Source organism: Streptococcus sp. DTU_2020_1000888_1_SI_GRL_NUU_041A, from assembly GCF_032387735.1.
GTDB lineage: Bacteria > Bacillota > Bacilli > Lactobacillales > Streptococcaceae > Streptococcus > Streptococcus sanguinis.
This window is the reverse complement of the sequence record NZ_CP135591.1, coordinates 403,281-633,966: the sequence shown is the minus strand read 5'-3', so window position 1 is coordinate 633,966 and position 230,686 is coordinate 403,281. Positions and strand designations below refer to the sequence as shown.

Here is a 230,686-nt window from a genome sequence, read left to right as displayed (position 1 = left end):
TGCCCACCCTCATGCAGATAGGCCAGAACTCCGTACTCCTTGACCTTTACCTGAAAAGTAATCGGAAACTGATAAGCCATCTCCAGGTTGTTAATCCAAGGACTAGACGCTTTCATATTGCGGATATGATTACCGCCATTGATAAAGGTTGTTAAAGTATAGTCCTTCTCATCAATCTTACTGCTTTTGAGCAGTTCTTCCTGACTGACCATTTGGTTCCCTGAAAATTTGATAGTCTTCATGGTCGCTAGTGGTGTCAAAAAATAAACTGACAGGAGAAAAATCAAGCCACTGCCCAGCAAAACCGGCAGTGCTCGATAAATATGAACCCTTGAAATATGCACCTTAGCAGCTTCTTTTTCTGCCTTTTTCTGAAGTTTCTCCAGTTTTTTGCGCTCTTTCTCGCTCAATTCGGTCTCTAGCTCAGGTTCAAATGAGTCATCTTCCAAATACTCTGTTTCTTCCTCTTCATAAGATGAGTCATCTTCTTCCGTCTCTTCAGCTATTTCTTCGCTTTCAATTGAGTCCTCAGCTTCAGCTTCTTTTGCTTCCTCTTCTTCCAGTTTCTTTTGTTTGCTGGCCTCTTCCTGAGCCTTCTTTTCAAGATATTCTTTGTTTCGTTTCTGCCATTCTGAGAGGTGTTCGCTTACCTCTTCCTTTGGCTCATCGTGGTTTTTCTTGCTCATTTCTTTCCTTTGTCAATATCCGCCTTCAATAAAGCATAAAATTCATCTACAGACTTGATTTCCTGAGAATTTTTCATAGCTTGATGATAAGAAGCCTGATTCGCCAAAAGGTCATCAAGTGCTGCCTGTAAATTGCTCATATCCAGCTGTTCCTCTGCCAATTGCTTGGCATATCCCTTTTTCACAAAATAATCGGCATTTTCAATCTGATCGCCACGACTGACTTCACGTCCCAGAGGAACGATAATATGAAGCTTAGCCATAGCCAAGAGCTCAAAGATTGTATTGGAACCGCCGCGTGTCACCACTACATCTGCCAAGTCCATCAAAGGCTGGTAGATGTCGGTCACATAGGCTCTGCGAAAGAGACGTTCAGACAGAACATCCAAACTTGCATCGCCTGTCAGATTGATAACGTTATAACGCTCGGTCAGCGCAGCTTGATTCTGGCTGACAAAGTCATTAAAGACCTTAGCACCAGCAGAACCACCGACAAAAAGCAGAGTAGGCAGCTCTTTATCAAAATACTGACGGATTTCTTCTAGTTCCTGCGGTGGGACTGACTCTTGGTTACCGACCTTGGTCACAGCTCCGACATGCTCAATCTTGGTCAGACTGGAAGGTTGCTCAAAGGTCGCATACATCTTGGTCGCACACTTATAGGCGATTTTATTGGCCAAGCCAATGGATAGATCCGACTCATGAACATATACAGGCACTCCTGACAGTCGGGCTGCAATCACGGGCGGAACGGATACAAAGCCTCCCTTAGAAAAGAGAGCCTGCGGCCGTACCTTGAGCATAATACCCAGCGACTGGAAAATACCCCAGACGACCTTAAAGCCATCCAGCAGATTCTGCCATGAAAAGTAGCGGCGAAGCTTGCCCGTAGCTACCGAATGGAAGGTCACGTCTAGTCCAGACTTTTGGATTTCCTGATACTCAATACCATGCTTATCGCCAATATAATGAACCTGCCAGCCTTCTTTGATAAATTTTGGAATCAGGAGAAGGTTGAGGGTTACATGCCCAACCGTTCCTCCACCTGTAAATACAATCTTTTTCATCTTAACCTTTTAATTCTTCAAATGCAGCGAGAAATTCATCGCCACGGACTTCAAAATTACTATACATATCCCAGCTAGCATTGGCAGGACTGAGCAAGACAATGTCTCCTGGCTCCGATTGAGAATAGGCCTTATGAGCTGCATCCCGGACATCAGTCGCATCCAGATAAGAAACACCTGCCAGATCAGCCGCCCTCTTTACACGCGCAGCTGATTGTCCTAAGATCACCATTTTCTTGAGCCCTTTGAGGTCAGGCACCAACTCGTCAAATTCATTGCCACGGTCCAAGCCGCCTGCAATCAGAATCACCTTGCTATTGTCAAAACCAGATAGGGCTTTCTGGGTTGCCAAGATATTGGTAGACTTACTATCATTGTAAAAGGCAACCTCATTTACACGTCCCACATACTGGAGACGGTGCTTAACACCACCAAAAGCAGACAAGACTTCTTTGATCGTCTGATTGTCAATGCCACGCAGTTTGGCCACAGCAATTGTAGCCAGAGCGTTTTCGACATTATGACTGCCAGGAACACCGATTTCAGCCGCCTGCATAATCGCTTCTCCACGGAAGGTCAAGACATCACCTTCTAAATAGGCACCATCCACCTTTTCAGTTGTTGAAAAAGGGACAACAGTAGCCTGAGTCTGGCTAGCCATTTCCTTGGCCCAATCTTGATTGAAATTCAAAACCAAATAATCATCAGCTGTCATGTTTTTCTGGATATTCCACTTGGCAGCTGCATAGCCCTCAACAGAGCCGTGATAATCCAAATGAGTCGGCATGAGGTTAGTAATAACAGCGATTTGCGGATGAAAATCCTCAATCCCCATCAACTGGAAGGAAGACAATTCCATGACCAGCGTATCCTTGCTGCTGGCTGTTTGGGCTACCTGACTAGCAGGATAACCGATATTACCAGACAAAAGACCATTCTGGCCGCCAGCCGTCAAGGCTTGCGCAATCATGGTTGTAGTCGTCGTTTTTCCGTTTGATCCCGTAATACCAATAATCGGTGCTTCTGAAATGAGATAAGCCAACTCGACTTCAGTAATGACTGGAATCTTCTTCTCCAGAGCTCGGACGACCATGGCATTGTCATAAGGAATACCTGGATTTTTCACCATTAGTTCAAAATCTTCGTCCAGCAACTCCAAGGGATGACCTCCTGTCACCACTTTAATACCTTCTTCTAGCAAAGATTGGGCAGCAGGATTTTCCTCAAAAGGTTTGCCGTCGTTAACTGTCACGATAGCTCCTAATTTATCTAAAAGGCGAGCTGCTGACTCACCCGACTTGGCCAATCCCAGGACCAAGACTTTCTTATTGGCAAAATTTGCTATTTTTTTCATAAGCAACCTCTTCCATTCATACTTCATTCTATTTTACCTTTTTTTGTGAAAATAAAAAAGACATAGGAGTCTTTTATTTTCGACTGTAAGCAAGTTTTGAAAAAAATGATATGTTTTCATCTATTTGAAATATTTTGTAACATAAACCTATTGTTTTTGTAAAGAAAAAGAGCAAAAACTCAAAAAGTCTGTCCGACTTTCTAAGTTTTTGCTCATTTATTATTCTTCATCAAAATTCTTTTTTGATTTCTTTGGCGGCTTTAGACGGTTAATGTCCCGCAAAGCCAAGACGGTCACTACGGATAGGCCGAAACCTACAAAATATTCAGCTGGCAACTGGAAAATTTTAAAAATGCCTAAGCCAAATAAGATAATTAAGGCTACAATCAGTAGCACCATAGTCACTGCATTAACAGTCCCTTTAATACTGGATGGAACAGCAAAAATGTAGAAAAAGAGGATTAAAATCCCAATGATAAGATAAACCATCTTGCTGCTCCTTTCCCTTTTGCTTATTCAGCTGCAGCTGATTTTTTCTTTTTATTGGCTTTTTCGCGTTCTTGTTTGTTCAAAATTTGCTTACGCAGACGAATAGATTCTGGCGTTACTTCCATGTACTCATCGTCGTTCAAGAATTCCAAAGATTCCTCCAAGGTCAAGATACGAGGTGTCTTGATAACTGCTGTCTGGTCCTTGGTTGCAGAACGAACGTTAGTCATCTGTTTAGCTTTGGTGATATTAACAGTCAAGTCATTTTCACGAGAGTTTTCACCGATGATCATTCCTTCGTAAACCTCAGTACCTGGGTTGACAAAAATAGTTCCGCGCTCTTCGATAGACATGATAGAGTAGGTCGTTGCCTTACCAGCATCGATGGAAACAAGCGCACCACGGTGACGTCCACCAATTTCACCTGGAATCAATGGCAAGTATTGGTCGAAGGTATGGTTCATGATACCGTAACCACGAGTCATGGATAAGAACTCAGTTGAGTAACCAATCAAACCACGCGCTGGAACGAGGAAGACCAAACGAGTTTGACCATTACCAGTTGAAATCATATCCAACATTTCGCCCTTACGTTCAGAAAGACTTTGGATAACAGACCCTTGATATTCTTCGGGTGTATCGATTTGGACGCGCTCAAATGGCTCGCACTTAACGCCGTCGATTTCTTTCACGATAACTTCTGGACGAGATACTTGCAACTCATATCCTTCACGACGCATGGTTTCGATCAGGATTGACAAGTGCAATTCGCCACGACCTGAAACGGTCCACTTATCTGGTGAATCTGTTGGATCAACACGAAGGGATACGTCTGTTTGCAGTTCAGCTTGCAAGCGTTCTTCAACCTTACGAGAAGTTACCCATTTCCCTTCGCGACCAGCAAATGGTGAGTTGTTTACCAAGAAGGTCATTTGAAGTGTTGGTTCATCGATGTGAAGGATTGGAAGAGGTTCAATGGCATCTGTTGGAGTAATCGTTTCACCAACAAAGATATCTTCCATACCTGAAACAGCAATCAAGTCACCTGCTTTGGCTTCATTGATTTCACGACGTTCCAAACCAAAGAAACCAAAGAGTTTTGTGACACGGAAGTTCTTGGTGGTGCCATCTAGTTTAGAAAGAGTAACTTGGTCCCCAACCTTAACAGTACCACGGAAGACACGCCCGATACCGATACGACCTACGAAGTCATTGTAGTCCAAGAGTGAGACTTGGAACTGCAAAGGCTCATCTGAGTTGTCCACTGGAGCAGGGATATGGTCGATAATGGTATCAAAGATTGGTGCCATTGTTTTTTCTTGATCAGCTGGATCGTCTGACAATGAAGAAGTTCCATTGATAGCTGAAGCATAAACAACTGGGAAATCAAGCTGATCATCATCTGCACCAAGCTCGATAAAGAGTTCCAAAACTTCGTCCACTACTTCTGCTGGGCGAGCTGATGGTTTGTCGATTTTGTTGACAACAACAATTGGGACAAGGTCTTGTTCCAGAGCTTTTTTCAATACGAAACGAGTTTGTGGCATGGTTCCTTCGTAGGCATCTACCACCAAAACAACACCGTCAACCATTTTCATGATACGCTCAACTTCTCCACCGAAGTCCGCGTGTCCTGGTGTGTCCATGATATTGATACGAGTTCCATTGTAAGCAACGGCTGTATTTTTAGCAAGGATCGTAATACCGCGCTCTTTTTCGATATCGTTTGAGTCCATAGCACGCTCTGCCAACTCTGTACGAGCATCAAGAGTTTCAGACTGCTTCAATAATTCGTCAACGAGGGTTGTTTTCCCGTGGTCAACGTGGGCGATAATCGCAATGTTACGGATATCTTCTCTTAATTTTGTCATGATTTCCTCTGAATTTTTAAATTTTATTTCTAACTGAACAATTATACCACAGACGCAGGCAAAAAACACGGCTTTGATAAGTGTAAATGTTTTCATTAAAAAATATGGGAGCTGCATGAGTATTTGCATTTCCCATCCTGAAAATTTATGATATGATTTAGAAAAAAACAAGGAAAACAGATGCGCCTCGACCAACTGCTGGCTGCCAATCATATCAGCCGAAAAAAGATGAAACAAAGCCTTTTGCAAAAACAGATTTTAGTGGATGGTAAGCCCGCCTGCAAACTCAGCCAAAACGTTGATACCGGCCTGCAGCAGATTACTTTTCAAGGAAAACAGGTCAGCGGTCCTGCCCACCATTACTACATGCTGAATAAACCCGCAGGTGCAGTCACTGCCAATCGTGACGCTGAAAAATTGACTGTCCTGGATTTGCTGGATAAGGAGATAGAAAAAGAAAATCTTTACTCTATCGGACGGCTGGATAGAGATACAGAAGGACTTCTTTTGATTACCGATAATGGTCCTTTGGGATTTCAGCTGCTGCACCCTCAATATCATGTCGAAAAAACTTACTATGTAGAAGTCAATGGACCTTTAACCTCTCAGGATAAAATTGCCTTTCAAGAAGGCATTCGCTTTTTAGACGGCACCATCTGTCAGCCCGCCCAGCTCTCTATCCTCTCCAGCAGCTCCAGTCTGAGCCGTGCTACCGTCAAGATTTCCGAGGGGAAATTCCACCAGATTAAAAAGATGTTTCTGGCAATTGGTGTCAAGGTCACCTATCTCAAGCGAATTCAATTCGGAGATTTTACATTAGACCCAGATCTAGCAAAAGGCGATTACCATGCTTTGAACCAAGAAGAATTAGGGATTATTAAAAAACATTTAGAGAAAAGTCGGTAAAACAAAAAAGCTTTAAAAATAAAGCTTTTTTGTTAGTAGCCTGCTCCGTTCATAAGTACCATGACATTTAGAATCCAAACAATTACGGAAATTACAATCCCTACGATACCCAGAATTTTTTCTGTTTTATAGTCTAATTTAGACTCTTTTTGCTGTGAATTAGCCAACACCAAACCTATAATACCCAAAATAAGACCTACCAATGGAATGAAAAAACCAAAGATGATAGATAGGATACCTAAAACAAGAGAGGATTTTTTCTTTTCTTGCATGTTCTAAAAACTCCTTAAAATTAATATCAATTTATTATAACATAAGAAACTGGCTTTGTATATATAATGCGACAAATTTTTGATTTATGTTAACTAGCTTTCACCTTGCCATTCCAAGAATCCAACCCATAAGAAAGAATATAAATTTCTTTAAATCCTTGTTTTTTCAGATACAGAGCCGCATTGGTCACGCGCTGACCACGACTATTTTCATAGAGGAGAACAGCCTTGTCCTTACGAAGTGCACCGACACTATCCTTGAGCTGCTGAGATGGAATATTGCGAGCGCCTAAGATATGCTTCCGGTGAAAATCTGATGGATCCCGCAGATCAACCAACTGACCTTGGCGAATCAAGCCTTCAAATTCTCCGTTATCCACGATTTTTGCTGCCTGACGAAGGCGCAAATAATTAAAGCCCATCCAGCCAATTATTCCTAAAAGTACCGCCCACAAAATCCAAATTGTCATCTCAAGTCTCCTTTTTCTTTTCTAAATATTCTAACTCTAAGCGATGTTCTCGTCGCAAGACTGCCTCCGCCTCAAAATAAGCTAGCTTATCCATTAGACCGGCATCGTAAATCCTCTTCAGCTCAATTTTCATCATCTCAATATCGTAAAGGCGCTTGCCCATATAGATAATGATTCCGAAACTTTTAAGAAATTGCTGAACATCATACAGGGTTTTCATGAGCTATATTTTATCAGATTTTCCAGCGCTTTTCAAGATGAAAAAACAGAAAGGAAAGCCTGTTTCCTTTCTGTTTCGCATGGATAATTTTTTTATAAACCTGGTGCTTGACCAATTTCAGCTGTCAGCATCCAGATAGTCTTTTCAAGGTCAGCCTTGGCACCGACAAAGATATCATTGGTTACATCGTCCCCTTCTTCATCTGTTACATCCAAAGCTTCTTGGTAAAGACCTGTCAGATAGCGGAAAATCTCAATCACACGCGCCAGACTTTCTTCTACATTCTTGCTGAATTCACCAGCTTTTTCTTCAATCTTGCTGTGTTGGATAAACTCGGTCAACGTAGAATAAGGCTTGCCTCCCAGTGTAATCAAGCGCTCGCTGACTTCATCTAAAGTTGTATCCAAAGTTTCCATGTATTCATCCATTTTTGGATGCCAAACCATGAAGCCTGCGCCACGCATATACCAGTGAACTTGGTGAAGAGCGATATGAGCTGTATAAAGGTCTGCCACTACTTGGTTAAGAATAGCCTTAGTCTTTGGCAAAGCCTTTTGATTGCTGAAAGTTGCTACGTCAGTTGCTGCACCATTTTTTACTTGTGTCATTGTATCTACCTCGTTTTTATTTATAATGATTCTAATCTTTTTAGATTATGGTTTAATTATAATGCTTCTAAATAAGAAAGTCAAGACAAAAGATTCAAAAAAAGACTTTATTAGAAAAGTTGCAAAATTTCAGAATTTTTCTGTTTAAAATTACGAATAAATAAGTATGATTCATCTATACTTTTTTCTACTTGGCACTGTCTTTGCTTCATTCCTAGGCTTGGTCATCGACCGCTTCCCAGAGCGGTCTGTCATCTCTCCCGCTAGTCATTGCAATGCCTGCGGGAAAAGATTAGCACCGCGTGATTTGATTCCTATTTTTTCCCAAGCCATGAACCGGCTTCGTTGCCGCTTCTGCGGAGACAAGATTCCCTTACGCTATTTATTTTTTGAATGTCTCTTGGGCGGTCTTTTTCTGGCAACTTCTCTGAGCATTCTTTCCATTAGTCAATTATTGGTAGTCACCATGGGCTTAACCTTAGCTATCTACGATCAAAGAGAGCAGCAATACCCTTTGATGATCTGGTTGGTTTTTCAGCTTTTGCTGCTAATGACAGCAGGCGTTAATCTTCTCATACTCTTCTTTTTAGCCTTAGGACTTCTAGCCTTCTTTTATAATCTTCGTATTGGAGCTGGTGACTTTCTCTTTCTGGCGTCTTGCTCAGCCATTTTCAGCCTGACGGAGACTCTCATCCTTATCCAAATCGCTAGTTTCTCTGGCCTCGCCTGTTTCTGCTTTAAAAAGAAAAAAGACAGGCTAGCATTTGTACCTTGTCTTTTGTTTGGTGCGGTGGTGATTATTTCTTATAAGCTGCTGCTTCTTGGATAAAGGCTGCTATACTGGCGTCCTTTTCATGAAGAGCTTTGACAATCTTGGATCCGACAATGACTCCGTCTGAGACTTGATTGAAGCGGTCAACATCCTCTAAAGTTGAAACGCCAAAGCCCGTCAGTACTGGAATCTCAGCAATATCATGGAGCTTGCTCAAATGCTGGTCCAAATCATTGCGGTAACTTCCGCTCTTACCCGTCACACCGTTGATGGCTACAGCGTAGATAAAACCTTCAGCTTCCTTGATCAGCTCCTGCTGACGTTCTAGTCCAGTCGTCAGGCTCACTAAAGGAATAAGAGCAAGATCTGAATCTTCCAGTAAAGGCAAGATGAAATTTCTATGTTCGTAGGGCAGATCCGGAATAATCAATCCTTTAACCGGTGTCGTAGCCAAATCCTTGACGAAATCTTTGAGACCGTACTGGAAAATGGGATTGAAGTAGGTCATGATAATGAGAGGAAGCTGTGTGTCCAACTTCTGCAAGCTTGCGATTAAAGACTTGGCCGAAGTATGGTGACCCAGACTTCTCAGACCGGCTTCTTCGATAACCGGCCCATCTGCAACAGGGTCTGAAAATGGCAGGCCGATTTCAATGGCTGACACACCCAAGTTTTCCAAAAATGCGATAGTTTCTGCTAATCCTGCTAAACCTTTCTCGTGATCACCAGCCATGATATAAGGAAGGAAAATTCCTTTACCTGCTTTTTTGATGGCCTCTAAATGCTGAGTGAGTGTTTTAGTCATGGGCACCTCCTTTTTGAGCCGCTTCTCTTTCCAAGCGTTCCTTTACCTGAACGACATCCTTGTCACCACGGCCGGATAGGCAGACAATCATTGATTTATCTGGCCCCAACTCCTTAGCCAGCTTAACTGCGTAAGCAATAGCGTGGCTAGACTCTAGAGCAGGGATAATCCCTTCGATACGAGACAGAAGCTGGAAGGCTTCCAAGGCTTCTTCATCTGTGACTGGGACATAAGTGGCGCGCTGGATAGCATTAAAATGAGAATGTTCAGGACCGATGCCCGGATAGTCCAGCCCGGCAGAGATAGAGAAAGCTTCCAGAATCTGGCCTTGCTCATCCTGCAAGACATCCATCAAGGCACCGTGTAAAACACCTGGCCGGCCTTTAGTTAAGGTTGCAGCGTGTTCATCTGTATCCACGCCCCGCCCAGCTGCTTCTGTTCCATACATAGCCACTGAGCTATCGTCTACAAAGGGATAAAAGAGCCCAATAGCATTGGAACCACCGCCAACGCAGGCGACTAAAGCATCGGGTAAGGCACCTGCATTTTGCTCAGCAAACTGGCGCTTGGCCTCACGCCCAATCACGCTCTGATAGTCGCGGACAATCTCTGGGAAGGGATGAGGTCCCAAGGCCGACCCCATAATATAGTGAGTATCATCGACCTGAGCCACCCAAGCTCGCAAGGCAGCATTGACTGCATCCTTGAGAACTCGAGAGCCATCAGTCACAGATTCTACCTTAGCTCCTAAAAGTTCCATCCGAAAGACATTGAGGGCTTGGCGCTTGACATCTTCTTCGCCCATGTAGATAGTACAGTCCATGTTGAAAAGGGCTGCAGCAGTGGCTGTAGCTACTCCATGCTGACCCGCACCAGTCTCTGCAATGATTTTCTTCTTGCCCATTCTCTTAGCTAGCAGGACCTGCCCTAGGGCGTTATTGATTTTATGAGCTCCAGTATGGTTGAGGTCTTCCCGCTTCAGATAAATCTTAGCACCGCCAGCATAGGCTGTCAGATTTTTTGCAAAATAGAGAGGATTCTCCCGCCCTACATACTGCTTCAGCAACTCGTCCAGCTCAGCCTGAAAGGCTGAGTCTTTTTTACTCTCACGGTAGGCTTTATCCAGCTCCAAAACCGCTGTCATCAGCGTTTCGGGAACAAAGCGCCCACCAAACTCACCGTAAAATCCTTCTTGATTGGGTTGATTATATGCCATGTTTCACTCTTTCTATAAATTCTTTTATCTTTTCTAAGTCCTTCTGGCCGTCAGTCTCGACCCCGCTTGAGACATCAACTGCGTAAGGGGCGAAGTGCTGAATCGCTTCTCGGACATTTCCTGCATTCAAACCACCGGCGATAAAGAAGGGCTGGTGGATTTGATTCTTGTCAAAAGATTGCCAATCAAAGGTCTGACCACTACCAGCAAGAGGTGCATCAAAGAGCAGGTAGTCCGCTTGTTGGCTGACATCTTTTAACGCTCCCTTGACCTGATAAGCTCGAATAACCGGCCGGCCAATCTCAGTCAGAAGATCTTTATTAAAATCGCCATGAATCTGCACCAAATCCAGATTTGCCACCGAAATAGCTTCCTGCAGCTCTGCCAAGCTCGGAGAGACGAAAACTCCTACCTTTCGGACAGCAGGCGGCACCAAGGCAGCTAGCTTCTGAGCTTGCTCCAAACTGACCCTCCGACGGCTCTCAGCAAAGACAAATCCAATGTAATCCGCACCAGCCTGGCATGCCGTTTCCACAGCGCTGGCCATTGATAAGCCGCAAATCTTAACCTTTGTCAATTTTCAGCTCCTTGATTTTTTCTGCCACATTCTCAGCCTGCATCAGGGCTGTTCCAACTAAAATCGCATGGAAATAAGGAGCTACTAACTCAGCATCTTCCTTGCTGAAAATAGCGGACTCAGATATGTAAACCCTGTCATCTTTGAAATGGGCAGACAGCTGGAGACTTGTATTGATATCTGTCTCAAAAGTAACTAGATTGCGGTTATTAACACCGATAATCCGAGCTCCTATTCTATGGGCAATTTCCAGCTCAGCCAGATTATGGGTTTCGACCAGAACTTCCAAGCCTAACCCCATCGCAAAATCATAGAGTTCTTGCAGCCGCTTTTCAGACAAGGCAGCCACAATCAGAAGAATAACTGTCGCACCAGCATTGCGGGCGCGAACAATCTGTTTTTCATCAATAATAAAGTCCTTATTGAGGGTTGGAATGGTCACTCGGCTGGAAATCTCTCTCAGGTAATCCAGATGTCCTTTGAAGAAAATCTCATCTGTCAGGACCGAAATCATTGCTGCATCGCATCGTTGATAGGTGCCAGCCTGCTCCACAATATCCACTCCGAGATTAATATCTCCTAGACTTGGGCTGGCTTTTTTGACCTCAGCAATCAGCTGCAGCTCTTGAGGATGGCTTTTGAGATACTCATAGAGGGAATAGGTCGAGCGCAGAGGTTGCAGCTCTTCATAAGACATGGCCGCCACTTCCTGCTCTTTTTGCTTTAGAATAGTTGGGAGAAATTCTTTGCTCATTTCTGATACTCCTGTAGTTGCTTGAGTTTTTCATAGGCTGCCCCACTAGCAATCACTTGGCGAGCCAAAGCTATTCCTTTTTCTATGCTGTCTGATTTCCCATTAGCATAGAAGCCCAATCCCGCATTCAGCACTGTCGTTTCTAGATAGGGACTGGCTTGATTTTGCAGGACAGATAGCAGAATTTCTGCATTTTCCTTGGCATTGCCTCCACGAATCGCTTCAAGAGCTATCTCTTTCATGCCAATATCTGATGGCAGAAAGCTGTGCAGGCTGATTTGCCCATTTTCCAACAGAGCATACTGGGTACGGCCATGAAGACCCGCCTCATCCAGACCATCCGGCCCCGACACAACTACTGCACGCTTACGGCCCATATTTTTCAAAACCTCTGCCGTACTCTCTAGCATATCCGGCCGGCTGGTCCCCAAAAGCTGAGTTTCTAGACTCATGGGATGGATAAGGGGGCCAGTTAGATTCATGATAGTGGGAATGCCTAGGCTAAGGCGGGCTGGCATAATGTATTTCATAGCTGGATGCATATTCTTTGCAAAGAGAAAAACGATACCTGTCTGCTCAAAAACCTTGCCCAAGCTAGCAGCGTCCAAGTCTAGATTAATCCCCAGAGCTTCTAACACATCAGCTGAGCCTGACTTAGAAGAAATGGAGCGATTGCCGTGCTTAGCCATCTTAATCCCGCCACCTGCCAGTACAAAAGCTGCTGTAGTCGAAACATTGAAGCTGAAAGACTTGTCCCCACCCGTACCGCAATTGTCCATGGCAGTGCGAATAGTGGTTGGAATCTGCTTAGCATGGCCTCGCATTACCTGAGCCAAAGCAGTTCGTTCCTCAATCGTCTCCCCCTTCATCTTAAGCCCCAGTAAGAAAGCTACAATTTGAGACTCTGTCACCCGTCCGGTGACAATACGCTCAATCACATCTGTCATCTCAGCGCTGCTTAAATCCTTAAAATCAGCTAGTTTTGCAATAATCTCTTTCATACACGCTCCTTTATTTTACTAAATCGATGAAATTCTTGATAGACGACAAGCCGTCCGGCGTGCCAATACTTTCTGGATGATACTGAAAACCATAAATAGGCAGGCTCTTATGCTGGATAGCCATGATCGAGTTATCATCAGCTGCCCGAGCCGTCACTTCAAAGTCCTCTGGCATCTCCTCAATCAAAATCGAATGATAGCGCATGACCGGCTGCCCATCCTCTATTCCTTGATAGATAGGAGATTTCCCCTCAAAGCGCAGAACACTTTGCTTGCCGTGCATGACCTTGGGAGCCAAACCTAGCTTTCCGCCAAATACTTCTGCAATAGCTTGGTGCCCCAAGCAAATCCCCAAAATCGGCTTTTTACCAGTAAAATCACGGATAACTTCCTCCATCCGTCCTGCATCTGCTGGCCAGCCTGGACCCGGAGACAGAACCAAGGCATTAGCTTCTTCTGCCGCTTGATAAAGGCCTGCATCATCATTTCGCAAGACCTTGACTTCTGCGAAATTGCCGATATACTGGGCTAGATTGTAAGTAAAAGAATCATAATTATCAATCAATAAAATCATTGCATCTCTCCTATCTTGGTCATTGATTTGGCCTTATTGATGGTTTCTTGGTATTCATTAGCAGGGATCGAGTCATAAACAATACCCGCTCCAGCTTGAACGTAAGCTCTGCCATTTTTCAAAATCATAGTCCGAATAGCAATGGCAAAATCCATATCCCCTGTCGCAGACAGATAGCCAATAGCCCCCGCATAAACGCCACGTTTTTCCTGCTCTAGCTCATAAATCCGTTTCATGGCTCGAATCTTAGGCGCACCCGAAACGGTGCCGGCCGGCAGGGTGGACTTGAGCGCATCCATGGCTGTCAGTTGGGGCAGAAGCTGACCACGGACCACGCTGGTCAGATGCATGACATAGCGGAAATACTCCACTTCCATGTACTTAGTGACTTCCACGCTGTTATTCTGGGCAATTTTACCGATATCATTACGCCCCAAATCAACTAACATACGGTGTTCAGCCACTTCCTTCTCGTCAGCTAGCAACTCCTTCGCCAAGGCTTTATCTTCTCTTTCATCCTGCCCGCGCGGTCTGGTCCCAGCAATAGGATTGGTCGTAACCTGCCCCTGCTTGACTGACACCAGACTTTCCGGGCTGGCTCCGATAATCTGATAATCCCCGAAGTCATAAAAATAGAGATAATTGGAAGGATTGGTCACGCGCAGATTGCGATAGTAATCCAGTGGCCTACCAGAATACTCTGCTGAAAAGCGTTGACTGAGCACGCATTGAAACATGTCTCCCTGTCGAATCAAGCTCCGTGCTTCTTCCACCATTTTTTCAAAAGCTGACTGCTCGATATGGCTCTGGAAATTCAAACTGGACAGTTCCAGCGGTGAAAATTCATCTGCTGCAGGCTGCGCCAGCTCAGCCATGATACGCTCCAGACTAGCAGTCAAATCAGCTTCGCTTCGATCGCTGTAGAGCGCCTCCTCAAGGATATAGACCTTGTCTTTTTTATGGTCAAAAACCATGTAACTCTCATAGACGAAAAAGTGCATATCCGGCGTTCCAATCACATCTGCTGGAATCTGGCCAATCTCCTCATAGAGGGAAATCATATCATAGCCGACAAAGCCGATAGCTCCACCGCCAAAAGGCAGTTCTGAATGATGGCCTTTTTTTACGACCAACTCATGCAGATAGTCCAATGGATCTGCCTCGATTACTTGCCCATTCTTTGTTAACTGGCCATTTTCATAGCGGACTTCAAAGACTGGATTATAGGCTAGGATAGAAAAGCGGGCTGTCTCGCTATCTCTCGGAATACTTTCCAAAATAACCTTGTGGTCGCCCTGAATCCGCATATAAGCCAGAATCGGCGATATAATATCAGCTGGTAAAATCTTTTGCATAATGTTTCTTTCTATTTAATCAGAAGCGTTTAAGGAGGAGCAAGCTGCAAGCCATAACTGCATTTCACAAGAACAGATAGCACCTGTCCACCGTCAAAACCTGCTCCAAAACTACAGAAAAACGCCCACACAGTTCATCCTGTGAGGGCGTATCATCGCGGTGCCACCTCAGTTATGGAGTTTTCATGCTCCACATCTCATTTACTTATTTACAGTCATTTAGATCCCTTTTAGTACAAAGCAGCATACCGGCTCATGGCAAAGTAAGATAACAAAGTGATAAAAGTTCAACTAAAGGACAAAATTTTGTCTCCAGTAGCCCATTTCATAACTTCTCCTGCCTGTTTACAGCAACCACAGGCTCTCTGAAAGGAGAGATATTACTACTCTTCTGCTGGGTATTTTATTTTCGTTTTTCTAGATAGTCAGCAATGGCTGCCACATCCTTGTCTCCACGACCAGATACATTGATAATGATGATTTGGTCAGATAACAGTTGCGGAGCTCGCTTGATAGCTTCAGCAATGGCATGAGAACTTTCAATCGCTGGCAAAATTCCTTCCTTTTGTGTCAAGAGAAGCAAGGCATCCACAGCTTCATCATCTGTCGCTGCCACGTATTCTACTCGTCCAGAATCTTTAAAGAAAGCATGTTCAGGACCAACTCCAGGATAGTCCAAGCCTGCTGAAATGGAGTAAACCGGCGCTACCTGACCATTTTCAGCAAAGACAGCGTAAGTCTTCATACCGTCCACTACTCCGACACTTCCCTTGGTCATGGTCGCCGCATGCTGGTCTGTATCAAGACCCCGTCCAGCGGCTTCAACCCCCACTAACTTAACTTCTTCATCCGCCACATACTGAGAGAAAGCACCGATAGCATTGGATCCACCACCTACACAGGCAATGACATAATCCGGCAAGCGGCCTTCCTTGTCCAAAATCTGACGGCGAGATTCTTCACTGATCACCTTTTGGAACTCATGGACAATCGTCGGATAGGGGTGAGGTCCGACAGCCGAACCCAAAACATAGAAGGCTTCCAAATCACTCATCCAAGCTCCAAAGGCTGCATCAACTGCATCCTTGAGGGTTTTGGTGCCTGTTTCCACAGCGTGAACAGTCGCGCCCATCATTTCCATGCGGAAAACGTTGAGGCGCTGGCGTTCTACATCCTCTGCACCCATGTAGACATCGCACTTCATACCAAACTTAGCTGCTGCCGCCGCAGTTGCTACACCATGCTGACCAGCTCCCGTTTCAGCAATGACTCGGGTCTTGCCCATGCGCTTAGCTAGAAGAATCTGCCCCAAAACATTATTGAGCTTATGCGAGCCCAGATGATTGAGATCTTCCCGCTTCAGATAAATCTTAGCTCCGCCCAGATGCCGGGTCAGACTTTCTGCAAAGTAGAGCGGGGTTTCCCGACCTGAATAATCTGCCAAATAATGCCGGTATTCATTTAAAAATTCTGGATCATCCTTATACTTCTCAAAAGTCGCTTCCAATTCATCCAGCAAGGCCTGGATAGGCTCTGGTACAAAGGAGCCGCCGAATTGTCCAAAATATCCTTTAGTTTCTGTCATCTTGATTGCCTCATTTCTTTATTTTCAAGCAAAACAAAAGCCCACACACAGAAAAAATCTGTGTGAGGGCGTATAATCGCGGTGCCACCTCAATTATGGAGCAAAGTATAGACTGCCTCCATATCTCTGTCTTGTCTAACAACAAGCTGCACTGTAAGGTGTGCTCACCGAATTTTTATTGCTTCAAATTCATTTTTTGCATCAGCCCACTTCATAATCTTCTACTGCCTGTTTCCACCAACCACAGGCTCCCTGAAAGTAGAAAAAATTATTACTTTTCTGATGATTTATTTTATTATAGGCCTTTCCCTTTTTCTTGTCAAGAAAAAATTTATTTTTTTCTTCTAAATCCGAACCTTTCTCTTGCTAGTCTCTTTTGAAAGCGTCGTCTTGACGATTTTTCCAGATTTTTTGACCAAGCTGAAATGCCCACCAAGCCAGATAACCACCCAAAGTATTGGTCCAGAGATCATCAATCTCAAAGACTCGATTGGCGTTGATAAGAAGGTCCAGCAGAATCTGAGTCACTTCGATAGACAGACTCATCCCAAAGCTCAGCCATACAATCTTCTTGGTCTTCCGCAATTTCGGAAAGAGCCAAAGCAACTGAAAAATTAAGGGCGACAGCAAGAAGATATTGGCTAGATTTTGGATAAAGACCTTGACCAGCTGGATCCAAGAAGTAATCTCGCCAATATTAACAAAGGAATTAAAAGGGATTAACAAAACTACTATTCGGCCAAAATACTGAATCCCCGGCGTTTCCATTCCTGGCTCTGGAACCTGAGGAATAAAGCACAGAACGCAAAGCATCAAGAAATAGAGCCAGCTTCCCCCTACCAGCAATCTCCGTCCCTTAGCAGTCAGCTCACCGTCTGAAGTCAGATAGTTCTTAAGGCTGAACATTTTCTACCAATGCTTTCTCGCGATCACGCTTCATGGTATTAGAACGCAGCTGGCCGCAGGCTGCATCAATATCCGTACCATGTTCCTGACGGACCACACAGTTGACTCCGTTTTTCTTGAGAGTATCATAGAAAGCCATCACGCGCTCTTTGGGACTGCGGCTGTATTGGTCATGCTCGCTAACGGGGTTGTAAGGAATGAGATTGACATAAGACAGTTTCTTAATGTTCTTGAGCAGCTCAGCCAGTTCCTTGGCCTGCTCTACCCCATCATTGACTTCATTGAGCATGATGTACTCAAAGGTCACACGACGGTTGGTCGTCTCAATATAGTATTCGATAGCCGCAAAAAGCTTTTCGATAGGGAAGGACCGGTTAATCCGCATGATGCTGGTCCGTAAATCATTATTCGGGGCATGGAGGGATACAGCTAGATTAACCTGCACACCTTCATTGGCAAAGTCACGAATCTTATGAGCCAGCCCTGAAGTCGAAACCGTGATATGACGGGCTCCGATAGCCAAACCTTTGTCATCATTGACCGTCCGGACAAACTTGAGCACGTTGTCATAGTTGTCAAAAGGCTCACCGATTCCCATAACCACGATGTGGCTGACCCGCTCATCCTGACCACGCTCGTCAAAATACTTCTGAACCAGCATAATCTGAGCTACAATCTCACCGTTATTGAGGTCGCGTTGCTTTTTAATCAAGCCAGAGGCACAGAAAGTACAACCGATATTGCAGCCAACTTGGGTGGTCACACAGACAGAAAGTCCATAGTGCTGGCGCATGAGCACCGTCTCAATCAGCATACCGTCCGGCAGCTCAAAGAGGTACTTGACCGTACCGTCAGCAGACTCTTGGACGATACGCTGTTTAAGCGGATTGACGGCAAACTGATCATTTAGCTTGGCAATCAAGTCCTTGGACAGATTAGTCATCTCTTCAAAAGACTGAACCCGTTTACGGTAGAGCCACTCCCAAATCTGGGCGGCCCGAAATTTCTTTTCTCCCTGAGCTTCCGCCCATTCAATCATTTCCTGACGCGTTAAGCTATAAATAGATGGTTTCATTTTTCTCCTTTATTCTGACGAATTACAAAATGGCGATTGCTGTCTTTTTGCTTTTTCTGCCTATCTTGCTGGGAATTGTTACGAGAGCGCTTATTGTCTCTTTTAGAACGGCTGTCTCGGTCTCGCTCGCTTCTGCGATTACGGTTGTTCCCAGAACGGCTGTTGCGAGAACGTTTTGACCGCCCCTCTGACTCTTTCTTGCCATGCGATTTTTTATCAAAGGAAGCGCGCTGAGGATTTGGATTTTCCAAGACAAAATAAGCACAGCCATAGCTGCAGTACTCCAGCAAATAGTCTTCTAAGCGACTAATCTTCTCATCGCTTTCATTAGCCCGCTCGTCCTTGTAAAAACCGCGCAGTCGTAGCTGCTCATTGCCCCAGTCACCGACAATATAGTCAAACTTGGTGAGAATTTCTGAAAAACGCTGATGAAAGGCCGTCAAGTCAAAGCCTTCCTTATAGTTCTCAATCAATTCAAACTCGAATTTTTCTGCAACAATCTTGCTGTCAATCTGTTTAAACTCCGGTCCTGGGAATTTATTATAATTATACAATTCAGGTGAAATATCTTTACGCATACTCTTCCTTTAAAAATCTTGGATAGTTTATCTACAACACTTTATTTTATCATAAATCAGCCAGTATTTCGCGGACTTTTCATCAAAAATATCTTTCTGAAAAAAGTCTGACGATTTAAAGTAAAGAAAGCCATATAACTTTGTCTATCTCACAAGAAAAATCTTAGCAAAGCTAAGATCTTACTTGTTCTTTTTTAGATAATCAATGGCGTCCTGCAGCGTTTTAACTGGAACAATTTTCATATCCGTTTTAATCTTCTTGGCTGTCTCCAGAGCCGTTTGGTAGTTGTTTTTCCCATTAGGAGAAAGCTTCTTCTCTTCCTCTGTCAGTTCATTGTTCGGTGCAAAGAAGATATCTGCTCCGCTTTGGGCCGCTGAAACAACTTTCTTATCAATTCCACCAATTTCGCCAACTTCTCCTTCTCGGCTGATGCTGCCGGTCCCTGCAATATCGCGGCCATCACGAAGAGTCGGATCAGCCAACTGGGTATAAATAGCCAGGCTGAACATGAGACCAGCACTAGGACCGCCGATACCCTCAGTTGAAAATGTAATCGGAATATTACTGCTGACTTCCGTCCGGTCTATCAGACTAATCCCAATCCCGTTCTTACCGTTCTCCAACTTGATAACCTTACCAGTTGCCGATTTCTCCTGACCATCTTCTTGGAAAGTCACCTTGATTTTATCCCCAAGCTTCTGCGAGTTGACATACTTAACCAGCTCCTCAGAGCTTTCAAATGTCTTATCATTGACACCAGTTACCGTATCAGCAATATTGAGAACTCCCTTGAAGGTTGAGTTATCAGCCACCTGTAGGACATAAACTCCCAGATAGTCCATTTTGATCTCTTTACCAGCTGTCGTCAACCCTTGATATTTAGCCATATTTTGTGATGTTTCCATGTAAAACTGGTTGATCCGATTGAACTCCTCATCCGTGGATCCCCCTGTCATATCCTTGGCGGAATAAATATCTGTAAAAGGGGTCAGCCAAGCATAGACCAGATGAGCAAAGGTTGCCTGCTCTACTCCGACCGTCACAAAGTTGTAGGAACCCGCTTCCTTATCGGCCTTATTATCAACCAGCAAGACCTGACGAACATCCTCGGCACCACCAGGAACTTCTATATAATAAGGCAGACGAACCCAAAAAGCTGCTATAAAAAAGGCAATAGTGACGCCAATGACCGTCGGCCATAGATACTTCTTAATTCTTTTCATGGTTGATTCTTTCTAATTCTTTGATTACACTTTGGGGCACATAGGCCGCAATATTCTGCTGAAAAGCAATCAGCTCACGAATACGTGATGAACTGATATACTGATAGACCGGCTTGCTGAGTAAGAAAATCGTTTCTATTTCTCCCGCCAATTCCTGATTGAAAAAGTTCATATTGGCTTCATAGTCTAGGTCTTGACTGTTACGGAGACCACGCACAAAGGCCTGTGCTCCCAGTCTTCTGGCCACCGTCACTGCTAACTCATTCTGAGAAGTGATTACCTCAACATTATCCAAATGCTGCAGAGCTTCTTTGACCATCCGCTCTCTGGACTCAATTGTAAAAAAACCTGACTTTTCCCGGTTATAGAAAATCCCTACATAGAGCTTATCAAAGAACCTGCTGGCCCGCTCAATCAGGTCCACATGGCCCTTGGTCATCGGGTCAAAAGACCCTGTGAATAATCCTATCTTATCTGACATACACCGTCACCTTTGAAATTCCATATATCTTCTGCTTCCAAATGCCTAGCCCTGCAATTTCTTCCGGCAATTCCACTTCCTTGTCTGTCTCACAGACTACTAGGACATCTTGACTCAAGAGCTGGCCTTCCTCCAGCTTCTCAAGGTCAGCCACAATCTGCTCCTTGGCATAAGGCGGATCTAAGAGGACTAAGTCAAAAGTCCCCGTCAACATTTCCAAGGCTCGGCCAGACTCCATCTTGAGCAAGTCAAAACGTTCCGGCTCCTTGGTCATCTGAATATTTTCTGAAATAATAGCCTGAGCTCTGCGATCCTTTTCGACTAAGACAGCTGTCTCCATACCTCGCGAAATAGCCTCAATGGCCAAACTCCCGCTCCCAGCATAAAGATCCAGCACCCGACCGCCGTCAAAATAGGGACCAATCATATTAAAAATTGCCCCCTTGACCTTATCGGTCGTAGGTCTAGTCGTCTTGCCGTCCAAAGTCTTGAGGGGCCTACCCCCGTATTTACCTGCAACAACTCTCATAAAAAACATTATAACACACATCGCACAAGAGGCCAATTTTTTGAAAACTTGACAGATAAAAAATAGAAGTCCCCCAAATTAGAGACTTCTGTTTTCTTTTAGTTTTAGTAAAAAATCAATTAATTCAGGCTGACAGTCTGCCTTATCCAAGATCAGCCCCATTGACCGGCCAACCATAATATAAAAAGTTTCTGGCTTGTCTATAATCGCCACAATATCTTGATAGTCAAATCTGGCATTGTTATTCCGATTAACGACACGAAAGTCTGTCTCATAGAAGCTAAACTCCTGCTCTATATCATGCCAGAGGGGGTTGCCTCTATAAAACTTTTTAATATGTCGATTCATGGACAGATAGTAAAGAAAAGGAAGGACAGCCACAGTAACAAGAAAAACTATGCCTGGCAAAGGTTCCCCGATGAAAAAACAGATTGCACTGCATATCAGCACCACTATCTCAGGGAGAATCAGCGAGAAGATGCCATTCTTTTTATACCAAAAATTGGTCCAAGCGAAACGGCGGTAAGCTTCTTCTGTCATGATCGTTTTTGCTGTCATAGGAAACATCTCTCTACCTCCAAGTCATATTCCTCCCTACAGTTTACCACACTCTTGCTAGAAATAACAATACTCAATAAAGAACTTGCTTTTCTCGATTTCATTTGTTATACTATATGTAACCTTTAAAACGTTACATAGGAGGTGTGATATGTTTTCGCATGAAAAATTAAAAAAACGCCGGCTGGAGCTTAATCTGGCACAGGCTTCCATTTACCAAGAGCTGGGCATCTCTCGAAAGACTTACTCTGCTTGGGAAAATGGTCTAGCAGAACCCCACGCCAAAAATCTCAGGAGGTTGGCCACCTGTCTCAAGGTCCAAGAGAGCTACTTTGTGGATGAGACCAGCGCGCTCTACACCTACCCTTTACTAACTCTACCACATAAAAAAGAAGTAGACCAACTCGCTAGTCGGCTCTTAGAGAGACAGCGTAAGATTAGCTCCCTTACAGCCTATAAGGTTCTATCCGTTGAGCTGGCTGCAGGTCTCGGTCACAGCTACTATGACAATGAAACAGACTACGAAACTGTCTACTTTGATCAAGATATCCAGCACGACTTTGCATCCTGGGTCTCTGGGGATTCTATGGAGCCTAAGTATCCCAATGGCTCTGTTGCCCTTATGAAACAAACGGGATTCGACTACGATGGGGCGGTCTATGCTCTTATGTGGAATGGCAAGACCTATATCAAAAAAGTCTACCGCGAAGCTGAAGGTCTACGTTTAGAATCTATCAATCCTGACTACGAGGATCTCTTTGCTCCCTACGAAGACCAACCTAGCATTGTTGGTATCGTAGTCGGACATTTTCTGCCGATTGAGGTATAAGCTATGGTCCTATTTGATTATTCACGCGAGCCCCGTTCAGATATTGCTTTTGTGGATATGAAAAGTTTTTATGCCTCTTGCGAATGCATTTCCCTCGGCCTGGACCCTTTAAAAACCTCGCTCTGTGTCATGAGCCGAATTGAAAATTCCGCTGGACTGATACTAGCTGCCACCCCTCTCTTTAAAAAGAATTTCGGCAGCCAAAATGTCAGCCGAAGCTATAATCTTCCTTTTGATGTCCACACCCGTAAGTTCAACTATGCTGCTGCCCGCAAGCAGGGACTACCGATTACAGCAGATTATGTGCGCTTTATTGAAGATGTTGCTCAAAAGACCTTATTGGTCCCACCTCGGATGAACTACTACATCCAGAAAAACATGGAAATCCAAAAGATTTTCCAGGATTTCGCAGCTCCCGATGATATTTTCCCCTACTCAATCGATGAGGGCTTCTTAGATTTGACAAGCTCTATCAACTACTTCATTCCCGATCAGACGCTGGACCGCAGGACCAAACTGGATCTGCTGGCTGCCCGCATTCAACAGGCTATCTGGAAGAAGACTGGGATTTATGCATCTATCGGTCTGAGCAACGCCAATCCACTTCTCGCCAAGCTAGCCTTAGACATTGAAGCCAAACACACAAAAAAGATGCGGGTCAACTGGTCCTATGAGGATGTTCCCAGTAAGGTCTGGACTATTCCAAACATGACTGATTTTTGGGGCATTGGCCACCGAACAGCCACCCGTCTTAAGAAGTTAGGTATCCATTCCATTTATGATTTGGCTAACTTTAACCCCGACATTCTCAAAAAAGAAATGGGGGTTATGGGCCTGCAGCTTTGGTTTCACGCTCACGGCATTGATGAAAGCAATGTTCACAAGCCTTATCAGGTCAAGTCACATGGTCTGGGCAATTCGCAAATTCTCCCCCGAGATTATAGACAGCAGGCAGAGATTGAGCTGGTTTTTCGAGAAATGGCTGAGCAGGTCGCCATTCGTCTCAGACGCTCTGGTAAGAAATGCCAGCGTGTCTCCATCTATGCCCGCTATTCCAAGCAGGAGCTCCTGCCTTCCATTCATACACAGAAAAAAATTGAGCCCACTAACAACAGTGACCGATTAGCTCAAATCGTCGTTCAGCTTTTTCGTTCCAAATATCAGGGCGGGGCTATCCGCCAGATTGGCGTTTTTTACAGTGATTTTGTCGATCAAGGTTATGGTCTGATTTCTCTCTTTGACGATCCCCTGCAAATTCAAAAAGAAGAGGAGCTCCAACAGACGATTGACCGCATCAGAGATCGCTTCGGATTTGCCTCTCTACTGAAGGGAACAGCCTTACTGGGCTCCTCCCGTGCCATCGCTCGAAGCAAGCTGACAGGTGGCCATTCAGCTGGAGGTTTGGAGGGCTTATCATGACTGACCGCTCCTATCTCCCCTATCAGTCGGCACGTGACTTTCAGGATCGGGGCATGGCTAAGTGGGCTGGCTTTTTCCTCTCTGAGCACAGCACTTCTTTGGCCAAAAAAGAACTAGATATGAGCCAATTGCCCCAACTTGATAGACAGGAAAAATTCCACTTGCTCAACCAAGCCTACAGCCAGCAAGTTCCCATCCGAATCACCTTTCTTAATCAGGAAAAGCTGATCGACATTACTGCTACCGTCTTTCATCTGGACTGCAAGCAAGTCCTCCTGCAGGAAGGTGACCATTACAAAGGCCTTGCTATCCATCAGATTCTTTCGATACATGCTTCAGGAGGCGTAGATGACCACTCAGAATGTACATGAGGAACTTCAATTTGACTATTTTTCCCAGAATTACTATCAATTTCAAGAGGATTTTTATCAATTTTCCAATCTTCCCCAGCCTCTGATGGTCATGGAAGATGACATCCTACTCCACATGGCCAGCCGCCAATCCACTTATTTCAAACTCTCCAAGACCAAAAGCTTGGATAAGAAAGACCATTACTTCCACTTTACTGTCAGCCGCCCAGACCAAGCAAAACGACTCTGTATCTACCACTATCAAGGCCAAACAGAAGATATAAATCAATAAGCTCCCAAACTTAGTTTGGGAGCTTATTGTAGGGAACTGGCCATCTACTAGAATCTTCTCAATTATTTATTGCTTTAAGTCAGGTAAATAACATTAAAGATTTGAACTGGGTATATTCGAACCCGAGAAACGCCATTCTTTTTAGGTTATATAACTAGTTTATGTGTATGACCTAATTTCAGATTAAAAACACCCCAATCGTTAGATTTTCTGTCTAACTTTTGGGGTGCAGGTCATAGCAATTTGTCTTTTCTTTTATTTTATTTTTTATCGATTTCAAAATTTTTACAAGATTCATTCATCAAACAGTCCTTGCAAACCAGCGAAAGGATTGTTCTTCTCTTTTTGAGCTTCTTGAGCAGCGGCGAATTCTTCTTCTGTCATAACCTGCCAGTCCTGACCCGACAGAAAGCCTTGGCCAGCTTCTTCCTCAGCTGTTAGAATTTTCAGCGGGATATTCATCAGGATATTATCAGCTACACTCTCGGCTACATTAATCTCGCCATTTTCAATCGGCAGTACCAAGTCCTGATCAATCATATCCTGCGATGCAGCCTGTCCTTCTTCCATGAAAATTTCGTTGACTAGATAAGACTCCTTGAGCTCCACCGGCTCCATACTGCGACTGGACGTCAGAGTGATGGTATAAGACAGGTCATAATCCAGAAAATAGAGGCCGTCTTCATATTGAACCTTGCCTTTGGCTACAATATCCTGAACATCTAAAATCTCAGGATTGCGTTCTTTTAACTCTTCTTCCAAGTCTAGCTTTTTCTCAAAAGCTAGACCATCTGGATTCTTCCGAATTTCTTGAATATGCAACATAAGTTCCTCTTTGCTTTTTTCTTTATATTATATCATGTTTGGGCGCTCCGATGTTATTGAAAATTATTTTGTTATAATAAAATGCAAGGAGGGAAGACAATGGAACATCTAGGACAGGTTTTTAGATTTTTTCGAGAGGCAAGGCACATCTCTTTATCCGAAGCGACTGGCGGAGAATTTTCAAAATCTATGCTCTCTCGCTTTGAAAATGGGCAGAGCGAACTTTCGACACAGAAATTTTTTAGCGCTCTCAGCGCCATTCACACGGAAACGGAAGAATTTACCGTTGCAGCCGGCATCCAGGATCATCATTCTCATAAGGAACTCTTAAGCCAAATTCAAGACCTGTTGCAAGCCAATCAGCTTGACCTCTTAGAAAAACTTTATCTGAAAAAAGAAAAAGTCACTCAAAAAAGCAAGCGCGCTAATGATTGGGTTGAACGCCTGATTGTAAAGGCCTATCTCTGTGCCCTCAAGGAGTCTGAAAAGGCCAGTCCAGGAGAACTGGATTTCCTCCATGATTACCTCTTTTCAGTTGACATTTGGGGGCGCTACGAACTCAATCTCTTCTCTGTCTGCACTCCGGTTTTATCTCTAGACTTGTTTTCCCAATACACCAAAGAAATCCTCTCAAGAAAGGATTTTGCCGCCTTGTTTGCCAACAACCGCAACACCCTGCACACTACCTTTCTTAATGGCTATCTTCTGGCCATCAGTCAGGAAAATATCACTCAGGCAGACTATTTCCAACAAGTCATTGAGCGACACTTTTATGAAGAAAATGAGACTTACTTTCGAATTGTCTATCTCTTTGCTCAAGGAGAGTTAGCTTGTTTGAAAGGGCAAAAAGAAGAGGGGCTTTCGCAAATGAAGCAAGCTGTCAACATTTTCCGAATCTTGAACTGTCAGCATAGCGCTGACTGCTATCAAGAAGCCCTTGATACTGCTTTTCAAAAATATAGCAAATAATGCAAATCTCCACTTTTAAGCTCAGCTATTTTGAGTTGGACAGTGGTTTTTTTATGCAAAATAGACTCAAATTTACTAATTTTAACAATTGAACTCAAAAATTCGTTGAATATATGCAACGTTTCCTGCAGATTGGATTCTCTATTTTATACTAAAAACAGAAAGAGCTAGCGCAAGTCACTTTCAGAACTTTACCACTTACTTATGAGACCTGACCAGTTGCCGAAAAACCCTTGTTTTTGGCTTTAAACGGTCTATAATGGTCATCAGAAAGAGAAAAAACAAAAGCTAGATTACAGATACACCCAATCAGCTTTTAGACAATCTTGCAGTTTAGAAAAGGAGTCTACGATGAAATTATTCTTTAAAAATGGGGTCTATGCCTCACTCAGCCTTTCCCGAATCTTCAACACCTTGGGAGCTTCTATTTTCAATATTGTTTTTGTGGTATTTGCTTCCAGCATGCCCAATCCCAAGTTTGCTATTGCCGTGGCTAATTTTATCGTTCTAGTTCCGACATTCTTTACTATCTTTGCTGGTATCAAAGCTGACAAGACCGTCCATAAAGCTCGTTGGCTGATTCATTTTGGTTATCTTCAAGTCCTGCTCTTTGTCCTTGTCGCCTTCATGACTCGCTCCAGCTCTTATCTAGCCTTTTCAGCCGTCTGCTTGATGAATATTCTTTCAGATATCATCAGCGACTATCGCAGCGGCCTGCAAATGCCGATTTTAAAAAAGAATGTTCCAGAGAAAGACCTTATGGAAGCCTTCTCTTTTACCCAGCTTATCAGCTTTCTCTGTAGCCTGGCCGGACAAGCTTTGGGAGTTTGGCTCCTAACCGTCAGCCAGCAAGACTTTTTCTTAGTTGCTTTGGTTAACGCCTTGACCTTTCTCCTATCCTCCACCATCCTCTACCTAGTCCGTCGCCGATTGACCCATGACCCTGTGGCAATTTCTGAGAGAAAAGCTCCTCTGAAAGAAGAGTTGAAGAAAATGTACACATCGTCCAAGCTCATCTTTGAGCAGGAAGGTTCTAACAATTTTCTCAAACTGCTGGCTCAAATCCTGATCGTCAACGCTATGGCAGGTTCTCTTATAGCTCTTTATGATCTCTACTTGCTGGACAACCCCATCTTCCAGCTGTCCTTTAGTCAGTCTCTCTTGGTTCTTCAGACAACTCTTGTCCTAGCCATGATTGCAGCCAGTCTGACTCCCAACGATTACTTTAGCCGCCTCTCTCTAAATCAACTAACCCTCTGGGCTGCTCTCACAATGATTCTGCTTGCTGTCAGCAATTTCTTGCATCTGCCTGTTTTCGTCGGCATTGCTTTTGGATTTTTACTAGCTTATATCTCCGGTAAGATCAATCCCAAAATCAACACCCTCTTACTGAGCAAACTGCCTTCTGATGTTCTCGCTCAGACTTCCAGCTTTCTGAGTCTGCTCTTTTCTTTCTCTGTCCCCTTTGGTACTATGGTCTTCAGCAGCCTAGCCCTCTGGAATATGAACGCTAGCTGGCTTATCTTCAGCATTATCGGTGTGATTGCTCTGCTCCTATCTATTGAAAAAAAGAAAGATATTAAAGAAAGATGATAGATCAATCTTGTTTCTATATTTGTTCTCCTAAAAGACAGCAAAAACGATAACTTCCAAACAAGAAGTTATCGTTTTTGTGTATTAGAAAGCTAAAGATTAAGTTTCATTTAGCCTATTCTATTGCTATTAGTTCCAGCCGAAGCGTCTGCCTCTACCATTGCGGTCAAAGTACATCCAACTTCCATCTTCCAGCTGAATCCATTTATTGCGTGCCATTTCGCCTGAATTGGCATCAAAGTAACGGTTAGCACCATTGACATAGACAATCTTGCCTTTGACTTGCTTGCCATTTTGGTCGAAGTAAAGGGTTTGTTGGCCAATCTGCTGCAAACCTGTCACTGCTTTACCAGCCTGATCGAAGTAGTACCATTCGTTCTTGGCACCTTCAACAAACTTGTTGGCTGCCATTTCACCGGAGTTGGCATCGAAGTAACGGATTGATTTATCAGCCAGAGTTACTAGCTGTCCTTTGACTTGCTTACCATTTTGGTCGAAGTAAAGGGTTTGTTGACCAATCTTCTGAAGACCTGTCACTGCTTTACCAGCCTGATCAAAGTAATACCATTCGTTCTTGGCACCTTCTGCAAACTTGCCGACTGCCATTTCTCCAGAATTAGCATCGAAGTAACGGATCGTTTTATCAGCCAGAGTTACTACTTTACCTTTGACTTGCTTACCATCTTGGTCAAAGTAAAGGGTTTGTTGGCCAATCTTCTGAAGACCTGTCACTGCTTTACCAGCTTGATCGAAGTAATACCATTCATTCTTAGATCCTTCTGCAAACTTGCCGACTGCCATTTCTCCTGAATTAGCATCGAAGTAACGGATACTCTTGTCTGCAAGTGTCACGATTTTACCCTTGACTTGCTTGCCATCTTGGTCGAAGTAAAGTGTTTGTTGGCCAAGTTTTTGAAGACCTGTTACTGCAACACCATCTGCTCCGAAATAGTACCAGTCACTTGGATTATCACCTTGGGCAAAGCGGTTAGCAGCAGCATTACCTGAATCCTTATCAAAGTAACGAAGTTTACCATCTTTGGCACGCGCAATCTTGCCCTTGACTTGGTAGCCATTTTGGTCGAAGAATTGCTGATTGCCGCCCATGGTTACCAGACCTCTAGCCATGACACCCTTGGCATCAAAGTAACGCCAGTTTTGGCCGTCAGTAGTATAGTAACGGTTGAGAATTTGGGCGCCAGTCTTATCGTAGTAGTACTGATTGCCGTTTTCATCTTCACGGAGAGAGTCACGCAGCTGAATACCATTCTTGAGGAAATAAACTTGCTTGCCATCAATTTCATGAGCACCTGTTGCTAAATAGCCTCGTTTATCGAAGTAATACCAATTTCCATTTTCATCTTGGATAAAGGAATTTCTAGCTTGATAGCCACTAGTTGAATAGTACTTGAATCCAGTAGTATCTTTGACAAATCCTGTGTAAGCATTCTTATTAACTAATTGCTTAGGCAGTACCATCTCACCATTCTTGTTGTTGAGATATTCGTTGCTAGCCCAGTCTTTAAGAACATAGTAAGCACCACGACCCAAGATATTGGTACCGTTAAAGTGTTTAGCAGACCACTTGGTAATCTTCTCATCAGTCGTCATCTTTTGACCGTTGGAAATCTGTACTCGTTCAAAGATTTCTGGATATTTAGCTTTGAGTTCATCCAAGAAGACTCCACCATACTTGCCTTGATAGTCTGTACCATTCGTTTTAGTATTGGCAACGTAAAGATTTTCCTTGATTTCTGCGCCTTCACGGTAGGTTCCATAGTTGTTGACACGAGTTGCCGTTACCACTTCTTTACCTGGCAGGTTGTAGATTTGGTCTGGCACCCAGTCCGCAATGGCTTGGATATTGACACTGTGGAGAGCACGGAGAGCATTGAGCAGGTCATTTAAAGAACCATATTTATTGTTTTTGCTCATAGCCATATCATAGCGGTCTTCAAAGGCATAACCATTCTGGATGATAGAATCTAGGAAAGTACCGTCTTGGCTAGATACGTACTGCGGTGGCAGCTCAAATGAAGTCACTCCCCATTCCTTGAAGAGGTTGACATTTTTAGCAATGACTTTATTGGTATATTGGTCATCGCGAGTTGCAAAGTCTTGGAAGTTAGAGAAGCCTTCGTAAATCAGCTGAGAATCAAGGGCTGCGCTAGATTCGTAAACCTGACCGCTGGCATTTTTTTTCTTGCTGGCTGTTACACGAGCATCCTGATCTGCCTTAGCACCAACTGGTACCCAAACAGCCAGATAACCAGAAACCTGGACATTGCTGTAGCCTGCGATATCATTCATATCAAAGGTCAAAATACCATTAGCATCTGTCTTCTTCCAGAGGGATTGCGGCACTTCTTCGTCAGTTAAATAGCGGGAAATACCATCTTTGGTCGTCAAGAGCACAGGACGGTAGTATTGATTCTTATGGGCTGCTCCCATATTTACTTGCAGTTTATCCCACTCGTTCAGCTTGAGATTCGGGTTGTTAGAAGCAATAACTGCCATCCCTTGGGTACGGGTCTCTTCTGTTCCTTCATCTGTTGCTTCATTGGCACCAGTACCATAACGAACAGAAGTCAAAATACCGTTATAAGACCATTTATCAGCCTCACGAGGTACACCCATATAGGTGACTTTCATGTCCTGACCACCAGCTACATACTTAATACGAGCACGCAACAGGGCATCGATAGCGTCGTGGTAAGGAGATTTTTTCTCCATATATTGACCGTCATCTGTATAGAGATCACCATAGTAGACCCGAGTGATGGAGTCTTTGTTGGAGAGCATGAGAGCATGAGCAGTTGGGATATTGAACTGTGTATACTTCTTGTCGGCCTTACGCATATCTTCGTTGTAGATCTTAAAGGCTTGCTTGAGCTCATCCATGGTAAAGGTCAAACCATCCGTATTTGGATTGATATTTTCCCGGATGATGTCGGCAATAACGGTCTGCACTTCACTATCATGAGCCCGAACAAAGATATAATTGGCCATCCGCTCGCCATTTTTCTTTTCAGTAGAACGGTCATTCAGACTATTCGTAATCGTTGGCTCTACACCACTACGGATAGAAAGCTTCCGCATGAACGAATAAAGCAAGGATAGACGAAGCTTATTATCAATCGGTAATTGTGCACCCTTGGTGTCTTTGTTGTAGTCAGGGTCGTTGTCAGACCAAGCTTCCAAGATAGACAAATGCTTGATGGCTTCTTCTTCACTTTCTCCAACCTTGTAGCGAGACTTGAAGTAGTCAGAGGCAATTTGGAGCAAGTCTGCATTGACATTGTCTACCGCATCAACACGAACTCCGTCAAAGTTAGCAGTCGGATCGTTGGCTACGATGCTGCCGAAGTTCATCATAAAGTGCAGCCAGTTGAGTTGCTCAGCCTGAACAGCTGGATTAGAGTTATCAAAGTCATTGGCTAGCAGGAACTCATAACCACCAGTTGACTTGTCAATGAAGTACTTAGGCGTACCAGTTTGGTTGGTAGGTGTGCGGTTCAGGATACGGTACTTAGAATTAGCATGAGAAGTCTTATCACTATTGGTATAAAGCAGAGCTCCACCTTGCAAGTGGTCCTTATTAGTACCGGTTGTTTCAGACTCGATCTTGATGTTCCAGTTTGGCTGAGTTTTGACAAATGCGCCCATCAGTGTTCTCAGCCATTTAGTATCGCCGTCTTTACCGATTCTTTCTTCGATTTTGCGCTGAACCTGCTGAGAAGCACCTGTCAGGATAGCTTGTTCCACTTTGTTTTCAAAAGCTCCTGCTCCCAGACCTTGCTGGTTCATATAGTTGAGATAGCTAACCTGCGTTTGCTTATCAGGCCACCAAGCCATCAAAAGCGGACGTAGGTCTGTTTCTGTCGATGCTGTCCATGTTTTTCCGTCTTTCAAGATGAACTTTGGACGATACCAGCTATCTGCTGTCAGGTAGCCGTCAACTGTTTCAATATCCTTTTCCGTAGTGCCATGGAAGGCATTCTTTTGAGTGAATTCATTATTGAGACTGCTAGTACCTTGCTGGAATTGATACTCAGCTGAATCAATCAATGCTCCAGTCTCTGCATCGAAATAAAGAACTTTTCCATTGAGCTCAACAGCGAAATTCTTTTTAACTGTACCATCTTCCTGAACATAGTATTTCTTACCATCAATCGTCTTGATGTGAGATAAGACATCATCATCATGCTCAGTATTAACAGGCGCCGCTTGGGCTTGAGCAGCCACCATTCTTTCAGCTATCGCTCCCTGTCTTTGAGCCGGTTCTGGCAAGCGATCTTTCTTTGCAACCTTTGGATTTGCAACAATCTTGTCTGTAACAGTCTTCTTTGCTTGTTTGTCAGCAGTTGCTGGACTTACTTGTCTATCCTGATTAGCTGCTTCCGGTTTAGCAGTTTCTGATGTTACATTAGCTGCTTTTGCTTCTTCAGCAACGGCTGCTTTTTCTGTAGTTGCTGCTTCTGCTACTGCTGGTTTAGCTGGCTCTTGAGCATCTGTTTGAACCGCTGCTTCCGTATTTGCTGCAGTTTCAGCAGTTTTTTCACTGGCTACAGCAGCATCAACCACCTCGTCTGCAGAAGTTGCTTTTTCTGCTTCCAACTGAGAAGCTGAGTTAGCTTGTACTTGAACTGGCTGCCCTGAGCCACTATCCTGAGCTGCAGTTGGTTCTTGAACTGCCACCTGCTTAACATCATCAGCGTGGACAAGACCTGCTTCGAGACCAAGTACTTTTGGTGCTACGATAAGTGCTAAGGTAGTCACACCGATGGCTACCCAGTTCTTCTTAACTTTATGCATCTTATAATGAATTTTTTTCTCCATCATAAAGCCTCCTTCTGAATTTGGTATAAAGTTATACTCTTATTCTAGTATATTTTTAGAAATGAGTCTATTTTATTTGCACATCTGCAACTGCGAAAGGCAAATCCTTTCAAACTGAGCTTTGAGCTTCTGGGCAACACCGAAAGAATCTAAAAATTCCAAGAAAGATAAGCACTCCTCAATATCGCTCAGAGCATAGCTATTCCCAACCTTGTAGGAATAAAGAGCCCTATGATACTTAATCAGCATCCGATCATAAAGATCTGTCTCAGGGATTTTAGAATGGTCAAGATAATTGAGGAATCTCATAGCAACCAGCAAATGATTACTCTCTATGCAGACGCTGATAACATTAAGCAGCATCTTGATAATACGCCGGCGATTCTCCGGTAGATTATTATAAAACTGGGTGCGGTTAATCATCTCACTAGCAAAGGTCTCCAGTGTTTCCAAGGTCAATAGATCCACACTATTAGTAAAGAGCCAGAGCTCATAACGCCCCCACTCCTCAACGGAAAAGAGATAATCGGTCAGAAATTCTACATCTTTCTTGCTAATCTGAAAATCTGGACTGCAGGAAGACAATACTGCTCTAACAACAATTGTATTGAGCCTATAATTCTTCTTCTCAGGGAACTTTTTAGCCAAAGCTTCTGAGCTAGCCAATATACTTTGGAGCTTGACGACATTGTTTTCCTGATAAGCATCAGCTACTTTTTTTGAGAAAAGCGCATCATCTGCCTCAATGTAGTTATGGTAAACATACTGAAATTCGTCTAGAGAAACAGCCATATTCTTTAAGCAGCAATAGAAAGAATCAAGCGTAATACCACTGACTCCCCGCTCAAAACGAGACAGCTGAGCCACTGAAATATCTCCGGCTGCCGCCTCTTTAAGAGACATGTTTTTTGATTCTCTAATGACTTTGAAAATTTTTCCAAATGTTTTCAACATATTGAGCCCTCGGTTTCATATATGCAATAAAATTTTTTACTAAATTTAATATACTAGTAATATATTTCGAATATGTTACAAAAAAATTACTTTATATTTCAAAATAATACAAATAGATTAATTTGAAAGATAGGAATACTCAATATAGTGATTTTTTCTAAAAGTTTTATGGTTTTCAAGAAAATATTGATTTTATAAGATTCTCAGAAGGGTTCAACCTGACAACTTGAAAACACTAGCTTTTTTAAATCTAGCCTCCTTACTTATACAAAAATAAACTTGGACAATCTACGGTTCATAGATGACTGACATAAAACTGTAACAAAATCTAAACGAATATTTTTTAGACATGAATGAAAGGAAGTAAAACGAAAAGGACTTAGTCCTGTCCAATGCAGAACTAAATCCTTTTACTAGTTATTGGTCTAAGTTTTGGAAATAATTTATTCCCAGCTTTTACATATGTCTCAATCGCTCCACCCGTTCTGAGATAGGAGGGTGCGTATAGAAAAGTTTCTTCAGTCCGCCTTCTTTTTTGGGATCGCTGATATAGAGAGCTGCACTGGCATCATCAACATGATGTTCCATAGGCTCGCTGCGATCTAGCTTGAGCAGAGCATTAATCATCCCTTGCGGATTGCGGGTCAGCTCTACACTGGAAGCATCAGCCAGAAACTCCCGCTGACGAGAAATGGCCAACTGCACCAAGGTAGCTGCCAGAGGAGCTAAAACGATAGCAATCAGCGATACGATAAGGAGAATAATTCCCAAACCACTATCGTTATCTCGATCATTACTACTCCGACGTCCGTCACCAAACCACATCATCCGGCCGGCCAGGCTAGACAACAGGGTAATAGCACTGGCCAAAGCCACAGCAATCGTTGAAATTCGAATATCATAATTGCGAATATGACTGACTTCATGGCCAATCACTCCCTCAAGCTCCTCACGATTCATGATTTGCAAGATACCTGTAGTTGCTGCAACAGCTGCATTTTCAGGCTTAGAGCCAGTCGCAAAAGCATTGGGAGAGGGATCCTCTACGATATAGACACGTGGCATAGGAATCTGAGCGACCATGGCCATATCTTGAACAATATGATAGAGTTCAGGTGCTTCCTGCTCAGAGACCTCGCGAGCTCCGTTCATAGCCATGACCACTTCTGTAGACTGAAAAATCATCACTCCGGCATAAATCGCTCCGATGATCAAGGCTAGCAAGACACCACCAACAGCAGAGCGCAGCCAGAGATAGCCAATAGCTGCTCCAAGGAGAGCCAAGAGTCCGAAAAAAGCGATAAGGAGGAGCCAAGTCCTCCTTTTATTGCTGGCAATTTGATCAAATAGCATCTTAGTCACCTAGTCCAGTGCTGCCAAAGTCAACTTTTGGTACAGCCTTTTCTTCTTCTGGTGTCTTGAGGAAGTCCGCAGCTTTAAAGCCAAAGATTCCTGCAACAATATTGCTTGGGAATGTTTCCAACTTGACATTGTAGTTGCTAGTTACTGAATTATAAAGCTGACGAGAATAAGCAATTTTATTTTCAGTATTGGTCAGTTCTTCCTGCAACTTCAGGTAGTTAGTGTTAGCTTTCAGATCTGGATAGCTTTCAGCTACTGCAAAGATTCCAGAAATCTGACGAGAAAGGGCGTCGCTGGCTTGCATGGCTTCGGCTGGTGAAGCAGCTGAAGCTACCTGGTTGCGCAGTTGGGTTACCTTTTCCAAGGTTGCCTGCTCGTACTTGCCATAGCCTTTGACCGTTTCCAAGAGGTTAGGAATCAAGTCATTACGGCGTTTGAGCTGCACATCGATCTGACTCCAAGCTTCCTGAGTCTGCATGCGGCTTTTAACCAAGGTATTGTAAGCACCAACAACGAAGAATGCTAAAACCGCGACAATAATAAGAATAATAATAAAAGTCATGATATACTCCTTCAATTTTGATTAGACTTATTATATCAAAAAATAGAGGAACTGTCTTTATTCTTGACATTGATTTAGAAAAGATGTACGATAAAGGAAAGAATAAACCGACTGTCGATCTAATAAAATTTTACTAATAAAAAGGATGCAAGCATGGCTAATAAAAAAGACTTTATCTTAGATACCGCACAAAAGCTTTTTATGGAGCAAGGCTTTGACCAGACCTCTATCTCCCAGATTTTAGAAGCAACTCAAATTGCCCGCGGTACTCTCTACTATTACTTTTCTTCTAAGGAAGAGATAATGGATGCCATCATTGAGCGAACCATTGAAAGAGCATTTACAGCTTCCCAAGCCTTTGCTGATAATCATGGACTGACTATCATAGAGCGCTTGGTTGGCAGTATGGCTGCTCTGAATCTCAATCACCAAGAGGGAGAGGGAGTACTGCTGCATCTCAATCAGCCACAAAATGCGCTCCTGCACGAAAAGACCAATCAAATTCTTCTTGAACGAGCACCCCAGATTCTACTTCCCATCATCCAAGACGGTATCACCGCTGGAGATATGAGGACCGACTATCCCTACGAAAGCCTGGAAATGATTCTTACTTATTCCCTGCAAGCTTTTGGCAGCAGTTTTCAGGCACTACCTCCAGAAAAACAGCAGCAAAAACTACAAGCTTTTCTCTATCTTTTAGAAACTCTTTTTCACAGCCGGCAAGGCTACTTCAATCCCTTTCTATCTTTGATTCAGACTCAAAGCAGCTAGACAGCTAAGCACTAGATTCACTATTTACAATTACTTGACATTGCAAACATAAGGAGGTAACTATGAAACAATCAGGTTTTAGACTCTTTTTATTGATTTGGATAGGGAGCCTCATCTCGGAAATCGGCTCTGGTATGACTTCTTTCGCTTTAGGAGTTTATATCTTCCAGCTGACCGGTTTGGTTTCTGTTTCTTCTTTTGTTACGCTTTGTGCTTTTCTACCCGGTCTTTTGGTTACTCCTCTGGCTGGAATTCTGGCAGATCGCTATGACCGAAGATTGCTAATGGCTCTGGGAGATGGACTGTCAGGCTTAGGCGTTCTCTGGATTTACTTTAGTCTGAAGAATCCTGCTTTGATTTTTATCTGTATCGGAGCTGCCATTAGTTCGCTCTTTTCAGCCTTGGTCAATCCGGCCTTTCGAGCTACAATTTCCGACTTGCTGCCTGAGGATCAGTTATCAAAAGCAACCGGTCTGTCCCAGATTAATGGCATTGCCCGCTATCTGATTTCACCAGCCTTGGCTGGAATGATTTTGGCGAGTGGACATATCAGCACGATTCTGTTGCTGGATTTTTCAACTATTTTCGTGACGGTAGCCTGCACCTTGCTCGCTCGTAGGGCCATTCATTCGCAAGTTTATAGCAGTGATAGTCGTTTCTGGGCAGATTTCCTTAAAGGTTTTCAAATCGTCTATGGAAAAAAAGGCATCTGGATTTTGGTCCTAGCCGGAACAGGCTTTTCCTTCTTTCTGGGAACAGTCCAAATCCTGCTTTCTCCCTTGGTGCTGGCTTTCGCAGATGCCAAAACAGTCGGCTGGGTCATGACCATCTCCAGCAGTGGGATGCTGATAGGAGGCTTAGTTCTGGGGATATTTGCTATCAAAAAGCACTTCCATCGTATGCTCTGTCTCTCACTATTTCTACTGGGACTCTTCATGGTTGGGCTGGGAATGAAGGAAAACTTCATCTGGATTTGCAGCTTTGGCTTCCTCCTCTTTGCTGCCCTACCTTTCGCCAATACAGCCATCGACTATCTGGTTCGCATCAATATTAACAAAGCCGATCAAGGCAAGGTCTGGGGGACCATCGGGATTATCTCTCAGCTGGGCTATGTGCTAGCTTATGCCGGCATGGGTTGGGTAGCAGATACCTTTTTCAAACCCTCGCTAACTTACTTTGGCTGGCTGGCAAATTCTGTCGGAAAAATCATCGGTGTTGGTGGAGGCAGAGGCTACGGTCTGCTCTTTATCCTATCCGGTATCTCTATCAGCATCGGTGCTTACCTGCTCTCCCGAGCACGTTCAGTAAAGGAGCTGGAATATGTTTCAACGCTTGATAAAAAATGATTTAAAAGAAAACAAAGTCAGCATGTTGGTCATCGGTCTTTTCCTTCTTCTGACTCTGACCCTAAGCTTTGCAGCTACACGCCTGACCGTCAGTCTGACTAGCTCGATTGAGCGCTTTGTAGAAACAGCTAAAAGTCCTCACCTGCTACAGATGCACAGCGGAAGCGTTGACCAAGAACGCCTGCAAAACTTCGTCCAGCAGCATCCAGAAATTGCCTCTTGGCAGCTGACAGACTTTGTCAATGTGGAAGGATCAGCCATCCGCATCAATGAGAAAAACTCACTTCAGGATAGCTCCCAGGATAATGGCTTTTCCAGTCAGAACCAAAACTTTGACTTTCTGCTGGATCAGAATAACCAGCCTGCCCAGCCTCAGCCAGGGCAAGTTTATATCCCCCTTTATTATTACAATAGCGGAAAAATCAAAATCGGCGACCAAATAAGAGTCGGCAAGCTGCAGCTGACTGTCCAGGGATTTATCCGAGATGCCCAGATGAATGCCGGTCTAGTCTCCTCCAAACGCTTCCTCATCTCACAGACTGATTTGCAGACTCTGAAAAAAGAAGCATTTGCATCTAATGAGAACCTGATTGCCTTTCGAGTACATAAGCTTAGCCAGATCTCAGCTGTCGAGCAAGCCTATAAAAATGCCGAGCTCGAGTCCAATGGGCCGCCCATGATTACCTATCCGACGATCAAGATGATTAACGGCTTCAATGATGCTCTAGTCATCCTAGTCATGGGGCTGCTAGTTGTGGCCATTATCGGCATCACCTTTCTCTGCATGCGCTTTGCCCTATTGACCAAGATTCAAGAAGAACTGCAGCAGATTGCCGTTATGAAGGTGATGGGATTACCCCAAAGCTTTATCAGCAAGGTCTATCTAACCAAGTATTATTTCTGCCTAGATCTAGCAACCATCGCAGGCTGGGGACTGTCCTTTCTTCTGAGTGGTACTTTTAAAAAGCAGATGGCACTGTCTATGGGGCAAAGTCCGACGCCCTTCTATAGCTATCTTCTGGAAATGCTAGTAGCTCTGTTGCTCTGTCTCTTGGTCTTCTGGCTGACTGCCCGTCCTCTCAGCTCCTTTAAGAAAATGACACCCGGCCAAGCTTTAAGATTAGCTTCTTCCAACAGTCTGACCGAGACGTGTTCTACTCCCAAAATGGGATTACCGACTATCCCCCTCTTAGACAGGCCCTATTTCGCTCTGAAAACGATTCTGAATCATAAAAAACTCTATTTGACTATCTTGCTCATTGTCAGTCTGATTAGCCTTCTTATCCTGCTGCCAGCCAGTCTCTACAGCACTATGATGGATAAGAATTTCATTCAGTATCTGGGAGCTGGTCAGGCAGATGTATTGATTGATATTTCTCAGACTGAAGATATCGATACCAAGACTGCCCAGCTTCTGAAAGAACTGCGGGCAGACAAGGACATCGCAGAGATTAATCAGTACCAGAGCCAGAATTTCTCCTATCAAGACCAGCAAGGTCAAACCCAGAAGTTGCGGGTAACTTTGGGAAACCATGCAGGATTTCCAGTCAAATACAGCCAAGGCCGCTATCCTAAAAACGAGCATGAAATTGCCCTCTCCAAGCTTAAGGCAGAAGAGCTCAAGCTAAAAGTAGGAGACAGTCTGACCTTGACGGTAGACGGTCAACCCAGAAAACTAAAAGTAGTCGGTATCTACTCAGACCTGACCTACGGCGGCAAGACCGCCAAGGCTGTCTTTGTGACAAAGCAAGCGCAAACGCTCAATAGTCTGACGACCATCCGCCTTAAAGATGCTAGCAACAAAGCTCAAAAAATCAACGAATGGAAAAAACGCTATTCCAACTATAAATTAACCGATGTAGAAGACTTTTTCCATCAGACTTTTGATGACACTCTGGCCATGCTCCGCCTGATTCAGACCAGCGTTTTCTGGACAGGACTGGGAATCATCTTCATCCTTATGACCCTCTTTGTCTATATGATTTTCACCAAGGACCAAGCTGACTTGGCACTTTATCGGATGCTGGGATTTGGCAGTGAACGACTCAGGAGCCACTACCTGCTCGCCGTCTGCTTCATCTTAATGCTGGCTTTGGCAATAGCCGACCTGCTACTCCTTAGTCTGGGGCAAGAAGTCTGCAGTCTGCTGCTCAGCAGCTTCGGTATCAGCAAACTCCAGCTCATCATCAATAAGTCGCTTACTTTTCTATGGACACCGCTGGCTCTGCTTCTTAGCGGACTCACAGCAGCACACATCAGTCTCCGAGCGCTGAACAATCTGGAAATTGGACGTTATCTCAAGGAACATTGACCTTAAGCAGATAGCTTTCGAGCACTTAGCATTTATTTTACATCCGAGGAGAAGCCTATGTTATTAGAAGCACACAACCTCAGCAAAAGCTATCAGGAAAATCAGGAGCCCATTCTCCGTGATTTGTCGCTGGAGATTGAAAGCGGCCAATTCATCGCCATCATGGGGCCGTCTGGTTGCGGGAAATCCACTCTTCTCAATCTTCTATCCACTATTGACAGACCTGACCAAGGACAGATTCTTTACCAGGGACAGGACTTGCTGGCTATGAAAGACAAGGACTTGGACCGCCTTCGCAGAGAGTCTTTCGGCTTTGTCTTCCAGCAGGCAACCTTCCTGAAAAATCTAAATATCCTAGACAATATCTGCCTACCGAGTATCATTGGTAAGAAAGGCAGTGAGCGAAAGGCAGCCTATGAGCGCGCCAAGGAGTTAATGGCTCTGACTGGGATTAAGGACATTGCTCACCGCTCTATCCATCAGGTATCGGGCGGCCAGCTCCAGCGAGCCGGCATCTGCCGGGCTCTCATGAACCAGCCTCGAATCATTTTTGCTGACGAGCCGACAGGAGCGCTCAACTCTCAGGCTGGCCGTCAAGCTATGGAGCTCATGCAGCACTTCCACCAGCAGGGCGCAAGTATTCTCCTGGTGACGCATGATGCCAGCGTGGCTACCTATGCAGACAAGGTCCTGCTCATTTTAGATGGCAAGATAAAAAAAGAAGTTCTATTTGACCCAGCTGCTAATCAGGATGAGCGACGTCAGCTGCTCTTGGCGGAGCTCAATCAGATTGGCATATAAGAAAAGAGGCCCTTTGGCAGAATGCCGGGGTCTCCTTTTTATGATATAATAGGTTGAATACTGACAGATAAGGATGAAACTATGACACCGCAAGAATTTTACCAGCTATTGAGCCAGCAGGGAATCGAGCTGACCGACCGCCAGAAAGACCAGTTTGAGCGTTATTTTGAACTCTTGGTCGAATGGAATGAAAAAATCAATCTGACAGCTATCACCGAGAAGAATGAAGTCTATCTCAAGCATTTCTATGATTCAATAGCGCCCGTTTTGCAAGGCCTGATTGGTAATCAAGAGCTTAAGCTGCTGGACATCGGAGCCGGTGCTGGCTTTCCCAGCCTCCCTATGAAAATCATCTGCCCCCAGCTGGATGTGACTATCATTGACTCGCTCAACAAACGCATCAACTTCCTCAAACTGCTGGCAGAGGAGCTGGAGCTGGACAAGGTTCATTTCTACCACGGCCGTGCAGAAGACTTTGCTCAGGACAGGGCCTTTCGAGCTCAATTTGACCTCGTCACTGCCCGTGCAGTCGCTCGCATGCAGGTCCTATCTGAACTGACCATCCCCTATCTGAAAGTTGGCGGGAAGCTCTTGGCTCTCAAGGCTTCCAATGCTCCTGAAGAACTGGAAGAAGCAAAAAATGCCCTCAACTTACTCTTTAGCAAGGTCCAAGACAACCTCAGCTATGCCCTGCCAAACGGTGACCCCCGCTTTATCACAATGGTGGAAAAGAAGAAAGAAACACCCAACAAATACCCCCGCAAAGCCGGTATGCCAAATAAAAGACCGTTATAAGAAAAAAATCAGGCAAAAATTGCCTGATTTTTTATGTAACCGACTAGAAGTTCAATATATTACAAGACTACGATAAGTACAAAAAAGCCGCTTACTCACTGTCCTGTTCCTCTAGTTTTAAAACATTGATAAATTCTTCATAAGAATTGACTACATGATCTTGACCGTCTTTTGTGATATTACCATAAACAGTTAAGTTATCAAATAGTTGCTTGTCTTTCGGTATTAAAAGACTGTAAATGTCTGACATCAGTTTAGGATCTGTCTTATCCGTCAAAAGATATAATTGACCTCCTTGATTCGTCATCAAGTCATAAGCTTTAGGGTACTCCTCCTTTAGGCGCCAGTCTAAGGATTGTTTAATAACTGAATTTGGGAAAGAGATAGATGAGAATATATTATCAATAGGCTCTTTATAATATGTTTTTAAACTTGTAGAATTACTAATAATATCAGTTCGCTTATCTTTTGGAATTTCGATATCTTTTGGAACACCCTCTATTTTTCCTGTCGCCATATTAAACAAAACTATACGGCCACTTCCGCCCCCAACCTTTTCTAACTCTACTGTTCGATATTCTTGATTATCATAACTAAAGTAAGCAGAATAAGTCGCAAAAGGTACATAACTATCATCATATTCTCGAATCGCTTCAAGTAAATCATATTCCTTACGAGATAACTTATTCGTACTAATATCGTAGACCTGTATTTTCCAAAACTCCCCCCAACTTAAATCTTTCAGATTAAAATCAGGATCATGAAACTGGCGAACAAATTGATAGCTGTCCGTTGAAAGATAGTGCTTTCCATAAACCGCTACACCAAATCCCACTGCCGGTCCTTCGCCACTGTCATCATCTGGGCTTTTTGAGTCAATAATTTGGGAATTTGCTTTTTTCCATGAAATAACTAAGCCTTGTTTGTTTGCAATAAATTCGTAAGCTCGTGGTTCAATTGCATAGTTTCTTTCTTTATAACGATTATATGTAAAATATCGATACGCATCGTAAGAGCCAACTAAAGACAAAACAACTACGAGCACTGCTATAAATTTCCATTTTTTCTTCATATTACTCCTTCCCTTTCAGCATATAACTCTCCAAAAGATTATGAAAATAGCATCTAAATAGGAGACACCATAGAAAATCATACCTTCATAAGGAACATGCTCCATCCTACCTCCACGGGTTATAAAAGCGGCCGTGATTGACTGCGAAGAGGACAAAGCAGAGTAATAGAAAGGCGACTGCCAGTGTCAGTACCAGCATATCTCGTTTGCTTAGAGCCTGATAGGTATACCAGGTCCGTTTTTTATTTTTTCCGAAACGGCGCAGCTCCATGGCTGTGGCAATGGTATTGATGCGCTCTAGTGAGCTGAAAATCAGCGGAATGATAATCTGCAGATTTCCCTTCACGCGCTGAGCCAGTTTGGCTTTCTTGGATAATTCCTGCCCACGCGCTTCCTGAGACATTCTGATTAGGAAGAATTCTTCCTGCAAATCTGGAATATAGCGGAGCGTCAGACTGACTGCGTAAGCAATTTTATAAGAAATACCAAGCTGATGCAGGCTGGAAGCAAACTGACTGGGATGGGTTGTCATGAGGAAAATCACTGCCAGAGGAATAGTAGAAACATACTTGAGCAGGAGATTAAAGAGGTAGAACAGCTCCTGAGCTGTTAGATTATAAGCTCCCCATCCGGTCCAGAGGACATCTTTGGCCCCGTAGATATCGACACCATACTCAGGCGCAAAAAGATAGACCATCACTAAGTTAAGAGCAGCAAAGGATGCCGCAAAGACTAAAACAAATGAAATGTCTCGGATGCGGATACGGGACAGCCGAAAGAGACAGAGGGACAGCAGGGCTAGCCCCAGCAAAAAGCGAGTATCGTAACTAATCATGGCCGCCACTGATACCAGAACGAAGAACAGCATCTTGCTGGCACCGGACAGACCATGAAGAAACGTGTTGCCTGAATGGTAGCCGATTAATTTTCGCTGATTAAGCATGCTTGTCCTCCTTTTTTCGCATATAAAACTCGGTCAAAGCCAGAGGATCGGCACCAATCTTCTCAGCCAGAGCAAAGATTGACGTTTCCTTTAGATGAGCCGCTGCAATCAACTCTTGATCTGTCAGAACCTGAGCAGGCGCCTTATCGGCTAAAATCTGACCATCCACCACAACTACTGCCCGATCTGAGTAATCCAGCATCAGCTGCATATCATGGGTAATCATGATAATCGTATGTCCCTGCTGGTTGAGCTCGTCTAGAAAGTCCATCATCTCTGTATAATGGCGCTGGTCCTGGCCAGCTGTCGGTTCATCCAAGAGGATAATCTCCGGATTCAGCACCAAGATAGACGCAATAGTCACCCGCTTCTTCTGGCCGAAAGACAGGGCCGAAATCGGCCAACTACGGAATTCATAGAGGCCGCACGTTTTAAGAGCCGCATGGATCCGCTCTTCGATTTCCGCTTCTGCCAGTCCGCGCAAGCGCAAGCCTAGAGCCACTTCATCAAAAATCATGGCTGCCGAAATCATCTGATTGGGATTCTGCAGGACATAGCCAATCCGCTCAGCTCGCTCCTTGATGGAGTCTCCTTTGATATCCTGACCCTGCCAGCTATAGCTCCCCTCAGTCTCGATAAACTGACAGAGGGCCTTGGCCAGGGTTGACTTACCAGCTCCATTTTTACCAACGATGGCTATCCGCTCACCCTTGAAAATCTTCAGATTGATATCCTGCAAAATAGGCTTGCCGCCGCTCTGGTAAGCAAAGGAAACGTGCTCCAGTTCCAGCAAGGGCTCCTGAGACTCTTTGTCAGAGTCAGACCAGTCCCTGCCCTCAAAGGTCACATCTGCTAGCTGCAGCTGATCCAAGCGGGACAAGTCTTCAGTCTTTTCCACTTCAACGCCCAGCTGGCGCAAGGTCGTAATGTAGAGTGGTTCGCGGATACCATTTTCAGCTAGCAGCTGGGTTCTGAGCAGGTCATCCGGCTGTCCATTAAAGAGAATGCGTCCGTCATTGACAAGCACTATTCTGTCTACCGGTCTGTAAAGAACATCTTCCAAGCGGTGCTCGATAATCAGAGTCGTCGTTGCCGTCTCCCGATGAAGCTGGTCAATCAAATCAATGGTATCCTGCCCTGACTTGGGATCCAGATTGGCCAAGGGCTCGTCAAAAAGCAGAATAGGACTCTCGTCAATCAAAACTCCAGCCAGACTAACGCGCTGCTTTTGACCGCCTGATAAATCCTGGGGCCGATGCTGCAAAAGCTCTGATAAATCCAGCTTCTCTGACCAGGTTCGGACTTTTTCGCGCATAAGCGACAGCTCCATCACATCATTTTCCAACGCAAAGGCCAAATCTTCTGCTACGCTAAGCCCGATAAACTGGCCATCCGTGTCCTGCAAGACCGTGCTGACTAGATTGGACTTATCATAAATGCTGGATTCAAAGGCTGGCTGCCCCTTAATCAAAAGCTGACCGCTGGCCTCTCCTTTATAAATGTTAGGTATAATTCCATTGAGGCACTGGCCCAGCGTTGATTTACCAGAGCCAGACGGACCGACAATCAGAACCTTCTCCCCCTCGTAAATAGTCAGATTAATCTGCTTCAGGGTCGGCTCAGACTGGGCTTGATATTGAAAGCTAAAGTCTTCAAATTGGATAATTGGTTTTTTCATCTTATTTCTCTATAGTGCCAGAGAGATTTGAATCGCTAGATTGGCAATCTTATCTTTTTCGTCTAAGTCTGCATGATTGGCCAGGTTGCGCATATCCCAAGCTTCCTCTGATAAGTGGTCGGCTGCATAGAAGAACTGGCAGACGGTTATCTCTCGAAAAGCTGCTAAAGCCGCTACAGCTGAGCATTCCATATCCACACAGATAGCTCCCTCAGCCTTTCTCTGGCGGAGTTTAGCTACCGTCTCACGGTAAATGCCGTCTGTCGTCCAGACCTTGCCCTTGCTATGGGAAATACCGCGCTCATCCAGAAAAGCCGTCAGAAAATCTTTCAAGCCAAGATTGACTTCCTGCTCACGGCTAGCTGGCTGGTAGTGATAGCTAGTCCCCTCATCACGCAGGGCCTCCGTCGGGATAATGACGGACGTTTCCTTAATCTCCTCATCCAAGATACCGCAAGTACCAAAAAGCACCAGTTTCTTTATGCCAAAAGCAATCAAGTCTTCCAGAATAGCTACACAGGCCGAAGCTCCAACCGGTGCATTGAAGAGAGCCAGTTCCCGTCCATCTGCAAAAATACGATAGATAGGAATTTCAATATTAGCCATGCTAGTTGTCGTAATCAGTTCATAATCAAAATCCGCCAACATCCGCGCAAAGGTCTCCCTAGCAAAGCAGGAAACAGCCGTCTCCGGAAAACCCTCTATGGATTCATTCAAGTCCTCTGGGTTAATGATGGCCTTGCGACTTTGGTCAAATTCTTCAAGTATCATAGGCTTGCCCTCTTATCCCTTTCTTCCTGATGAAACAGTCAGCAGATGTCTACTGACTTCATCTTACCATTGTATCATAAAAAGGCGGTCTGCTGAACGCTGCCTGCATATTTTCTACATAGCCAAAGCCATAGGCAGGCTCTATAGCTCAAGTGAAGTGAGTTCTTTGCCCAATGAGTTTCCAACAAAAAAAGACTGGGCAAAACTCCCAATCTCATCTTACATAAGGGCTGTTGCAGCAGTAATCAAGCCAAATACGATGCCCGGCATATTAGCCGCTGCCAAAGGAATGTCCCGCTTCTCTTTAAATAAACCATAAATGACCCAGAGTGTACAGTTTAGAGTAGCTACTGAAGGCTGGATAAAGTCACCCTTGTTACCAGCTAGATTATTCATAATCTGTGGGATATAGGAAACATACATCATAACAGACATAAAAGTGGCCACCCAGCCCAAGATTAGCATGTGTTTTTCTTTCATTTCGTTCTCCTTTTTATAAAACTGACCTCTATTCTATAGCTTCTTTTTGAAATTTTCAAGATATTTTCAATAATGTTATCAAAACGAAAAGAGTCACAAAATTGTGAGAACTGCTGATAGCCCTAAAAAAAGCCGCCTTTTGGCAGCTCTGTTAAGATTCAAAAAGTAGATTTTCCTAGCCTTTAAAACTTCGGTTCTCCATCGGGAAGTTGATCTAAAATGGCTTCCAGTTCCAGTCGACTAAGTGGCTGAATCCGGATCTGGCTGGAATCCAGATAGCTACGGTGAGTGTCCGGAATCTTCTCTAAAAAAGCTTTTAAATCCTTTGTTGTCAGATATTTATACCCCTGCGGACTGCTGGCATCCTCTATCAGGATATGAAGATGCCATTCCATATCTTGACTAGCACCGCTCTCAATCATCTCTTTAATCAGGTAGCCCTTGGGCATGGGCTGAGTTGGAAGGACTGTGTCCACTCCTTCTGCCAAGACATAAGAACCCAGGTATTTCCCACCCTGATCCTTATAATACTTAGGAGTAGAAAATTGACTCTGAACCTGCTGCATCTCAGCCATCTGCCTGCCAAACTCCTCCACAGGATCTTCTGCCTTGAAAAGTTCCAGAAGTTTTTCCTGCGACATATACAAATCATGAGCATAGCCTTCGAAAACATGCATAGGCGCAGCTGCAACTCTGGCATCGTTCAGGCCGTAGAGAATATCCGCTTCAAGATCAATATTAAAAATCCCGTCAGCAGTGTATGTGGTGCCGTATTCATCGACAATATCCTGCTTCATCTTTTGAGCCAAACGACTCATGAAGAGAATGGCCCCTTTCCAATCACCCACAGTTGATGGTGTCAAGACGCGGACCTGATAGGTTTCCCGGTCTGGCAGATAATAAACTTCAAACCCGCGGCCTGCCCCTTCCCAATAGACAGCCAGAAAAGTTCCGACCTGATCCAAGGATTGATAAGCCTTATCGCCCTCGAGGCCTATGACCTCAAGCCCTTCTACTAAGGAAACCAGAGACAAGGGTGTTTCGACCGCCTTATAGCTAAACAAGCCCTTTCGGTTCTGAATGTAAAAAGAAATACTCATACCATGCTCCTTTCTAACGACAAAAGCCTTTCAAAAAGCGAGAAAATGCAAAATCAAAACTCAATACTGGTACAAACTAGCTTTTCTCCAAGACTTTTAAAGATAAACTTCATTCGCAAAACGGACTCTGGTATTAGTATAACATTTTTGGAAGAAAAAGACGAAAAAACCTGTATCCATGAAGATACTTTTCGATTGAAAGCTTCATCAATACAGATTCTAAGAATATATTTGAATTTCATAAAAAGACAATGAATAAACTTCTAAGAAAGCCAAACTCATCTGAGCACTTCTCATTTTTTATTCTGCTGCGTCAGCTCCTGATTGTAGGACAAGGCTAGCTTGATCCAGTAAGACAGTTCTTTTTGTCCTTCGCCATCTAAATCAATATAGCCATGATAAAGCCTACCCTTCATTAAAGTCACGCTAGCACCATTTTTAGGCAGAACCTGCTTTTCCATTTCCTTACCGATGCGTACCATGATAAGCTCTTGACTTCTCGAACTCACAGTAACGGTCATCTTACCTCGGACCATAAAAGCCAAACCACCAAACATCTTCTTCTCTTCCATCTCTTCTTCAAAAACATGAGGAGGAAGTTCAGTAGCTAAAATGGCACGGACTTGCTGGGCTAGGGATTCACTATAAGCCATCCTTCTACCTCATTTCATCACATCCCAGCCGATGCCAAAACGGTCAATCAAGCGACCATAAAACTCTGCGAAAGCTTGTTCCTCTAAAGGATAGAGAATTTGTCCACCTTCAGCAAGTTTGGCAAAGAGCTCATCGGCTTCTTCTCTACTGTCTGGGCTCAGAACTAACCATTGATTGGGCTGGTGATTGCTAGGAATTGATAGGTCGTTAAAAACGCCTACATCCTCACCATTCAGGGTTAAGTTTTCCGTATCTAAGGCAATCCAGGCAACTTTATCCCGTCTTTCTGCAGGAAGGTCTGCTGGATCCAGCATCTCACTGGCTCGGACAAGTCCCTTTATCTCTGTCTGAAAAACATCCGCATAAAAACGAAAAGCTTCTTCGGCCTGACCATTAAAACTTAAAAACACGTCTAATTTCATTATTGTTCCTCCGATTTCTTATATCTGAGAATAAATCTCTAGTATCAGTTTATCAATTAGGATAAAAATTTTCTTATTCTCAATTGCTCTTGTTTGGCTAGGGAACGCATGATTAAAACTGGAAGATTAACTGTAATAGGTGGATCGCTGGGTAAGGGCCTGCGCATGCTGATTTCCTCTTGATAGATGCTATCGCCTGAAAAAGTGAGAGGCTCATCGCTGCCCCAGCGAAAGTTATGCTTCAAGACATAGTTTTTAGTTAGGCGTAAATCCTCCAGCAATTCACAGGCCAAAAGATAGTAGTGACCATCCGGTACATTTTCAAAAGTAAACCGTCTCTCCTGACTCAGTGCTACTCCGATAACCGGCTCTTCTTTGGGTATGCGGGTTTTAAAAAGCCCGACACAGCTAATGCGTGGTTCATACCCCTCAGGATAAGATAGCGCCACAGTCAACCGATTGCCACTTTTACAGTCGGGCTCCTGATGTAACAAAGCTCCCCTCTCATCCAGCTGTTTGACTATAAAATCATAAGCCTTGGTTGATTCCTGGTAATATTTTTTAGGCGAAAGTCCAGTATGCCGCTTAAACGTATTGGAAAAACTGCCTAGACTATCATAACCAGCTTCCATAGAGGTCTCGGTCACATTTTGCCGTCCTTCCACAATTTCCTGAATCCCTTTTTCCATTTTAAGAGCTTCCATATATTGCTTGATAGAAAAGCCCATCTTTTTCTTGAAAGTTCTGGATAGATGAGAAGGACTATAATGGAAATACTGAGCCAAATCGGTCAGACTCAGCTCTTCATCTGCATGCTGACGCAGATAGGCTGCCACTTCTTCCATGATAGCTTTAGACATAGACTTGCTCCTTTCCCATTTATTTAAGCCCATTATATCACATCAAAAAGAAGGGACAAAACATCGAAACCTGAATAAAGAAAAGAAGAAATCAAGTGATGCTCCGCGAGATGTCCCAAGAATCAGCGGAAATAGTCAGCTTTTCCAAACCTCTGTCCAACAAGACTTTTACCTGTAGATAAATGATAAAAAACTTTAGACGCTTGAAACATCTAAAGTTTTTTATCTTCACAATTAAATTACTGAGCCACCAATGTTTCCAAGCTTTCTCCAATAGCAGCCAAACGCTCTACTACTTCTGCCTGGCTCAGGCCGTTTTCAGCAACATAGCGGTTGCGAGGGTGAATACGACATTCATGAGAACAGCCACGGAGATACTTGTCTTCATTTTCTTCTGAAGTCAGGATGCGGCGGTTACACTCTGGATTGCCACAGTTGACATAGCGCTCGCAAGGAGTACCGTCAAACCAGTCTTTCCCAATCACGACTGGATCAACACGGTTGATATCAACGGAGATACGCTCATCAAAGACATACATCTTACCGTCCCAAAGCTCACCTTGGACTTCTGGATCCTTGCCATAAGTCGCGATACCACCATGAAGCTGACCGACATCCTTGTATCCTTCACGTACCATCCAGCCTGAGAATTTCTCACAGCGAACACCACCGGTACAGTATACAACCACGCGCTTGTCCATGAACTTCTCCTTGTTATCACGAACCCATTGCGGCAATTCGCGGAAGTTGCGGATGTCTGGACGGATAGCTCCGCGGAAGTGACCCAGATCGTACTCATAGTCGTTACGAGTGTCTAAGACAACAGTGTCTTCGTCCAAGAGTGCTTCCTTAAATTCCTTAGGTGATAGGTAAGCTCCTGTCGTCTCCAGCGGGTTGATGTCATTGTCAAAATCATTGTCTTCCAAGCCCAAGTGCACGATTTCTTTCTTGTAGCGAACAAACATTTTCTTGAAAGCTTGCTCATTTTCTTCGTCAATCTTGAACCAAAGGTCTTCCATGCCTGGTAGGGAATGAACATAGTCCATGTATTTTTGAGTGGTTTCATAATCACCAGAAACCGTTCCGTTGATTCCCTCATCTGCCACCAAGATACGGCCTTTAAGACCGATAGATTTACAGAAAGCCAGATGATCAGCTGCAAATTTCTCAGCATTCTCAATCGGAACATATTTGTAGTAAAGTAGGACGCGAATATCTTTTGCCATAAGATTTCAACTCTCTTTTCTCTATAAAATTTTCTGAATTTTTTAATTCATCTATTTATTATAACCTGATTGAAAAAACTGGGCAAAATATTTGTTTGAAAAATAGCAGAGCTGGAAAGTTTAAATGAGAAGGACAACTTATCTCTCTTCTTCCAATTGGTCCAAATACTTCTCAAAGCGCTTTTTCTGCCATTATCTTACAGATTCTCCTTTCACTTTATAAATTTCTATAATACAATATATAATTTACATTATGTTTTTTATTTTGTACAAAAAAAGACTGGGAATTCTCCCAATCTTTCAATTTTTGATGTAATCAATCCTTTTTCAGACTTCCTGCGCGGGTGCGGGTGCGAGCGTAAGCAGTCAGCAAGACTGTACCGATGACTGCTACTGTCGCAGAATTCACCAGAATTGCTACAATACTTTGAGCAATAACCTTATTGACCGGCTCACCAGATACAATCACGTCACCAATCGGGCCGATTAGCCAAGCGATTGCATTGGCTCCAAACTGAATCAAGTTAAAGCGGATAATGTCCTTGACTTCAAATTTGCCTTCTTCCACTTGGAAGAATTTTCTAAAGAAGCCAACCAATAGACCGAAGACTCCACTGCCGGCAATCCAGAACCACCAAAGTCCTCCACCGCTCATAGCGTCTTTAATGGCGTGGCCAATGAAGCCCATCAGGAAACCGACAATTGGACCAAAGATGACGCTAAAAAGAGCTTGCAGGGGATATTGGAGCTGGATGCTGGTATTGGGTACAGGCGTTGGAATATTAATCATTCCGATGACCACGAATAGGGCTGCTCCAATTCCTGTTGCGACTACGTTTCTGATTGTATTATTTTTCATTTTCTTCTTCCTTAATTTTCAATTCTCTTGATTTCAATATGCCACTGGGCACCGACACCAACATTGTAGGCCTTAGCAAAGGAACCTTGGTTAATCGCTAAGCCAACCCGATAGAGGGAGTTGATATAGAGGATAGGCTGACCGATGCGGACATCCGCAAAGGACTTGCCATAGGTTACTTGGTTTTGATAAACCAGCATGTCATTATTGTAGATGGTAACCTCGAAGCGGTCGCCAAATTCTGGTTTTAAGGTGCAGAATTCTTCGCGGGTGATAGAGGTCCAAAGAGAGCCAAAGCGGACATCCAGGATATCAATAGCTCCGCTGACATAATTATCCGCAAGCGTAGTTTCGACTACCTGAATTTCGACGATGTCTTCGACCTTGAGTTCTGGTCCGACTTCTTCAAAGCTGATATGGCCGCTGGCTAGCTTAGCACCCGTATAGGCATAGACATCACGGCCGTGGAAAGTGTAGGAATGCTCAGTATCCTTGCGGCGATTTTCCACTTCAGAAATTTCCCGAATGGCCTCAATTCCGACATGCTTCTTGATGAAAGATAGGGTACCATTGTCAGGCGTGACGATGTACTGTCCTTTTTTAGTCTTGGCTACCACACTCTTACGCTTGGAACCAACGCCTGGATCCACTACTGACACAAAAGTCGTTCCTGCTGGCCAGTAATTAACTGTCTGAAAGAGACGATAGCTCCCCTCAAAGATGTTGTAAGGGGTGATATCGTGAGTCAGATGATGAATTTTCAAAGTGGGCGACTCTTCTAGCGCCACTCCGATCATGGCTGACACAGCTCCATCTACCAGACCAAAGTCCGACTGGAGCACGAGTAAATTGTTCATATTTTCTCCTTAGTTATATTTTCAATGGTATTTAGACCGAAGCTGACTTGGAATGTCTAGCTTTAAGGATTTTCCTTCCTAACAAGACTCCAAGTAAAGCCCCCAGTAAAATGCTGGCTACAAACCAGATGACTAAGCTGGGTTCTGGCTTAAGCATGACTTGCTCGATATAAGCTTGAGTCTTTCCTCTGGCAAGAAGACTAGCTTCATACTGCTTGGGCGCCAGCCACATTAGGAAAATAGGACCCGCTGTGCTAAAGCTGAAAACCATAAAAGACAGCAAGCTTCTAACAGTCTTTTGATAGCCGCCTGACCGAGCTATAAGATCCGCTAAAATACCACAAATCAAACCTGGTAGAAAGGCTCCAAAGCCATGTCGACTGAACAGAAAGAAGAGACCTAGCAGACAGCCTAGGCCGCTGATCAAACCGAAGGTCTTTATTTTCTCAGTATAGAAGATGAACAGAACTCCGCCAAAGAAAGCTGTAAAAGCCGGAGCGTAAAACATATTGCCGGAGCGGTCAAATAAAAGCCCAACCAAGACGCCTAAGAGCATGGCTAAGAAATAAAAGAGGTAGAAGAAACCAGCCTGCTTCAGTTCGTCTTTTCTTATAGAGTATAACATAAGCCTTCCTTTCCCGCTAGTCAGCTCGACGATAACTACCAATCAAGTCTTGAATGAGCTCTATGTGCGTATAGTAGTCAGCAATTTTCACATTCTCATCTCCGCCGTGATCTCGACTATTAGCATTGCCAAGTCCGAAAGCCGCCATAGGAACCTCCAAGGCTGCATAGACCGTGTGCATCGGACCAGTTCCAGCTGAGGTCGGCAGAACAGAGATGCCCTCTTGGTAATAATCTTTAGCCAGTTCGATAAGATTGAGAATGGAAGGTGCACTCATGTCGCTTCGATAGCTCATCTCTCCCAAGGTATAGGTCAGCTCAACCGCTGGATAGCCATTTTTATCCAGCTGCTGACGAATCTTGTCCAAAACATCTTGTGGTTCCAGACCTGGCACCAGACGAACCTCCATCTTAGCCTGGGCATCTGAAGGTAAAATGGTTTTAACCCCTTGGCCTTGATAGCCTGATCCGAAGCCTTCAATATTCAGCGAAGGTTCAAAGTAAAAGCGACGGAGAAATTCCTTCCGCTCGTCCAGCAAAACCGGTAATTTCAAGCCATAGACCTGACTCAACTCTGCAGGAGTCCGCAGGGCATATTCCTCAATTAGGGACATCTCCCGTTCATTTGGCTCTTGAACTTGCTCATAGATTCCTTCAACTAAGATACGGCCGTCTGGACTGCGCAAGCTGGATAAAGCATTGAGCAAATACCAGGAAGCGGAATTGATAACGCCACCGAAGCTGGAATGAATGTCTACATCTGCACTTTTGACCGTCATGTCAAAGGTAACAATCCCCTTGTTACCGCCCGAGATTTCCAGCTGCCCTAGATTGTTGCGACTGCCTTGCTCCCAGACCAGCAAATCCGCTCCTCGCAGGCGTTTGCGATGCTTGGCCAGATATTTATCTAAGTCTGTCGAAGCGGACTCTTCTGCCCCTTCCATCATAAAGATGATATTGACCGGCAAATCACCGTGCTCTCGAATATACTTGCGAACGGCTGTCAGACGAGCAGTAATGTGCCCCTTGTCATCATCCACTCCTCGCCCATACATAACCCCGTAATGAACCGACAGTGTAAAGGGATCATTGGTCCAGGGCTGGTCATCGTCTGCCGGCACTGTATCGTAGTGGTTGTAGAAAATAATGGTCTTAGCGGCAGGATTTGAAGAACGAAACTCCGCCAAAATAAATGGAGCAGTATAGCTGTCGTCAATCATGACCTTGGCACCTGCAGCTGTAAAAATCTCTCCTAAATAATTGGCTACTTCCTGAAGACCAACCTGCTGGGCAAAGATCGATTTTTTAGAGATCAAGGTCCGCAGCACTTCAAAATAGTGCTGGGCTACCTCGTCGTTTTCAAATTTCTTGATTTGTTCAGTCTCAGTTGAGAAAGGCATGCGTTACTCCTATTAACAGCAGATAAAGGGCTGGGGAAATAAGCTTCCCCGCCCTTATCGTATTTCTTGTATCAAAGTCTAGTCAGTCAAATGTAGACTGGACTTGATGGGATTTCTTACTTGATATCTTTTGCGTCTGGCAGGTAAGATCCGCCAAAGAATTCTTGAGATAGCTTTTCAAGCGTACCATCCTCATAGAGTTCCTTAATCCGCTTGTTGACAAATTTTTGCAAGTCTTCCTGACCGCTTGCAATAATCGGATAAACATAAGGCTGCTGGTCGCTTGGAAGTTCAATCACTTCCAGATTATTCAAACCTTGGTCTTTGATAATAGACTCTACAGTTATGCGCTCAAAAACTTTATAGTCCGTACGGCCGTCATTGAGATTAGCCAAGATTTGCTGAATGGTTCCGTCCGTATAATTGATTTTTGTCGGATTATCGCTATGTTCCTTGTTGTAGTCCTCTAGTTGCTGAGCTGTTGAAGTCCCCTGAACAACCTCAGTAGACTTGCCGCCAATATCATCCAGCGATTTGATGCCCTCACCCTTACGGACAACTAAAACCGTTGGATTTTTCGCATATGGACTAGCATAGAGATATTTGTTAGCACGTTCTTCAGAATAGCTGATATTATTAGCACCAATCTGGTAACGGTCACTGTCCAGACCTGAAAAGATAGAAGCCCACTTGGTCTTATTAAAATTGACCTCATACTTGTCTGATCCCTTAAAGATAGCACGAAGGACTTCGATATCATAGCCAGTCAGTTTACCGTCTTTATCCTCGTATGAAAATGGTTTGGTCGTCCCCACTGTTCCGACTTCTACCTTTGTTTTCTCTGTTTTCTTCTCACTTGATGATGAGCAAGCCACCAAGGCACCAATGGCCAAGACACTGACGGCTGCCAGAGAGAAGTATTTCAAGGTTTTCTTCAGGTTCATATTTCGAATTCCTCCTAAAAAGTCTTTCTTTATCATATCAAATAAGGAGAAACTTGACCATTATATATTTTTTATGGAGGTGATAGCTTTTCTTTATCAGCTCTGAGGCAGTCATTTACTCGACTTTCTGCCTGTAGTGCTGCAGGAGAAAGAGGGCACTTTCGACATAGTAAGGAACGGAAACTTTGAAGGCTTCGTCGTCAATGACCATGCTGTCATGATGGAGGTCAGGAGCATTTTCCGCACCATTTGAACCGATAAAGGCAAAGACGCCTGGAAGCTTCTCCTGATAAAAGGCAAAATCTTCTCCAGCCGATGAAGGACTGGCAGGCAGGACCTCTGCCAGATTCTGTGAATGCTCATAGAGCAGCTCAGCCAATTCGGGGGCATTATAGGTCACTGGCGGTGTATGGTCCCAAGAAATCCTGACTTGAGCTCCAAAATTCTCCGCTGTGTTCTCTACAATTCGGATAAAGTCTTCCTTGAGACGCTGCTGCAAGGATGGATTGAAACTGCGGATTGTCCCTTCAAAAAAGCCCGACTGCGGCAGTACATTCCAGGTCGCTCCCGCTTCGATATGAGTTACAGACAAGACGGCTGCTTCAAAAGGAGACACAGTGCGGGCCACTAGAGCCTGCAGATTTTGAATCATACTGGTCAAGGTCAATACTGTATCAACACCCAAATCTGGCCTAGCCGCATGGCTGCTGACACCTTCTACTTCAACCTTGAACTTCTCAACCCCAGCCATCATGGCTCCAGCTTTAAGTGCCAGCTGCCCCGCCTTAAGCTGGGGCATATTGTGAAAGCCGATAATCGCAGACACATCGTCCAGCAAACCAGTCGCAAGTACCTGACTGGCTCCCAGAGAAGTTTCCTCAGCCGGCTGGAAAATCAGACGAACCGTCCCTCTCAAATCTCCTTCCATAGCCTTGAGCAGCTCCGCTGCCCCCAAAAGGCTGGTCTGATGAAAATCATGGCCGCAAGCGTGCATAACGCCTGCATTCTGACTGGCGTAAGGCAGACCTGTCTGCTCCAAAATAGGCAGAGCATCGATATCAGCCCTCAGGGCAATAATCGGCTTGCCAGAGCCAACCTCGGCAACCAAGCCCGTTTTCAGATTGGATTCTAAAATCCTTATCTCCAAATCTTCCAGATAGCCTTTTAGGAAAGCTGTCGTTTCAAATTCCTGCCCAGACAGCTCTGGATGCTGATGAAGATAATGCCGCGTTTGCATCAGTTTATCATAAAATTTTTTCATGGCAGACTCCTTCTAAAATAAACTCAAAATAAGTACCAGTTATTGAAAATTAGAATAAGATATTTCTATAATAGGAAGTTTTTGTAACGTAAAACGAACAAATTTATCAGCAAGAATCTGCTTCGATAAATCTGTTCGTTTCTTTCTATTAATGACTCTTTATATGATTAAAGAATCATTTTTTCTTTTAATAAGAATTTCCACTAAATGCTCGAACAAGCGATTTGTAGCCAATACTATCAGACGTATCAACTACCCACTTGCCATTTTTCTTGACTAATTTAAGTTCATAGCCTTCATTTTCCATGTACTTACTTGTCACTAACGGAATGCTGTCAAATTGACTTGGGGCTTGTTCTAAGATGTATTTTTCAGCAGCAGAGTATGCATCATTATAGTTAGAGTAATCAGCCTTATGTTCATCTGCAAATTTTGAAATTAGATCATAAGTTCGGATATTTTCCAAGCCAATTGTCTCAGGACGAACATAGACAATTGCGCTTTCAGGGAAGAAACTCTTCACTTGATAGCTAATCTTAGCACGTTTTGCATTCGCCTTAGCATAGGCATCTACAAATGTACGTAACTCTGCTTCAGAAGGTTTGTAGTAAGTGAATTCTTCTCCAAATTGTGTTGTGAAAGCTTTTGTAAAATCACTCTTGGCCTTAGCTAAATCTCCACCTAGAACAAATTCATCTCCCTTATCGGCATCTTTATTTTTCTTCTTATCATCTTTTTTATCTGCTAATGGGGTAAGGGTCGCAGAATTGGGGTTGTTGTTGCTAACATTTCCCGCATTAGCTGAGTCAGCTCCGTTTAAGAAAACTTGATCAACATATTGTTTAGCAAGGTCTTCAATTTTTTCAACATTATCAGGATATTTAGCAGCATCAACTTTAATAGTGACATCTTCTTTTTCTTTCGCATCTATATCAGTATAGAGAGGAGAATAATGAAGTTCGTACTTTTCTTTCGAATCTACTTCAAAGACAACATAGCCGCTGATACTCTTGTTTTTAGAAACTTGTTCAAATGACATTGTTTTAAATTTATCATTTGAATCATAAACATTAAGTGGCTTAATTTTTTCATCATCAGAATTATATAGTGTAATATCTCCCTCAGAAAGGCGGAGTTTCTTATCACTCTTATTCTTAATTTCAACATTTAAAGCAAGATATTTTGAATCTGAAGACTCATCATTTGGCAAGACATAAGTACCGCCTTTTATTTTAACATCTACATCGTTATTACCAGAAACTCCATTCTCACTTGCTTTTTTAGTAAAGCTACAACCAGTAAGAAAAACAACCAAGACTGAAAGAAATAAATATCGAAAAACCTTTTGCATGATTTTCTCCTTTTTATAATATAAAATATAACATCAAAAAGAGCTACTAATTATATCTTATTTGTCTTGAAAAGATAACCATTAGTTACCAAAACTATAAAGATAGTCTGTTAAGAAAGTTAAGCATCTCTAATTAAAAACATTATAATTTAAAATTTATTTTACCATATTTGCCTATTAGTGTAAACCCTTTTTTTACACTTTGTTTACAAAACACCAATACAAAAGATATATTTGTAACATCTCATTAATATTTTTTCTCAAACTAAAAAAGCCGATATAAACTCAGCTTCTTATAATTATACTGTAATTAGAATCCATCTACATTCGTATAGATCTTTTGGACATCTTCGTCGTCTTCTAAAACGCTATAAAGTTTTTCAAAGGTTTCGAGGTCCTCACCAGTCAACTCTACTTCAGACTGAGGAATCATTTCCAGCTCGGTTACTTGGAATTCTTGAATGCCAGATTCACGCAGAGCCACGATAGCCTTGTGAAGGTCAGTTGGCGCTGTATAGACAGTGATGCTTCCTTCTTCTGCTTCAACATCATCAACATCCACATCCGCTTCCAGCAGCTGTTCAAAGACGCTGTCGGCATCGTCACCCGCAAAGACAATCACGCCTTTATTATCAAAAAGATAAGATACAGAGCCGCTAGCTCCCATATTACCGCCATTTTTACCAAAAGCAGCACGAACATTGGCTGCAGTCCGATTGACATTTGAAGTCAGGGTATCGACAATCAGCATAGAGCCGTTTGGCCCAAATCCTTCATAGCGGCCTTCGGTAAAGGTTTCGTCAGTGTTTCCTTTTGCTTTATCGATGGCCTTGTCAATGACATGCTTCGGCACCTGAGCCTGCTTAGCTCGGTCAATAACGAATTTCAAAGCTGTGTTAGACTCTGGATCTGGATCACCTTTTTTAGCTGCTACATAGATTTCCACACCAAACTTAGCATATACTTTTGAGTTCGCGCCGTCTTTGGCCGTTTTCTTTGCCACAATATTGGCCCATTTACGTCCCATTGGAGATTCTCCTTTTGATAAATTACATTTTTAATCTTTCTTATTATAACACAGGGAATCAGAAAAATCACTAAGAAAAAATGATTGTTCCTAGAAGATTCTGGTTGGTTTCTTCAACTTCTACTAGGCTAAAATCGATACAAAATTGATTTCTGTTTTCAATTCCATAAAAAATCCAGTCGCTAAAAGAGCAACTGGACGGTACATTCTATTTCCCGAAACCGGCAGGCCTGTCATAACGGTCCTTTACCGAAATCCATCAAAAATATCACTGATAATTTTTCACAATAGGCAAATCCGGTTTGCACCTGCTTAAGCAGGCAAAAACATCCTCTATTCTGCCATCCAAAAATGTGACATCTACTCGGACGGACTTACCATGATAAGGCTTGACATATAGGTAGTCTCTCCGATAGTGCCTGACTCCCAGTCGAAAAGAAACCTGCCCGTCAGAAGTTCGGCCCCAAGCCGGCCGGTAAAAGACACTTTCCAGCTGATTCCAAGCAAAGCTATGCTCTTTCAAGAAAGCGCCTCGCACGGTCAAGCCCCACTCTGTTCCCGCAAGAACAAAGCAATTTTTACTCAGCTTACGTCCCGCATGAACTATTGCAAAGATTTCGACTACAGCAGTCATGAAAAAAGCAAGTATAAAAGGCAAACTGAACGAACGTATTCCTGATCCAGGCATGGCTTTATCAATTGAAAACAAGAGTAAGGAAGCTAAAGCGCCGAAAATGATGCCTAAGGCTAAAAAAACAGATGCTAAGATGACTATGGTCAAATAGAGTCCCCTACGATAGCGAAAAGCAAATAATAAAGGCATGACTTTTCCTTTCTTTCTCAGCTAATCGTTTTGCTTATGCTTTACTGAGGCGCTTTAAACTCATCTTCCTCTACCTTATTCCAGTCAGAATATTGAGTATCTGTTTGAACATCCAAACTACCTTCTTCACCCTTATAAGATAGACCTAGCTTAAAGTCTTTTAAGAATAAGGTCTTTTTATCCAAGCGTACTTCTAACGTTTTATCCATATCAGCCTGAGTAACACCTGTCAGCTCTAGTTTGAATTCTTCACCAAAGAGCCCCAGCAAGTCAGCATTTTTACTGCTTAATTTAAAGACATATTCATCACCGCTTTCCTTTACAGTGACATCATCAGCCATTTGATAAAAGCCATCCATGAGTTTGAAATAATCGGGCTGAACATAATAATCTGCCCCGCTTCCCATTTCTTGCTTAGTCCATGTTCCATTTTTAGAAGAACGAGTATACAAAAGTTTATCCTCTCCACCTGGCATAATCGCTTCTTGATAACTCTCCTGACCGCTCTCTTTTCCATCTATTACTAAATGCCCCTTGGCCAGTTCATCCGTGCTTTTATCATAGAGAAGGTCTCCGCTCATCGTTTGAGTTTTATTGGAACCATCTACAGTGATAGATAATTTCACCTTCATTTTCATTGAAGTTAGATCTTCATTCGCAGTTTCTGCTTTCTCCAAGAGTTCTTCAATATCGTCAGAAGAAGTATTCTTCTGGCTCTCACGGGAGCTATTCTCAGTCCCACCTTGATTCTTTTGAGAATGCTTCTGCCCAATCAAGCTACAAGCACCTAAACTAAGCGTCAGTAAAGCTGTAAGTGCCATAAAGGTAATCTTTTTGAATTTCATGAGTCTTCCTCCTTTGAGACATGGATAGGAAAGATAAGCATTCAATCAGCACAGCAATGTTTTATTGACCGAATGCTAGCTTTCATACCTACAGTCAAACCGCTAAAAAGCAAATCATGCTCCTTAGTGAAAACAAATTTATTTGTTTATTATACCATTTTTTATTTACAGTCGCAAACAAAGCAAAAAGGCTGAACATTCAGCCTTACTTGTCTCTCATAATCGGAACCCGTCCAAAATTCTGTTCCCTAAGTGCAGAGTTGCCTAGTTGATAGACCTTATCAGCCTGCTGGGTTAGACCATCCCATGGCTCCTTGCCGATACGACTGACCAATTCAACATTTCCCTTAAACTTGGATAAATGCTGGCGCCCCTGCTCGGAAAAGCCTAAAATATGGATTCCTGATGGAACTTCTTCTCGTCTAGCTCCGACCAGAATATAGGTCAGTAGACGCCGAACCCGAGCCTTGGTATAGCGCTTGGTCGCCACCTGCTCAACCAACTCTTCTATAGTCTCACTGTTTTTCAAGGCCTCTCTAATCCTAACGGCCAACTCCTGGTTGACCTGATAAAAGTCCGTTAAATCCGGACAGGTCACTATCTGGTATCGAAGATAAGGAAAGAGGTCCGACCAGGTTACCTTGGGTGCCATTTCAAGCAATTGATGGGCTGGAGTGAATTTTTTGATAAAGTCTGGCTGATCCAACTTCTGACGAAGGGCAGTTGCAGAGGCAAATTCTTGATTAGCTGATAAGGAATGGTAGCCAGCTCCCTGACGTTGAATCGGACACAGTTTTATAGCCTTTCCCGCCGCAGCCTTGGCATAGGCCAAGCCTAAGATATGATTGGGAGTAGAGCCTGAAAAATTGAGCCCTGAAAACTCCTGCCACATAGCCTGGGTCTTTTGAGGATAGGATAGGGAATCAGGCAGTCCAGCCAGATAAGCCTCCATCTGCTCTGCCTTTTCACCATAAACCTTGGAAATACTCTCATAATCCAGCACTTCCTCGGTCCCAAAAGTCAGCAGTTCGATGCCCAGCCTCTCTAAGATGTCTACTGCCCCCTTAGCGAAAAAGTCTGCCGCCTGAACGCTGACTAAGAAAGGCAACTCAAGGACCAGATCCGCTCCAGCTTCCAAAGCCATCTGTGCCCGAGTCCACTTGTCCACGATAGCCGGCTCCCCTCGCTGAACAAAATTACCACTCATAGCGATAATTTTCAGACCAGAAGCCTGCTCCAGCAGATATTTGTGCCCATTATGAAAAGGATTAAACTCTGCGATAATACCGGTGATAGGCATTAATTCCTCCTCGAATATAGAATTATTACTATTTAAATATTGTTAATCATATCTTTTGACTGAATGATTTCGTCAGTTGATTTATAATCAGCCAAAGCAATCCTTATTTTTTCTTCTTCGCCGCTACCATTTGTTGCTAACCTTAGTAAAGGAAGTTGATAATTTTTGAAAATATTATTTTTCATCGAATCTCGCTTCATTTGGTCAGGATTATTATGATACTTAACTCCATCAACTTCAATTGCTAGAACTGGAACTTTTGTAACCTTATTAAATATCAGGAAATCTACACTGGTTCGACTCTGATTAACAAATGTTGCTTCATCAGATGACAGCAATGAAAAATCTTTTATCAAATGTTTTAATCGGTACTGTGTGATAAAGTCAAGCTCTGAATATGAAGTAAGAATTTCTTTTAGTAATTCAAACATCAAATTTTCTGAATCATATTTTGAATGTTTGCTCCGATTTTTAAAATAATTTAGTCTACGTTCTTCATATTGTTTATACAGATAATCAAATACTGATCTAACCATACTGTCTTTGATATCACAATTTTGATATGCAATATAGTCTATTAAATCTGTTATATTCATATTTGATTTTTGTTTATTACCAGAAGTAACTAAAATAAGTCGATTTTTAGCTCTTGAAACAGCCACATTCAATAGGTGGGGATCATCAGTAAAATGTGTTATTTGATTATCTACTGTAGAAAGGATTATTGTTTCACATTCTCTACCTTGAAATTTATGTACAGTTTCACTAATATATTCCTCCAGTTGATTTTGAGACAACTCAATCTGATTACGATATGGAGCAATAATTCCTGTAGTATTATTATCTAATAGATAATAATCAATCACCTCTTTTTTTATGATATCAATTTCTCTCTGATTTGAGTGCTGGCGTGCATGATTCCCCGCTACAGACTTATAAGCAATAAGCACATCTTTCTCACCATGATCTTTAGTCATAATACATAATTTCCCGTTATAGAATTTTTGATTACAAAACTGAATAATTTTAGGATGACAGCGATAATGCTCTTTCAATAAGGTAGCTGGCTCTTCAGGAAATAATTCTACCATTACTTCCAAAAGGCTCTTTTTAAAGCTATATATAGGTTTTATCTTCAAATCCTTTCGTAAACATTCTGACTTTTCTTTTGCTTCCCTTGTAACAATATTTGGTAATTGCTTAAGATCTCCAACAATTACTACATTTTTAGCACATGATAAAGCTAATGCTCCTGTAGCAATATCGACTTGTGAGGCTTCATCAATAATTAAATAGTCGTACAACATAGAATCAGCTACACAGTTTCTGGCAGAAAATGTTGTACTTAAGATTATAGGATAATCTTTTAAAATTTTTTTAGAAAAATTTAGCCTATTCTTTGCAGAGTTATCTGTATTATTTACTTTCCGAGGCGCCCCAGGAATATATTTTTCTAACAAAGCACTTTTCAAAATAGATTTTGAATATTCTATCATATTGGCTATATATTCATCGCCCAAATTCGTTTTATAATCATTTTCGAGTTTTGATAACTTTTTATTAAGTTTTTCCAACTCAGTCTCATAGAATTTCTTCTGAATCGTTGCAGCTAAAAAATCTGGATTTTGCTTATAAAAACTAAAATTCCTTATTTTATATTTAAAAATACTTTTTATTTTAAATATAAAACCGATTTTTCTATTTTTTTCAAAAATTTTTTCACACTCTAACAATAAATCCAAAAGAACTTTTGGAGATAACTTTGATAAATCTACTTCAAAGAGATCCTTATCAGACATGTAATCTTGAAAATGTTGATATTCTATCTCAATAAAAGAGATCTGTGATTTTATATTTGCTATTTCTTCTTTTAGCGAAAAAGCCTTTTTAACCAGTTCAAACTTTAGATTTCTTTCTTTATTTTCAAGAATATCTGGTAAATAATTAGGATAATGAGAAGATTGATTTTTTAAAAATTTTTCTTTATTTTTTTTACTGCCCAGTGTAGCTGTCAAAAAATCTAAAGCTATCTCTGGTTGAGATAATTTCTCTTTAATATTAGCAATTGCAGAATTATTATTTGACACCACTAAAGCTGTCTGATTTCTGTAAATAATATTCGACAAAATATTTAAAATTGTTTGAGTTTTTCCTGTTCCGGGAGGTCCCTCAATGAAGCTAATTTGATTTTTCAAAGCTCTTTCCGTCGCAATGAGTTGACTATTATTACAACCGAAAGGAAATATTAGACTTTGATCATCAGATTTAGATTCCGATTCAGATTTTGTACTTGAAGCTGATAGGAAACGATGTAAGACAGATTGTTGTGAAACAAAAGTAACTCTTTCATAATTCTTACCTAAGAGAGAACTACCATCATCAGATTTTATATTATTTAAATTGGCAAGTTTTTTAAGATACTCAAAGACATCATTAGCCTTTTTTTCAAATAAGGCGGATTGTTCTATTTTTAAATTCTCTTGATTTAAAATAACGTTCTTGTCATGTTCAAAACAAACTTTTATTTTATTTTTTTCTAAATATGAGTATTTTTCAACAGAGATAACATTATTATAGGCGCCACATCCTGAGCGGCTAAATTGATAATTTTCTACAGGTAATTTTTCCAAAAATTGATATTCTTCAACATCTTCTTTGTTATAGTAATATTCTTTATTATTTGTATACCTCACCTTAATTTTGCCCTCTATTCCCGGCTTAATTGATAAAACATCATCTGTCCGATTTTTCTGTTTTATAAAAATTAAAGTCTGTTTATTTTCCAAATTCAACTCCTCAAAACATATTGCTAGGTTTTATTTCTCCGCTACAAAGAACCAGCGAGCGCTCTTGTTTGTTGGCTCCTTGTCCTCAAAGTCCGCGTAAACCTTGACATTCTTAAAGCCAGCCTGCTCAAGCAAGATATCATAGGTCAGAATCTCATAGGTCCGCTCCTCATGCACCTCATCATGGCGCGTGAAACGCCCATCTTCGTCTTGGACAAAGAAGGTCAGCTCATGCACGATGGAATGAGGCGGTTCGTCCGCATAGGAATCCCAGACCATAGCAAAGGTTTCAGCATTTTCGTGATAGGAATAGCCAGGAAAAACCTCGTCAATCTGGTAAATTGAGTGCACATCAAAGATAAAACGACCGCCCTCATTTAGATGCTGGTAAACTTGAGTGAAGACCTGACCGACATCCACTTCGTCCTCCATATAGCAAATCGAGTCCGAATAGCAAGTCACTAAGTCAAACTGACCGACATCACTCAAATCCAGCATATTGCCCTGGATAAAGGGAATGTCCAAACCGGCCTCTCTGCTGCGCTTCTCTGCTAAATCCAGCATTTCCTGACTCAGATCCAGCCCCGTCACATCAAAACCAGCTTGCTTAAAATAAATGGACTGAATGCCCGTACCACAGGCCAGTTCCAGCAGCCTTTTCTTATCCTTGGGAAAATGACGCAGACTGAAATCCGTCCACTTCTCATACAAAGAATCATCCATAATCGCATCGTAAACCGACGCGAAGGTTTCATAAGTTGCCATACTTTTCCTTTCAAAAATAGCCCAGCCAGCAGGCTGACTGAGCTAAATTCTGCTTTCTGCCTAAAGGCAAAAAATCACTTGTTTTTTTCTTCTAATAAGGCTGCAACATCCACACCAGTTGCTTCATGCCATAACTTTTCCAGATTGTAATGCGCCCGCATTTCCTCAGAAAAGACATGGACGACCACGCCGCCTAAGTCTAAGAGAACCCAGCCACCAGCTGCGTCTCCCTCAACATGACCAGCAGAAACGCCAGCCGCAGCAGCTTTCTCACGGATATTTTCAGCTACCGCATCCAGCTGACGACTGTTCATCGAGCTGACAATAACAAAGTAATCTGTCACAGTTGTCAGACCTTGCAAGTCCAAAGCCACAATATCTTCTGCACGCTTTTCATCAGCCGCTTTCACGACCAGTTCCAATAATTCTTGTTCTTTCATAGTTCCTCTTTAATTAAAAATGTTTTTGTAGTCTAGAACATCCGCAAAACGTCCGTCCCAAATTTTTTGGTAAAAAGTATTTATTTTTTCTGCCGAAGCGTCTTCTCCATCAAAAGTTGTAAAAGCACCTTCTGGAATGACAAGTTTATAATCAAATTCAAATCCAACTTTAACTGATGCATCTACACAATATTCCGTCTGCATTCCACATAAAACTAGACGACCAATATCTTCTTTATCCAAGTAATCTTTCAAACCTGTCTCTTTAAAAATACTATTATACTTCTTCTGAAAGACCTTTTCATCTGACTTTCGATTCAAGAGAGGAGACAACTGCCAATCTTCCAATGCATTGTCTTCTGGATTTTCCATATGCTGAATATAGATAATTTCGACACCTTTACTCCTAGCCTGATGCTGCAGAAAGGAAATTTTATCCATCATTTTATCAGACTGAAAACCTGTCTCCACTAAGATATTTTGTACATCTATAATGATTAGAGCTGTTTTCATTCTTCTATTTCCTTCAAATATCCTACAAAGGCATTGTAGGTCTCCAAGGTCTGCGGATAGATGGGCATTCCCTTATGGGCTAGATGCTCCACAGTCCTTGCTGTTTCATAGGCCACAGCTTGATTGAGCGACCGCTGAGCCAGCTCTCTGGCCTTGTCCACTCCTGGAAAGTCCCGGTTGTGCTCAATGTAGTCAGCTACGTAGACCACCTTGTCCAGCTCAGACATGGTACCACTGCCCACTGTATGAACCTCGATGGCTCGCAGAATCTCAGTATCTTTCACTCCCAAGTCTTCCTGAATCTTGTAAATGCCCACCATTCCATGCCAGACATTGTTGCCCCAGTTTTTCAGGTCAGGATCCAGCTGGTATTTGTCAATCAAGGTCAGAAAATCCTCATCTGAAACCTTCTTGGCATAATCGTGTAGAAGTCCTGCCAGACCCGCTTTTTCGACGTCAAGACCGAAGCGCTCCGCTAATTCTCGGGCAGCCTTTTCCACACCCAGACAATGCCGCAGGCGCTTCTCGGGCATGACTGTTTCCATCTTAGCCAGCAAGGCCTCGCGGCTCATGCGGATATAGCTTTCATAGGTCATAGGTAAAGCCCTTCTTTCTCGATATAGTCTAAGACTGGCTGAGGCAGCAGGAAATTAGGAGTCCGTCCCTGAGCCAGAAAATCCCGCACCATACTGGAGGAAATATCCATAAGGGGCACATCCACCCAGATGACAGGGTAAGAAGTTCCCGACTTGTAGCGCGGCCGCTGAACACCGACAAATTGAACCAGCTCAACCAGCTCATCAATCCGGTACCACTTAGGAAGATAGTCCACCATATCTGCACCGATGATAAAGTAATAGTCCGTATCGGGATGTTGCTCTGTCAGGAGCTTCATAGTGTCGTAGGTATAGGAAATTCCCTTGCGCTCCAGCTCAATGGTTTCAATCCCTAGGCCTTCAATACCCTCAATAGCTAACTCCAGCATTTTCAGCCGATGCTTTTCATCGATGGTCTCTTTCTTGTCCACATGGGGCGGCTCATACTCTGGCATAAGCAGAACCTGATCCAAGCCTAACTGTTGGCGGACCTGATCCGCCACGACCAAATGAGCATTGTGAACAGGGTTGAAATTCCCGCCTAAAATGCCAATCTGCTTGCGTTTTTTATCTTTAACTTCTGGTTCTAATTCCACCTTGGTAAAGGGGGTCAGTAATTCAATAGCCATAGGCTGACATCTCCACAGAAATTTTTCCTTAAATTTGCTTGACTTTGACAGAGAGTTTGCGATTTTCCTTTTTGCTGGACTGCTTGTAGAGAATCAAGATCCGGCCAATCTTCTGCACCGTATCCACTCCGATTTCTTCTTCCAGAATCTCTGCGACCTCGTGGATATTCTCATCCGTATTCTGCAAGAGCGTAACCTTAATCAACTCGCGCGCATCCAGTGCTTGACGAACGCTGGTTTTGATTTGGTCATTGAGTCCATTTTTTCCAATCTGAATGATAGGTTTGAGACTATGTGCCTGACTGTTGAGAAAGGCCCGTTGTTTTGATGTTAGTGTCATGTTCTTCTATAAGGCTTGAGACAGCTAGGATTCGCTTTGCTCCCCACTGTTCATGGCCTTTTCCTTCCTTATTTTAAGGAGATTTATTCCCCTTGGTTTCTTGAGTATTATATAATAGCTTTCCGAGTGACAACCGCCACACCCTCTGGCGCCCAACCAGCTACTCGGGCAGGACCACTGACGCGAATCCAGCCCAAACCTGAGAAGACGATATCCGTCTTGTCCTTGATAGTAAATTCATGCTTGACCAAAGCTGGAAACTCTTCCTTTTCCTTGCCAACCGGTGGCACCAAGAGACTGCCGACATGCTTGTCATAAAAGCCACTAGCACCTTGCAACTTGGTCCGGTGGAGCTTAAGCTCATTGTCAAAATAAGCTGTGAAGCCTTGCTTGTCTCCCGCCACAAAGTCGAAACGGCCTAAACCACCCAAAAAGAGGGTTTGCTCAGGATTAAGCTGATAGGTTTTGGGTTTGATTTCCTTTTTGGGACTGACGTATTTGAGATTCTTAGCAGAAAGATAGTGAGCCATCTGGTGACGATGGATGATACCCGGCGTATCATAAATATGACTGCCATCCGCCAAAGGAATCTCGATTTTATCCAGAGTTGTTCCCGGGAAGCGCGAAGTCGTAATAATATCCTTGTCGCCCGTGATTTCTTGAATAATGGCGTTAATCAAAGTGGACTTGCCCACATTGGTCACGCCGACCACATAAACATCACGCCCTTTACGACAGTGCTCAATCTTGTCAATCAAGTCCTTGATTGCCTGCTTGTTCTGAGCAGAGGTCAAGACCACATCGACTGGACGCAGGCCTTCTTCGTGAGCGCGCTCCGTCAGCCATTGGGTCACCTTGCCATCCTTGACCGACTTAGGCAGAATGTCCTTTTTATTCCCAACCAAGAGAACATCATTTCCAGCGACAAAGCGAGGCAGGCCAGGAATAACCGAGCCATTAAAGTCAAAAATATCGACAACATTTACGACCAAAGCATCACTATCTCCAACCTCATGGAGAAGCCGCAGAAAGTCATCATCCGTCAGCTGGACATCGCTGATTTCATTATAATGGCGCAGGCGGAAACAACGCTGGCAATAGAGTTCGCCTGTCTCCAAGCCTTTTTCTAGAGCTGACTGAGGCGTGTAGCCTAGCTTGCCCTTATCTTCTGTCTGAATAGTGGCTCCGCAGCCGATACAGAGAAGTTCTTCCATGCTTAAATTCCTTTTTTGTATTGAATTGGGCCGTATTTTTCATTGATTTTCTTGAGCACACGGCGTTCACGCGCCCGATTGATCTGAGTCTTGATAGAGTCGTGCTCGACCAGCGGCTTGACCAAAATCGAACGAATCCCAGCCCGATGAGCAGCTCGAATATCCGTCATGAGCTGGTCGCCCACCATGACCACTTCATTTTTTTCAAAATGAAAAAGCTTGAGCGCCCGGTCAATTCCCCAAGTGAAGGGTTTCATGGCCCAGTAGACATAGTCAATTTCAAACTTTTCAACAGCCCGCTTGACCCGTTTTTGGTTATTATTGGACACCACAATAATCCGAATGCCCGCGTCCCGCAAATCATGGAGCCACTTCTTCATCTCTGGGGTCCCATCAGGATTATTCCAAGCAATCAAGGTGTTATCCAAATCCACCAAAACCGCTTTGATACCCTGTTTTTTCAAACTCTCTACTGTCAAATCGTAAACTGCCTCAACCGCAAAGTCCGGCATATAATCTTCAATCGCCACATCTCTCTCCAAAAATTCGTATTCTCATTATTATAGCATAAAATGGGCTATTTGGCACTCATGGTCCTATTTCTTCTAGAGTGGCTAGGTGATGTTCACTTTTCTATTTTCCAAGCAAATAAAAATAGCTCCCCAAGCGGGAAGCTTCATTTTAAATGGAACAAAAATTTATACTCACAGTCTAGGCCAGTGGCCATCTTTTTCTTTCCGTAATTTTAATTCATAAAATTCTTGAAGATCGAGAATAATACCGGTAGCACCCTCTGCTTCACCTTTTTTAATGTGAAGAACCTTAGAAAATTTCTGAAAATCCTTCTCCTCAATACCCGGGGCAATGCGAATATCAACAGATTGCCATTCACCATTTTTCTCTTCATAGCCTACTAATGCAACTAGAAAATCTTTTCCTATTTTATACTCACCGGTTAATAACATTGCTATATCATTAAAAAGACCATCGTAGTAGGTAGGATTCGACACTGCAAACAATATAATATCTTCTCTCTTGAGCTCTCCATCGACACTAGCTAGGGGAATCTCATCTACATGCTCAAGCATCGGAAGAACGGTTTCATGTCTTAATGAAGCAATGCTAAAAGAATTGTTGTATGGAGAAGATGGATTCATAATTTTGCTATAGCTATTCACATACTCTGCGACTCCTCCCAAAAGGAACAAGAAGAAATAACTAACTACAAATAGTAAAGTACGTGTTTTTCCGAAAAATAAGAAACAAATTAAGGAACAAATAATTAAAAATAATACAAAGAGAATAATTGTATGAGGGTGGGAAAATACTCTTATGAGATTATCATATGCAATCTCCCACAATTTTTGATGATATAAATTTAGATATTCTCCCACTGTAGGCTCTCCTCTTACATATTTTTCATTGATTTTGAACGATTATTTGAAAACTTATGCTTTACTAATTACATCATTATATCATCTTTCAGGCTTTTTGGCACCTTCAGCCTCAAGGGTTACAAAAAGGAAAAAAGATGATATTATAGTGGTGATAGTATAAATGTTCTGGAGGTTTGTATGGCAGAAAAAAACAGGCAGATGCAGGCTGTTTCCCCTCTTTTGCAAAAGATTATCAACTGGTCATCCGCTATTGGCGCTCTAGGAACGGTGGCCTTTTGTCTTTGGGCCTATTTCGCAGGCATTCTCCAGTCCAAGGAAACTCTCTCAGCCTTTATCCAGCAGGCGGGGATTTGGGGCCCACCCCTCTTTATCTTCCTGCAGATTCTACAGACGGTCGTGCCCATTATCCCTGGCGCCCTGACCTCTGTCGCTGGCGTTTTCATCTACGGCCATATCGTCGGCACCATTTATAACTATATCGGTATTGTCATTGGATGCGCCATTATATTTCACCTGGCTCGCATCTATGGTCCAGCTTTTGTCCAGTCTGTCGTCAGCAAGCGCACCTATGATAAATATATCGGCTGGCTGGATAAGGGTAACCGCTTTGAACGCTTCTTTATTTTCATGATGATTTGGCCCATCAGTCCAGCCGACTTTCTCTGCATGCTGGCAGCCTTGACTAAGATGACTTTCAAAAAGTACATGCTAATTATCCTTCTCTGCAAGCCCATCACCCTCGTCATCTATACCTACGGATTGACCTATATCATTGATTTTTTCTGGAAAATGGTCTCTAAATAAAAAGAAGTTGAATTGAACCACATCCCAAAAGTTAGACAGAAAAAATCTAACTTTTGGGGTGTTTTTAAATGAAACTAACTTATGAGGATAAAGTTCGAATCTATGAACTAAGAAAACAAGGAATCAGCTTAAAGCGAATTTCAGAAAAATATGAAATGAACCTTTCAAAACTTTTGACATTCCAAACCTTTTTCTATATCTTTGCTTATTACAGCACAAATCATAAAGAAAAATCAGCCAGTTTTGACTGATTTTCATCTCATGATTAAGCAAAGATTTATTCTGGCGACACCAAAATCTTGATCTGCGCCTTGTCCTGAGTCAGCTCGATAAAGCCTTCTTGCACAATATCCTCTAGCTTAATCTTCTTGGTCACAAGCTTGTCAGCAGAGAAATAACCCTGCTCCATCAGTTCCAGCACCTTAGGGAAAATATGCCGATAGGCGATAATACCCTTAAGCGATTTTTCTTGAATGGCAAATTCATTAGGGTTGATGCTAGCTTCTCGTTCCCAGATAGAAACCACCATACATTCTCCGGCCTTGTGGACAGCAGCTAAAGCTTGTCCCAGCACAACCGGCACCCCAGTCACTTCATAAGACACATCTGCCCCACCACCAGTTAAACGCTGAATAGCAGCTACCACATCTTCTCCTTCTTCTGGTCGCACAATGATGGCCCCAAGCTCCTCTGCCTTGGCTTGGCGTTCTGGAGATAATTCAACTCCATAAATCTTAGAGGCACCGGCTGCCCGCAAAGCCTCAATAATCAAGAGCCCGATTGGTCCCAAACCGAAGACAACCGCTGTATCACCCGTCTTAAGAGCTGACTGACGGACCGCGTAAACAGCCACAGCAGCAGGTTCTGTCAAGGCTGCCTGCTCATAGCTAAGACTGTCTGGAACTTTGTGAACAATGTCTCCGTCCAAAACACAGTATTTGGCAAAACCACCGTCTGCCGCCAAACCGACAAAGTTTAGATTGGGGTCCAGATTATAATCACCGACAAGATTATGCTTAGCCAAAATGGGCTCAACTGTCACCCGATCGCCAACCTTGACTCGTGTCACAGCACTGCCGACCTCAACAATTTCCCCGGCAAACTCATGTCCCAAGGTTACAGGCGCTTTCTGGCCAGAGTAGACATGCTCTGTTTCTGTCGGAATAAAAATCGGTCCGTCCAGATATTCATGTAAGTCAGTTCCACAGATTCCTGTATACTTGACCGCAATCTTAACCTGATGCGGTTTGACTTCCGGTACATCCACTTCTTCAATACGCACATCTTTAGCGCCATACCAACGCGCAGCATTCATTTTTGCCATAAACATACCTCGCTTTATAATTTGTTAGTTTAATTGTAAACCCTTTCAGAAATCTTGTCAAAAGATTAGCTACATTTTCAAAAAAAATCATACAAAAAACCAGCATCAGCTGGTCATAGACTTATTCTGCAATTCTAGCCGAGTAAAACGGAAAAAGAAACATTAAAACAATATAAAGAATCAAGAGTATCGCACGGAGCAATCCGCCAAATAGAAAAGCAACCACTAAAGTTCCTAAACAAATAGAAAAATTAGTAAAATTTGTTTCAATCAGCAAGGTTTGTCCTGCTTTAACTGTCACTGGCTTGGTTTTCATAGGAGCTGCTCCTACACGAACAACAGCTTCTTCTCCCTCAATAGGAAAAACAGCCTCATCACCATTCTTAATTGCGCCCACTTTCTGATCATTGATAAAGATTGGAAACTTTCCAATAATCCCTACAAAACCTGTCTCGCGTTTGATTTTAATTTCCGGCATAAAAGACTCCTTTGTTTTTTAATTATTTTAACACAACCGATGGCAAAAGAAAAGATAGAAAACCAGCCTTGAGGCTGGTTTTCTATCTTTTTTAAAGTTTCTCCAACTCTTCATTGAGCAGTTTTTGTGCTACTTGTGGATTGGCTTGACCCTTAGTAGCCTTCATGAGCTGACCAATCAGTGACTTGGCCGCATTCTTATTGCCACCCTTATAGTCATTGATGGCTTTTTCATTGTTGGCAAATACTTCTTGGATAATAGGAAGAAGCTGGACAGGGTCTGAGATTTGGATTAGTCCTGCTTTTTGTACATACTCTTTAGCAGAGCCACCATTTTTAGCCAGATGGACAAAGACCTTCTTAGCAATCTTAGAAGAAATCGTTCCGTCTGAAATCAATGCAATCATTTCAGTCAGGTTCTCAGGTGTCAGCTCAATCTCAGAGATGGTCTTGCCTTCGGCATTGAGGTATTGAGCCACTTCTCCTTGGAGCCAGTTAGAGACAGCCTTGGCGTCAGCGCCTGCCGCAACAGCTGCTTCAAAGAAGTCTGACACAGCCTTGGTCGCGGTCAGCTGCTTGGCATCGTAGTCAGACAGACCGTAGTCGCCCACATACTTAGCCCGGCGCTCTTTTGGAAAGGCAGGCAGACTACTGCGTACTTGCTCAATCCAAGCATCCTCAATCTCAAAGATTGGCAGATCAGGCTCTGGGAAGTAACGGTAGTCCGCTGAACCTTCCTTAACCCGCATGAGCAGAGTTTCGCCAGTTGCTTCGTCATAACGACGGGTTTCCTGACGGATTTGACCACCACTGCGCAGGATTTCAGCCTGGCGTTTTTCCTCAAATGCCAGACCCTTACGGACAAAGTTGAAGGAGTTAAGGTTTTTCAGCTCAGTCTTAGTACCAAACTCTTCCTGTCCGTAAGGACGGATAGAAATATTGGCGTCCACCCGCATGGAGCCCTCTTCCATCTTGACATCCGAAATACCCGTGTACTGGATGATTTCCTTGAGGGCAGTCAGATAGGCATAAGCTTCTTCTGGACTGCGCATATCTGCTTCCGATACAATCTCAATCAGCGGCACCCCTTGACGGTTGAGGTCCACATAAGAGTAACCATCGCTGCCATGGGTATTCTTTCCGGCATCTTCTTCCAAGTGGGCCCGCTCGATACGGATTTTCTTGGTCGTGCCATCTTCTAGCTCAATCTCAATCCAGCCATTGTAGCCAATCGGCTCATCAAACTGAGAAATTTGATAGGCTTTGGGATTGTCCGGATAGAAGTAATTCTTGCGGTCAAAGTGCATCTTCTGGTGAATATCCATGTTCAAAGCCAGAGCAGCCTTGATACCATAGTCGATAACACCCTTGTTCATAACAGGCAGAACACCCGGGAAGGACCAGTCAATGATATTAGTGTTGGCATTTGGATCTTCACCGAAGTGAGCTGGAGCCGGTGAGAAAATTTTTGAATTGGTCTTCAATTCAACATGGACTTCCAGTCCGATAACTGTTTCAAAGTTCATTATTTTTCACCTCCAAAGATAACTGGCTGCTGTTTGTGGTAGTCAGTCGTTGCTTCAAATGCTGCGGCTGCCTGATAGATAGTCGCTTCATCGAAGTGGTTACCAATCAACTGCAGGCCGACAGGAAGACCATCTGCAAAGCCAGCTGGGATTGAAATGCCCGGTAGGCCAGCCAGATTGACTGGAATGGTCAAAAGGTCAGCCAGATACATAGCCACTGGATCTTGGTTTTGACTGCCCAAGTCATATGCAACCGTTGGTGCGGTTGGACCTAAGATCAAGTCATATTTTTCAAATACCTTGGCAAAATCTTGCATAATCAAGGTCCGAACCTGACCAGCTTTCTTGAAGTAAGCATCGTAGTAACCAGATGACAAACTGAAAGTTCCCAGCATGATGCGGCGTTTCACCTCTTCACCAAAGCCTTCACTGCGAGATTTGACATAGACATCTTCTAGATTTTCAATGCCTTCTGCGCGGTAACCATAGCGAATACCATCAAAACGCTGCAGGTTAGAGCTGGCTTCAGAGGAAGCAATGATATAGTAAACAGCCACGCCGTACTTGCTGTGAGGCAGGCTAACTTCTTCAACGATGGCTCCTAGACTTTCCAAGTGCTTCGCCGCTGCCAGAATCGTTTCCTTGACCTTGCTGTCAATTCCCTCACCCATGTATTCCTTAGGCAGGGCAATCTTCATCCCCTTGATGTCTTGGCCAATCTTGCTGGTAAAGTCTGGCACTGCCTCTTGTGATGATGTAGAATCCTTAGGATCATTACCAGAAATAACATTCAGAAGCTGCGCATTTTCCTTAACCGTCTGAGAGAAAGGCCCAATCTGGTCTAAGGAAGAACCAAAAGCAATGAGACCAAAACGCGAAACCCGACCGTAGGTTGGCTTGAGGCCGACTACACCGTTAAAGGAAGCGGGCTGACGAATGGAGCCACCCGTATCTGACCCCAGTGACAGACGAACCTGACCAGAGGCAACAGCTGTCGCTGAACCACCAGATGATCCACCAGGAACCTTGCTGCTGTCCCAAGCATTCTTAGTCGTCTTAAAGTAAGAGTTTTCGCTGGAGCCACCCATGGCGAACTCGTCCATGTTGGTCTTACCAACGATAATCATGTCCTTACCGTAAAGCTTATCCACGCTGGTCGCATCGAAAATCGGCTTGTAATTATAGAGTATCTTGGAGGCAGCCGTCGTTAAGATTCCCTTGGTTGAGATATTGTCCTTAACTGCCAGCGGAATTCCGCTCATAAGATTGTCCGCATCAATGCCCTTGGCGTCTAGAGCCGCAGCCTGAGCCAAAGCCTCCTCTTCGCTGACAGTAATGAAGCTGTCCACAGCCGCTTCACGTTCTTTAATGTCTGCCAAAGTTGCTTGAGTTAACTCTACCGCAGAAATTTCTTTCCTGACCAGCAAATCATGCAACTCTCCAATGGTCTTGTGATTAAAAGTCATTAGGCATCTCCTCCGTCATCTAGGATGGCAGGCACTTTGATGTAGCCCCGCTCTTTTTCAGGTACATTTTGGAAAAGCTCTTCCCGGTTCCAGCCTGGCTGAGCCACATCTTCTCGCATATAGTTGATATTAGCAGCTACATTAGAAGTGAAAGGCACACCCTCCGTGTCCACTTCATTGAGCAATTCGACCATGTCAACAATCTTGGTTAAGGTCGTCGCAAACTCAGCAGTTTCTTCTGGTGAAAAAGCCAGTTTTGACAACTTTGCTACGTGACTTACTTCTTCTTGAGTAATCTTCATCTCTGATTCCTTTCATAAGATATGTGAGCTTTAGCGACTGAAAATAAGAATTTCTAGATGACATCTATATTTCCAAGCTTCAGCTCACCTTTACTTTGACAAGCTAGGAACTCTGATTTATTTGCCATCCACTAGCTCTTTTCTTCAGCTTCTTCCTGCCATTCTTCAGGAATTCGCATCATTTCATTTTACCATATTTCAGGCTAATTCTTCAATTCCAAATGCAGTTCTTTGAGCTGGCTTGGGTCAACCAAACTCGGACTTTCCAGCATAGGGTCAAAGCCAGTACCATTTTTCGGAAAAGCGATAACTTGACGGATATTTTCTTCCCCAGCCAAAATCATAACCAAGCGATCTAAGCCTAGAGCCAAGCCGCCGTGTGGTGGGAAGCCGTATTCCAAGGCTTCTAGGAAGAAACCAAAGTCTCGCTCATAGTCTTCCTTACTCATGCCCAGCAGCTCAAACATCGCTTCCTGAGCCTTCCGATCATGAATCCGCAGACTCCCTCCTCCAATCTCATAGCCGTTTAAGACGATGTCGTAAGCGTGGCTTCGGAATTGATCTGGCTCCTGTCCCTCTTCAAAAATTCCCTGTGTGAAAGGATGGTGCATTGCTTGATAGCGGTTTTGTTCTTCATTCCACTCCAGCAGCGGCCAATCCACAACCCAGAGGAAATGAAGCTGGCTTGGGTCAATCAAATCCAAAGCTTTTGCGACTTCTATGCGCAGATGTCCCAAAGCTTCCTGAGCCCGACGCTTCTTGGCCATGACTAGCAGGATGAGATCTCCATCTTTGGCCTCAAAACGTGCCAGCAACTCCTGACTTTCAGTTTCAAAGGTGCTAGCCAAATCCCCAACCAACTGGCCATCTTCAACCTTGAGACTGGCCAAACGACTGCAGCCAAATTCCTTCATTTCTTGATAAAAATGACTGAGCTGTTTCTTGCTAAAAGCACTAGCTGCATCTGGCACACAGATTCCCATCACTTCCTCTTGGCTATCCAAGGCTTTCTTGATGAGAAGCGAGTCATTGGACTGGCACAAATCCGTCAAATTCTTTAGCTCCAGACCAAAGCGCGTATCCGGCTTATCAGAGCCGAAGCGGCTCATAGCCTCTTCATAACTGATAGTCGGAAAAGCTTCTGTCAACTCTAAACCGTGAGTTTTCTTGACGACAGCCTTGAGCATAGCTTCAACCAGAGCTCGGATTTCTTCCTCGCTGGCAAAACTCAGCTCCAAGTCCACCTGGGTAAACTCTGGCTGACGGTCGCCTCGCAAGTCTTCGTCACGGAAACAACGAACAATCTGATAATAACGCTCAAGGCCAGCTCCCATCAGTAACTGCTTGAGCATCTGAGGGCTCTGCGGCAGCGCGTAGAATTGATTTTTAAAGACCCGACTAGGCACCAAGAAATCCCTAGCTCCTTCAGGAGTTGACTTAGTCAGATATGGTGTCTCGACTTCCAAAAAGTCCAAACTGTTCAAATATTCCCGAATGGTTGAGGTGACCTGATGACGAAGTTTAAGGTTCTGTGTCATCTTCTCACGGCGCAAGTCCAGGTAGCGGTATTTCTGACGCAGTTCTTCCCCTGTATGGGCATGCTGGTCCAGCTCAAAAGGCAGGGCCTTGCTGCTAGCAATAACCTCAATCTTTTCAGCCCTCAGCTCAACCTGACCAGACTTGATGGACTTATTGACAAAGCGCTCTTCCCGCTGAACTACTTGCCCCGTCACTGCAATGACATCCTCTTTGCCAATGTCTTCCAGCTTAGCAAAATCTTTAATCTCACCGCCGACAAAGACCTGAAGCAAGCCTTCGCGATCCCGCAATTCAATAAAGGCCAGTTTGCCGTGATTACGGATATTGGCCACCCAGCCAGTTGCGGTCATGGTCTGTCCGACCTGCTCTAAACCATAATTTCCGATAAAAATTTCTTTCATGTTCTTTCCCTCTCAAATCAATTTGTAGCTCCGCCCTGTTGTTCAGGATATTTACCGCAGTTTTCCATCGTCTTCACCTGACCTACTGCAAAATAAAAAGCTTTCGTCTCTAAAACAGACGAAAGCCGTGGTACCACTGTTATTCGCTGCCCTAAAAGGCAGCCTCTGAGCTCGTAACGTGAGCGACGTTTGTGCTTAATCACACAAAAGATTACGAAACATGTTCTTCGGTTTTTGCTTTCTTGGTGCTGCTCTCAGCTATCAGCACTCTCTGTACAAGTCAGCAAGCCTACTCTGCTTCTCTTTTACTCTTAAATTGTATCTATTATAGTCGAACCCAGGACATTTTGCAAGTGGTTTAAGGCAAATTTGTGATTTTCCTCTGACAGAGAAGCCACTGCCGGTTCTACCACCTGAATCTGATAACCAAGATTATAGGCATCAATCGCTGTATGCAAGACGCAAATATCCGTCAAGACTCCAGTCAAAATGACTGTATCTACCTTTCTTTCTCGCAATCGAATATCTAAATCTGTACCGGAAAAAGCAGAATAATGACGCTTATCCATCCAAAAGATCCGAGAGTCTGCTTGATGCTTCTCATAAAAATCAGCCAAAGGACCATAAAGATTGCGACCGCTAGTCCCTTTTATGTTATGAGGCGGGAACAGCTTGCTCTCAGGGTGAAAGGCATCATTCTCATCATGGGCATCAATAGCAAAGAAGATATAATCTCCTCGGTCAAAAGCCGACTTTGTTACTTGAGCAATGGCTTCAGAAATCGCCTGAGCTGGCGCTCCTGCTGTCAACTTGCCCTCATCTGCGACAAAATCAACTGTATAATCAATAGAAATCAGTGCTTTAGCCATTAGTAGTCCCTCTTTTTAATTTCATCAAAGACATCCGGAATCAGGACTTTCAGATAAGTTCCCTTCATTCCCAGTGAGCGGCTTTCAATAATCCCAGCACTTTCCAGCTTGCGCAAGGCATTAACAATCACTGAGCGGGTAATGCCGATGCGGTCTGCAATGACAGATGCTGTCAGCTGGCCTTCATTGCCATTCAGCTCGCCCAGAATAGCTGAAACAGCTCTCAGTTCTGAGTAAGACAGGGTATTGACTGCCATGGTCACTGCTGTCCGGCGGCGGATATTTTTCTCATCCTCTTCCCGCTGGAAGTTAAGCAGCTGGATACCAACCACTGTGCTGGCAATCTCAATCAAAATCAGATCATCGTCCGCAAATTCCTTGTCATTGCGCCAGATAATCAATGAACCCAGACGAATCCCTGACACATGAATAGGAGCAATGGTGGTCAGCCCATCCGGAAACTCATCCTTGGTCTCCACTGGGAAAATCGTCAAATCATGTGCAACCGGCAGATTAGCCTCTGTTTCATAGACCAGATTAGCTTCGTGAACGTATTCCTCTGGGAAATTCTTATCCTGGAAAAAAGCTTCCACACGGTCATTATTGGTCTTGTAGCGCATGAAATAGCCTAAAAGACGACCCTTGCTGTTGATAATGCAGGCATTGCAGTGGATAATATCAGCCAACTGACGCGTAATAGCATTGTAGGGCAGTTCTTCCTGCATCTGCTCCTCCGAGCGCTTCAAAATAGACGTAATTTTTCGTGTTTTTTCTAGTAAATTGGCCATGTTTTTACCTCATATTTATTAGCTTCATTGTAACATAAAAGCAGTAAAATTTCAATAATTATCTGAAAATTTTTTATTGAAAAACAATTACATACAATTCGATAAAATAAAGAATTTTTCAAGTATATGACTTGATATGTCAAGTTATATTAAACAAAAAACAGTCAAGAATTTGACTGTTTTTGATTGCTTTTGTTCTTTCTAATCAAGAGAACGTTTCTTGTAGAACAATTTCATAGCCATGAGCAGAAGCATTTGGCCTGCTAGAAGAAGCCAAGAAGAGTTTTCCCCTGTCTTAGGCAAGACATGACCTGAGGTAGCCGCCTGTTTATGGCTGATAGGACTAGTACTTCCAGCAGTTCCAGTTCCAGTAGTTGAAACAGTCGTATGCTGAGTAGCTCCTGCTTGTCCAGTAATCGGAGAGCGAGCGAAGCGCTCCTCTGTGTGAGCCAAAACAGACTGGTAATAACGAATATCTTCTTCCTTATTTTGTTCTGCATAAGTTTGAGCTAGCAAGTCGTATGTCGCCTTAGCTTGTGCTTGAACTGCAGTTAAAACTGCTACTTTTGCTTCTTGATCTGTTTGAGCTGTAAGAGCCGCTTGGTAAGCTGCCTGAGCTACAGCTAACTTGCTTTTAGCTTGTTCCAAGTTTCCTTCTGCATTTTCAAGATTTGACAATGACTCTTTAGCCTTTTGCAAAGCTGCTTCAGCATCTGTAACAGCTTTTTCAAGGTTAGTCTTTCTTTCTTTTGCTGCATTCAAAACTGCTTCTAGCTGAGCCAACTTATCTGATTCAGTTTTTAGAGCTTCTTGAGCTGCGGCAACTGTTGCTTGAACAGCAGTCAGAGCTTCTTGAGCCTGAGTTAATTTGTCCGCTTTAGTCTTGTCATCCAAGTTTGAGTTTTGCAGAGCCGCTTGTGCTGCTGCCAAAGCTGCTTGATCTGCTGCCAGCTTCTCTTGAACTGCTGCAAGAGCTGCTTGAGCCTGAGCAGTTGCTGACTCACCTGCTTGAGCTTGCGCCTGAGCAAGTTGCTGGTTGGCTTGCTCTAAAGCTGCAGCTCTCCGATTATAAGTAGATTGGGCAACTCCCTTAGATGCCAGAGCCAGTTGATTGGCCTTGAAGGCGGCATCATAGGCTGTTTGAGCCTTGGCTACTTCCTGCGGATCTACTTTTGCTGTTGGAGCTTTTCCTGTAATAGGGCTGGCATTGAAGTTCTTTTTGCTAGCATATTTAATCTGATCTTCTGACACCATGGTGAAATGAGCCATAGTGATGTCGCCTTCCATTGAGAAATCAACTCCCAGATAGTTTTTCTGGCGACCAGTATTGAGACCAGAGATAGATGTAGCATGCAGCCATTCGTAGCCATTAAACATGAATTCAACAACAGAATCATAGACCCGTCTCTTCATTTCAGCCACACTCATTTGACTAGCATTTTCTCTCCAGATATAAGCGTTTTCATAGTACTGGAGACCTTTGCTCTCCTGCTCAGCACTTGTGGTCATCAAACCATATTCACGCGCTACGCGGTTAATTCCTCGAGCATCGTGATGGTATTCCTCCATCAAATCCCAGTTCCAGTTGTCTTTGCGGTATTCTGTTGCCACCTTATCAGCGAAATCAATTGAAGACGGTGTCACAACCACTTCACCAGTTCCCATCTGAGCACGCAGCTGGTTGATGAGTTCTGAAGCAAACTGTGAAAGTTCCTGACGAACATTCTGTGGAATATTGTTGGTATCAATCAAAGCTTTGCTATCTGTAGGATCTGCTACATAACGATTGAGAGCCTTAGCACTGGCATTAAGTGCAGCCAGTCTATTTTGAATCTCATTAGTTTTTTGCTCTGATAAATTCGGTGCGATTAGCTCTCTCAAGGCTGCAATGTATTCCGGAGTCATTGACACACGGTTTTTATTACTAGAAGCTTCAGTAGTAATTTTTCCAGCTTGAGCCTTTTGCAAAGCTTGTTGAGCTTGGTTCAGATCTGACTGGGTCTTCTCAGCTGCAGCAGTTTTGTCCTGCAAGTTCTTCTGAGAAGCATCACGAGCCGTCTTAGCCTGAGTCTGGTTGGTCTGAGCTTTTGCAACCTCAGCCTGCTTCTGACTGTCAGTCTGACGAGCTGTAGCTACTTTTGCTTGAGCTGTTTCAACAGCAGACTGGTCAGCTGCCACCTTGTCTTGGGCTGCTTTCACATTTTTTTCTGCTTTAGCTGTAGCGTCCCCACTTAGGTTGGCCTGAGCTTCCTTCACGTCATTTTGAGCTTTAGCAAGACGTCTTTCTTGAGTTTTCGCTTGCTCTTGAGCTTCTTTAGTCTTGGCTGCCTGGGCATCGCGCTCAGCTTCAGCCGTCTTAGTTGCTTGGTCAGCTTTAGCCAGTTCTGACTTGTTGCTGTCCACTTGAGCTTTTTGATTGCTCTCTTCTTGCTTAGCTGTTTCAATAGCTTCCGGACCAGCTTTATCAGCTGCCTCCTGTGCCCGGTTAGCTTCAGCTTGTGCTTGCTCGACCTGACTTTGAGCCGCAGCAGTATTTGCTTGAGCTTGAGCCAAATCAGCTTTCCCTTGTGCAACATTGCTGTCGGCTTCTTGTACAAGAGCCTGAGCAGCATCTACCTGTTCTTTCGAAACAGATTCATCCTTTTGTGTGTTTTCTGCCTGTGGTTGGCTTTGACTAACGGGCGCATCAGAATAAGACTGATTATCAACTAATTGATCAGCCTGAACTCCTTCTGCGAGCACCAAAGACAATGCCGCTGCACTGACAGAAAAAGCACTAAGTGTCTTTTTCATTGTCAATATAATCTCCTCCACTTTTTCATCATTGTTAAAAACATTGACAAACACATTCTATCATGTTTGTCTTCTGGAAGGAAGACGCTAACACATTTTTTTAAGCATTTTTGGACAGATGCATAAAAAATGTTGGACAAATTCCTAAAAAATGTCGGTAAAGCCGCCTATAATTTTTACTAATCTACCTCAAATTCGTTTTCCAGAGCATCTTGATTTTTATTTTTTCAATTCAAAGACAGGCATTAAACTAAAAAATATGTAAGATTGATAAGAAAAAGGCCGGAATATTTTCCAGCCTTTTTGTAACATCCGCTTATTAACGGCGATATTGGCGCAAGAAGCGCGTCATTTTTTCTTGGATTTGAGCTAGCTCATCTACTCGAGGCAGATAAACGATGCGGAAATGATCTGGATCCTTCCAGTTAAAGCCTCGTCCATGGACGAGAAGGACTTTTTCCTGCTTGAGGAAATTGAGCACAAACTGCTCATCATCGTCGATGTGATACATGTTCCGGTCAATTTTCGGGAAAATATAGAGACCAGCTTTAGGTTTTACAGCTGACAGTCCCGGGATGTCCTGAATAGCCTGATAGATGAAATTACGCTGTTCATAGATACGACCACCTGGCAAAAGCAGTTCATCCACAGATTGATGACCGCCAAGTGAGGTTTGGACGACTTGCTGAGCCAAGACATTGGAGCACAGGCGCATGTTGGAGAGCATGTTTAACCCTTCGATATACCCCTTAACATGGTGCTTAGGTCCAGATAATACCATCCAGCCAACACGGAAGCCTGCGATTCGGTGCGACTTAGAAAGACCATTCATACTGACACAGAAGATATCAGGAGCCAGACTAGCCACAGACGTATGGACATTGCCGTCCATCACCATGCGGTCATAAATTTCATCCGCAAAGATAATGAGATTATTTTGGCGAGCAATTTCCACAATCTCCAGCAGCAGTTCCTTAGGATAAAGCGCTCCCGTTGGATTGTTAGGGTTAATGATAATGATAGCCTTGGTATTAGATGTGATTTTTGACTTAATATCGTCAATATCTGGATACCATTCTGCCTGCTCATCACAAACATAGTGAACAGCATTCCCACCAGCCAGACTGACTGCAGCCGTCCAGAGTGGGTAGTCTGGCATTGGCACCAGCACCTCGTCCCCATCATCCAGCAAGCCCTGCATGGACATGACAATCAGCTCGCTGACGCCATTTCCCAGATAAATATCATCAATATCTACATTAGGAAAATTCTTAAGCTGGCAGTACTGCATGATAGCCTTACGGGCTGAAAAAATTCCCTTGGAGTCAGAGTAACCTTCACTGTCACGTGCATTCATAATCAAATCATGAATGACCTCATCTGGAGCGGTAAAACCAAATTCAGCCGGATTCCCTGTATTAAGGCGGAGAATCTTTTCGCCATTGGCCCGCATGCGCATAGCTTCGTCCAAAACCGGACCACGAATATCATAGGCAACATGTTCCAGCTTGCTGGACTTGTCAAATTCTTTCATTCTTATTTTTCCTCTATTCATCAGAATGTTATCATTATACCACCAGAAAAAGCGATTGACAACAAAAAAATAAGCTCACTTTTCACGCGATTATGAAGCGATTTATAAGATAAAGAGCACTATTCCTTTTCTAACCCCTCAAAGTAAAGGAATCTTTTTCTGCTTGCAATTTTCTGATAGCATTTCCATTTTATCTTTACTTTTTTTCTGAAAAGGGTTACAATAGAAACAAGAAAATAGTTGCAAATCACTCGGACGTTATGGACTGATTGATTTTTGATCAGCCCAATTATTCTGTGAATGATGCGACGTCCTTTGCCGAGCATTTTAGAGGAGGTAGCTCTATGACTCAGAAATATGAAAACATTATGGTTGCTGTGGATGGTTCTCACGAATCCGAACTAGCCTTTGAAAAGGGCGTTAACGTGGCTCTCAGAAACGGCTCTCGCCTCACCATCGCCCACGTCATTGACACCCGGGCTTTGCAAAGTGTCTCAACCTTTGATGCAGATGTCTACGAGGACTTACAGGAAGATGCTAAAAAGCTGACAGCAGAGTTGAAAGAAAAGGCTCAAAAATCCGGTATCAAGTATGTTGACATTGTCATTGAGATGGGCAATCCCAAGACTCTCTTGGCAACAGATATCCCAGAAGAGCACAAGGTAGATCTAATCATGGTCGGTGCTACCGGTCTCAATGCCTTTGAACGGCTACTAGTCGGCTCTTCATCTGAATATATCTTGCGCCACGCCAAGGTTGACTTGCTGGTGGTCAGAGACCCAGAAAAGACTTTATAAAAACTAGAGCAGATGACTGCTCTAGTTTTCTTCTTTCTGCTCTAAGGTACGCTGGTAGGCCTGAATCTGTTGTTCCAGTTCTTCTTTGATAGCTCCTTCGGGAGCGTATTTTTCTTCCCAATCATCTGGTTTGAGGATTTTATGGGTGACGGGGTCAAAGTGAGCCTTCCCGTCCGGGAAAATTTTGCCCATATTAGCCCGATGGACAATATCGAACAGCTGCTCTGGATCTACTCCCATCAGGACAAAACTGCCATAAGTGAAGTATAGAGTATCAATCAAGGCATCTACCTGACCGACTAGAGAAACCTCAGCCTGACTCTTAGAGCGAACCTTGTCAGCAGCCTTGTCAAGCGCTTGATGGAGATAAGCTACAGAGCTATCAAAGTCTTCCTCTGAGTTACTAGCTGCTCGCAGAAACTCTACCAGCTCTTCCAGTTTGAAGCCTGCCCGATAGCGAGCGTCCTGAGGTATCCAGGCAATAGGCTCTTCCTGAGTGCTTTCATCCATGACACTATGGAACTCTTTTACCTTATTAAAGTGATGGTCGCTGCTGGTAAAGACCTTTTCCCTCGCTAGGATACCAAAATGCTCCAGAGCCTTATGAATCCCATCCTGACTATTGCTGCTAGTTGTATGCTTGGCCACTTCCTTGACCGAGCTGGTCCCATTTCCCATAGCAATGGATAGGCCAACTCCTGATAGCATTTCCAAGTCATTGTCAGAGTCGCCGAAGGCCATGACCTGATGAATGTCAAAGCCATATTCCTTGCCGACTCTGCGAATCCCCTCTAGCTTAGATGTGCCTTTATTGATAATATCGACCGCATAGGGGCTACTGCGGGTAAATTTCAAATCAGGAAAGTCTGCTTCAATCTTACGGCTTTCTTCTGGACTGGCTAAAATCAAAGCTTGGTAAATCGGCTCCTGAATCAGCTGCAGGAGATCCTTTTCATGCTGGGGCAAGGCCTTGCTGATGACTTTATTAAAACCGTGACTAACTGTTCGCGCCATTCGCTTAGGGATGAAGCGGCTAGTCCACTGGGAGAAAGAGCTCATGCCGAAGGACATAATCTTGGAGCCCAGCATAGCCTCAGCCGTTCCCAAGGAAATCTCTTTCCGATGCTTCTTAGCATAGGCGATTAAATCCCGCAAACTCTGCTTGTCAATGGGACTGGCAGAAATTACTCTGTCTCTTGAAAAAATATACTGGCCATTGTAGGTCACAGCAAAGTCTAAGTCCAATTGCTCCATAAAAGGTTTGACAAAGAAAGGACCACGACCTGTTGCCAAACCGACTAATATTCCTTGCTCCTTTAAACTCTGAATAGCCTTTTCTGTAGATTTCAAAACCGTTCGACTGTCATTGACCAGTGTCCCATCAATATCAAAAAAGACGGCCTTTACTTCCATTGATTTTCTCATTCTTTCCTTTTATGATACAATAAATTATAACACAAAAATGACACACAATCACATGAATTGCAGAAAAGAAAAACTGGAGTAATACCTATGCAACAGGATTGAAACTCTATGAAAACAGAATGTAAGTTTTCGAATCTGCATCATGACTACAAGGAGAAAAAGGATTTATGACAAAGAAAATCTTGGTCCTGCACACAGGAGGAACCATTTCCATGCAGGCTGACGGCTCTGGGGCTGTCGTTACCAATGCTGATAACCCTATGAACCATGTGACCGTTCCGCTTGAGGGGATAGAGACGGAAGTCATTGACTTTTTTAATATTCCCAGTCCTCATATCACGCCCCAGCACATGCTCAAGCTCTACCAGAAAATCAAAGCCAGTGCTGACCAATTTGACGGAGTGGTCATTACTCATGGGACAGATACTTTAGAAGAGACAGCTTACTTTCTAGATACTATGCAGCTACCGAAGATTCCGGTCGTTCTGACCGGAGCTATGCGCAGTTCCAATGAGCTGGGGAGTGACGGAGTCTATAACTACCTGACAGCCCTACGGGTGGCTAGCGATGAAAAAGCTAGTGATAAAGGCGTACTTGTCGTTATGAATGACGAGGCACATGCTGCCAAGTATGTAACCAAAACCCACACGACCAATGTCAGCACCTTCCAGACGCCGACTCACGGACCACTTGGCTTGATTATGAAGCAGGAAATTCTCTATTTTAAGACAGCAGAGCCTCGAGTCCGCTTCGACTTGAACAGCATCTCTGGTCTGGTGCCTATCATTCCAGCTTATGCGGGCATGAAGACAGAGCTTCTGGACATGCTGGATTTAGACAAGATAGACGGCCTCATCATAGAGGCATTCGGTGCTGGCAATCTTCCCAAAGAAGTGGCGGGCAAACTGGCTGATATGATAGCAGCCGGACTGCCAATCGCTCTGGTCTCTCGCTGCTTTAACGGAATTGCTGAGCCGGTCTATGCTTATGAAGGAGGCGGCGTTCAACTGCACCAGGCTGGTATCTTCTTCGTCAAGGAGCTCAATGCCCAAAAAGCCAGAATCAAACTGCTCATCGCCCTGAATGCTGGACTCAAAGACCAAGAACTACGAGATTATATGGAAGGCTGAGAGAAAAAGTCCTTATTTACTTTCTTTAAATCAAAAAGTGCTAAGGTTGCTTAGCACTTTTTTGACTCTTTCATATTCTAACATTGGGAAAACTTCATTGAATCGCTGGACTTAGAAGATAACCTCAAACAGAGACTCTAAAATTTCAAAAATATAATCACTTACCATAGGTCACCTCTATTTTCTGAGCTTTCTTAAATGTCTTTGGATAGTGGACTTTGATTGTAACTTTCATAACTTTTACCTCGCTTATCATTCATTCTTTAAGAGCAAAAACGAAACTCTTGGAGTGTTTAACTTCAAGTTTGGTCTCTAATCTTTTTGTTCTTACTTGGATATAAGGATACAGCCCTAAACTTAAGAATCTCTTATAGATTTCTTAGGGAAAGCTTATAGTCAAAGAAATCCGGCAGCAATCCCTATCTACTATTTGAAACGAACAAGTCTTTTCAACCAAATACAAAAAAACTTCACCGATTGGGTGAAGCTTGTGATTTGTTAGGAGATTTATGATGAAAAAATTCTAAATTATTCTTATTCTTTGAGTGGCTCATACCTCGCAGGTCTTCTAATCTTCAAGCTTTGGTTACAGGATTTTAAGGGATGTTTACATTGTCATTGGTCCTACCTCTTTCTTTGATTTGACAATAGTATAATCCCTCAAACTTAAAGCCTACTTATAAATAACTTGCAGGAAACTTAATTCAAAGAACCTTTAATCTAGGTAATCTCGCTTGTCCAAATGAAGAGCAATCAAGTGCCAATTAGGATCTGTCCGCCAGTTCGGATCAGCTGTAATCTGGCTGGCAACCTTTCTGGCTTCTTCTAAAATTGGATAATCTTCCACGATGTCTGCCATTTGAAACTCTGGTATACCAGACTGCCGAGTACCAAAGATTTCTCCAGAGCCTCGCATTTTCAGATCCTCTTCAGCCAGCAGGAAACCATCAGTCGTCTCAGTCATGATTTTCATGCGGCGCTTGCCCGACTCCGTCTTGGGATTGGCAACCAAGACGGCATAAGACTGCTTGCTCCCTCGGCCGACACGGCCTCTTAGCTGATGAAGCTGGCTGAGTCCAAAGCGGTCCGCATCCATGATGACCATCACCGTAGCATTTGGGACGTTGACTCCGACCTCAATGACTGTGGTAGAGACCAGAATATCAGTCCGTCCTTCCTTGAAGTCCTGCATAATCGCCTCTTTTTCCTCGCTCTTCATCTTGCCATGAAGCAGAGCCACTTGGGTCTGCCGACCAAAATAGGCTGTCAATTCTTCTTCTAGGGCAATGGCATTCTTAAGATCCAGCGCCTCAGATTCCTCAATCAAGGGAGAAATAAAGTAGACCTGAGCTCCCTTGTGGAGCTCTTTTTTCAGCCAGTCGAGGACGACTTCCAGCTGCTCATGCTTGACCCAGCGGGTGATGATAGGTTTGCGTCCCGCTGGCATCTGGTCAATAATGGACACATCCATATCACCAAATGCTGTAATGGCAAGGGTTCTGGGAATTGGCGTCGCCGTCATCATAAGGACATCAGGATTGTCTCCCTTTTCCCGTAAAATCCGGCGCTGCTCCACACCAAAGCGATGCTGCTCGTCAATAATGACCAAGCCCAACGCATGGTAACGGACTCCTTCCTGAATCAGGGCATGGGTTCCGACAATCATGTCCACCTGACCCTTTTCAATCGCTGCCAAGGTTTCCCGGCGCTCAGCTGCTTTCATCCCACCAGTTAGCAGGGCCACCTTCAATTCTGGAAATAGCTGAGCTAGGCTGTCAAAATGCTGCTCAGCCAAAATTTCTGTTGGAACCATCAGAGCTGACTGAAAGCCAGCTGTATAAACAGCATACATAGCCAGACCAGCGACAACAGTCTTTCCACTTCCCACATCCCCCTGCAGCAGGCGATTCATGTGTCCAGGCGATCGCAAATCCTGCAAAATCTCTGTCAGACTGCGCTCTTGAGCCGAAGTCAGCTCAAAAGGTAAGCTCTGCTTTTTCTCGGCCACAGCATCCGATTGCCAATCAATCTTCAATCCATTGCTGACAGCCTTGGTTTCTCTCTTTAAGACCTGCAGCTGCATTTGGAAATAAAAAAGTTCTTCAAATTTAACCCGCCGAAGAGCCTGCTTGTAATCAGCTAAGTCCTTTGGAAAATGCATGGCCCGTACAGCCTCAACTCTGCTCACCAGCTGGTAGCGTTCCAGCAGGGACTGGGGCAGATTTTCCTCTAAGAGCAAGTCCAATCCTTGGTCAAAGGCAGTCTTAATCAGCTTGACCAGACTGGCCTGACTAATTCCCTGAGCCAGCCGATAGACAGGCTGCAAGTCGTCCTCTACCTGGGCCAGCAGTTTCATGCCAGTCAGACTGGCCTTGGCTTTGTCCCACTTGCCAAAGACAGCTATATTAGCTCCCACTTCAATCTTGTCCGCTAGATAAGGCTGGTTAAAGAAGTTAACTGCCAAAGCGACATCTCCCTGCTTGATAGTAAAGCGCAGGCGATTGCGTTTGTAGCCATAATACTGGACATTGGCTGGGGTCACGACCTGACCAGAAATAACCGCCTTTTCTCCATCCTCCAAGTCTAGGACATTCTTACTCTTAAAATCCTCATAACGAAAAGGAAAATAAAGCAGCAAATCCTGCAAGGTCTCTAGACCCAGCTTGGCAAATTTTTCTGCTGATTTCGGTCCCACACCAGGCAGAACCGTCAAAGGTTGGTGTAAATTCATAATTCCTCTTTCAGTTCTGATACTGCTGCGGATATAAAATCACAGACAGGGGGTCAAGCTAGAACATTATCAAATACTTCAATCGGTTCCCTGCATTAATCATCTTAGTCTTTATAGACCCTCGGTACACGGTCGCTAATCAAGCAGACCACCTCATAGTTAATGGTGCCACGCTTTTCTGCCACATCTGTCGCCGCAATGGTCTCCGCTCCGCTATTTCCAATCAACACAACAGACGTGCCAAGGGGATACGCCTGAGGCAGGCGCACTGTAATCTGGTCCATGGAAACGCGGCCAACAATAGGGCAACGCTGACCATCAATCAAGACATCAAAGCCCTGCATATCGCGTGTCCAGCCATCCGCATAACCCAAAGGAATGGTACCAATCCACTCTTGAGACTTGCTGGTGTAGGTAGCTCCATAGCCAACATCTGCTCCAGCCTCTACTTCCTTGACATGCACCAATTCTGAGACCAGCGACAGAGCTGGCTTGAATTCATAAGGAAGTTCTAAAACAGTTCCGCTAGGGTTGAGGCCATAAATGATGTCACCCAACCGGACCGCATTTAGGACGGTCTCGCTATGCCAGAGAGAAGTAGCGGAATTACTAGCGTGAACGAGAGGAGGTACATTGTCCAGCTCAGATAAAATCTGATGAAAACGAGTCAGCTGGGCTTCGAACTTATGGTGCTCCGCTTCATCTGCCGTTGCAAAGTGGGTGAAAATCCCCTCTGCGACAGCCCCAGCAGCCTGCAAGCGATGGATTGCCTCCTGAGCTTCCTGACTATCTCGAAAACCAATCCGCCCCATACCAGAGTCAATCTTGATATGAAAATTCAATCCAGTCAAGTCTTCTTCAGCAGTTAAAGCTAGATCCAGCCATTCTAAACTGGCTACGGCCAGAGACACCTTTCCCTTTCTAGCCAGCGGAAGCGCAGCCAGATCTGACACTCCTAGCACCAGAATTTTTTTGCCAATGCCCGCTGAGCGCAGCTCCAAGGCTTCATCAATATTAGACACACAAAATCCATCTACAAGGGGCTCAATGTGCCTAGAAACTTCAATAGCTCCATGACCATAAGCATTGGCTTTAACGACAGCCCACTTCTCAGTCGTCTGAGGCAGATGGGCACTCAGTTGTCTAATATTAAAAGCAATGGCAGCTAAATCAATCACTGCCTTGCTGGGTCTATGCAGACTAGCTTTCATCATTTTCCTCCAAAATAACGCTGGCTGTAACTAGGCCAGCAGCATGGCTGATTGAAATCCAAACCTTGCCAGCAAAAGGTGAACGGCTGAAATAAGGAGCTCCCTGACGGTCATTTAAAATCTCCAAGTCCTGAAACCTGAGCTTACCGATGCCAGTTCCCCAAGCTTTAGAAAAAGCCTCCTTGGCAGCCCAACGACCAGCTAGAAATTCTATTTTCCGCTTGCCGGATAACTCCTCAAAACGAGAAAGCTCCGCCTCCGTCAAGACTTTTTTTGCAAAGCGGGCATTTTTCAGATAGGCTCGCTCAATGGCAGCCAACTCTTCTATGTCAATTCCGTGTCCTTTTATCATATCATTCTCTGGAAAGGCGACAAAACTCAGCTGGGCTGCCAGCTGAGTTCGTCTTCACCCGACAGTTAGTCCTCTTTACAGGTCAAGACTGTCCCTTTCAATTTTCCTTATTTATCTAAAGTGTTGTAAATTTCTTCAATGAGCTGAACAGTATTGTCCCAGCCCAGGCAAGGGTCGGTGATGGATTTACCAAAAACTTCCGGCTCATTTTGCCGGCCGTCTTCCAGATAAGACTCAATCATAAAACCACGAACCGCTCTCTTAATCTTTTCATTCCAATCCCGATTCAGCAAGGTCTGACGCACAATCCTAATCTGTTCCAGATACTGCTTGCCAGAGTTATCGTGATTGGTGTCAATGACAATGAAAGGATTCTCCAAGCCCATCTTTTCGTAGTAGGAAATGGCTTCCAGCATATTCTCATAGTAGAAATTTGGGATATTTTTACCGTATTCATTGGTAGCCCCACGCAGAATAACATGAGCCAAAGGATTCCCAGAGGTTTCTACTTCCTGACCATGAAAAAGGAAAGTCTGCTTATTTTGTGCTGCATAGACAGCATTAAACATAACCCCCAGATTGCCAGAAGTTGGATTTTTCATGCCTACCGGGGCGTCAATCCCAGACGCTACAAAGCGGTGCTCCTGATCTTCAACTGAGCGGGCACCCACAGCATGATAGCTGACCAAGTCGTCTACCAGCACAAGATTGGACGGATAGAGCATCTCATCAGCTGTCGTCAGACCAGTCTCTGTAATGACGCGGTAGTGCAGCTGACGAACTGCCTGCAAACCATTGATAAGACTAGGAGCTTTAGAAGTATCTGGCTGGTGAACCAAGCCCTTATAGCCATCCCCATTGGTCCGCGGCTTAGCAGTGTAGACGCGCATGACGATAAAAATCTTATCTGCGACCTTCTTCTGCAGCTCTGACAAGCGGCGGGCATACTCCAGCACAGCCTCTTCATTGTCCGATGAACATGGGCCAATCACCAAGAGAATACGCTCGTCTTCCCCACTGAGAATCTCAGCTAGTTCTTGATCTCGCTTATTTTTATGAGCCAAGGCCTGACCAGTCAGTTTGGTTCTGGACTTAATCTGCTCAATGTCAATCTTCTGACCTTTTTCGATAAATGCCATACTATTTTCCTAATGAATCATAAATTTCACGAACCAACTGTTCTGTATTAGCCCAGCCCAGACAAGGGTCAGTAATGGACTTACCAAAGACTTCTGGCTCGTCCTGACGGCCATCTTCCAGATAAGACTCAATCATAAAGCCCCGTACGGTAGCCTTAATCTTTTCATTCCAGTCCCGGTTAATCAGAGTCTGGCGAACGATACGGACCTGCTCCAGATACTGCTTACCAGAGTTATCATGATTGGTGTCAATAATGATAAAGGGATTTTCTAAGCCCATTTTTTCATACTGGGCAATGGTGTCCAGTAGGTTATCATAATAGTAGTTAGGAATGTTCTTGCCGTATTCATTCAGAGCACCACGCAAGATGGCATGCGCCAAGGGATTGCCAGATGTTTCTACTTCCTTACCGGAAAATAGGAAACTCTGCTTGTTCTGAGCTGCATAGATGCCGTTAAACATGACATTGAGATTGCCAGAAGTCGGATTTTTCAAGCCAGTCGGCAGATCCGCTCCACTAGCTACAAAGCGATGCTGCTGGTCTTCGACCGAGCGAGCTCCTACAGCCATGTAAGAAATCAAATCATCTACCAGAGGCAAGTTTTCTGGATAGAGCATCTCATCAGCTGTGGTCATGCCTGTCTCGGAAATAACCCGATAGTGCAGATTGCGGACTGCCTTGATGCCGTTAATCAGACTTGGAGCGGCAGTCGCATTGGGCTGATGAATAAGCCCTTTGTAGCCATCTCCGTTCGTCCGAGGCTTGGCAGTATAAACCCGCATGACCATGAAAATGCGGTCTTTTACTTCTTCTTGGAGAGCAGATAGACGCTTGGCATACTCTAGCACCGCTTCTTCATTATCTGAAGAGCAGGGACCGATAACCAAGAGAATGCGGTCGTCTTGACCACGCAGAATTGCTTCCAACTCTCGGTCACGCTTTTCCTTGCGAGCTAACATGTCGCCTTCTAGCTTAGCAAGTTGGCGAACTTTTGCTACATCAATGGGTTGACTAGTTGCTTTAAAGGTCATCTATTCTCCTTCTTTTATGTTTACTTTTTACGGCCGTGACAGTTCTTAAACTTCTTGCCAGAACCACATGGACAAGGGTCGTTTCTCTTTACATTGGACAGGTCTACATTCTCGGGCATATTTGGCGCCTTGGCAGAGATATTGCGGGTAGCTGTCGTATTGATAGCCCGCTCTGTCCGAGGGCGCTCTTGCTCATGAATCTGCGCTTTCATCATCAGACGAGTTACATCGAATTCAATGGAGCCAATCATGTCGTTAAACATGCGGAAACTCTCTGCTTGATATTCGACAACTGGGTTATTTTGTGCATAACCGCGCAGTCCAACAGCATTGCGCAGCTGATCAAGGGCGTCAATATGATCAGTCCACTTGCTGTCCACCACGCGCAGAATCAAGACCTTCTGGAATTCACGTACAGCTTCTTCGTCTCGCAGTTTAGCAATCTGACTGTCGTAGACTTCCAATGCACGTTCAAACAGATAATCTTTGATTTCTTGGTCAGACTTGCCTTCCAAATCGCTATCAGAAATAGAATCTTCTGAAACCAAGTTATACTTAGCAAAGTTTAAAATTGCTTCAATCTTATCATCCTGATCAGAGTGGCTGCTTCCATCAACGATGCGGTTGATCGTCCGTTTAATCATAGCATGGATTTCAGGACTGAGGTCACGGTCAGCAGTAATGACATCGTGGCGCTCAGCATAAATAATTTCCCGCTGCTCACGCATCACGTCATCATACTGCAAGACTTGTTTCCGCGTATCGTAGTTATTTCCTTCGACACGCTTCTGAGCTGCCTCTACCTGACGGGTCAGCATGCCAGACTTGATAACAGAATCTTCGTCACTAAGGTTCATCCGATCCAAGAGGGCTTTAATGCGCTCTGAGCCAAAGCGACGCATCAGCTCATCTTCCAGTGACAGGTAGAATTGTGACTCACCTGGATCACCCTGACGGCCTGAACGTCCGCGCAGCTGATTGTCAATCCGGCGGCTTTCATGGCGTTCTGTACCGATAACGCAGAGACCGCCCAATTCGCGAACACCTTCACCCAACTTGATGTCGGTTCCCCGTCCGGCCATATTGGTCGCAATAGTAACCGCTCCACGTTGGCCGGCGTTCATGATAATTTGCGCCTCTTTATAGTGGTTTTTCGCATTAAGAACTTCGTGAGGAACCCCAGCTTCTACCAATTTCTTAGAAATATAATCACTGGTTTCAACCGCAACGGTACCAACCAGAACTGGCTGGCCTTTTTCATGACGCTCTTTAACATCCTGAACAACTGCCTTAAACTTAGAATCAATACTTGGGTAGAGCAGGTCAGAATGGTCAATACGTGCTACCGGACGGTTAGTTGGAATTGGAATAACACGAATGTTGTATGTTTCGCGGAACTCTTCTTCCTCTGTCTTAGCTGTACCTGTCATGCCGGACAACTTCTTATACATACGGAAGAGGTTCTGATAAGTGATAGAAGCAGAAGTCTTTGTTTCTTCCTGAATCGGCACACCTTCTTTGGCTTCAATCGCTTGGTGGAGACCGTCGGAGTAACGACGTCCCTCCATTGTCCGACCGGTAAACTGATCGACAATCAGAATTTCCTGATCTTCACTAACCACATAGTCAATGTCAAGGAGCATGATGTAGTTAGCTCGCAGGGCATTGTCGATAAAGTGAGTCAGGGCAACATTTTCAATATCATAGAGATTGTCCAGCTTGAAGTAGCTTTCTGCCTTGTCAATCCCTGAATCAGACAGACCAATCGTCTTAGACTGAACATCGATGATGTAGTCGTCCTTATCCAGAGATTTGACATAGTGGTCAGCCATATGATAAAGCTGGTTGGTATCTGAAGAAACCGGTCCTGAAACAATCAGCGGTGTCCGAGCTTCGTCAATCAGGATTGAGTCCACCTCATCGACCAAGGCATAGTTGAGTGGGCGCTGTACCATGTTTTCAGCGCGGACTACCATGTTATCACGCAGGTAGTCAAAGCCGATCTCAGCATTGGTTGAATAGGTAATGTCGCAAGCATATGCTTCTTTCTTCTCAGATGGAGACTTAGCTGCCAGATTGATACCGACAGAAAGGCCAAGCCAAGAATAGAGTTCACCCATTTCAGTCGCATCACGCTCAGTCAGATATTCGTTGACTGTGACAACATGCACACCTTTTCCTGCAAGGGCATTTAGGTAAACTGGCATTGTCGCTGTCAAGGTTTTTCCTTCACCGGTACGCATCTCTGGAACGTCACCATGATGGAGAACGATCCCCCCCATAACCTGTACCTTATAAGGGAAAAGACCCAACACACGCTTAGCTCCTTCACGAACAACTGCAAAAGCTTCAAATAAGAGCTGATCTAAAGTTTCACCATCAGCATAGCGTTTCTTGAATTCTTCCGTTTTTGCCTGAAGTTCTTCATCAGACAAAGCTGCCATTTCGTCTTCATAAGCCAAGACCTTGTCAGCCATTTTTTCTAATTTTCTTAATTCACCTTTATCATTTTCAATGATAGTCTTTAAAATATTCGCCATTTTTTTCCTTACTATATAATAATCTTTCTGATTTTTAGAATGTTCTTTTCATTATAGCATGTTTTCCTATATCTTTCAAGAATGAAAAAAGCAAAAAAAGCTTCATTAGACTGTGCTTACAGAACTGGAATATAACAGGAGATTAGAGGATAATTTGTGCATGATAAACTATGTGCTTTTCAATCTATATTTTCCCCTCTCAGTTTTGAGCAAACTTCAACACCTTAATTGTATCGCATTTGGATTTTTTAGGAGAATCTTCAATTTGCACCTGCATGGCGTGATTTATTGGCTAGAGTCTTATGGAACTAGACGGGCTGAAAGTTATATAAACGAAAACCAGCACCTAAAGTGTACCGACTCTAAAAAGCTAGATTTTTGTGTCTAACTTTTGTAGTGCAGTACAGAGGCACTGGTTTTTATATGGGGATACCATCCGTATTTCACTTCCCCTTAGTGGGGAATCAAACTATTGAATCCAATTGTTCAAACCTCCAACAAACTAGCCTTGCCAGTCAGCCGGATAGGTCACATAGATAAAGCGGGCCTTATCTCTGACAGAGAACTGAATGTCGCTGCCTTTAGGGATAAAGAGTACTTCGCCAGGGCCAGCTGTCATGACTTCGTCACCAACGATAATATCAAGACGCCCTTCAATAACATAGTCCACTTCATCATAGTCCAGATGCCATGGGAAAGTTGTCTTTTCCATGGTCATCAGACCCAAGCCCAATCTTGGGCTTTCGTCTAAGGTCAGCAAGTCTCGTGTATAAACTTGATGGCTCGCATCACCTGTATCCAAGCGATCTTCTGGACGAACATCCAGACCAGGCAGGGCGATAGAAGCTACGCCTGCCTTGCTGACTTTTTTCCCACCATCTTTAGTGGCTAATTCTTCCAATAAAATCTTACGAACCAATGTTTCTAGGTCAGAACGATTAATATCTGCCATACTTCATACCTCCAAGTCTAAGCTTCCTTCTTCGTTAAGAAGAAAGCCAGTAATACCGCTGTGATACCGCCGACAAATTTACCAATCATCATCGGCACAATCATTTCCGGTTTTTGACCGGCTGTGAAGCCTAGGTGATCTCCGATAACAAAGGAAGCAGATACGGCAAAGGCTACGTTAATAATCTTACCGCGTTTGTCCATATCCTTCATCATCTGGAACATGGCAATGTTATTAGCTAGAGAAGCTACCAAACCAGCTGCACCAACTTCGTTCATTCCTAGGGATTTTCCGATAGCAGAAAGCGGTTTGTTGGCTACCTTGGTAAAGACAGCTACCAGACCAAAGGCTCCAGCCAGGGTTACGGCAATCGTTCCGACAACTTCAAAGGCTTCCTTCAGTGTATCAGCACCTTTTGGATAGATGCTGATGAGCCACTCATTACCAGTCAGGAGCTGAGCTGCACCAAAGGCCAAACCAAGCGTTGCCAAGATAACAATAATCTGACCAAACACTTCAAAACCTTTAATCATGGCATTAGGTGCCAAAAGCAATCCTATGAAAATCAGAGCAGATACAATGATAATCGGGATAAGATTGACAACCAAGGTTCCAAAAGGCAGACCTGGTACGAAAAGTCCTCCGAGGAGACAGCCAATCGGAACAGTTACTAAACCGTATAAGATTCCGCGAGCCAAAAGCGGACGGTCATCTTTTTCGATAATACCCAAGGCAACTGGAATCGTAAAGACGATGGTTGGCCCCATCATAGAGCCCAGTACAAAGGCAGCAAAATTTCCTACCGCTGGATCCTGAGCCAGACTGAGAGCCAGAGGAGCTCCTCCCATATCATTGGCAATGAAGGTTGTCGCAAAAATAGACGGGTCAGCGCCCACCAAGCCATACAAAGGCACGACAATTGGTTTCAAGACATCCGCCAAGAGGGGAGCGATTACCATAATCCCAGCCATAGACAGAGCCAAAGCTCCCATAGCCATGATTCCTTCTTCAAATTTTTCACTTAGTCCTAGTTTGCCACCGATACATTTATCCACTGCACCGATCAGCATGAATAGCACCATGATATAAATGATAATTTCATTGATACTCATAACATTACCTTAGTTTCTAATATTCTTCATCACTGTGATAGTCAACCTTGTCAATGATAGCCACAACGACCATATCCACAGGGATATTCGTCTTATTTAGGCTCATCCGGGCAGAACTGCCAGTGGTTACCATTACTTGGTCTCCTTCGCCTGCACCGATGCAGTCGGCCACAATAAGCAGAGCTGGGTCACTTTGATGTTCATTTAGCTGCCGTTCGACCACTAAAAATTTCAAACCATTTAAATTTTCGTCTTTTCTAGTCGCCCAAAGGCTACCTTTTACTTTACCAACAAACATCTCTACCCACTCCTTTATTCTATGATTTCTATTTTTTGACGTTTTAGATAATCTCTCGCCAAGGCTGTCACAATCATTCCTTTTTCTATTTTAAAACTTCCATTTTCAGGTAAGCCCATCTCTCTCAGCCTCTTCTCTGTCAGCAAAACCGGCTTGCCCGGAGCCTTAGTCTTCGAGCTGACTTCTTCTGCCACCGCCCGTTTCACTTCCGGACGAGGCTCTTCAGCTTGATCACTTTCTAGGAGTGCTAAGAGTTGGCCTTCTTTATAAAATTGCAGACCGTAGCGAATCAGCTTTTCTCGCTGTCCCTGCAGTTCCTGATACAAGTACACTTTAGAAGATTGCTTGTACTGTTGAATAGCAAAGGCGTTGTCTGATACGAGGACTTTTTTGCCTTTCAAAAGACTCTTTAAAATGACTGCTTCCTCCACCGCTAAAGGGCAAAGGGATGAGAGTCTCAGAAAAGCATCAAAACCAAGTGTCTCAACAACAACAATCTCTGCTGTGCAAGAATCTTTTACGACTTGAAAGCCTTCCCCTTCTAATAAGTCAGGAATCTTATCGCCTCCAATGACGTATACTGAGGGTTTCTGAGGCTTTTGCTTCAACTTTTCCATCAGGCGGTCTGTAATCAAATCTACTAAATGATCTAGATTTTCCATTCTTTACCTACCTTTTATTTGCTCATACGACTTATTTCTTGATAATCCGTCCGCGTGTTCCTTTTTTGAAACCACAAGCATTGGCTTCATCGTAGTCGATATGCATATAGGTCGCAAACTTGGGACTAACACGGATAACCACATCATCAAAAATCAGCGGACGAGCACCTTCTACTCTGACTTGTACAATCTCGTGATTTTTTACATTCAGACGTTCAGCATCTTCCGGTGTCATATGAACATGACGCTTAGCTACTATCAGGCCCTTATCCAGACAAACTGCCTTGTCTCCATGAGCCAAGATGACACCTGGTGTTCCTTCGATATCGCCACTTTCGCGAATGGGTGCCTTGGTGCCCAGCTGCAAACAGTCTGTCAGGGAAACTTCTACCTGAGAATGTTTGCGAACAGGTCCTAGAATAACCACATTGTGAAAAGCGCCTTTTGGACCGACAACTGTCAGCCTTTCTTGACTAGCGAACTGGCCTGGCTGTGATAGGTCTTTTGCTTTTGTTAATTGATAGTTGGGACCAAACAAGGCTTCCAAATCTTCCTGACTCAAATGGACATGACGTCCGCTCGCTTCTACCTCAAATGACCCCTGCAATTCTTCCTGAACTTTATCAATTACTTTATTTACCAAATTTTCTAAAGTCATTGCTGTTCTTCTTTCTCTTGTTATTAGCTTGCTATCAACCAGAGCAAGACTTCAATTGATTTTAATAATTGAGAAACCTTACAAGCAAATTGATCTCTGTCACCATCAGCAGCCTGCTCCAATTCTTTGCGCAGGAGGGTCGTTTCGATATATGTTTCATAGCAATTCAGCTGCCAAGTCGGTTCTTGGTAACTCATCATGACCGTTTCTTGATCGAGCTGGCGACTGACCCGAATGGCCTGCAATTCTGCATTGCTAGGCAGGTCTGTCTGGTAATCAGAAATATCATCCAGAATATGATGGCCGACGATTTGTTCTACTATGTTCAATAGTTGGCCAACTTGCTCACACTTTTCATCCTGAAAAGCCTGATGCAATTCTCTCTGGTTCTTCAAAAAGCAAGTATAAAGTTTAGTCAGTCTAAATAGTCGTGGATACACAGCAGAGTCCTCAAGGTTTGTAATCGGCACCCTGATAGCATCAGCAGCTGAGGCTGTTTTCCCTTTGGTCTGACCTGAACAGATAATTCGAATATGGTGATCATTGAGAAAACCTCTGGCTGCTGGCGTCAGTTTTTCATCTTTGTTTAATTCAAAGACACCGTTATCAGCGAGAACGGATTCTCTATAAAGCTTTCTAATCTTAGCTTCTGTAAAAACTGACATGTATTCACATCCTTCTACTCCGTTGATACTCTGTGAAAATCAATCTGATACTCTCTGAAAATCAACATTTCTGTCTAGTATCGGGCTGCTGCCCATAAGCTTCATTTTCACTGAGTATTCTATTTGCCTCTGGGGCCTATATCAGTTCTAAACACTAGAATACAGGCCCTTTCAGCAAATATTTATCTGTCCCAGATTATTTGGGCAGAATGACTTCCACTTCAGCATGTGGACGTGGAATTACGTGAACTGAAATCAATTCACCAACATTTTCAGCTGCAGCTGCTCCAGCATCTGTCGCTGCTTTGACTGCGCCGACATCACCACGAACCATTACAGTTACCAAACCAGCACCGACTTGTTCTTTACCAATCAAAGTTACGTTAGCGGCTTTGACCATTGCATCAGCTGCTTCAATTGCGCCGACGAGTCCTTTTGTTTCTACCATTCCTAATGCATTTGCGTTTGCCATGTTTATTTCCTCCAATTATTTTCTTGTTTTTAATTTTATCCGAAAGTCTGTAATCTTATTCTTGATGAGGCAAGATTACTTCTACTTCAGCATGTGGACGTGGAATTACGTGAACTGAAATCAATTCACCAACGTTTTCAGCTGCAGCTGCTCCAGCATCTGTCGCTGCTTTGACTGCACCGACATCACCACGAACCAAGACTGTTACCAATCCAGCGCCGACTTGTTCTTTACCAACTAAAGTTACGTTAGCGGCTTTGACCATTGCATCAGCTGCTTCGATTGCGCCGACAAGTCCTCTTGTTTCTACCATTCCTAATGCATTTGCGTTTGCCATGATTGTATCCTCCAATTATAATGTTTAATATTGACTATTTTAGTTTTTCCAATACGCGTTGAACCAATAAGGTTACCAGTTCTTCTTCGTTTGATCCGTCAACTGCTACTGCTTTTGGTTCTTCCACTGCCATATTTTCTGCTTGTCGCAGGTCTGACAGTTCTGATGTACCGTAAGCTACACGACGGATATTGAAGAGATTGAGCGGGCTGACATTATCAGATGTCGCGCTGCCTCCCACAGCTCCACAACCCAAAGTAAAGGCTGGGAAGAGACCAGTCGTTGCACCGACACCACCTAGAGCTGCTGGCGTATTAATCAGCAGACGAGATACTGGTTTTTTCAGTGCAAATTCACGAATAATTTCTTCATTTTGACTGTGAATAGCAAGAGTGTGGCCTGCACCTTCGTGATGCAAAATCTTAATACTCAGCTCACAAGCTTCCAACCAGTCCTTGACAGTATAGAAGCCCAAGACTGGAGCCAGTTTTTCCATAGAATATGGATACTGCTTGCCGACGCCTGTTTCTTCTGCAATCAAGACCCGAGCATCTGCTGGAACTGAAATACCAGCTAACTCAGCAATCACTTGCGGTGTTTTACCAACCATTTTCGGATTCATCGCACCACTCGGCTGGATAATGAAGGAGCCTAGTTTCTTAGCATCTTCTGCTGGAACAAAGTAAGCACCTTGTTTCTTGAACTCTGCTACAACCTTTTCCTTCATATCTTCTTCGACGATGATAGACTGCTCAGATGCACAAATTACACCATTGTCAAAAGTTTTAGAATCCAAAATCTGACGAACTGCTTTTGGCACATCTGCTGTTCTTTCGATGAAGGCTGGACCATTACCAGGACCTACACCGATTGCTGGTGTGCCAGATGAGTATGCTGCTTTGACCATAGCATTTCCACCAGTCGCCAAAATCAGATTTGTATCCTTGTGTCGCATCAACTCATTTGTAGCTGCGATGGATACCCGATGAATCGCACTGATAGCTCCATCCGGACATCCAGCTGATTTAGCAGCTTTCTTGATGATTTCCACCGTTTCCTCAATACACTTAAGAGCATTTGGGTGAGGAGAGAAGACGATACTGTTTCCTGCCTTCAAGGCGATCAAAGCCTTATACATAACCGTTGATGTCGGGTTGGTTGATGGAATCAAGCCAGCAATGACACCGACTGGAACCCCAACTTCCAAGACTTTCTTTTCCTTGTCTTCGCTGAGAACCCCAACCGTTTTCATATCCTTGATTTCTTCAAGAATACCTTTGGAAGCAAGAGCATTTTTCAACACCTTGTCTTCCCAGCGGCCAAAGCCAGTTTCCTGAGCCGCCATTTTAGCTAGGCGTTCACGCTCATCATAACAAGCTTTCGCTACTACTTTTACAATGGTATCAATTTGTTCTTGACTCATTTTAGCAAGTTCTGCTTGGGCTTTCTTTGCATCCCGAATCAAATTCCTTACTTCCTGAATCGATACCAAATCTTTATCTTCTAAAAACATCCGCAATTACTCCTCTCCTATTGTTTCCATCAAAGTCTCAACGAGAAGTTTCTTGTTGGCAAATTTGATTTCTTTCTTGCTGAGACGGATACCTTCTTGATGATAGGCAAGGCTGCGTAGTTCGACGACTTTTAGTTTTTCCAGTTCTTCTCTGGTGTAGGTCCTTGTCTCTCCTTCAAGCTTCTCTGCTGGTTCAGCCTTAGTTTCCTTTACAGGCTGAGGCTTTTCTTCGATTTTTTCTGAAGGGATTGTTTCCGCCGTAGAAGCAATCTCTTTTTTAGCTGTTTTACTGTTTCTCTTTGGTACAAAGAGAAGGTCTGTCTGGTTATCCAACCTAGAAATTACATGGCTGGCCAGATAGTAAGGTTTATCCTGTACCAACTCAACTGCTGCATCAACCGCTGAGCGGACTGCACTGACATCGCCTATCAATTGAACCGTATTCAAACCAGCTTTGACCGTTTCAATATTAAGCAATGATACATTGGCAGCCTTCAAAGCCGCATCTGCCGCAACTACAGCACCTAGATAACCTTTTACTTCAATTAAACCTAGTGCTCTATCTGCCATTTAATCAACCCCTAATCAATAACTTTTAGGATCATTTGCTACTGCGATAACTGCATTCGCAAATGCGTCGCAGGCAGCTCGGCAGGCTGACTGTGATCCGACTAGAAGTCCGCCGGCAAAGTTGGTTTCGCTCGGTGGTCCATAGAAGGCCCCAACTTGCACATCTGCCGCTTTCAAAGCTGCATCCAGTGCCACCATAGCTTCACCCGGTGGAGCAATCAAGTAAGCAATTGCTGTTCCTTCTTCTGCATTAGCTCCCTCTGACAGGTAAGAACCTGCACGAGAGATACAATGAGCAAAATAAGGAATGCTGTCATCATCATTGGCACTGTAGAAGCTAGCCCCATTTTCGATTTCATAGACTGCTACATCCAAACCGCTGCGAACTTCTTCTGGGTTTGGACCAGCCAAGATACCGATGACTTCACCAGCCAGCTTAGTTGAAGCGTTGCCTGCACCAGCGTACATACTGCGAGCATAGACTACTTCGACATCTGCTGCCTTAGTTGCTTCATCCAAGGCTACATAAGTGACATCATCACAGTCAGAAGTGATAATTCCCAGGCTTCTGTGATGTGGTTTAAGCTCCAAAGAAGCCGCCAAACCTGCATCCACGTTCGAAATCAGAAGGGCACTTAATACACTTGCACCTAATCGATCATTTTTCAAAGCCACTACCTCCTATTATTTCAAATCAATTCCTGATTTCTTATTATCAAGAATCTTCTTAATGATTTCTGCTACATAGGCTCCAGCTTCAACGGCTGGTGTTCCGCCTTTATGAATATTGGAAACAACAGTCCGTTTCGCTTCCGGCATACCAACTGTTGGCTTGTAAGCCAGATAAGCACTCATGGACTCAGCTGTTACCAGACCTGGACGCTCACCAACCAGCATACAAATAACTTCTGCACCAGTCAGCTCTGCGATTTGGTCCATAGCCGCCACCCGAGCATGCTTGATAAAGAGTACCTCACCAAAGTCCAGTCCGAACATTTTCAGACCTTGCTTCAGAGCTGGCAGAAAGTCTTTGACGTTAGCCTCGATAGCTGATGAGCTAAGACCATCACCAACGACAATCTGAACTTTAGCATTAGGTTTGCATTTTTCCTTGATAATAGCCTGCTGATCTTCTGGGAAGACCCGGCCAAAATCTGGACGTGTCAAGTATTCATCTTTAGTAGTCGCCTTAGTCTGTACAGGAATGAAGCCCATTTCCTTGATAAAGTCATCTGAGACATAGGAGAAGACCGCATCCTGAGCTGCCGCATGGTCTGCACGGAAACGCAAAACACTTTGTGTCTTGTAGCGATCACCTGCCCGCCATAAACCCAGACGTGCCGGAGTAAATTTCTTAATCTTCCGGTAAGCTTCTTCATTGATGGCATTTGGAACCAAGAACTGCTCCTGAATATCTACTTCCGTTATATCCGGAATGATGCCATCTTCAATCACTGAAGTGTCTTGTTTGACTTCTTCCTGCAGAGAAACTGTAGGTTCAGCTTCTTCCGAAACAGGAGGATTTTCAGCTTTATTTTGTTCAGTTGCTACCGTTTCTTTAGCAGCTGAGGCACCGCCCATCTCATTTAACAATGAGCGAATCATTTCTTTTAATTGCAATTCATCCACAATGATTTCCTCCTTGCTAATTTGATCTCATAAAGATGGAGCCGTCGCCGCCGATTTCTGTCAGGTGGCCATCTTCCATCAAGCCCATCTTTTCCATCCACTCTTCAAATTCCTTAATCGGACGTTTATTGAGAAGCGAACGCATGGTTGCTGTTTCATGGTAACCAGTTGTTTGATAGTTAAGCATGATATCGTCACCATGAGGAATCGCCATGATGTAGTTAACATTGGCTGCTCCGAGAAGAACCAAGAGATTTTCAGCGTCGTTTTGGTCAGCCTTCATGTGGTTAGTGTAGCAGATATCACAACCCATTGAGATACCAGTCAGTTTGCCCATAAAGTGGTCTTCCAAACCAGCACGGATAACCTGCTTAGAATCATAGAGATACTCAGGTCCGATGAATCCAACAACGGTATTTACCAAGAATGGATCGAAGCGTTTAGCGAAACCATAACAACGAGCTTCCATAGTCACTTGGTCTGCTCCATGGTGAGCGTCAGACGAAAGTTCAGAACCTTGACCTGTTTCAAAGTACATGACATTCGGTCCAGCAGCTGTTCCCACTTTCAGAGCTGTATCCCAAGCTTCTTGAATGATTTTAGCATCAAAACCAAAGGCTTCATTTCCTTTTTCAGATCCGGCGATAGACTGGAAGACCAATCCTGTCGGAGCACCTTGATTCATGGCTTCGATCTGAGTAGTAACGTGAGCCAGTACACAGTGCTGAGTTGGAATCTTGTACTCTTCGATGAAGTCGTTAAACTTATGCAAGACCCGTTTGGTGCTTTCTACTGAGTCATCTACTGGGTTCAATCCTAAGAGAGCATCCCCACATCCATAAGCAAAACCTTCCATAGTAGAAGCCATGATACCATCTGGATCATCTGTGGTATGGTTTGGTTGAAGACGAGAAGAGAAGGTTCCCGGCATACCAATCGTTGTATTGGCATGTTTGGTAATGACAATCTTATTGGCAGCGACAATCAAGTCCAAGTTGGTCATCAACTTAGCGACTGCTGCTACCATTTCAGAAGTCAACCCACGAGACAGCCACTGAATGTCTACGTTCTTAGTCTTGTTATCCAAGATCCATTCACGCAGCTCTTCTACTGTCCAATTCTTAATCTTTTCGTAAGTACGAAGATTGACATCATCAATGATAATCCGTGTTACCTCATCTTCTTCATAAGGAACTACTGGATTATTGAACAAATCAGATAATTTCAGCTGAGCTAGTACAACCTTAGCAGCAACGCGCTCTTCGGCAGATTCTGCTGCTACTCCCGCTAGCTGATCCCCTGATTTGTACTCATTGGCTTTGGCCAGCACTTCTTTTACGGATTTAAATTCGTAAAGCCGACCAAACAATTTTGTTTTCAAAATCATGGATTACTTCCTCCTTAGTGTAAATAAAAGTTTAATTAAACACCAATGTTTTCACGACAATTGGTAAGACCGATCCTTCAATGACTGGATTACCAATATCGATATAGTCGCCATTTTGAACATCCACTGAGTCAATGCAGACAAATGGATAATCCTTAGGCAATTGAGCAAAGAGACATTGGCCTAGAACCTTGGCCATATCTTCTCTGACCACCACTAGCAACGGAATTTTCTTTTCAATGCTTTCGCTCATTCCCTTGACAATAGCCTCTGCGTATTCCAAAACCCGGGCGAAGCTTGGGCTTTTTTCTCCATTGATTGCCAAAGCCACCTGCTGGACTTCATTTTCCAGTGTGAACCAGGCCACCTTGTCCTTGATAATCTGCTGCAGCCCCTCCTTATCCTCATGCTCATCAGAAGCAGCCAGTTTGAGAACTGGAATGTTCTTAATAGGGAGGATATCAGAGATGTAGGTAATGGTGCTGCCGCTGACATCAGTCGTATGGCTGCCCGCTCCAACAACGGTTGCCCGGATGGTCTCAGCTGACTGGATGACCTTCTTTTGATCAAAAATCTTGGATTTGCTCAGCGCCCTGCCAAGCAGGATACCGATATCCCCATAGCGGAAATCATCCGCCGAGGTCGTCTCCAAGTATATTCCATCAGCTACACCACCAGAGAAAGATACGCAGTGGAGATCATAGTTCAACTTGAGACCGTGGTTGGTCTGTAGGAGATCATAGTAAGGACTGTGATTGTCAATTCCTACAGACTGTTCTAATACGGAGACCATTTCTTGAATCAGCCGATCCAAATCAGCCCGATGGACTGTTTCACCAACTGCCAGCTGAAGCCCCTGCTCTGCAATGATAGTCTGCAGTTTTGGAGCAATATAGCTAATCCGCTGGGTCTGCGGATTCATCTTTATCAGCCGACCTCCGATATCAAAACACCCTGTATCAATCACATCTCCTTCTCGGAAGACCGCCAGATTGGAAGTCCCCCCACCAATATCAATATTGACGACTGATGTATGATGCTCTTGAGAATACTGATGGCTGCAGGCCCCTTTACCAGCGATGATACTCTCAAGGTCTGGCCCAGCCGTCGCAACGACAAAGTCCCCAGCGTAGCCACTCAGTGCTTGGAGCACCTGACTGGCATTTTCCTTGCGAGCTGTCTCACCAGTAATGATGACTGCTCCCATCTGAATATCTTTTTTCTGAATGCCTGCTTTCGCATACTCATTCAGAACAAAGTTTTTGATCTTATCTACCTCGATCAAAAGTTGATCCGAAATTGGTGTGAAGATAATTTCACTTTTATAAAGAACTTTTTTATCTGTAATATAGACACGAGGAATAGTAAACACAGAAGCAATATTCTCGATGGTAAGCTCTGACAAGATCAGCTGTGTAGTGGCTGTCCCGATATCGAGCCCCACACTCAAAATTTTATCTGACATACTAAAAACCTCCAAAAAAAGACGCTCAAAGCAATGCAAACAAACAGAGTTCATTTACATTCTTCAAGCGTCATTGCTTTTTTCGACTGACATCATTGTTAGTCTGGTAGTATTTATTTTTTAAAACGAATGGTCGTTGCCGTTCCCTCATGGTCTGAGTGGATAGACAAGGTTCCAAACAACTTTCCTTGGACAAAGCGTTCCACCAAGAGCAGGCCTAGATGATTTTCAAAGGTGTGCTCTTGATTGTAACCGCTACCATTATCCAGTACTTTTAAAGTTATTATATCATTTTTAAGTCCAACCTGCAAACGGATTTGCGGTTTTTCTTGATTTTTTTTGTCCTTAAAAGCATGTTCATAGCTGTTCTGCAGTAATTCATTGACGATTAGCGCCAGTGAAGTGGCCCGGCTGCTATCGAGACAGAGTTCCGGTTCCAGACTATAGGTAAGGGTTATTTCCCTATGCCCGGAAAAACAACGCTGAACATTTTCGATAACTCTCTTCAGCAGATGCTCAATCTGAATGCTGTCATCCTGCTGAGAAGACAGGAGCTCGTGAGTCGCCGCTATGGAGAGCACACGATTCATACTATCGTTAAGAGCTTTTTTGGTGTCTGCTCCTGGACTTTGCTGAGCCTGTAGTCGCAGCAAGGAAACAACGGTTTGCAAGTTATTCTTTACCCGATGGTTCATTTCACGAATGGTAGTTGTATGGGTTAAGAGCTGTGCTTCCTTTTCCTTGATGTCTGTAATATCCTTACAGATCATGACCACATTTTCACTCTCAGCCAGCAGATAGCGTTTGACCAAAAAGCAATAAGTGCCATAATGTACCTCAACTTGGTGAGGTTTTTCTTGAGGGGCTTGCGGTCCCAGTTGCTGGATTTCTTCAAAAGTCAGACTGTCTAAGACCAGATTGCTGTAGTGCATTCCCTCAATCGAGTCCATATAGCCCAGCTTATGGCGATAAGAATCGGCAGCTGCTTGATTGAAATACTTGAGATAGCCCTGCCGGTCAAAGACCAAACAAGCTTCGTCAATATGATCAAATAAAACAAACTGCTCTTGGGCTGAAATCTCAGGAGTGCTCCGCAACTCAAAACCGTCATCCTCTTTATCTAAAGAAAAGTGGTCTGGTAAAGTCTGGGGAGCATTTCTTTCGATAATCAGCGTTCCAATGACGCGCTCTTCTCTCAAAATCGGAAAGACCGTCTGATGGATGGCTAAGCCCTCCTGCGATCTGGCCGAAAGCCCTATCGAAGGAGCGCCCGTCTCCAAGGTCCGGATAACACCTGGCTCATTTTCCAGATAGGCCATAGCACCTACGACCGAGTTTTCGTACAAGCTGAGCTTGCTTTCCGGCTTTTTGTGAAAGATGACAATGGCATGTTCCGAAAAGATATTCTTTACATCAATGAAGACATCTTCATTGGCATAAGCTGAGTTTTTCAATAATTCGTCAGCCTGTTGGACAAGATGCTCGATATCAGCCTCATCCAAATTTGTCTGTTCCTGACAAAGCTGCTTTATCTTATCTTTATACATCATTACACATCATCTTGGAGCACCAGCAATTTGGCAATCTCAATCATCGGCACTCTCTTTTGCATACTAATTGTCCGAATGCGCTTGAAAGCTTCTGGCTCTGATAAATGATCACGAGCCATCAGCAAGCCTTTGGCCTTTTCAATCACAATCCGATCGTCTATCTTTTTCGACAGCTTGACCATTTCATTGGACATCTGCTGAAGCTGGCGACCCTTCTCTATGCAGACCTCTACCATTGGAATCAAGGACTTGGCATCCAAAGGTTTAACCAAGTAAGCACTAATCCCATTGGTTTTAGCTTTTTGAACATAGTGTTCATCGCTGTAGGCTGACAGTAGAATCACACTGTAGGCTAAAGCATCTTCGAGTATTTTCTTACCCGCTGTCAGGCCATCCAAAAGCGGAAGCTTGATGTCCATCATGACCAAGTCACAACGATATTTCTGACACAAATCAATAGCCTCAAAGCCATCTGATGCCTCAGCCACAACTTCATAATCAGCTGCCTCTAATATATTTCGGATATCTAATCTTACAATTGGATCATCATCAACAATTAGTATTCTGCCTTTCATACTTCCCCTCGACAGTTTGATTTTTTATGTCCGCGTTACGACAGTGCTGGAGAAGCCCAAAATCTCTTCCAGACCTTGTAAAACGGCAATGAGAGCTGCCTCAACAGAAGAAACGTCACCTGTCATCACGACAGAGCCGCTGAAACGATCCACAAAACCAACTTGAACATCCGCAGCCTTGGTCGCAATATCAACCGCAATGATAGCTGCTTCACTCGGAGTGATCGTCAAGATTCCAATCGCATCCTTGATTTCTGCCTGCAATCCCAATTTTTCAAAAATGACTTCATCAGGATTAGCGATAAGGTGCGCCAAGGTCACTTGTTTCCCAGGAACGTATTCCTGTATCATTCTTTGTTTTTCTTCCAATTTAGTAAACCTTCTTCATGATTTTAAACCTTCAGAAGTGTACTGCACGCTCTTAATCATTATACAATAATTTTGGCATAACAGCAATTCAGAGGATTAAAACGCTTTCTCTAATACTTTAAGCAGTTCTTCTGCCGTAGGGACGCGAGGGTTAGTCGGAGTACAGCCATCATGCAGAGCAGCTTCTGAAATTTCTACCTTGTACTGAGCAAAAGCATCTGCTTTCACACCATATTCTCTGAGAGAAGTTGGCATCTCCAACTTTCTCTGCAGCTTCTTGATAGCTTCAACCAGCTGTCTCACTCCTGACACAGGGCTTGAAGCACTGCATCCCAGTAGTTTGGCAATATCCTGATAGCGACTTGCTACAGTCTTGTCTGTCGCCTGCCGGTTCCGATTGTTGAATTCGATACCAGCATTATACTGAATGACATGGGGCATTAAAATACTGTTTAAACGACCATGAGGTACATGGAACTTAGCTCCTGCCGCATGTGCCAGACTGTGATTGATACCCAAAGAAGCTGTGTTAAAGGCCATACCAGCCAGAGTGGATGCTGCATGCATCTTTTCACGCGCTTCTACATCCTGACCATTTTTGTAGGCTTTAGGCAGGTATTCAAAGACCAGCTTGATTGCCTTTTCAGCCAAGGCATCAGAGAAGTCCGTAGCCTTGGTCGATACATAAGCTTCAATGGCATGGGTCAGCACATCCATTCCAGTGTCAGCCGTGATGTTACCAGGAAGTGACAGAACCAAATCCGCATCTAAGATTGCAACATCCGGAAGGATTTCTTTGGTCACTAAAGGATATTTGGTACCTCTCTCTGCATCCGTGATGACAGAAAAGGACGTTACTTCAGATCCAGTTCCGCTTGTCGTCGGGATGGCGATGAGAATAGCCTCGGAGAAGGCACCCTGTTTCTTGGCAAAATAATACATAGCCTTGGAAGCATCAATAGCAGAGCCGCCACCAATAGAAAGCACAATGCTGATTGGCTTGTCTCCTGCACTCTTGATACCAGCCACAACCGTTTCGATTGGCGGATCAGGCACAATATCCGTGAAAACAACAATATCATTGCTGTCATCAAAGTTGGCTAAAATAGCATCCAACGTGCCAGATGTCTTCAAAAAAGGATCGGCAACGACTAAAATATGCTCGTTTTTATAATGGCTTAATTGCTGCAGAGCGCCCTTGCCCACATGCAATTCAGTCTTATAGGAAATCTTATACATCTTTTCTCCTTTCTGTTGTATCTATTTTTAAACAAAAAGAAGCTATATGAAAATAAGACTGCTCCCCTACACACGTCACAGCATTTTCATATAGCTTCATTGCTTATTTATCTTCAGTACCCCTTTGTACTATATTGAATTATAACACAAAAGCGCTTTCAAGGCAATGAAAAAGTCATTAATATAAGAAATTTTTAGTGCCGAATCTCACAGCAAAGGCAAGATTATTTAAAGGATTAAATTTTTATTAAAATTTAGTTCATTTTCCTTGTAATTCCCTGTGAAAGGTGTTACAATCTAGTTACTAGGAAATTGATTTTAGTACTTTTAAGGATATGGAAGTTTGGTGCAAATCCAGCGCGGTCCCGCCACTGTGATAAGCTTTTCAGCTTTAAGTCAGGTCTTTATTCTTAAATTTTAGTAGATTTCATGCCTCGATGTAAGGTAGTGATGTCAGTTTGGAACAAACATTTTAGCTTAGTTTCCATTATTGACTCTACGTTTAAGTACGTTAATTTTCTAAAGATGAGGTTTCACTTGTCTTTCTGCAAAGGAGCAGAGTCAATAATTGGAAAGCTAGTGCTAATCAACGAAGCTTAGCATAAAGATACGAAGATGTATAGGCGGCTTTCTTTTTTAGAACATCAAAATAAGTTCTGTCCTTCCAAGACTTGGTAAAGTCAATTTGGAAAGACAGAACTTTTTCTGTTTCTTTTTATCACTGGCGTTTGCTTGCCCAACGCTCAACATCTGCCTTGGTGATATTGTGAAAGACCTTAGCACCTCTTTCATAGGCGATGTCTTCTTGATTTTTAGTAAAGTTGATTACTCGAGCCAAGGCAAAGAAGTAATCTGATAGACGGTTGACAAAAATCAGGACATTATTGTTAATTTCTGTAGTCCACATAGCCCCTACGATATGACGCTCTGCCCGTCTTGCAATGGTCCGAGCCACATGAATCATGGAAGCAATCTCGTCACCGCCCGGCAGGATAAACCTTTCCAAAGCTGGTGGAATTTCTGCGTAGGTATCAATCCTCTCCTCAATCCAGTCAATTAGCTGATGATCAACCTTATAGGGATAAACTCCCTTTGGTGTAGAGAGGTCTGAACCACAGTCAAAGAGATAATGCTGCAGCTGAAATAGCTCATCTCTCAGCTTATCATCCTTGTCCAACTTGGTAATAGTATAACCAATCCAAGAGTTCAGCTCATCAATGGTCCCGTAAGCATTAACCCGTTCTGCATCCTTGGCGACACTTTGACCGCCAACTAGCTTGGTCAAGCCCTTGTCACCTGTTTTTGTATAGAGTTGCATATTTTTTCTCCTTTAAGTCACATTTTTGCGAATATCAACATAATCTTCTTCTTTCAAGCTGCCTTCTGCAAAGGTTGGCATGTGCTCCATGGTGTAAACAGCATTTTCCAGCAGAAAGAAAGTCAAAGGACAACCCGAGCCTTCACCTAGCCGCATATCCAGCAAAAGCATAGGCTCCAGTCCTAGAAAGTCACTGACCAGTCTGTAAGCAGGCTCCGTCGAAGCATGGGAAGCAAAGGTATAGTCCAAGACATGAGGAGTCAGCTGATGGGCAATCAGAAGCCCCGTCAGAGAGATAAGGCCATCCACTACACATGGCAGCTGATAGCGGGCACAGGCAAGATGAGTGCCAGCCATAGCCAGCATATCCAGCCCGCCAAGCTTAGCGGTCAGATCCAGAATATCTCCATAAGGAGCGTGACGATCCAAACACTGCTGGATAACGGCAGTTTTATGAGCCTTCATATCCTGAGTCAGACCAGCTCCATAGCCTGTGACGTCTTCTGCTTTAAGACCGAGAACTGCAGCAATAACAGCAGCTGAGGTGGTGGTGTTGCCAATCCCCATTTCTCCTGTTCCAAAGAGACGATAGCCGTCTTTAATCAAGGCCTCTGTCTTCTTGTAGCCGACTAGAATTGCCGCTATAGCCTGCTCGCGGGCCAAGGCCGGCTCCTTGAGCATGTTACGCGTCCCATGACAGACCTTGTCCTTATTTTCCTCAAAAATATCCTTCTTGCAGCCAATGTCTACTAGGCAGATGTCTGAACCTGCATGTTTGGAAATAGCGCACAGGCCTGATTTCCCTGCTAGAATATTACGAGCAACAGTATAGGTCGTTTCCTGAGGATTGGCTGAAACGCCTTCAGCCACGATGCCATTATCCGCTACGTAGACGAGGACAATCTTCTTCTCCAAATCAATGGGACCAGAAAACATGGCATGCAAGCGAGCATAGATAGTCTCGAGCTTTCCTAAGGAGCCTGGCGGCTTTCCTAGCTGATCACAGTAGCTCTGGCCTTCTTGAAGTTTGTCTCTGTCTATCGGAAGAATCTGCTCAATAATTTTTTCTAAGTCTTTCAAACTAGTCTATCTCCTCCCTGACCGGCTGCACCCCTTCAAAAATAATCCTGCTCAAGGTCCGAGTCTGATAATAAGCCCCGCTGGCTGAGCGAGCTAGTTCAGCCTCTAGCTTGGGCAAGACTTCTAGCTGTTCCCTGCTCAGCAGCAGACCAACTAATGTGCCACTATGGGCAACATTGAGCCCTAAGCATTGGTATTTTTTTACCAAATTCAGTAATTCTTCCAGATAGGGCTTGGGCAGCCGTTGGTTATTCAACAAAGCACTATAGCTCGCCAAATGGCCAATCTTTTCCAAACTCTTCTCCTGACAAGCCACCTGAAAGAGAGGAAGCAAGCGCTTGGACTCCTCAAGCGGATATCTAGGACTGTCCTTCATCCGAACCAAGTCAAGAGTTGTCACCATCTCCACAGGCTCCAAGATATAGACATAAAGCTCCGGTCGCCAGTCTGTTTGCCAGACCACTTGACCAGTCAGGGGATTAATGACCGTCCAGTCCGCAAAAGCCACCGAGTCAGTAGGCTCAATCTTGGCACAGAGACGAGTCAAATCTGCCGCTCTTAGAGGCTGCTTCTGCCCCAGAGCAGCTGCCTGCAGGCAGCTAACCATATCTGCTGTGCTGCTAGAATAGCCCTTGCTGATAGGCAGGTCTGACTCCTGAACAAAAGAGAAAACATTGGACTCAGGCAGGAGCTCCAAAGCTCGCCTTACCTTTTCACCTTGGGCTTGCCTTGCGAGAGACGAAGCCCCGTCCAATCTCACTCGACTGCGCTTCTCAATCCCATAAGAGAGCAGAACCTCCTGCTCTCCTACTAAACCTTGAAATAATTCACCGCAGGAACCTGGGCAGGAAACGATTCCCTTAGTCATAAGCTGCCTCTTTCGCCAAGACCTTTGTCAGACAAGCCAGAAGCTGTTCATTCTCCTGATGGCTGCGAATGGCTAGGCGGTAATGTCGGTCTGTCAGATCATGATAATTTTGACAGGAACGGATGAAAATCTTTCTCTGCCGAAGCTCCTGACGCAGATCCTGCTGACCTAAATATTCAAAGAAGATATAGTTGACACTAGGCTTGACCGGCCGAATCTGTGAAAATGCAGTCAGTCCTTGAAAAAGGAAGTCCCTTTCTACTCGAAGCCACTGCTTGGTAGCTTGCTGATAGACCTCGTCCTCCAAAAGGACAGGCAGGGCGCGATCCGCCATAGCATTAACCGACCAAGGAGCGCGGCTCCCCTCTATCTCATCAAAGCAAGTTGGATGACAGCTGAGAGCATAGCCCAATCTCAGACCAGGAATAGCATAAAACTTGGTCAGAGACCGCACCACTACTGCATTTGGATAGGCAGCCAGACATGAGACGAAGCTATAGTCCTCCTCATCGTCCAGAAAGTCCATAAAAGCCTCATCCAGTATCAAAAAGATTTGCCGCTCCTGCAGCTTCTCAGCTAGCTTTTCTAGATCAGTACGCCGAATCAAGGTACCCGTCGGATTATTAGGATTGCAGATGAGCACAGCGTCTCCTACAGTCAGTGAATCTAAGGCTGGCAACATGTCAGCTAGATTCCACTCATAGGATGGAGAAGGAAGGCTAAAGCGCTCCACCTTGGCCTGCACTTGCGAGAAGGCTTTTTCATATTCCATGAAAGTAGGACTCAAAGTCAGGACAGTTTTTGGACGCAGGAAGCGGGCCAGCTCATAAAAGACTTCTACCGCACCATTTGCCAGCAGGACATTGTCCTTTTCTAGGTCATGATGATGTGCCAAAAGCTCTCTGGAGCGGCTGTAGCTGATGTCTGGATAATGAACCAGCCAATCAATGGACTCGGTCAGACAAGCCCTAAGCTTTTGAGAAATCCCCAAAGGGTTGATATTGGCACTGAAATCCAGACAGTCTTCTAGAGAAAAACCAAATTCCTCAGCCAAAGCTGCCGCATTTCCACCGTGCTCTACTTTCATAAATAGACATTCCTTCCTCGTTTCCTTGTTAGAATCTAGTATACCATATTCGGCTTTTTCGTCCCTAGTCTGCCTCCAGATAAGCCTGAAGACGGTCAATTCCTTCGTTTTCCGTCGCTGATATTTCAAAAATTTCCTTGGCTCCAGCCGCTTTCAGCTGCCGCCGTGCTTTTTCGATTTGCTCCGGCTGTTCAGCCATATCAATCTTGGTGACAATGCCAATGACTTCTTTATTGAAGAGGGAAGAAAAGCCTTGAGGAAAGGTCTGCATCTGATTGGAAGCCGCCACCAAGAGACCAATCACATCAGCCTCCGTTGCAGTCACGTTCAGAGCATTATAATACTTACGATGCTGGAGAAATTCTCCGGGCGTATCAATGATGGCATCATAGAACTCAATAGCCTGAGTCTTAAAGTAGCTTAGCTCCAAGCCTTTCAGTCGCTGGGTCAGAGTAGTCTTACCCACTCCGACTGGACCGACAAACATGATTTTTTTCATATTTTGCATCCATTCCTCTCTATGACAGGGAACTGCCTGCTATCTGCTTAGCTGGGCTTCCTTACTATCTAGTTTGATAGTTTCCCTGCCATTGAGCAGTACACCTTTATTTTCATCGCGGCCTTGCAGGTAGTAAAGTGCATCTTCCTGACCGTAAGTTTCAATTGCCTTAGTTTGCAAAAGACCGATTCCCTTGCTAGGATCTCTCAAAAGATTGAAGATAATACCCATTTGCAGTTTAGGGAAGTCCTTGAGCATAGCATAGTCGCCATTACTGTCACCGGCAATCAGGATTGGTTCTTGATTGTCATGATTGACAGCAATCAGCTTTTTGATGGTCTCTGTCTTGCCCTCACCTTGAGTCTGAGCATAGTTGGTATCATATTCTGGCTGAATTACTCCCTTGTCATCCTTTTTCAAACGCATAGCAGTAACATTTTCTTTAGGAATATTGTAGCCATACTTAGAATTGCTAGCATAAGGGATAATCACATCGATATAAGACGCTGAGCAGATATAGACATCAATGCCGTTAGCCATCAGAGTCTTGTAGAGATTTTGCATTTCCTTGACCGAGCGAACACCGCGCTTGAAGGTCACAGTGATTTGGCCTGACTCACCTTTCAAGCCTTCTGGACTTTCCCAAGTTTCAGAAGTCAGCTTGTCCTCAAGAGCTTGGTCAATAGACTTTTCAGATAGAGCTTGAACTTCTTCAGAAGTCATACCTGCATAGAGGTAGGTCACCCATGGATAACTGATGTCAGAGCTGAAGGTATCACCAATCGCTTCGTAAAGATAGCGGAGTTTAGCAGCAAAGTCTTGGTATTCATCGGTCTTTTTGACTTCTTCCAGAGACTTGTCTCCTTGCATTCCCTTATAGCTATTGTAAATAACCGTGTAGTCAGAAAGCAGGTCAGCCGCAATCTTGTCAATGTTCACTGGTTCACCATCTTTGTTATGGAAATCTTCAACAAAATCGTCGCTCGGTATATTGGTCCGCACTGCTTGGTCAAATTCTTCCGGCGTCATCTTAAAGGCCAGATTTTCAATTTGATAGGTAAAGGTTGCTTCGCCAATGTCGTTGATGACTGTCGTATTGTCCCAGTCAAAGACGGCATAAGGTTTTTTATTTTTATCATAGCTAGAGCTGGTGTTCCCATTCTCCTTGATGAGCTTAGTCAGGCGGGCATAAAGCTTGTCTTCCCAAACGCCCTTATCCAAAGTCTTAGCCTTGTCCTTATCCGTTGTCTCTGTCTTAGCCGAGGATGACTCAGTCGTCGTCTTATTATTCCCCGCTTGACAAGCTCCCAGAAGCAAAGCCAAACTACAAAGCAGCACAATTCCTTTTGTCCGCATAGAAACAATCCTCCATAAAAAATAATAGTGCGCAAAAAAATGGCAGAAAAACCCCTTTGATTCTGAAACACTCGCTTCATTGCGATCAAATCAGGCTTCCTTGCCATTTTCTATACTGTTATTATATTATAAACTATCTGGCAGACTTTGTCAATGAAGCGCTTTCAGATTTGTAAAAAAATAAAGGCAGAGAAAAATTATTTCTCTACCTTACTGATTAAAATGCATATACTCTAATCTTCTCAATCAATGTGTTAGAGGAAACCTAACGTATTCAAGACTAGACAGACAATCCCCCTTCAATTCTACAATTTTTCAGGCACTTGATTTCTCCAGCCTGTGAAAACTTGCGCATAGCCCAATAGATACAAGGGCGTCAATGCGATGCTCAAGCCTACCAAGGCAATAATCATATAAAGTCCTGACAGCATAAACAAGCGAGTGATGACTGCTACTGCAGCTGACAAGCAGCACAGGACGATGGCATGAATCTGCAAAATATTGATCTTTTGTTTCTGTTCAAAATATCTTAATTTTGAAACGATCACCATCTGATAGAGCAAATTGATCAACTGATAAGACAAGCTGAGTATGATAAAAATCATAAAAAATGCTAAGTGGTTCTCACCAAAAAAGATGGAGCCCCAAAAAAGTAATTCAAAATGCAGAAATAGGTAAGAGCTGGTCGGAATGAGCTGCAAGGCTTTGGTATCAAAAAACTTTTGGAAGAGTAAAAAGGCCAGAAACAAAATAAGCGCGTGAATAATAGTAAAATTCATGACTATCATGCTCAGGTGATGCATCTCACCCCGTAAGAAAATAGAAACGATAAATACCAGTGAGATAAAAATTAACTCAATTAAACCAGCCTTATAAAAATCTAAGTTTCTGATTGGATTACAATCCGTAACAAGAACATTCAAAAATTCATAATATCTCTTTTTCATTTTGTAAACTCCCATTGTTTAACTTTATAAAATTTCCCCTAAACTTTGCGAAATTTTCTATAAAAAAATTCCACATTTCATTATATCATACAGTATATAGGCTAAGGAAGTCTTATAAAACTATAGGTATATCTCTATAGGATAGTTCCCTTTCTCAATCATTCGCCAAGTTGGCATTTTTCCGTTATAATAGTAGGGATGAACATCAAAGAAGAAATTATTAACTTAGCAAAAGAAATTGGGATTTCTAAGATTGGCTTTACGACAGCGGATGATTTCGACTATCTGGAGAAGTCGCTGCGCTTGGCTGTAGAAGAAGGACGAAATTCTGGATTTGAGCATAAAAACATCGAGGAGCGGATCAAGCCCAAGCTCAGTCTAGCCTCGGCCAAGACCATTATCTCTATCGCAGTCGCCTACCCCCACAAGCTCAAGCAGCAACCTCAGAAAACGGCCTACAAGCGAGGGAAATTCACCCCTAATAGCTGGGGGCTGGACTACCACTATGTCCTGCAGGACAAGCTGGACCGGCTTGCCAAGGGAATCGAAGAGCTGACCGCTGATTTTGAATACAAGGGCATGGTTGACACGGGCGCCTTGGTCGATACCGCCGTAGCCCAAAGAGCAGGAATCGGCTTCATCGGCAAGAACGGCTTGGTCATCTCCAAGGAATTTGGCTCCTATATGTTTTTGGGAGAGCTCATCACCAATCTGGACATTGAGCCTGATCAGCCTGTCAACTACGGCTGCGGAGACTGCAACCGCTGCGTGACAGCCTGCCCTACTTCTTGCTTAATTGGTGACGGCAGCATGAATGCCAAGCGCTGTCTATCCTTTCAGACTCAGGACAAGGGCGTCATGGAACTGGAATTTCGCAAGAAGATTAAGACTGTCATCTATGGCTGTGATATCTGCCAAATTTGCTGTCCTTATAATAAAGGCTTGGACAATCCTCTGGCGACAGAGATTGATCCCGACCTTTCTCATCCGGAGCTCCTGCCTTTCTTGGAGCTTTCCAACGGTCAGTTTAAGGAGAAATTCGGTCATGTGGCCGGCAGCTGGCGGGGGAAAAATATCCTGCAGCGCAATGCCATTATCGCTCTGGCAAATGCCAATGATCGCTCTGCCATTCCCAAAATGCTGGAAATTATTGACAAGGGGCAAAATCCGATTCATGTCGCTACAGCTATCTGGGCTCTGAGTCAGCTGGTGCGTGAGGTCCATCCGGAAATGATAGAACTGGTCATGAACGCCAAAAATCCAACTCCGCAAATCCAAGAAGAGCAAGGCCGTTTCCTAGAGAAATTTGGCCTAGAAGAAAAACTTTTGATAGAAAACTAAACCGCTGAGACCTAAATATCCCAGCGGTTTCTTTATTTTTCTTCTTCCTTACGGATTTCTTTGATGATAGAGCCCATCTTGACTGAATCGTCGCTGAAATAGCGGTAAAGCCGGCCATCTCCGTCTCCCATGTAGCTGATAGGAGAAAAGCGGTCGCTGCGGAAAGCGTCATTCTCATCAATCAAGTCCTCATCAACCACGCGCCGAGTGACACGGGCGATGACATTGGTCAAGGCACCGCATTCGACCATATCCAGCACCTGACACTCAATGGATACAGGGCATTGGTCTACCAGCGGAGCATCCACAGTCTCGCCGATTGTGTAGCTAAGACCGGTCAGGGCAAACTTGTCCTTGCGGCTGTTGAAACCAGCAATTTCAGACTCTTTGGTCAAATCCTTCTCTGGGACATTGACTGTGAATTGCTGGTGCTTGGTAATCTCTGTAATGGCATTTCCCTTGGTACGCATGGCAATAACCATCATGCTGCCCAAGGAATAAACCGAGCTTGAGGTTGAAATATTATAGCCGTGCACATCGTCCTTATAGCCTAAAAAGAAGACTGGAAAGCCGAAGTAAAGTTTTCTCGTTTCAAATGTACGTTTCATATATGTTCCTTTATGTTTAATTTTAAAATAGATCAGCTAGTTAAGATATTCGTCAGCTAAAATGTCCCTTGTCGCCTATCAACTTTTTTGTCACAGGGTGATGAGCCTGGATAGGAAGCTCAAAGTCCTTTATCTCGTCAATGATTTCCCCATCTGCCATGACTAAAATCCGATGGCAGAGAGCGTAGCTCAGCTTGAAGTCATGCGAGATGAAAAGATAGGTCAGCTGGTATTTCTCCCACAAATCATATAGGAGGCGTAACAACTTTCCTTGAACAATGGGATCCAGACCGCTCAGAGCCTCATCAAAGATAAGAACATCTGGCTTTAAGAGCAGGCCCCGGGCGATGCAAATCCGTTGGAGCTGGCCGCCACTGAGCTGGCGCGCTGGCTGATTCAGATAGCTTTTATCCAGACCGACGTCTTCTAGAATGGCTTCTATCTCGTCTCTAGCCACATCTTTTGACAGGGCCTCTGTCAAGACCTGCTCGACTGTAAAGTGCGGATTGACCGAATGGAGTGAGTCCTGAAAGACCAGCAGAATTCTCACGCCAGACTTTTTGACTGAGTAGGGCTGGCCATCCAGTAAGACTTGGCCTTGACTGGGCTTTTCTAGACCAATCAGCAATTTAGCCAACGTGCTCTTGCCACTGCCGCTCTCGCCCATCAGACCGATCATTTCACCCTTCTGGACGGAGAAGTTACAGTCTTTGACAACCATTTTACCATCGAATTTTTTAAAAACATGTCTACATTCCAGCATCTTGTCTCACCAACCGTTCGTATGGATTTCCTAAGATAAGGTCTTGGCTATAGGTCTGTGAAGGGCTTTCGAGGAGCTTGGCCACCGGCCCTTCCTCCATGATAGTCCCTTGATACATGACAAGCATCTTGCCTCCCAGCTCCCGCGCCAAATGATAATCATGGGTCACTGTGATGAGGGTCTTGCCTTTAGCCAACTGCTCCTTTAAGATGAGGATAATCTGCTCGCGATTGTGGATGTCCAGCGCCGAAGTAGGCTCATCCAAAATGATGGTCTCTGGCTCTAGGCAAAGCAAGATAGCCAGCATGACCCTCTGCAACATACCGCCGCTGAGCTCAAAAGGATATTTCTTCAAAAGTTCTTCCGGCTCTCCCAGTCTGACTTCTTTCATAGAGGCTAGGGCCTTAGCCAGACAAGCTCTCTTTGAAATCTTGCTATGACTGCGCAGGGTTTCCCAAAAATGGCTTTGAATGGTCTGAAAGGGATTGAACATAGCCATCGGATTTTGAGACATATAGGCCACTCGTCTCCCCCGCAGCTGCTGCCAATTCTTGAGAGACTCGCGCTCCAGAGACAGAGAGCCATAGTGAACTTCTCCTTGCATGCTCAAGGATGAAGGCAGCTGGCCAATCAATATCTTGGTTAAGAGGCTTTTACCAGAACCACTCTCTCCAATGATGACCAGAGACTGCCCCGCCTCCACTTCAAAGCTGATGTCCTGCAGTATGGTCTTTCCCTCAATCTGGGCTGTCAGTTTCTTTACAGCTATTTTTTCCATATCTGTTTCCAGCCTTTCTCTTCAAAGCATTCGGCAAATAGATTAAAGGCGACCACAGTCAGAAAGATAGCCAGTCCAGGCGCCAGCATCATCCAAGTTGCCGTTTGAAAATGGCTTCTAGCATCATGCAGCATCATGCCCCACTCGGTAATGTTGGGCTGGACACCGATACCCAAAAAGGAAAAGCCAGAAATCATGAGAATGATATTCCCAATATTCATCAGCACAATAATCAAAATGGGCTTGTAGATAAAGGGCAGGATATGAGTTTTGAGGATATGAATCTGAGAAAGTCCCATAGTCTGGGCAGAAATAACATAGGCTTCCTCTTTGGCACTCTTGACCAGATTGGCCGTCACCCTTGCATAGTAGACCCACTCTATGATGACAATAGCTAGAATCATATTGGTCATTCCTTGCCCCAATATCCCAACAGTAGCTAGCGATAGCAGGAAGCTAGGAAAGGCAGAAATAACATTTGCAAACCATAAGAAGGTTGCTTCAGCCTTTCCCTGGTACCATCCAATCAGCAAGCCGACTGTCACACCGATAACCACTTCCAGCAGACTGATAGTCAAGGATAAAAAGAGGGAATAACGACCCCCGTGCAGCAGACGAGACAAGACATCTCTGCCCAGCTGATCGGTTCCCAGCAGATGAACAGCGTCAGGTGCCATTAGTTTCTTTGAAATCTCCACATGCTGGGGGTCGAAACTCGATAGATAGGGAGCAAAGAGAGCGCAGATGAAGAGGGCAAGCAAAATGACACTTGAAAAAATAAATCGTTTAGACATTGCTCCTCCTTTTTCTGACTCTAGGGTCTATCCAGAGCGGCAGCTGCTGGGTTAGAATATTATTTCCCAAGAATAATAGGCCAAATAAAAGCATGCAGCACTGAATAATGGGCAGATCCACAGCCTGCAGCGCATCTACAAAGAGGGAGCCGACACCATTCCAGGAGAAGACTTCTTCGACAATCAAGGAGCCTGTCAGGAGATAGACCAAGGTCAGGCTCAGGCCTGTCGCAATGGCTGGCAGGGAATTTCTCAAGAGATGATTTTTGACTAGGAAGAACTTGCTGACTCCGCGCAGGAGAGCATTTTCGACATGGACACTATTCATCTGCTCCAGCACAGCCTTGCGAATCAAAGCGGTATATTGGCCAATCAATGACATGCTTAGGGTCAGACTAGGAAGAATCAAGCTGCTAAAATCCTGCTTGCCCGAAACTGGCAGCCATCTGAGCTGAACAGCAAAAACTACAATCAGCATGTAACCTAGCCAAAAGCTGGGCATGGAAACACTGGAAAAGGATAGAAAGCGAGTGACCTTATCAAAGAGAGAATCCTTGTAGATCGCACTAAATATTCCCAAAGGAATGGATGTAAGCAAAATGAGCGCAAAGGATGTCAAGCCCAGAGAAAGAGTCGACTGGAAACGTTCCAACACCAAGGGCAGGACAGGAACCTTTAATAGATAAGACGTTCCAAAATCCCCACGAAGGGCCTTAGTCAGCCAACCCAGATACTGCTGGGGCCAAGGTTGATTGAGTCCCAGATATTCTCTGGCTTTTTCCAAGGATTGAGGAGTCACTTGAATCTTAGATACCCTTAGATAATTTTCTGCTTGATCAGCCGAGGATAGCTTGGCCAAGAGAAAGGTCAATACCGATATCATCAATAGGGCAGCTAAGAAAGAAACTATTGTTTTAAATAAATCTTTTTTCATAGTCCTTAAAAGAAAAGGGGCGGCTGCTAAGTTTTTAACCTTGGCAGCACTACTCCCTTTATATGCAAATTTGTATGTATGAAGTTAGCTTTTATTTTTTCTCAATGTAGCGCAGTGGGAAGGCATTTTCTTCTGGAGCAAAGCGCATGCCATCAAGTTCTCCCTTGCGATAGACAGAGACAACAGATTGGTAAGTGATTGGGATATAGATTGCTTCATCATGGAGCATAGTGAGAACTTTCTTATAACCTTCATCAACTTTTGCTTCGTCTGGCTCAACCAGAGTCGCCTTGATAATGCTGTCCATTTCTGACTTAGATGGCAGAGCTTCTAGGGCAACATTTTCTGGGTGACCATGGTCAGCTGGTGAAGTCAGGGCAGTCATCCAAGCATGCGGATCCCAAGGTGCTCCCCAAGAGAAGGTCAGCATCAAATCAAAGTCGCCAGTCTTAATATTTTCCCAATAGTCATCTTCTTCCATAGCTTTGAGCTGAACGTCAATTCCGATTTTCTTCCATTCGCCTTGGAAGTACTCAACCAAGTCCTTGTCTGTCGCCTTAGACGAAATATAAGGAACATTGAGGCTTAATTTCTTGCCGTCTTTTTCACGGATACCGTCAGAGCCCTTCTTCCAGCCAGCTTGGTCCAGCATCTTTTCAGCCAGCTCGATATCATATTCATACGGAGTCAGATTGGCGTCAGAGTGCGGAGTAGACTTGGAGAAGATGGTATCAGCCGGTGTTTCTGTTCCGCGGAAAATGTCTTTCGCGATAGACTTCTTATCAACCGCATGGTTCATCGCCTGACGAACAGTCTTGTCTTTGAAGATTTCCTGCTTTGCATTCAAGAGCATGAGGCGACTGGACATTGGCTGAGATACGTCTGTCGTGTACTTGTCATCCTTGGCATACTTGGCAAAGTTATCCAAACCGATAACGCCATTTCCATAGAGCAAGTCTACATTTCCAGACTCAAACTCCAAAGCACGGGTTTGTGGGTCTGGGATAATCTTGACTGTTACTTCTTTCAATTTAGGCTTTTCACCCCAGTAATTTTCATTACGGGCAAAGGTGATGTACTCATTTGCCTTCTTGTCTTTGACAACCCATTGACCAGTTCCGATTGGCTTTTTGAGGTTGTCCTTAGTTGTGTCATCTCCGTCAGGGAAGGCCGCATCAGCTACGAAGCGGATCGGACGAATCATTGATAAATCATAGAGAGTCGCACTGTAGGCTTGCTTGAGCTTGATTTCAAAGGTATGCTCATCGACAACTCGGTAGCTTTCCAGCTGGTTGGTAAAGTCAAACCAAGTGTGGTTTTTCTTGTTTTCCTCTGAAAAGACAGTATCGAAATTTCGTTTGACATTCTCTGCATTAAAGTCAGAGTCGTCTGAGAATTTTGCCTTTCTCAGCTTGAAGGTATATGTTTTACCATCTTCGCTGATATCCCAGCTCTCAGCCAAGGCTGGCTCGATTTTCCCATTGTCACCGTAGCGGACCAGGCCTTCATAGACCATATCCTGAATGACAAATTGGTCAGGATTGTAGCGGTGAGGGTTGACATCCCCAAAGTCTTCGCCCCAGACCATAGTGAGTTTGTCTTTCTCATTGACCTGTTTGGAAGAGTTTGAGTTTTGCTGGCAGGCTACCAAGAATAAAGGCAGCAAGAGGACAACTAATAAAAATAATTTTTTTCTCATTTTTATTGAATCACTTTCTTGTATTCATATTTTTTATGATTGCAGTCCCAAGAGACAGGAGGCTGCATTTTTTTAGCTGTTGATTTTTTGATGATCAACTCATGCGATTGTACTTGCTGTTGAGAACATCCCCGAACTTGGTAAAGAGAAGGATGGTCAGAATCAGCAAGATACAAGGGAAGATCACTATCCAAGGGGCTTCCTGAATGTAAATCCGGCCGTCATTAATCATGGCTCCCCACTCAGGCGATGGTGCCTGAGCGCCCAGTCCGACAAAGCTGAGACCAGCGATTTCCATGATAATGGTGCTGATGTCAAAGCTCATGGTCGTCAGAATCTGCGGAAACAGACTAGGGAAATAATAGTTTTTCAGGGTAGTCCAAAAACTATTGCCATACATTTTCGAGGACTGGATATAAGGTTCATTTTTTAGCTGCAAGGTCATGGAGCGCATCAGGTAGGCGTACTTGGTCCAAGCCGTCAGGCAGATAGCGATGAGGGTCTGCTGGAGACCGATGCCCAAGATACTGACGATGGAAATGACCAAAATGATAGATGGAAAAGACTGAAAGGCCGTGATTACCAGCAAGATGAGCTGGTCGAATTTCCCGCCGATGAAGGCGCTGGTCACCCCGATAAAGGAGCCCACCGCCGCAATCAGCATCAGAATCATCAGCGCTGGCAGAACTGTTTCCGCACCCCCGCTCACTGCACGCGCAAAGACAGACCGGCCTAGAGCGTCTGTTCCGAACCACTCACTGCTGCTCGGTCCTTGCAAGGCTTGTCCCAGATTGACCTTGGTCAAACTGTCACCCAAGAGACGAGGAGCCAAGGAGGATAGGACTAGGGCCAGGATGATAAGGCCGCCCAAAATCAGGAGTTTTCGATTGATTTTCTTATCCATACGAACCCTCCTTGCTTGCTTTTAATTTCTTCATGCGTGGCAGCAGTTTGGGATTTTCCTGAGCCAGTCGGACGCGAGGATTAAGCCAAACCGTAAGCAGTTGAAAGACTAGATTTACAGTCAAGACTCCCGCTGTGATAAAGAGGACCGCCCCCTGAACAAGAGGATAATCCCGCTTGGCGACGACTCCTATCAGCATCTTGCCGATGCCCGGCCAGGAAAAGAGGTGCTCGATAATAGCCACCCCGCCCAAGAGAGAGCCCAGCGAGAGGCTGACTAAGGTCAGAAGAAAGGGCAGAACATTGTAAATCACATCATGCAGCAGGATATGTCCCTCTCGAATCCCCCGACCTCGCGCACCTTCGACTTCTGGTGAATGGAGTATTTCTATCAAAGCGGTCCGCAGCTGCGGGATATAGCGAGTAGACATGATCATGGCCAGTGTCATGACTGGCAGGACTAGGCCCAGCTCATTGGCCGTTGCCTGAATGGGAAACCAGTGCAGTTGAACGGAAAAGATCAGAATCAGGATAATTCCCATAACAAAGCTAGGAATGGCATTCAGGAAGGCCAGACCTGCCATCAGGAAGCGGTCGATAGGCTTTCCAGCATGGTAGGATGTGTAGAGAGCTGTCGGCAGGGAAATCCCCAGAGTCGCTAGCAGGGTATAAAAAGCTAGGTAGACTGAGTTGGGGAAATAGAAAACCAGCTGCTCCCAAACCGAAGCTCCGGAATTATAGGTCACACCAAAGTCGCCATGGACAATCCTGCCCAGCCAGGCCAGATATTGCTCCATAAAGCTGCCATTCAGTCCCATCTCTGCCCGCTTGATTTCCAGCAGTTCCTTGGTAAAAGGAATGCCCTGAGCGTTGAGGATGCTCTCAGCCGGATCTCCCGGTGCTAGATAAACCAGTAAAAAGGAGATAAAGCTGACGCAGAGCAGGATGAGGACGAATTGCAGAATCGTTTTGATAATAAATTTAATCATGCGCCTCCCTTTCAGATGTCTGGTAGCTTTCAGGCTTCTTGCTAGCTACGGCCAGCAGCACTTCGTCTTGGTGGACAACCAGGGTCGCCTTCTGGTAGAGGACCAGACCGTCTTCCTTGGCAGTCACCTTTTCTAAAATATTGCCATAAATATCACAGATTTCGCCGATGACCTGACCAGCCTGTACTGTTTGATTAGGCCGAACAAAGCACATCCAGCAGCCCGACCTCTGACTGGTCAGATAGTAGCTGTCGTCAAAAATCAGTGGCGCCTGCTTATAATAGGGCATGCTCCCTTCAAAAAGATAGCGGGCGACTTGCTTGACCGACTCCTTCATGGCCAGAACATCCTCTGGCAGACAGGTGCCGTTTTCTCCCTGCTCCAGCAGGATGCTAGGCAAACCATAGTCCACCGAGGCAGAGTGATAAAGATTGCCACGGTCCTGAGATTGGTAGATTATCGGTGTCCCAGAAGCCTGCAGCATCTGATAGGACTTTTCGACCACCTCTGGATTCGCCCGCAGAGAGTAGTAACCATGCGGTGTCAGCAGTTCTTCCCGATTGCCGCTATGCAGGTCAATCAGGAAATCACTGACACTAAAGACCTGGCTCTCAATCACAGACCTAATCTGATAGCTGAGGCTGGAAACTGGCTCTTGATTCTGAAAAATCCTATTCAGATTGAGACCGTCCTCAGGTACAAGCGTCGTCTCCCGAGCCCAGAAGCCGCTGACATTGACTGCATGCAGGAGGAGGACAGAGCCTTGAAAGCTAAAGTCCCACTCATGCGCCAAGTCCATCAGCGCCTTGACACCGACATACTCGCAGCCATGGACTGCAGCACTGATGGTCAGCAAGGGCTGGGTAGCCTGTCCTTTGAGCAGAGTGTACTGGATAGCCAGCTCATCTGTGATGGGCAAACTGCCTTGATAGCTACTGCAAGGAGCCATAGAGTCTAGTCCTTGCTTAATCCTCATCTTTATCCTCCCTGTACTGACTGAGCAAGAGCTTGGTATAGTCACTCTTGGGAGCAGAGACGACCTCTCGCATGCTGCCCTTTTCTTGCACGATTCCGTCCTTGAGGACGACCAAATCTTCCGCAAAATTGCTGACCAGAGCGATGTCATGAGAGATGAAGAGAAAGGAGGTCTGCGAACGCTCCTTGATATCTGCCAGCAGCTGCATGACTTCATACTGAACGGTCACATCCAGAGCACTAGTGATTTCATCGCAGATGAGCACATCGGGATTAATCAGCAGGGCACGGGCAATAGCTGCCCGCTGACATTCTCCTCCGCTCAGTTGATGCGGAAGCCGTTGGGCAAGCTCAGGGGTCAGACCGACCGAGGTCAGCAAGTCATGGATGGCCTGCTTTCTATCTGACTGCTGCTGATAGAGAGAGAAGTTTCGACAGACCTCTTCTAGGCTCTGCTGAATGCTGCGCTTGGGATGAAAGGTCGACTGGGGCTGCTGGGCGATATACTGGACCCGAGCATAGTAGTCCCTATCCTTGTAGGCAGAGACTGGCTGGCCCAGTAGAGTCAGCTCCCCTTGGTCCGGCTTTAAAAAGCGGCAGATGAGCTTGGCAATAGTACTTTTTCCAGAGCCTGATTCACCGACCAGACCCAAAGCCTGTCCCTTTCCCAAGCTAATATCAATATCAAAGACACCGATTCTCCGCTCGCCTATCTGACTGTACTCGTAGGTCAGCTGGCGACCGACCAATACTTGACTCATAGCTGCCCCCCTTCTCTAAATGCTGCTAGCTTAGGCACGGCCTTCAGCAATTTCTGGGTATAGGCCTGCTCAGGATGGCAGAGAACTTGATGGGCTGGACCGCTTTCGACAATCTGTCCTTCCTTCATGACGACTACTTTTTGCGCCAGATGCTCAGCTACGCTGATATCATGTGTGACAAAGAGAATGGCCATTTTTTCCTCCTGATGAAGCTGGCTCAAGAGATCCAGCAGCTTCATTTTCGACAGGACATCCAGAGCGCTGGTTGGCTCATCAGCCAGCAGCAGTTTGGGCCTGCTGGCTAGAGCCAGCGCCACACAGACTAGCTGCATCATACCACCGCTGAGCTCGAAAGGATACTTATTGACGACTTTTTCAGGCAGCAGTCCTACCATCTCTAGGCATTCTTCTAAGGGACGGAGATTTGCTGCTTGCTGGCCCTGATTTTTCACCAAGTCCTGATAATGCTTTTTGATCTTACGACGGTTATTAAAGCTGAGACTGGCATGCTGGCTAATCCAGGCCACTTCTCGGCCTACAAAAGGCAGATAAATGCGATGGTTCTGGGGATGAATTTCCTGCACCTCAAAGGTAATACTGCCCTCTGTCACTGTCAGCCCCCTAAGAGGGAGGCCCAGCAGCATCTTGAGCAGGGTAGACTTGCCACTGCCGCTCTCGCCCACAATCGAAAGGGACTCCCCCTCTGCAAGAGAGAGGGAGACCCGATCGAGAATGACTTTATCTGCTGACTGCACCAGCAGATCTTTCATTTCCAGCATGTTTTATTCCTTTGATAGTTTGTTGCTGACATGGTAGTAGTCTGTTGGATGGGATTCCAAACCAGAGACGGACTTGTCCATTACCAGAGCGACCTTGAAGAAGCCGATAATGGTAAAGCCGTAGTCTTTGTCCATGATTTCTTGGATTTCCTTGCTGAGCTGATTGCGCTTAGCTGGATCAGTTTCAGTCGCTAACTCTTCGATTTTCTTGTCTGCTTCTGGGTTGCTGTAGTGACCGATATTGGCTGTACCATTGGTCTTAACGGCACTGTTGAAGAAGGCATATGGATCACCGATAGGAGCTGCTACCACCGCGTAAGGTGTGAAGGCATAGTCCTTTTCACTGGCAACGGCACTGACTTCAACTTTCTTAATAGTCGCTTCGATTCCGACTTCCTTGAGTTGTTGTTGGCTTGCTTCTACAGCCAGCGGCATTTCAGGCAGACGAGTAAAGGACAGCAGCTCAATGCTGACTTTTTGACCGTCTTTTTCACGGTAGCCATCGCCGTCAGTATCCTTGTAGCCAGCTTCATCCAAGAGTTTTTTAGCTTTTTCTACGTTAAATTCATGGACGCTCTTTTGCAGGGCAAAGGCAAAGCCAGTAGGGAAAGGGCCAACAGCTGGCACAGCTGAGCCTTTAAAGAGGGATTCAGAGTAGGTCTTCTTGTCTACCAAGGTATCTAAAGCCTGACGGAACTTGTCATCTGCTACGTAAGGATTTTCAAAGTTATAGTAGTAAGCTAGGTAGCGGGAACCTTCTACTTCAGAAATTTTGTAGTTCTTATCGGAAGCATAAGTACTTAGATTTGCATAAGGCAGACCATAGACGGCATCAACTTCCTTAGACTTGAGGGCTGCAGAAATAGCTGTCGGATCAGAGAAGTATTTGATTTTCAGATTAGCAACTTTTGGCTTGCCATCCCAGTAGTCGTCATAAGCCTTGAGTTCTGCTCCGCTCTCAGGAGTGTACTTGATCACCATGTAAGGTCCAGTTCCGACAGGAGCCTTATCAGATGCGCTCTTGCCAGTCGTATCGACAATGGCGGAGTATGGCTCTGCCAAGAGATTCGCCATGATCGGTTGCACAGCCTTTGTCTTGATGGTCACAGTTTGACCCTCTGCAGATATGCTGTCAATGCCCATATCTGATGCTGCCCGCTCGCTTGTCTTAATCAAGCGTTCCAGAGAGGCTTTGACCTTTTCACCGGTCATTTTTTCACCATTTTGGAAGGTCACCTTATCCTTGAGGGTGATTTTCCACTCTAGGTCTGAGACTGCTTCGATTTTCTCAGCCAGCCAAGGTTTTACTTGGAGTTTGTCATCCATCTTGAAGAGGGTTTCTCCCACTCCGTAACGGACCGTGAACCAACCATTGTATTCCGCTGCTGGATCCACATTTGCTGGAAACTGGGTATAGCCGATGGTTACAGTCTTGCTGCCACTATCGCCAGTAGGCTCACTGGTTTTGCTAGGGTTTACACAGGAGGCTAGGGCTAGGCCTGCCAAGGCTAGAGCCATTATTTTTTTAAAATGTTTCATAAAATATTCAAATTCCTTTTCTATTTTGTAAACTACTTTAAGACGGTCTGTCCTAGTCAAATCTAAATACGCTTCGCTCTCTGTCTAAGGTGGTTCTATGTCCTGAAGATGAGAGAGCAAACGAGTGAAAAACAAGTGATTGCTCATTCTCTTTCCTCCTTGGGGATTTGCTTGTCTTAATCTTTTCCTTCCAGATAGCTTCTGGCATCTTCGACAAAGGCAGTTGGCAAAGCCAGGTCAGCCTGCATCTCATCCCGATAAGCTCGGATGACTTCTGACTCCCGGCCAGAGACAACTTTTTCCGTCCAGTCTGGGTCTAGGAGCAGAGCCTTGCCGAGGGCAAAGAGCGGAATCCCCGCATCCAATACTCGCTGAGCATCCTGCTTGGTCTCTATCTGACCGACACCAATCAGGGGCACTCTATCATTAATTTTTCTGATAATTTTTTCAATCACTGGCTCCGAGTCCTGAGAATCTCTGATAGACGAGCGCCAGACATCAGAGGTCGAAATATGCAGATAGTCCACCTGATGATAAATGAGCTGCTCCAGCAACTGCAGGGTATCATAAAGCTGGATACCTGGCTCTTCAATCTCTTCCGGAGAAAAGCGGTAGCCAATCAGGAAGGGGCGGTCAGCCTCTTCTTTGACTAGTTGCTTGGCTCTTTTCAGCAAGGTCTTTGGAAAGCGCAGGCGGTTGTTAAGGCTGCCGCCCCACTTGTCCTGACGGACATTGGAATGGGGAGAGACAAACTGCTGGATCAGATAGGTATTGGCGCCATGAAGCTCGACTCCGTCAAATCCAGCCTGAATGGCTCGTCTGATAGCTGACAGAAAGTCCTCTATCACCTGCTCCACTTCAGCGTTCTTGAGCGCCCTCGGCTCTGCCAAATAATCGCGCGGAGCCTTGACAGCGCTGGGTGCTACTGGCTGACCGTCAATCAAATCAGGCAGAACCATACGACCACCATGATAGAGCTGCACAATAGCTAGAGCCCCTTGGTCCTTGATGGCCTTGGCCAGACGGCTAAGCCCCTCAATCTTATCATCCTCGGCGCCGCTGAAGCTCTCCGCAAAGGACTTGCCCAGAGGATGGACATAGGTACTGCCAGTAATGACCATGCCAACCGACCTAGAGCGGCGGGCAAAAAAGTCGATATCTGCCTGAGATACATAGCCACCGGGCTCACTAGCACAGATGGTCATAGGAGCCAAGACAACGCGATTGCGCATGGTCTGACCATTTTTAAAAGTAAATTTATCCTGAATCTGTGTATTCATCTGGTCACCTCTTTCCCAAGATAAATCATGCTGTTTTTTAATAATAAAACCTTAGAGTAAGGTCGCCTGCCAAGTCTGGTCCCGCTCTTCCAAGAGCAGCACTCGTCCCTGGGAGACATCAATGTTCCAAAAAACAGCCTCTCCATCAACCAAATGCTGGTAAATCAAGCGAAGGACTCCCAAATGAGAAACTAGAGCGATTGACTCATCAGTACTATCTAGCAGGCGGTCTGTTGCTGCCCAGACTCTGGTCTGAAAGTCTGAGAAAACTTCTGCCTCAGGAGGCGTGACCTCAAAGGGAGCTTCCAGCCAAGCCTGCCAGACTTCTGGAAAGGCTGCCTGAATCTCATCAGCTGTCAAGCCTTCCCATTGTCCAAAGCCCCGCTCGTCAAAGTCAGCTATGGGCTGGACTTGCCTGTCTGGAAAAGCCAGTTGGGCTGTTTCCTGCGTCCGCTTGAGACTACTGGTGTAAATCACATCAACCGTGCGCTCCTGCATCAGTAGCGCCAGCTGCCTAGCATCCGCTTGGCCTTCCCCGTTGATAGAGACATCATGGCTACCGTAGAAACAGCGCCTGCGGTTGTAGTCTGTCTGACCATGCCGCATTAGATACCATCTTTTCATCCTAGCACCACCAATCCCAAGAGATAGAGGAGCTGGGCAATTTCGACATAGGCCCCTAGCGTATCGCCTGTGTGGCCGTCAATTTTATTATAAACGAACTGGCGATAGCCGATTGCTCCCAAAAATACTAAGCCATAAGCCAAGAGGCCTCTCCAGCTGAAAACTAGCAGAGACAGGAGCAAAGGCAAAAGTTGGGCAAGCAGGATATGACTCGTCTTGCTGCCGCTGAAGAAATTTCCCGAGCCGCCGCCTTCTCTAGCATAGGTCATCCGGTAAAGCTGTAGGCTCAAACCGGCCTTGCCAATCATGGACAGACTAGCCACGATAAACCAGCGAGGCTCTGGCAGATAAGGATAGAGAACCAGCATCAAAGCATAGTAGAGAATGAGCGCCAGAACGCCATTGCTGCCAATCCGGCTGTCCTTCATAATCTCCAGCATCAGCTCCTTCTTACGAGAGGAGAAGAGCCCATCCGCCGTATCCGCTAAAGCGTCCAAGTGAAAGCCACCTGTCAGCAGAACATCGAAAGCAAGGGTCAGAACCCAAGCAACCATTCCTGGTAAGACTAGACTCATTAGGAAATAAAATCCACCTGAAATCAAACCCAGCAAGAGACCAAAGAGGGTCAGAAAAGGAAGTCCCCGTCGCAGATAGGAGATATCCACTGCCTTTGGAATCACAATCCGGCTAAAAAATTGGGTATAGATAATCAATGCCTTTATCATTTCAGCTGCTGAGCGAGGCCACAGATAACCAGATAAGCCTCACTCGCCTCCTTTGCAATCAGTTGGTTAATCTTGCCCTGCACATCACGGAAAAAGCGTCCTAGTCTGGTCTCTGGGACAATGCCCAGTCCAACTTCGTCCGTTACAATCCAGCACTCAGCATCAGTCTGATGGATTGCAGATAGGAGCTCTTCCCATTCTTCTTCCAAGAGCTGCAGCAGGAAAGACTGCTCCTGCCGACTGAGAAAATATTCCTCGGTCAGCTCCAGCTTGTCTGGATAATGCTGGGCAATTAAATCAAAGAGGCGATTGCTGGTCAGAAGGGTGGCACAATCCAGCAGGTAAACTGGATGCGACTGTTCTCGCAGCCAGTCCGCCAGCCCTGCATACTGTTCCTGAGTTGTCCAGGAAGCCGGCCGGCGTTCTTGGTGCAGCCGAATCCTCTCCTGCCATTCTGGATCCTCTCCTCGGGGCAGGCCGGTCGCAATGTAGCAGACTTCCTCTCGGTCAGCTAACTGATCCTCGGCAAATGCCGACTTGCCACTTCTGGCACCGCCTGTCACTAACACAATCTTAGCCATTTGCTTCTTCTTTCATTTCTTGAAATGCCTGCTCAAAGGCAGCCAAGGTCTGGTCTAGATCCGCTCTAGTATGAGCACTGGACATAAAATTGGTTTCATACTGAGATGGCGCCAGATAAATGCCCTCTTCCAGCAAGAGACCGTGCAATCGTGCAAACTGAGCATGGTCAGCCGCCTTAGAATCCTCAAAGTTACGGACTGGCTTCTGACTGAAGAAGAAGCCAAACATGGTCCCTTTTGATACGACTTGCAGATCAATGCTGTACTTGTCTGCAAGATTTCGCAAGCCATCACAGAGGTAGCTTGTTTTCTCTTCAATCTCAGCAAAGAGCTCAGGTGTCAGCTGTTTCAGCGTTTCATAACCAGCCGTCATGGCAACTGGATTGCCCGACAGGGTACCAGCCTGGTAGATGCTGCCTAGGGGCGCTACCTGATCCATATAAACGGCCTTGCCGCCAAAGGCTGCGACGGGGAAGCCACCACCGATAACCTTGCCCAAGCAGACCAGATCCGGCTCTGTCTGATAGAGGCCAACTGCCCCCTGATAATGAGCTCGGAAACCACTCATGACCTCGTCCACGATGAAGAGAGAGCCGTATTCCTGAGTGAGGGAACGAATAGTACTGATAAAATCCGCATCCGCTGGAATCAAGCCCATATTACCCGCAACTGCTTCTAAAATGACACAGGCAATGTCGTCTCCGTGCTTTTCAAAGCAATCCTTGAGAGCATCTGTGTCATTGTAAGGTAAAGCCAGAGTTTCCCCAGCTACCTGAGCAATGACTCCAGCAGAATCTGCAATCCCAAAGCTGGCCAAGCCTGAACCAGCCTGAACCAAAAAGGAATCGCTGTGGCCGTGATAGCAGCCGATAAATTTGACAATTTTAGAGCGCTTGGTCACTCCACGCGCTACCCGAATGGCGCTCATGGTCGCTTCCGTTCCCGAATTGACCATCCGCATTCTTTCCATGAAAGGCAGGCGCTCCTGCACCAGCTGGCCGAGGGCAATTTCTCTAGGACTCGGAGCACCAAAGCTGGTTCCCTCCCAAATAGCTTCCTCAACTGCTGGTAACACATCCTTAGGAGCATGCCCCAAAATCATAGGCCCCCAAGACAGAACGTAGTCAATATAGCGGTTGCCATCGACATCATGCAGATAGGCTCCGCTGGCTTTTTCGATAAAAAGCGGATGGCCGCCCACAGCCTTAAAAGCCCTGACAGGACTGTTGACTCCGCCTGGAAAGAGCTGTTGAGCCTCTGTGAAATATTGGTTGGAATGTTCTCTCTTCAAGTTGGTCCTCCTTATCTAGAAAACTGCTGATTTTCCACAGTCTCTATCCTTCTTTCAGATAGCCGGCTGCATCCTTGGCAAAATAAGTGATAATCAAGTCTGCACCAGCCCGCTTCATACTGGTCAAGGTTTCCATGACAATGGCTTTTTCATTGATCCAGCCCTGCTGAGCTGCTGCCTTGACCATGGCGTATTCTCCACTGACATTATAGGTCACCAAAGGCAACCGGGTTTCCTGGCGCAGCTCTCTGAGGATATCCAGAAAGGCCAGAGCCGGCTTAACCATGAGAAAGTCTGCTCCCTGCTCCTCATCGCTCTTGGCTTCTCTCAAAGCCTCCAAGCGATTGGCCGGATCCATCTGATAGGTCTTGCGGTCGCCAAAGGCCGGAGCACTCTCGCCTGCATCTCGGAAAGGCCCATAAAAGCTAGAGGCAAACTTAATGGCATAGGACATGATCGGAATCTCTTCAAACCCCGCCGCATCAAGCCCCTGACGAATAGCCGCCACAAAACCGTCCATGGCATTGGAAGGCGCAATGACATCTGCTCCAGCCCTGGCTTGGCTGACAGCTACTTCTGTCAGTCTAGTCAGAGACAGATCATTGTCTACTTCCTCCCCTCGCAAAATGCCGCAATGACCGTGACTGGTAAACTCACAGAGACAGGTGTCTGCAATGACGACCGTCTCAGGGAAATGCTTCTTGATTAGACGGATAGCTTCTTGGACAATGCCATTTTCAGCTGAAGCCTGACTGCCTATTTCGTCCTTTTCTGACGGAATGCCAAAGACGATAACAGCTCGAATGCCTAAGTCCACACATTCCTGAACTTCTGGCAGCAAATCCTCTAGGGAGAACTGATAAACTCCCGGCATGGAGGCAACTTCTTGTTTTTCAGTCAAGCCTTCCTTGACAAACAAGGGTTGGATAAAGTCATCCACAGACAGCTTGGTTTCTCTAACCAGCTGCCGCAGACCGCTGCCTCTCCTCAGCCTGCGATGTCTATAAAATTCCATGCTTCTTCTCTTCTTTCTTGATTATTTCCTTGACCATTTCCTCAACAGAAGGACTCTGGGGCTGGTAATCTACCCCATAGCCGGACTCCTTAACCGCCTGAGCAGTTGTCTGGCCAATCACTGCAATCTGATGGCTGGACGCTAGATGGGGCTTAATAGCACAAAAACTCTGCCAAGCCGATGGACTGGCAAAGGTCCAAATCACATCCTCTTGGGACAGATAGGTCTCAAGCTGGTCCTGACCAGCTGGATTTGAGGTCGTTTCGTACATAGGCCAAGACCAAACCTCATGACCTGCTTCTTTTAATTTCTCAGCCAGACTGGGATTGGACAAGCTGCTCTGGGGCAGCAAAATCTTCTGCGTCGGCAGAGCCAAATCCAGCCACTCCTGAATAAAGTCAAGACCATAGTGGCTGCTGGCCTGAAAATCACAGTCTCGGCCTAGCTTGTCCAGCGCCTGACTGGTCTGCGGCCCAATGGTCGCAATCTGGTAGTCAGCTTGAAGATAGGGACTGAAAGCCTCCACTGCGACAGCACTGGCAAAAAAGACCCAGTCAGCTTCTGACAGAATTGCTTGGACAGCTTCAGGCAAGGGTAGAGACTGACAGCGAATGAGAGGGACATGATGCGTCTCAAATCCAGCCCGTCTGATTTCTTCTAGCCAAGTAGAGTCTGGCGCCTGCTCTCTGGTAAAGATTATTTTTTTAACCATGGCATTCCTACTGCTCCCTTATCGGCTAACTGGCGCACAGCCTGCTCTGCCAATTCTTGACCATCCTGCCCTTGAAGGCTGACAAAGACACATTGGCCGTCCTCCTTGGCCAGCATGGCCTCTAGCTGATAGGCCTGACCTTTTTTCTGGGCAAAAGCAGCGATAGGGAAGGTACAGTCTGCATTCATCTGAGCCAAAACTGCCCTCTCAACTGCTACTTCAGCAGCTGTCTTATCATCCTGAACAGTTGCCAACAATTGCCGCAGTTCCTCATCCTCTTCCCGGCATTCCACTGCCAAAGCTCCCTGAGAAATAGCTGGCAGGCAAAGACTGGTCTCTAAAGGCTGAATGTGAAGACGGCTTTGATCCAGCCAGCCCAAGCGTTTAAGTCCAGCCATAGCCAAGACAATGGCGTCGTATTCTCCCTCTTCCAGCTTCTTGATGCGTGTATCAATGTTGCCCCTCAGTGGCTTAAAAGCCAAATCCGGTCTCTGAGCCTGCAATTGAACCTGTCGGCGAATGCTGCTGGTTCCTATAAGAGCGCCCTCAGGCAGGTCAGCCAATTTCTGGCCAGCTTGACGGAAAATCAAGCAATCCCGAACATCTTCTCGTTGACTAATCGCACCGAGTGCACAGCCCTCAGCTAGCTTAGCCGGCATGTCCTTGAGACTGTGGACCGCCATATCAATCTCACCAGCCAAGAGAGCCCGCTCGATTTCCTTTACAAAGACTCCCTTGCCGCCAATTTCCTGGAGGCTAACATGGGTCAAGCGATCTCCTTTTGTGGTATAGGGAACGAGGACAAAATCCCGCTCTGGATGGAGCGCCTTGAGCTGGTCCACTAACTGTTGGGTCTGGGTCATGGCCAGCTTACTCTTGCGGGTTCCTACCTTAATGACCTTCATCTTTTCCCCTTTCTCTGTGCAAGCCAAATATCTTGGCAATCAAGGCAATGTCATAGTCTGAATGCTCTCCGACTGACAGCTCTTTGAGCTGCAAGATTGGCTCCTTCAAGACTTGGTTGATAATACTCTTCATATGTTTGGAAATCTGCTTCTGCTCCCGCTCGGTCAAATCCGGAATCTTGCGATTAAGGCTTTCCATAGCCGAAGCTTGAGCTTCCAAAGCCTTATCTCTGATTTCCTGAATCAGAGGAATAATGCCTAGCTGCTGACGCCAGTCAGCAAACTCGACCAGCTCCTCATCAATCTCCAAAGCAATTCGACCGGCAATCTCCTGCCGCTCCGCTTTGTATTGCTCCAGTTGATTGGTTAGATTTTCGATATTATAGAGCTTCAGAGACGAGCTCGGATGGCAAGAACGCGGCAGACAGAGGTCAAACACGACCGCATCCGCCTTAAGCATGGAGGGAAAGATAATGTATTCTTCCGTTTTAACTGCCGAAAAAACCACATCCGCATCCGCCAGCACCGCTTCCAATTCATCCCAGCCATGGGCAGATACCCTGTCTTCTGTCAGAAAAGGCTGGGCCTTGCTGACCGTCCGGTTGAGCAGCATGACAGATTCGAATGGCCGCTGCAGAGCATACTTGGTCACCAGCTGACCAATCTCTCCCAAACCGATAACAGCTACCTTTTTAGTACTGTAATCTAGCCCCAGTCGGTCCAATTCTTGAATAGCCGTCAGTCCGATGGAAATGGGCCGATCATTAATCCGATAAGAATCATGCATGCGCTTGGCAAAGGTCAGCGCCTGCTTGAAAGCCTGATTGAGGACAATGCCCGTCGTACCAGCATCTTGCGCCGTCAGAAAAGCCTGCTTGAGCTGGCCCAAGACCTGGCTTTCACCGACAATCTTTGACTCAAGTCCAATAGAGACCCGCAGCAGATGCCGCAAGGCCTCATCCCCCTCACGAAAGACTAAATACTCTTCAAGCTCCTTGACAGGAATTTGAAACCAGTCTGCCAAAAAATGCTTGGAATAGTAGCGGCCAGTGTGTAGCTGGTCCACCACTAGATAGAGCTCGGTCCGATTGCAGGTGGACAGAATAATATTTTCCAAGATACTTTTTTCTCTTTTCAGGAGCTTCAGAGCTTTGAGCCTCTCCTGATCTGAAAAATGCGCTTTTTCCAAAATTGTCAGCGGCGTTTCCCGATGGGTCAAACCCACATATAATAGGTGCATGCTTCTTTCCTTCTTTTAAAGTTGGTCTAAAATTGCTTCTATCTTCTTGCGAATCTCCTTGGAGCGACTAGGCGAGAGACCATTGGTCGAGATCATGACAGATACGTCCTTCTTTCGCGCAATGGCTACATTGTAAAAGTCAGAGAAGGTCTTGTCGCCCGTATTGTTCACCAGCTGACTGGGTGCCGCCTCCTCCATAATCTGACGGTTGACTTCCTCCTGATCTGTACAGGCAAAGACCAGCTTCGCGCCTTCCAAATCACCTGTCTGGTAGGATCTAGCTAGCCACTGGACCTCCGCCTGCGGAATGTCAGCATGCAGAGTCGGACTGACCACTGTCACAGCAGCCTGCTCAGCCAACAGGGTCTTAATCTTCCGCGCTGCGACCTTGCCGCCTCCCACTACCACGACTTTCTTCTCTCTGATATTAATCATGACTGGATACATGCTAGCTTCTCCTATTTCTTTTCCCGAAAGATTTTCGCGCTGCGTTTGTAGACTGTATCCGGCTCCTCTAGACGGTCATTGACCAAGCGAGCCAGCACAAAAAAGTAATCCGACAGGCGGTTGATATAGATCAAGCCGATCTCATTGACTGCTTCTTCTGCCTCTATAACAGCTACCATACGGCGCTCCAGACGTCTGGTCATGGTGCGGGCCACATGCAGGAGACTGGCAATCCGATGGCCGCCCGGAATGATAAAGCGGTCGATTTTCGGAGGAATATGCATATATTCATCCATCCGCTCCTCCAGCCAGCTGACATTGGCTGGCTCTTGCTTGTAGGGGCGCAATTCCCTCGGTGTCGCCAAATCGCTGCCACAGTCAAATAGATGCTGCTGGATTTCCTCGCATTCCAGACGCAGGTCATCCAAGATGGGATAGTCGCGCATCTCAGATACGACATAGCCTAGATGAGAGCATAGCTCATCCATCGTTCCATAAGCTTCGACCCGAATATGGGTCTTGGATACTCGATCCCCACCATAGAGCCGAGTAAACCCTTTGTCTCCGTATTTCGTATAAATTCTCATTTTTCTTCTCTGTTGATGATTTGATAAATTTGCTCCATGTCCAAAGACTGGCGCAGGACGTCTGCCAACTTATCATACTCTCTGTCTTTAAAGTCTTTGATACTAACAAGCTGGTCCTCTAGTGGCTCTAAGCCCTTAGCCAGACGAAGTTCATTTAGATACTGGCGAGTCCATTCTAGATTGTCAAAGACCCCATGAAGGTAGGTCCCTTGTACCTGCCCGCCATAAGCCACTGCTCCATCTAGACGTTCAGTCGCTTCACCATTTTGCTCCTTGATGATGGAAAATGCCTCCAGACTATCCGCCAGCTGGGTTTCCCCCATGTGAATCTCGTAACCCTCTAGCTCTTGCCCCTCATGCAGGGCTCTGACCTGAGTCGTCCTCTTGACCGGCTGAAGCACCGTCTCTGTCTCTAAAATACCCAGCCCGCCAATCTCTTCTAAGTCAGACTCTAGGTGCAGCGGGTCACTAATCTTCTGCCCCAGCAGCTGATAGCCGCCGCAGATACCAAAGATTGACACACCCTGCTCCAGACACTCGAGAATCTCGGCTTCAAGGCCAGACTCACGCAGATAGTTCATGTCTTCGATGGTGTTTTTGCTGCCCGGCAAAATCAAGAGATCTGGCCGACCGATTGCATCACCAGGCTGAACATAGCGGACAGAAACATCCGGCTGGATTTCTAAACTGTGGAAATCCGTAAAGTTGGACAGGCGCTTGAGGCTGACAACTGCGATATCCAGACTCTTTCTGCTATCAAAGCGCCGGCTTTTCTGCACCAATGCGACGCTGTCTTCGCTGTCAATATCCAGCTGGGCATAAGGCACGACTCCGATAACTGGCACCTGAGTCAGCTCCTCAATCATGTCAATACCAGACTGCAGCAAGGCCACATCGCCGCGGAATTTATTGATAATAACACCCTTGATTCGCTTGCGGTCCTCAGGCGGCATAAGCTCAATTGTTCCGTAGATAGAGGCAAAGACACCTCCCTTATCAATATCCGCCACTAAAATCACTGGCGCATCGACCAGCTTGGCCATGCCCATATTGACAATATCTCGGTCATTGAGATTGATTTCAGCTGGACTGCCAGCGCCCTCAATGACGATGATATCATTCTCAGCACCTAACTCCTCATAGACTTCCTTAATCTTAGGCAGGAGTTGCTGCTTGTATTCATGGTATTCGACGGCATCCATATCCCGCAGCACCCGGCCTAAAAAGACAACCTGGGACTTGCGGTCAGACGTGGGCTTGAGCAGGACTGGATTCATGCGGACATCCGGCTCTTTGCCAGCTGCCTCGGCCTGAACGACCTGAGCCCGGCCCATTTCATCTCCTTTTTTGGTAATAAAGGAATTAAGCGCCATATTCTGCGACTTAAAAGGCACCACTTCTAGGCCATCCTGCTTAAAAATCCGACAGAGGCCCGCCGCAATAATGCTTTTTCCAGCATCTGAGGCAGTCCCCTGTACCATCAATGATTTGACCATGTTCCATTTCCTCCTAGCTGCTCAAAGAAAGCAGCTTCATTTTCTGCCAGTGGCGTCTGGATAGTCTGATGAAGCTTGACAATCCAAGGTACAGCCAAGCCTGCCTCTACTAGCAGATCTCCCTGCTGGAAGAAATCAAACTTGCTGCCCTCCGCTATCAAATGCCCCTTCTGCAGCAGATAGGCATAGTCACAGCAATCATACATCAGATCCATGTCATGGCTGGATACGATGATGTTGGTTCCAGCCTGAACTAGCTTTTTCATGGTCGCAGCCATCTGATCCCGCCCTTTTGGATCCAGTCCTGCCGTAGGCTCATCAAGCAGCAAATACTTGGGCTGCAGGGCCAGCATGCCGGCAATAGCCACCCGTTTTTTCTGGCCATAGCTCAGATACTGCAAGGGTCTGTCCTGCAGATGGGAAATGTCCATCATCTCTAAAGCCGTCGTTACTCTGCTCGCTATCTCGTCTTCTTCATAGCCTAAATTTTCCAAGGCCATGCCAATATCGTCCTTCACAATGGTATAAAAGAGCTGCTGCTCTGGATTCTGAAAGACCATATTGACATGCTGCCGATACTGGAACAAAGCCTTCTTAGAGTCGCCTACAGGCTGACCATCATATAAAATGCTGCCCTTCTGCGGTTTGAGCAGGCGGGTGATGATTTTCATGATGGTAGACTTACCTGAGCCGTTAACCCCCAGAATGCCGGTAATCCGGCCTTCTTCAAAGTCCATAGAAATATCGTGCAACGTTGGATTTTCGTCATACGCAAAGGAAATATTCTTTACTTGTAACATCTGAGTTTCCTATCTACTTTCCATTATAGTATAAAAACTGTCTTCTTGTAAATGCGCTTCCATTACTCACTGTGCTCCGCATCAAATCTTAGCGTCAGCACCTCATTTAAATGCTGATTATCATCCAGCAGCTTGACAAAGAGAGTATTGGCTAATCTGCCCCAAGCCTGGTGTTGCTTCCTTTTATTGTAAAAGGAGAATTTCAAGTCCAAGGTATCCCGAATGGTCACAAACTCATAGAAGACCAGGAAAATAAAGCGATACATGAGGACAATCAAGTCTAGCAGTACCCGCGGTATGTGCATGGCTTTAAAAAGCCGCAGCATCTGAGCAAAAGGCACTGTCAGGACAAAGAAATAAGTCGAAACCAAGGATGAATAGATGCGCAAGAGGATAAAAATAGTCTGCTGAACAGAGGATTGGCTGATGCCCAGATAACCTTGACCTAAAGGAAAGGCCAGCAAGAGCTGTTCCTGACTATTCTGATAGGTCAAGACAAAGGTCAAGAGACTAATCAGGATAAAGATACTGGCGTGCAGATGCCACTTGAGATAGCGCAACCAAGGAAGCCGAGCCACATAGCAAGTCAAAGGCGCCACCAAGATAATGAGTCCTAGCTGCAGACTCCTGACACCAGAAAAGCTAACAGCTAACAAGAGCACATAAATGACAAATTTATAAGCAACCGGCAGATTTTTTAGCCGATTTTGATAGGCGTATTTATCAATCGCAAACATGAGGAGACCCTCCTTTCTAGCTATGTTTTACGAAGCTTCCAGCAAAGAGCAACTCCGGTTCCAGACAACTTAATTGCTATCAGGAACCAGAGCTCGCTCTTACTGTTGAAGACTTTTATTTATGTTCAGAAACTTCTTTTTGTTGGCCTTGTTTCTTCCCTTTGTGGTAGCCAATGACATAGAAGATGATACCCGCTCCGATACTGCCTTGCAGGGTGAAGAGCAGACTTTCTACTTCCGGACCTGCTGGCTCAAAGATTGGTGAAAACCAAGGCTCATAGTCCTTTTGGATAGAGCTAATGGTTTTTTCAGCAGCGTCATCTGTTCCACTGTATTCCACACCCTTAGGGGCAAAGATAAAGGCAGCTAGAGTGACTGCTACTGCAGCCAAGATTAAGATGATATTCTTATATTTTTTCATTTGAACAGACCTGCTCTTTCTTTGATATTTTCTGAGATCAAGTTATAGAGGACAACTGTCAGCAATCCTTCTACGATAGCAATCGGGATTTGAGTGGTCAAGAAGACACCCATGAATTTCAATGCAGAACCAACAAAACCGCTGTTAGCATCTGGGAAGACTAAACCGAGCTGGATAGAAGTTGTCGCATAAGTCGCCAAGTCCGCAATCACCGCACAGATAAAGATAGATACCGGTGTAGACAGCTTGATGGATTTAGCAAACTTATAGACAAAATAACCGACAAATGGACCAACCACTGCCATTGAGAATGCATTGGCACCCAGAGTAGTCAAGCCGCCATGAGCCAAGAGGAGGGCTTGGAAGAGCAAACAGATGGTTCCCAAAACGCTGATAACGGACGGACCAAACATAGCTGTCCCCAGACCAACCCCAGTCGGATGCGAGCTAGATCCTGTAACAGACGGAATCTTCAAAGAAGACAGGATAAAGATAAAGGCACCGGACAAGGCTAGCATGGTCTTGGAATTTGGATCCTCTGCAACGATTTTCTTGATGCGCATCAAGCCGACCACAAAGAAAGGCAGGAATACGGCGAACCAGAAGATACACCAAAAGAGTGGAAGATAGCCTTCCATGATATGCATAGCTGACACAGACTGGGTACTCAGTACCGCCAAAATAGCCAACAAGGCCACAAAAGTTACTTTTTTATTTTTCAATAGTTTCATATTTTTTTCCTTTACTAAGAACCTAAGCTCAAAAGGATGAATGCCTATCCATGAACATGGGCTCTGATATTAAAAAATCTTCTTTTTCACGAGGAAGGTAGTAAAATAAGGCAGCTTGGTTTCTGGTGTGATTCCTTCGAGGCCCAGCAGAGTCTGCTGCTTATCCGTTGAAGAATTGCTAACCATAAAAGTCTGCTGCAAGAGGCCGAGCTTTTCGAGCAGGGGCAGGACAGTATCCAGGTGATTAGCCACCTTCATGATCACAATCGAGTCATGTAGCTCAAGCGCCGCCTCAATCTTCTCAGCAGAAGCCGTAGCCGGCATGACCGCCAGAGACTCCTCATCCATGGTCAGGGGCTGACCTAACTCAGAAGCCATGCTGCAGAAAGAGGTGATACCAGGGATGGTCTGACAGTCGATTTCCTTTTCCAGCAGGGCGAGCAGATAGCTGTACGTACTGTAGACCATGGGATCCCCCAGTGTGATAAAGCCGACATTCTTGCCAGACTTGACATCCTCTGCGATTTCGGCAGAGATGGCCTGCCACTGGACTTCTTTGGTCGAATTGGAACGAACCATAGGGAAATGCCGCTGCTTGATTTCCAGATGCTCTTTTAGGTAGGGTTCTGCAATGCCTAATGCAAAGCTCTTGCTCCCCTTCTTAGCCTCCGGTGTATAGAGAATATCTAAGTCTTCCAAAAGCCGACTGGCCTTGACAGTGACTAGCTCGCTATCACCCGGTCCTACACCAATTCCGTAAAATTTTGCCATTCCTTCCTCCTATTCAATGATTTCTTCTAAATGCTGGATGTAGAGCTGCTGAACCTCAGGATATTCACCCAGACCGACTAGGTGAGCCTTAACCTCATATCCCCGCTCCTTGAAGAAGTGATACCAAGAACCTTCCTCATCTGAGCTCATATCATTGGTCGCGTGGTCGCCTGCTACCAGCATGAAAGGTGCCAGATGCACTTCTCGGACGCCCTCTTTCTTCAGTTCCTGCTCAATCAGCTCAACCGGAGGATAGCTCTCTACACATCCGATATAGACTGAACTTCCCTTCATCATATGATCCAAGGCTGCATAAGCTGTAAAGGCATAATGCTGACTGCCATGGCCCATCAAAACTGTTGCTGCATCCTGACCCTCATGGCCATACCGTTCCAGCAGAATATCCTTGACGGCCTCATAGTCTTCCTGACTATTGAGCAGAGGCTTGGCAACGAATAGCTTTTTAAAAGCTGATTCAAACTCTTTGGCTTGGGCGAGAATTTTTTCGTACTCGCTGCCCAAAATGACATGGAGAGGCTGGATATAGGCCTCTTCAGTGCCCACTTCCAAGAGCTGCTCCAAAACCTCTTTGACCGTAGGAATATCTAGCCCTTCCTGCTTCTTAATCCGCCGTCTAACAACATTTGAGGTAAAAGCTCGGTGGACTGGATAGTCTGGAAAATGTTCCTGAATAGCCTGCTCACAAGCCTCGATTGTTTTGCGTCTGGTCTCGGGATAGGTCGTTCCGAAACTGACTACTACTATAGCTTTACTCATGACCTGCATCCTTTCAGAGAATTTCCCGGCATTTATCGATGATGGAAGCGATGGTCGCTTCATCTGTCTCAACAATCTTGCTAAAGCCTGCTTCCTCTAAAACAGCCCGTGTGCTGGCACCCATGACAACGATAGGAACTTCCTTCCAGTCAAATCCCGCTTCTTGACTTGCTGCTACAAAGTTCATGGCCGCAGCAGAATTCGGAAGACAGACAACTTCAATCTCTGACCAATTGTCACTGCTAATCTGACTGTCAAAGGCCAGCCTGTGGCTAGCAATAATCGGCAGCGAATAGAGTTCTGCCAGACTGGCTTTCTTATGCTCAGCTGTCAGAATATACCAGTTGCCGCCTTCTTTTTCAAGAGCAGCTGCAAAATCCGCATCCGACTGCTGAGGCGTCATCCGATCCAGCACAATGCCGCTCGCTTCGATAGACTTAGCCGTATGATGACCAATAGCCGCAAAGCGGATGTGCGGCAGACTGCGCAAGTCTTTGCCTGCCTTGCGGAGGGCTTTCAAGAAGAGCGGCCAGCTCTGCATGTCTGCAAAGAGGAGACCGTCTACTTGCTCCAAGTCCGGCAGCTGCAAGTCTAACTCTTCAACCAAATCTCGAGCAGGGAAAGTGGTCAGCGCAGCTCCAGCATCCCTGAGCAAACGAGGAAGTCTGCCAGTCTCTGATTGCTGGATGAAGATTTTACGGCCGAAAAGCGGCAGATTCTCATGGAAATTTAGCTGCTGTCTATAGGCTACGACATCACCTACCACGATGACACTAGGTGCTTTAAAGTCCGCAGCTTCTGCTAGTTCTACGATGTTGCCCAAGGTTCCGTCCACCGAGCGCTGTTGAGGATGGGTTCCCCATTCAACGATGGCGGCTGGCTTGTCCTTGCTATAGCCTCTAGCCGTCAGCTCTTGGACGATGGAAGGCAGATTTTTCATGCCCATGAGGAAGACCAAGGTTCCTTTGAGCTCAGAAATTGCTTCCCAGTTGAGCATTTCTGTCTCATCCTTGAGATGGGCTGTAAAGACATGGAAGCTAGTCGCTACATCCCGATAAGTCATAGGAATCCCTGCATAGGTCAGACCTGCCACAGCAGAGGTGATACCTGGCACCACTTCAAAGTCCACGCCAGCTTCCACCAGCTTGACTCCTTCTTCTCCGCCTCGGCCAAAGATATAGGGATCACCGCTCTTGAGGCGGACTACTCGTTTACCCTGACGGGCTTTTTCGATAAGAATCTTTTCAATCTCTTCCTGTCGGATGCAGGGCTGGCCTGGCTTTTTACCGACATCTATCTTTTCGCAGTCAGACTTTAGATGCTGAAAGAGCTCTTGATTGACCAAGCGATCAAAGACTAAGACATCTGCTTCTTGAAGCCGTCTCTTGCCTTTGAGGGTCAACAGCTCCGCATCGCCTGGACCTGCTCCCAGTAATGTTACTAAACCGGACATTTTTTCTCCTTTTATTAGCTATTTTGTCAGATAAGCCTCTAACTCTTCTAAGTTAGAAACCATCTGCGGATAGGCCACAATTGGCCGAGAGATGATAATGCAGTCCATCCCCAGCTCTTGACAGCCATCAATCTTTTCACGAATACCGCCGACGGTCCCGCTCTCCTTGGAAACAAAGACATCTGCTCCGGAACGCAGTAAGAGTTCTTTATTACACTCTTTGGAAAATGGAGCTTTGATTGCATCAATCTGATCCGCTACTAGTCCCAGCTGCTCACAAGCCAGAAGCACTTCTGAAGTCGGCAGAACGCGAACGACAATCCGCTGCTCTGGCAGACCCTTGACAAAGAGCGGCAAGGTCTTGCTGCCCGTTCCCAGATAGACTGTCTTGTAGCCGCGCTTGGCAATCTCATCAATCGCTTCTTGGGTCGAATGCACCACGATGGCTCCGCTCAAATCCAAGGTCGCCTGGCGCTCAAAGCGCAGGTAAGATACACCGGCCATCTCTGCCGCCCGAATGGCTTCCTTGGAAACAATATCCGCAAAAGGATGAGTTGCATCAATGATTTCATCCACATCATTCTCTTTGATAAAGGCAACCATATCCTCGGCTGTCAGCCGGCCCTGAATGACCGGCTGGCCGTATTTAGAAGCCAAGTGCCGGCCGTAGTCTGTGACAACAGAGCTGGTCACATCAATTTTCAAGCGGTCAAGCACTTCTAAAATAGCGGTGCTGTCAGATGTCCCTCCCAGCAGTAATTTCATCATAAAGTATATCCTCGAGGTGTAATCATGCGTCCGTTTTTAACATAAGTTTCTTTGTTACCAACGATAACGATTGTCGTCATATCTACTAAAGTCTCATCCAAGTCTTTGATAGTCGTCAAGATGATTTCCTCATCCTTACGGCCAATGTCCTTACCGATACCGACAATGGTATCCTCTGACTTGTACTCAGACATGATAGAAAGTGCTTTTGTCAGATGGTCTGGACGTCCCTTACTCCGAGGGTTGTAGAGGCAGACTACAAAGTCACCTTGAGCTGCGGCATGCAGACGCTTCTCAATCATTTCCCAAGGCGTCATCAAGTCACTCAGACTGATGTGACAGAAGTCGTTCATGAGGGGAGCTCCCATAACTGCAGCAGCACCCAGACTAGCTGTGATACCTGGAACCACCTTAACTTCTACATCACTGGCATCTCCCAGCAATTCTAAAATCAAGCCAGCCATTCCATAGACTCCGGCATCTCCACTGGAAACAACTCCTACATTTTTGCCAGTCTCTCTAGCCAAATCAATGGCCTTTTGACAACGGTCGATTTCCTGGCGCATACCATTCGCTACGAGCTCTTTGTCCTTGACCAAATCAAGAATCAACCGCATATAAGTCGAGTAGCCGACGATAATTTCACAATCTGCTATAGCAGCCAATGCTTCTTGTGACATCAATTCTTCTTTACCTGGGCCTAATCCGATAACGTATAACATATATTTTTTCTCCTTTATTGGTATAATAAAATTTTATAATGGCAGTCGGGCAGTAAGACCGTCTGCTCTTTTTGATTTACTTTTTGGTTATTGCTTTTGCAAGCGCGTAGGTACAGCCGTTCTTAGCAAAGCGCTCTGTCAGGACTTGACCCTGACTGGCCAAATCTGCGCTGGCCAAGGCGACACTGCCGACTCCGACTGTCTTTTTGACAAATTCTGACTGAGGGTAGCGATCTGCTACGACAGACAGCTCCTCCTTGCTAAAGGTCTCAAAGGGACAGCCCAATTCCTCAGCTAAGGCTAGAATAGCTGCTTCATCCTTCTTGACATCAATGCTGACGATTTTGGAAATCTCACTGGCAGAAATCCCCTGCTGCTGACAAAATTCCTCAAAGCCTTCTCGGAAGACAGCAGGAGCCACATCCTTTCTAGCACCAACTCCTAAGATATAAGGTTGAGGATAGATGAGAGCCAGATTTTCTCTTTGAATGTCCTTTTTTTCTGCAGTCAGCAGAATCAGCGGTTCCGTTCCCTTGAGAACAGCCGCAAGTCCTTCCTCATCCACCAGAGTCAGACCGCGAAGGTCGGTAACCCAGTCCTTTTCCTGATAGAAATAGACGGTTCGGCCGCTGCCTAGATAGCTGTTGAAAGGTTTGATGAACTCTCTCAATTCCGGTCGCCAGCCATTGACTGATTGAGCCAGATTGTCCAAGGCTGTCACATTCTGCACATCTGTCGCTGTCGTGATAACAGGATTGGAACCGAGCAATTCTGCGATGTCTCGCGTCACTTGATTGGCTCCGCCTAGATGTCCGCTCAGCAGGCTGATGACATTCGTCGCTTTCTCATCCATTACCACCACTGCTGGGTCGCTCGCCTTGTCTTTCAAGACTGGTGCAATAGCTCGCACAACCGCCCCGATAGCCATGATACAAATGAGAACATCCACTTCCTGAAAGAGCTGACCAAGTGCTTCAACGACTCGTCCTTCGATGGCGATGACCCTGTCATCTGCCAATCGAGGCGTCGTATAGATAGGGATTTCCTTGCCTAGCTTTTCTCGCAGAGTCAGAGCCAAGTCCTTTCCGACCGCTGTCACTGTTACGATTGCGTAGCGGGCTTGAGAATCACTTGGCATGGCTGCTCTTCCCCCGTCTGAACTCATGCTGAAAATCTGCATGGTAGAGCTTGGAATAGTAGAATTCCTGACCTAAAAAGTCACCGACCAAAATCAAAGCTGTCTTTCTAATCTTAGCTTCCTTGACTTTCTCAGCAATGTTTGTCAAATCGCCAAAGACCTTTTTTTCATCCGGCCAAGTAGCCTTGTAAATGACCGCCACAGGCGTTTCTGGAGGATAGCCACCCTCGATCAGCTCACTGACGACCTTTCCAATGCCTTGAACAGACAGGAAGATAGCCATAGAGGTCCGATGCTGAGCATAGCTTTTCAGGGATTCCCGATCTGGCACAGGCGTCCGGCCAGCCATCCGAGTGATGATGAGGCTTTGAGAAACCTCCGGTACGGTATACTCCGCCCCGATACTGGAAGCAGCTCCCAGAAAAGAGCTAACGCCCGGCATACAGTCAAACTCTATGTCGCGTTTCTTCATCTCTTCGATCTGCTCTCGAATGGAGCCGTAGATGGAGAAATCTCCCGTCTGCAGGCGAACCACATCTTTACCAGCCTTGACCCCAGCTTCCATGACATCGATGATTTCCATCAAGTGCATGCTGGCGCTATCATGAATCTCAGCCCCTTCCTTACAGTAGTTCAGCAGGTCAGGATTGACCAAGGATCCCGCGTAAATGACCACATCAGCCTCAGACAGCTGCTTGTAACCTTTGAGCGTAATCAGCTCCACATCACCTGGGCCTGCTCCAACAAAATGTACTTTGGACATCAATTAGCCTCTCTTTCTTTTTTCTTACAGGAAACGATAATGGTCGGATTCTGAGGCTTAAAGTAGTGCCCCTTACCTATACCTGTCCAGCGACTAGCCTGAACTGATACAATCTCTAAATCCTCCCAGTCCATCTGTTCCGCTATTTGAGCTGCTTCCAGAGCATTCTCCAGCAGGATAAAGTTCAAGACCAACCGACCGCCCGGCTCCATGAGCTGGGCACACCAGTCGAAAATCTCCTGCATATTGCCCCCAGTCCCTCCGACAAAAATGGCATCAAAGCTGCCTTCCAGCTCAATCGGAGCCAGTCCTTGATGGAGACGGACATTGTGGCAGCCAAAGTGCTGGATATTCTCCTGCGTCAAGGCCACCGCATCTTCATTGCGCTCCACCGCCACCACTTCCAGTTCTGGATAGGTTCGGGCTGCCTGAATCGTGACACTGCCAGTGCCAGAGCCGACATCCAGCATGCGCTTGGCTCGATGCAGCTCCAACTTATCCAAACTGATGGCTCTGACTTCTTCCTTAGTCATAGGGACTTTAGCCCTGATAAATTCCGAATCCCTCATCTAACACCACCACTACATTCATTTCATATTCTCTATCTTCTACCTCACTCGCAGGCAGAATGGTAATACGCTCGTCTTCATAACTCAGCTGCTCACCAATGACCAGCACCTTATCTAAGCCTCTTTTAACAGCCTCTTGAGCAATTTCGTAGGGGCCAACTTTCTGATCGGTCACCATAAAGACTTTTGACAGACTCATAATCAAGTCAAAGTTAGGTACCTTAGCATGACTGCTCGTCAGATAAGCATCGTTCATGGGCAGGGCAATTCTGCTGGCCAGATACTGCATGGCGCTGATACCCGGCGAGATGACCACGCGCCCCTTGAACTTCTCTGATAGCCATTTGCCCAAACCGTAGATTAGCGGGTCGCCTGAGGCCAGATATAGAATTTCTTCATCCTCACCAAAGCTCCCCAGCAATTCTGCTAACGCAGCCAATTTTTTAGGAGGGACCAGGCCCTTGTCCCGATAAGCCGGCGGTAAAATTTCCAGATGGCGTTCACTGCCCAAAATGCGGTCAGCCTTTTCAAAATAGGCTTCCTGCCCCAGAAGACCATAGCTCGGATCTCCCGGACCAATTCCGATAACATAAATCATGTCCATTCCTCCTTTATCTGCTCCAAAGGCTGGGTTGATGCCAGATAGCCTTCCTCAGTCCCAAAGATGACCACTTCAATATTGACTTCTGGCTTACGATAGCGAAGCAGACGCTCACTTCTAGCCTTAATCTTATCCGCCAAGACCTGATAGACACCCTCATAAGAAAATTCCTTAATGGCTGTTCCAGCTGCCTCGGTCGTCAAGCACTTGTCAACCTTTTCCAGCAGCTCCAGGGGCGCCCCCATCAGGGCCAGATTAGCCACCAGCGTTTCCATACGGGCATCCGAGTCCTTACTGTGGGTAGAGAAAATCCCAGCCGCCACTTTGACAAACTTGCCCATATGGCCAATCATCAAAACCTTGGTAAATCCGATGCGCTGCACTTCTTTGAGGACATGGCCGACAAAGTTACTCATATTGACGATACGCCCAGCTGGAATCCCCACAGTATTAGTAGCAAAGTCTTCACCATAGTTCCCCGGTACCAAGACGACTGAACGATGTCCTTGATTGTAGAGCATGGTTAACTCAATCGTGATGGACGCCTTCCAGCTGTCCTCGGACATTGGATTGACAATCCCTGTCGTTCCCAAGATTGAAATACCGCCGACAATGCCTAGCCTGGAATTGTAGGTCAGCTTGGCCGTTTCTTCGCCGCCAGGAACAGAAATGATGACCCTCGCCCCACAGTTGGGACCGATAATCTCACGGACATGCTGCTCAATCATCCGTCTAGGAGTCGGATTGATGGCTGCCATGCCAACATCGCAGGCCAGTCCCTTCTCGGTCACGCGCCCGACGCCCTGACCACCGTCAATCTCGATTTCCGTCTGATCTGGCAGAAGGGTCACGGTCGAATAAATCAAGAGGCCGTGTGTCGCATCCGCATCATCTCCGCCATCTTTTTCAATGGCTGCGGTCGCCTCTTCTGGTCCAAAGGAAGGATTGTGAACATCCATGGTCACTTCCACACCTGAAGCCGTATGCACAGTAACCTTTTCTTCCCTTTCCTGATTTAAAATCATGCTCAAGGCTGCAACAGTCGCTGCCGTTGCACAAGTACCAGTCGTAAAACCTTTTCTTAATTTCTTTCCATTGACATAAGCGTATTCATCCATCATTAGCCCTCTCCTTTCTCCGGAGCCTGCTTTTTATCTGAAACACTGTAACGCTCATAGTCTGTAGTGTCGAGCTTGAGCTGGTAGAGGATAGCATTGATGACCGCTGCTGCGATGGTACTGCCGCCCTTTTGACCCAGTGCCGCAATAGAAGGCACAGAACTTTCATGCAGTTTGAGCTTGGATTCTGCCGCTCCGACAAAGCCGACCGGAACTCCGACAACCGCATCTGGCTGCAAGCTTCTCTCCTCGACCATATCCAAAACCTTAAAGATGGACGTTGGAGCATTCCCGAAGACAAAAAGTTTGGGACCGTCCACTTTAGCTGCATATTCTACAGCGGCCATGGAGCGAGTAATTCCCTTTTCCTTAGCTTCCTGAAAGACTGCTGGTTCATTGACCAGACAGCGATAGGAAACACCTAGGTCATCCAGCAATTTCTTATTAAAACCGCCCAAGACCATGGTCGTATCCGTAAAAATGGTACCCTTATTTCGGAGGACGTAGAGAATCTTCTCAATAACCTGATTGGAAAACTTGATATTGTAGAGGTAGTCAAAGTCTGCACTAGTAAAGACAACCCGCTTGAGCACTGCCTCTTCAAAAGGATCCGAAAATTGAATATCTGGGTGCTCTTGGTCAATAATTTCCTGAATCTTGCTAAAACTAGCTTCTTCAATCTTGTGCGCTGCTTTTAGATAGGACATCTAGTTCTTTCCTCCTTCTTTACTGGATGGTGTAGAGTAGCGGACATAGTCATCCGTCACCACTTCTCTCAGCTGGTAGATAATAGCATTGACAATGGCTACTACAATCGTGCTGCCTCCTTTTCTGCCGAGATTGACAAGAGCCGGAAGACCTGACTGAAGCAGTTCTTCTTTTGACTCTTCGACATTGATAAAGCCGACTGGAACCCCAATCACTGCATCCGCTTCTACCAGTCCCTGCTCTGCCAGCTCAATCAGGTAAGATAAAGCCGTAGGAGCACCACCGAAGGCAAACACTTTAGGTCCTTCAATCTTGGCTGCTATCTCAACAGCCGCCATAGCTCTGGTAATCTGCTTTTCCTTGGCCAGCGCAACCACTTCTTCATCGCTAATCAAACAGCGATAGCTCACACCCAGCTGGTCCAGCACCCGCTTGTTAATCCCATTGAGAGAGATATTGGAGTCCAGCAGGATAGTCCCCTTAGCTCTGATTACTTCTTCTATTTTTTTAAGGACATCGTGCTCAAAGCGCATGGTATAGAGATAATCAAAATCTCCCGTCGTATGGATTGCCCTCTTGATGATGGATTCTTCCATTTCCGAATGGAAGACATAATCAGGATCTTTTTCAGTAATCATAGACTGAATAATTTGAAAGCTCTTTTCCTCAATAGAGGAAGGATTTTGGATATATGTCATAGTATACTCCTAGAAATATGCTTGCATTACTAAATAAAAAAGAGTGAACAAAATTAAACCTGTCATTGTGCTTGTATAAAGCAGAGAGATGGCTGTCTGAATATCATCCGCCTCAACCGGTCTGGAATCCTCTCCAATGGTCGGCTTCTCAATCAGCTCTCCGTGATAGACGTGCGGTCCGCCCAGCTGAATGCCCAAAGCCCCAGCCACAACTGCCTCCGAAAAAGCACTGTTGGGACTGGCATGCTGATAGCGATCCCGCCAGCCGATCCGCAGGGCTCCTTTGACATCCAACAGTAAAATCTGACTGCTGAGAATCAAGAACAGCCAAGTCAAACGCGCAGGAATCAGATTAGCCAGATCATCCATCTTGGCGGATATCAAGCCGATTTTGCGGTATTTTTCCGTCTTATAGCCTACCATGGAGTCCAAGGTATTGATGGCCTTATAGGTCATGGCTAGAATGGGGCCACCTAGAAAAAGGCAGAGCAGAGGGCCGATAACCCCGTCACTAGTATTTTCAGCCACCGTCTCAATCGTCGCCTTGCTAATTTCCTCTGGTGTCAGCTGGGAAGTTTCACGGCCGACAATCATACCAACTTGCTTTCTAGCTTCTTCCAAAGTGCCAAACTTGAGCGTATGGTAAACCTTTTGGGCCTCAAAAGCTAGACTCTTAGCCGCCAGACTAGCATAGGCCAGATAGATCCAGACGAGCCAGTAGAGGACGGGATGAGCCAGACCAGCCAACCAAAGCAGCCCGCAGCTCACTCCCAGCGCCAGTCCAACTGTTGTCAGCCAGAGGAAAAAGCCAAATAGATAGGGCGAAAACTGCTTTTTCTCCTGCAAGCGCATACATAGATAAATATAGGAACCCATCCACTTGACTGGATGAGGCCAGCTATAGGGGTCGCCAATGAGCCAGTCCAGTAAGACGGCCAAAAAAATTGCAATGAGTGTCATATCAGTTCGCCTCTTTGATATAATTCAGCCAGTTGGCCAGCAGCTGCTCGTCCTGATAAAAATGAACATGCAGGTAGCTAGCAAAGGTCCGGCCCTTTTGATAACCGCCTGTCCAGGCAGCTACGACCTGACCGTCTCTGACCTTCTCTAGCTTGAGGACCGTATCTTCCTCCGTCTCAAAGACTGAATGGTGAAACTCATGTCCTCTGACTGCCGTACCTTTAGGACCAAAAAGACTGTCTACCTGCGTTTCTGCTTGGCAATAACCAAAGCTTTTCAGGCCAGGGGTCATCAGGCTCTTGCCCTTGAAAATACCGACCATTTCATAGACCTGCCCCTCTACTTCCAGCAGCTCTCCCAGATACATGAGGCCTCCGCATTCTGCGTAGATTGGCCGGCCCTGCTCGTGAGCTTTCTTAACCGAAGCCCGAAAGTCAGCATTTGCCATCAGCTCCTGAGCATAGACTTCTGGAAAACCGCCGCCAAAATAATAAGCATCTGCAGCTGGCAGTTCCTTATCTTTCAGAGGGCTGAAAGGCACTAGCTGGACATTGAGCTCTCTTAGAAAGTCTAGATTATCTTCGTAGTAAAAGTGAAAAGCATCATCCAAAGCATAAGCCAAAGTCAAGGGCTGATCGTTTCGAATATGAAAAGGATTGGCCATCTGCTTATCGGGAAGTTCTGCCTTTTCCAGCAATCTATCTAGATTTATATACTTGGCTGCTGCCGCTCCTAACTCCTCAAATCGACGATCCAAATCATCCAATTCTACGTCAGGGATTAGCCCTAGATGGCGAGATGGCAGCTCTGCTGTCGCATTCTTAGGCAGATAGCCCAACACTTCCACATCCGTGTAGCGCTCAATGGCGCCCTTGATAAGTTCAAAGTGAGTCTGTGAAGCCACCCGATTGATAATGACTCCAGCAATATCCAAATCCGGATCAAAAGTCGCAAATCCATGGACCATAGCAGCTGCTGAGGTGGATGTTGCTTTCCCATCGATAATCAAGACAACCGGAATGCCCAGCTTCTTAGCAACAGAAGCAGAAGACGCACAGTCCTTGTCCGTTCCCAGACCATCAAAGAGCCCCATGACTCCTTCGACTACTGCCACATCCGCGTCTCCATGCCATTTGTAGTAGGACCAAGCCAGACTCTGATCGTCCGGTATCATAAAGCTGTCCACATTCCGCGACGGACGCTTGGTAATCCGACTATGATAAGCTGTATCAATATAATCAGGTCCTACCTTATAAGGCTGAACCTGATAACCTCTGTCTGCCAGAGCTTTCAAAATCCCTAGGGTAACTGTGGTCTTTCCGACACCGCTGGAAACACCCGCTAGCATAAATTGCTTCATCGCTTTACTCCAGATTCGCTGATAAAAAAAGTACTACAAAAAAAATAAGGAATTTTTATTTTTTTGTAGCACCGTTGCTCACTTATATGTAGAGCAAACACCCCGTTGTGTTCGCTTCCAGTTCTTATATTAAATTTATTTTAATATAAATGACAAAAGCTGTCAAGTTTTTCCTAGAGCATCTGCGAAAAAAGTCAGTGTTTTAGAGCGTTTTCACTGAAAGATGAGCAATTTTTACAATTCTGTTAAATTTAAAAAAACATCAGAAAAACGAACATTCCTGATGTTTTATTTGAGCATCAACCTGCATCTTCCTCTACAAATTGACTATTATAGAGGTCCGCATAGAAGCCATTCTGATTCATGAGTTCTTCATGGTTGCCCTGCTCGATGATATTTCCATCGCGCATGACCAAGATAAGATCCGCATTACGGATAGTAGACAGACGGTGGGCAATAACAAAAGAAGTCCGGCCTTCCATGAGTTTGTCCATAGCCTTTTGAATCAGCTCCTCCGTCCGCGTATCGACTGACGAAGTTGCCTCATCCAAGATCAAGAGCGGCGCATCTTTCAGTAGAGCACGAGCGATTGTCAGCAACTGCTTCTGGCCGACCGATAAGTTGACCGTGTCATCCAGTACCGTATCATAGCCCTGCGGCAGGGTCATGATAAAGTGATGAACACCAACCGCCTTCGCTGCAGCAACAACTGCTTCATCTGTCACATGCTCCTGATTGTAAATCAAGTTTTCTCGGATAGTTCCTTCAAAGAGCCAGGTATCCTGCAAGACCATTGAAAAGGCATCGTGAACCTCGGAACGTTTCATATCCTTAATATCTATACCATCAATGCTGATACGCCCTTTGTCAATTTCATAGAACTTCATGAGCAGATTAACAATGGTCGTCTTACCAGCACCCGTTGGGCCGACAATGGCAATCTTCTGTCCGGCTTTGGCCTGGGCTGAGAAATCATGAATAATGGTCTGGTCTGGCTTGTAACCGAAGAAGACATCTTCAAAGGCAACATCTCCCTTGACAGCAGCAAGCTGCTGCTCTTTATGCTGGTCGTCTTCCATCTCCGGCTCAGCCAGAAAGTCAAGGACACGAACCAGTGCTGCACCAGCCTGCTGCAAGACAGTGATACCTTGGGCAATCTGTGACAAAGGCTGAGAGAAGGTCCGCACATAAACCATAAAGGCGACAATAATTCCGATGCTAATAGAGCCATTAATCGCCAGAGCAGCACCAACCAAAATAACCAGCACATAGGCAAAATTCCCCGTAAAGAACATGAGCGGCATCATCATACTAGAGATAAATTGAGACTTCCAAACACTGTTGTAGAGATTGTGATTGAGAACCGCAAAGCGTTCCTTAGACTGCTCAATGGCATTATAGCTGGTAACAACATTATGACCAGAGTACATCTCCTCCACATAACCGTTTACCGCAGCCAGATCGTTTTGCTGGGCGGTGAAATAGCCCTGAGACTTGCCCATGATGAGCCCGACAAAAACAAAGCCGAGTATAGTAGCCAAGATAGTTACCAAAGCCAAGATCCAGTTCATGAAGAACATGGTCAAAACCACAGCCACCAAGAGCAGACTGGCAGAGATAACATTCCCCAGACTCTGGTTGAGGGATTGGCCGACTGTATCCACGTCATTGGTCACGCGCGACAGAGTGTCCCCCTGAGAATGACCATCGAAATAGCCCAGCGGTAGCTTGTTAATCTTCTCTGCAATGGCTGTCCGCAGCCGCTTAGAGAAATACTGGATAACCGTACTGATGATAAAGGACTGAGCGTAGTTGAGCAGAGCTCCGACTGCATAGAGCACGGCCAGCAGAAGGGCAATCTGAGACACAGCTTTCAAATCAATGCTAGTAGCCAGACCATCAGAGATGAGGTTGGTAATTTCTTTTAATTTATTTGGCCCATAGACCGTGATAATGTTTGACAAGACAGCTCCCACAAATGCCAAAGCAAGAGGAAGCTGGAGGCCTTTGAGATAAGGCCTTATCTGGCTAAATAATGAAGGCTTCTTATTTTCCATTTTCTAATTCCTCCTTGGATAGTTGTGAGTAAGCAATTTCTTGATAGACTTCGTTGCTGGCCAAAAGTTCTCGGTGGGTACCTTGACCGACTACCTTACCAGCATCCAAGACCAAGATTTGATCCGCATCCATGATGGTAGAAATCCGCTGTGCTACGATCAGCTTGGTCATATCCTGCGTCCGCTCAGCCAGCTCCTTACGCAAAATGCGGTCTGTCTTATAGTCTAGGGCTGAGAAGGAGTCGTCAAAGATGAGGATTTCTGGCTTACGAGCCAAGGCCCTGGCAATGGCCAAACGCTGACGCTGCCCACCAGAGAAGTTGGTCCCGCTTTGAGCCACTTCTGACTTGAGCCCTTTTTCCTTCTCTTGGACAAAGGGCTTAGCCTGTGCTAGATCAAGAGCATCCCACATTTTCTGCTCATCCAGCGGGCTTTCTTGGCTTTGACCGAAGTCCAGATTGCTCTCAATATCGCCAGAGAAAAGCACAGCCTTTTGCGGGATATAGCCGATCTTATTATGCAGGTCTTCTAGCTGGTAATCCTGAACGTTGACACCGTCCACCAAAATCTCTCCTTCAGTTACATCATAGAAACGAGGGATGAGATTGACAAGAGTGGATTTCCCTGAACCGGTTGAACCAATAAAGGCCACGGTATCACCGGCCTGCGCTGTAAAGCTAACATGCTCAATGACCGCTTCAGAATTCTTAGCATAGCGGAAGGACACATCTCGAAAGACCACTTCTCCCTTGCTATCTGCTGCTGCCTTAGGCTGTTCCGGACTGGTGATAGAAGAATGCAGGTCCAGTACTTCATTAATCCGGCCAGCGGATACAATGGTCCGAGGCAGGACGATGAAGAGAGCACCCATGAGTAAGAATCCAATCACAATCTGCATAGCATAGGACATAAAGACGACCATATCACTGAAGAGTGGGAGACGCTCCTGCAGCCCAGCCTCCTGGATCAAATAAGCACCAATCCAGTAAATAGCCAGTGTCAATCCGCTGGAAATCCCCATCATAACTGGATTCATCATGGCCATCAGACGACCGATGAAAAGATTGAGCCGGGTTACTTCATCATTGGCCGCCGCAAATTTCTCATCCTGATAATCCTCAGCATTGTAAGCCCGGACCACGCGAATCCCAGTCAGACTCTCTCTAGTGACGCTATTTAGCTTATCGACCAAGCTCTGCGCTACTGACTGCTTGGGAAAGGCCAGTGTAACCAAAACTACTGTCATCAGGATATTAACAAGAACAGCAATGAGAACAGCAATCAGCCAGTTCTCGGACTTACCGATAATCTTGGTCATGGCCCAAATCGCCATAATCGGTCCCCTGGTCACCACCTGCAGTCCCATGGTAATTAAAGTTTGCACCTGAGTAATGTCATTCGTTGTCCGAGTTAGCAAACTAGGAATCGAAAATTTCTTAATCTCCGTCTGCGAATAGTCCAGCACACGGTTGAAAATATCGCTCCGCAAGCTCTGGGTAAAGCTAGCTGCTATACGAGCGGCAAAAAAGCCAACTACAATAGCAGATAGCAAGCTAGCAAAAGACAGACCGATCATTTTCAGACCTGGCTCCCACAAATCTGCCAAAGTTGTTCCCGACGTCTGCAGCAGTTCTGTAATCGTCGAAATATAGGTCGGAACTTCTAATTCCAAATATACTGTTAGGAAGGTGAAGAGCACGCTGAGAACAATCATGCTCACTTCCCTTACCTTCAGCCGTTTAAATAACTTAAACATCTTTCCCTCCATTTTCTAAACTTTCGATATTCTGATAAAACTTGGACATGACTTGTGAAAAAATCAGCAGTTCTTGCTCAGAAACACCATTCAAAATAGAACGATCCATTTCATCAAAAAAGTCACGGATTTTCTTCATTCTTTCCTGCGACTGCGGAGTAAGGCGGATATACTTGGCCCGCTTGTCCGTCTTGCTCGTTTCTAGCTGAATAAAGCCATTCTTCTCCATCCTTTTCATTAAGTTAGAGGCCACCGATTTGGAAATATCCAACTTCTGCTCAATATCCTTGATAAGAGTGTCTTTCCCCTCTTCCATACGACTAGCGACAATATGCAAGACCTGCCCCTGCGGCCCAGCCATGGACTCAATCCCATGCTCCTTAGCAAGCTTTTCCACTATGAGGTGAATCTTTCGTCCAAAACGCTTCATTTCTAACAAAGGCTTTTCCATCAAAACTTCCTTCCTATATTGGTTCTCGTGAGAACTAATTAGTTTTCATGAGAACTATTTTACCACATAGAAGAAAGATGTCAAGAAAAAAGTTTCTATGAGAACTATTTTTTCGATAAAAAATTCAGCCCTTTCAGACTGAATTACTTCATCAAATCAAGATTCCTTCCAAATGGTCCAATTCGTGCTGGCAGATTTGGGCGGGCAGTCCTTTCAAAGTCATGGTCTGCTGCTGCCAATTTTTGTCCAGATAATCGACTGTGATTTCCTGATAACGTTGGGTGGGACGACTTCCAGTCAAGGACAGGCAGCCCTCTTCTGTCTGATAAGGCCCTGATTTAGAGCGCAGCACCGGATTAAACATGACTACCGGCACCAAACCATATAGAAAGATAATGACTCGCTTACGGACGCCAATCATATTGGCTGCGAGTCCTATACAGTTTTCTCGATTGGCCTGCAGAGTATCCTGCAAGTCTTGAGCCAGATAAAGGTCTTCTCTGCTAGCCTGCTCTGATGGCTGCTGTAGGAAGAAAATATCTTTGACAATTGCTTTTTCCATTACTTTTCCTCATAGAGAAGGGCCTGATAAATCAGACCCTATAAACTTATTTTGCGTGGCGCTCACTAACTTCTTTAGCCAGTACAAAGTTGCCCAGCGTTGCGGAGCCATTTCCAGCCACAGCTGGTGTCACGATATAGTCACGAACATCGGGAACTGGCAAATAACCATTCAGAAGAACTGTGAATTTCTCACGCACCCGATCCAGCATGTGCTGCTGAGCCATAACGCCGCCACCAAAGACGATGACATCTGGACGGAAAGTCACTGTCGCCTGAATAGCCGCCTGAGCGATATAGTAAGCTTGAATATCCCAGACGGAACTATTGAGTTTAATATTTTCCCCACGAATTCCGGTCCGCGCCTCTAAGCTTGGCCCAGCCGCCAATCCTTCCAAGCAACCATTGTGGAAAGGACAAACACCATTGAACTCTTTTTCCACATCCATAGGGTGCTTAGCTACATAATAATGCCCCATCTCTGGGTGGCCTGTCCCCCCTACAAATTCGCCTCGCTGGATAGCACCAGCACCGATTCCTGTCCCAATCGTATAATAGACCAGATTTTCAATACGGCCGCCAGCATTGTTGCGAGCTACCACTTCACCATAAGCTGAGCTATTAACATCCGTCGTGAAGTAAATGGGCACATTGAGAGCCCGGCGCAGAGCACCAACAATATCTACATTAGCCCAATGCGGCTTAGGCGTAGTCGTGATAAAGCCGTAAGTCTTTGAGTTAGGGTCAATATCGATCGGTCCGAAAGAACCAACAGCCAGACCAGCTAGATTATCAAAACGAGAAAAGAACTCAATCGTCTTGTCTAGCGTTTCAATAGGTGTGGTTGTTGGAAACTGTGTCTTTTCAACAACTTCAAACCGTTCATCGCCTACAGCACAAACAAACTTAGTGCCGCCCGCTTCCAAACTTCCATACAATTTTGTCATTATAAATCCTCTTTTAAAATTTGATTTCTACTCTATTCATTATAGCATATCTCTTGCAGACTTCTTGCCAAAAATAGTCTTTTAAAAGCTTTTTCAACAAGACTGCACTTATGACATAAAAAACGAACAAAAACTGATTTGTTCGTTTTCTAAATTCCATTAGGCTTTCACTTCGATAACTGCGTCGCCTTTCGCAACAGCTCCGCTTGCTACTGGAGTTACAGAAGCGTAGTCAGCTGTGTTGGTAACGATGACCATAGTCGTATCATCCAGACCAGCAGCTGCAATTTTCTCAGCTTCAAATGTTCCCAGCACATCACCAGCTTTGACCTTGTCGCCTTGAGCAACTTTTTGGTCAAAACCTTCGCCGCCCATAGACACTGTGTCGATTCCGACGTGAATCAGAATTTCAGCACCATTGGCTGTCTTCAAACCATAAGCATGGCCAGTCGCGAATGCAATCGTAACTTCTGCATCAGCCGGAGCATAAACCACACCTTCGCTAGGTTTGATAGCAATTCCTCGTCCCATCGCTCCGCTAGAGAAAACAGGATCATCAACATCGCTCAAAGCTACTGCCTGACCAACAATTGGAGAAATAATTGTTTCATCTTGGAGGGAAGCTGGCACATTACCAGTTGTTTCTTCTTCGACCAGTTTTTCAGTTACAGCTTTTTCTTCAGCAGTTTCTTCGTCTTTGTAGCCAAACAAATAAGTCAGAGCAAAACTCAAACCAGTTGTCAAAACAACCATAAAGATATATTGCAACAATTGACCATTCAGGTAAAGGAGAGTACCTGGAATAATTGTGATACCGAAACTTGTACCTGCAAGCCCCATAATAGAAGCTAACCAACCACCAACGGCACCGGCACCCAGTCCAATTACAAAAGGTTTAACAAAGCGCAAGTTAACCCCGAAGATAGCTGGCTCAGTAATACCCAATCCTGCAGAAAGTGCTGCTGGGAAGGCAAGAGCCTTGAGTTTTTTAGATTTTGTCTTCACAGCTACAGCCAAAGTCGCACCAGCTTGAGCTGTCATAGCAGCAGTGATAATCGCATTAAATGGATCTTTCCCAGTTTGAGATACCAACTGAGATTCCAGTAAGTTGAAGATGTGATGAACACCAGTTACGACAATCAGCTGATGCACAGCACCGATAATCAATCCAGCAAGTCCAAACGGAAGGCTAAGAAGGAACTCTGTTCCATTTAAAACATATGACTCTACAATGTGGAAGACTGGGCCAATCACAAAGAGTCCCAGAATAGACATGACAAGGAAAGTAAGGAATGGAACAAGAAGAAGATCCAAAACATCTGGAATTTTCTTGTGCAGCCATTTTTCAAATTTTGCACCAAACAAACCTACAAAGAAGGCTGGAAGCACAGAGTTTTGGTAGCCAACTACTGGAATAAAACCAAAGAAGTAAATTGGGTGAACTTTTGTTGCTGTAACTTCGCTGGTAAATTTCAAACTTCCTAGAACATCCATATTAGCAATTTTGTCTAAAATGTCCTTAGAAGGATCAACAGCAAATTTAGTAGCCTGACCAGCTACCTCCCAAGCATTTGGAAGTGCTGAGTTAACCATCATTAGGCCAAGAACCAAACCAATGATTGGGTTTCCGCCAAAAACTCTAAAAGCCGACCAGCAAATCAAAGCAGGGAAGAAAGCGAAGGCAGTATCAGTTAAGACTACTGTATAAGTGTAGAAGTCAGTTGCTTTGAAAGCATCCGCAGTAGTACCAAACAAAGCTAAAACTTGATCCTGAGCAATTGCTCCACGAACTCCCATGAAAAGTCCTGTCGCAACAATAGCTGGAAGAATTGGTACAAATACATCACCAAATGTACGGATGGCGCGTTGGAACCAATTCCCTTGCTTAGCAGCTTCTGCTTTCATGTCATCTTTTGATGAAGTTGGTAATCCTAAGGCTACAACTTCGTCATAGATTTTATTAACCGTACCGGTACCAAAGATAATCTGGTACTGGCCTGAGTTAAAGAAAGCACCCTGAACTTTTTCCAGATTTTCGATAGTATTTTTGTCGATTTTACCTTCATCTTTAACCATCACGCGCAAGCGAGTCGCACAGTGAGCCACACTGTTGACATTTTCACGTCCGCCAAGGGCTTCGATGACTTTTTTTGCAATGTCAGTATTATTCATTTGCAAAAATCTCCTTATAAATATTTTTAACTTTTTTGAAAGCGATTTTATCGCCTTTACGAATATTATTTTACCATGATTCAAAAATATGTCAAGCGTTTTGCAGAAAAAATATTTTTTCACTGTTAAATGTTGATTTTTCATCGGAAAACGTTTACTATAGTAATAAGAAATAATATGATTCGGAGGACAAAAGATTGGCTTGGACGACTGAAAAACGCTACAAACGCTATGAAGACTGGACTCAGGAAGAGCTACAGCACATCAAAGAAAACATCGCTAAATCTCCTTGGCGGGCTAACTATCATGTAGAGCCTCAGACAGGTCTCCTCAATGACCCCAATGGCTTTTCTTATTTTGACGGCAAGTGGGTGGTTTTCTACCAAAACTTTCCTTTCGGAGCAGCTCACGGCCTCAAGTGCTGGGTCCAGATGGAAAGCAATGACCTAGTTCACTTCACGGAAACTGGCCTTCGGGTGCTGCCAGATACTCCTCTGGACAGCCACGGTGCCTACTCGGGCTCTGCCATGCAGTTTGACGATAAGCTCTTTCTCTTCTACACTGGCAATGTTCGTGACGAGAACTGGGTGCGTCACCCATATCAAATCGGTGCCTTATTAGATAAATCAGGCAAGCTGGAAAAAATTGACAAGGTCTTGATTGAACAACCTGCTGAAGCGACTGACCACTTCCGTGATCCACAGATTTTCAACTACAAAGGGCAATTCTATGCCATTGTCGGTGGGCAAAACCTAGATAAACAAGGATATATCAAGCTTTACAAAGCTGTTGATAATGACTATAGCAACTGGGAAGTCGTCGGCGATTTGGACTTCGCCAATGACAAGACAGCCTATATGATGGAGTGTCCTAATCTAGTCTTGATCAACGACCAGCCAATCCTGCTCTATTGCCCTCAAGGCTTGTCTAAGGATGTACTGGAATATGGCAACATTTATCCAAACATGTATAAAATAGGTCAATCGTTTGACACAAACAAAGTTGCTATGATTAATCCTAGCCCTATCCAAAATCTGGACTACGGCTTCGACTGCTACGCGACCCAAGCTTTTAACGCGCCTGACGGTCGTGCACTCGCTGTCAGCTGGCTAGGTTTGCCCGATGTGGAATACCCATCTGACCGCTTCGACCATCAAGGAGCCTTCTCCCTCGTCAAGGAATTAACCCTGAAAGACGGCAAGCTCTACCAGTACCCAGTGCCTGCTATCAAGGACTTACGAACAGAGGAACAGCCTTTCACTGCTTTAGCAGAAAGCAAGAACAGCTACGAACTAGATCTGAATCTCACTGCAGACACCGAACACGAAATCATCCTCTTTGCGGACAAGGATGGCAAGGGCCTACGCATCAATTTTGACCTCAAAGCAGGTCTAGTAACGGTTGATCGTAGTCTGGCAGGTGAGCCATTCGCTCTGGACTTTGGAACCAGCCGAAGCTGTGATATTGACAAAGAAGCAACAATCGCTACTATCTTCATCGATAAATCGATTTTTGAAATTTTCATCAATAAAGGAGAGAAAGTATTTTCCGGCCGTGTCTTCCCGAGAGAAGACCAGACTGGCATTGCCATTACCAAGGGTAATCCAACCGGTACTTACTATGAATTAGATTATGGTCGCAAAGCTAACTGATGTAGCAAAACTTGCAGGAGTCAGCCCCACAACTGTTTCCCGCGTCATCAACAGAAAAGGCTACTTATCTGACAAAACGATTTCCAAGGTTGAGGCAGCCATGCGAGAGTTGGCTTACAAGCCTAACAATCTGGCGCGTAGCCTCCAAGGTAAATCAGCCCAGCTAATTGGACTCATTTTCCCTAATATCAGCAATGTCTTTTATGCAGAATTGATTGACAAGCTGGAGCATGAGCTCTTTAAACAGGGCTATAAAACCATCATCTGCAATAGTGAGCATGATTCTGACAAGGAGCGTGAATACCTTGAGATGTTAGAAGCCAACCAGGTGGACGGCATCATTTCTGGCAGCCACAATCTAGGCATCGAGGACTACAATCGCGTGACCGCTCCAATCATTGCCTTTGACCGCAATCTTTCGCCGGATATCCCTGTCGTCTCCTCAGACAACTATGGTGGCGGAGTGCTAGCGGCTCAGACCTTGGTCAAGGCTGGAGCTCAAAACATCATCATGATTACTGGTAATGACAATTCCAACTCACCAACCGGCCTGCGCCATGCTGGCTTTGCTTCCGTCCTGCCGGACGCACCAATTATCAATGTATCCAGTGATTTTTCTCCCGTCCGCAAGGAGATGGAAATCAAGCAAATTCTGACTCAGACCAAACCTGATGGCATTTTTACATCAGACGATCTGACAGCCATTTTAATTATAAAGGTCGCACAGGAGCTGAACATCCAGATCCCTGAAGATTTGAAAATCATCGGCTACGATGGCACCTACTTTGTGGAAAACTACTACCCGCAGCTAGCAACGATCAAGCAGCCACTGAAAGATATTGCCCGTCTCTCTGTAGACCTACTCCTCAAAAAAATTGCCGGCCAAGAAGTCCAAACAACTGGCTATTTCCTGCCAGTCAGTCTCTTACCTGGTAAGAGTGTTTAACACAGATATAAGCAAGCAAAGACGACATCCATTATTGGAAGTCGTCTTTATTTAGCCATAGTCTAAAAAATTTCTCACAGGGCAATAATCAATTATTACTCTTTCTTTCTAAAGGTTAACAAACCGGCCAGGAAAGCAAGGAAGCCACCTAAAAGTGCCAGCAGGGAAGTGCTTGTTCCGGTTTTTGGCAAGGCTTTTTCTGTTTGGATAGCTGCTTCTTTTACTTCTGAAGCCTGAGTTTTTTGCCCATCCAAGGATAAAGCCTGAGGCTGAGCGTTGGCTGCAGAAGGGGCAGACAGCTGCTCTTTTTGAGCTACTGGAGCTTGAGATTTTTCTTCCTGAGCTGGGGTCACTTTTCGAAGTCGCAAAATAGTCGCTGTCAGCGGAGCTAGGGCTAAACCATTGCTGTTTCTGGTGACACCTGCTGGATCAGAAATGGCAGTCACTCCTGCGGTATTGCCATCTGCCACAACCTCTGCACCTGCTAGATGCTTGTAGGCTTCACCAAAGTTAAATTGTCGTTCCTTGGTGTCCGCATTGACAAAGACAGCATAAATATCGCCATTCGACGCAACCACTTGGTAGCCGAGAACAAGGTCTTCTTTCTCAACACCATCCTTGCCAGGCTGGGTGATGAGGGTCACATTTTGCTCCACTTCATCTTTGGAGCTGCGGGTAAAGGCATCCGTTGATTTCCGCAAGGCAATCAAGCCTTTCATATAGGCACGACTCTTGGCATTTTCAGGGAATTTCTCCGAATCAGTCGCCTTGGTCCAGTCAAAGTGGTTGACCGCGTCGCTCGAATCATAAGAATCATGAATGAAGTACGGATAGTCAAACGGCGTGCCGTCTTCATTGGTCAACAAATGCGCTTTATTTGGAACCTTGTCTTCAGAGACAGGATATTTGTAGGCAGGATCGCGGAATTGCTTGGTCCGGCCGTACTCTTGACCAGAGTGGATAAATGGTGTCCCTTGCGAAGTCAGAATCATCAGATTTCCCAGACGCAGGCGGCGATGAATCTCTTGATAATTGGCAGCCACTGCCGGATCTTTCTTGATTGACTGAGCAATGATATCAAAGAGCGTCAGATTATCATGGGCTGCGATGTATTGGATCACATCTCCTGGGCTATCCGCCTCAAAATTGGTTGGCTGCGCCTTGATGTTTTTAAAGACATTTTCCACACTGCGTTTGCCACCGGTGATAAAGGCTGGTGTTCCCTCATTTGGATAACCTGATTTCAAGGTATTGCGAATATCATCTGAGAAGACTGCTACCGTGTCTGTTGACTTCATCCAAGATTGGTCAGCCGGCTGGACAGCTTTATTTTCATCACCTGCATAAGTCTTCCAGCCCTCACCCAGCATAATGAGATTTGGATTCAGCTTCTTGGCTTCTTCAAAAGCTTTTTGGATGGACTCAGCATCATGGTCCCCCATCATATCAAAGCGGAAACCATCTACCTTGTACTGCTCTGTCAGGTACTTGATCGAATCCACCAAGACCCGTCTGCTCATATAGTGAGTAGTACCCAAGCGGCCGCCACCAAAGCTGGATCTCGGTGTACCATCCGCATCCATAAAGTGGTAGTAATTGGGCTCCAAATCCTCAAAGATAGAGGTTTTAGCCGTATGATTATAGACCACATCCATGATAACGCCCATGCCGCGCTTATGAATTTCATTGACAAGATTTTTGAATTCCTCAATGCGCTTGGCTGGATCTGTCGGCGCACTGGAGTACATACCTGTCAGCGAGAAGTAGTTTTGCGGGTCATAGCCCCAGTTATAGTTGCTGTTGCTGGAAGCGTACTTGTCCATACGCTCAGCATTTTTCAGCTCATTTACAAAGTAATAACTTAGAACCGGCAAGAGCTGAACGTGGGTCACTCCCAATTCTTTCAAATAATCCAATTTCTCAATGAAAGCTGAGAAGGTTCCAAATTGAGATTTCAAATCCTTTGAAATAGCCGGATCAGAGGTGAAATCACGAACGTGAGCCTCATAAATCAAGGCATCTTCCCGCTTCTTAAAGTTCGGAATAGTAGCATAGGTCAGGTCTTTCGGTCCATATTCACTTGGATCTACAAAGGCTGCCTTGGCAATCTTGTAGGCACCTCCCTTGTCTGTATCTTCACTGTTCCAAGCGGCTAAAGACTTGGCATAAGGATCCAGCACAAGAAACTTTTTACCGCCACGAGTAATTTCATAATGATAGAAATATCCACGATAGTCAGAAATCCCTAGGCCGCTCTCAGGCGTCAAGCTGCTAGTCCATGTGCCAGACGCACCTTTCTGCATAGCCAGGCGTCCAATGACCTTGTTCTGATCCTCTTTGTCGTAGACTACCAAATCAACTTGGTCCGCACTTGGTGACCAGAAAGTTAGGTCCACTTGTTTGCCCGCTTGAGAAACACGAGCTCCCAAATCACCATCATACTTGTAGATACTATCCTTCAGCTGCCAGTTCATGCTGGTTTTGAATTGGTCATTGCCATATTTGATAAGATAAGGTGACTGAGCTTGGTTAAAATCACCGATGAATTTGGCGCTTTTGGTCTCAGGAGCCAGAACCACATCTTTAACAGCGACTTCATGGCCATCTTTGTCTGTAATCTTTAAGTTCTTTAAAATGTCCTCTTTTTTAGCACTTTCTAAGGTAGAAAAGCTGGCCTCAATCTCAGTCAAGCCAATATGCTGGGCTCCCGTCATACGAATATCATTGGCAAAGTAAGGGTTGGTATAAACTGTCGGATCCGCATCACGCAAGAAAATTTGGCTGTTTTTCTCCAAATTCGTGAAATTATAATCCTGATTTTGAATCTTCACATCATCTCCTGATTTGCTTTCGTCTAAAAGTAAGAAGCCAATCGTCTTAGCAGCATCCTTCAAGGGAACATCTACATAGCGGCCATATTTCCCAGTCTTCTCAAAGTTCACTCCGTCAGGCCAATTCTTACTTGGATTTTGGACATCTCCCCAGAGCCAGAGCGACTTCTTATCATACTGGCCGTCTGTACGATAGTAGTTGATTCGAACCATACCTTTTTTCAAAGGCTCGTAAGTATGAGGTTGATAGTCTGTGTCAAACCAAATCTCATTCATCTGAGGACTGAGTAGCTCGACCGTCTTGTCACCTGTAATATTTTGCCCTGCTGTATTATTGATTAGAAGGCTGATTTTGCTTCTTTTCTCAGCCATTTTAACATCAAGATAATAGCCGTAGTCATCTTCTTTAGCAGTCGCAAAGCTAGTTGCTCCGGTTGGCCAAGCTCCCTTTTGACTAGAAGGTGTCTCAACATCATCCCAAGTCCACAAGCCCAAGCTGTCTAGATTTTGTGAAGGCAGGGTTTTGAAATGAAATCGAATATTGCCTTCTGCGATAGCATCTTTCGCCGAAGCCTGCGGCTGACTAACTGGTTCTTGCTTGTCTTTTTCACTTGGATTTGCAGCATCTTGACTAGTTGCTTCTGAACCTGCACCAGCTGGAGCTTGATCTGCTTGCACACCAGTTGGAGCAGCCTGCTCTGAAGCACCCACTCCTGAACTATCTGCCTCTCCAGTTTTTTCCTCATCTGCTGACTTAGGGAGGGCTGCCGCATCTGCATCAGAGACTACTTCTATTGCAGGGCTGGTGGCTGTGCTCGCCTCATCCGCTTGGACTAGCTGAGCATTTCCCAGGAGGAAACCTGAGGCAATGACAACAGAGGCTACTCCTACTTTTAAACGACGGATGCCAAAATAATGACGCTTTTCGCCCATCTGAGACTGTAGGCGATAGTTATTTTTCATAAACAGAAAACTCCTTTATTTTTTCTTATAGAGAACATCTATGCAAACGTTTTCTGTATTTATTATACCGATTCTTTTTCAAGTTGTAAAGGCTTTCAAGAAGAGTTTTTCTCACTCAGATACTTCACGCTCTCTGTGCGGAATTTGATGATTAGGATGAGCTATTTCTGGTTTAAACGAGCTTTGACAGTCATGCCCCACCTTAAAAACGGATGACTTGTACACAACATTTCCCTTATCACTAGGTCTGAATGCAGACTTATTTTGCTAAAATTAAAAAAATCCGAGTTCAACTCAGAGAAAATCAAAAACAGATTTTCAAAGAGTATCATCTCGGATTTTTTGTTATCTTTCTGGCTCGCAATGAGACTGTATAGTAAAAACAAACATAGAGGACGATTACGAAAGCTAGCAGAGCTTCTGCATGACTTAGCCAAACAAGCCATGTCCAACCTAGATAATCAAGTCCCAGTTTCAGAGCAAAAGCTGTATTGACAAGAGGAAAGGTCAAGGCTGACCAGCTAAGCTGAGGTCCCAGTCGGAAAATGCGAGGTAAAAGGCATAGGACCAAGAGATAAAAGGCCTGCGATAAGAGGAGCAGCAAGGCAACAAACCAGCCTTCTGCAGCAGAACTAGCCAGACGGATATAACTTCCCAGCAGGAGCGAGAAAGGTGCACAATAAATGGCCCACTGCGGCTTTAAAGTATCAGGCAGCCTTTGTGACCGCCTAGCTCTGTAAAATAAGGGATAGAGAATCAAACTCAGTAGCAGAGCAAAAAACCAAGCTACATAGCCTAAAAGCGGCTGATGAACTACACCCTGGGTCAAGCTTGCCATGGCCAATCCAACATATAGGACCGTCCAGCTCGGGGTCAAAGATAATCCCTCGGCCTTAAGGACATACTTCCAAGTAAAGATAGCTATTAGAAAAATATGCAGCAGCAAGGCTATATACCAAAGAAACTGGCTCACCAAAAATAAGCCAAGCTTGCTTAGGTAAGCAGCTAAGAGCATACTAGCCATAGGATAAGTCGCAAAGCTCGATAAGAAAGGGGCCTTTTGCAAATCTTGCCGATAGTCCGAAAATGACAGCACTAAAGCCAGTGTCAGATAAAGCCAAAGTATCAAAGCTAGACCATTCAAGAAGTGGAAAAAGATAGAATGGTAGTTCAGTAACAGATTACCTAGGCCAAATAGGCCAAGAATCAACCCAGATAAAAGAATGGGCGGTCGTTTGCTGTTCACGAAGCAACTCCTTTATAGTAATGTTTTGAAGTTCCTTTTCAATGACAGTCAAACATTTATTTGCCATCATTTCTATGAAACTTCTAAAATATGCCGCAGCTGGACTGCACTCGGTGAGACAATGGGAAGAAATGCTCCTTCGTTCCAACGACGGATAAAGCCAGAAGTCGAATTACTCAAATATCCTCTGCCTCCACTAGCCTGCAGCTCCAAGAGCAGACTTTGAGCTACCACATCAACTATATCAATTCGCAGCTGGAAGAGCTCCTTAGGACGTTCAACAAAATAACCAGGCTGGAGAAGACCTCTATAGAGCTGTTCCTGGATCGCAGTCAGAGCAGCCACTTGCTCCTCCCACTCCTCTCTCAAAATAGAGCGGACTGACAGATTAGCTTCAACCTCCTCCAAAGACTTCTCTGCTAGGCCAAGAGCCAGACCAAACTGATAACCTAGAAAAGCTGGGCGATTTTCTGCCAAAAAGGCCTGTGCATCTTGAGCGAGATTCCATTCCTTTTGCAAAGGCACATGATTAAAGGTCAGGGCAGCTGTATTTCCCCCTTGCAAGGATACAAACTCTAAATCCGCTGAACGGGAAAAATTCTTTGCGTCAGATGGCACAGCCAGAACCAGCGGCTGGTGGCTCCCATCTTCGAAACCAGCAACAAATATGCTGAGGAAGCGATCCGCACGAGCATTGGTTACCCAAGGCAGACGCCCCTTGAGATAAAGCTGCCCATCTTCTTCCACAATAGAGACATTTAACTCTTCTAAGTCCGACAGGAATTTGACAGCATTGGACAGGGCTGTCGCACCTGCATATTCCCCTGACAGGAGCCCTTCCAAATAGTGGTCTCTAAAGTAGGGATTAGGAGATTTTAAAATGTTATCAATAAAAGTCCTTTGCCCCCAAGAGATAAAGGAAGCGGTCAAGGAATGGTGAGCCAGCTCCTTGAGCACTTCAATCACATCGGTATCATTGCCACCTCGGCCTCCCAGCTCTTCTGGAACGCCAACCCGAAAGGCTCCTTCTGCGGCGATACGCTCAATCAGTTGATTACCCGCTGCACAGGATTCTTTGTCAATCTGATCAGCGTGGTCATCCAACCAGTTGATAAACTCTTCTGAAAAAAATGTCATTTGCCACCTCCTCAAAGACTAGGCATAAGGCTGCAATTCCGGATTAATTGGCGTGTTGGCCAGATTATTGGCATAATTGCAGAGGGTTGCAAGGCTAACACCTAGAACCACATCCAGGGCATTCTCATGCGTATAGCCCGCTTCTAGGAAATCTGCCAAGGCTTCATCTCCGACCCGTCCCTTGGTATTGATGACAGCAATGGTAAATTTAGCAAGTGTATCTAACTTCGGATCTGTATCAATCGGAGTACGATTGCGCAGAGCCTCCAAAAGATCATCATTCATTTGAATCTGCTTGATTGAAAAAGCTGTATGACCCGCTACACAGAAAGCACAGCCATTAGTAACTGCAGCCGTTATCTGCACTACTTCACGCTCAGTCGGTGTCAGGCTGTTACGACGGTTGATGGCTCCAACCGTCCGATAAGTTTCTAAGGCCGTTGGCGCATTGGCTAAAAGACCTATAAGATTGGGAATGTAGCCACCGTTATCTTTTTGAACAGTTTCCAGGACTTCTTTTACCTCAGTTGGTGCGGACTCAATCGTGTGGATAGTAAATTCTGACATATAAAACCTCATTTCTTTTAATTAGAAACTATCTTAACATAGGACCAATGGCTTGTATAATATATATTTTATATAAGTCCTATAAAGAGAATATAATGCAATTTTTCAAACTAAAATATATTTCCCTCGTAAGGTAGCTCCACATCAATTCCAAACAAGAATCCGAAACGAGAAAAAGAAGCCTTTTGGCTTCGATTTTTTAATATTTCCTGAATCGCTGGTAGCGATTTTCCAGTAATTGCTCCAAAGGAAGCTGAGACAGACTATCCAACTCCGTTGCGATTTCTTCTTTCACTGCAGCCAGTAATTCATGATTGTTAAAGCCTCTTTCAGGAATAACCTTATCCACCACTTCCATCTGCAAGAGCTCATGTGAAGTAATTTTCATCAGCTCTGCCGCTTCCATAGCGCGGCTGCCGTCTTTCCAGAGGATAGAAGCAAAGCCTTCCGGACTGAGAACTGCATACATAGAGTTTTCCAGCATCCAGACCTTGTCTGCTACAGCTAAAGCCAAGGCACCACCTGAGCCACCTTCACCAATGATGATGGCAATAATCGGTACTTTGAGATTGCTCATTTCCATCAAATTACGGGCAATAGCTTCCCCTTGGCCTCGCTCCTCAGCACCGACACCAGGGTAGGCACCAGCCGTATTGATAAAGGTTACCACAGGGCGGCCAAATTTTTCCGCCTGCTTCATGAGGCGTAGGGCCTTGCGGTAGCCTTCTGGATGCGGCTGTCCAAAATTACGGCGCAGATTGTCTTGCAAATTGCGACCCTTTTGAATACCGACCACCGTTACAGGCTGACCGTTTAGCGTACCGATACCGCCAATCACTGCACCGTCATCTCGAAAAGAGCGATCTCCATGCAGCTCGACGAAGTTATCAAAAATTCCTTGTGCAAAATCCAGCGCAGTCAAACGAGCCTGATCACGCGCTTCTTTAATAATCCGAGTGATTTTTGTCATGCTTGACCTCCATGGAATGCTAATAAGGTAGCAAGTGTATCTCTCATGTCACCACGCTTGACGATGGCATCTACAAAACCATGCTCCATAAGAAATTCAGCCTTTTGAAAATCATCTGGCAGCTTCTCACGAACCGTGGACTCAATAACTCGACGCCCAGCAAATCCAACCAGAGCCTGTGTTTCAGCCAGAATAATATCACCTTCCATTGCGAAAGAGGCTGTGACACCACCAGTTGTCGGATCTGTCAAGACGGTCAGATAGAAGAGACCTGCTGCAGAGTGCCGCTGAACAGCCGCAGAGACCTTAGCCATCTGCATCAAACTCATAATGCCCTCCTGCATGCGGGCACCGCCAGAAGCCGTAAACAGAACGACTGGCAATTTATGCTCTGTCGCATACTCAAAGAGACGGGTAATCTTTTCACCCACAACTGTCCCCATAGAAGCCATGATAAAGTTCGAATCCATGATTCCAAGAGCCGTTTTATGCCCCTTGATGCTAGCTGTTCCAGTCAGAACCGCCTCATCCAACCCTGTCTTCTCGCGGGTAAGAGCCAATTTCTCCTGGTAGTTAGGGAAGTTCAGAGGATCCTTGGTTTCAATTCCAGTGAACATTTCCTCAAAACTGTTCTCATCCACAGTTAGATTTAAGCGCTCATGAGCAGAAATACGGAAATTATAGCCACAGTTAGGACACACACTGTCATTCCCAAGATCTTTTTGGTAAATGGTATGCTTACAACCTGGGCATTTCGAAAAGAGTTCGTCTGGTACCTCAGGCTTTGCTTGAGGCTTTTCCCGACTCGCTCGATTAGGATTGATACGGATATATTTATCCTTCTTTGAAAACAAAGCCATCGTTTACGTCTTCTCCTTTTCAAGATTTTATACTCAGGCACATCAAACAGCAAGAGCCCCCGGCTTTCGAGTTTACAGAGCAGCTCTTACATGTCGTATCTATTGTTTCTCTTGATAAGCCGGAAGGAACTTCTCCATGAGAAAGGCTGTGTCATAATCACCAGCAATTACATTAGGATCTGAGATTAAGTCCAGTTGGAAGCCGCTGTTGGTCACAACACCATCAATTTCTAGTTCATAGAGTGCACGTTGCATTTTCATCAGAGCATCAAAGCGATTTTCACCATGAACAATTATCTTAGCAATCATGCTATCGTAGTAAGGGGGGATGGTGTAGCCAGGATAGACGGCCGAATCCACGCGCAGCCCCACTCCACCACTTGGCAGATAAACATTTGAAATCTTACCTGGACTCGGTGCAAAGTTAAAGGCTGGATTTTCAGCATTAATCCGACACTCAATTGCATGCCCTCGGATTTCAACATCATCCTGACTGAAGGACAGCTCTTGACCGTTTGCTATCTTAATTTGCTCTTTTACAATATCCACACCGGTAACAAACTCAGTCACTGGATGCTCAACCTGCACCCGAGTGTTCATCTCCATAAAGTAGAATTCACCCTTGGCTTCATCAAGCAGAAACTCAATCGTTCCAGCATTTTCATAGCCGACAGACTCAGCAGCCCGAACGGCTGCTTCACCAATCTGCTGACGTAGGGTTTTCCCAATCGCCACAGACGGACTTTCTTCCAGCACTTTCTGATTATTACGCTGCAAAGAGCAATCCCGCTCGCCCAAGTGGACCACATGTCCCTGCTGATCTGCCAAAATCTGCACTTCAATATGGCGCGCTGGATAGATGACTCGTTCCATATACATGGCACCATTACCAAAGGCCGCTTTTGCTTCGCTAGATGCAGACTCAAAGGCCGCTACTAAATCCTCAGCCTTTTCAACCTTACGAATGCCCTTGCCGCCGCCGCCAGCAGAAGCTTTAAGCATGACTGGATAACCAATCTTTTCTGCGACTTCCAAAGCTTCTTCAGAGGTATGAACTTCTCCATCAGAACCTGGGATAACTGGTACTTTCGCCTTAATCATCTGAGCCCGAGCATTAATCTTGTCCCCCATCATGTCCATAACAGCACCTGAAGGTCCAATAAACTTAATGCCAACCTCTTCGCACATAGTCGCAAATTTGGAGTTTTCGCTCAAAAAACCAAAACCAGGATGAATGGCTTCTGCACCTGTCAGAACAGCAGCAGACAGGACAGCGTTCATATTTAGATAAGAATCAGTTGACTTGGCTGGGCCGATGCAGACAGCCTCATCAGCCAGTAGGGTATGAAGTGCTTCCTTGTCAGCCGTTGAATAAACAGCTACCGTATCAATTCCCAACTCGCGAGCTGCACGAATAATTCTGACCGCAATTTCCCCACGGTTAGCAATTAAAATTTTACGAAACATGGTGAAAGCTCCTTTTATCTACTGGCCAATCGCAAAGGTCAAGGTACCGCTGGCTGCAAGTTTTCCGTCAACTTCTGCTTTCGCCTCTACAACCGCAATCGTTCCGCGACGCTTGACAAACTTAGCTGTCATAATCAGCTGGTCACCTGGTACAACTTGTTTCTTGAACTTAACCTTGTCCATGCCAGCATAGAAGACCAGTTTGCCCTTATTTTCTTCTTTGGACAATTCCAGCACGCCGGCTGTTTGAGCTAGAGCTTCCATGATCAAGACACCTGGCATAACAGGATATTGAGGAAAATGTCCGTTAAAGAAAGGCTCATTGACTGTTACATTTTTCAGAGCAACAATCTCATCTTCACTAACTTCCAAAACGCGGTCTACCAAAAGCATTGGATAGCGATGCGGAAGTGCTTCTTTTATTGCATTAATATCAATCATTTGATCCGTACCAGCCCTTTCCCAAATTCAACCATTTCTTCATTCTGAACCAGAATTTCTGTAACCAGACCATCTTTAGGTGCTGGAACTTCATTCATGACCTTCATTGCTTCAATAATCATCAGGGTTTGACCTTTTTTAACTTGGTCTCCAACTGATACAAACGGCGGCTTGTCTGGACCAGCTGCTAAGTAAGCCACACCAACCAAAGGGCTTTCCACAACATCACCTTCAGCAGCAGGTGCCGGAGCTTCTGAAGCTGTTTCTGGCTCTACAGACGGAGCTGCTTGAGGAATTGGCTCAATCACAGGCGCACTCGCAGCCTGCAAAGGTGCAGCAATTGGAGCAGCACTTGCTGTTGGAACCGCAGCCTGACCTTCATTCTTACTAAAAGTCAGCTCATCGCTCTGATTTTTGTAAGAAAACTCACGCAGACTAGACTGGTCAAACTGTGCCATTAAATCTTTAATTTCATTGATATTCATAGGTTTTTAAGCCTCCCAGCGTTTAAAGGCAAGAACGGCATTGTGGCCGCCAAAGCCAAATGTATTGGAAATCGCATAAGGGATTTCCTGTTCCTTACCTTGACCGTAAATAACGTTGGCTTCAATATAGTCTGGCAGCTCTGTTGTACCAGCTGTTTTTGGCACATAGCTATGACGCATTGCTTCAATCGTTGCAATAGCCTCAACCGCGCCCGCTGCACCGAGCAGGTGTCCTGTAAAGGATTTAGTTGAAGATACCGCTACATCTTTACCAAAGACAGAAACAATGGCTCCGCTTTCGCCTTTTTCGTTAGCAGGGGTTGATGTACCGTGAGCATTGACATAAGCCACATCTTTTGGCTCAATTTCAGCTTCTTCAACCGCTTGTTTGATAGCCTTGATGGCGCCCAAACCTTCTGGATGCGGAGAAGTCATATGGTAAGCGTCACAAGTATGACCGTATCCTACTACCTCAGCCAAGATAGTAGCTCCGCGTTTCTCAGCATGTTCCAAACTTTCAAGAACCAGCATACCAGAACCTTCACCCATGACAAAACCATTGCGATCCTTGTCAAAAGGAATAGAAGCACGCTTAGGATCTTCTGTGGTAGAAAGAGCTGTCAGAGCTTGGAAACCAGCAATCGCAAATGGTGTAATAGAAGCTTCTGAACCACCAACCAGCATCACATCTTGATAGCCGAACTTAATTGAGCGGAAAGCTTCACCAATCGCATCGTTTGCTGATGCACAGGCTGTATTGACCGACTTACAGATACCATTAGCTCCAAAGCGCATAGCCACATTTCCTGCCCCCATATTTGGCAGGGCTTTTGGCAAGGTCAAAGGTTTGATACGTTTAGGACCTTTTTCATGCAAGCGAACAACCTGCTCTTCAATTTCCTGAATCCCACCAATACCTGAAGCCACAATGACACCAAAGCGATCCTTATCCAACGCATCTACATCTAAGTGAGCATTGTTGACCGCTTCTTGAGAAGCATAAATCGCATAAAGTGTGTAATTATCATAACGATTGGTATCCTTTTTGACAAAGTATTTATCAAAAGGGAAATCCTGAATTTCCGCCGCATTGTGAACACTGTATTCACTATGATCAAATTTAGTAATTGGACCGATTCCAATATTCCCTTCTTTTAAATTATTCCAAAATTCTTCTGGAGTATTTCCGATAGGTGAAGTTAAACCGTATCCTGTTACAACAACTCGATTAAGTTTCATATTGAGCTCCTTTATTTAGATGAATCAACTGATTTTCTACTCGTTAATATTCAAAAATTGTGACTTACTGCATAGTAAAGCCGCCATCAATCGTGATGACTTGACCCGTCAGATATTCTTGACCCGCCAAGAAGAGAGCAACATCTGCTACTTCTTCTGGAGTACCAAAACGCTTCATCGGAATGAGTGCCAAAGATGCTTCCTTGATTTTTTCTGGAAGCACATCTGTCATATCAGATGCGATAAAGCCAGGGGCAATGCAGTTCACACGGATATTACGCGCTGCCACTTCACGGGCTACTGACTTAGAAAAACCAATCAGACCGGCCTTGGAAGCTGCATAGTTTGCCTGACCGATATTTCCAGCTAAACCAACGACACTCGATAGGTTGATAATAGCACCCTGACGAGCTTTTGTCATCGGTTTCAGGACTGATTGTGTCATATTGAATGTTCCAGTCAAGTTCACTTTCAGCACCTGCTCAAAATCTTCTTCCGTCATTTTCAGCATGAGCTTATCACGTGTAATACCAGCGTTATTGACCAATACATCAACAGACCCCAGAGCCGCAACAGCTTCTTCCACTATCCGCTGAGCATCCGCAGATTTAGACACATCCCCAATAACAGCTACGACCTTACCAGAATAGCCGGCAAATCCAGCCAAAATATCATCAGAAATCCCGCTTAGTCCGTTTAAAATAACATTGGCTCCGACACTGGCAAATTTATGCGCAATTGCCAGCCCAATTCCACGAGCGGACCCTGTAATTAACACATTCTTGTTTTGTAATTCCATGATGATTCCTCATTATTTTTCTAGAAGAGCATTCAAACTTTCTACATCTTCAACTTGGCGTACATCCGCAGACCTATCAATTTTCTTAATAAAACCAGACAGAACTTTGCCAGGACCGATTTCGATAAATTCAGTCACACCAGCTTCCTGCATCTTAGCAATGCTGTCATAAAAGCGCACTGGCTCCATTACCTGACGAGTCAAAAGCTCTTTGACTCTTTCTTTTTCCATCACAGTTGCTTCAGTATTTCCGACTAATGGCCGTACAAAATCTGAAAACTCAACTGTTTCTAAAACTTCTGCCAATCGTTCGCTGGCTGGCTTTAAAAGCGCCGTATGGAAAGGTCCGGATACATTGAGCGGGATTAAGCGCTTGACACCGGCATCTTTCAAAAGCTCCACAGCCTTGTCCACTGCTGCCACTTCTCCGCCGATAACGATTTGACTAGGCGTATTATAGTTAGCTGGTGAGGCTACACCAATAGCACTTGCTTCTTGACAGACCGCTTCAATGAGAGAAACCTCAGCATTTAAAACTGCGACCATTTTCCCTGAGCCAGCTGGAGCTGCCTCTTCCATGAAGCTCCCGCGCTTAGCAACCAAGGCCACCGCCATCTTAAAATCAAGGGCACCCGCAGCCACCAAAGCAGAATATTCTCCAAGCGAGAGACCTGCTACCATATCAGGCTCGATTCCCTTATCAGCCAAGAGCCGATAAATAGCTACTGAAGTTGTTAAAATAGCCGGTTGCGTGTAGCGAGTTTGATTGAGCTTTTCTTCATCTTGATCGATCAAAGCTCGGACATCATAGCCTAGAACTTGGCTAGCTTCATCAAAAGTTGACCGCACAAGCTCATACTGATCATAAAGCTCACGCCCCATTCCAAGGTACTGCGCTCCCTGACCGGCAAAGAGAAAGGCTCTTTTAGTCATTTCTAGTTACTCCTGCCCAACGTTTTGCTTCCTGCTGAATCTTCTCAGCAGCACCATAGTAGATATCTTTGAGGATTTCTTCGACTGTTTCTTCCTTACTGATTAAACCAGCAATTTGACCAGACATGACGGAACCATTTTCCACATCTCCGCGAACAACCGCATTGGCCAAAGCACCAGCTCCAAGATTTTCAAAAACAGTCAAATCTGGATTTTCTTGCTTGAAGGCTTCTTTTTCTGCCTTTTCGAAATCACGTGTCAGCTTATTCTTGATAGCGCGAACCGCATGACCGAAATGCTGGGCAGAGATAGTCGTATCAATATCGCGAGCCTTCAAAATCATGTTCTTGTAGTTCTGATGAGCATTGGATTCCTTAGCAACGACAAAGCGAGTTCCGACCTGAACGGCCTCTGCTCCCAGCATAAAGCCAGCCGCAGCACCAGCACCATCTGCAATACCACCGGCGGCAATAACCGGAATGCTGACTGCTTCTGCAACCTGACGAACCAAGGACATGGTAGTCAATTTCCCGATGTGACCACCGGCTTCCATACCTTCTGCAATGACTGCATCCGCACCGATTTTTTCCATCCGCTTAGCCAAAGCCACGCTTGGCACAACAGGGATAACTGTAATCCCCGCTTCATGGAAACGAGCCATGTGCTTGCTTGGATTACCTGCACCGGTCGTTACTACTTTTACTCCCTCTTCAATGACCAGATCCACAATGTCGTCCGCAAAAGGTGACAGTAGCATGATGTTAACCCCGAAAGGACGGTCTGTTAAGGACTTAATCTTGTCAATATTAGCTTTTACCACTTCCTTAGGTGCATTTCCGCCACCAATGATACCAAGACCGCCAGCTTTTGAAACTGCACCAGCCAAGTCACCGTCAGCAACCCAGGCCATTCCGCCTTGGAAAATAGGGTAATCAATGTTCAATAATTCTGTAATACGTGTTTGCATAATACCTTCCTTTTATCATTGCTTAAGTAATAGCTTGATTTCAAACTACCACACGCTAGATGTATTTTCTTTACTTTGACAGTCAAACTATTACCTAAACAAGAGAGAATATCTTTCGATACTCTCAGTTACTTGCTTATTTAGTTTTTTCTTCTACATAAGCAACCAAATCACCAACTGTGTTCAAACCTTCTTCAGTTTCGATTTGGATGTCAAATGCATCTTCAATTTCTGAAATCACTTGGAACAAATCCAATGAATCTGCTTCAAGATCATCGAAAGTTGACTCAAGAGTAACTTCTGATGGCTCTTTGCCAAGTTCTTCAACGATAATTTCTTGTACTTTTTCAAATACTGCCATGGATAGACTCCTTTAAAAATAAAATATTTTTTATCATGTGTTTCCACTTGATTAACTAAATTGTAACAATAAGCGTGCCCCATGTCAAACCTCCACCGAAACCTGACATCAAAATTGTCTGATTTCCGTTCAGTTTAATCAGTCCTTGCTCGACACACTCAGATAATAAAATCGGGATGCTAGCAGCGCTAGTATTGCCATATTCCATCATATTGGCTGGAAGTTTCTCCCGCGCAACACCAAGCTTCTTAGCCATTTTATCCAAAATACGGATATTGGCCTGATGCAGCAACAGAAAATCCAAATCTTCCGCTGAAAGCTGACTGCTTTCAATGGTTTCTTTAATAGAACGAGCAACATCACGAATAGCAAAGTCAAAAATAGCTCGACCGTCCATTGTTAGATAAGGTTGATTCTCACCTTTTTCTGAAAAAGGTGAAGACAAACCGATTTTTCCGCAGGTCAGACTATCTCCGCGAGATCCGTCCGTAAACTGACTTTCTGCCAAAAAATGCTGTTCTGAAGCACTTTCCAACAGGACACCGCCAGCACCATCTCCAAAGAGAACAGCCGTTGAACGATCTGACCAATCTACTGTCTTAGAGAGCGTCTCACTTCCTATGACTAGACCTTTTTGATAACGGCCTGAAGAAATAAATTTTTCCCCAGTAGATAGGGCAAAGATAAAGCCACTGCAGGCCGCCGTCAGATCAAAGGCAAATGCATTCTTAGCCCCAATATTGGCCTGTACTCTCGCAGCAGCTGAAGGCATTAAAGAATCCGGCGTAATGGTAGCAACAATGATAAAGTCCAGATCTTGAGCAGAAATTCCCGACTTTTGCAGCAAATTCTCTGCTACTTTTGTAGCTAAATCACTGGTCGTTTCATCTGACGATAAATGGCGGTTTTTAATCCCAGTTCGACTTGAAATCCACTCATCACTGGTATCCATAATCTCGGCTAGATCATCATTGCTGACAACCTGACGGGGAGCATAATGAGCCACCTGGCTAATCTTAGCATAGTTCATTATTTCAAATCCTCTAGGAAACTATATAAATTTTGCAGGCCCTTTTGCATCACTTGTCTCTCTTCTGGACTCATCCCATCCACTACCTGCATGACCATGCGGTTGTGGAATCGCTTATGAAGACGATACAAAAGCCGCCCATTCTTTGTCAAATTCAGATGCACCACACGACGATCAACTTCCGACCGACGCCGCTCAATATAACCCTTACGCTCCAGATTATTCAAACTAGTCGTAACAGTTCCCAAGGTAACCATCAATTCTCGTGATATATCACTTGGAGTAGCATTTGGCGTTGTGCCGATGACATCTATTGTATGCATTTCCTTAATGGAGACGTCGTTGAAGCGACTGCTTCTTAGGCTCGATTCTTCAATAACCAAGACATTATTGAAAATAGACGTTAAGTAATCATTTACTAACTGAAAATTCAAAACCAACCCTCCTTAAGAAAATACTTTGACAATCAAATTTTATCAGATAGAAAAGCAATTTGCAAGCTTTTTTGAAAATTAATTTGATTTTCAAATATTTTCGTAAACAACTTACAAATTAAGCAACCTTGAACCAATATATTATTTACCTGTGAAATTTGGACGACGCTTCTCAGAGTATGCCCGAACTCCCTCTTTGAAATCTTCTGTGAAAGCCAGCGATTTCTGCAGTTCCAACTCTAGCTCTGCATACTCAGACCAGCCGCTGAACAGACTCTTCCAGACCATTTCTTTCATGGCTCTGTAAGAATTTAGAGAGCCACGTTTCAGCTTCTTCAGCAACTGTTCCGTTGTTTTTTCCAACTTTTCTGCTTCACAGACTTTATAAAGCAAGCCGTAATCCAGAGCTTTCTCTGCAGTCAGAGCTTCCCCAGTCATAACCAGATGGGTCGCCCGAGTCACCCCGATAGCACGAGTCAGTAAGAAAAGACCACCAGCATCTGGCGCCAGACCAACACCAACAAAGGCCTGAATGAAACGGGATTTTTCAGTGGCAATACAGAAATCTGCTGCAACGACCATATTAGCAGCTGCACCAGCAACAGGGCCATCAACACTCATGATAACCGGCTTAGGCAGACGCTTCATAGCAAAGGAAATATCATTCACCAGTTCTGCGATTTTCACCAAGGATTGGACGTCATCATCACTGACAGCTCTCTGCATCTCAGCCAAATCCCCACCCACTGAAAAAACCTTACCATTCGCATTGATAACTAAAAATTTGACGGACTCATCCTTAGCAGCAAGTTCAATAGCCTCTAAAATTTCCTCACACATAGGAATATTAAAGCCATTTGAAACTTCAGGACGATTAAAAGTAATCGTTGCTACCTCATCTGCTACATGATAGAGAATTCCATTAAATGTCATTTCAGCTCCATTCCCGACCCGATTTCAAATCAGCCGTTTTGTTTTATTCTTAAATAATTTGATATTCAAATTATACACAACTTATATTTTATCATAAAATATAAAAGAAAGGAAATAAAAAATGGGAAAAATTAGATGGTCTTCAAATTTGAAGTGTGAAAGTAATAATTTGGATAAAAATAGTATAAAAACAGCGTTTGAATAATTTTCAGAATTTTGTTATAATTTTTAAAATAAGATAGGAGAACCAATGAAAGTTGTAAAATTTGGTGGAAGTTCACTGGCTTCTGCGACTCAATTAGAAAAAGTTTTGAACATTGTCAAATCTGATCCTGAACGTCGATTTGTTGTAGTATCAGCGCCAGGAAAACGCCATGATGACGATATCAAAGTAACCGATGCCCTGATTAAATATTACCGAGAGTATATTGCAGGAAATGATGTCACACCAAACCAACAGTGGATTATCAACCGCTATGCAGATATGGTGGCAGAACTAGATTTGAAACCAAAAGTTCTGGAAAAAATTTCCAAAAGCATCACAAGCCTTGCAACTTTGCCAATTGAAGATAATGCATTTCTTTATGATACTTTCCTTGCAGCAGGAGAAAACAACAACGCTAAATTAATTGCAGCATATTTCAGTCAAAATGGCGTTCCAGCTAGCTACGTACATCCAAGAGAAGCGGGACTCGTCGTTTCCAGTGAACCTGGCAATGCAAGAATTCTTCCTTCCAGCTATGATAAGATTGAAGAACTTAATAATTCTGATGAAGTTCTAGTTATCCCTGGTTTCTTTGGTGTTACTCAAGATGGACAAATCTGTACTTTCTCTCGCGGGGGTTCTGATATTACGGGCTCTATCATTGCTGCGGGAGTCAAAGCAGATGTTTATGAGAACTTTACTGATGTTGACGGAATCTTTGCCGCCCATCCTGGCATCGTTCACAAGCCACATTCCATTCCTGAGCTAACCTATCGGGAAATGCGTGAATTGGCCTACGCTGGCTTTACAGTTCTCCATGATGAAGCTCTGCTTCCAGCTTACCGCGGCAAAATCCCGCTGGTTATTAAAAATACCAACAATCCAGAACATCCAGGTACTCAAATTGTCCATAAACACAGCAAGGACCATCTACCAGTCGTTGGAATTGCTGGAGATGCAGGCTTTGTCAGCATTAACATGTCTAAGTACCTGATGAATAGAGAAATCGGCTTTGGTAGACGCGTCCTTCAAATTCTAGAAGATTTGAATATTGGTTGGGAACACATGCCTACAGGAATTGATGACCTTTCCATTATCTTGCGCGAGCGCGAATTAACTCCTATCAAAGAGGAAGAAATCCTTCGCCAGCTTGTTCAAAAAACAGAGGTTGATCATGCAGAAATCGAACACGATCTTTCCATTATCATGATTGTCGGCGAAAAAATGAAGAGTCATATCGGGGTTACAGCCACTGCAACCAAAGCTCTTTCAGAAAACAACATCAACATTCAAATGATGTCCCAAGGCTCAAGCGAAGTATCTATCATGTTTGTTGTTGAAAAAAATCAAGAAAAAGCTGCCATTCGCGCGCTTTACCGAGCTTTCTTTGAACCCCAAACCCTGGAGCAAGACCAGACCTAGAAATCATTTTTATCAAACAAACTCTAAAAAAGCAGAAACTAGTCACTGACTAACTTCTGCTTTTTTCATTCAACTATAAAGAATACAAAGTCAAACTTTAGAATACACTAAGAACTAATAGAAGTTTCATAGCTCATAAATAAAACTATAGAATACCTTGTCTCCAGTATATCCTATCACTAAAAATAAAAAGAGGTAAAAACCTCTTTGAAACTCCGCCAGTAGGACTCGAACCTACGACATCATGATTAACAGTCAAGCGCTACTACCAACTGAGCTATGGCGGATAACTGCTAAGCGACTACCATATCTCACAGGGGGCAACCCCCAACTACTTCCGGCGTTCTAGGGCTTAACTGCTGTGTTCGGCATGGGTACAGGTGTATCTCCTAGGCTATCGTCACTTAACTATTGAATTAACTGTCCTGTCCTCTCAGACAAGCCTTGTCAACTCAAAATTGAATACAATATCAAATCTCACAAAAACTCAAACCATTCGCTGCACTCTGATGAATTTCTTATTCTAGGATAAGTCCTCGAGCGATTAGTATTAGTCCGCTCCATGTGTCACCACACTTCCACTTCTAACCTATCAACCTGATCTTCTCTCAGGGCTCTTACTAACTTGCGTTATGGGAAATCTCATCTTGAGGTGGGTTTCACACTTAGATGCTTTCAGCGTTTATCCCTTCCCTACATAGCTACCCAGCGATGCTCTTGGCAGAACAACTGGTACACCAGCGGTAAGTCCACTCTGGTCCTCTCGTACTAGGAGCAGATCCTCTCAAATTTCCTACGCCCGCGACGGATAGGGACCGAACTGTCTCACGACGTTCTGAACCCAGCTCGCGTGCCGCTTTAATGGGCGAACAGCCCAACCCTTGGGACCGACTACAGCCCCAGGATGCGACGAGCCGACATCGAGGTGCCAAACCTCCCCGTCGATGTGAACTCTTGGGGGAGATAAGCCTGTTATCCCCAGGGTAGCTTTTATCCGTTGAGCGATGGCCCTTCCATGCGGAACCACCGGATCACTAAGCCCGACTTTCGTCCCTGCTCGAGTTGTAGCTCTCGCAGTCAAGCTCCCTTATACCTTTACACTCTGCGACTGATTTCCAACCAGTCTGAGGGAACCTTTGGGCGCCTCCGTTACCTTTTAGGAGGCGACCGCCCCAGTCAAACTGCCCGTCAGACACTGTCTCCGTAGATGATAAACCTACCGGGTTAGAGTGGCCATAACACAAGGGTAGTATCCCAACAACGCCTCCATCGAAACTGGCGTCCCGATTTCATAGGCTCCTACCTATCCTGTACATGTGGCACAGACACTCAATATCAAACTGCAGTAAAGCTCCATGGGGTCTTTCCGTCCTGTCGCGGGTAACCTGCATCTTCACAGGTACTAAAATTTCACCGAGTCTCTCGTTGAGACAGTGCCCAAATCATTACGCCTTTCGTGCGGGTCGGAACTTACCCGACAAGGAATTTCGCTACCTTAGGACCGTTATAGTTACGGCCGCCGTTTACTGGGGCTTCAATTCATACCTTCGCGTTACCGCTAAGCACTCCTCTTAACCTTCCAGCACCGGGCAGGCGTCACCCCCTATACATCATCTTACGATTTAGCAGAGAGCTGTGTTTTTGATAAACAGTTGCTTGGGCCTATTCACTGCGGCTGACAAAAGTCAGCACCCCTTCTCCCGAAGTTACGGGGTCATTTTGCCGAGTTCCTTAACGAGAGTTCTCTCGCTCACCTGAGGCTACTCGCCTCGACTACCTGTGTCGGTTTGCGGTACGGGTAGAGTATGATACAACGCTAGAAGCTTTTCTTGGCAGTGTGACATCACTCACTCGCTACTAAACTTCGCTCCCCATCACAGCTCAACGTTATAGGTATAAGCATTTGACTCATACCACGCCTCACTGCTTAGACGTACATCCATTCGTACGCACGAGTTAGCCTACTGCGTCCCTCCATCACTTCATACTCTAGTACAGGAATCTCAACCTGTTGGCCATCGGATACACCTTTCGGTCTCTCCTTAGGTCCCGACTAACCCAGGGCGGACGAGCCTTCCCCTGGAAACCTTAGTCTTACGGTGGACAGGATTCTCACCTGTCTTGCGCTACTCATACCGGCATTCTCACTTCTATGCGTTCCAGCGCTCCTCACGGTACACCTTCTCCACACATAGAACGCTCTCCTACCATACCTATAAAAGGTATCCACAGCTTCGGTAAATTGTTTTAGCCCCGGTACATTTTCGGCGCAGGGTCACTCGACTAGTGAGCTATTACGCACTCTTTGAATGAATAGCTGCTTCTAAGCTAACATCCTAGTTGTCTGTGCAACCCCACATCCTTTTCCACTTAACAATTATTTTGGGACCTTAGCTGGTGGTCTGGGCTGTTTCCCTTTCGACTACGGATCTTAGCACTCGCAGTCTGACTGCCGACCATAATTCATTGGCATTCGGAGTTTATCTGAGATTGGTAATCCGGGATGGACCCCTCACCCAAACAGTGCTCTACCTCCAAGAATCTTGATGTCGACGCTAGCCCTAAAGCTATTTCGGAGAGAACCAGCTATCTCCAAGTTCGTTTGGAATTTCTCCGCTACCCACAAGTCATCCAAGCACTTTTCAACGTGCCCTGGTTCGGTCCTCCAGTGCGTTTTACCGCACCTTCAACCTGCTCATGGGTAGGTCACATGGTTTCGGGTCTACATCATGATACTAAAGCGCCCTATTCAGACTCGGTTTCCCTACGGCTCCGTCTCTTCAACTTAACCTCGCATCATAACGTAACTCGCCGGTTCATTCTACAAAAGGCACGCTCTCACCCATGAACGGGCTCGAACTTGTTGTAGGCACACGGTTTCAGGTTCTATTTCACTCCCCTCCCGGGGTGCTTTTCACCTTTCCCTCACGGTACTGGTTCACTATCGGTCACTAGGGAGTATTTAGGGTTGGGAGATGGTCCTCCCAGATTCCGACGGGATTTCACGTGTCCCGCCGTACTCAGGATACTGCTAGGTACAGAATCTATTTAAAATACGAGGCTCTTACTCTCTTTGGCTGACTTTCCCAAGTCATTCTTCTATAAATTCTGAGTCCACATTGCAGTCCTACAACCCCGAAGAGTAAACTCTTCGGTTTGCCCTCCTGCCTCTTCGCTCGCCGCTACTAAGGCAATCGCTTTTGCTTTCTCTTCCTGCAGCTACTTAGATGTTTCAGTTCACTGCGTCTTCCTCCTCATTCCCTTAACAGAAATGGGTAACAGGCATCAACCTGTTGGGTTCCCCCATTCGGACATCCCCGGATCAAGTGCTTACTTACAGCTCCCCGAGGCATTTCGTCGTTTGTCACGTCCTTCATCGGCTCCTAGTGCCAAGGCATCCACCGTGCGCCCTTACTAACTTAACCTTATTTTGACCTTTCAGTCTTAAACTCATTAATATTCACAGCGTTTTCGGTTTATTTTCTTGTTACTATTTGATATCGGTATTCAATTTTCAATGGACAAGTTCTTTATCTAGTCAAACTAGATAATGGAGCCTAGCGGGATCGAACCGCTGACCTCCTGCGTGCAAAGCAGGCGCTCTCCCAGCTGAGCTAAGGCCCCACATAGCCCTCTCAAAACTAAACAAGACTCAAGTGCATTCCGTATGTCCTTACGGACTCCTTAGAAAGGAGGTGATCCAGCCGCACCTTCCGATACGGCTACCTTGTTACGACTTCACCCCAATCATCTATCCCACCTTAGGCGGCTGGCTCCTTGCGGTTACCTCACCGACTTCGGGTGTTACAAACTCTCGTGGTGTGACGGGCGGTGTGTACAAGGCCCGGGAACGTATTCACCGCGGCGTGCTGATCCGCGATTACTAGCGATTCCGACTTCATGTAGGCGAGTTGCAGCCTACAATCCGAACTGAGACTGGCTTTCAGAGATTAGCTTGCCGTCACCGGCTTGCGACTCGTTGTACCAGCCATTGTAGCACGTGTGTAGCCCAGGTCATAAGGGGCATGATGATTTGACGTCATCCCCACCTTCCTCCGGTTTATTACCGGCAGTCTCGCTAGAGTGCCCAACTCAATGATGGCAACTAACAATAGGGGTTGCGCTCGTTGCGGGACTTAACCCAACATCTCACGACACGAGCTGACGACAACCATGCACCACCTGTCACCTCTGTCCCGAAGGAAAACTCTATCTCTAGAGCGGTCAGAGGGATGTCAAGACCTGGTAAGGTTCTTCGCGTTGCTTCGAATTAAACCACATGCTCCACCGCTTGTGCGGGCCCCCGTCAATTCCTTTGAGTTTCAACCTTGCGGTCGTACTCCCCAGGCGGAGTGCTTAATGCGTTAGCTGCGGCACTAAGCCCCGGAAAGGGCCTAACACCTAGCACTCATCGTTTACGGCGTGGACTACCAGGGTATCTAATCCTGTTTGCTCCCCACGCTTTCGAGCCTCAGCGTCAGTTACAGACCAGAGAGCCGCTTTCGCCACCGGTGTTCCTCCATATATCTACGCATTTCACCGCTACACATGGAATTCCACTCTCCCCTTCTGCACTCAAGTTAAACAGTTTCCAAAGCATACTATGGTTAAGCCACAGCCTTTAACTTCAGACTTATCTAACCGCCTGCGCTCGCTTTACGCCCAATAAATCCGGACAACGCTCGGGACCTACGTATTACCGCGGCTGCTGGCACGTAGTTAGCCGTCCCTTTCTGGTAAGATACCGTCACAGTGTGAACTTTCCACTCTCACACCCGTTCTTCTCTTACAACAGAGCTTTACGATCCGAAAACCTTCTTCACTCACGCGGCGTTGCTCGGTCAGGGTTCCCCCCATTGCCGAAGATTCCCTACTGCTGCCTCCCGTAGGAGTCTGGGCCGTGTCTCAGTCCCAGTGTGGCCGATCACCCTCTCAGGTCGGCTATGTATCGTCGCCTTGGTGAGCCGTTACCTCACCAACTAGCTAATACAACGCAGGTCCATCTGGTAGTGATGCAATTGCATCTTTCAATTAATTATCATGCGATAAGCAATTTCATGCGGTATTAGCTATCGTTTCCAATAGTTATCCCCCGCTACCAGGCAGGTTACCTACGCGTTACTCACCCGTTCGCAACTCATCCAAGAAGAGCAAGCTCCTCTCTTCAGCGTTCTACTTGCATGTATTAGGCACGCCGCCAGCGTTCGTCCTGAGCCAGGATCAAACTCTCATTAAAAAGTTTGAGTTCGCACTCATTACTGTCCACTGACAGATTTATTTTCGTTTTTTTGACAGGTTACATATCTCTATGTCACCCTGCACTTGGTTCGTCTTGTTCAGTTTTCAAAGGGCTTTGTCTTTCGCGACAACTATATTAGTATATCACCTATACCACTAACCTGTCAATACCTTTTTTGAAATTTTTAAAAAAAATTATTATTTTCAAATTGGTGAATAGTTTTACATACCTTTGAGGATGGTAAATTGACCTACATTCTTTCTTTTAAAGGCGCAAAAAATGCCCTTTCGGACATTTTTTCTATTTTTGTTCTTGTTTATACTTTTCGAGTTCAGCTTTATTAGCCCAGACATAATGTCCTGGACGAATCTCTGCCATTTCTGGTTTATCAACTGAATAATCGTGCTGTTCAGGATCATAGACCTTCAACACTTTTTTACGCTCCAAGATTGGGTCTGGAATTGGTACAGCTGAGAGCAGGGATTGTGTGTAAGGATGGACAGGATTGTTGAATAGCTCCTCTGTCTCTGCCACCTCTACAATGACACCTTTGTAAATCACGGCGATACGATCAGAAATAAAACGAACTACCGAAAGGTCATGGGCAATAAACAGGTAGGTCAAGCCAAGCTCTTTTTGAAATTTTTTCAAAAGATTCAAGACCTGTGCTCGGACAGACACGTCCAAGGCGGAAATCGGCTCATCAGCAATCACGAAGTCTGGTTGCATGACCAAAGCACGAGCAATCCCAATCCGTTGACGCTGTCCACCAGAGAATTCGTGAGGATAGCGAGTTAAATGCTCAGCCAACAAACCAACTTCATTGATGATATCTTTGACTTTTCTTTGACGGTCTTCTTCGCTATCAAACAAATGGTAATTATAGAGACCCTCAGATATGATATAGTCAACCGTTGCACGTTCATTCAGGCTAGCTGCTGGGTCTTGGAAAATCATCTGAATCTTGCGAATCAAGTCCGCTTCTTCTGCTTTTGACTTTTTACCATTAATCTTTTTGCCTTCATAGAAGATATCGCCTGCACTGGTATCATTAAGGCCAATAATAGCTCGACCAATAGTAGTCTTACCAGAGCCTGATTCTCCTACAAGAGAGAAAGTTTCTCCCTTATTGATGAAGAAATTTGCGTTTTTTACTGCTACAAATTTCTTACTTCCTTCGCCGAAGGAAATTTCTAAATCTTTAATTTCAACTAATTTTTCAGTCATTTCCTTCCTCCTAAGCTTCTAATTGATTGAAGCCCATTTTTGAACGAATTTTTTCATGTAGGTTTTCGATAATCTCTGGTTTATCAACCTTAGGCGCATCTTCGTGCAGTAACCAAGTCTTAGCCCAATGAGTATCTGAGACCTTGAAAGCCGGTGCTTCTTCTTCAAAGTCAATTGACATGGCATAGTCAGAACGCAAAGCAAAGGCATCCCCTTTGATCGGTGAATAGAGAGACGGCGGAGTACCAGGAATCGAGTAGAGGGCACCATTCGCATCTGCCAACTGAGGTAAGCTGGATAGCAAACTCCATGTATAAGGATGTTTTGGCTCGTAGAAGATTTCTTCAACTGTACCGTATTCTACAATTTCACCGGCATACATGACCGCAACCTTATCTGCAATACTAGCCACAACACCAAGGTCGTGCGTAATAAAGATGGTTGTGAAATGATATTCTTGCTGCAAGGATTTGAGCAAGTCAATAATCTGCGCTTGAATCGTTACATCGAGGGCCGTTGTCGGCTCATCACAGATAAGAATATCAGGACGGCAAGCCAAAGCAATAGCAATAACAATCCGCTGACGCATACCACCTGAGTATTGGAAAGGATATTCTTCGAAACGTTTTTCCGCATCTGGAATCCCGACCTTACTCATATAGTCAATGGCCATTTTTTTAGCTTCTTTGGCTGATTTTCCTTGGTGCTTGATAATGACTTCTGTAATCTGGCTTCCAATCGTATTAATGGGATCCAAGCTCGTCATCGGATCTTGGAAGATAGTCGCAATTTTTGCACCGCGAATCGGCTCCCAATCCTTATTACTACGAAGAGTTGTCAAATCTTTACCGCGGTAATCAATAGTTCCTTTAGCTACACGGCCATTTTCTTCTAACATACCAGTAAAGGTCTTTGTTAATACAGACTTTCCTGAACCTGATTCACCAACAATAGCCAGCACTTCGCCTTCAATCAAGTCCAGAGAGACACCGCGAATGGCGGTTAAGACGCGATCGCGAACATCGAATTCCACGACAATATCGCGAGCAGTCAATATTACATTTTCATTCTTTGTCATATTTACTCCTATCTATGTGTACGTGGATCGCTGGCGTCAGCTAAGTTTTGACCAACTACGAAGAAGGTAAGGGATACCAAAATCAGAGTTGTGAGTGGAATCCAAAAGAGGTAGGCATTCGTCGTCACGTTTTGTGAATAATCTGAAATCAAGCGTCCCAAACTTGGCACTGTTACAGGAAGTCCTAATCCAAAGAAGGACAGAAAGGCTTCGTAAGAGATAAAGCTTGGCAACATTTGTGAAGTGGTGGTCACGATAACAGATACCAACTGCGGCATAATGTTCTTCGTAACAATCTTGAGAGTTGGTGTACCAAGAGTACGAGAGGCAAGGTTGTATTCCAAATCCCGATAGCGCATAATCTGCACACGGATAGTGTAGGCAATACCGACCCAACCAGTAATCGTCATGGCAAAAATAAGATTCCAGAAACCAGCACCGATAGAGTAGGTCAAGACAATGACAATCAAGAGGGCTGGGATATTTGAAATGATATTGTAGATTTCCATCATGACACGGTCAACTGTTTTGGAAATTCCCCAGATACCGCCAATGATAACTCCGATAGCCAGATTAATAACCGTCGCAATAATCGAAATGAGAATAGAGTTACGGGCACCAAACCAAACACCGTCAAAGAGAGACTTACCATTACTATCTGTTCCAAACCAGTACTGGGCACTTGGCTTGATATAACGCATGCTAAAGTCATTTACCTTGCTCACATCATTAAAGTCGAAGTTTGAAAACATAGGATAAATGAAGCTCATGAGAATAATGGCAATCAGAATCCCCAACATGGTAATGGTAGATTTCTTTTTCAGAAATTGACGCATGACTGATTTCCAGTAAGAGTAGGCTGGAGCATCAATCGTTTCAGAGGCAAAATCGTCACGTTTGACAAATTGGAATTTGCTTTTATCAATTGTAGCCATTATTTACCTCCTTTTGATGTTAACTTGATACGTGGGTCCAGTACAGTCATCAGAATGTCACCCAATAAGAGAGCAAAGATAGACAGACATGTGAAGATGAATACAAGACCAACAACCATAGAGTTATTGGATGCCTTAACAGAATCAATCAGCATCTTACCCATACCAGGGAAAGCAAAGACAGTTTCTGTCAGAGTCGCACCTGCAATAACACCAACGATAGAAGCTGGGATACTAGATACCAGCGGCACCATAGCGTTTTTAAAGATGTGCTTGTTAGAAATTTCTTTTTCAGAGAGACCCTTCGCACGGGCAAAACGGACAAAGTCCTGAGACTGAAGGTCAATCATATACCGGCGAATCCAAACTGCTGTCCAAGGAGCACTCAAAAGCCCTAAAATAACAGCTGGAAGGACATAAGAACGCCAATCTCCCGCTCCCAAGATTGGGAAGGAGTCTGGAAGACCAACAGCAGAGCCAGCCAAACGGACAATGTAGACCAAGGCGATGGTTGGCAGTGACATCATAAAGGTCAAGCCCGCTGTAGAAATGCTATCAAACCATGTATTCTTGAGTCGAGCCATGTAGGATCCGAGTGGAATAGCAATCAGATAAGACAGAGCCACACCAATCAAACCGATAATGGCTGAGCTGGTAATCATGGACGGATTTTGATAGTTGCTTTGAGTCGCTGTATAGGCATCTCCCTTACCAAACTTAGCAATATCCTGTGAGTCAGCTTTGCTTGGCGTCTTGTAAGTACGAGAATAGATATTTACAGACGATGTCTTTTTACCTGTTGGGAATTGAACTTCGGAAGACTTAGTTTGTCCTTGTCCTTGCGTAATAACCTGCAGAACAGGGATATTGGCATAGGTTGGATAAGAATTACCTAAATTAAAGGTGATAAAGTTCTGGTGGACAAATGGAAACTGACCATTAAAGTAAAGCAAATATTTATGCTTAGTACCAGAACCCACAAGAGACCAGCCAACAGAAGGATCATTTTCAAACCGGATATAACGCTCTAGGTTTGGATTTTCCTCATCTTGGATAACATTTGGATGGTCGATTTGAATCAAATTAGCATAGAACTCAAAGACACGTTCATACACAGGTACTTCACGTACAGCGTAGAATTCTCCGCTCAGTGGGAATTTCTGCAATTTCCAGCCGTTGCCAAGTTTATCAATATACTTCTGATAAATCTTCTTGTTTGCTTCTGTAGCTTCTGTGGTAACAGAAGAATCTTCCTTGCTGGCTTTCTCCTGCAGTTCCTTTGTATCATAATAGTCAATGTAGCCCATCCGCTCAAAGATGGTGTTTTCATAGTTAGTCTTTTTATCTTTATTGGTCGCTATCTTATTATAGTTAGGATCCTGCTTGAAAATCAACCTTCTTGGCACCATAGTATAGATAATGGCATAAGTCAGGGTCGTCACCAAGAAAATCGACACAATTGAGCGTAAGATACGCATAAAAACATATTTTTTCATTTATCGTTTCCTTTAAATTCCAAAAGAACTTTCTCCTCTATTAGAGAAAGTTCTCTTAGCAAGCTTATTTCACGTGGTCTGCTAATTCTTCTTGAGCTTTTTTATTAGATTCCGCACGTTCTTTATTCCATTTTTCCTGAGCGTTATTATAATCTTTTGTCGTTACAGGCTCATCCTGCAATTTCATGTACTTATAACTTGCCGCTTCACGCGCCTTAGCACCAGACCAAGCAAACGGTGCTGAGAAAGGCACTACCTTAGTCAAGGTTGGACGGCCTGTTCTAGAAGTTACCGGAATCAACAAAGCACTATCAGTCAGCCAAGCCTGAGCAGCCGCATATTTTTCATAACGCTTGTTCAAATCTTGCTTTTCTGCACCCGCTTCTTCAACTAGTTTGGTATATTCATCCAAACCAACTTGTTTTGCTGCAGCATTATCGGTGCCGTCAAATCCTAAGAAGGTCTTGGTGTTTTCACCACCAGGTTTGATGACATCTAGATAAGTAGATGGATCTTGATAGTCCGGAGTCCAGCCGACATTGTCTGAAATATCCCAGTCTTCTTCAGCAGCAGAAGGTGCAAACAAGGTAATGTTAGTTACTTCATCTTTAGACAATTGGTGAACATCAATCACAACATTATCTTTTCCTAAGGTCTTTTCAATAGACTGCTTGAGGGATTGAACACGTTGTACTTTAGAAGTAGCTGTTTGATCAACCGGAATGTCCAGATGGATTGGGAATTCTACGCCATCGGCTTTCAAAGCTTCTTTTGCTTTTTCAAATTCAGCCTTTGCTTTGTTCTCGTTATAGAATCCATCTTGGCCATCTGAGAAGTCCACATCTTTCCATTCGTCACCATAGGTTACGACTTTTTCCTTAACTAGGTCACCGAAGGACTTGTCACCAGCCTGCACAAATGTAGGTGGGATGTAAAGGTTACGAAGAAGTTTGTCTGCTCCGTCCTTACCATTAATCTGAGATGCATAGGACTCACGATTGAAGGCAAAGGTCAAAGCCTGACGGAAGTCCTTGTTAAGCAAGGCTTTCTTAGTTGAAGTTTTTTGAGCTTCTGATGTCTTAGCCGTATGGTTGTACGACTGACGATCAATGTTTGTACCTACTAAGAAAGTTGAGGCATCTTGAGGTGTATAAACGATATTATCTTTAAAGTCTTTTTCAACCTTTTCATAAGTCGCACTAGTCGGGAAGAGTCTGGCTGTTGTCAGAGCACCTTGACTGAACTGCTCAGCTAGTTTCCCTTGATCTTGTCCATCATAGAAAGAGAGTTTAACTGCATCTACGTGAACATTTTCTTTGTCCCAATAATTAGGATTCTTCTCAAATTGGATTTCAGATTTTGAAGTCAATGATTTAAGCAAGAAAGGCCCGTTATAAAGCAAGCTTGTTGGATCGGTTGCTTGAGCGAACTTATCACCTTGGTTTTTTAAAAAGTCTTTGTTTACTGGGTAGAGAATTCCCATTGTAGTCTTAGAATTCCAGAAGCTTTCTGGCTCATTAAGAGTATACTCAACGGTATGATCATCGACTGCTTTGATCCCTACTTCTGAGAAATCAATCTTGCCAGAAATATAGTCCTTAAGCCCTTTGACAGAATCCTGAACCAAGTAGATTGTTTCAGATTTATTGTCTGCCGCATACTTAAGACCTGTAACAAAGTCTTCTGCTGTAACATCTGCGTACTCTTCACCTTCGGAAGTATACCACTTAGCGTCTTTGCGAAGCTTATAAGTATAGGTTTTCCCATCTGGTGATACAGTCCATTCCTCTGCCATTGAAGGAACCAAGTTTCCATATTGGTCGTTTTCTAAAAGACCGTCAATAACATTGGCAGTCAAGTCTGTTGTAGCAGCTTTACTTGAAGTGAGATAGTTCAAGTTTTCAGGATCTGTCTCGTAGATATAATTAAAGGTGTTTGAAGAGTCTGAGCTGCCTGACTTTGTGTTTGGCTTAGAGCCAGAGCAAGCAGCAAGAAAGCCAGCTGCAAGAAGAGTAACTCCTGCTAGCGCAAGGACTTTGCTTTGTTTCATATGGGTTTCTCCATCTTTTAGATTTTTAGATTTAATTAAGATTATAGCATAGATAGTACTAAAAGTAAAATAAATTTTCAGAATATTAAGTTAGCTCACTAACACCCTAAGATGTTTATGTAATCAAGCTTCCTGCATGTCTGTCATCTAGGATTAGACAACCTTAGTCTTGCCCATTCCGACTCTAAAATCATCAAAAACCCCACTGTTGCTACAATGGGATTTTCTTGCTTTATTTGATATGTTCTGCGAGTTCTTTTTGAGCTTTTTTGTTGGACTCTTCCTTTTCTTTTGCCCATTTTTCACGCGCTTTTTCATATTCTTTAGTCGTTATTGGTTTGTCTTGGATTTCAACATATTTAAAGCTGTATTCACCCTTGTTTCCAGTCCAAGCAAATGGTCCTGAGAATGGAACAACCTTACGGACACTTGGTGTTGCACCAGATGACCAAGCTGGCATCAACAGAGCACTGTCTGTCAGCCAAGCCTGAGCTGCAGCATACTTTTCGTAACGTTTGTTAATATCCTCGTTTTCCGCAGCTGCATCTTCCAAGAGCTTGTCATACTCTTCAAAGCCGGCCTCTTTAGCTGCTGCATTATCTGTGCCAGGGTCAAAACCAAAGTAGCCGTCAACATTCTCACCAGTCTTAGAGCCAGTGATTTCCAGATAAGAAGATGGATCGTTATAATCCGGGCTCCAGCCGAGATTATTATTCAAGTCCCAGTCTTCTTGAGATGCTGAGGTCGCAAAGTAGGTGATGTTATTCAACTCATCATCTGTCATCTGCTGAATGTCAATCACCACATTGTCAGAACCAAGGTTGGCTTCAATAGACTGCTTCAGTGACTGAACGCTCTTAACGCCATTGGTATCTGCTGAGCTGACCGGAATGTCCAGATGAATTGGGAATTCCACTCCTTCTGCTTGCAGCGCTTCTTTAGCTTTGGCAAATTCTGCCTTGGCTTTTTCTGGATTATAAAAACCATCCTGAGCGTCGTCTAATTTGACTCCCTTCCATTCATCACCGTAGCTAGCTAGATTTTCTTCTACAATGCTGCCGAACTCTTTACCATTAGCTTGAACAAAGGTTGGCGGAACAAAGGTGTTGCGAAGCTGCTTATCTGCTGCTTCTTCGCCATTGGTTTGGGCAGAATAGGCAGTACGGTCAAAGGCAAAAAGCAGAGCCTGACGGAAATCTTTATTGAGCAGTGCTTTCTTAGTGGAAGATTTCTGTGCATCCGTTGTCTTGGAGGTATGCTCGTAAGACTGACGATCAATATTAGTTGTAACAAAGAAGGTTCCTGAGCCTTGAGGCGTGTAGACGATATTGTCGCCATACTGTTTCTTTACACTGGCAAAGTTGGAGCTATTTGGGAAAAGACGAGCAATGGTGTAGTTGCCATCAGAAAAGCCACGCACCAGAGATTCTGTATCTTGACCATCGTAGTAAGAGAATTTGACAGTGTCAATTTTCACCTTTTCCTTATCCCAATAGTTTGGATTCTTCTCTAAGCTAATTTGAGATTTCGAAGTGATAGATTTCAAGATAAACGGACCGTTATAGAGGACACTGGTTGGATCTGTCCCCTGAGCAAATTTGTCACCTTTTGATTTCAGAAATTCTTCATTAATTGGGAAAAGAATCCCCATGGTTGTCTTAGAATTCCAGAAACTTTCTGGCTGATTCAAAGTGTATTGAACAGTAGAATCATCCACCGCCTTAACACCAACTTGGGAGAAGTCAGTTATTTTACCATTAACATAGTCGTCCAAGCCTTTAATGGATTTTTGAACGATATAGAGACCATCAGACTTGCTGTCTGCAGCATGCTTCAGACTGGTCACAAAGTCCTTAGCAGTCACATCTGCATACTCTTCACCATCAGAAGTATACCATTTCACTCCCTCACGAAGCTTATAAGTATAGGTCAGACCATCCTTTGAAACGGTCCAATCTTCCGCTAGAGAAGGCACTAAGTTACCATACTTATCGCTTTCTAGCAAACCATCTACTACATTAGCCATTATCTCATTGGTTGCCCGCTTATTAGACACAGTATAATCCAGCGTATCTGGATCTGCCGTATAAACATAGCTATAGTTTTTCCCAGATGAATTGGAGCCACCAAACGAACAGGCAGCCAAAATTCCTGCAGAGAGAATGACAAGCCCAGCAGCTGCAGCTAACTTAGATGTTTTCATAAACTTCCTCCAGTTTTCATTAAGATTACTTTCATTATAGCACTTCTGCGACGGGATGTAAACGCTTCAATGTAATGGAGGCCGATATAAAAAAGAGAGAACAAAAATGTTCTCTCAACTAAACAACTTGATTCAAGACAGCTGATAAAGTGTCAAACTTTTGCTGTTCAGAATCTTATTTGATATGTTTTTCTAGCTCTTCTTGGGCTTTTTTATTGGATGCTTCCTTTTCTTTTTCCCATTTCTTAAGAGCTGCTTCATAGTCTTTAGCTGTCACAATATCATTTTGGAGCTCCATGTTCTTAAAGACATAGGCATCTCCTTTAATTCCGACATAAGAGTAAGACTTGGTAAATGGCACAACCTTCTGAACGACTGGTGAACCACCACCAGAAACACTAGGAATAACAATGGAGCTATCCGTCAACCAAGCCTGAGCTGCTGCGTACTTGGTGTAACGAGCATCTGTATCTTGTTTTTCTTGATCAGCTTCATCCAGCAAAGCCTTGTATTCATTCAAGCCAACCTTATTTGCCACATCAGCATTTTTCCCTTTTTCTATACCAATATTATCTGCAGCATCACCTGTTTCAGGGTTAAAGATATTCAGATAAGTTGATGGATCTTGGTAGTCTGCTGACCAGCCAGACATGTTGAGATCGTAGTCTTTCTGAGCTGCTGTTTCTGCAAAGTAGGCAGAATTATCAAAGTCATCTGTTGACATTTGCTGAACATCAATAACGACATTTTCTTGGCCAAGCGCTGATTCGACAGACTGTTTGAAGGAGTTCGTCCGTTGTACCAAAACCTTGTCAGACTGATCGACAGGGACGTCAATATGGATTGGGAATTCTACACCTTCAGCTTGCAAGGTTTCTTTTGCCTTGGCAAATTCCGCCTTGGCTTTATCAGCATTGTAGATACTATCCTGAGCATCCGCCAGCTTAATGCCATTCCACTCATCTCCATAAGATGAAAGTTGGCTCTCTACTACATCAGAGAAGTCCTTACCGTCCACCTGCACAAAGCTAGGAGGAACAAGCAAGCTACGGATGAGTTTAGTCGCTCCATCTTTACCATTCATCTGAGCTCCAAAAGATGTCCGGTCAAAGGCAAAGTTAATCGCCTGACGGAAGTCTTTATTTTGAATAGCAGCTGTAGTTGATGCCTTTTGAGCATCTGATGTCTTAGACGAATGATTATAAGTCTTACGATTCAGATTGAAAGCAAAATAGAAACTAGTTGAATTCTGTGGTGTGTAAATAATATTGTCTTTGTACTGCTTTTCTACAGAAGCATAGTTAGAGCTCGTAGGGTAAAGCCGTGCTTGAGAATAAGCCCCGTCTGAGAAGTTGCGGATCAAGGATTCCTGATCCGAACCATCAAAATAAGTCAGTTTTATATTTTCAACCTTGACATTGTCCTTATCCCAATAGTTCTGGTTTTTAGCATATTCAATGACAGACTTAGAAGTGAATGCTTTCAGAACATAAGGTCCGTTATAAAGAATGGAAGAAGGTTTTACGGTACCAAAATCTTTGCCTTGTGACTTCAAGAAATCCTCATTGATGGGGAACAGAATCCCCATGGTCGTCTTAGAGTTCCAGTAGCTTTCTGGCTGGTTGAGCGTGTATTCGACCGTGTGGTCATCAACTGCTTTTACTCCAACTGTTGAGAAGTCTTTAGACTCTCCTTTGACATAGGCATCCAAGCCTTTGATAGAGCTTTGGACGATAGGAAGAGCTTCAGAATTTTCATCTGCCGCGTGCTTCAAACCTGCTACAAAGTCTTGTGCTTTAACCTCTGCATATTCTTCACCATCTGATGTGTACCACTTAGCATCTTTACGAAGCTTATAGGTATAGGTCAAACCATCCTTTGAAACAGTCCAGTCTTCCGCAATAGATGGAACCAAATTGCCGTATTTATCATTTTCTAAAAGGCCGTCCACCAAGTTTGTAATAACATCGGACGTAGTAGCTCGATTTGAATTGACATAGTCCAAAGTATCAGGATCACTCAAATAGACATAAGAATAGGTATTACTGGCACTAGAGCTTCCACAAGCAGCTAAGATTAGTGTTGACACGACTGTCAGTCCAGTAATGGCCAACCATTTAGATTTTTTCATGAGCATTCTCCTTCTCAATTTATATTGTATTATTATACAATATTTTTTTATAAAAACAAATGTTTTATGTAGAAAAATAATAATTTTCTATTTTTCAGCTTGTATATCTGTATTATTTCAAATATTTTTCTATTTTGTGAGTTTTTCCGAAAGATGCTTTTATAAAAAATCTCTTTAAGGGGATTACCCTACTTTTCTCTACATTTATTTTGTAACCTTTTATTATCCTTGATTTATAAAAGAAAAGAGAATTTTATGATACAATGGTTATATCTTGTTTTAGGGGAAAGAAATGAAACGATTATTCCTATGTTTACTAGTTTTGGTCGGAATGACCGCCAACAAGGTGGCAGCAGATGATTTCAACATTGCCGCTAAAAGTGCAATGGCTGTGGATGCTACTTCTGGAAAGATTCTCTACGAAAAAGATGCTAATACTCCAATCGAAGTCGGCTCCATCACCAATCTTTTGACCGTCTATCTGGTCTACGAAGCCATTGACAGAGGAGACTTGACTGCCGATACTTATGTTGATATTTCAGACTATGCTTACAGTCTGACAGCTAATCCAAATATCAGCAATGTCCCTTTGGAAGCCAAACGTTACAAAGTCAAGGACTTGATTGCCGCTTCCTTGATGTCCAGCTCCAACAGCGCCACGATTGCTTTGGCTGAGAAGGTTGGAGGCAGCGAAGAAAATTTCGTCCAAATGATGAAGGCCAAGCTCAAAGAATGGGGAATCACAGATGCTACTATTGTGAACTCCACAGGGCTGAATACTCTTCTTCTAGAATACGCAACTGAAGAAACAGAGTATAGCGCCTCAGCTAGCACAGCTAAAAAAAGCAAGGACACTGAAAACAAATTCAGTGCCTACGACTTGGCTGTTATCAGCCGGCATCTGATTATGGACTTCCCTCAAGTGACAGAGATCACTTCCAAGTCCACAGCTAAAATCGCAGGGACGAGTCTTGAAAATTATAACTTCATGCTGGAAAACCAATCCAACTTCCGCTCAGGTGTAGACGGACTCAAAGCCGGCAGTTCGGATAAGGGTGGCTCTTCCTTTGTTGCGACGACTACTGAAAATGGCATCCGCATGATTACAGTTGTGCTGGACGTTGAGCAAACTGACGGCGACCCCTACGCACGCTTTGTAGCCACAGCGTCTTTAATGAACTATGTTTCGCAAAACTTCACCCAGACGACTATTGTGGCTGAGGGGGAGGCCTACAATAAAAGCCATTCAACAGTTATTGATGGCAAGCAAAAGACCGTTCCAGCCGTCGCCAGCAAGGATTTCACCATCATTGAGCGCATTGCCAATCAGGCTGAGCACAAGGTAGAATTTTCAACCAACGAAAAAGGCTTCCAAGCTCCGCTGAAAAAAAATACTGAACTTGGTACCCTGACCTATACCGACCCTGAACCGATCGGCCAAGGCTATCTGGAAAACAAAGCACCTTCTGTCACAATGGTGGCAGGCCAAGAGGTGGAAAAAAGTATTTTCTTCAAGGTCTGGTGGAATGACTTCGTCCGCTATGTCAACGAGAAACTATAAAGAAAAGCCGCGAATCAAATGATTCGCGGTTGATTTTGTATACATTGTAAATGTTGGACTAGAACTAGCAAACATCTTTGAATCTTAACTCGCAATGCGTGTCTTCAAGCAGTAATTTAAATTTTCGCTTAGACAAAGCTTTACCCAACTGATCCTTCCATTTCATAGCTAATCAAGCGGTTAAGCTCAACAGCATACTCCATAGGTAGTTCTTTGGTGAAAGGCTCCACAAAGCCCATGACAATCATTTCGGTAGCTTCAGATTCGGATAAGCCACGGCTCATGAGATAGTAGAGCTGCTCTTCGGAAATCTTAGAAACCTTGGCCTCATGCTCCAGAGCCACCTGAGAGTTATGAATTTCATTAAAGGGAATGGTATCTGATGCCGAAATGTCATCCATGATAATCGTATCACACTCAATATGGCTGACAGATTTCTGTGAATTCTTTCCAAAGGTCACTTGACCGCGGTAATCCACCTTACCTCCGCCCTTAGCAATAGACTTAGACACGATAGAAGAGCTGGTATGCGGAGCATTGTGAATCATCTTAGCCCCTGTATCTTGGTGCTGATTGGTATTGGCAAAGGCAATAGACAACATTGTTCCGCGCGCTCCAGGTCCATCCAGATAAACAGACGGATACTTCATAGTTGTTTTTGCACCAAGGTTTCCGTCAATCCACTCAACCGTCGCATCTTTCATGGCCCGCGCCCGCTTAGTCACGAGGTTGTAGACATTATCAGACCAGTTTTGAATAGTGGTGTAGCGCATATAGGCACCATCAAGGGCAAAAATTTCGACAATTGCTGCATGTAGACTATTACTAGAGTACGTCGGAGCTGTACATCCCTCAACATAATGGACGCTAGCGCCCTCATCAACGATAATCAAAGTCCGCTCAAACTGACCCGAATTTTCATTGTTAATCCGGAAATAAGTCTGCAAGGGAACGTCAACCTTGACACCTTTTGGAACATAGATGAAGGTACCACCTGACCAGACTGCGGAGTTGAGAGCTGCTAGCTTGTTATCTGTCGGAGGAACCAGCTTAGCAAAATACTGCTTGAAAAGCTCTGGGTATTCCTTAAGAGCTGAGTCGGTATCCGTAAAGACAATTCCTAGCTTTTGGAACTCTTCCTTCATATTGTGGTAAACCACTTCAGACTCATACTGGGCTGCCGCACCAGCCAGGTAGGCTCTCTCCGCTTCTGGGATCCCAATCTTCTCAAAGGTTTCCTTGATCTTCTCAGGCACTTCGTCCCAGCTTCTAGCAGGCTTATCAGAGGCCTTTTGGTAATAAATCAAGTCATCAAAATTAATTTCTGACAAATCCGGCCCCCAAGTCTGCATCGGCATCTTCTTGAAAGCCTCGTAGGATTTGAGGCGGAAATCCAGCATCCATTCTGGTTCATCCTTGGCTGCAGAAAGCTCACGAATGACCGCTTCATTCAGCCCTTTCCCTGTCGAGAGGACAGGTTCAACATCGTCATGGAAACCAAACTTGTACTCTCCGAGATCAATCGGTTTTGGTTCTACTCTTTCTTCTGACATAATTTCCTTTCACATTCTTACTTTTTATCTTCTTCAATTGCTCGCTTGAGGGCATTCCAACCCAAGGTCGCACACTTAATCCGCTGCGGGAATTTGGCAACACCTGCTAAAAAGGCGCCATCGCCCAATTCTTTCTGGCGACTGTCTTCCTGGCCCTGAACCATCTGCGAGAAAACTTCTGCTAATTCCAGCGCCTGCTCTTTTGTCTTGCCCAGAACCGCATCCGTCATCATGCTGGCCGAAGCCGTTGAGATGGTACAGCCGGAATTAACAAAGGCAATATCCTCAATCTGGTTTTCAGCATTAAACTTCACAGACAGGCTGATAACATCACCACAGGTTGGGTTATTGAGAACTACTTGCTCCACATCTTCCAGCTTACCATGATGATGGGGGTGAGCCGAGTGGTCCGTCACAACCGCTTTGTAAAGACTGTCTAACTTAGAAAGTGCCATTGAAAAACTCCTTTGTCTTTTCTAAAGCATCTACCAGCTTGTCGCAATCCGCATAGGTATTGTAGATATAAAAGCTGGCCCGCACAGTCGCTGGCACCTGCAGATAGGTGAGCAAAGGCTGAGCACAATGGTGACCCGCCCGAACAGCCACTCCTTCGTAGTCCAGAGCCGTCGCGACATCATGCGGATGGAGACCATCCAGGTTAAAGGCAATCACGCCTGAGCGCTGGGCCAAATCCTGAGAGCCATAAATGGCCAAGCCTTCCACTGCCTGCAGCTTAGGAAATACGTAGGCAATCAGATCCTGCTCATGCTGGGCAATGGCATCCATGCCCAAGTCTTCCAAATAATCAATGGCCGCCGCAAGACCGATTGCTCCTGCCATATTTGGCGTTCCGGCCTCAAACTTCCAAGGAAGCTCCTTCCATGTCGCCTCCTGCTCATAGACGAAATCAATCATCTCGCCACCGAACTCGACTGGCGACATCTGCTCTAGCAGCTCTTCCTTGCCATAGAGAACTCCGATACCAGTCGGGCCTGCCATTTTATGCCCAGAAAAGGCGAAGAAGTCCACATCCAAATCCTGCACATCAATTTCCATGTGCGGAATGGATTGAGCCCCATCCACCACCAAAAGTGCTCCTTGCTGATGAACAAGCTGGGCAATCTCTTTGATGGGATTGATAACCCCAAGGACGTTAGAGGCATGAGCCAGAGAGACAAACTTGGTCCGCTCATTGAGCTTAGCACGAAAATCCTCCATATCCAGAGTACCATCCTTGAGATAGACATAGACCAACTTGGCTCCAGTCTTTATACAAGCTTCCTGCCAGGGAATGACATTGGAATGGTGCTCCATAATCGAAATCAGCACTTCATCACCAGGTTGCAGCCTTTCAGCCGCAAACTGAGCCACCCAATTGAGACTCGTCGTGGTTCCTCGTGTAAAGAGGACTTCTCTGCTTGAAGCTGCATTGATAAAAGAACGAACTCTTTCTCGGGCTGCTTCATAGGCTGCCGTCGCCCGCTCGGCTAGCGTATGCACACCGCGGTGGACATTGGCATTGTCTCTAAGATAGTAGTTTTCAATAGCTGCCAGCACCTGCTTAGGTTTCTGAGTTGTCGCCGCATTGTCCAAATAAACCAAAGGCTCATCATTGACAATTTGGTCCAAAATGGGAAAATCTTGCTTGATTGCTTCTGCATTAAATCCAGACATGAAGACTCCTATCTACTTACACGGGACAAGGCCCAGCTTTTTATCTTTTTGCGAGAATAATATCGATATTTTCAATCATTTCATCACGGACTTCCTTAACAGGGATTTCTACTATCACTGACCCTAAGAAGCCGCGCACGACCAAGCGTTCAGCCGTCGCCTTATCAAGACCCCGACTCATGAGGTAGTACATATCTTCTGGATCCACCTGACCGATAGAAGCTGCGTGACCAGCTGTCACATCGTTTTCATCAATCAAGAGGATTGGATTAGCATCTGAGCGCGCTTGATCAGACAGCATGAGAACTCGGCTTTCCTGCTGAGCATCTGCTCCCTTAGCACCTTTGATAATATGACCGATACCATTGAAGGTCAAGGTTCCTTTTTCCAGGATAACCCCGTGCTGCAGGATATTTCCGATAGAGTTGCAGCCATAGTTAGTTACGCGGGTATCAATCCCCTGAACCTGCTTACCGCTTGAGAGAGCCACCACTTTCATATCCGCATGGCTACCTTTGCCATAGAGGTCGCTATCAAAGTCAGCCACGACATTGCCTTCGTTCATAACGCCGATGGCCCAGTCAATCATAGCATCATTATCCAGCTTACCACGGCGACTGATATAAGCCGTTACATTTTCGCCCAAGCGATCAATAGCTGAAAACTTAATCTGAGCTCCAGCCTGAGCAATAACTTCGACAGTGATATTGGCTGTTACGGGAACAGAGCCCTCGCCATAAGTTTCCAAGCGTTCCAAGTAGTTAACCTTGGAATGCTTGCCTGCGATAACCAAAATATGCTTGTTAAAAGGAACATCGCTTTCGCTATCCTGATAAAAAATTCCTTCAATCGGCTGGTCAATCTCAACATTGTCCGGCACATAAAGAACCGCACCGCTGTTGAAATAGGCAGTGTGATAAGCCGCCAATTTGTCCTCATCATACTTGACCGCAGACATAAAACGCTTCTCTACCAGCTCTGGAATCTCTTCTAAGGCAGTGTGGAAATCTGTGAAGATTACACCTTGCGCTGCCAAGTCAGCTGGCAATTGCTCCAGAACAGTCTGAGTTCCCACTTGAACAAGCTTGAGATTGTCATCTAGGGCTGTAAAGTCTGGAACACTTGTCAGCGGCTCACTCTCTGAAATACGGCCGTCGCCCAGATTCCAGCGATGAAATTTAACCCGCTCAATACGTGGCAATTCTAACTGGTCAATTTTATCAAAAGCCTGCTGGCGCAGTTGAAAGAGCCAGTCTGGCTCTGCATGTAGCTGTGAAAATTCTTGAATTAATTCTTTAGTCATATCATTCTCCTATCTTTTATAAAAGTCAAAAGAATGTTTGACTAGGCTTCTTCGGTATAGGTGAAGCCCAATTCTTCAGCCAATTTAGCATAGCCCTCTTTCTCCAAGCGAACTGCCAATTCAGGACCGCCAGAAAGAACGACTTTACCATCCATCATGACATGAACTACATCTGGAGTGATATAGTTGAGCAGGCGTTGATAGTGAGTGATAATCATAGCACCAAAACCTTCACCTCGCATAGCATTAACCCCTTTAGACACAACCTTAAGAGCATCGATATCCAGACCTGAGTCAATCTCATCTAAAAGCGCAAAAGTCGGCTCTAGCATGAGCAACTGCAGGATTTCATTGCGCTTCTTTTCACCACCGGAGAAACCTTCATTAAGGTAGCGCTCAGCCATTTCTTCTTTCATGTTGAGCAGTTCCATCTTTTCATCCAGCTTCATGATAAAGTCGCGGACGGAGATTTTTTCCTCGTCTTCTTTGCCAGCATTCATAGCTGCACGGAGAAACTCTGCGTTAGTAATACCAGGAATTTCACTAGGGTACTGCATAGCCAGGAAGAGTCCCATGCGAGCACGCTCATCCACTTCCAATTCTAAGATATTGACTCCATCAAAAAGCACTTCTCCTTGAGTCACTTCGTAGTTAGGATTGCCCATAATTGCTGCAGACAAGGTGGACTTCCCTGTTCCATTTGGCCCCATAATAGCTGCAACCTCTCCTGTTTTCAGAGTGAGATTCACCCCTTTGAGAATTTTTTTCCCTTCGATTTCAACATGAAGATCTTTAATTTCTAAGACAGACATTTCTTTTTCCTTTCTTTGCTTAGCTGATTTACATACTTTAGTATACCAAAAAAAAGCCCAAAAGGCTTTTATTTTGTTTAGAGCTATTCTTATTTATTCCTCTTTTGACGCCATTTCCGCCGAACTTCCTCACGGTAGGAGGAGTTCCCAATAAAGCGGAGAATATTGAGCAAAGGAGTACGATTAGGCCCCAAAACTCCGACCAGCTCAGCAAAGAGCTCAACACCCAGAAGTAAGCCTATCATCAAGAGCACGCCACCAATTCGACTGGAAACATTCAACAAGAGAGAAATCATGGCAAAGACCAGTGAAATCCCATAGATAACCAACACTGTTCCTCGATGAGTCAATCCCAAGGATAAGAGTCTGTGATGAAGATGATGCTTGTCAGGCGTGTAGAATTTCTGACCAGATAGAGTACGGCGGATAATCGCCAGAAAAGTATCCGTAATCGGCACTCCTAAGATAATCATAGGCGTCACCACCGCAACAGCCGTCGCATTTTTCAATCCTTGCAAGGACAGAACAGCAATCATAAAGCCGATGAAGAGAGCCCCCGTATCACCAAGATAGATGATAGCTGGGTGGTAATTGTAAGGGAAAAAACCCGCAATTGACAAGACCAAGACGAAAATAGTCAGGGTCAGAAAGAGATTGTGTTGGGGCAAAAAGAAGTAAGAAACAATCCCCATCGTCACCAAGGAGATGATGGACACCCCACTCACCAGACCATCCAAACCGTCAATCAAATTAACCGCATTGGTGATAGAAATAATCCACACCACTGTCAAAACATAGGACAGCCAAGGCTCAAAATGCAGGAAAGGTCCGCCAAAAGGAAGCTTAAAATCATCCAATCGGAAATCTGTCAGCCACCAGATTAGACTGGCTGCTAGAACAATTCCACCCATTTTCAGCATGGGCGACAACTCTTTGATATCATCAACTAGCCCTGTAAAGGCAATAATCAAACCACCTAGAACGACCGGCCAAACATAATCAAAATAGGTCTGTCCAAAAAAATCTACAGCAACAATTTGCGGCATCAAGAGCAGAGTAGAGATAGAAAAGGCCGCTACAATCGCCAGCCCGCCACTGCTAGGCATGGGCTTTTTATTAATGCGGCGAGCATTGGGATAATCTACCGCCCCAATCTTAAAGGCTAGGAGCCGAACCAAGGGCGTCAAAATCACCCCGATAAAAAAAGTTCCCAGCAATACCAAGATAAACTTTAACGGAAAAGTAATCATAGGCATTCAACCTTCTGCAGGCCGGAGACGGCATCTGTCACCAAAAGAAGATGTCCGTGCTCCTGCAGCACTGCCCGAGTAATATCCGAATCATCTGCGAATTCACGCATCTTGGCCAAGAGCCAAGCTGGATAGCGCTCTGGGAAGCCCTCAACGTCCACCAAAATCGTCAAATAATAAGCTGAATCATACTTATAAAGTTCTGATAAGTCAATCTTATAGTCCACCGTCTGTGCAAAAGCCGCCGCAGCCTTAATATCTTCAAAGCGCAGGATATAGTAAATATAGCGTTCTGCATTTTCTGCCGACTGCTCATCAGCCGCCTCCTGAGAAAGCTGCTCCCCTTCCTCTGCTTCGGCTGTTTCCAAAGATTGGACTGCTTCTATGTCTTCCTTACTCTTTTCAAAAATGCTCTTTTCCAGTGTCTTGAGGAATTCATCTGGAGACATATGAGACAGCTCATCCATGTCTGGCAGGTCTGCCAAATCCTCAAAACTCAGATTCTTATCCAATTTAGACTTGGTAACAAAAACATCCACTTTATCTGGCTTAGGCGTCACACGGAAACTCAACATACCGCTGTCCAAAAAATTATCCGGCATTTCCAACTCATCTAAGATGGTATAGAAAAATTCTTCCGTCTTTTCTTGGGGAACCAAGAAATCGGCCATTTCCATGCCGCGCTCTTCCAAATCTTCCAGCTGAATCGTGATTTTTATGGTCGAATCACTAATCTGTTTCATTTCCATATCTCTACCTCATACACTTCTAGTCCTACTATTATACTAAAAAATCCCCCGTATTTCAAAAAATAGCTAGTATTGGTCTGAAAATGGAGGTTGCAAGAAAAAACTCTCAGAAAATTCCGAGAGCTTATTATTTCACTACATGAGAGAGTCAGGGAAACATTAAAATTGCCTTTTTATCCCATCAAGGCTTTGATTGCTGCATAAACCAGAAGCACGCCGCCTAGGCCAATCCGATATTTCCCAAAAATTGTAAAGTCATGCTTTTTGACGTAGTCTGTCAGGAAACGAATCACGACTAGACTGACACCGAAGGCCACTCCCATGGCAACTAAGAGCAAGAAGATTTGCCCAAATCCCAGACTGTTCCCATTCTTGATGAACTTGAGAATTTTCCAGCCACTAGCACCAAACATAATGGGAATCCCCAGATAGAAAGTGAACTCTGTCACGACAGAACGACTGACACCATTCAGGAGACCACCGACAATGGTGGCACCAGAACGGCTAGTTCCAGGGAAGAGAGCTAGAATCTGAAAGAGACCAATTTGCAAGGCAGTCTTGTAAGGAAGAGAGGCCAAATCTGTCACAGCAGGCTCCTCATGCTCGCGCCTTTCCAGATAGATAAAAGCCGCCCCATAGACAATCAGCATCACTGACACAGAGACCAGATTATAGAAATGCGCTTCAAACCAATCATCCAAGAATAAGCCGATAACAGCAGCTGGCAAGGCTGCCACGACGACCTTGGCCCAAAGCTGCCAGGTCTTTTGAACCTGACGTGCTGATTTGCCTGGTTTAAAAGGGTTGAGCTTGTCAAAATAGATGACAACAACCGCCAAAATAGCTCCCAGCTGGATGACGACATTAAACATTTCCATAAAGGCTGGACTTTGATTCTTAAACTGGATAAAGTCTTGAATCAGAATCAGATGACCTGTACTGGAAATCGGCAGCCATTCTGTGATTCCTTCGATGATACCGTAAATAATAGAGATAAAAATTTCAATGATAAACATAGAATACTCCTGAAACAAGGGTCTACTCAAGGAAAGTCATATATAAATTCCCAAAGAGTATTAGGTCTTATTATATCACAATTTCAAGACTAGGAAAAGCCAGTACCAAGACTTTTCTGGCTAGGAGGGAGCTTATCTATCAGAAAGCTCCACCGCCTCCACCGCCTCCGCCGCCGGAGAACCCACCACCTGAACTTCCGCCAGAAGAGACAGAGAAATTGCTGGCTGTGGTCGCTACATGGCCATAGTTTGAGAAACTGTGCATGCTGCTATAGAAGGCATAGTGCAGGTTAGCCTGAACATAGCTGTCCATAGATGGATTTTCCAAGTGAATCTGACGTAGAGCCATGACACGGCTGACACGATCCGCATAGCCAAAGAGGGTCGCATAGACCAAGAGACGGTTCCAAAGGATAATGCCTTCGATTTCTGTCTTGTCCAGATGGGCAATATCTCGCAGCATATTTGAAAAACTTCTCCACAGATAGTAATCATGCGCGCCTTCGTCATTCAGAACACCATCTCGCCAATAAAGCTGCGCCTTACTAGCAAAAATGCAAATCATAACAAGTCCCACCAGTGCTAAGGGAATATATATCCAGATAAGACTTTCAAAAGCGGCCATATAGACAAACAAAACTCCAAGAGAGAACAACAAAACAGCACTAGCTAGAATGATGACAGTAATCAGCAATCTCTTTTCCTGAACTTTCAGAGGCCGGTAGTGACCAAAGAGACCCAAACGCTTGCCTTCAGAGCGCACTTCTTTAGATAAAGAGCGCAAACTGTTAGTAAATAAGGACTTGATATTACTACCAATGTTACGGATATAGGACTCATCCGCAGAAGACTTATGCTTATAAATATCTTCTGAAATTTGATAGGCTGAAAAGAGATCTTTCACTCTGGCTTGGGATTGCTTGTTAAAAGCCATGCCCAGAAAACGTCTCTCAAAGTCCGCCAGCCCATCATAGGTCGTTATTTGCAGAACAGGATTTTCAGCATCTCCCTGCAGTAGGAGATTGCCCCTATCCAGCAGGTCTAACAGAGTCGCCTGGACCATATTTTCAAAGTTCAGCACTGCCTTGCCGCCCCTAGTCGGGTCGACATCCTCCATGTCCACCGCGTAAATATTTTCCGCCAAGACAAGAGGAGACAAGTCCTGAGGAGCCTCATATAGACGGGCATTCTTGGGATAAGACTGCTTAGGCTTGATCTTCTGGGCAAAGACAAAATAAAGAATAGCCGCTGCAAGGATGGCACATAGGAGCAGCAAGGGCATATAAATTTCTCCTAGTTGCCGGTAAAAGACCGTCTTGCGGGCAATTTTTTCTTCTTGAGCTTTAAAGGTTGGCAAGTAGTCGCTCTCGTCTTCATTCTGGGACACAAGAGAGACCGCTTGTCGATCCCAATAGCCGTGGAGCTCGACATTATCACCCGAGCCAATTCCATTGAGTTTGACCAGATAGTCGGTGCCATCCTTATCCACGAAAGGCTGGGTTCCAAAGTAGCCACTATGAGCAAAAAGCTCGCTCTTATCTGGATTGCTCAAGCCAGAAACTGTCAAAACGACTTCTCCTATCCCCTGATCCCAGTCGCTGATAGGAGTCCAGTTGAGCTCAGCAATATCTTTGTGAAGAAAAAGGAGATTTCTCAGCTGCCAAGTCACAGTAACAACAACTCTGTCACCGTCGTTTCCGGAATTATAGATTTTGACTTCATAGCCATCTCCCAAGTCTCTGACTTGGGGGTTAATGTCCATATCTGGCTCACCATTTGTCAGAACCGAGACCGTCGGATTCCCATCAATGGCAAAGCCATTAGGCATCTTTCCAGCAGAGCCCAGCGAAACAATCTGCCCATTATAGTCGTCATTAAACTTGTAGGTCACTTTCTCTGTGTAGGTAGCTGTATTGTCCTCACGCAAGGCCAGATCGCCTTGATAGGATTCAATATCATAGTCAACAGCCGAGACAACCCGACCAAAACAAAGGCAGGAAAATAAAACTAACAGGAGATAAAAATATCGTTTCATACTCAACCTCTCTTTACAGATATTTTGTTCTATTATATCATTTTTATCAAGTAAGGGCTTACTAGGATTGAAAAGAACCGCAATTTTCGATAGAATAGGAAGAACTATTATTAGATAAGCAGGAGAAAACCATGAAGAAATTATTACTCACTTTATTTACAGCCCTCCTGGTCACCTTAGGAACGGTCCATGTTATTCAGGCCGATGACTATCTGAGGATCGGTATGGAAGCAGCCTACGCGCCCTTCAACTGGACTCAGGATGACGATTCCAACGGTGCTGTAAAAATCGAAGGAACCAACCAATATGCCAACGGATACGATGTGCAGATTGCCAAAAAAATTGCTCAAGAGATGGGCAAGGAACCTCTGGTTGTCAAAACTTCCTGGAATGGCTTGATTCCTGCTCTGACCTCCAGCAAGATTGACATGATTATTGCGGGTATGAGTCCAACTGCCGAGCGGAAAAAGGAAATCGCCTTTTCCAACAGTTACTACACCAGCGAGCCAGTTCTCCTAGTTCGTAAAGATGGAAAATATGCATCCGCTAAGACGCTAGAAGACTTCAAAGACGCTAAAGTCACTTCCCAGCAAGGAGTTTATCTCTACAATCTCATTGACCAGCTGCCTGGCGCCAAAAAAGAAACAGCTATGGGCGATTTTGCTCAGATGCGTCAAGCCTTGGAATCTGGTGTTATTGATGGCTATATCTCTGAGCGGCCAGAAGCCTTGACTGCTGAGACTGCCAACTCCAACTTCAAAATGATTCAGTTTGAGAAAGGCTTTGAAGTTGGCGAAGAGGATGCTTCCATTGCCATTGGTATGCGCAAGGATGACAGTCGTATCGAGCAAGCTAATGCAGCAATCGCTAAGATTTCTACTAATGATCAAGTCAAGCTGATGGATGAGATGATTCAGAAACAGCCTGTTGATACGGATAGTGAAACAACGAATGAATCATTCTTCAGTCAAGTGGCTAAGATCCTGGCTGAAAACTGGCCGCAATTCTTACGCGGAGCTGGTTTGACCTTGCTCATTTCGATTACAGGGACCATCGCAGGCCTCATCATCGGACTGCTGATTGGCGTTTATCGGACGGCACCAGCTTCTAAGAATAAACTCCTAGCATCACTTCAAAAAATCTTCGGCTGGTTCTTAAATGTCTATATTGAGATTTTCCGCGGAACTCCAATGATTGTTCAGTCCATGGTTATCTACTACGGAACAGCTCAGGCATTCGGAATTTCTATCGACCGAACTATCGCTGCTATTTTCATCGTCTCCATCAACACCGGAGCTTATATGAGCGAGATTGTCCGCGGCGGTATCTTTGCCGTTGATAAGGGGCAATTCGAGGCCGCAACAGCACTGGGTATGACACATGGTCAGACCATGCGCAAGATTGTTCTGCCTCAGGTCGTCCGCAATATTCTGCCTGCAACTGGTAACGAATTTGTCATCAATATCAAGGATACATCCGTGTTGAACGTTATCTCGGTAGTTGAGCTTTATTTCTCTGGAAATACCATTGCTACCCAAACCTACCAATACTTCCAAACCTTTACCATCATCGCTGTAATCTACTTTGTCCTGACATTCAGCGTGACACGCATCCTGCGCTATGTTGAAAAACGCTTCGACACAGACAACTACACGACAGGTGCCAATCAAATGCAGACAGGAGAAGTGAAATCATGACAGAAACCATTTTAGAAATTAAAAACCTCAAAAAGTCCTACGGTGAAAACCAAGTCCTCAAGGACATATCCCTCACCGTTCATAAAGGAGAAGTGATTTCCATCATCGGCAGTTCCGGTAGCGGAAAGTCAACCTTCCTGCGCTCCATTAACCTTCTGGAAACACCAACTGGCGGACAGATTTTCTATCGCGGCAGGAATGTCCTGGACGAGAATTACGACTTGACCCATTACCGTGAAAAGCTGGGTATGGTCTTTCAGTCTTTCAATCTCTTTGAAAATCTTAATGTCCTAGAAAATACCATCGTCGCTCAGACAACCGTTTTGAAAAAAGAACGGTCAGAAGCTGAGAAAATTGCCAAAGAAAACCTCAACAAGGTTGGAATGGGCGAACAATACTGGCAGGCCAAGCCTAAGCAACTCTCAGGCGGTCAGAAGCAGCGGGTCGCTATTGCCCGCGCCCTCTCTATGAATCCTGATGCCATCCTCTTTGACGAGCCGACTTCAGCCCTCGACCCTGAAATGGTTGGTGAAGTTCTGAAAATCATGAAAGAACTGGCTCAGGAAGGGCTGACTATGATAGTCGTAACCCACGAAATGGAATTTGCCCGTGATGTTTCCAGCCGTGTTATCTTTATGGACAAGGGCGTCATTGCTGAAGCTGGCAGCCCGCAGGATATCTTCACCAATCCCAAAGAAGAAAGAACCAAAGAATTCCTGCAACGTTTCCTCAGCTAAACTATTTATTTTCAAAATCAAAAAAGGAATCTGGAACTAAGTCCAGATTCCTTTTTTGATTTAATGAGCAATATCAGTTGCACGATTTTGAAGTTTAGTCTTCAAATTTTTCATGGTTTTTGTCGTAGAAATCAATCAAGCCAAGAGCTGTTTCAAAAGAGATATTTTTCACTTTTGCACGTCCTTGAGCAAGAGCAATGATAGACATTTCACGTGCATTTGTTTCTTTACTAATACGGTAACCGGTGATCTTCTTATCACGTACCCAACTAACAACAGATTCTACTTTCTCGAAATTAGATTTAGCCATTTCTTACTCCTCTCTATTCTAGCTACATCAACTACTATAATTGTTTTTATACAGTTTGTCAACTTAAACAAACCAAATTCGAACAAATTAAATAATTCTGAATTTTCTTTACTTAGCTTTGAGGGCTGAAAGTATCTGAGTCCGAATACTTTCGACACCTTCTGGATTTGCTGGAAGGAAGATGGTATTATTACCCGAACTATCTGCAAAATTATTCAGCGTATCCAGGTACTGATTGGTCAAAAGAATAGACATAATCTGCTCTTCTGTCAACTCAATGTTGGCGCCCTTCAATTCCTTGATCGAATCTGCCAAACCATCCACAATGGCCTTCCGCTGCTCGGCAATACCAACCCCATGCAGGCGGTCTTTCTCAGCTTCTGCAGAGGCAGCTGTCACAATCTTAATCTTATCCGCTTCAGCCAATTCCTGAGCAGCCACACGCTTACGCTGCGCCGCATTGATTTCGTTCATAGACTGTTTAACTTCAGCATCAGGCTCAACCTTGGTAATCAAGGTTTTGACAATGATATAGCCATAGGTCGACATTTCTTCTGCCACTTGCTTTTGGACTTCTAGGGCAATTTCGTCCTTCTTTTCAAAGAGCTCGTCCAAGGTCAGTTTTGGAACGGAGGAACGAAGGGCATCTTCAATATAGGACTTAATTTGAGCTTCTGGCCGCATAAGTTTGTAATAAGCATCAATTACGTTGTTCTCATTTACACGATACTGGGTCGCAACATTCATAGTTACGAAAACATTATCCTGTGTCTTGGTCTCAACGACAATCTCGCTCTGCAGCAAACGCAGCTGAACACGAGCCGCTATCTTATCAATCCCTAAAGGAAGACGGAAATTGATACCGCTGCTGCTAGTTTTGTGGTAGCGTCCAAAACGCTCAATGATTGCCACAGATTGCTGACGAACCACATAAACTGCACTAAGCAACAAGAATATAAAGATTATGATCAATATGATAAAGAAAAATGGAATAAAAAACATGTTCAAGCCTCCTTGATTCACTATAGTATATTCTAACATATTTAATTTGCAGTTTCAAACGAAAGCATACAAATTAGGCTAAAATATATTTACAATTAGACAAGCATATTGTAGAGTGTTTCATTCCCGTTCAGATTGATAAAGGACGGATCAAACTGCTCAATACGGTTAATCAAAGAAGCATAATCATGCTTATCAGCCAGAGAAATACCAATCAAAACTGGTCCCGTTCCCTTGCTTGCCCGCTTGATATATTCAAAACGAGTGATGTCGTCATTGGGTCCTAAAATATCATTCACGAATTCACGCAAGGCACCTGGACGCTGCGGGAAGTTAACCACGAAATAGTGCTTGATACCATCATAAATAAGCGCCCGCTCTTCCATCTCTGGCATGCGGTTGATGTCATTATTACCACCTGAGATAATGCAACAGATAGTCTTACCCTTGATATACTCGCTCAGTACTTCCAAAGCAGCAACACTTGCAGCACCGGCTGGCTCTGCGACAATCCCTTGCTTGGAGTATAGGTCAATGATGGTCTCTGAAATAAGCCCTTCATCTACACCGATAAGATTTTGAACATTCTTTTGTGTGACCTCATAGGTTGATGCACCGACCTTCTGTACTGCGATACCGTCCGCAAATTTGTCGATTTCTTTGAGTTTGACTGGACCTCCAGCTTCAAAAGCTGCTTTCATACTGCGGGCACCATTGGCTTCCACACCAATAACTTCGATAGATGGCTGACTTTCTTTGATATAGGTTGAGACTCCTGATATCAGTCCGCCGCCGCCAACTGGTACTAAAACTGAATCAAAATCGATTGCTTCTCTCTTAGCCTCGTCTAAGATTTCATAAGCCACTGTTCCTTGACCAGCTTGGACATCATCATTGTCAAAAGGATCGATAAAGGTGCAGTTTTCATCCTTAGTATAATCAAGCGCTGCCTTGGCCGAAGCATCAAAAGTATCTCCAACCAATTTAATTTCCACAAATTCACCGCCAAAGAAGCGAACCTGTCCAATCTTCTGCTGCGGGGTCGTGATTGGCATAAAAATAGTTGCTGGAATTTTCATTTCCTTACAAGTATAGGCCACTCCTTGGGCGTGATTTCCCGCAGAAGCACAGACAACCCCACGCTGACGTTCCTCTTCATTAAGTTGAGAAATGGCATAATAAGCCCCGCGGAGTTTAAAAGAGCGTACCCGCTGCATATTTTCCTTCTTCAGGTAAATCTTGGCCTGGTACTTCTCCGACAAATAGTGGTCGTAGTCAAGCGGAGTATTGACAACCACATCTTTTAACACTTTATGAGCATGAGTGATATCTTTTGCTCTGAGCATATTTTTTCCTTCCCTATTCTTCCAGTTTATTCTCTATCAAGCAAAACAAGGGGCTGGGAATTCGCATTCCTACCCCTAATTTCTTATATGCTCTTTATCTTAATTGTAAATCTTGAAAGCATCGTCGTCGTTTTTACCAACGAATGGCATTGCTTTACGTAATTCTGCACCGACCTTTTCAATCTCCAGATTAGCAGCTTGCTCGCGGTAAGCAGTGAGTTTTGGACGACCAGCCTTGTAGTCATTTACAAAGTCATTTGCAAATTTACCGTTTTGGATATCAGCCAAGACCGCCTTCATGTTTTCTTTGACTTGCTCAGTAATCACGCGCGGACCAGATACATAGTCACCATATTCGGCTGTATTTGAGATAGATTGACGCATCTTCTTGAAGCCACCTTCATAGATTAAGTCCACAATCAGTTTCATTTCGTGCAGCACTTCAAAGTAAGCCAATTCTGGCGCATAACCTGCTTCAGTCAGAACTTCAAATCCTGCTTCAATCAGGGCAGTCAAGCCACCACAAAGCACAGCTTGTTCACCAAAGAGATCTTCTTCAGTTTCTTCTTTGTAAGTTGTTTCAAGCAAACCAACACGAGCCGCACCAACACCTTTACACCAGTCCATTGCGATGTCTTTTGCATTTCCAGTAGCGTCTTGGTAGACTGCATACAGAGCTGGTACACCAAAACCTTCTTCGAAAGTACGGCGAACCAAGTGACCAGGGCCTTTCGGTGCACACATAAAGACATCTACATCGGCAGGAACTTTGATAAATTCAAAATGGATGTTGAAACCATGAGCAAACCCAACTGCGTTTCCAGCTTCCAAGTTTGGAGCGATTTCTGCTTCATAGAGATCTTGTTGGATTTCATCTGGAGCCAAAATCATGATGACATCAGCTAATTTAGCTGCTTCTGCTACTGTATAAGTATCAAAGCCATCTTCTTTAGCCTTGTCAAATGACTTACCAGGACGAACACCGATAATCACATCGTGGCCTGTATCACGCAAGTTTTGTGCATGCGCATGTCCTTGTGAACCATAACCGATAACGGCGATTTTTTTACCGTCAAGCGCTGCTACTTTAACATCTTTTTCGTATTCCATTGTTACTGCCATAAGTTTTACTCTCTTTTCTATTTTTATTGCCTATTAGGCGGTTTTAACAAATTAAAGGTTTGATTTAATCTCGGGTAAAGCCTGTCGCTCCAGTCCGAGCAATATTTTTAATACCATATGGGCGAATGACCCGAAGCAAGGCTTCGCTCTTCTCCGCATCACCAGTCATCTGAATGGTAATAGAGCTAGGTGCTACATCTACAACTGTCGCCCGGAATGGCTGGATAATAGACAGAATCTCTGCCCGCTTGTCAGCTGGAGCCGAGACCTTAACCAGAATCACTTCACGCTCTAAATGAGGGCGGTCCGTGATATCTCGAACCCGAATCACATCAATCTGACGATTGAGCTGCTTGATAATCTGCTCAACTTCTGCCAATGAAGCCACATCAATGATGATGGTGATACGGGATACTTCCGGATTTTCCGTCGTTCCGACTGAGATACTCTCAATATTAACCTGACGTCTGGAAAGGACACCCGTGAAGCGGTTCAGAACCCCCGAACGGTTTTGAAGTTTAGCTGTCAACATTCTACGCATGGAACTTCACCCCCAACATCTCATGATTACTCTTGCCAGCTGGCACCATTGGAAGAACGTGCTCCTTGCGAGAGATATCCACCTCGATAAACATCGGTATATCTTCCTTCAGCACTTCTAAATCCTGGACAATAGTCTCCGGATCGTCAAATTTATAAGTTTTAACACCATAGGCCTGAGCCATGAGCTGGAAATCTGGCAAAGTTTCAAAGACAGACTCAGAGGTACGACCATCATAGAAAGCTTCCTGCCACTGGCGCACCATACCTAGCGAATGATTATTGAGCATGATGACCTTAATCGGAATCTTATAGATATTGAGAATAGCCATCTCTTGGTTTGTCATCTGATAGCCACCATCTCCGACAAAGAGTACGACTTCCTTATCCGGATTGGCAATTTTAGCTCCAATCGCTGCAGGCACACCAAAGCCCATGGTTCCCAGACCGCCAGATGTTACCAGTTGACGCTCGTTTTTATACGGATAATATTGGGCGGCCCACATTTGGTGCTGACCGACGTCTGTTACAACGATGGCATCACCCTTGGTTAGCTCACCCACGCGCTCAATGACAGCCTGAGGCTGTACGACACGTTCTTTCTTATCATATGAGCGAACTCGCTCCTTGTCCTGCGTTACTTTTTCAATCCACTTGCTGGTATTATTATGCACCTGCTCTTCATTCAACAGCATCTGCAGGGCTTTCTTAGCATCCCCTACGATAGGAATATCTACGCTGATAATTTTTCCAATTTCCGCTGGGTCAATATCAATATGTGCTACTTTAGCGTTCTTGGCAAAGGTTTTCGGATTACCGGTCAGACGGTCATCAAAGCGGCAGCCGATACTAATCATAAAGTCGGCCTCAGTCATGGCAATATTGGCCGCAAAAGAACCGTGCATCCCACCCATACCTAAAAACAAAGGATGGTCTGTCGCAATAGTCCCCTGACCCAACAAGGTAGTGACTACTGGAATCTGATACCGCTCCGCCAAAGCAACCAGCTCCTCTGCTGCCTCGGCATAACTAATACCGCCTCCTGAAAGCAGAACCGGCTTTTTAGCCTTAGAAATCTGCTTGATAATCTTCTTAATCTGCAATTCATTAGGCTCAATAGTCGGCTGATAGCTCGGCAAATGCAACTTGCTGTCATAGATAAAGTCCGTTTCCAAAGCCGAGACATCCTTAGGCAAATCAATAACGACCGGTCCAGGACGACCTGTCGTCGCAATGTGAATAGCTTCTGTAATAATACGCGGAATTTCCGCCGTCTCCCGAACCTGATAATTATACTTGGTAATAGGAGTCGTAATCCCAACAATATCCGCTTCCTGAAAAGCATCTTTACCGATTCCAGCCTTGGCCACCTGACCAGTAAAGACTAAAAGGGGGACGCTATCACTCATGGCATCGGCAATACCGGTAATGGCATTAGTCGCTCCCGGACCGCTGGTCACAACTGCAACTCCGATTTTCCCAGTAGACTTAGCATAGCCTTCTGCTTCGTGAACACTGCCTTGCTCATGGCGGCCTAGAATATGACGGATGCCTTCAAAACTATAAATAGCATCATAAAGCGGCAGTACAGCGCCGCCGGGATAGCCAAAAATCGTATCAACACCAAGATTTTTCAAGGTTTCTAACACAAGCTCTGAGCCTGTCTTAGAAGTTTCTAATTTGATTTTCTCCATTCTTCCCCTTTCATTTATTTACAATTTTCTAAAAATTCAAAAAGCTTTCTACTATGATAACATTTTTGAAAAAAATTGCAAGCCGCTAGTTAATTTTTTTCTTGATTTTTTATCTAAATCCGAATGTTTTTAAAACAAAAGATAAAAAGCCAGAACTATATCTATAGTACTGACTTTTCATTAGAATTATTAGCTCTCAAATGTTCCGTTTATGGGAAAGCTACCGCTCCTCATCTTTTCTACAAAACTGAGTATGCCAGCTATAACCAGCCTTTCTCTTGCCCGATTCGGACAGCTTCTGTTCGATTTTCAGCATCTAGCTTGGTCAAAATAGCAGACATATAGTTACGAACCGTTCCATTTGACAGGTAGAGTTTTTCAGCAATTTCTTTATTGGACAGGCCAGTCGCCGCAGCTTGCAGGACTAGCCTCTCCTGCTGAGAGAGAGGATTCCTACTGGTCATTAGCACCTCCATCAATTCCGGCGAATATTCCTTTTGCCCATCTAGAACGGTATGGATGGTCTTCATCAAATCCGCAATGCTGCGCTCTTTGAGCACATAAGCATCTACATCCGCCTTAACAGCTCGCTCAAAGTAGCCCGGTCGCTTGAAGGTTGTGACGATGATGACCTTGATGTTGGGTCGATTGGCCTTGACCCATTCGAGAACGTCTAGGCCGGTTTGGTGGGGCATTTCCACGTCCAAAATAGCTACATCAAGAGTTTCTGAGCTAAGACAGTCAATAGCCTTCTGCCCATCTGCGGCCTGATAGACTTCTTCGACATCTGGCTGCAGCTGCAAGAGCTGAGCTAAGGCATCTCTCAGCATACTTTGATCTTCTGCTAACAAAAGTTTCATGCTTCCTTCCCTCCGTATGGCAATTCAATTCGAATCCATGTTGGATCTTGGCTGCTAAGAATCTCAAGCTTTCCTGATAAGGCAGACAGCCGCTCTCGAATACTATGCAACTCCCGTCCGGTCAGCTTCTGAAAACCACAACCATCATCCTGAATGTCTAAAATAAGCTTTTCGTTTTTCTTTACCAAAGAAAAATTACTCTTTTTAGCCTTGGCATGCTTGATAATATTGGTAGCAGCCTCCAGCAAAATCATACTGATTGTTGACTGCTGACTCGGTGGGACACTGGCAACATTGAGCTGGTTATCCATTTCTACCTGAACACCGCTCATCTCCAGCATGGCACGAATGGTCACTAGTTCCTCGTCCAGCGTCCGATTCTTTAGATCATTAATAATCCGCCGAACATCAGCCATGGACTTCTTACTAATCTCTTGCACTTCCTGCAGTTCTTTTGCTGCCTTTTCATAGGCTTCCATCTGCAAAAACTGCTGAGCCAACTCCGCTTTGACACTGAGCATAGCAAAGGTGTGTCCTAGACTATCATGTAAGTCTCGACCAATCCGATTGCGCTCATTTTCTGCTAGAAAGAGATTCAGCTGGGCATTTTGCTTGACCTTTTCTTCCTTGATTTGATCTGCCGTCTGAATCCGATGGAGACCAAAGGTCACACCATCCGAAAAGAGAAAGGTTACAATATAGAAAAGCAGCTCTGCTGGACCAACATTGCCCATCAAATAATTAGTCAGCACAATAGCAGGCTGCAAGGCGAGAAAGGTCAAAAACCGCCAGGATTTAAAAGAAATATCATCCAGTTCGTAAATAAGCAGATTAGATAGATAAAAAATGTACCAGGTAAACCCTGTATTTAGCCAGACAGAACCATAGTATATGTAAACAACCAAGAACCACCAAGAAAAAAATTGAATAAGGCGATGGTTACTTAGCAAAACCGCATAGTAAGCCGCAACAAAAGTAGCTGTCCCAAGCAAGAGGAAAAGCGGGTATTCCCCGCTGATTACTCCCGCCACTGGAAAGATGATAAAGACCAGCGCAATATGAAACATATAGTGGACTTGTTTAAGCTTTTCCCACATGCTTTTATTTTACCTCAATTCGCTTTTTGAGTTGTAGCACAAGAATGCTGACCAAAACCGTATAAATCAGAACAATCAAAGCAGCCTTGCCATTAAACTGATGGTGTTCTAGGTAAGAAGACACGACTTGCATCAGTTGATAACTAGGCGTCAGCTTACCGATTGGCTGGAGCCATTTTGGAAACATGGTCAGAGGGAACCATAGACCGCCCAGAACAGCCAGTGCCATATAGACGATATTGCCCACAACAGACATGAGCTGAGCACTTGGCAAAAGACTGACCAATACCCCCATGGCAATAAAGACCACACTTCCTACTAGAAGGATCACGGCAATAAGAAGCCAGTCTACCATTGGCAGATTAACCCCGCGAACAAAATGCCCAATCGAGAAGACTACGATTATGGAAAGCATAAAAGTCAACAGCGTACTGCAAAGCTTTGATATATAATATTTTACCATAGAAATCGGCGAGTGCTGAATCATTTTTTGCCAGTTATTATTTTTATCAGACTGCAAAGTGCTTGGAATGCTAAAGAAGGCACTAGACATGATACTAAAAAGAGTCATAGAGAAAAGGTAGCCTCGAAGCACATGTTCAGGCGTATCACTTCCAGACATCATTCCTGAGAAAATCAGGTAAAAGACGCTGGGCAGACCAATAGATAAGAGATAATAAGCAGCCTGCCGCTTCATTAAAATCAACTCAATCTTCATAAGACTTGCCATATTTTTCATGATTACTCTCCTATTCTTGTGTCGTTTCAAAAATACTATCCAAGAGGGTACGGTTACGTACTTCAATCTCTTCGATTGTACAGCCGTTTTCCTGAAGAACCTGCCAAACCTGTCCAGCATCCCTAGTAGCAAAAGATAAAGCCTTTTGCTTGATTTCTATATCAGTCACATTATCCAGCTTTTCCAGCACAGACTGATAAGTCAGCGGCAAGGTAAAGTGTTTTTCCTTCTCCTCACTGCGCATGGCATAAGGCGTCGTGTCCCGAATCAACTCGCCCTTGTGCAGCACCAAAATCCGATCTGCCGTATGCTCGACTTCTTCGATATAGTGAGAGGAATAAACGATGGTCACTCCCTGCTGCTTGAGCTGATTAACAATTTCCCAGAAATGCTGACGAGTGGAAGTGTCCATAGCTGAAGTCGGTTCGTCCAAGAACAGGATCTTAGGACGGCCAATCAGACTTAATACAAAAGAGAAGAGGCGTTTTTGCCCACCAGACAGCTTGCTAGCCAACTGATTCTTTTGCTTGTCTGTAAATTGCAGCAAGTCATCAATTTCTTGATTGGATAAACTATTTGGATAAATTGCTTGGAAGAAAGTCAAGAGTTCCTTGACCTTCAAATCCTCCACCACTGTATTTTCTTGTGGTAAAATCGCTACCGACTGCTTGAGATGATTGTCAGTCGGCTTTAGTCCCTGAATCCTTGCCTGACCTGCTGTCAGAAACTTATCACCCAGCAAACAATCCATGAGAGTCGTTTTCCCTGCTCCATTGGGACCAATCAAGGCCACACAGTCACCTTGGGAGATTTCAAACGAAATATCCTTTAAAATCTCCTTACCATGAATGCTTTTTGAAAGCTTCTTTACTTCAATCAGTTCCATTTTGCTCCTCCTTTGATTCGATAAAGCGCATGTGCATCTTTCCTTTATTTTTCCAAAGCCGGAAGAATAATAAAGACCAAATGCTTTTTTAATTCTTACAGCAACCTTTTATCATTTTGTTAACTATATTATAAGGCAAAGAAATTTTTCCTACTAGTTGATTTTGTCACCAGCTGACATGACAAATGTCACTATTCTGCTTTTAGAACACAAAGCTAGCAAATACTAGAATTATCTGGTTGTATCCCTTCTGCATGAAGACACAAAAAAGCCGGTCCCCCTCGTTGAGAGGAGCCGACTAGTTGTATGTCTGTTGCAATTTAGATAGAAACTGGAATTAAAGTAGCCTAATCTAAAAAATTTTTCAATAAACTAGCTACTCAATTTGTAAGATGAGGTGACCAACGCTTTTTAAACTTTAGCTCTGCACCTCTTCTTTGAGACCATTGAGCTTCAGACTCAGAATGAACATCTCAGGTGTAATATCCTTAATGTCCTTCAGTCCAAAACCTTGGAAGAAACTGTTCTTTTCCACCTCTTCGACATTGACCTTTTGCAAATCAATTTCAATCAAGGTCTGCAATTTCTTCTCTGCTGTAACTGAATAATCAATATTGACACCCTCCAGACTCTTAGCTGCTACATAGTTTGAATCAGACTGCATTCCTTCACGAATGATAGTCGTCATTTCCTCTGGAGTCAAAGTAGCTGATGCCGCACTAGCTTCTTCTGGCAAGGAAGTGAGCAATTCCATCCGAAGATTCAAGATTTTCTTGCCCTGATAGGTAATTGTATCACGATGATGGATTTCTTCAATGTCTCCGACTAAAGTTTTAGAGACAATCTCTGTACTTTCAGAAGAAGAACTGGATGACTTGCTAGAGCTGGAGCTAGAGCTGGATTTAGTCCTCCTAGAAGAAGCTGCTGATTCAGAAGAATGTCTAGGACGATGCTTGCTGAAGCTAGGAAGCACACAGCCCGTCAAGAGTACCGAAGCAGAAATAACAAGAATGAAAAATTTTTTCATAGTTCACCTTTTTTACTTTTTATTTGTTACAGTATAACATAATACCAGTTTCTTGTCTAAGTATTTTCTATAAAATAATAAAAGACAACCTTTCGATTGCCTTTTTATGCTATTCAACACTAAAAATATATGGATAAACCGGCTGACTGCCCTGATGAATTTCTACTTCGACATCCTCGAATTGTTCCATCAAATCTTGAGCAAGACTGCTAGCCAACTCTTCGCTACCGTCCTCACCGATATAGATAGAGACAATCTCGCTGTCTTCATTGAGCATCTTGTTGAACGTTTCTTTCAAAGCCGTCAGCATATCTGGATTAGAAACAACAATCTTACCATCCACCATACCGAGGTTGTCATTTTCATGAATTTCCAAGCCATCAATCGTCGTATCACGAACCGCAGTCGTCACGCTGCCGCTGACTACTTCTGCCAAGGCTGCAGTCATACGCTCTTGGTTTTCCTCAATAGTCTTGCTGCCATCAAAAGCTAGGAGACTGGTCAAACCTTGAGGGATCGTGCGAGTCTCAATAACAGCTGCAGGCTGTTCAATCACTTCTGCTGCTGATTGGGCTGCCATGAAGATGTTTTTATTGTTTGGCAAGATAATAATATTACGAGCATTGACTTGCTCCACAGCTTTGATGAAGTCTTCTGTTGATGGGTTCATAGTTTGACCGCCAGAGATGATATAGTCAACTCCCTGA

The 230,686-nt window shown here is 44.7% G+C and carries 218 protein-coding genes, 2 tRNA genes, 3 rRNA genes, 1 pseudogene, 1 riboswitch and 1 other annotated feature (2 of these 226 only partly in view); of the genes and pseudogenes, 24 read left to right on the top strand and 200 right to left on the bottom strand.

The window, feature by feature from the left end; genetic code table 11:
* The 5 genes from RSK81_RS03240 to typA all read right to left on the bottom strand — a co-directional run.
* Positions 1-686 carry the 5' portion of a cell division protein FtsQ/DivIB gene (locus RSK81_RS03240; RefSeq protein ID WP_315687409.1) on the bottom strand. It extends 526 nt beyond the left edge of the window, so only the first 686 of its 1,212 coding nucleotides appear in the window; the start codon lies at positions 684-686; its stop codon lies off the left edge, out of view.
* Positions 683-1,753 (bottom strand): UDP-N-acetylglucosamine--N-acetylmuramyl-(pentapeptide) pyrophosphoryl-undecaprenol N-acetylglucosamine transferase, encoded by a 1,071-nt coding sequence (locus RSK81_RS03235; protein ID WP_049553444.1) that lies wholly within the window; start codon positions 1,751-1,753, stop codon positions 683-685. Before RSK81_RS03235 ends, RSK81_RS03240 begins: the two co-directional genes overlap by 4 nt.
* Position 1,754: 1 nt before the next feature.
* Positions 1,755-3,107, bottom strand: coding sequence for a UDP-N-acetylmuramoyl-L-alanine--D-glutamate ligase (murD, locus tag RSK81_RS03230; RefSeq protein WP_032913535.1), 1,353 nt, complete (start codon positions 3,105-3,107; stop codon positions 1,755-1,757).
* A gap of 219 nt (positions 3,108-3,326) precedes the next feature.
* Positions 3,327-3,596 carry a DUF3165 family protein gene (locus RSK81_RS03225; protein ID WP_002898040.1) on the bottom strand — a complete coding sequence of 90 codons (270 nt, stop codon included), beginning with the start codon at positions 3,594-3,596 and terminating at the stop codon, positions 3,327-3,329.
* Between the two features lie 23 nt (positions 3,597-3,619).
* The gene (gene typA / locus RSK81_RS03220; protein ID WP_002932699.1) at positions 3,620-5,467 is read right to left on the bottom strand and encodes a translational GTPase TypA; all 1,848 of its coding nucleotides are present in this window, start codon (positions 5,465-5,467) and stop codon (positions 3,620-3,622) included.
* Positions 5,468-5,647: 180 nt separating this feature from the next.
* Between typA and RSK81_RS03215 the strand changes: the two genes are divergently transcribed.
* Entirely contained in the window at positions 5,648-6,373 is a 726-nt protein-coding gene (locus RSK81_RS03215) for a pseudouridine synthase (protein WP_125330355.1), read from the top strand.
* A 32-nt stretch (positions 6,374-6,405) separates the two neighbouring features.
* Here RSK81_RS03215 and RSK81_RS03210 read toward each other — a convergent pair whose 3' ends face one another.
* The 4 genes from RSK81_RS03210 to RSK81_RS03195 all read right to left on the bottom strand — a co-directional run bounded on the left by RSK81_RS03210 (position 6,406) and on the right by RSK81_RS03195 (position 7,943).
* Positions 6,406-6,645 carry a DUF4190 domain-containing protein gene (locus RSK81_RS03210; protein WP_101771131.1) on the bottom strand — a complete coding sequence of 80 codons (240 nt, stop codon included), beginning with the start codon at positions 6,643-6,645 and terminating at the stop codon, positions 6,406-6,408.
* An 89-nt stretch (positions 6,646-6,734) separates the two neighbouring features.
* Positions 6,735-7,115, bottom strand: coding sequence for a rhodanese-like domain-containing protein (locus RSK81_RS03205; RefSeq protein WP_002904037.1), 381 nt, complete (start codon positions 7,113-7,115; stop codon positions 6,735-6,737).
* A 1-nt stretch (position 7,116) separates the two neighbouring features.
* Entirely contained in the window at positions 7,117-7,335 is a 219-nt protein-coding gene (locus tag RSK81_RS03200; RefSeq protein ID WP_002898045.1) for a YqgQ family protein, read from the bottom strand.
* A gap of 92 nt (positions 7,336-7,427) precedes the next feature.
* Complete coding sequence (locus RSK81_RS03195) at positions 7,428-7,943, bottom strand: Dps family protein (protein WP_002898046.1); 516 nt, start codon at positions 7,941-7,943, stop codon at positions 7,428-7,430.
* Positions 7,944-8,109: 166 nt separating this feature from the next.
* On the opposite strand from RSK81_RS03195, the gene RSK81_RS03190 reads away from it, so the two are divergent.
* Positions 8,110-8,772 (top strand): prepilin peptidase, encoded by a 663-nt coding sequence (locus RSK81_RS03190; protein ID WP_002925573.1) that lies wholly within the window; start codon positions 8,110-8,112, stop codon positions 8,770-8,772.
* Here the strand turns inward: RSK81_RS03190 and trpA are convergent.
* The 15 genes from trpA to RSK81_RS03115 form a co-directional block, all read right to left on the bottom strand.
* The gene (gene trpA, locus RSK81_RS03185; protein WP_315687406.1) at positions 8,741-9,520 is read right to left on the bottom strand and encodes a tryptophan synthase subunit alpha; all 780 of its coding nucleotides are present in this window, start codon (positions 9,518-9,520) and stop codon (positions 8,741-8,743) included. The genes RSK81_RS03190 and trpA overlap by 32 nt on opposite strands.
* On the bottom strand, positions 9,513-10,736 hold the full coding sequence (trpB, locus tag RSK81_RS03180) for a tryptophan synthase subunit beta (RefSeq protein ID WP_002925576.1): 1,224 nt from the start codon (positions 10,734-10,736) through the stop codon (positions 9,513-9,515). The genes trpA and trpB (RSK81_RS03180) overlap by 8 nt, the downstream gene beginning before the upstream one ends.
* Positions 10,726-11,313 (bottom strand): phosphoribosylanthranilate isomerase, encoded by a 588-nt coding sequence (locus RSK81_RS03175; RefSeq protein WP_101771128.1) that lies wholly within the window; start codon positions 11,311-11,313, stop codon positions 10,726-10,728. The genes trpB (RSK81_RS03180) and RSK81_RS03175 overlap by 11 nt, the downstream gene beginning before the upstream one ends.
* Positions 11,300-12,067: an indole-3-glycerol phosphate synthase TrpC gene (gene trpC / locus RSK81_RS03170; protein ID WP_315687404.1), complete on the bottom strand. Its 768-nt coding sequence runs from the start codon at positions 12,065-12,067 to the stop codon at positions 11,300-11,302. Before trpC ends, RSK81_RS03175 begins: the two co-directional genes overlap by 14 nt.
* The gene (trpD, locus tag RSK81_RS03165) at positions 12,064-13,068 is read right to left on the bottom strand and encodes an anthranilate phosphoribosyltransferase (RefSeq protein ID WP_002925579.1); all 1,005 of its coding nucleotides are present in this window, start codon (positions 13,066-13,068) and stop codon (positions 12,064-12,066) included. The genes trpC and trpD overlap by 4 nt, the downstream gene beginning before the upstream one ends.
* Positions 13,069-13,078: 10 nt before the next feature.
* Entirely contained in the window at positions 13,079-13,642 is a 564-nt protein-coding gene (locus RSK81_RS03160; RefSeq protein WP_002925580.1) for an aminodeoxychorismate/anthranilate synthase component II, read from the bottom strand.
* On the bottom strand, positions 13,639-14,997 hold the full coding sequence (trpE, locus tag RSK81_RS03155; protein ID WP_002925581.1) for an anthranilate synthase component I: 1,359 nt from the start codon (positions 14,995-14,997) through the stop codon (positions 13,639-13,641). The genes RSK81_RS03160 and trpE overlap by 4 nt, the downstream gene beginning before the upstream one ends.
* A gap of 403 nt (positions 14,998-15,400) precedes the next feature.
* A complete protein-coding gene (gene trpB / locus RSK81_RS03150; RefSeq protein ID WP_315687402.1) occupies positions 15,401-16,582 on the bottom strand; it encodes a tryptophan synthase subunit beta in 1,182 nt (393 codons plus the stop codon).
* A gap of 61 nt (positions 16,583-16,643) precedes the next feature.
* Positions 16,644-16,879, bottom strand: a binding site (T-box leader).
* A 69-nt stretch (positions 16,880-16,948) separates the two neighbouring features.
* A complete protein-coding gene (locus tag RSK81_RS03145) occupies positions 16,949-17,488 on the bottom strand; it encodes a VanZ family protein (RefSeq protein ID WP_315687401.1) in 540 nt (179 codons plus the stop codon).
* Positions 17,475-18,563 (bottom strand): 23S rRNA (adenine(2503)-C(2))-methyltransferase RlmN, encoded by a 1,089-nt coding sequence (gene rlmN / locus RSK81_RS03140; protein ID WP_002915717.1) that lies wholly within the window; start codon positions 18,561-18,563, stop codon positions 17,475-17,477. Before rlmN ends, RSK81_RS03145 begins: the two co-directional genes overlap by 14 nt.
* A complete protein-coding gene (locus tag RSK81_RS03135; RefSeq protein WP_223337486.1) occupies positions 18,560-19,141 on the bottom strand; it encodes a YutD family protein in 582 nt (193 codons plus the stop codon). The genes rlmN and RSK81_RS03135 overlap by 4 nt, the downstream gene beginning before the upstream one ends.
* Before the next feature lie 180 nt (positions 19,142-19,321).
* Positions 19,322-20,365 (bottom strand): SepM family pheromone-processing serine protease, encoded by a 1,044-nt coding sequence (locus RSK81_RS03130; protein ID WP_002921992.1) that lies wholly within the window; start codon positions 20,363-20,365, stop codon positions 19,322-19,324.
* Positions 20,352-20,846 (bottom strand): pantetheine-phosphate adenylyltransferase, encoded by a 495-nt coding sequence (gene coaD / locus RSK81_RS03125; RefSeq protein ID WP_268697774.1) that lies wholly within the window; start codon positions 20,844-20,846, stop codon positions 20,352-20,354. Before coaD ends, RSK81_RS03130 begins: the two co-directional genes overlap by 14 nt.
* Complete coding sequence (rsmD, locus tag RSK81_RS03120) at positions 20,836-21,384, bottom strand: 16S rRNA (guanine(966)-N(2))-methyltransferase RsmD (protein WP_268697775.1); 549 nt, start codon at positions 21,382-21,384, stop codon at positions 20,836-20,838. The genes coaD and rsmD overlap by 11 nt, the downstream gene beginning before the upstream one ends.
* A 69-nt stretch (positions 21,385-21,453) precedes the next feature.
* Positions 21,454-21,942, bottom strand: coding sequence for a YcxB family protein (locus RSK81_RS03115; protein WP_315687399.1), 489 nt, complete (start codon positions 21,940-21,942; stop codon positions 21,454-21,456).
* Between the two features lie 142 nt (positions 21,943-22,084).
* Here RSK81_RS03115 and RSK81_RS03110 point away from each other — a divergent pair, with 142 nt between their 5' ends.
* From RSK81_RS03110 to RSK81_RS03095, 4 genes are read left to right on the top strand one after another with little or no spacing between them, the layout of a single operon-like run.
* On the top strand, positions 22,085-22,762 hold the full coding sequence (locus RSK81_RS03110; protein ID WP_315687397.1) for an XRE family transcriptional regulator: 678 nt from the start codon (positions 22,085-22,087) through the stop codon (positions 22,760-22,762).
* Positions 22,763-22,765: 3 nt separating this feature from the next.
* A complete protein-coding gene (locus RSK81_RS03105; protein ID WP_315687395.1) occupies positions 22,766-24,181 on the top strand; it encodes a Y-family DNA polymerase in 1,416 nt (471 codons plus the stop codon).
* Entirely contained in the window at positions 24,178-24,552 is a 375-nt protein-coding gene (locus RSK81_RS03100) for a hypothetical protein (protein WP_315687394.1), read from the top strand. Before RSK81_RS03105 ends, RSK81_RS03100 begins: the two co-directional genes overlap by 4 nt.
* Positions 24,530-24,823 (top strand): DUF5960 family protein, encoded by a 294-nt coding sequence (locus RSK81_RS03095; protein ID WP_315687393.1) that lies wholly within the window; start codon positions 24,530-24,532, stop codon positions 24,821-24,823. Before RSK81_RS03100 ends, RSK81_RS03095 begins: the two co-directional genes overlap by 23 nt.
* A gap of 294 nt (positions 24,824-25,117) precedes the next feature.
* Here the strand turns inward: RSK81_RS03095 and RSK81_RS03090 are convergent, their stop codons facing one another.
* Entirely contained in the window at positions 25,118-25,648 is a 531-nt protein-coding gene (locus RSK81_RS03090) for a YceD family protein (protein WP_223310844.1), read from the bottom strand.
* Between the two features lie 99 nt (positions 25,649-25,747).
* On the opposite strand from RSK81_RS03090, the gene RSK81_RS03085 reads away from it, so the two are divergent.
* Complete coding sequence (locus RSK81_RS03085) at positions 25,748-26,617, top strand: XRE family transcriptional regulator (RefSeq protein WP_315687392.1); 870 nt, start codon at positions 25,748-25,750, stop codon at positions 26,615-26,617.
* A gap of 351 nt (positions 26,618-26,968) precedes the next feature.
* Positions 26,969-28,210, top strand: coding sequence for a hypothetical protein (locus tag RSK81_RS03080; protein ID WP_023915857.1), 1,242 nt, complete (start codon positions 26,969-26,971; stop codon positions 28,208-28,210).
* Positions 28,211-28,339: 129 nt separating this feature from the next.
* Here the strand turns inward: RSK81_RS03080 and RSK81_RS03075 are convergent, their stop codons facing one another.
* The 4 genes from RSK81_RS03075 to RSK81_RS03060 form a co-directional block, all read right to left on the bottom strand.
* Positions 28,340-33,052 carry a glycoside hydrolase family 70 protein gene (locus RSK81_RS03075; protein WP_315687390.1) on the bottom strand — a complete coding sequence of 1,571 codons (4,713 nt, stop codon included), beginning with the start codon at positions 33,050-33,052 and terminating at the stop codon, positions 28,340-28,342.
* Positions 33,053-33,121: 69 nt separating this feature from the next.
* A complete protein-coding gene (locus RSK81_RS03070) occupies positions 33,122-34,003 on the bottom strand; it encodes a helix-turn-helix domain-containing protein (RefSeq protein ID WP_002898077.1) in 882 nt (293 codons plus the stop codon).
* Between the two features lie 456 nt (positions 34,004-34,459).
* Positions 34,460-35,356 (bottom strand): zinc metalloprotease HtpX, encoded by an 897-nt coding sequence (htpX, locus tag RSK81_RS03065; RefSeq protein ID WP_009659923.1) that lies wholly within the window; start codon positions 35,354-35,356, stop codon positions 34,460-34,462.
* A 1-nt stretch (position 35,357) separates the two neighbouring features.
* The gene (locus RSK81_RS03060; RefSeq protein WP_002898080.1) at positions 35,358-35,927 is read right to left on the bottom strand and encodes a LemA family protein; all 570 of its coding nucleotides are present in this window, start codon (positions 35,925-35,927) and stop codon (positions 35,358-35,360) included.
* 153 nt (positions 35,928-36,080) lie between these two features.
* Here RSK81_RS03060 and RSK81_RS03055 point away from each other — a divergent pair, with 153 nt between their 5' ends.
* The 5 genes from RSK81_RS03055 to rsmG all read left to right on the top strand — a co-directional run bounded on the left by RSK81_RS03055 (position 36,081) and on the right by rsmG (position 41,951).
* Positions 36,081-36,698: a TetR/AcrR family transcriptional regulator gene (locus RSK81_RS03055; protein ID WP_009659909.1), complete on the top strand. Its 618-nt coding sequence runs from the start codon at positions 36,081-36,083 to the stop codon at positions 36,696-36,698.
* A gap of 62 nt (positions 36,699-36,760) precedes the next feature.
* Positions 36,761-38,044: an MFS transporter gene (locus RSK81_RS03050; protein ID WP_009659855.1), complete on the top strand. Its 1,284-nt coding sequence runs from the start codon at positions 36,761-36,763 to the stop codon at positions 38,042-38,044.
* A complete protein-coding gene (locus RSK81_RS03045; protein WP_009659902.1) occupies positions 38,019-40,355 on the top strand; it encodes an ABC transporter permease in 2,337 nt (778 codons plus the stop codon). The genes RSK81_RS03050 and RSK81_RS03045 overlap by 26 nt, the downstream gene beginning before the upstream one ends.
* Positions 40,356-40,412: 57 nt before the next feature.
* Positions 40,413-41,156 (top strand): ABC transporter ATP-binding protein, encoded by a 744-nt coding sequence (locus RSK81_RS03040; RefSeq protein ID WP_002925604.1) that lies wholly within the window; start codon positions 40,413-40,415, stop codon positions 41,154-41,156.
* A gap of 81 nt (positions 41,157-41,237) precedes the next feature.
* Positions 41,238-41,951 (top strand): 16S rRNA (guanine(527)-N(7))-methyltransferase RsmG, encoded by a 714-nt coding sequence (gene rsmG / locus RSK81_RS03035; RefSeq protein WP_002925605.1) that lies wholly within the window; start codon positions 41,238-41,240, stop codon positions 41,949-41,951.
* Positions 41,952-42,042: 91 nt separating this feature from the next.
* Here rsmG and RSK81_RS03030 read toward each other — a convergent pair whose 3' ends face one another.
* From RSK81_RS03030 to RSK81_RS02880, 31 genes are all read right to left on the bottom strand, one after another.
* A complete protein-coding gene (locus RSK81_RS03030) occupies positions 42,043-43,023 on the bottom strand; it encodes a hypothetical protein (RefSeq protein WP_002925607.1) in 981 nt (326 codons plus the stop codon).
* A 106-nt stretch (positions 43,024-43,129) separates the two neighbouring features.
* Positions 43,130-43,966 carry an energy-coupling factor transporter transmembrane component T family protein gene (locus RSK81_RS03025; RefSeq protein ID WP_002925608.1) on the bottom strand — a complete coding sequence of 279 codons (837 nt, stop codon included), beginning with the start codon at positions 43,964-43,966 and terminating at the stop codon, positions 43,130-43,132.
* On the bottom strand, positions 43,959-45,644 hold the full coding sequence (locus RSK81_RS03020; RefSeq protein WP_315687386.1) for an ABC transporter ATP-binding protein: 1,686 nt from the start codon (positions 45,642-45,644) through the stop codon (positions 43,959-43,961). Before RSK81_RS03020 ends, RSK81_RS03025 begins: the two co-directional genes overlap by 8 nt.
* A gap of 9 nt (positions 45,645-45,653) precedes the next feature.
* Positions 45,654-46,415 carry a nucleoside phosphorylase gene (locus tag RSK81_RS03015; protein WP_315687385.1) on the bottom strand — a complete coding sequence of 254 codons (762 nt, stop codon included), beginning with the start codon at positions 46,413-46,415 and terminating at the stop codon, positions 45,654-45,656.
* Positions 46,416-46,634: 219 nt separating this feature from the next.
* Positions 46,635-46,895: a SemiSWEET family transporter gene (locus RSK81_RS03010; RefSeq protein WP_315687384.1), complete on the bottom strand. Its 261-nt coding sequence runs from the start codon at positions 46,893-46,895 to the stop codon at positions 46,635-46,637.
* A gap of 182 nt (positions 46,896-47,077) precedes the next feature.
* Complete coding sequence (locus RSK81_RS03005) at positions 47,078-47,995, bottom strand: DUF4299 family protein (protein ID WP_002911913.1); 918 nt, start codon at positions 47,993-47,995, stop codon at positions 47,078-47,080.
* Positions 47,996-48,288: 293 nt separating this feature from the next.
* A complete protein-coding gene (locus tag RSK81_RS03000) occupies positions 48,289-48,648 on the bottom strand; it encodes a TfoX/Sxy family protein (protein WP_002911912.1) in 360 nt (119 codons plus the stop codon).
* A 9-nt stretch (positions 48,649-48,657) separates the two neighbouring features.
* On the bottom strand, positions 48,658-49,071 hold the full coding sequence (locus RSK81_RS02995; RefSeq protein WP_002911911.1) for a VOC family protein: 414 nt from the start codon (positions 49,069-49,071) through the stop codon (positions 48,658-48,660).
* Positions 49,072-49,127: 56 nt separating this feature from the next.
* Positions 49,128-49,931 carry an AraC family transcriptional regulator gene (locus RSK81_RS02990; protein ID WP_315687383.1) on the bottom strand — a complete coding sequence of 268 codons (804 nt, stop codon included), beginning with the start codon at positions 49,929-49,931 and terminating at the stop codon, positions 49,128-49,130.
* A 239-nt stretch (positions 49,932-50,170) separates the two neighbouring features.
* Positions 50,171-51,157, bottom strand: coding sequence for a rhodanese-related sulfurtransferase (locus RSK81_RS02985; RefSeq protein ID WP_002913828.1), 987 nt, complete (start codon positions 51,155-51,157; stop codon positions 50,171-50,173).
* Positions 51,158-51,473: 316 nt separating this feature from the next.
* Positions 51,474-52,016 carry an ECF-type riboflavin transporter substrate-binding protein gene (locus RSK81_RS02980; protein ID WP_002900998.1) on the bottom strand — a complete coding sequence of 181 codons (543 nt, stop codon included), beginning with the start codon at positions 52,014-52,016 and terminating at the stop codon, positions 51,474-51,476.
* 11 nt (positions 52,017-52,027) lie between these two features.
* Complete coding sequence (locus RSK81_RS02975; protein ID WP_002911906.1) at positions 52,028-52,873, bottom strand: S-adenosyl-l-methionine hydroxide adenosyltransferase family protein; 846 nt, start codon at positions 52,871-52,873, stop codon at positions 52,028-52,030.
* Between the two features lie 31 nt (positions 52,874-52,904).
* Positions 52,905-53,498, bottom strand: a complete 594-nt coding sequence (locus RSK81_RS02970) for an MptD family putative ECF transporter S component (RefSeq protein ID WP_002911905.1) — start codon at positions 53,496-53,498, stop codon at positions 52,905-52,907.
* A 16-nt stretch (positions 53,499-53,514) separates the two neighbouring features.
* Positions 53,515-54,897: a M20/M25/M40 family metallo-hydrolase gene (locus RSK81_RS02965; protein WP_002911904.1), complete on the bottom strand. Its 1,383-nt coding sequence runs from the start codon at positions 54,895-54,897 to the stop codon at positions 53,515-53,517.
* A gap of 116 nt (positions 54,898-55,013) precedes the next feature.
* Positions 55,014-55,841 carry an amino acid ABC transporter substrate-binding protein gene (locus RSK81_RS02960; protein WP_032913365.1) on the bottom strand — a complete coding sequence of 276 codons (828 nt, stop codon included), beginning with the start codon at positions 55,839-55,841 and terminating at the stop codon, positions 55,014-55,016.
* 115 nt (positions 55,842-55,956) lie between these two features.
* Complete coding sequence (locus RSK81_RS02955; protein ID WP_002911902.1) at positions 55,957-57,102, bottom strand: M20 peptidase aminoacylase family protein; 1,146 nt, start codon at positions 57,100-57,102, stop codon at positions 55,957-55,959.
* Positions 57,103-57,289: 187 nt separating this feature from the next.
* On the bottom strand, positions 57,290-58,453 hold the full coding sequence (locus tag RSK81_RS02950; protein WP_002901007.1) for a DUF4352 domain-containing protein: 1,164 nt from the start codon (positions 58,451-58,453) through the stop codon (positions 57,290-57,292).
* 310 nt (positions 58,454-58,763) lie between these two features.
* Positions 58,764-59,480 carry a YebC/PmpR family DNA-binding transcriptional regulator gene (locus RSK81_RS02945; RefSeq protein ID WP_002901009.1) on the bottom strand — a complete coding sequence of 239 codons (717 nt, stop codon included), beginning with the start codon at positions 59,478-59,480 and terminating at the stop codon, positions 58,764-58,766.
* A gap of 268 nt (positions 59,481-59,748) precedes the next feature.
* A complete protein-coding gene (locus RSK81_RS02940) occupies positions 59,749-60,114 on the bottom strand; it encodes a hypothetical protein (RefSeq protein ID WP_002901011.1) in 366 nt (121 codons plus the stop codon).
* 230 nt (positions 60,115-60,344) lie between these two features.
* On the bottom strand, positions 60,345-61,148 hold the full coding sequence (locus tag RSK81_RS02935; RefSeq protein ID WP_002911901.1) for a DUF6612 family protein: 804 nt from the start codon (positions 61,146-61,148) through the stop codon (positions 60,345-60,347).
* Between the two features lie 205 nt (positions 61,149-61,353).
* Entirely contained in the window at positions 61,354-62,448 is a 1,095-nt protein-coding gene (locus tag RSK81_RS02930; RefSeq protein ID WP_315687380.1) for a nucleotidyltransferase, read from the bottom strand.
* Positions 62,449-62,480: 32 nt separating this feature from the next.
* Positions 62,481-65,234, bottom strand: a complete 2,754-nt coding sequence (locus RSK81_RS02925; protein ID WP_231908373.1) for an AAA domain-containing protein — start codon at positions 65,232-65,234, stop codon at positions 62,481-62,483.
* 30 nt (positions 65,235-65,264) lie between these two features.
* Positions 65,265-65,999, bottom strand: coding sequence for a class I SAM-dependent methyltransferase (locus tag RSK81_RS02920; RefSeq protein WP_315687378.1), 735 nt, complete (start codon positions 65,997-65,999; stop codon positions 65,265-65,267).
* 74 nt (positions 66,000-66,073) lie between these two features.
* On the bottom strand, positions 66,074-66,439 hold the full coding sequence (rsfS, locus tag RSK81_RS02915; protein WP_002901020.1) for a ribosome silencing factor: 366 nt from the start codon (positions 66,437-66,439) through the stop codon (positions 66,074-66,076).
* A 9-nt stretch (positions 66,440-66,448) separates the two neighbouring features.
* Positions 66,449-66,952 carry a cysteine hydrolase family protein gene (locus RSK81_RS02910; protein WP_315687376.1) on the bottom strand — a complete coding sequence of 168 codons (504 nt, stop codon included), beginning with the start codon at positions 66,950-66,952 and terminating at the stop codon, positions 66,449-66,451.
* Positions 66,949-67,548, bottom strand: coding sequence for a bis(5'-nucleosyl)-tetraphosphatase (symmetrical) YqeK (gene yqeK, locus RSK81_RS02905; RefSeq protein ID WP_315687375.1), 600 nt, complete (start codon positions 67,546-67,548; stop codon positions 66,949-66,951). Before yqeK ends, RSK81_RS02910 begins: the two co-directional genes overlap by 4 nt.
* Positions 67,545-68,177: a nicotinate-nucleotide adenylyltransferase gene (locus tag RSK81_RS02900; RefSeq protein ID WP_315687374.1), complete on the bottom strand. Its 633-nt coding sequence runs from the start codon at positions 68,175-68,177 to the stop codon at positions 67,545-67,547. Before RSK81_RS02900 ends, yqeK begins: the two co-directional genes overlap by 4 nt.
* A 28-nt stretch (positions 68,178-68,205) precedes the next feature.
* Positions 68,206-68,517: a ribosome assembly RNA-binding protein YhbY gene (gene yhbY, locus RSK81_RS02895; protein WP_002896287.1), complete on the bottom strand. Its 312-nt coding sequence runs from the start codon at positions 68,515-68,517 to the stop codon at positions 68,206-68,208.
* 107 nt (positions 68,518-68,624) lie between these two features.
* A complete protein-coding gene (yqeH, locus tag RSK81_RS02890; protein WP_315687373.1) occupies positions 68,625-69,731 on the bottom strand; it encodes a ribosome biogenesis GTPase YqeH in 1,107 nt (368 codons plus the stop codon).
* Positions 69,732-69,733: 2 nt separating this feature from the next.
* Positions 69,734-70,261 carry a YqeG family HAD IIIA-type phosphatase gene (locus RSK81_RS02885; protein WP_032909503.1) on the bottom strand — a complete coding sequence of 176 codons (528 nt, stop codon included), beginning with the start codon at positions 70,259-70,261 and terminating at the stop codon, positions 69,734-69,736.
* A gap of 174 nt (positions 70,262-70,435) precedes the next feature.
* Positions 70,436-71,125 (bottom strand): hypothetical protein, encoded by a 690-nt coding sequence (locus RSK81_RS02880; RefSeq protein WP_111681451.1) that lies wholly within the window; start codon positions 71,123-71,125, stop codon positions 70,436-70,438.
* A gap of 180 nt (positions 71,126-71,305) precedes the next feature.
* Between RSK81_RS02880 and RSK81_RS02875 the strand changes: the two genes are divergently transcribed.
* Together RSK81_RS02875 and RSK81_RS12905 are read left to right on the top strand one after the other, a co-directional pair.
* Entirely contained in the window at positions 71,306-71,932 is a 627-nt protein-coding gene (locus RSK81_RS02875) for a TVP38/TMEM64 family protein (protein ID WP_002925666.1), read from the top strand.
* Positions 71,933-72,000: 68 nt separating this feature from the next.
* Positions 72,001-72,105: pseudogene (locus tag RSK81_RS12905) on the top strand (transposase); the annotation flags it as partial.
* Between the two features lie 104 nt (positions 72,106-72,209).
* Here RSK81_RS12905 and RSK81_RS02865 read toward each other — a convergent pair.
* The 10 genes from RSK81_RS02865 to RSK81_RS02820 all read right to left on the bottom strand — a co-directional run bounded on the left by RSK81_RS02865 (position 72,210) and on the right by RSK81_RS02820 (position 84,951).
* On the bottom strand, positions 72,210-73,256 hold the full coding sequence (locus RSK81_RS02865; protein WP_268682054.1) for a 2,3-butanediol dehydrogenase: 1,047 nt from the start codon (positions 73,254-73,256) through the stop codon (positions 72,210-72,212).
* A gap of 121 nt (positions 73,257-73,377) precedes the next feature.
* Positions 73,378-73,734: a hypothetical protein gene (locus RSK81_RS02860; protein WP_268682053.1), complete on the bottom strand. Its 357-nt coding sequence runs from the start codon at positions 73,732-73,734 to the stop codon at positions 73,378-73,380.
* Positions 73,735-73,825: 91 nt separating this feature from the next.
* On the bottom strand, positions 73,826-75,259 hold the full coding sequence (gene gatB, locus RSK81_RS02855; RefSeq protein ID WP_268682052.1) for an Asp-tRNA(Asn)/Glu-tRNA(Gln) amidotransferase subunit GatB: 1,434 nt from the start codon (positions 75,257-75,259) through the stop codon (positions 73,826-73,828).
* A complete protein-coding gene (gene gatA, locus RSK81_RS02850) occupies positions 75,259-76,725 on the bottom strand; it encodes an Asp-tRNA(Asn)/Glu-tRNA(Gln) amidotransferase subunit GatA (protein WP_268682051.1) in 1,467 nt (488 codons plus the stop codon). Before gatA ends, gatB begins: the two co-directional genes overlap by 1 nt.
* Positions 76,725-77,027, bottom strand: coding sequence for an Asp-tRNA(Asn)/Glu-tRNA(Gln) amidotransferase subunit GatC (gene gatC / locus RSK81_RS02845; RefSeq protein WP_002896305.1), 303 nt, complete (start codon positions 77,025-77,027; stop codon positions 76,725-76,727). The genes gatA and gatC overlap by 1 nt, the downstream gene beginning before the upstream one ends.
* Positions 77,028-77,230: 203 nt before the next feature.
* Positions 77,231-78,967, bottom strand: coding sequence for an aspartate--tRNA ligase (aspS, locus tag RSK81_RS02840; protein WP_268682050.1), 1,737 nt, complete (start codon positions 78,965-78,967; stop codon positions 77,231-77,233).
* Positions 78,968-79,278: 311 nt separating this feature from the next.
* Positions 79,279-79,836, bottom strand: coding sequence for a cysteine hydrolase family protein (locus RSK81_RS02835; RefSeq protein ID WP_061595268.1), 558 nt, complete (start codon positions 79,834-79,836; stop codon positions 79,279-79,281).
* A complete protein-coding gene (gene codY / locus RSK81_RS02830) occupies positions 79,836-80,624 on the bottom strand; it encodes a GTP-sensing pleiotropic transcriptional regulator CodY (protein WP_002903941.1) in 789 nt (262 codons plus the stop codon). Before codY ends, RSK81_RS02835 begins: the two co-directional genes overlap by 1 nt.
* Before the next feature lie 201 nt (positions 80,625-80,825).
* Complete coding sequence (locus RSK81_RS02825; RefSeq protein WP_268682049.1) at positions 80,826-83,417, bottom strand: SEC10/PgrA surface exclusion domain-containing protein; 2,592 nt, start codon at positions 83,415-83,417, stop codon at positions 80,826-80,828.
* Between the two features lie 319 nt (positions 83,418-83,736).
* Positions 83,737-84,951, bottom strand: a complete 1,215-nt coding sequence (locus RSK81_RS02820; protein ID WP_009659361.1) for a pyridoxal phosphate-dependent aminotransferase — start codon at positions 84,949-84,951, stop codon at positions 83,737-83,739.
* Positions 84,952-85,295: 344 nt separating this feature from the next.
* On the opposite strand from RSK81_RS02820, the gene RSK81_RS02815 reads away from it, so the two are divergent.
* Positions 85,296-85,748, top strand: coding sequence for a universal stress protein (locus RSK81_RS02815; RefSeq protein ID WP_002896311.1), 453 nt, complete (start codon positions 85,296-85,298; stop codon positions 85,746-85,748).
* A 21-nt stretch (positions 85,749-85,769) separates the two neighbouring features.
* Here the strand turns inward: RSK81_RS02815 and RSK81_RS02810 are convergent, their stop codons facing one another.
* Complete coding sequence (locus RSK81_RS02810) at positions 85,770-87,161, bottom strand: Cof-type HAD-IIB family hydrolase (protein WP_315687749.1); 1,392 nt, start codon at positions 87,159-87,161, stop codon at positions 85,770-85,772.
* A gap of 179 nt (positions 87,162-87,340) precedes the next feature.
* Between RSK81_RS02810 and RSK81_RS02805 the strand changes: the two genes are divergently transcribed.
* A complete protein-coding gene (locus tag RSK81_RS02805; RefSeq protein ID WP_002925689.1) occupies positions 87,341-88,303 on the top strand; it encodes an asparaginase in 963 nt (320 codons plus the stop codon).
* A 715-nt stretch (positions 88,304-89,018) separates the two neighbouring features.
* Here the strand turns inward: RSK81_RS02805 and recG are convergent.
* From recG to RSK81_RS02650, 31 genes are all read right to left on the bottom strand, one after another.
* Positions 89,019-91,034, bottom strand: a complete 2,016-nt coding sequence (gene recG / locus RSK81_RS02800; protein ID WP_315687365.1) for an ATP-dependent DNA helicase RecG — start codon at positions 91,032-91,034, stop codon at positions 89,019-89,021.
* A gap of 104 nt (positions 91,035-91,138) precedes the next feature.
* Positions 91,139-92,245: an alanine racemase gene (alr, locus tag RSK81_RS02795; protein WP_315687747.1), complete on the bottom strand. Its 1,107-nt coding sequence runs from the start codon at positions 92,243-92,245 to the stop codon at positions 91,139-91,141.
* On the bottom strand, positions 92,235-92,597 hold the full coding sequence (gene acpS / locus RSK81_RS02790) for a holo-ACP synthase (protein ID WP_125336472.1): 363 nt from the start codon (positions 92,595-92,597) through the stop codon (positions 92,235-92,237). The genes alr and acpS overlap by 11 nt, the downstream gene beginning before the upstream one ends.
* A gap of 107 nt (positions 92,598-92,704) precedes the next feature.
* Positions 92,705-93,736, bottom strand: a complete 1,032-nt coding sequence (locus RSK81_RS02785; RefSeq protein WP_002911863.1) for a 3-deoxy-7-phosphoheptulonate synthase — start codon at positions 93,734-93,736, stop codon at positions 92,705-92,707.
* Position 93,737: 1 nt separating this feature from the next.
* Positions 93,738-94,769 (bottom strand): 3-deoxy-7-phosphoheptulonate synthase, encoded by a 1,032-nt coding sequence (locus RSK81_RS02780; RefSeq protein ID WP_125338266.1) that lies wholly within the window; start codon positions 94,767-94,769, stop codon positions 93,738-93,740.
* Positions 94,770-94,789: 20 nt separating this feature from the next.
* Positions 94,790-97,309 (bottom strand): preprotein translocase subunit SecA, encoded by a 2,520-nt coding sequence (secA, locus tag RSK81_RS02775; protein WP_125410662.1) that lies wholly within the window; start codon positions 97,307-97,309, stop codon positions 94,790-94,792.
* A gap of 502 nt (positions 97,310-97,811) precedes the next feature.
* Entirely contained in the window at positions 97,812-98,261 is a 450-nt protein-coding gene (locus RSK81_RS02770; RefSeq protein ID WP_002896350.1) for a cupin domain-containing protein, read from the bottom strand.
* A 17-nt stretch (positions 98,262-98,278) separates the two neighbouring features.
* On the bottom strand, positions 98,279-99,373 hold the full coding sequence (locus RSK81_RS02765; protein WP_315687363.1) for an ethanolamine utilization protein EutH: 1,095 nt from the start codon (positions 99,371-99,373) through the stop codon (positions 98,279-98,281).
* Positions 99,374-99,389: 16 nt separating this feature from the next.
* Positions 99,390-99,671: a EutN/CcmL family microcompartment protein gene (locus RSK81_RS02760; RefSeq protein WP_002896356.1), complete on the bottom strand. Its 282-nt coding sequence runs from the start codon at positions 99,669-99,671 to the stop codon at positions 99,390-99,392.
* 14 nt (positions 99,672-99,685) lie between these two features.
* Positions 99,686-100,333: an ethanolamine utilization protein gene (locus RSK81_RS02755; RefSeq protein ID WP_002901057.1), complete on the bottom strand. Its 648-nt coding sequence runs from the start codon at positions 100,331-100,333 to the stop codon at positions 99,686-99,688.
* A gap of 31 nt (positions 100,334-100,364) precedes the next feature.
* Entirely contained in the window at positions 100,365-100,991 is a 627-nt protein-coding gene (gene eutD / locus RSK81_RS02750; protein WP_002896361.1) for an ethanolamine utilization phosphate acetyltransferase EutD, read from the bottom strand.
* A 23-nt stretch (positions 100,992-101,014) separates the two neighbouring features.
* Entirely contained in the window at positions 101,015-101,656 is a 642-nt protein-coding gene (locus RSK81_RS02745) for a hypothetical protein (RefSeq protein WP_002901058.1), read from the bottom strand.
* A 196-nt stretch (positions 101,657-101,852) separates the two neighbouring features.
* Positions 101,853-102,128 carry a propanediol utilization microcompartment protein PduA gene (pduA, locus tag RSK81_RS02740; RefSeq protein ID WP_002896373.1) on the bottom strand — a complete coding sequence of 92 codons (276 nt, stop codon included), beginning with the start codon at positions 102,126-102,128 and terminating at the stop codon, positions 101,853-101,855.
* A gap of 55 nt (positions 102,129-102,183) precedes the next feature.
* Entirely contained in the window at positions 102,184-102,465 is a 282-nt protein-coding gene (pduA, locus tag RSK81_RS02735) for a propanediol utilization microcompartment protein PduA (RefSeq protein ID WP_002898203.1), read from the bottom strand.
* Positions 102,466-102,499: 34 nt separating this feature from the next.
* Positions 102,500-103,978 (bottom strand): acetaldehyde dehydrogenase (acetylating), encoded by a 1,479-nt coding sequence (locus tag RSK81_RS02730; protein WP_002901059.1) that lies wholly within the window; start codon positions 103,976-103,978, stop codon positions 102,500-102,502.
* A 6-nt stretch (positions 103,979-103,984) separates the two neighbouring features.
* The gene (locus RSK81_RS02725; RefSeq protein WP_002910480.1) at positions 103,985-104,548 is read right to left on the bottom strand and encodes a BMC domain-containing protein; all 564 of its coding nucleotides are present in this window, start codon (positions 104,546-104,548) and stop codon (positions 103,985-103,987) included.
* A 15-nt stretch (positions 104,549-104,563) separates the two neighbouring features.
* Positions 104,564-105,217: an ethanolamine utilization microcompartment protein EutL gene (gene eutL, locus RSK81_RS02720; RefSeq protein ID WP_032913438.1), complete on the bottom strand. Its 654-nt coding sequence runs from the start codon at positions 105,215-105,217 to the stop codon at positions 104,564-104,566.
* 15 nt (positions 105,218-105,232) lie between these two features.
* On the bottom strand, positions 105,233-106,177 hold the full coding sequence (gene eutC, locus RSK81_RS02715) for an ethanolamine ammonia-lyase subunit EutC (protein ID WP_002911854.1): 945 nt from the start codon (positions 106,175-106,177) through the stop codon (positions 105,233-105,235).
* 16 nt (positions 106,178-106,193) lie between these two features.
* Entirely contained in the window at positions 106,194-107,564 is a 1,371-nt protein-coding gene (locus tag RSK81_RS02710; protein ID WP_002907139.1) for an ethanolamine ammonia-lyase subunit EutB, read from the bottom strand.
* Between the two features lie 31 nt (positions 107,565-107,595).
* The gene (eutA, locus tag RSK81_RS02705) at positions 107,596-109,029 is read right to left on the bottom strand and encodes an ethanolamine ammonia-lyase reactivating factor EutA (protein WP_125410663.1); all 1,434 of its coding nucleotides are present in this window, start codon (positions 109,027-109,029) and stop codon (positions 107,596-107,598) included.
* A gap of 113 nt (positions 109,030-109,142) precedes the next feature.
* Positions 109,143-110,579, bottom strand: coding sequence for a sensor histidine kinase (locus RSK81_RS02700; RefSeq protein WP_002911851.1), 1,437 nt, complete (start codon positions 110,577-110,579; stop codon positions 109,143-109,145).
* Entirely contained in the window at positions 110,579-111,154 is a 576-nt protein-coding gene (locus RSK81_RS02695) for an ANTAR domain-containing response regulator (protein ID WP_002902510.1), read from the bottom strand. Before RSK81_RS02695 ends, RSK81_RS02700 begins: the two co-directional genes overlap by 1 nt.
* Positions 111,155-111,178: 24 nt before the next feature.
* Positions 111,179-111,523 (bottom strand): BMC domain-containing protein, encoded by a 345-nt coding sequence (locus RSK81_RS02690; protein WP_002898216.1) that lies wholly within the window; start codon positions 111,521-111,523, stop codon positions 111,179-111,181.
* A gap of 96 nt (positions 111,524-111,619) precedes the next feature.
* A complete protein-coding gene (locus tag RSK81_RS02685) occupies positions 111,620-112,762 on the bottom strand; it encodes a 1-propanol dehydrogenase PduQ (protein ID WP_002896393.1) in 1,143 nt (380 codons plus the stop codon).
* Between the two features lie 310 nt (positions 112,763-113,072).
* Positions 113,073-113,221: riboswitch (adenosylcobalamin (AdoCbl) riboswitch) on the top strand.
* Positions 113,222-113,480: 259 nt separating this feature from the next.
* Positions 113,481-114,080 (bottom strand): cob(I)yrinic acid a,c-diamide adenosyltransferase, encoded by a 600-nt coding sequence (locus tag RSK81_RS02680; protein ID WP_002902506.1) that lies wholly within the window; start codon positions 114,078-114,080, stop codon positions 113,481-113,483.
* Positions 114,081-114,092: 12 nt separating this feature from the next.
* The gene (gene cobT / locus RSK81_RS02675) at positions 114,093-115,160 is read right to left on the bottom strand and encodes a nicotinate-nucleotide--dimethylbenzimidazole phosphoribosyltransferase (protein ID WP_002911850.1); all 1,068 of its coding nucleotides are present in this window, start codon (positions 115,158-115,160) and stop codon (positions 114,093-114,095) included.
* A gap of 1 nt (position 115,161) precedes the next feature.
* Positions 115,162-116,028: a hypothetical protein gene (locus RSK81_RS02670; RefSeq protein ID WP_002911849.1), complete on the bottom strand. Its 867-nt coding sequence runs from the start codon at positions 116,026-116,028 to the stop codon at positions 115,162-115,164.
* The gene (cobD, locus tag RSK81_RS02665; protein ID WP_002911848.1) at positions 116,021-117,115 is read right to left on the bottom strand and encodes a threonine-phosphate decarboxylase CobD; all 1,095 of its coding nucleotides are present in this window, start codon (positions 117,113-117,115) and stop codon (positions 116,021-116,023) included. Before cobD ends, RSK81_RS02670 begins: the two co-directional genes overlap by 8 nt.
* Positions 117,116-117,179: 64 nt before the next feature.
* The gene (locus RSK81_RS02660) at positions 117,180-117,614 is read right to left on the bottom strand and encodes a EutP/PduV family microcompartment system protein (RefSeq protein ID WP_080555648.1); all 435 of its coding nucleotides are present in this window, start codon (positions 117,612-117,614) and stop codon (positions 117,180-117,182) included.
* Positions 117,615-117,653: 39 nt separating this feature from the next.
* Positions 117,654-118,970: a phosphoserine phosphatase gene (locus RSK81_RS02655; RefSeq protein ID WP_002911847.1), complete on the bottom strand. Its 1,317-nt coding sequence runs from the start codon at positions 118,968-118,970 to the stop codon at positions 117,654-117,656.
* A 305-nt stretch (positions 118,971-119,275) separates the two neighbouring features.
* Positions 119,276-119,932: a hypothetical protein gene (locus tag RSK81_RS02650; protein ID WP_002911846.1), complete on the bottom strand. Its 657-nt coding sequence runs from the start codon at positions 119,930-119,932 to the stop codon at positions 119,276-119,278.
* Positions 119,933-120,115: 183 nt separating this feature from the next.
* On the opposite strand from RSK81_RS02650, the gene queG reads away from it, so the two are divergent.
* The gene (gene queG / locus RSK81_RS02645; protein WP_002911845.1) at positions 120,116-121,258 is read left to right on the top strand and encodes a tRNA epoxyqueuosine(34) reductase QueG; all 1,143 of its coding nucleotides are present in this window, start codon (positions 120,116-120,118) and stop codon (positions 121,256-121,258) included.
* 32 nt (positions 121,259-121,290) lie between these two features.
* On the opposite strand, the gene RSK81_RS02640 is transcribed toward queG, so the two are convergent.
* The 48 genes from RSK81_RS02640 to RSK81_RS02405 form a co-directional block, all read right to left on the bottom strand.
* Positions 121,291-121,866: a flavin reductase family protein gene (locus RSK81_RS02640; protein WP_002911844.1), complete on the bottom strand. Its 576-nt coding sequence runs from the start codon at positions 121,864-121,866 to the stop codon at positions 121,291-121,293.
* 52 nt (positions 121,867-121,918) lie between these two features.
* Positions 121,919-122,629 (bottom strand): ABC transporter ATP-binding protein, encoded by a 711-nt coding sequence (locus RSK81_RS02635; RefSeq protein WP_002911843.1) that lies wholly within the window; start codon positions 122,627-122,629, stop codon positions 121,919-121,921.
* On the bottom strand, positions 122,616-123,407 hold the full coding sequence (locus RSK81_RS02630) for an ABC transporter ATP-binding protein (RefSeq protein WP_002911840.1): 792 nt from the start codon (positions 123,405-123,407) through the stop codon (positions 122,616-122,618). The genes RSK81_RS02635 and RSK81_RS02630 overlap by 14 nt, the downstream gene beginning before the upstream one ends.
* Positions 123,395-124,201, bottom strand: a complete 807-nt coding sequence (locus RSK81_RS02625; RefSeq protein ID WP_002911839.1) for an ABC transporter permease — start codon at positions 124,199-124,201, stop codon at positions 123,395-123,397. Before RSK81_RS02625 ends, RSK81_RS02630 begins: the two co-directional genes overlap by 13 nt.
* Positions 124,194-125,135, bottom strand: a complete 942-nt coding sequence (locus tag RSK81_RS02620) for an ABC transporter permease (RefSeq protein ID WP_002911837.1) — start codon at positions 125,133-125,135, stop codon at positions 124,194-124,196. Before RSK81_RS02620 ends, RSK81_RS02625 begins: the two co-directional genes overlap by 8 nt.
* Before the next feature lie 91 nt (positions 125,136-125,226).
* A complete protein-coding gene (gene nikA / locus RSK81_RS02615) occupies positions 125,227-126,834 on the bottom strand; it encodes a nickel ABC transporter substrate-binding protein (protein ID WP_002911836.1) in 1,608 nt (535 codons plus the stop codon).
* 94 nt (positions 126,835-126,928) lie between these two features.
* On the bottom strand, positions 126,929-127,738 hold the full coding sequence (locus RSK81_RS02610; protein ID WP_002911835.1) for an ABC transporter permease: 810 nt from the start codon (positions 127,736-127,738) through the stop codon (positions 126,929-126,931).
* Positions 127,731-128,726 (bottom strand): ABC transporter permease, encoded by a 996-nt coding sequence (locus RSK81_RS02605; protein WP_002911834.1) that lies wholly within the window; start codon positions 128,724-128,726, stop codon positions 127,731-127,733. Before RSK81_RS02605 ends, RSK81_RS02610 begins: the two co-directional genes overlap by 8 nt.
* Complete coding sequence (locus RSK81_RS02600) at positions 128,719-129,702, bottom strand: M14 family metallopeptidase (protein WP_002911833.1); 984 nt, start codon at positions 129,700-129,702, stop codon at positions 128,719-128,721. The genes RSK81_RS02605 and RSK81_RS02600 overlap by 8 nt, the downstream gene beginning before the upstream one ends.
* Positions 129,692-130,462 (bottom strand): ABC transporter ATP-binding protein, encoded by a 771-nt coding sequence (locus tag RSK81_RS02595; protein ID WP_002911832.1) that lies wholly within the window; start codon positions 130,460-130,462, stop codon positions 129,692-129,694. Before RSK81_RS02595 ends, RSK81_RS02600 begins: the two co-directional genes overlap by 11 nt.
* Positions 130,459-131,241 carry an ABC transporter ATP-binding protein gene (locus RSK81_RS02590; protein ID WP_002911831.1) on the bottom strand — a complete coding sequence of 261 codons (783 nt, stop codon included), beginning with the start codon at positions 131,239-131,241 and terminating at the stop codon, positions 130,459-130,461. The genes RSK81_RS02595 and RSK81_RS02590 overlap by 4 nt, the downstream gene beginning before the upstream one ends.
* 3 nt (positions 131,242-131,244) lie before the next feature.
* Positions 131,245-132,840, bottom strand: a complete 1,596-nt coding sequence (locus tag RSK81_RS02585) for an ABC transporter substrate-binding protein (RefSeq protein ID WP_002911830.1) — start codon at positions 132,838-132,840, stop codon at positions 131,245-131,247.
* A gap of 116 nt (positions 132,841-132,956) precedes the next feature.
* Entirely contained in the window at positions 132,957-134,060 is a 1,104-nt protein-coding gene (locus tag RSK81_RS02580) for an NADH-dependent flavin oxidoreductase (RefSeq protein ID WP_002911829.1), read from the bottom strand.
* 51 nt (positions 134,061-134,111) lie between these two features.
* Complete coding sequence (locus RSK81_RS02575) at positions 134,112-134,684, bottom strand: histidine phosphatase family protein (RefSeq protein ID WP_002911827.1); 573 nt, start codon at positions 134,682-134,684, stop codon at positions 134,112-134,114.
* On the bottom strand, positions 134,681-135,409 hold the full coding sequence (gene cobS, locus RSK81_RS02570) for an adenosylcobinamide-GDP ribazoletransferase (RefSeq protein WP_002911826.1): 729 nt from the start codon (positions 135,407-135,409) through the stop codon (positions 134,681-134,683). The genes RSK81_RS02575 and cobS overlap by 4 nt, the downstream gene beginning before the upstream one ends.
* Positions 135,406-135,990 carry a bifunctional adenosylcobinamide kinase/adenosylcobinamide-phosphate guanylyltransferase gene (cobU, locus tag RSK81_RS02565; protein ID WP_002911825.1) on the bottom strand — a complete coding sequence of 195 codons (585 nt, stop codon included), beginning with the start codon at positions 135,988-135,990 and terminating at the stop codon, positions 135,406-135,408. Before cobU ends, cobS begins: the two co-directional genes overlap by 4 nt.
* On the bottom strand, positions 135,983-137,281 hold the full coding sequence (gene hemL, locus RSK81_RS02560) for a glutamate-1-semialdehyde 2,1-aminomutase (protein WP_002911824.1): 1,299 nt from the start codon (positions 137,279-137,281) through the stop codon (positions 135,983-135,985). Before hemL ends, cobU begins: the two co-directional genes overlap by 8 nt.
* A 43-nt stretch (positions 137,282-137,324) precedes the next feature.
* Positions 137,325-138,296 (bottom strand): porphobilinogen synthase, encoded by a 972-nt coding sequence (gene hemB, locus RSK81_RS02555; RefSeq protein WP_002911822.1) that lies wholly within the window; start codon positions 138,294-138,296, stop codon positions 137,325-137,327.
* Complete coding sequence (locus RSK81_RS02550; protein WP_002911821.1) at positions 138,283-139,008, bottom strand: uroporphyrinogen-III synthase; 726 nt, start codon at positions 139,006-139,008, stop codon at positions 138,283-138,285. The genes hemB and RSK81_RS02550 overlap by 14 nt, the downstream gene beginning before the upstream one ends.
* Complete coding sequence (gene hemC / locus RSK81_RS02545) at positions 138,993-139,913, bottom strand: hydroxymethylbilane synthase (protein ID WP_002911819.1); 921 nt, start codon at positions 139,911-139,913, stop codon at positions 138,993-138,995. Before hemC ends, RSK81_RS02550 begins: the two co-directional genes overlap by 16 nt.
* Entirely contained in the window at positions 139,900-141,153 is a 1,254-nt protein-coding gene (gene hemA / locus RSK81_RS02540; protein ID WP_002911818.1) for a glutamyl-tRNA reductase, read from the bottom strand. The genes hemC and hemA overlap by 14 nt, the downstream gene beginning before the upstream one ends.
* 15 nt (positions 141,154-141,168) lie before the next feature.
* Entirely contained in the window at positions 141,169-141,600 is a 432-nt protein-coding gene (locus RSK81_RS02535) for a bifunctional precorrin-2 dehydrogenase/sirohydrochlorin ferrochelatase (RefSeq protein ID WP_002911817.1), read from the bottom strand.
* A gap of 11 nt (positions 141,601-141,611) precedes the next feature.
* Positions 141,612-142,187 (bottom strand): cob(I)yrinic acid a,c-diamide adenosyltransferase, encoded by a 576-nt coding sequence (locus tag RSK81_RS02530; RefSeq protein ID WP_002898252.1) that lies wholly within the window; start codon positions 142,185-142,187, stop codon positions 141,612-141,614.
* Positions 142,184-143,683: a cobyric acid synthase gene (locus RSK81_RS02525; protein ID WP_002911816.1), complete on the bottom strand. Its 1,500-nt coding sequence runs from the start codon at positions 143,681-143,683 to the stop codon at positions 142,184-142,186. The genes RSK81_RS02530 and RSK81_RS02525 overlap by 4 nt, the downstream gene beginning before the upstream one ends.
* The gene (locus RSK81_RS02520) at positions 143,668-144,483 is read right to left on the bottom strand and encodes an energy-coupling factor ABC transporter ATP-binding protein (RefSeq protein ID WP_002911815.1); all 816 of its coding nucleotides are present in this window, start codon (positions 144,481-144,483) and stop codon (positions 143,668-143,670) included. The genes RSK81_RS02525 and RSK81_RS02520 overlap by 16 nt, the downstream gene beginning before the upstream one ends.
* Before the next feature lie 62 nt (positions 144,484-144,545).
* Positions 144,546-145,220, bottom strand: a complete 675-nt coding sequence (locus RSK81_RS02515; RefSeq protein ID WP_002911814.1) for a CbiQ family ECF transporter T component — start codon at positions 145,218-145,220, stop codon at positions 144,546-144,548.
* Positions 145,221-145,335: 115 nt separating this feature from the next.
* Positions 145,336-145,641: an energy-coupling factor ABC transporter substrate-binding protein gene (locus RSK81_RS02510; protein ID WP_002911813.1), complete on the bottom strand. Its 306-nt coding sequence runs from the start codon at positions 145,639-145,641 to the stop codon at positions 145,336-145,338.
* Positions 145,638-146,372, bottom strand: a complete 735-nt coding sequence (locus RSK81_RS02505; RefSeq protein WP_002898257.1) for an energy-coupling factor ABC transporter permease — start codon at positions 146,370-146,372, stop codon at positions 145,638-145,640. The genes RSK81_RS02510 and RSK81_RS02505 overlap by 4 nt, the downstream gene beginning before the upstream one ends.
* Positions 146,373-146,441: 69 nt before the next feature.
* Positions 146,442-147,143: a cobalt-factor II C(20)-methyltransferase gene (locus RSK81_RS02500; protein ID WP_002911812.1), complete on the bottom strand. Its 702-nt coding sequence runs from the start codon at positions 147,141-147,143 to the stop codon at positions 146,442-146,444.
* Positions 147,144-147,152: 9 nt separating this feature from the next.
* Positions 147,153-147,920, bottom strand: coding sequence for a sirohydrochlorin cobaltochelatase (locus RSK81_RS02495; protein WP_032913363.1), 768 nt, complete (start codon positions 147,918-147,920; stop codon positions 147,153-147,155).
* Positions 147,921-147,933: 13 nt separating this feature from the next.
* Positions 147,934-149,373 (bottom strand): uroporphyrinogen-III C-methyltransferase, encoded by a 1,440-nt coding sequence (gene cobA, locus RSK81_RS02490; protein ID WP_002911810.1) that lies wholly within the window; start codon positions 149,371-149,373, stop codon positions 147,934-147,936.
* 18 nt (positions 149,374-149,391) lie between these two features.
* Entirely contained in the window at positions 149,392-150,141 is a 750-nt protein-coding gene (cobK, locus tag RSK81_RS02485; RefSeq protein ID WP_002910543.1) for a precorrin-6A reductase, read from the bottom strand.
* The gene (gene cobJ / locus RSK81_RS02480; protein ID WP_002896461.1) at positions 150,138-150,863 is read right to left on the bottom strand and encodes a precorrin-3B C(17)-methyltransferase; all 726 of its coding nucleotides are present in this window, start codon (positions 150,861-150,863) and stop codon (positions 150,138-150,140) included. The genes cobK and cobJ overlap by 4 nt, the downstream gene beginning before the upstream one ends.
* Before the next feature lie 76 nt (positions 150,864-150,939).
* Positions 150,940-152,001: a cobalt-precorrin 5A hydrolase gene (gene cbiG / locus RSK81_RS02475; RefSeq protein ID WP_315687350.1), complete on the bottom strand. Its 1,062-nt coding sequence runs from the start codon at positions 151,999-152,001 to the stop codon at positions 150,940-150,942.
* Positions 151,991-152,764: a cobalt-precorrin-4 methyltransferase gene (locus tag RSK81_RS02470; RefSeq protein ID WP_315687348.1), complete on the bottom strand. Its 774-nt coding sequence runs from the start codon at positions 152,762-152,764 to the stop codon at positions 151,991-151,993. The genes cbiG and RSK81_RS02470 overlap by 11 nt, the downstream gene beginning before the upstream one ends.
* Positions 152,764-153,333 (bottom strand): decarboxylating cobalt-precorrin-6B (C(15))-methyltransferase, encoded by a 570-nt coding sequence (locus RSK81_RS02465; protein ID WP_004188187.1) that lies wholly within the window; start codon positions 153,331-153,333, stop codon positions 152,764-152,766. The genes RSK81_RS02470 and RSK81_RS02465 overlap by 1 nt, the downstream gene beginning before the upstream one ends.
* Positions 153,305-153,937 (bottom strand): cobalt-precorrin-7 (C(5))-methyltransferase, encoded by a 633-nt coding sequence (locus tag RSK81_RS02460; RefSeq protein WP_125357172.1) that lies wholly within the window; start codon positions 153,935-153,937, stop codon positions 153,305-153,307. The genes RSK81_RS02465 and RSK81_RS02460 overlap by 29 nt, the downstream gene beginning before the upstream one ends.
* Positions 153,928-155,055 carry a cobalt-precorrin-5B (C(1))-methyltransferase CbiD gene (gene cbiD / locus RSK81_RS02455; protein WP_315687346.1) on the bottom strand — a complete coding sequence of 376 codons (1,128 nt, stop codon included), beginning with the start codon at positions 155,053-155,055 and terminating at the stop codon, positions 153,928-153,930. The genes RSK81_RS02460 and cbiD overlap by 10 nt, the downstream gene beginning before the upstream one ends.
* Positions 155,055-155,759, bottom strand: coding sequence for a cobalt-precorrin-8 methylmutase (locus RSK81_RS02450; RefSeq protein WP_315687345.1), 705 nt, complete (start codon positions 155,757-155,759; stop codon positions 155,055-155,057). Before RSK81_RS02450 ends, cbiD begins: the two co-directional genes overlap by 1 nt.
* Complete coding sequence (locus RSK81_RS02445; protein WP_002910554.1) at positions 155,760-156,458, bottom strand: cobalt-precorrin-8 methylmutase; 699 nt, start codon at positions 156,456-156,458, stop codon at positions 155,760-155,762. It abuts the gene before it with no gap.
* A 9-nt stretch (positions 156,459-156,467) separates the two neighbouring features.
* Positions 156,468-157,418, bottom strand: coding sequence for an adenosylcobinamide-phosphate synthase CbiB (cbiB, locus tag RSK81_RS02440; RefSeq protein WP_002898268.1), 951 nt, complete (start codon positions 157,416-157,418; stop codon positions 156,468-156,470).
* A gap of 1 nt (position 157,419) precedes the next feature.
* Positions 157,420-158,778, bottom strand: a complete 1,359-nt coding sequence (locus tag RSK81_RS02435; RefSeq protein ID WP_002898269.1) for a cobyrinate a,c-diamide synthase — start codon at positions 158,776-158,778, stop codon at positions 157,420-157,422.
* A 299-nt stretch (positions 158,779-159,077) separates the two neighbouring features.
* Positions 159,078-160,835 carry an ABC transporter ATP-binding protein gene (locus RSK81_RS02430; protein ID WP_315687343.1) on the bottom strand — a complete coding sequence of 586 codons (1,758 nt, stop codon included), beginning with the start codon at positions 160,833-160,835 and terminating at the stop codon, positions 159,078-159,080.
* A complete protein-coding gene (locus RSK81_RS02425) occupies positions 160,825-162,591 on the bottom strand; it encodes an ABC transporter ATP-binding protein (RefSeq protein ID WP_032913362.1) in 1,767 nt (588 codons plus the stop codon). Before RSK81_RS02425 ends, RSK81_RS02430 begins: the two co-directional genes overlap by 11 nt.
* The gene (locus RSK81_RS02420; protein WP_002911803.1) at positions 162,584-163,042 is read right to left on the bottom strand and encodes a MarR family winged helix-turn-helix transcriptional regulator; all 459 of its coding nucleotides are present in this window, start codon (positions 163,040-163,042) and stop codon (positions 162,584-162,586) included. Before RSK81_RS02420 ends, RSK81_RS02425 begins: the two co-directional genes overlap by 8 nt.
* A gap of 151 nt (positions 163,043-163,193) precedes the next feature.
* Entirely contained in the window at positions 163,194-163,604 is a 411-nt protein-coding gene (locus RSK81_RS02415) for a peptide deformylase (protein ID WP_315687342.1), read from the bottom strand.
* A 46-nt stretch (positions 163,605-163,650) separates the two neighbouring features.
* Positions 163,651-164,550 carry a fructokinase ScrK gene (gene scrK, locus RSK81_RS02410; RefSeq protein WP_061592192.1) on the bottom strand — a complete coding sequence of 300 codons (900 nt, stop codon included), beginning with the start codon at positions 164,548-164,550 and terminating at the stop codon, positions 163,651-163,653.
* 159 nt (positions 164,551-164,709) lie between these two features.
* Positions 164,710-166,722 (bottom strand): sucrose-specific PTS transporter subunit IIBC, encoded by a 2,013-nt coding sequence (locus tag RSK81_RS02405; protein ID WP_315687341.1) that lies wholly within the window; start codon positions 166,720-166,722, stop codon positions 164,710-164,712.
* Positions 166,723-166,919: 197 nt separating this feature from the next.
* Here RSK81_RS02405 and RSK81_RS02400 point away from each other — a divergent pair, with 197 nt between their 5' ends.
* Both RSK81_RS02400 and RSK81_RS02395 read left to right on the top strand, forming a co-directional pair.
* A complete protein-coding gene (locus RSK81_RS02400; protein WP_315687340.1) occupies positions 166,920-168,374 on the top strand; it encodes a sucrose-6-phosphate hydrolase in 1,455 nt (484 codons plus the stop codon).
* Positions 168,355-169,320 (top strand): LacI family DNA-binding transcriptional regulator, encoded by a 966-nt coding sequence (locus RSK81_RS02395; protein WP_315687338.1) that lies wholly within the window; start codon positions 168,355-168,357, stop codon positions 169,318-169,320. Before RSK81_RS02400 ends, RSK81_RS02395 begins: the two co-directional genes overlap by 20 nt.
* A gap of 95 nt (positions 169,321-169,415) precedes the next feature.
* Here the strand turns inward: RSK81_RS02395 and RSK81_RS02390 are convergent, their stop codons facing one another.
* The 17 genes from RSK81_RS02390 to RSK81_RS02310 all read right to left on the bottom strand — a co-directional run bounded on the left by RSK81_RS02390 (position 169,416) and on the right by RSK81_RS02310 (position 186,983).
* On the bottom strand, positions 169,416-173,114 hold the full coding sequence (locus RSK81_RS02390) for a pullulanase (RefSeq protein WP_049553406.1): 3,699 nt from the start codon (positions 173,112-173,114) through the stop codon (positions 169,416-169,418).
* A 328-nt stretch (positions 173,115-173,442) separates the two neighbouring features.
* Positions 173,443-174,360, bottom strand: coding sequence for a TDT family transporter (locus RSK81_RS02385; RefSeq protein WP_049553405.1), 918 nt, complete (start codon positions 174,358-174,360; stop codon positions 173,443-173,445).
* A 72-nt stretch (positions 174,361-174,432) separates the two neighbouring features.
* Positions 174,433-175,497 (bottom strand): acyl-CoA dehydrogenase family protein, encoded by a 1,065-nt coding sequence (locus RSK81_RS02380; RefSeq protein WP_315687337.1) that lies wholly within the window; start codon positions 175,495-175,497, stop codon positions 174,433-174,435.
* 18 nt (positions 175,498-175,515) lie between these two features.
* A complete protein-coding gene (locus RSK81_RS02375) occupies positions 175,516-176,064 on the bottom strand; it encodes a carboxymuconolactone decarboxylase family protein (RefSeq protein WP_002911788.1) in 549 nt (182 codons plus the stop codon).
* A gap of 199 nt (positions 176,065-176,263) precedes the next feature.
* Positions 176,264-177,034, bottom strand: coding sequence for an acetyl-CoA carboxylase carboxyl transferase subunit alpha (locus RSK81_RS02370; protein WP_002911786.1), 771 nt, complete (start codon positions 177,032-177,034; stop codon positions 176,264-176,266).
* Entirely contained in the window at positions 177,031-177,894 is an 864-nt protein-coding gene (gene accD / locus RSK81_RS02365; RefSeq protein ID WP_002901174.1) for an acetyl-CoA carboxylase, carboxyltransferase subunit beta, read from the bottom strand. Before accD ends, RSK81_RS02370 begins: the two co-directional genes overlap by 4 nt.
* A 99-nt stretch (positions 177,895-177,993) precedes the next feature.
* Positions 177,994-179,361: an acetyl-CoA carboxylase biotin carboxylase subunit gene (locus RSK81_RS02360; protein WP_125348606.1), complete on the bottom strand. Its 1,368-nt coding sequence runs from the start codon at positions 179,359-179,361 to the stop codon at positions 177,994-177,996.
* An 18-nt stretch (positions 179,362-179,379) separates the two neighbouring features.
* Entirely contained in the window at positions 179,380-179,802 is a 423-nt protein-coding gene (fabZ, locus tag RSK81_RS02355; protein WP_002896886.1) for a 3-hydroxyacyl-ACP dehydratase FabZ, read from the bottom strand.
* Positions 179,799-180,287: an acetyl-CoA carboxylase biotin carboxyl carrier protein gene (gene accB / locus RSK81_RS02350; RefSeq protein ID WP_247908710.1), complete on the bottom strand. Its 489-nt coding sequence runs from the start codon at positions 180,285-180,287 to the stop codon at positions 179,799-179,801. Before accB ends, fabZ begins: the two co-directional genes overlap by 4 nt.
* 6 nt (positions 180,288-180,293) lie before the next feature.
* Positions 180,294-181,526 carry a beta-ketoacyl-ACP synthase II gene (gene fabF, locus RSK81_RS02345; RefSeq protein WP_002893606.1) on the bottom strand — a complete coding sequence of 411 codons (1,233 nt, stop codon included), beginning with the start codon at positions 181,524-181,526 and terminating at the stop codon, positions 180,294-180,296.
* A 64-nt stretch (positions 181,527-181,590) separates the two neighbouring features.
* A complete protein-coding gene (fabG, locus tag RSK81_RS02340) occupies positions 181,591-182,325 on the bottom strand; it encodes a 3-oxoacyl-[acyl-carrier-protein] reductase (protein ID WP_125355750.1) in 735 nt (244 codons plus the stop codon).
* Positions 182,326-182,337: 12 nt separating this feature from the next.
* Complete coding sequence (gene fabD, locus RSK81_RS02335; protein ID WP_125401275.1) at positions 182,338-183,258, bottom strand: ACP S-malonyltransferase; 921 nt, start codon at positions 183,256-183,258, stop codon at positions 182,338-182,340.
* Entirely contained in the window at positions 183,251-184,225 is a 975-nt protein-coding gene (gene fabK / locus RSK81_RS02330) for an enoyl-[acyl-carrier-protein] reductase FabK (protein ID WP_002902460.1), read from the bottom strand. The genes fabD and fabK overlap by 8 nt, the downstream gene beginning before the upstream one ends.
* A gap of 136 nt (positions 184,226-184,361) precedes the next feature.
* A complete protein-coding gene (locus tag RSK81_RS02325) occupies positions 184,362-184,586 on the bottom strand; it encodes an acyl carrier protein (RefSeq protein ID WP_002893611.1) in 225 nt (74 codons plus the stop codon).
* 55 nt (positions 184,587-184,641) lie between these two features.
* Complete coding sequence (locus RSK81_RS02320) at positions 184,642-185,616, bottom strand: beta-ketoacyl-ACP synthase III (protein WP_004192131.1); 975 nt, start codon at positions 185,614-185,616, stop codon at positions 184,642-184,644.
* Positions 185,616-186,050: a MarR family winged helix-turn-helix transcriptional regulator gene (locus tag RSK81_RS02315; protein ID WP_002901186.1), complete on the bottom strand. Its 435-nt coding sequence runs from the start codon at positions 186,048-186,050 to the stop codon at positions 185,616-185,618. Before RSK81_RS02315 ends, RSK81_RS02320 begins: the two co-directional genes overlap by 1 nt.
* Positions 186,051-186,191: 141 nt before the next feature.
* On the bottom strand, positions 186,192-186,983 hold the full coding sequence (locus tag RSK81_RS02310) for an enoyl-CoA hydratase (protein WP_247908707.1): 792 nt from the start codon (positions 186,981-186,983) through the stop codon (positions 186,192-186,194).
* A gap of 250 nt (positions 186,984-187,233) precedes the next feature.
* On the opposite strand from RSK81_RS02310, the gene RSK81_RS02305 reads away from it, so the two are divergent.
* Entirely contained in the window at positions 187,234-188,610 is a 1,377-nt protein-coding gene (locus RSK81_RS02305) for an aspartate kinase (RefSeq protein ID WP_315687330.1), read from the top strand.
* 213 nt (positions 188,611-188,823) lie between these two features.
* Here RSK81_RS02305 and RSK81_RS02300 read toward each other — a convergent pair.
* The 12 genes from RSK81_RS02300 to RSK81_RS02245 all read right to left on the bottom strand — a co-directional run bounded on the left by RSK81_RS02300 (position 188,824) and on the right by RSK81_RS02245 (position 204,969).
* A tRNA-Asn gene (locus RSK81_RS02300) sits at positions 188,824-188,897 on the bottom strand.
* Between the two features lie 5 nt (positions 188,898-188,902).
* Positions 188,903-189,018, bottom strand: a 5S ribosomal RNA gene (gene rrf / locus RSK81_RS02295).
* Between the two features lie 116 nt (positions 189,019-189,134).
* Positions 189,135-192,035 (bottom strand): 23S ribosomal RNA (locus RSK81_RS02290).
* Positions 192,036-192,161: 126 nt separating this feature from the next.
* Positions 192,162-192,234 (bottom strand) — tRNA-Ala (locus tag RSK81_RS02285).
* A 64-nt stretch (positions 192,235-192,298) separates the two neighbouring features.
* Positions 192,299-193,846 (bottom strand): 16S ribosomal RNA (locus tag RSK81_RS02280).
* The 16S, 23S and 5S rRNA genes sit together here with 2 tRNA genes alongside, the layout of an rRNA operon.
* A gap of 303 nt (positions 193,847-194,149) precedes the next feature.
* Positions 194,150-195,076, bottom strand: coding sequence for an ATP-binding cassette domain-containing protein (locus tag RSK81_RS02275; protein ID WP_315687328.1), 927 nt, complete (start codon positions 195,074-195,076; stop codon positions 194,150-194,152).
* 10 nt (positions 195,077-195,086) lie between these two features.
* Positions 195,087-196,154 (bottom strand): ABC transporter ATP-binding protein, encoded by a 1,068-nt coding sequence (locus tag RSK81_RS02270; RefSeq protein ID WP_002901221.1) that lies wholly within the window; start codon positions 196,152-196,154, stop codon positions 195,087-195,089.
* Positions 196,155-196,162: 8 nt separating this feature from the next.
* On the bottom strand, positions 196,163-197,089 hold the full coding sequence (gene oppC / locus RSK81_RS02265) for an oligopeptide ABC transporter permease OppC (RefSeq protein WP_002898857.1): 927 nt from the start codon (positions 197,087-197,089) through the stop codon (positions 196,163-196,165).
* On the bottom strand, positions 197,089-198,585 hold the full coding sequence (locus RSK81_RS02260) for an ABC transporter permease (protein WP_315687325.1): 1,497 nt from the start codon (positions 198,583-198,585) through the stop codon (positions 197,089-197,091). Before RSK81_RS02260 ends, oppC begins: the two co-directional genes overlap by 1 nt.
* Before the next feature lie 64 nt (positions 198,586-198,649).
* Positions 198,650-200,635 (bottom strand): peptide ABC transporter substrate-binding protein, encoded by a 1,986-nt coding sequence (locus tag RSK81_RS02255; RefSeq protein ID WP_315687322.1) that lies wholly within the window; start codon positions 200,633-200,635, stop codon positions 198,650-198,652.
* Between the two features lie 232 nt (positions 200,636-200,867).
* On the bottom strand, positions 200,868-202,838 hold the full coding sequence (locus RSK81_RS02250) for a peptide ABC transporter substrate-binding protein (RefSeq protein WP_315687320.1): 1,971 nt from the start codon (positions 202,836-202,838) through the stop codon (positions 200,868-200,870).
* 175 nt (positions 202,839-203,013) lie between these two features.
* Positions 203,014-204,969 (bottom strand): peptide ABC transporter substrate-binding protein, encoded by a 1,956-nt coding sequence (locus RSK81_RS02245; protein WP_315687318.1) that lies wholly within the window; start codon positions 204,967-204,969, stop codon positions 203,014-203,016.
* 292 nt (positions 204,970-205,261) lie between these two features.
* Here RSK81_RS02245 and pbp3 point away from each other — a divergent pair, with 292 nt between their 5' ends.
* Positions 205,262-206,530 (top strand): D-alanyl-D-alanine carboxypeptidase PBP3, encoded by a 1,269-nt coding sequence (gene pbp3, locus RSK81_RS02240; protein WP_315687315.1) that lies wholly within the window; start codon positions 205,262-205,264, stop codon positions 206,528-206,530.
* Between the two features lie 140 nt (positions 206,531-206,670).
* Here pbp3 and sufB read toward each other — a convergent pair whose 3' ends face one another.
* The 9 genes from sufB to RSK81_RS02195 form a co-directional block, all read right to left on the bottom strand.
* Complete coding sequence (gene sufB, locus RSK81_RS02235) at positions 206,671-208,083, bottom strand: Fe-S cluster assembly protein SufB (protein ID WP_002893631.1); 1,413 nt, start codon at positions 208,081-208,083, stop codon at positions 206,671-206,673.
* Between the two features lie 17 nt (positions 208,084-208,100).
* On the bottom strand, positions 208,101-208,538 hold the full coding sequence (gene sufU, locus RSK81_RS02230) for a Fe-S cluster assembly sulfur transfer protein SufU (RefSeq protein WP_002902442.1): 438 nt from the start codon (positions 208,536-208,538) through the stop codon (positions 208,101-208,103).
* On the bottom strand, positions 208,525-209,757 hold the full coding sequence (locus RSK81_RS02225; RefSeq protein ID WP_101771967.1) for a cysteine desulfurase: 1,233 nt from the start codon (positions 209,755-209,757) through the stop codon (positions 208,525-208,527). Before RSK81_RS02225 ends, sufU begins: the two co-directional genes overlap by 14 nt.
* A gap of 40 nt (positions 209,758-209,797) precedes the next feature.
* Positions 209,798-211,060 carry a Fe-S cluster assembly protein SufD gene (sufD, locus tag RSK81_RS02220; protein WP_049547608.1) on the bottom strand — a complete coding sequence of 421 codons (1,263 nt, stop codon included), beginning with the start codon at positions 211,058-211,060 and terminating at the stop codon, positions 209,798-209,800.
* Positions 211,061-211,101: 41 nt separating this feature from the next.
* Positions 211,102-211,872, bottom strand: a complete 771-nt coding sequence (sufC, locus tag RSK81_RS02215) for a Fe-S cluster assembly ATPase SufC (protein WP_002893635.1) — start codon at positions 211,870-211,872, stop codon at positions 211,102-211,104.
* Between the two features lie 89 nt (positions 211,873-211,961).
* Entirely contained in the window at positions 211,962-213,128 is a 1,167-nt protein-coding gene (locus tag RSK81_RS02210; RefSeq protein WP_315687309.1) for an MraY family glycosyltransferase, read from the bottom strand.
* Complete coding sequence (gene mecA, locus RSK81_RS02205) at positions 213,119-213,871, bottom strand: adaptor protein MecA (protein ID WP_002893638.1); 753 nt, start codon at positions 213,869-213,871, stop codon at positions 213,119-213,121. Before mecA ends, RSK81_RS02210 begins: the two co-directional genes overlap by 10 nt.
* A gap of 173 nt (positions 213,872-214,044) precedes the next feature.
* Complete coding sequence (locus RSK81_RS02200) at positions 214,045-214,887, bottom strand: undecaprenyl-diphosphate phosphatase (RefSeq protein ID WP_002902429.1); 843 nt, start codon at positions 214,885-214,887, stop codon at positions 214,045-214,047.
* A gap of 139 nt (positions 214,888-215,026) precedes the next feature.
* The gene (locus tag RSK81_RS02195; protein ID WP_315687307.1) at positions 215,027-216,922 is read right to left on the bottom strand and encodes a DUF2207 domain-containing protein; all 1,896 of its coding nucleotides are present in this window, start codon (positions 216,920-216,922) and stop codon (positions 215,027-215,029) included.
* Between the two features lie 131 nt (positions 216,923-217,053).
* Here RSK81_RS02195 and RSK81_RS02190 point away from each other — a divergent pair, with 131 nt between their 5' ends.
* Together RSK81_RS02190 and RSK81_RS02185 are read left to right on the top strand one after the other, a co-directional pair.
* A complete protein-coding gene (locus RSK81_RS02190; RefSeq protein WP_315687304.1) occupies positions 217,054-218,619 on the top strand; it encodes an ABC transporter substrate-binding protein/permease in 1,566 nt (521 codons plus the stop codon).
* Entirely contained in the window at positions 218,616-219,356 is a 741-nt protein-coding gene (locus RSK81_RS02185; RefSeq protein ID WP_315687302.1) for an amino acid ABC transporter ATP-binding protein, read from the top strand. Before RSK81_RS02190 ends, RSK81_RS02185 begins: the two co-directional genes overlap by 4 nt.
* Before the next feature lie 94 nt (positions 219,357-219,450).
* On the opposite strand, the gene RSK81_RS02180 is transcribed toward RSK81_RS02185, so the two are convergent.
* The 12 genes from RSK81_RS02180 to RSK81_RS02125 form a co-directional block, all read right to left on the bottom strand.
* A complete protein-coding gene (locus RSK81_RS02180; protein WP_002893653.1) occupies positions 219,451-219,666 on the bottom strand; it encodes a hypothetical protein in 216 nt (71 codons plus the stop codon).
* A gap of 108 nt (positions 219,667-219,774) precedes the next feature.
* Positions 219,775-220,707 carry an SPFH domain-containing protein gene (locus tag RSK81_RS02175; RefSeq protein WP_002898882.1) on the bottom strand — a complete coding sequence of 311 codons (933 nt, stop codon included), beginning with the start codon at positions 220,705-220,707 and terminating at the stop codon, positions 219,775-219,777.
* Positions 220,708-220,763: 56 nt separating this feature from the next.
* The gene (ilvA, locus tag RSK81_RS02170; protein ID WP_125434301.1) at positions 220,764-222,014 is read right to left on the bottom strand and encodes a threonine ammonia-lyase IlvA; all 1,251 of its coding nucleotides are present in this window, start codon (positions 222,012-222,014) and stop codon (positions 220,764-220,766) included.
* A gap of 99 nt (positions 222,015-222,113) precedes the next feature.
* Positions 222,114-223,136, bottom strand: a complete 1,023-nt coding sequence (ilvC, locus tag RSK81_RS02165; protein ID WP_002905287.1) for a ketol-acid reductoisomerase — start codon at positions 223,134-223,136, stop codon at positions 222,114-222,116.
* A 64-nt stretch (positions 223,137-223,200) separates the two neighbouring features.
* Complete coding sequence (gene ilvN, locus RSK81_RS02160; RefSeq protein WP_002893659.1) at positions 223,201-223,677, bottom strand: acetolactate synthase small subunit; 477 nt, start codon at positions 223,675-223,677, stop codon at positions 223,201-223,203.
* Positions 223,670-225,370: an acetolactate synthase large subunit gene (locus RSK81_RS02155; RefSeq protein ID WP_315687299.1), complete on the bottom strand. Its 1,701-nt coding sequence runs from the start codon at positions 225,368-225,370 to the stop codon at positions 223,670-223,672. The genes ilvN and RSK81_RS02155 overlap by 8 nt, the downstream gene beginning before the upstream one ends.
* 260 nt (positions 225,371-225,630) lie before the next feature.
* Positions 225,631-226,230 carry a response regulator transcription factor gene (locus RSK81_RS02150; protein ID WP_223313849.1) on the bottom strand — a complete coding sequence of 200 codons (600 nt, stop codon included), beginning with the start codon at positions 226,228-226,230 and terminating at the stop codon, positions 225,631-225,633.
* Positions 226,227-227,327 (bottom strand): sensor histidine kinase, encoded by a 1,101-nt coding sequence (locus RSK81_RS02145; RefSeq protein WP_315687294.1) that lies wholly within the window; start codon positions 227,325-227,327, stop codon positions 226,227-226,229. The genes RSK81_RS02150 and RSK81_RS02145 overlap by 4 nt, the downstream gene beginning before the upstream one ends.
* 4 nt (positions 227,328-227,331) lie before the next feature.
* Entirely contained in the window at positions 227,332-228,066 is a 735-nt protein-coding gene (locus RSK81_RS02140; protein ID WP_004184210.1) for an ABC transporter permease, read from the bottom strand.
* 10 nt (positions 228,067-228,076) lie between these two features.
* The gene (locus tag RSK81_RS02135) at positions 228,077-228,952 is read right to left on the bottom strand and encodes an ABC transporter ATP-binding protein (RefSeq protein ID WP_315687292.1); all 876 of its coding nucleotides are present in this window, start codon (positions 228,950-228,952) and stop codon (positions 228,077-228,079) included.
* A gap of 418 nt (positions 228,953-229,370) precedes the next feature.
* The gene (locus RSK81_RS02130; RefSeq protein WP_048774099.1) at positions 229,371-229,979 is read right to left on the bottom strand and encodes an SP0191 family lipoprotein; all 609 of its coding nucleotides are present in this window, start codon (positions 229,977-229,979) and stop codon (positions 229,371-229,373) included.
* Between the two features lie 109 nt (positions 229,980-230,088).
* Positions 230,089-230,686, bottom strand: partial view of a DAK2 domain-containing protein gene (locus tag RSK81_RS02125; RefSeq protein ID WP_125338084.1) — the 3' portion only. 1,067 nt of this gene lie beyond the right edge of the window; the window shows 598 of its 1,665 coding nt (coding positions 1,068-1,665); its start codon lies beyond the right edge, outside the window — the gene reads right to left on this strand; it ends in the stop codon at positions 230,089-230,091.

What these genes read in the sequence shown, in the direction of transcription:
- RSK81_RS03235 (WP_049553444.1), bottom strand. Translation starts at nt 1,753, where the DNA reads ATGAAAAAGATTGTATTTACAGGTGGAGGAACGGTTGGGCATGTAACC.
- murD (WP_032913535.1), bottom strand. Translation starts at nt 3,107, where the DNA reads ATGAAAAAAATAGCAAATTTTGCCAATAAGAAAGTCTTGGTCCTGGGA.
- RSK81_RS03225 (WP_002898040.1), bottom strand. Translation starts at nt 3,596, where the DNA reads ATGGTTTATCTTATCATTGGGATTTTAATCCTCTTTTTCTACATTTTT.
- typA (WP_002932699.1), bottom strand. Translation starts at nt 5,467, where the DNA reads ATGACAAAATTAAGAGAAGATATCCGTAACATTGCGATTATCGCCCAC.
- RSK81_RS03215 (WP_125330355.1), top strand. Translation starts at nt 5,648, where the DNA reads ATGCGCCTCGACCAACTGCTGGCTGCCAATCATATCAGCCGAAAAAAG.
- RSK81_RS03210 (WP_101771131.1), bottom strand. Translation starts at nt 6,645, where the DNA reads ATGCAAGAAAAGAAAAAATCCTCTCTTGTTTTAGGTATCCTATCTATC.
- RSK81_RS03205 (WP_002904037.1), bottom strand. Translation starts at nt 7,115, where the DNA reads ATGACAATTTGGATTTTGTGGGCGGTACTTTTAGGAATAATTGGCTGG.
- RSK81_RS03200 (WP_002898045.1), bottom strand. Translation starts at nt 7,335, where the DNA reads ATGAAAACCCTGTATGATGTTCAGCAATTTCTTAAAAGTTTCGGAATC.
- RSK81_RS03195 (WP_002898046.1), bottom strand. Translation starts at nt 7,943, where the DNA reads ATGACACAAGTAAAAAATGGTGCAGCAACTGACGTAGCAACTTTCAGC.
- RSK81_RS03190 (WP_002925573.1), top strand. Translation starts at nt 8,110, where the DNA reads ATGATTCATCTATACTTTTTTCTACTTGGCACTGTCTTTGCTTCATTC.
- trpA (WP_315687406.1), bottom strand. Translation starts at nt 9,520, where the DNA reads ATGACTAAAACACTCACTCAGCATTTAGAGGCCATCAAAAAAGCAGGT.
- trpB (WP_002925576.1), bottom strand. Translation starts at nt 10,736, where the DNA reads ATGGCATATAATCAACCCAATCAAGAAGGATTTTACGGTGAGTTTGGT.
- trpC (WP_315687404.1), bottom strand. Translation starts at nt 12,067, where the DNA reads ATGAGCAAAGAATTTCTCCCAACTATTCTAAAGCAAAAAGAGCAGGAA.
- trpD (WP_002925579.1), bottom strand. Translation starts at nt 13,068, where the DNA reads ATGAAAGAGATTATTGCAAAACTAGCTGATTTTAAGGATTTAAGCAGC.
- RSK81_RS03160 (WP_002925580.1), bottom strand. Translation starts at nt 13,642, where the DNA reads ATGATTTTATTGATTGATAATTATGATTCTTTTACTTACAATCTAGCC.
- trpE (WP_002925581.1), bottom strand. Translation starts at nt 14,997, where the DNA reads ATGCAAAAGATTTTACCAGCTGATATTATATCGCCGATTCTGGCTTAT.
- trpB (WP_315687402.1), bottom strand. Translation starts at nt 16,582, where the DNA reads ATGACAGAAACTAAAGGATATTTTGGACAATTCGGCGGCTCCTTTGTA.
- RSK81_RS03145 (WP_315687401.1), bottom strand. Translation starts at nt 17,488, where the DNA reads ATGTTCAGCCTTAAGAACTATCTGACTTCAGACGGTGAGCTGACTGCT.
- rlmN (WP_002915717.1), bottom strand. Translation starts at nt 18,563, where the DNA reads ATGAAACCATCTATTTATAGCTTAACGCGTCAGGAAATGATTGAATGG.
- RSK81_RS03135 (WP_223337486.1), bottom strand. Translation starts at nt 19,141, where the DNA reads ATGCGTAAAGATATTTCACCTGAATTGTATAATTATAATAAATTCCCA.
- RSK81_RS03130 (WP_002921992.1), bottom strand. Translation starts at nt 20,365, where the DNA reads ATGAAAAGAATTAAGAAGTATCTATGGCCGACGGTCATTGGCGTCACT.
- coaD (WP_268697774.1), bottom strand. Translation starts at nt 20,846, where the DNA reads ATGTCAGATAAGATAGGATTATTCACAGGGTCTTTTGACCCGATGACC.
- rsmD (WP_268697775.1), bottom strand. Translation starts at nt 21,384, where the DNA reads ATGTTTTTTATGAGAGTTGTTGCAGGTAAATACGGGGGTAGGCCCCTC.
- RSK81_RS03115 (WP_315687399.1), bottom strand. Translation starts at nt 21,942, where the DNA reads ATGTTTCCTATGACAGCAAAAACGATCATGACAGAAGAAGCTTACCGC.
- RSK81_RS03110 (WP_315687397.1), top strand. Translation starts at nt 22,085, where the DNA reads ATGTTTTCGCATGAAAAATTAAAAAAACGCCGGCTGGAGCTTAATCTG.
- RSK81_RS03105 (WP_315687395.1), top strand. Translation starts at nt 22,766, where the DNA reads ATGGTCCTATTTGATTATTCACGCGAGCCCCGTTCAGATATTGCTTTT.
- RSK81_RS03100 (WP_315687394.1), top strand. Translation starts at nt 24,178, where the DNA reads ATGACTGACCGCTCCTATCTCCCCTATCAGTCGGCACGTGACTTTCAG.
- RSK81_RS03095 (WP_315687393.1), top strand. Translation starts at nt 24,530, where the DNA reads ATGACCACTCAGAATGTACATGAGGAACTTCAATTTGACTATTTTTCC.
- RSK81_RS03090 (WP_223310844.1), bottom strand. Translation starts at nt 25,648, where the DNA reads ATGTTGCATATTCAAGAAATTCGGAAGAATCCAGATGGTCTAGCTTTT.
- RSK81_RS03085 (WP_315687392.1), top strand. Translation starts at nt 25,748, where the DNA reads ATGGAACATCTAGGACAGGTTTTTAGATTTTTTCGAGAGGCAAGGCAC.
- RSK81_RS03080 (WP_023915857.1), top strand. Translation starts at nt 26,969, where the DNA reads ATGAAATTATTCTTTAAAAATGGGGTCTATGCCTCACTCAGCCTTTCC.
- RSK81_RS03075 (WP_315687390.1), bottom strand. Translation starts at nt 33,052, where the DNA reads ATGATGGAGAAAAAAATTCATTATAAGATGCATAAAGTTAAGAAGAAC.
- RSK81_RS03070 (WP_002898077.1), bottom strand. Translation starts at nt 34,003, where the DNA reads ATGTTGAAAACATTTGGAAAAATTTTCAAAGTCATTAGAGAATCAAAA.
- htpX (WP_009659923.1), bottom strand. Translation starts at nt 35,356, where the DNA reads ATGCTATTTGATCAAATTGCCAGCAATAAAAGGAGGACTTGGCTCCTC.
- RSK81_RS03060 (WP_002898080.1), bottom strand. Translation starts at nt 35,927, where the DNA reads ATGACTTTTATTATTATTCTTATTATTGTCGCGGTTTTAGCATTCTTC.
- RSK81_RS03055 (WP_009659909.1), top strand. Translation starts at nt 36,081, where the DNA reads ATGGCTAATAAAAAAGACTTTATCTTAGATACCGCACAAAAGCTTTTT.
- RSK81_RS03050 (WP_009659855.1), top strand. Translation starts at nt 36,761, where the DNA reads ATGAAACAATCAGGTTTTAGACTCTTTTTATTGATTTGGATAGGGAGC.
- RSK81_RS03045 (WP_009659902.1), top strand. Translation starts at nt 38,019, where the DNA reads ATGTTTCAACGCTTGATAAAAAATGATTTAAAAGAAAACAAAGTCAGC.
- RSK81_RS03040 (WP_002925604.1), top strand. Translation starts at nt 40,413, where the DNA reads ATGTTATTAGAAGCACACAACCTCAGCAAAAGCTATCAGGAAAATCAG.
- rsmG (WP_002925605.1), top strand. Translation starts at nt 41,238, where the DNA reads ATGACACCGCAAGAATTTTACCAGCTATTGAGCCAGCAGGGAATCGAG.
- RSK81_RS03030 (WP_002925607.1), bottom strand. Translation starts at nt 43,023, where the DNA reads ATGAAGAAAAAATGGAAATTTATAGCAGTGCTCGTAGTTGTTTTGTCT.
- RSK81_RS03025 (WP_002925608.1), bottom strand. Translation starts at nt 43,966, where the DNA reads ATGCTTAATCAGCGAAAATTAATCGGCTACCATTCAGGCAACACGTTT.
- RSK81_RS03020 (WP_315687386.1), bottom strand. Translation starts at nt 45,644, where the DNA reads ATGAAAAAACCAATTATCCAATTTGAAGACTTTAGCTTTCAATATCAA.
- RSK81_RS03015 (WP_315687385.1), bottom strand. Translation starts at nt 46,415, where the DNA reads ATGATACTTGAAGAATTTGACCAAAGTCGCAAGGCCATCATTAACCCA.
- RSK81_RS03010 (WP_315687384.1), bottom strand. Translation starts at nt 46,895, where the DNA reads ATGAAAGAAAAACACATGCTAATCTTGGGCTGGGTGGCCACTTTTATG.
- RSK81_RS03005 (WP_002911913.1), bottom strand. Translation starts at nt 47,995, where the DNA reads ATGAGTATTTCTTTTTACATTCAGAACCGAAAGGGCTTGTTTAGCTAT.
- RSK81_RS03000 (WP_002911912.1), bottom strand. Translation starts at nt 48,648, where the DNA reads ATGGCTTATAGTGAATCCCTAGCCCAGCAAGTCCGTGCCATTTTAGCT.
- RSK81_RS02995 (WP_002911911.1), bottom strand. Translation starts at nt 49,071, where the DNA reads ATGAAATTAGACGTGTTTTTAAGTTTTAATGGTCAGGCCGAAGAAGCT.
- RSK81_RS02990 (WP_315687383.1), bottom strand. Translation starts at nt 49,931, where the DNA reads ATGTCTAAAGCTATCATGGAAGAAGTGGCAGCCTATCTGCGTCAGCAT.
- RSK81_RS02985 (WP_002913828.1), bottom strand. Translation starts at nt 51,157, where the DNA reads ATGGCAAAAGATATTCGCGTCCTACTTTACTACAAATATGTTCCGATT.
- RSK81_RS02980 (WP_002900998.1), bottom strand. Translation starts at nt 52,016, where the DNA reads ATGAAAAATAATACAATCAGAAACGTAGTCGCAACAGGAATTGGAGCA.
- RSK81_RS02975 (WP_002911906.1), bottom strand. Translation starts at nt 52,873, where the DNA reads ATGAACAATTTACTCGTGCTCCAGTCGGACTTTGGTCTGGTAGATGGA.
- RSK81_RS02970 (WP_002911905.1), bottom strand. Translation starts at nt 53,498, where the DNA reads ATGTTATACTCTATAAGAAAAGACGAACTGAAGCAGGCTGGTTTCTTC.
- RSK81_RS02965 (WP_002911904.1), bottom strand. Translation starts at nt 54,897, where the DNA reads ATGCCTTTCTCAACTGAGACTGAACAAATCAAGAAATTTGAAAACGAC.
- RSK81_RS02960 (WP_032913365.1), bottom strand. Translation starts at nt 55,841, where the DNA reads ATGAACCTGAAGAAAACCTTGAAATACTTCTCTCTGGCAGCCGTCAGT.
- RSK81_RS02955 (WP_002911902.1), bottom strand. Translation starts at nt 57,102, where the DNA reads ATGAAAAAATTTTATGATAAACTGATGCAAACGCGGCATTATCTTCAT.
- RSK81_RS02950 (WP_002901007.1), bottom strand. Translation starts at nt 58,453, where the DNA reads ATGCAAAAGGTTTTTCGATATTTATTTCTTTCAGTCTTGGTTGTTTTT.
- RSK81_RS02945 (WP_002901009.1), bottom strand. Translation starts at nt 59,480, where the DNA reads ATGGGACGTAAATGGGCCAATATTGTGGCAAAGAAAACGGCCAAAGAC.
- RSK81_RS02940 (WP_002901011.1), bottom strand. Translation starts at nt 60,114, where the DNA reads ATGACTGCTGTAGTCGAAATCTTTGCAATAGTTCATGCGGGACGTAAG.
- RSK81_RS02935 (WP_002911901.1), bottom strand. Translation starts at nt 61,148, where the DNA reads ATGAAATTCAAAAAGATTACCTTTATGGCACTTACAGCTTTACTGACG.
- RSK81_RS02930 (WP_315687380.1), bottom strand. Translation starts at nt 62,448, where the DNA reads ATGCCTATCACCGGTATTATCGCAGAGTTTAATCCTTTTCATAATGGG.
- RSK81_RS02920 (WP_315687378.1), bottom strand. Translation starts at nt 65,999, where the DNA reads ATGGCAACTTATGAAACCTTCGCGTCGGTTTACGATGCGATTATGGAT.
- rsfS (WP_002901020.1), bottom strand. Translation starts at nt 66,439, where the DNA reads ATGAAAGAACAAGAATTATTGGAACTGGTCGTGAAAGCGGCTGATGAA.
- RSK81_RS02910 (WP_315687376.1), bottom strand. Translation starts at nt 66,952, where the DNA reads ATGAAAACAGCTCTAATCATTATAGATGTACAAAATATCTTAGTGGAG.
- yqeK (WP_315687375.1), bottom strand. Translation starts at nt 67,548, where the DNA reads ATGACCTATGAAAGCTATATCCGCATGAGCCGCGAGGCCTTGCTGGCT.
- RSK81_RS02900 (WP_315687374.1), bottom strand. Translation starts at nt 68,177, where the DNA reads ATGGCTATTGAATTACTGACCCCCTTTACCAAGGTGGAATTAGAACCA.
- yhbY (WP_002896287.1), bottom strand. Translation starts at nt 68,517, where the DNA reads ATGACACTAACATCAAAACAACGGGCCTTTCTCAACAGTCAGGCACAT.
- yqeH (WP_315687373.1), bottom strand. Translation starts at nt 69,731, where the DNA reads ATGGAAGAACTTCTCTGTATCGGCTGCGGAGCCACTATTCAGACAGAA.
- RSK81_RS02875 (WP_002925666.1), top strand. Translation starts at nt 71,306, where the DNA reads ATGGCAGAAAAAAACAGGCAGATGCAGGCTGTTTCCCCTCTTTTGCAA.
- RSK81_RS02865 (WP_268682054.1), bottom strand. Translation starts at nt 73,256, where the DNA reads ATGGCAAAAATGAATGCTGCGCGTTGGTATGGCGCTAAAGATGTGCGT.
- RSK81_RS02860 (WP_268682053.1), bottom strand. Translation starts at nt 73,734, where the DNA reads ATGCCGGAAATTAAAATCAAACGCGAGACAGGTTTTGTAGGGATTATT.
- gatB (WP_268682052.1), bottom strand. Translation starts at nt 75,259, where the DNA reads ATGAACTTTGAAACAGTTATCGGACTGGAAGTCCATGTTGAATTGAAG.
- gatA (WP_268682051.1), bottom strand. Translation starts at nt 76,725, where the DNA reads ATGACTTTTAATCACAAGACCATTGGAGAGTTGCATGATTTGCTGGTC.
- gatC (WP_002896305.1), bottom strand. Translation starts at nt 77,027, where the DNA reads ATGAAGATTACTCAAGAAGAAGTAAGTCACGTAGCAAAGTTGTCAAAA.
- aspS (WP_268682050.1), bottom strand. Translation starts at nt 78,967, where the DNA reads ATGAAAGAAATTTTTATCGGAAATTATGGTTTAGAGCAGGTCGGACAG.
- RSK81_RS02835 (WP_061595268.1), bottom strand. Translation starts at nt 79,836, where the DNA reads ATGGCTAAAGCACTGATTTCTATTGATTATACAGTTGATTTTGTCGCA.
- codY (WP_002903941.1), bottom strand. Translation starts at nt 80,624, where the DNA reads ATGGCCAATTTACTAGAAAAAACACGAAAAATTACGTCTATTTTGAAG.
- RSK81_RS02825 (WP_268682049.1), bottom strand. Translation starts at nt 83,417, where the DNA reads ATGAAAAAGACACTTAGTGCTTTTTCTGTCAGTGCAGCGGCATTGTCT.
- RSK81_RS02820 (WP_009659361.1), bottom strand. Translation starts at nt 84,951, where the DNA reads ATGAAAGAATTTGACAAGTCCAGCAAGCTGGAACATGTTGCCTATGAT.
- RSK81_RS02815 (WP_002896311.1), top strand. Translation starts at nt 85,296, where the DNA reads ATGACTCAGAAATATGAAAACATTATGGTTGCTGTGGATGGTTCTCAC.
- RSK81_RS02810 (WP_315687749.1), bottom strand. Translation starts at nt 87,161, where the DNA reads ATGGAAGTAAAGGCCGTCTTTTTTGATATTGATGGGACACTGGTCAAT.
- RSK81_RS02805 (WP_002925689.1), top strand. Translation starts at nt 87,341, where the DNA reads ATGACAAAGAAAATCTTGGTCCTGCACACAGGAGGAACCATTTCCATG.
- recG (WP_315687365.1), bottom strand. Translation starts at nt 91,034, where the DNA reads ATGAATTTACACCAACCTTTGACGGTTCTGCCTGGTGTGGGACCGAAA.
- alr (WP_315687747.1), bottom strand. Translation starts at nt 92,245, where the DNA reads ATGAAAGCTAGTCTGCATAGACCCAGCAAGGCAGTGATTGATTTAGCT.
- acpS (WP_125336472.1), bottom strand. Translation starts at nt 92,597, where the DNA reads ATGATAAAAGGACACGGAATTGACATAGAAGAGTTGGCTGCCATTGAG.
- RSK81_RS02785 (WP_002911863.1), bottom strand. Translation starts at nt 93,736, where the DNA reads ATGGCATTTATCGAAAAAGGTCAGAAGATTGACATTGAGCAGATTAAG.
- RSK81_RS02780 (WP_125338266.1), bottom strand. Translation starts at nt 94,769, where the DNA reads ATGACCTTTAAAGCAACTAGTCAACCCATTGATGTAGCAAAAGTTCGC.
- secA (WP_125410662.1), bottom strand. Translation starts at nt 97,309, where the DNA reads ATGGCGAATATTTTAAAGACTATCATTGAAAATGATAAAGGTGAATTA.
- RSK81_RS02770 (WP_002896350.1), bottom strand. Translation starts at nt 98,261, where the DNA reads ATGGCAGATATTAATCGTTCTGACCTAGAAACATTGGTTCGTAAGATT.
- RSK81_RS02765 (WP_315687363.1), bottom strand. Translation starts at nt 99,373, where the DNA reads ATGAGTATCAATGAAATTATCATTTATATCATGGTGCTATTCATGCTG.
- RSK81_RS02760 (WP_002896356.1), bottom strand. Translation starts at nt 99,671, where the DNA reads ATGTTTGTTGGTAAAGTAAAAGGTAGCCTTTGGGCGACTAGAAAAGAC.
- RSK81_RS02755 (WP_002901057.1), bottom strand. Translation starts at nt 100,333, where the DNA reads ATGGAAAATCTAGATCATTTAGTAGATTTGATTACAGACCGCCTGATG.
- eutD (WP_002896361.1), bottom strand. Translation starts at nt 100,991, where the DNA reads ATGACTTTAGAAAATTTGGTAAATAAAGTAATTGATAAAGTTCAGGAA.
- RSK81_RS02745 (WP_002901058.1), bottom strand. Translation starts at nt 101,656, where the DNA reads ATGTCAGTTTTTACAGAAGCTAAGATTAGAAAGCTTTATAGAGAATCC.
- pduA (WP_002896373.1), bottom strand. Translation starts at nt 102,128, where the DNA reads ATGGCAAACGCAAATGCATTAGGAATGGTAGAAACAAAAGGACTCGTC.
- pduA (WP_002898203.1), bottom strand. Translation starts at nt 102,465, where the DNA reads ATGGCAAACGCAAATGCATTAGGAATGGTAGAAACAAGAGGACTTGTC.
- RSK81_RS02730 (WP_002901059.1), bottom strand. Translation starts at nt 103,978, where the DNA reads ATGTTTTTAGAAGATAAAGATTTGGTATCGATTCAGGAAGTAAGGAAT.
- RSK81_RS02725 (WP_002910480.1), bottom strand. Translation starts at nt 104,548, where the DNA reads ATGGCAGATAGAGCACTAGGTTTAATTGAAGTAAAAGGTTATCTAGGT.
- RSK81_RS02710 (WP_002907139.1), bottom strand. Translation starts at nt 107,564, where the DNA reads ATGATTTTGAAAACAAAATTGTTTGGTCGGCTTTACGAATTTAAATCC.
- eutA (WP_125410663.1), bottom strand. Translation starts at nt 109,029, where the DNA reads ATGTCAGATAAAATTTTGAGTGTGGGGCTCGATATCGGGACAGCCACT.
- RSK81_RS02700 (WP_002911851.1), bottom strand. Translation starts at nt 110,579, where the DNA reads ATGATGTATAAAGATAAGATAAAGCAGCTTTGTCAGGAACAGACAAAT.
- RSK81_RS02695 (WP_002902510.1), bottom strand. Translation starts at nt 111,154, where the DNA reads ATGAAAGGCAGAATACTAATTGTTGATGATGATCCAATTGTAAGATTA.
- RSK81_RS02685 (WP_002896393.1), bottom strand. Translation starts at nt 112,762, where the DNA reads ATGTATAAGATTTCCTATAAGACTGAATTGCATGTGGGCAAGGGCGCT.
- RSK81_RS02680 (WP_002902506.1), bottom strand. Translation starts at nt 114,080, where the DNA reads ATGCAACTCTATACAAAAACAGGTGACAAGGGCTTGACCAAGCTAGTT.
- RSK81_RS02670 (WP_002911849.1), bottom strand. Translation starts at nt 116,028, where the DNA reads ATGACTAAGGGAATCGTTTCCTGCCCAGGTTCCTGCGGTGAATTATTT.
- cobD (WP_002911848.1), bottom strand. Translation starts at nt 117,115, where the DNA reads ATGAAAGTAGAGCACGGTGGAAATGCGGCAGCTTTGGCTGAGGAATTT.
- RSK81_RS02660 (WP_080555648.1), bottom strand. Translation starts at nt 117,614, where the DNA reads ATGAAAAAAATCATGTTTGTCGGTCCAGTCGGAGTGGGTAAGACTACT.
- RSK81_RS02655 (WP_002911847.1), bottom strand. Translation starts at nt 118,970, where the DNA reads ATGCGGACAAAAGGAATTGTGCTGCTTTGTAGTTTGGCTTTGCTTCTG.
- RSK81_RS02650 (WP_002911846.1), bottom strand. Translation starts at nt 119,932, where the DNA reads ATGGGAGTTTACAAAATGAAAAAGAGATATTATGAATTTTTGAATGTT.
- queG (WP_002911845.1), top strand. Translation starts at nt 120,116, where the DNA reads ATGAACATCAAAGAAGAAATTATTAACTTAGCAAAAGAAATTGGGATT.
- RSK81_RS02640 (WP_002911844.1), bottom strand. Translation starts at nt 121,866, where the DNA reads ATGAAACGTACATTTGAAACGAGAAAACTTTACTTCGGCTTTCCAGTC.
- RSK81_RS02635 (WP_002911843.1), bottom strand. Translation starts at nt 122,629, where the DNA reads ATGCTGGAATGTAGACATGTTTTTAAAAAATTCGATGGTAAAATGGTT.
- RSK81_RS02630 (WP_002911840.1), bottom strand. Translation starts at nt 123,407, where the DNA reads ATGGAAAAAATAGCTGTAAAGAAACTGACAGCCCAGATTGAGGGAAAG.
- RSK81_RS02625 (WP_002911839.1), bottom strand. Translation starts at nt 124,201, where the DNA reads ATGTCTAAACGATTTATTTTTTCAAGTGTCATTTTGCTTGCCCTCTTC.
- RSK81_RS02620 (WP_002911837.1), bottom strand. Translation starts at nt 125,135, where the DNA reads ATGAAAAAAGATTTATTTAAAACAATAGTTTCTTTCTTAGCTGCCCTA.
- nikA (WP_002911836.1), bottom strand. Translation starts at nt 126,834, where the DNA reads ATGAGAAAAAAATTATTTTTATTAGTTGTCCTCTTGCTGCCTTTATTC.
- RSK81_RS02610 (WP_002911835.1), bottom strand. Translation starts at nt 127,738, where the DNA reads ATGGATAAGAAAATCAATCGAAAACTCCTGATTTTGGGCGGCCTTATC.
- RSK81_RS02605 (WP_002911834.1), bottom strand. Translation starts at nt 128,726, where the DNA reads ATGATTAAATTTATTATCAAAACGATTCTGCAATTCGTCCTCATCCTG.
- RSK81_RS02600 (WP_002911833.1), bottom strand. Translation starts at nt 129,702, where the DNA reads ATGAGGATTAAGCAAGGACTAGACTCTATGGCTCCTTGCAGTAGCTAT.
- RSK81_RS02595 (WP_002911832.1), bottom strand. Translation starts at nt 130,462, where the DNA reads ATGAGTCAAGTATTGGTCGGTCGCCAGCTGACCTACGAGTACAGTCAG.
- RSK81_RS02590 (WP_002911831.1), bottom strand. Translation starts at nt 131,241, where the DNA reads ATGCTGGAAATGAAAGATCTGCTGGTGCAGTCAGCAGATAAAGTCATT.
- RSK81_RS02580 (WP_002911829.1), bottom strand. Translation starts at nt 134,060, where the DNA reads ATGAATACACAGATTCAGGATAAATTTACTTTTAAAAATGGTCAGACC.
- RSK81_RS02575 (WP_002911827.1), bottom strand. Translation starts at nt 134,684, where the DNA reads ATGAAAAGATGGTATCTAATGCGGCATGGTCAGACAGACTACAACCGC.
- cobS (WP_002911826.1), bottom strand. Translation starts at nt 135,409, where the DNA reads ATGATAAAGGCATTGATTATCTATACCCAATTTTTTAGCCGGATTGTG.
- cobU (WP_002911825.1), bottom strand. Translation starts at nt 135,990, where the DNA reads ATGGCTAAGATTGTGTTAGTGACAGGCGGTGCCAGAAGTGGCAAGTCG.
- hemB (WP_002911822.1), bottom strand. Translation starts at nt 138,296, where the DNA reads ATGGAATTTTATAGACATCGCAGGCTGAGGAGAGGCAGCGGTCTGCGG.
- RSK81_RS02550 (WP_002911821.1), bottom strand. Translation starts at nt 139,008, where the DNA reads ATGGTTAAAAAAATAATCTTTACCAGAGAGCAGGCGCCAGACTCTACT.
- hemC (WP_002911819.1), bottom strand. Translation starts at nt 139,913, where the DNA reads ATGAAGGTCATTAAGGTAGGAACCCGCAAGAGTAAGCTGGCCATGACC.
- hemA (WP_002911818.1), bottom strand. Translation starts at nt 141,153, where the DNA reads ATGCACCTATTATATGTGGGTTTGACCCATCGGGAAACGCCGCTGACA.
- RSK81_RS02535 (WP_002911817.1), bottom strand. Translation starts at nt 141,600, where the DNA reads ATGTATCCAGTCATGATTAATATCAGAGAGAAGAAAGTCGTGGTAGTG.
- RSK81_RS02530 (WP_002898252.1), bottom strand. Translation starts at nt 142,187, where the DNA reads ATGAGAATTTATACGAAATACGGAGACAAAGGGTTTACTCGGCTCTAT.
- RSK81_RS02525 (WP_002911816.1), bottom strand. Translation starts at nt 143,683, where the DNA reads ATGGTCAAATCATTGATGGTACAGGGGACTGCCTCAGATGCTGGAAAA.
- RSK81_RS02520 (WP_002911815.1), bottom strand. Translation starts at nt 144,483, where the DNA reads ATGTTACAAGTAAAGAATATTTCCTTTGCGTATGACGAAAATCCAACG.
- RSK81_RS02515 (WP_002911814.1), bottom strand. Translation starts at nt 145,220, where the DNA reads ATGTTTGCGATTGATAAATACGCCTATCAAAATCGGCTAAAAAATCTG.
- RSK81_RS02510 (WP_002911813.1), bottom strand. Translation starts at nt 145,641, where the DNA reads ATGAAAAAATATAAGAATATCATCTTAATCTTGGCTGCAGTAGCAGTC.
- RSK81_RS02505 (WP_002898257.1), bottom strand. Translation starts at nt 146,372, where the DNA reads ATGAAACTATTGAAAAATAAAAAAGTAACTTTTGTGGCCTTGTTGGCT.
- RSK81_RS02500 (WP_002911812.1), bottom strand. Translation starts at nt 147,143, where the DNA reads ATGGCAAAATTTTACGGAATTGGTGTAGGACCGGGTGATAGCGAGCTA.
- RSK81_RS02495 (WP_032913363.1), bottom strand. Translation starts at nt 147,920, where the DNA reads ATGAGTAAAGCTATAGTAGTAGTCAGTTTCGGAACGACCTATCCCGAG.
- cobA (WP_002911810.1), bottom strand. Translation starts at nt 149,373, where the DNA reads ATGTCCGGTTTAGTAACATTACTGGGAGCAGGTCCAGGCGATGCGGAG.
- cobK (WP_002910543.1), bottom strand. Translation starts at nt 150,141, where the DNA reads ATGATGAAATTACTGCTGGGAGGGACATCTGACAGCACCGCTATTTTA.
- cobJ (WP_002896461.1), bottom strand. Translation starts at nt 150,863, where the DNA reads ATGTTATACGTTATCGGATTAGGCCCAGGTAAAGAAGAATTGATGTCA.
- cbiG (WP_315687350.1), bottom strand. Translation starts at nt 152,001, where the DNA reads ATGCCAAGTGATTCTCAAGCCCGCTACGCAATCGTAACAGTGACAGCG.
- RSK81_RS02470 (WP_315687348.1), bottom strand. Translation starts at nt 152,764, where the DNA reads ATGTCCAAAGTACATTTTGTTGGAGCAGGCCCAGGTGATGTGGAGCTG.
- RSK81_RS02465 (WP_004188187.1), bottom strand. Translation starts at nt 153,333, where the DNA reads ATGAGGGATTCGGAATTTATCAGGGCTAAAGTCCCTATGACTAAGGAA.
- RSK81_RS02460 (WP_125357172.1), bottom strand. Translation starts at nt 153,937, where the DNA reads ATGGACATGATTTATGTTATCGGAATTGGTCCGGGAGATCCGAGCTAT.
- cbiD (WP_315687346.1), bottom strand. Translation starts at nt 155,055, where the DNA reads ATGATGGATGAATACGCTTATGTCAATGGAAAGAAATTAAGAAAAGGT.
- RSK81_RS02450 (WP_315687345.1), bottom strand. Translation starts at nt 155,759, where the DNA reads ATGTCCTATCTAAAAGCAGCGCACAAGATTGAAGAAGCTAGTTTTAGC.
- RSK81_RS02445 (WP_002910554.1), bottom strand. Translation starts at nt 156,458, where the DNA reads ATGACATATATCCAAAATCCTTCCTCTATTGAGGAAAAGAGCTTTCAA.
- cbiB (WP_002898268.1), bottom strand. Translation starts at nt 157,418, where the DNA reads ATGACACTCATTGCAATTTTTTTGGCCGTCTTACTGGACTGGCTCATT.
- RSK81_RS02435 (WP_002898269.1), bottom strand. Translation starts at nt 158,778, where the DNA reads ATGAAGCAATTTATGCTAGCGGGTGTTTCCAGCGGTGTCGGAAAGACC.
- RSK81_RS02430 (WP_315687343.1), bottom strand. Translation starts at nt 160,835, where the DNA reads ATGGAAAATAAGAAGCCTTCATTATTTAGCCAGATAAGGCCTTATCTC.
- RSK81_RS02425 (WP_032913362.1), bottom strand. Translation starts at nt 162,591, where the DNA reads ATGTTTAAGTTATTTAAACGGCTGAAGGTAAGGGAAGTGAGCATGATT.
- RSK81_RS02420 (WP_002911803.1), bottom strand. Translation starts at nt 163,042, where the DNA reads ATGGAAAAGCCTTTGTTAGAAATGAAGCGTTTTGGACGAAAGATTCAC.
- RSK81_RS02415 (WP_315687342.1), bottom strand. Translation starts at nt 163,604, where the DNA reads ATGGAAAAAGCAATTGTCAAAGATATTTTCTTCCTACAGCAGCCATCA.
- scrK (WP_061592192.1), bottom strand. Translation starts at nt 164,550, where the DNA reads ATGACAAAATTGTATGGAAGTTTGGAAGCGGGCGGCACTAAGTTTGTT.
- RSK81_RS02405 (WP_315687341.1), bottom strand. Translation starts at nt 166,722, where the DNA reads ATGAATAATACTGACATTGCAAAAAAAGTCATCGAAGCCCTTGGCGGA.
- RSK81_RS02395 (WP_315687338.1), top strand. Translation starts at nt 168,355, where the DNA reads ATGGTCGCAAAGCTAACTGATGTAGCAAAACTTGCAGGAGTCAGCCCC.
- RSK81_RS02390 (WP_049553406.1), bottom strand. Translation starts at nt 173,114, where the DNA reads ATGAAAAATAACTATCGCCTACAGTCTCAGATGGGCGAAAAGCGTCAT.
- RSK81_RS02380 (WP_315687337.1), bottom strand. Translation starts at nt 175,497, where the DNA reads ATGACATTTTTTTCAGAAGAGTTTATCAACTGGTTGGATGACCACGCT.
- RSK81_RS02375 (WP_002911788.1), bottom strand. Translation starts at nt 176,064, where the DNA reads ATGTCAGAATTTACTATCCACACGATTGAGTCCGCACCAACTGAGGTA.
- RSK81_RS02370 (WP_002911786.1), bottom strand. Translation starts at nt 177,034, where the DNA reads ATGACAAAAATCACTCGGATTATTAAAGAAGCGCGTGATCAGGCTCGT.
- accD (WP_002901174.1), bottom strand. Translation starts at nt 177,894, where the DNA reads ATGGCTTTGTTTTCAAAGAAGGATAAATATATCCGTATCAATCCTAAT.
- RSK81_RS02360 (WP_125348606.1), bottom strand. Translation starts at nt 179,361, where the DNA reads ATGTTTCGTAAAATTTTAATTGCTAACCGTGGGGAAATTGCGGTCAGA.
- fabZ (WP_002896886.1), bottom strand. Translation starts at nt 179,802, where the DNA reads ATGATTGATATTAATGCAATAAAAGAAGCACTTCCGCATCGCTATCCA.
- accB (WP_247908710.1), bottom strand. Translation starts at nt 180,287, where the DNA reads ATGAATATCAATGAAATTAAAGATTTAATGGCACAGTTTGACCAGTCT.
- fabF (WP_002893606.1), bottom strand. Translation starts at nt 181,526, where the DNA reads ATGAAACTTAATCGAGTTGTTGTAACAGGATACGGTTTAACTTCACCT.
- fabG (WP_125355750.1), bottom strand. Translation starts at nt 182,325, where the DNA reads ATGGAATTACAAAACAAGAATGTGTTAATTACAGGGTCCGCTCGTGGA.
- fabD (WP_125401275.1), bottom strand. Translation starts at nt 183,258, where the DNA reads ATGACTAAAAGAGCCTTTCTCTTTGCCGGTCAGGGAGCGCAGTACCTT.
- fabK (WP_002902460.1), bottom strand. Translation starts at nt 184,225, where the DNA reads ATGCAAACACGTATTACAGAATTATTGAACATTGATTACCCTATTTTC.
- RSK81_RS02325 (WP_002893611.1), bottom strand. Translation starts at nt 184,586, where the DNA reads ATGGCAGTATTTGAAAAAGTACAAGAAATTATCGTTGAAGAACTTGGC.
- RSK81_RS02320 (WP_004192131.1), bottom strand. Translation starts at nt 185,616, where the DNA reads ATGAACTATGCTAAGATTAGCCAGGTGGCTCATTATGCTCCCCGTCAG.
- RSK81_RS02310 (WP_247908707.1), bottom strand. Translation starts at nt 186,983, where the DNA reads ATGACATTTAATGGAATTCTCTATCATGTAGCAGATGAGGTAGCAACG.
- RSK81_RS02305 (WP_315687330.1), top strand. Translation starts at nt 187,234, where the DNA reads ATGAAAGTTGTAAAATTTGGTGGAAGTTCACTGGCTTCTGCGACTCAA.
- RSK81_RS02275 (WP_315687328.1), bottom strand. Translation starts at nt 195,076, where the DNA reads ATGACTGAAAAATTAGTTGAAATTAAAGATTTAGAAATTTCCTTCGGC.
- RSK81_RS02270 (WP_002901221.1), bottom strand. Translation starts at nt 196,154, where the DNA reads ATGACAAAGAATGAAAATGTAATATTGACTGCTCGCGATATTGTCGTG.
- oppC (WP_002898857.1), bottom strand. Translation starts at nt 197,089, where the DNA reads ATGGCTACAATTGATAAAAGCAAATTCCAATTTGTCAAACGTGACGAT.
- RSK81_RS02260 (WP_315687325.1), bottom strand. Translation starts at nt 198,585, where the DNA reads ATGAAAAAATATGTTTTTATGCGTATCTTACGCTCAATTGTGTCGATT.
- RSK81_RS02255 (WP_315687322.1), bottom strand. Translation starts at nt 200,635, where the DNA reads ATGAAACAAAGCAAAGTCCTTGCGCTAGCAGGAGTTACTCTTCTTGCA.
- RSK81_RS02250 (WP_315687320.1), bottom strand. Translation starts at nt 202,838, where the DNA reads ATGAAAACATCTAAGTTAGCTGCAGCTGCTGGGCTTGTCATTCTCTCT.
- RSK81_RS02245 (WP_315687318.1), bottom strand. Translation starts at nt 204,969, where the DNA reads ATGAAAAAATCTAAATGGTTGGCCATTACTGGACTGACAGTCGTGTCA.
- pbp3 (WP_315687315.1), top strand. Translation starts at nt 205,262, where the DNA reads ATGAAACGATTATTCCTATGTTTACTAGTTTTGGTCGGAATGACCGCC.
- sufB (WP_002893631.1), bottom strand. Translation starts at nt 208,083, where the DNA reads ATGTCAGAAGAAAGAGTAGAACCAAAACCGATTGATCTCGGAGAGTAC.
- sufU (WP_002902442.1), bottom strand. Translation starts at nt 208,538, where the DNA reads ATGGCACTTTCTAAGTTAGACAGTCTTTACAAAGCGGTTGTGACGGAC.
- RSK81_RS02225 (WP_101771967.1), bottom strand. Translation starts at nt 209,757, where the DNA reads ATGTCTGGATTTAATGCAGAAGCAATCAAGCAAGATTTTCCCATTTTG.
- sufD (WP_049547608.1), bottom strand. Translation starts at nt 211,060, where the DNA reads ATGACTAAAGAATTAATTCAAGAATTTTCACAGCTACATGCAGAGCCA.
- sufC (WP_002893635.1), bottom strand. Translation starts at nt 211,872, where the DNA reads ATGTCTGTCTTAGAAATTAAAGATCTTCATGTTGAAATCGAAGGGAAA.
- RSK81_RS02210 (WP_315687309.1), bottom strand. Translation starts at nt 213,128, where the DNA reads ATGCCTATGATTACTTTTCCGTTAAAGTTTATCTTGGTATTGCTGGGA.
- mecA (WP_002893638.1), bottom strand. Translation starts at nt 213,871, where the DNA reads ATGGAAATGAAACAGATTAGTGATTCGACCATAAAAATCACGATTCAG.
- RSK81_RS02200 (WP_002902429.1), bottom strand. Translation starts at nt 214,887, where the DNA reads ATGTTTATCATTGAAATTTTTATCTCTATTATTTACGGTATCATCGAA.
- RSK81_RS02195 (WP_315687307.1), bottom strand. Translation starts at nt 216,922, where the DNA reads ATGAAACGATATTTTTATCTCCTGTTAGTTTTATTTTCCTGCCTTTGT.
- RSK81_RS02190 (WP_315687304.1), top strand. Translation starts at nt 217,054, where the DNA reads ATGAAGAAATTATTACTCACTTTATTTACAGCCCTCCTGGTCACCTTA.
- RSK81_RS02185 (WP_315687302.1), top strand. Translation starts at nt 218,616, where the DNA reads ATGACAGAAACCATTTTAGAAATTAAAAACCTCAAAAAGTCCTACGGT.
- RSK81_RS02180 (WP_002893653.1), bottom strand. Translation starts at nt 219,666, where the DNA reads ATGGCTAAATCTAATTTCGAGAAAGTAGAATCTGTTGTTAGTTGGGTA.
- RSK81_RS02175 (WP_002898882.1), bottom strand. Translation starts at nt 220,707, where the DNA reads ATGTTAGAATATACTATAGTGAATCAAGGAGGCTTGAACATGTTTTTT.
- ilvA (WP_125434301.1), bottom strand. Translation starts at nt 222,014, where the DNA reads ATGCTCAGAGCAAAAGATATCACTCATGCTCATAAAGTGTTAAAAGAT.
- ilvC (WP_002905287.1), bottom strand. Translation starts at nt 223,136, where the DNA reads ATGGCAGTAACAATGGAATACGAAAAAGATGTTAAAGTAGCAGCGCTT.
- ilvN (WP_002893659.1), bottom strand. Translation starts at nt 223,677, where the DNA reads ATGCGTAGAATGTTGACAGCTAAACTTCAAAACCGTTCGGGGGTTCTG.
- RSK81_RS02155 (WP_315687299.1), bottom strand. Translation starts at nt 225,370, where the DNA reads ATGGAGAAAATCAAATTAGAAACTTCTAAGACAGGCTCAGAGCTTGTG.
- RSK81_RS02150 (WP_223313849.1), bottom strand. Translation starts at nt 226,230, where the DNA reads ATGAAACTTTTGTTAGCAGAAGATCAAAGTATGCTGAGAGATGCCTTA.
- RSK81_RS02145 (WP_315687294.1), bottom strand. Translation starts at nt 227,327, where the DNA reads ATGTGGGAAAAGCTTAAACAAGTCCACTATATGTTTCATATTGCGCTG.
- RSK81_RS02140 (WP_004184210.1), bottom strand. Translation starts at nt 228,066, where the DNA reads ATGAAAAATATGGCAAGTCTTATGAAGATTGAGTTGATTTTAATGAAG.
- RSK81_RS02135 (WP_315687292.1), bottom strand. Translation starts at nt 228,952, where the DNA reads ATGGAACTGATTGAAGTAAAGAAGCTTTCAAAAAGCATTCATGGTAAG.
- RSK81_RS02130 (WP_048774099.1), bottom strand. Translation starts at nt 229,979, where the DNA reads ATGAAAAAATTTTTCATTCTTGTTATTTCTGCTTCGGTACTCTTGACG.